Origin of the sequence: Sodalis sp. RH14 (genome assembly GCF_047324285.1) — a bacterium.
GTDB lineage: Bacteria > Pseudomonadota > Gammaproteobacteria > Enterobacterales > Enterobacteriaceae > Acerihabitans.
In genome coordinates, this window is sequence record NZ_CP178739.1 from 5,228,872 (window position 1) to 5,459,557 (window position 230,686).

A 230,686-nucleotide genomic window follows, 5' to 3' on the forward strand; every position below is an offset into this window, starting at 1 on the left:
CTGGCCGTGCCGCCGGCCCGGGAAAAATGGGGCGCAGGGGTACTGCTGCTGTCGGCCGCCGCGCTGTGTTATATCCTGGGGCAGCTGGGTTTTATCGCCTGGGTGCCTGAATACGCGACCCACAGCTTCGGCATGGATATCGAGCAGGCCGGCGGGCTGGTGGGTAATTTCTGGACGGCGTATATGGTCGGCATGTGGTTTTTCAGCGCGGTACTGCGCCATGTGGATTTACAGCGCATCGTTACCCTGCTGGCCGCGCTGTCCGCCGTCCTGATGTATCTGTTTATCACCTCCGGCCATGGGGAACATCTGCATTATTACCTGCTGGGGCTGGGGTTTGTTTCCAGCGCCATTTATACCACCATTATCACCCTTGGCTCGCAGCAAACCCGGGTGACCTCTCCCAAACTGGTGAACACCATTCTCACCTGCGGCACCATCGGCACCATGCTGACATTTGTGGTTACCGGCCCTATCGTCGCGCATCTGGGGGTAAAATTCGCGCTCATAACCGCCAATGCGTTGTATCTCGCCGTGTTCGTCTTGTGCCTGTCGCTGGGTTTCGTCACCCGCCATAGGCTGCACGGACACGCGGGCGAATAACCGGCTGGCCACGCGCATGCCTGGCCCGGGCAGGGACTAGCGCACCAGCAGTGGATAGAGCGACAAGACCAGCGTCGCGGCCATCAGGCGATTGAACATCATCTGCCGGTGCGACTGGCCGAGCCTGTTTTTCAACATGCTGCCGAAGGCCGCCCAGGCGCTGACGCAGGGAGCGTTGATCAGGGTAAAAATCAGGGCGATCAGCACAATATCGCGAAAATGATATTGCAGCGGGGCATAGGCGGTGACGGCGCCTATCGCCATCAGCCAGGTTTTGGGATTCAGCCATTGAAAAACCACCGCGCCCCAGTAGCCCAACGGCACGGCCGCGCCGCTCAGGCCGCCCGACGGCGCCACGGCGTTGGCGATGCGCCACGCGAGATAGACCAGGTAACAGGCGCCGCTCACCCTGACCAGGGGAAACAGCATGGGATAGAGCTGGAACAACCGCTCCAGTCCCAGGCCGATGGCCAGTATCATCAAGCACAGCCCGCAGCTAACGCCGAAAATATGGGGCAAGGTACGGTAAAAACCGAAATTCACCCCGGAACTGGCCAACATGGCATTATTGGGTCCGGGGGTGATGGACGTGACAAACGCGTACAGGCAAAAGGCGCTTAGTTCGGCAATGGTATTGGTCATGGTTCATTCAGTCCTTGTGATAGAAATCCTTTATCAATAACTTATTTTTTTTCGTCCCGATACGCGACTTCGCTGCGTGAAAGTCCGATATCCTTCAGCTGATCGTCACTCAGGGCGCTTAAGATCAGGCGGTTGCGCCGCCGCCGCTGCCAGTCGGTGAACCGGTGGTAGAACGCAAGCAGCGGATTCTGACCGACGGCGTGGCGCGGCTTTACGTCCAGGGGAAGGGTCCGGCCTATTTTTAACGTGTTTTTCATGATGGTTCCTCCTCGTCGGTTGATGGAACTATCATGCAACGGTATGCTGATACCGTACAGATTCAGAAATCCGGTATTTTCACCATACAAATAATAATAATCAGCGCTGTAATGCTTAGATTTCGTCCATTCTGTATTGCTTTTTACTTAGAAAATTTAACCTGTATGAGGGCGATATGACGCGTTATGACAACCTGGCCGGTATCATCGGCGAACGTATTGAGCAGGGGCTATATACCTGCGGTCAGCGGTTGCCCTCGGTGCGCGCCCTGAGCCTGGAGCATGAGGTAAGTATCAGCACCGTGCAACAGGCGTACCGGGTATTGGAGGAACGGCGGCTGATCGAGGCGCGGCCGAAATCAGGTTATTTTGTCAGCCAGCAGCATGAGCCGGCCGCGCTGCCGGCCATGTGCCGCCCGGCGCAGCGGCCGGTGGAAATATCCCAATGGGATCTGGTGCTTAAGCTGCTGCGATCCGATCCGGTTGACGGCATGGTGCATCTGGGGCCGGGTATGCCGGATATCAGTTCGCCCACGTTAAGACCGCTGACCAGACAGTTAAGCCGCATCGCCCTGCATCCGGACCTGCGCGGCATGACCTACGGCGATATCAGCGGCGCCCCGGCGCTGCGCGAGCAAATCGCCCGGCTGCTGGTGGACAGCGGTTGCCTGGCGCTGTCCGACGATATCATGATCACCACCGGCTGCCACGAGGCGCTGTCGATCGCCATTCACGCGTTATGCCAGCCCGGGGATATCGTGGCGGTGGATTCGCCCAGTTTCCATGGCGTGACCCAGACGCTGAAGGCCTTCGGCATCAAAGCGCTGGAAATCCCCACCGACCCGGTGACCGGCATCAGTCTTGACGCGCTGGAACTGGCGCTGGAACAATGGCCGATCAAGGCCATCCAGGTCACGCCCAATTGCAATAATCCACTTGGTTATATTATGCCGGACGCGCACAAGCAGGCGCTGCTGAATCTGGCGGCGCGCTACGATACGCCGATTATCGAGGACGATGTCTATGGCGATCTGGCCTACCGTTATCCGCGTCCGCACACCATTAAATCCTTTGACGACGACGGCCGCGTGCTGTTGTGCAGCTCATTTTCCAAAACCCTGGCGCCGGGCCTGCGGGTCGGCTGGATCGTGCCCGGCCGCTATATGGAAAAAGTGATTCATATGAAGTATATCGGCACCGGCGCCACCGCGTTGCAACCCCAGCTGGCGGTGGCCGAGTTTGTGCGCCAGGGCGATTACCAGAAGCATTTGCGGCGCATGCGCGCCCGCTACCAGCTTAACTGCGATATCATGACGGACTGGGTCAAGACCTATTTTCCGCCGGAGACCCGCGTCAGCCGGCCCCAGGGAGGATTTTTAATGTGGATCGAACTGCCGGAGCACTTTGATTCCCTCAGGCTGAACCGGCAGTTGGAAAAAGGGGGAATACAAATTGCCGTAGGACCGATTTTCTCGGCCTCCGGCAAATACCGCCATTGTTTTCGCCTCACCTACGCCACCCAGCTCACGGCGGAAATCGAGGCGGCGATCAAAAAAATCGGCGAGACGATTAAACGGCAGTTGGCCGACGTGACGGCTTGAACCAGCAGCGTCACCGCGTGAAATCGACCTTTTCCGCGGGGCCGTCGAGAAACAGCGTCGCCTGCGACGGCAGCGTCTGGGCAATCACCCTGCCCCGGCGGATCACGTAGCGCGGCGCGGTTTGCCGGCGCACCGCGTCAAAACCGTTTTCCGCCGGCAGGATCACCAGATTGGCGCTGTTGCCTTCCTGGATACCGTAATCATCAAGGTGCATAGCGCGGGCGCTGTTAACGGTAATCAGCTCCAGGCCCCGGTTAATTTGCTCATACCCCATCAGCTGGCAGATATGCAGGCCCATATGCAGCACCTGCAGCATATTGCCGGTACCGAGCGGATACCAGGGATCAAACACATCGTCGTGGCCGAAACAGACATTGATGCCCGCCGCCATCAGCTCCTTGACCCGCGTGACCCCCCGCCGTTTGGGATAATCGTCAAACCGGCCCTGCAAATGGATATTCACCAGCGGGTTGGCGACAAAATTGATGCCTGAAAGCTTCAGCAGCCGGAACAGGCGCGCGGTATAGGCGCCGTTATAGGAATGCATCGCCGTGGTATGGCTGGCGGTTACGCGCGCGCCCATGCCGTCGCGGTGCGCCAGCGCCGCGACGGTTTCCACGAAGCGCGACTGCTCATCGTCGATTTCATCGCAGTGCACGTCCACCAGCCGGTCGTATTTCAGCGCCAGGGCGAACGCTGTATGCAGCGACTCCACGCCGTACTCGCGGGTAAACTCGAAATGCGGGATAGCGCCCACCACATCGGCGCCCAGACGCAACGCCTCCTCCAGCAGTTCCCCGCCGCGCGGATAAGACAAAATGCCTTCCTGCGGAAACGCCACCAGTTGCAAGTCCACCCAGGGCGCCGCCTCGCGCTTGACCTCAAGCATCGCCCTGAGCGCCGTCAGCGTGGGATCGGAAACGTCGATATGGGTACGCACGTGTTGAATGCCGTTGGCGATTTGCCATTTAAGCGTTTGCCAGGCGCGCCGTTTTACGTCCTCGTGGGTCAGCTGCGCTTTACGCTCCGCCCAGCGTTCAATGCCCTCGAACAGCGTGCCGGACTGGTTCCAGTGGGGGTCGCCGGCGGTCTGGGTGGTATCGAGATGAATATGCGGCTCGACAAAGGGCGGAATAACCAGGCCGCCTCCGGCGTCCAGCGTTCCCGGCGCCTCCCCGGCGTCGGCGGGCGGCGTCTCCGGCGCGGCGGTGATCCGCGCGAAACGCCCCTGCTCGACGCTAATGCGCCACAGGCCTTCCCGCTGGGGCAGGCGGGCATTGATGATGTATTGCAATGGACATTCCGGCACGGTTCACCTCGTTACAGGACGGGACGCAAGGATTCATCCGGCAAGCTTAACGCAACCGCCGTCCCTTGTCCGCAGCTTCCTTTGATAACCACCGCAAGGCCCAAGTCTAGCCAAGCGCCGCTGTTTTTAGCCGGCGCGAGCAATGCTCAACTACGGGCGGGCGACAAATCCCACGGCCTGGTACACCTGGCGCAGGGTCTGCTGCGCGCGCGCGCTCGCCTTGGCCGCGCCGTCGCGCATAATCTGGTTAAGCAGGGCATCATCCGCGCGAAAATGGCGATAACGCGCCTGCAGATCGGTGAGCATGCCGGACACGGCGTCCGCCACCGCCCCTTTCAGGTGGCCGTACATCTGGCCCTCGAATTCATGTTCCAGGGCAATAATGGATTTGCCGGTGACGCCCGCGAGGATATCGAGCAGGTTCGACACCCCGGGTTTGGCTACGGGGTCGTAGCGCACCACCGGCGGCTCTTGCGAATCGGTCAGGGCGCGTTTCAGTTTCTTCGCCGCCGATTTTGGATCTTCGAGCAGCGTAATCACGTTGTTGCGATTGTCATCCGACTTGGACATTTTTTTGCTCGGATCGAGCAGCGACATCACCCGGGCGCCGGATTTGGGAATAAAGGGGTCGGGCAAGGTAAAGATAGGCCCATAGAGCGCGTTAAAACGCTGGACGATATCCCGCGTCAGCTCCAGATGCTGCTTCTGATCGTCGCCCACCGGCACCTGGTTGGTCTGGTAGAGCAGGATATCAGCCGCCATCAGCACCGGATAATCGAACAGGCCGGCGTTAATGTTATCGGCGTAACGGGCCGATTTGTCCTTGAACTGGGTCATGCGGCTCAGCTCGCCGAAATAGGTGTAGCAGTTGAGCAGCCAGCCCAGCTGCGTGTGTTCCGGCACATGGGACTGCACAAAGATGGTGCTTTTTTCCGGGTCGATGCCGCAGGCCAGGTACATCGCCAACAGATCCAGGGTGGCGTTGCGTAGTTTCTGCGCATCCTGGCGCGCGGTGATGGCATGCAGATCGACGATGCAATAAATACAGTCGTAATCATCCTGCATGGTAACCCACTGACGCAGCGCACCCATATAATTGCCAATGGTCAATTCGCCTGAGGGCTGCGCGCCGCTGAATACGATGGGTTTACTCATTTTACGCTTCCTGATTATCTGTAGATGACAACCCAAGGATGGGCAGGAGATCGGCAAAACGGTCCAGGACATAATCCGGATGGCTCGTTTCGATCGTTTCGCCATAGTTATAACCGTACGTCATGCCGACGCAGGGGCAGCCGGCGGCTTTGGCCGCAATGATATCATTGCGCGAATCGCCGACAAACAGCAGTTCCTCAACGTAGAGTCCCAGTTTGCCCAATACCAGGTAGATGGGCGCCGGGTGCGGTTTTTTCGCCGCCACGTCATCCCCGCCGATCAGCAGCGAAAAATAGCTGTCGATACCCAGCGATGCCAGCAGCGGCGCGACAAAAGGCGTGGGTTTGTTGGTCACCACCGCCATGGGCAGGCCGTGGGCGGCCAGACGGGCCAGCGTGTCTTTTACCTGCGGGAACAGCCGGCTGCCCTGCTCAACGGTCTGGGCGTAAAACTGGTCGAACAGCACGCGCGTCTCGCGGCACAGCGCGGGTTCGGGCGAGGCGCCGGCCCAAATCAGGGCGCGTTCGACTAAAACGTCGGCGCCATTGCCTATCCAGGTGGAAATCAGCGTCTGCCCCGCGGGCGGAAGTCCCTGTGCCTGGAGAGCCTGATCGAGCGCGCTGCTGAGCCCCGGGGCGGTATCGGTTAAGGTGCCATCAAGGTCGAAGGCCAGTCCGCGGATGTTGCAAAGCTTACTCATGGCTGTTTTTTCGCTCAAGGCGGCTATCCCCGGGTCTGGTGTTATCCGGCTCAGGACGGCTGGCGCCCAGCTCGCGACGCATGGCGTCGATAATGGCCCGGTAGTCGGGATGGCCGAAGATCGCCGAGCCGGCGACAAACATATCCGCGCCGGCGGCGGCGATGGCGCCGATATTATCGACTTTGACGCCGCCATCCACTTCCAGGCGAATATCGCGACCGCTGTCGTCAATCAGCCGGCGCACCTGGCGCAGCTTGTCGAGAGTGCCGGGAATAAACGACTGGCCGCCGAAACCGGGATTAACCGACATCAGCAGGATAATATCGAGCTGGTCCATGACATAATCCAGGTAACTGAGCGGCGTTGCCGGGTTAAGCACCAGGCCGGCCTTGCAGCCGTGGGATTTGATCAGCTGCAGCGAGCGGTGGACATGTTCCGAGGCTTCGGGATGAAAAGTGATGTAACTGGCGCCTGCGGCGGCAAAATCGGGAATCAGGCGATCTACCGGCTTGACCATCAAATGGACGTCGATGGGGGCGGTGATGCCGAAGTCGCGCAGGGCCTTGAGAACCATCGGCCCCATGGTGAGGTTGGGTACGTAGTGGTTATCCATCACATCGAAGTGAACCACATCGCCGCCGGCGGCCAATACCCGGGCGGTGTCTTCGCCCAGACGGGCAAAATCCGCCGAAAGGATGGATGGGGCGATTAAAAAATTTTTCATCCGCGTCTCCAATCATTAATGGTCAGTCAATGGCGCCGGAGCGGTCAGCATAATCATACAGCGCCAGCAGCTCGTTCACCTTGATGCGGCCAAGGATATTGCGGCTGATGGTGCGCCGGCCTTTCACCACATGCAGCACCGCGTCGCAATACCACTCCCGCGTCAGCAGAGTGTCATGGTTGGAAATCAGTACCGGCACCTGCGCTTCGCTGGCCAGCCGGTAGGCTATCCGCGCCAGGTTCTGCTGCTCAAGGTTATTGAAACTATTCGTATGGTACGCCGTAAAATTGGCCGTGGTCGACAACGGCACATACGGCGGATCGCAGTACACCACAGATCCCTGCGCCGCTTTATGCAGGGTCTGCTGATAATGTTCACAGACAAAAACCGCCTGCTGGGCTTTCTCTGCAAACCAGTTGAGTTCGTTTTCCGGGAAATAGGGTTTTTTGTAGCGGCCGAAAGGCACGTTGAACTCGCCGCTCAGGTTATAACGGCACAGGCCGTTATAACAATGGCGATTGAGATAAAGAAACAGCACCGCCCGCCGATAAGCATCGGTACAGAGGTTAAATTCGCTGCGCAGCACATAATACACCTGCGACGTATTGGTCTCGGCGTTAAACATCAGCCGGGCGTCGCCGATAAATTCACTGGTGCGTTCTTTGACGATGTTGTACAGATTGATGAGATCGCTATTGATATCAGCAAGGATGTACTTCTCGTAGTCGGTATTCAAAAATACCGACCCCGCGCCGACAAAGGGCTCGATCAGGCAATCCCCCGCGGGTAAATGGCGGCGGATATCTTCTATTAGCGGATATTTACCGCCAGCCCATTTCAAAAACGCGCGGTTCTTCTTCATGCCGTCGATTGTTACTCACACACTCTCAAGAGCCGCGGATTGTACTCTGTTTAGGACCCATACATCAGGTTAAATTCAGGAACTTATTTGTTTTGATCCTGCTTGACCTGGCCAATTTCCCTGGCCCACGGTTTTTTAGCCTGAATATCGGCCGGTAATTGCGCCACCGCGCTTTTGGCCTGGGCTGATGTCGGGTAGACCCCGCTCACCAGCACATACCAGGGCTTGCCGTCACGGCGGGTCTCATACACCCAATACTGGCCCAACTGCTGCTTCTTGGCATAGGCGTTAAGCGTAGTGGCCTGGGAAGCGCTGCTGATTTGCACGGTGTAATACCCCGCCGGGGCGGCTTGGATTGAACCACCGGCACTGGCGGGGGCGGCCGCGGCGGCTGGTGCCGACGTGGCTACCGGTGCCGCTGTAGCTGCCGGCGCGCGCTGCGCGGCGGCGGCGGGAGCGCGCGTGGCGGGTTCAATCACCATGGTATGGCGGGTGGGTGCTGCCGTGGGCTGCGGCGCGGCCACGGCCGGCGCACGCTGGACGGCGGCGGGCGCCTTGGCGTTATGCGTCGGCGCCGAATTTTTGGCGCTGGGGACCATGGCGGTCGTCTTCGGCGCTTTATGCGCGGCGGACGCGGGTTTGGTCGCCTTGGCGGCAGGTTCCCTGCCCGCCGGGGCCACCGTGGCCGGTGCGGTCGGCAGCGTCGAGGCCGGCTGGTCGCCGTTGACTTGCTGGGTCACGCCGTTAACCCGATCCCCTTGCTGTGACAGCGCGTCCGCCATATTGCCCGGCAGATCGATGCGGTGCTGCGGATTGCCGTCGGCTGACGGCGGCGCCTGGGTCGGCGCGGCGGCAACCGGCGGCGCGTTGAGCGTCTGCGGCTGCTGGGCGGTGCCGTTGCTGCCGTTCACCGTACCGGCGGTATTGCCGTTGCCGCCGTTCACGGTGCCGTTGGCCGCGGGCGTACTGCCTGGGCTATTGACGTCGGGGTTGGCGCTGTCCGGCACGGGTTTGAGATCGTTGGTCGCGGTATTTGCCGTACCGGGCAGTTCGATGCTCTTTTCCGCCACGTTCGGATTTTGCTGGTTAGCGTCCATCTGGGTAGGCGCCTTTAACGCCGAACCGATGGCAATAACCAATAGCAGCAGCACCAGGATGCCAATGCCTATCATCAGATGCTGTTTGGACATGGCCACTTTGGGAACTGAAGGACCTTTCCGTTGACGGGGTGGGCGGCGATCGCTGCTATCGGGTCTCAGTTCGTCTTCCGACTTGAACTCATCCATCTAAAACTCTCCAACTGAGAGATAATTTCCGCACGGCCCGGGGGTCGTGGGGAGGGTTAATGCGATTAAATCAAACTCATCCCCCCTTTCCCGCTCGCGGGATAAGGGGAACGGCCCTGACTCAAGCCTGGCAATCGGCGATTGATGCCAATACGATATCATTTGCTACACCGGTACGCACTTCCGCCTGGCCTATTGAGCGCGGCAGCACTAACCGTAATTGACCGGAAACCACTTTTTTATCCCGCATCATATGGGGCAGGTAATCCGCCGGGGCCATTTCTTTCGGTCCGGCCACCGGCAAGCCCGCGCGCGTCAACAACGCCTGCACGCGATCAATCTCATCCATACTGAACTGCCCTAAACGACGGGCGGTATGCGCCGCCATCATGATGCCCGCCGACACGGCCTCGCCGTGCAGCCAGACGCCGTAGCCCATATGGGTTTCGATGGCATGCCCATAAGTATGGCCTAAATTGAGCAAAGCCCGCTGACCATTTTCTCGTTCATCCGCGGCGACCACCGCCGCTTTCAGTTCGCAGCAGCGCCGCAGGCAATAGGACAACGCGTCGGGCTCAAGCGCCAGCACGTCGTCAAGATGATTTTCCAGCCAGCCAAAAAAAGCCTCGTCCAGAATGATGCCGTATTTGATGACTTCGGCCAGTCCTGAGGACAATTCGCGCGCCGGCAGGGTTTTAAGGCAGTCGAGATCGATAACTACGGATGCCGGCTGGTAAAACGCGCCGATCATGTTCTTACCGAGAGGGTGGTTAACCGCCGTTTTACCGCCCACCGATGAATCGACCTGGGAAAGCAGCGTAGTGGGAACCTGGATAAAGCGCACGCCGCGCTGATAACTGGCGGCGGCAAAGCCGGTCAGATCGCCGATGACGCCGCCGCCAAGCGCAATAAGCGTGGTATCGCGGCCATGGGGTTTTTTCAGCAGCGCGGTGAAAACCTGATCCAATACGGCCAGGGATTTGTATTGCTCGCCGTCGGGCAGAATGACCTGGTCGACGATGACCCCGGCGCTTTCCAGCACCGTGCGGACAGAGTGCAGGTAAAGCGGCGCCAGCGTTTCGTTGGTCACCACCATCACGTGATCGCCGCTTTTAAGCGGCATGAAAGAAGCCGGGTTGTTGAATAACCCGGCCGCTATCGTAATCGGGTAGCTGCGCTCCCCTAATGTTACCGTAATCCTCTCCATGGGGTGCTTAAGACCTTTTCGGCATCTCGTTACACACTAAATCAGTTGCTTTCCAGCATATTGATAATCTGGTTGGCGACAACTTTAGCACTTTGTTCGTCGGTACGGATGGTGACATCCGCAATTTCTTCATACAAAGGGTTGCGTTCCCGGGCCAGCGCTTCCAGTACTTCACGCGGCGGGGCTTCAACCTGTAGCAAGGGTCGTTTTTTATCACGCTGGGTTCTGGCCAGCTGTTTTTCAATGGTGGTCTCAAGATAAACGACCACACCACGGGCAGAAAGGCGGTTACGTGTTTCACGTGACTTTACTGAACCACCACCTGTAGCCAATACGATCCCTTGTTTCTCGGTAAGTTCGTTAATGACTTTTTCTTCACGATCGCGGAAGCCGTCTTCGCCTTCCACGTCGAATACCCAGCCTACATCAGCTCCGGTGCGTCGCTCAATCTCTTGATCAGAATCGAAAAACTCCATATTAAGTTGTTGAGCCAACTGACGCCCAATAGTGCTTTTGCCGGCACCCATAGGCCCAACCAGAAAGATATTGCGTTTCTCTGCCATGTTTTTCGGTATTACTAAGATTATTCGTTAATGACAACCCGCCCCGCCAATCAAATCAGCGGCGGGACCTAAACTGAAACCTCATGAGCGATAGTGCGAGAATCAGACGAAAAATTATCTCAACACTCGGGGTAGTTTGGCAACCGATTAAATCGATGCTCACACCGCAAGGAGGAATTCCGATATCTCTATCGTAATTACAGGTGACGCAAAAACAGCGATGCTCAATGGGTTACCCTTGTAAGCGAAATTGTGCACAGCGTCAAATCGAACGCGAAAAAAACGCATAATTTGTTGCTAAAACCGCAATTTTGCCCAAATTGAGGCAATCAAGTTTACCCCGTTATGCGGGTCGGCGTAATAAAAATAACCAGTTCACGCTGTTTATAGTGCGCACGCTGGCGTTTGAACAGCTGGCCGAGCAGCGGAATCTCCGCCAAAAGCGGTACCCTATCATGGGTTTGATGTTTTTGATGTTGAAAAATACCTCCTAAAACAATGGTTTCGCCGTCAGCAATGGTCACCTGGGTCTTGATTTCCTCCATATCGATGGAAACACTCTCATTTTCCCCTTGTTTGATTACCCGCCCCGGCACGTTCTGGCTCAGGCGCAAATTGAGGGTTACTTTGCCGTTGCGCAGTATTTTAGGGGTGACTTCCATGCTCAGTACCGCCTCTTTGAACTGAATGGCCGGTGATTTATTTTTACCGTTCGCCACCTGGTAGGGAATCTCGGTGCCCTGCTTGATGCTGGCGGTTTGCTGATGCGCGGTATAGAGGCGGGGGCTGGCCAGGATATCCACTTTGTTTTCCTGCTCCAGCGCGGTCAGTTCCAGTTCAAGCAGCCGGCCGCTGAGGCGCGCCAGGCGAAACCCCATGCTGGCGTAATGCTCACTCAGGGGCAGATCGACCCCCAGGCGCGTGGCGCAAGGCGATGTGCCGCCGCCTTGCTGCCACTTTACCCCGATTTCCCGCAGGTTATCCCGGCTGATGGTAACGATATGGGCGGTGATCATCACTTGCTCCAGCGGCAGATCCCAGATTTTTATCCAGCCGGTAAGCGCAGACAATGCCGCGTCGGTATCGCGCAGCACCAGGGAATTAGTGCGTTTATCCAGCATCACGCTGCCACGCGGGGACATCAGGGCGCCGCGCATCGAGCCGATGCTTTTCGCCACCTCGCCGGCATCGGCGTGCTCCAGCGTCACCAACTGGTTGCGCAAAGGAGTTTCACCCGGCGGCCCGTCCGCCTCGCCCCGCCGCGCGGGGAACACCATCAGCGCGTCATCCTGGCGCTCCAGGCGCAGGCGGCCGGTGCGCGCGATCAGATCCACCGCCTGTAGCCAGGACACATTGTGCAGATTAAGGCTGATATTGCCTTTGATGTCCGGGGCAATAACCAGATTCAGGCGCTGATGTTCCGCCAGGGCGCGCAGCACCTGCGGTATCGGCGCGTCGTCAAATACCAGCGTCACCGGTTTGCCGTCGCCGCCCGCCGTCCGTCCGGCCAGCGCGACGTCCCGCCATCCAACCGTCAGCAAACACAAGATCAACCCCACCATCCGCGCGTGTCCTTTCATTGTGCCTCGTCCTTTTTATCGGGTGACTCCATTATGATCCTCCTGATCTTCCTGATCTTTCCTGGCCGCAGTGCGTGTTGTTCCGCACCGGCGCCAGCGCCCCTGATCGTCAACGGTCCAGAATAACCAGCGCTCTCCCGCGCCCACCTTCCCTTTTATCCGATCGATCCGGCCGTCCGCGGCAGGCCGACCGGCGTGACCCGGCTGAACGTGCGGCGCCGGTTGAAAAGGATCGCGCTCCTGCGGCCGTTCATCGTCCGTTGCCTCTCTCCTCTCCTGGTCCTCCGCCGCCAAACCCGGGCTGGACGCTGTCTCCCGGTAATCTACCGCCGTGGCCCCGTCGTTACCGGCCTCCTCGTCATCGTCCCCTGCCTCCCCCGGCGCCTTTTCCCGCCGCCCGTTTTTCGTTTCCGTCCCGGGCGCGGCAGACAGGATAAGCTCCGCCTCCAGCAACCCGCCCCGGCGCCTGACGGTAAGGGTTTCCAGGGGGAGTGCCCCCCGCAGGTCGCAGAGATGGCGCAGCATGCGCCGCAGTTGCGCATAGTCCGTGGTTACCACCAGTTGCCAGCGTTCGAAAACGTGCTGCCGGTCGCCGGCGGCGCCAAGCGCCCGCCAGGTGAGGTTCTTCCCCCGGCCCGGAGGGATAACGGCGGCCAAGGCGGCCGGATCCCCGCGCATTTTTTCGCCGGCGTCGACGGGGCGGCGTAAGCGCAGGATATCGGCTTCCAGGCGTTCCGGAGCGGGTAAGCCGGCCTGCGCCCGTTCCTGCCCAGCCACCACGGTTTTGCAATGGCCGATATCCTGGCGCAGCAACTCCGCCGCGTCCTGTCCAGGGCGCACGACCAGCAAAATCCCCAGCGCGACGTAAACGCCCACGATGATCTGCGCCAGGGCCAGCGCGCGCCAGGGGCGCTCCATCCAGCGGCCGAACCCGCCCTCAGCGTCCGGCATCGTCCGCCGCCCCGGCGGGCCACGCCGCCTGTAACTCAAAGCTGAAGCGGCCGTTTTCCTGTTGTTCGATTCGTCGCCAGCGTATGGAAGCGAACCGAGGATGTCGGGAAAGCAGGCGGTCCGCCGTGCGGATATGCACATAGCGCTCGCTGCAGCCGCTTATATGTACTTCTGTGCCGCACAGCCGCAGCCGGGTTAACCACAATCCCGGCGGCAGCAGGCCCGGCAGTTGATCCCACAGCTGCCGGTAGCGCTGGTTGCCGGCGTTGGCCCGGCGCCGGCCGCGCAGCTTGTTTTCCAGCTCTTGCCGCCGTTCCAGCAGACGCTCCATCCGCTGCCGCTGCCCGCGGATTTGTTTTTCGCGCTGTTGCCACTGTGAGAGCAGTGCGCCAAGCTCGGCGAGCTGTTCATGGCCGCGCCGCGCCTGCAGGCCCAGCAGACCGGAGGCCAGCAGCAGTTCGACCGCCAGCGCCAGGGACATGATTCTTGCGCGCCGCCGCCGGCGTTGGCGCCGCCACGGCAGCAGGTTGACCTGATACATTATTCATCGCCGCGGCGCACGGCCAGCCCGCCCGCGATGGCGAATGCCGCCGGCCACGCCGGTAGCGGGGGATGCGCCTGCCACAGGGCGGAAAATGGCGACCATTGCAGGGCATCCGCCTGCGGCGGGCAGATGGCGTCGCTGCTGATATAGACCGGCTCGCCCCTGCCGCAGGCATCAGGATAGCGCTGGTGGATGAGTCCGCGCGCCGCCGGCAGCGCCGCGGCCTCGCCGGTGGCGATAACGCCGAATTCCAGGGGACGCGCCAGCGGCGAGACCCAGTGCCATCCCGTGCGCGCAGCGTGGATCAGCAGCCGGTCCCGCGCCAGGCCCGCGGCGCTTGCCATGCAGCGCAGGGCGCTGGGCGCGATATCCAGCACTTGCGGAGCCAGACCGGCGCGCTCCAGACAGGATAGCCACCGCGCCACGGCCTCCTGGCGGGCTGCGGTCACTAGCAGCGTGCCGGGCGCCTGCGGATCGTCACGGTAATCGAGCAGCAGCTTTTCACGGCCGGCGGGGAAATGGCGGCGGGCCTGCGCGGTGATATACCACTCCCGTTCCGGCTCGCCGAGGCGATGGTCCGGCGCGGCCATGCGCCGGTGCAGAAACTCGGTTGACGGCAAACAAACTCGTAACGAAATGCGTCCGGGCAGTTGCCTGCGCCACACCGCCAACAGTTGCTCCAGGGCGGCGGACGGCGTGCCCTCAGCCCCCTCCGGCATGGGCTGCTGCCACCAATGGCGAAGCTGCCAGCCCTGGCGCCGCCGCTGCACCGCCAGCGCCCGCGCGGTGCCGTTTTCAAACGCCAATCCCACTTGCCAGGTGCAAAATTCCATGTTTGCCGAGCTCCTTCTCATTCGTTATCGTCCGTCATTAAAAGTACGTATCCAACGTGCTGGCTTACCTTTATACTAGCGCGCGGTTGTTTATAAACTGCCCAAATGACATGAAATGGGAAATCTCAGGTGAAGTTCGTAAAATATTTTTTAATCTTTGCAGTGTGTTGCATTCTGTTGGGAGCCGCCTCGATATTTGGCATGTACAAATATATCGAGCCGCAGTTGCCTGACGTCGCCACCCTGAAAGACATTCGGCTGCAGACCCCGATGCAGGTCTATAGCGCGGACGGTGAGCTGATAGCGCAGTTTGGGGAAAAACGCCGTATCCCCCTGAAGCTGCAGCAAATACCGCCGGAACTGGTCCACGCGTTCGTGGCCACGGAAGACAGCCGCTTCTATGAGCACCATGGGGTTGACCCGGTGGGCATCATGCGCGCCGCCTCCATCGCGCTGATGTCCGGCCATGCGTCCCAGGGCGCCAGTACCATCACGCAGCAGCTGGCGCGCAATTTCTTCCTCAGCCCGGAACGGACGTTGATTCGCAAAATCAAAGAAGCTTTCCTGGCCATCCGTATCGAGCAGTTGCTGACGAAAGATGAAATCATCGAGCTGTATCTCAACAAGATTTATCTGGGTTACCGCGCCTATGGCGTCGGCGCGGCGGCGCAGGTGTATTTTGGCAAGAATGTCGACCAGCTGACCCTGAGCGAGATGGCGGTCATTGCCGGCCTGCCGAAAGCGCCCTCGACCTTCAATCCGCTTTATTCCCACGATCGGGCGCTGGCGCGGCGTAATTTCGTGCTGTCGCGCATGCTGGATGAAAACTTCATTACGCGCGAACAGTTCGAACAGGCCCGCAACAGCGATCTGGTGGCGAATTATCACGTGCCGCAAATGGCGTTTTCGGCGCCTTATGTCTCTGAAATGGTGCGTCAGGACATGATGAAACGCTACGGGGAAAATGCCTATACCGATGGTTATAAGGTCTACACCACCATCACCAAAAAACTACAGCTGGCGGCGCAGGACGCCGTGCGCAACAACGTGCTCGATTACGATATCCGCCACGGCTACCGCGGACCGAGCAACGTGCTGTGGAAGGTGGGTGAAATGGCCTGGGACCAGAAGCATATCGTCGATACTTTAAAAACGCTGCCGGTTTACGGACCGCTGTTCCCGGCGGTGGTAACGCAGGCCGACGCCGAACAGGCCACCGCCGTAATGGCGGACGGCAGCAGCGTCGCCCTGCCGATGGCAGGGGTGCGTTGGGCGCGAGCGTTTAAAACCGATACGCTGCAAGGCCCTCTGCCGCGCAAGGTTTCGGACGTCGTCAAGCCGGGCGAGCAAATTTGGGTGCGCAAGGTCGGCGATATCTGGTGGCTGGCGCAGGTGCCCGACGTCAACTCGGCGCTGGTGTCCCTCAATCCGCAGGACGGCGCGGTCAAGGCGTTGGTGGGAGGGTTCGATTTCAACCAGAGCAAATTCAACCGCGTCACCCAATCGCTGCGGCAGGTCGGGTCGAATATCAAGCCGTTCCTGTATACCGCCGCCATGGATAAAGGGCTGACCCTGGCCACCATCCTTAACGACGTGCCGATTTCCCGTTGGGACGCCGGCGCCGGCGCCGACTGGCGGCCGAAAAACTCGCCTCCGACCTATGACGGCCCCATCCGCCTGCGCCAGGGGCTGGGGCAATCGAAAAACGTGATGATGGTGCGCGCCATGCGCGCCATGGGCGTGGATTACGCCGCGGAATACCTGCTGCGCTTTGGTTTTCCCGCGCAGAATATCGTGCATACCGAATCGCTGGCGCTAGGCTCGGCGTCGTTTACTCCGCTGCAGATGGTGCGCGGGTACTCGGTGCTCTCCAACGGCGGTTATCTGGTCGACCCCTACCTGATTACCCGCATCGAGGACGAAGCCGGCCATGTTCTGTTTGCAGCCAAGCCCAAAGTGGTCTGCGACACCTGCAACCTGCCGGTAATCTACGGCGACACCAACAAATCCGCCGTCCTGTCCGATGACAGCATGGAAAACGTCGCCGTGTCGCGCCAACCCGATAATAACGCCGCCGTGCCGATGCCTCGGCTGGAAACCGTTTCCCCGGCGCAACAGGCCGCTGACGGCAGCCAGCTTTATGCGCCGCACGTCATCAGTACGCCGCTGGCGTTCCTGATCCACGACGCGCTTAACAGCAACATCTTTGGCGAACCCGGCTGGATGGGCACCGGCTGGCGCGCGGGCAAGGACTTGAAGCGCCATGATATCGGCGGCAAGACCGGTACCACCAACGATTCCAAGGATGCCTGGTTCTCAGGCTACGGCCCGCAAACCGTCACCACCGTATGGATTGGCTTCGACGATCATCGCCGCAACCTGGGCCGGGCCACGGCGTCCGGCGCCATCAGCGATCAGATTTCCGGCGGCGAAGGCGGTGCCAAAAGCGCCCAGCCGGCCTGGGATGATTTTATGAAGGTCGCGCTGGAAGGAATACCGGAGCAAAAAGTCACGCCCCCGCCGGGCATCGTCACCGTCAGCATCGATAAGAGCAGCGGCAAACTCTCCGACGGCGGCGGCAACAGTCGCGAGGAATACTTTATCGACGGTACGCAGCCGAGGGACCGGGTGGTGCACGAGGTGGGTACCGTGGTGACGGATAACGGCGGCGAATCGCACGAACTGTTCTAATGCGGCGGCCTGCCACGGCAGGCCCGCCAACACCGCACTCAAAGCAGACATGTCAAGGGAGAGCGTGCCAATGGGGTCGAATCGGGCGTGGTTTTCCCGCCCGACCGAGCGCCTCATGGCACGGCAGGCCCGCCAACACCGCGCCCAAAGCAGACGTGTTAAGGGAGAGCGTGCCAATGGGGTCGAATCGGGCGTGGTTTTCCCGCCCGACCGAGCGCCCCATGGCGCGGTATGCCCGCCAACACCGCACTCAAAGCAGACATGTCAAGGGAGAGCGTGCCAATGGGGTCGAATCGGGCGTGGTTTTCCCGCCCGACCGAGCGCCCCATGGCACGGCAGGCCCGCCAACACCGCGCCCAAAGCAGACGTGTCAAGGGAGAGCGTGCCAATGGGGTCGAATCGGGCGTGGTTTTCCCGCCCGACCGAGCGCCCCATGGCGCGGTATGCCCGCCAACACCGCACTCAAAGCAGACGTGTTAAGGGAGAGCGTGCCAATGGGGTCGAATCGGGCGTGGTTTTCCCGCCCGACCGAGCGCCCCATGGCGCGGTATGCCCGCCAACACCGCACTCAAAGCAGACGTGTTAAGGGAGAGCGTGCCAATGGGGTCGAATCGGGCGTGGTTTTCCCGCCCGACCGAGCGCCTCATGGCGCGGTATGCCCGCCAACACCGCACTCAAAGCAGGCATCCAAAGGGATAACCGGACTCCGGTTGTTTTATTTCCGCACCAGCCACGCATGGGCCAGAAACAGCGCGCTGACGTTACGCGCCTCGCGAAAATCCGGCTCATTAAGCAACTCCATCATGCGATCGATGGGCCAGCGCACCTGCGGCAACGGTTCGGGCTCATCGCCCTCGCGCTGCTGCGCATACAGATCCCGCGCCACCACGATATTCATTTTGCTGGAAAAATAGGACGGCGCCATGGTCAGCTTGGTTAAAATATCCATGCGCCGCGCGCCGAAACCCACCTCTTCCATCAGTTCCCGGTTCGCCGCTTCCAGGATCTCCTCGCCGGGATCAATCAGCCCCTTGGGAAACCCCAGCTCATAATCCTCAATGCCCACCGCATACTCACGGATCAACACCAGATGATCATCGATTATCGGTACGATCATCACCGCCTCCCGATCGGACGGCTGCATCCTTTCATAAATCCGCCGCGCCCCATTGCTGAACTCGAGGTCGACGGTTTCTACATTAAACAATCGGGAGCGCGCCACGGTTTCAACTTTATGAATTTTTGGTTTTTGCAGATGCTTATCCATAATGGTCCCGAGCAGACAAAATACATATCACAGCATAACCGCCTATGCGCGCAAACAACAGGATCAGGGCATCCGCGTTAAATCCCCCGCCCGCCAGCGGCGCCGTTTTCGCGCCGGCTAACCCGATCTTTACCTGCCATTCCGCCAACGCGAGGCCGGGTAAAACGGATGCAATTAGTTATAGCATGGCAAGTAAAAGAAAAGAATTGGGATTAAAATAGGAAAATACCGATATGTCGCTAAAGAATGGATTGCTACCCTGAGATTAGCGTTGATAGTTGTCACGTTTTTTTCCCGCGCGGCTGTCAATCAAACAATCGAGTGTTCGTTTCTCTATGACGAGCGTGGCGTCACGCCGCTTGCCGGATGCGTATCATATTATCGATGTATCGTCGTTTTTTCGTGTTTCGATGGGGATGGCATGAGCACAATAGTCATTGTATTGGCCTTACTGTTGACCTGTGCGATCGCGTTATCCGCTTACCGGGCCTACCGCCGGCGCCACATCCCCGCGCCGATAAAGCGCATGCCGTCGCTGCAACCCTTGCCCCGCAAACTGGCCCCGCAGGAACGCGAGGCCATCGAACACTATTTCCAGCTGAATAAACACCTCCAGTATAGCTTGCCCCTGGCCTCGCCCCCCGCGCCGGTGGCGGAGACCCTGGCGTTAACCCCGCAAAGCGAGAATATCTATGCGGTCACCCATGCCATCACCCGTTATGGCTTGGCCACCGACGCGCCCCATAAGTGGCGTTATTTCCTCGACAGTACCGAAGTGCACCTCCCCCCGCTCTGGGAACAGTATATTGCCGACGAAAATCATGTCGAACTGATAAAAACCGCCGGGATCCCCTTGGTGATTGCGCTCAACGGCCACTCGCTGGTGGATTACATGTCCGCCGACCCGCAAGCGCCCAGCCCGCCGCAGTTAGTACCGAACTCGTCCATGCGCGAGCAGGAAACCGAGCAGGTCGAATTGCTGAACATCCGCAAGGAAACCCCCGAGGAATATGCGCTCAGCCGGCCGAAGGGCATCTATGAGGCCGCCTTGCTGAGCGTGGCGCTATTATTGCTGTTTGTCAGCCTGCTGGCGCCGGTGCTGGCCGTGCCATGGCTGGTGGCCGTCGCCGGCGTGCTGATGGGTTGGGGCGGCTGGCGGCTGTTGCGCCGGCCGGCCGAGAGCGCGCTGCGGGATGTGCACTGCCTGCGCGGCACGCCCAAGCGCTGGGGCCTGTTCGGGGAATCTGACCAAAGCCGCATCAGCACCATCTCGTTCGGCATTATCGACCTGAACTACCCGCCCCACTGGCTGCCTTTTATCGGCCATGATATGGGCAAAAAGACCGATGTCGATATCTACGTCAACCGCCAGGTGGTGCGCCAGGGGAAATATCTGTCCCTGCATGACGAAATGAGGCATTTCCCGCTCCAGCGCTTTGGCGGCAACCTGGTATTGCTGTGCAGCTCGGCCCTGATCTTGTGCCTGCTGCTGATCTACGTGCCGCTGACCTTGCCGCTGACGCTGAGCACCGCCTGGTTAAAAGGCGCGCAGAATATCCAGGCGGTGGATGTCAATACGCTGGCGCAGGCGCAGCTGCGCATCGGCGATACGCTGCACGCCCAGGGCTCGGGCATGTGCTATATCAATACCGCCCTGCCCGCGGATGCCCGGGAACCGTTTGTCCCTTTCGACTGTTCCAGCATTTATTGGAATAACGCCGAACCGCTGCCTTTGCCGGAGTCCGACACGGTGGATAAGGCGGTATTATTGCTCAATACCGTCAATACCCAACTGCATCCCCAACTGGATAACGATCCCAAGATCAATCCAGGCCTGGCGACCGCCATCCAGAAATCGGGCATGATACTGCTGGATGATTTTGCGGACATCGTGCTGAAAACGCAGGACCTTTGCCATGACGACAGCGCCTGCGGCCGGCTGAAAACCGCGCTGGTCAACCTGGCCAACGGCCGGGATTGGCCTTCGCTTGTAAAGCGGGCGCGCAACGGCACGCTCAAAGGCGTCAACGTCCTGCTGCGCCCGGTCAGCGCGGAAACGCTGCAAAACCTGGTGACCAGCGCCACCTCGTCCATTTTCACCGGAGAGACCCGCCAGGCGACCAATGCCCTTAACAGTCCCCCGCCGGGCGGATTCCTGATCCACAGCGACGAGGGAAAATTACTGGTGGATCATCCATTGCCGGCCAGTTCCTTATATGATTACACCGGGCTGGCGCAATGGCATGAACTGCAGCGCCTCTCCGCCATGCTGCTGCACACGCCGTTCCGCGCCCAGGGCGTCATTACCAATATCACCGTCGACGCCAACGGCACCCGCCATATTTCGCTGCACAGCGAACCCGATGTCATCACCGTCTGGCGCTACCTTGGCACCAGCGTACTGCTTTTCCTGTTGATTATCATCGCATTGGTCAACGCCGTACTGCTGATCCGCCGCCTGGGCAAAAGCCGGCATCGCGCCCAGGATATTCAGCGTTATTATGAAAGCTGTTTTAATACCCACCTGCCCACCGTGGCATTAAAAACGCTGCGTTAACCCGCGGCGCCCCGGTTTGCCCGGCGCGTCATGCGCACGGAATTTGCATGTCATCCGCCAACGACTGGTATAATACCCTAATGTATCCTGATACCGGCGGCACACCAGCGCGGCATCCACCCGGCGGACCGGGTACTGAAAAAGCGCCCGTTCCCGGCAAGCACACAGGAGGCACGATGAAAAACCAGGATAAGGACAAAGGCGGACAGGAAGAGGCCGTCCGCCTTGATAAATGGCTTTGGGCGGCACGATTTTACAAAACCCGCGCCATCGCCCGGGAAATGGTGGAAGGCGGCAAAGTCCATTACAACGGACAGCGCACCAAACCCGGCAAAATCATGGAGAGCGGCGCGGAGATCACCCTGCGCCAGGGTGATGACGAACGCACCGTGGTGGCGCTTACCCTCACGGTACAGCGCCGGCCCGCCAGCGAAGCGCAACTGTTCTACCAGGAAACGGCGCAAAGCGTGGCCAAACGCGAAAAGCTGGCCGCCGCGCGCAAAATCAATGCCCAGAACGTGACCCACCCGGACCGGCGGCCGGATAAAAAAGAGCGCCGCAACCTGATTAAATTTAAATATGGCGAGTCGGGGGAATAAGCCCGCCGCCACCGGCAAGAGAGAGAATTATGGCCATTCACGACCAGCTACACCGTTATTTATTTGAAGATTATGCCGTGCGCGGTGAACTGGTTTCATTGCATGATACCTACCGGCAGGTCCTGGGCCAGCATGATTACCCGCCCAGCGTCAAAAACCTGCTGGGGGAAATGCTGGTGGTCACCAGCCTGCTGACCGCTACGCTGAAATTCAGCGGCGAGATTACCGTGCAACTGCAGGGCGACGGGCCGCTGCGCCTGGTGGTCATTAACGGCGATCACCAGCAGAATATGCGCGGCGTGGCGCGCATCGACGGCGACATCGCCGAAAACAGCACGCTCAGACAAATGGTCGGCAACGGCTACCTGGTCATTACGCTCACCCCGGATGAGGGCGAGCGTTACCAGGGCGTGGTGGGCCTGGAAGGAGAACACCTGGCCGATTGCCTGGAAAACTACTTCCTGCAGTCTGAACAGTTGCTGACCCGCCTGTTTATCCGCACCGGCGAAGCCAACGGCCAGGTCGCGGCCGCCGGTATGCTGCTACAGGTGCTGCCCGCGCGCGATGCCAGCCACGACGACTTTGACCGCCTGGCGCAGTTGACCGCCACAGTCAAGGCGGAAGAGCTGTTCACCCTGCCGGCCGATGACGTGTTATATCGCCTCTATCATCAGGATAAGGTATCGCTTTACCCCGCCCAGGACGTCCGTTTTCTTTGCACCTGCTCCCGGCAGCGTTGTGCTGACGCGCTGCTGACGCTGCCGGAGCATGAGCTTGATGAAATGCTCGATCAGGACGAAACCATCGACATGCATTGTGATTTCTGCGGTAGTCATTATGTCTTTACCGCCGGGGATGTCGCGGCGATAAAGTCAGACCGCACGGGCCCTGAGACACAATTACACTGAGATAGGCGCCGGCGGGCACAGGACAGATAGACTTGCCTATGGTAGCGCATGCTGAAGCTTTATTTATGCGTCAGCTCCCAATACAGTGTAAAACTTGCTGACGTCGGTTATTTCATGACCTACCTCTCGGTGATCCACTGGGTAACCCTTACAATCGCTACAGGTAATAATTTAAAGCTAAGGAGTCGTCATATGGCAAGTCATGGTATCAACGCGCAAGACCTGGTCGGCTATGGCATTACTAACTGTAGCGAGGTGATTTACAACCCGGATTTTGCCTTATTGTTCCAGGAAGAAACCGCCGATTCACTGCAAGGATTTGAGCGCGGCACCGTCACCAGCACCGGCGCCGTGGCCGTCGATACCGGTATCTTTACCGGCCGCTCGCCGAAGGACAAATACCTGGTGCGCGACGACGTAACGCGCGATACCGTCTGGTGGTCGGATCAGGGTAAAGGCAACAACGACAATCATCCGCTCAGTCAGGAGACCTGGAGCCACCTGAAACAACTCGTCGGCAACCAGCTATCGGGCAAACGCCTGTTTATCGTGGATGCGTTTTGCGGCGCCAATGAAAACAGCCGGTTAAAGGTACGCTTTATCACCGAGGTGGCCTGGCAGGCGCACTTCGTCAAAAACATGTTTATCCGCCCCGATGAAGAGGAACTGCGGGACTTCAAACCTGATTTCGTGGTCATGAACGGGGCCAAATGCACCAATCCGGACTGGCAACAGCAGGGCATGCACTCGGAAAACTTTATCGCCTTTAACCTGACGGAACGGATGCAGCTGATTGGCGGCACCTGGTACGGCGGCGAAATGAAAAAAGGCATGTTCTCGATCATGAACTACCTGCTGCCGTTAAAAGGCATCGCCTCGATGCACTGCTCGGCCAATGTCGGCGCCGCCGAAGATGTCGCCATTTTCTTTGGCCTGTCGGGCACCGGCAAAACCACGCTGTCCACCGATCCGCACCGCCGGCTTATCGGCGACGATGAGCACGGCTGGGACGACGACGGCGTCTTTAACTTCGAGGGCGGCTGCTACGCCAAGACCATCCATCTGTCAGAGGAAGCCGAGCCGGAAATTTTCCACGCCATCCGCCGCGACGCCCTGCTGGAAAACGTGGTTGTCCGGGCCGACGGCAGCGTAGACTTTGACGACGGCAGCAAAACCGAAAATACCCGCGTCTCATACCCTATCTACCATATCGAGAATATCGTCAAACCGGTATCGAAAGCGGGCCATGCGTCCAGGGTCATCTTCCTGACCGCCGACGCCTTCGGGGTACTGCCGCCGGTGGCCAGACTGACGGTGGAACAGGCGCAATATCACTTCCTGTCCGGCTTTACCGCCAAGCTTGCCGGCACCGAACGCGGCATCACCGCGCCGACCCCCACTTTCTCGGCCTGCTTCGGCGCGGCGTTCCTGTCGCTGCACCCGACCCAGTACGCGGAGGTACTGGCCAAACGCATGAACGCCGCCGGCGCCAAGGCCTATCTGGTGAATACCGGCTGGAACGGCACCGGTAAACGCATTTCCATCAAAAATACCCGCGCCATTATCGACGCGATCCTGAGCGGCGCTATCGACGATGCGGAAACCCTCACGCTACCGGTATTCAACCTGGCGGTGCCGATGACGCTGGCCGGCGTCGACAGCCAGATTCTCGACCCGCGCCATACCTACGCCGAACCCGGTCTGTGGCAGGAAAAGGCCGACGACCTGGCGAAACGGTTTATCACCAATTTTGATAAATACACCGACACGCCGGCAGGCAAGGCGCTGGTTAAAGCGGGACCGAAGCTGTAAGCACCCCGGCGCCGGGCTAAACCCCGGCGCGGTAAGCCCACTGACACCGGACGTAAATCCGGCGTGTTAAAGGGAGAGCGTGCCAATGGGGTCGAAGCGGCCATGGTTTTCCTGGCCGCCAGAGCGCCCCATGGCATGCTAGGCCCGCCAACGCCGAACCTAAAGCAGACGTGTTCAAGGGAGAGCGTGCCAATGGGGTCGAAGCGGCCATGGTTTTCCTGGCCGCCAGAGCGCCCCATGGCATGCTAGGCCCGCCAACGCCGAACCTAAAGCAGACGTGTTCAAGGGAGAGCGTGCCGATGGGGTCGAAGCGGCCATGGTTTTCCTGGCCGCCAGAGCGCCCCATGGCATGCTAGGCCCGCCAACGCCGAACCTAAAGCAGACGTGTTCAAGGGAGAGCGTGCCGATGGGGTCGAAGCGGCCATGGTTTTCCTGGCCGCCAGAGCGCCCCATGGCATGCTAGGCCCGCCAACGCCGAACCTAAAGCAGACGTGTTCAAGGGAGAGCGTGCCGATGGGGTCGAAGCGGCCATGGTTTTCCTGGCCGCCAGAGCGCCCCATGGCGCGCTAAGCCCGCTGACACCGGGCTTAAATCCGGCGCTTGCCAGTCCACATCATGCCTCCGCGTAACGGAGGCTTTTTTTTGCCCCGCGGTCGTTGCCGCGGCGGGATTACGCCGTTTTCTTTACCGAGGTCACGACGGGAACGTCATGCGCATTCACAGGCAACGGCAGGTACGCGCGAATACGCAGACCGCCGCGCTCGCTGCTGCCGATATCCAGCGTACCGTCGTGGGCGTCGACAATACGCTGCACAATAGCCAGCCCCAGCCCGGTGCCGCTGGTGCTGCGCGCGCTGTCCCCGCGCACGAAGGGCTGGAACAGATATTTCAGCTGCGAAGGTTCGATGCCCGGCCCATCGTCCTCCACCTCAAACCAAACCCGGTGCGCGTCCCGCCCGCTGTTAACGCGGATCCAGCCGTTACCGTAACGGGCGGCGTTAACCACCATATTCACCGCCGCCCGTTTAATCGACAGCGGATTCACGTTAACAATCAGCTCATCATCGAACAGCGCGGTTTCGATAATACGTTCATAACCGCTTTCAGCCGCCACCACTTCCGCCAGGATGCCGTTCAGATCCGCCATCTCGGTCTGCATCTCCTGCCCGGTACGCAGATAATCGATAAATTGCTCGATAATGGCGTTACACTCTTCAATATCCTTATTGATCGACTCGGCCAGATAACCATCCTCGGCATTCATCATCTCGGTGGCCAGGCGGATACGCGTCAACGGCGTGCGCAAATCGTGGCTGACGCCGGCCATCAGCAGGGTCCGATCGTCGGCCAGCATCTTGACGCCGGAGGTCATCTGGTTAAACGCCCGGGTGACCGAACGCACCTCCGAGGCGCCGTATTCCCGCAGCGGCGGCGGTATAATGCCTTTGCCCACCTGCAGCGCGGCGTGCTCCAGGTCCACCAGCGGACGGTTCTGCATCCGGATAAACAACCAGGCGCCGCCTATTGCCAGCAGCATAATGGCCAGGGTATAGCGGAATAAAGGCGAAAAATCGCCCTGATGGATTTCTGTTAACGGAATGCGCACCCAGATATCCGGCGACAGCCAGGTCTTCAGCCAGACCACCGGCGAATTCTTGGTGACCTCCACCCGCACATCGGTGGGGCCGCCGAGCTGCTGCGCCATCTGCTGGCTGAGGAACTCATAATGCTGCGCCCACCGCAGCCCGCTGTCCTCGGCCGCTGCATTGGTATAAAGGGAAATGCCCAACTCCCGGTAAATCTCGCGCCGGAACGCCGGCGGGACTTCAAGCAGCGTACCGTCCTCAAGCTGCAGACGGTCGGTCATCAGCATGCGCACTTCGTACGCCAGCACTTTATTGAACTGCTGCAGGCTGGGTAATATCGCGAAATTCAGTACCACAAGATAGGTCGTCACCAGGCTGACGAACAGCAGGGTAACGATTAACAACAGACTCCGTGCAAAAGAACTGCGCGGAGAGAAGCGCCATCGCCTCATGCTTTACTGCCGTCCGGCACGAATACGTATCCCAAACCCCAAACGGTCTGGATATAGCGCGGGTGGGCGGGGTCTTCCTCGACCATACGGCGCAGGCGGGAAATCTGCACGTCTATGGAGCGCTCCATGGCGCTGTACTCCCGGCCACGGGCCAGGTTCATCAGCTTATCGCGCGATAACGGCTCGCGGGGATGGCTTACCAGCGCCTTAAGTACCGCGAATTCGCCGCTGGTCAACGGCATGGGCTCATCCTCGCGGAACATCTCGCGGGTACCGAGATTCAGCTTGAATTTACCGAAGGCGATAATCGCCTCTTCCTGCGAAGGCGCGCCCGGCAGCTCATTGGCCTGGCGCCTGAGCACCGCGCGGATGCGCGCCAGTAGCTCGCGGGGATTAAAGGGCTTGGGAATATAGTCGTCAGCGCCGATTTCCAGACCGACGATCCGATCCACCTCTTCGCCTTTGGCCGTGACCATAATGATCGGCATCGGATTGCTCTGGCTGCGCAGCCGGCGGCAAATGGACAGGCCATCCTCGCCCGGCAGCATCAGGTCCAGCACCATCAGATGGAAGGACTCGCGCGTCAGCAGGCGATCCATCTGCTCGGCATTGGCGACGCTGCGCACCTGGAATCCCTGTTCGGTTAAATAACGCTCCAGCAGGGCCCTTAAACGCATATCATCGTCCACGACCAGAATCTTGTAATTCTCTTGCATTGTTCTCTCTCCCAAAGGCGATACGCCCGTAAGCGTATTGTTCAGAAACCTGTAAGGCACTGACAGCGGTTTCAGGTGTATATTCTAAGCAAAATTGTTACAAAGCATATGGAAATACGTAGTTATCCACATATTCGGCAAAAAAACGCGCTTTATGACGATCATCGCCGGTCTTTACCGCTATTTATCCACAAATGCCGGCATGACGATATTTAAACCGACCGGGTAGGATGATTGTTCACTTTACCCCTGGCAAAGTAAACCTTAGCGGCCTTATATTTCGCATATTTCATTTATTCTCCCAACGGTTCCTGATAAGAAATTTTATTCACATACCAGGTTTTTAAACCGGTGGGCGTGGCGACCACCGCTTCATCGTCCACCGCTTTTTTGATTAAAGCCCGCGCCATGGGGGAATCAATGGAAATATAAGATTTGTGCTTGAAGATTTCATCCGGCCCGGCAATGCGGAAGCGGAGCCGCTCACCCTGATCATTTTCCACCTCCACCCAGGCGCCGAAAAATACCCGGCCTTCCTGCTGCGGCGAATAATCCACGACCCGCGCTTCTTTTAGTACCCGGCGCAAATAGCGCACCCGGCGATCGATTTCACGCAGGATCTTTTTGTTGTAATGATAATCGGCGTTTTCGCTGCGATCGCCAAGACTGGCGGCCCAGGACACCTTTTCGGTAATTTCGGGACGATAGTGCTTCCAGAGGTGATCTAACTCTTCCTGGAGTTCCCGATAGCCCTGACGGGTAATTAGATTGGTTTTCATCGTGACCGTTTAGCAAATGTGAGAAGCCGTACCCGGGAAATATACCATAGACCGCCGCCTCGCGGCGCTGCGCCGGCGCCCATCCCCGCGCCCCGGCCGCGGCTTCTTGAACAATCGCGCAATTTTCGCCGCTTACCGCGCCCGCATCCATCAGATGACTGGCATTTTGGCGGCGCAATACGTATAACTGTCCACTGCATAAGTAACCCATAACGTGATGACGAACAAAACAGAATGATGAATGATCCTTTGAATCGCCTCATTGCCGCCGAGCTGAAGGCCCGCCCGGAGCAGGTCGACGCCGCTATCCGCCTGCTGGACGAAGGCAATACCGTGCCTTTTATCTCGCGCTATCGCAAAGAGGTCACCGGCGGCCTGGACGATACCCAGCTGCGCCAGCTGGAAACCCGCCTTGGTTACCTGCGCGAGCTTGAGGACCGGCGCCAGACAATTCTGAAAGCCATAGACGATCAGGGCAAGCTGACCGAACAGCTGGCGACGGCTATCAACGGCACGCTGAGCAAAACCGAACTCGAGGATCTCTACCTGCCCTACAAGCTCAAACGCCGCACGCGCGGGCAAATCGCCCTTGAGGCCGGCCTCGAACCCCTGGCCGAGACCCTATGGCGGGATGCCAGCCGGCAGCCGGAAGACGTGGCCGCGGCGTATGTCGACGCCGAAAAAGGCGTGGCCGATGTCAAGGCGGCGCTGGACGGCGCGCGTTATATCCTGATGGAGCGTTTTGCCGAAGACGCGGCGCTGCTGGCGAAAATCCGCCATTACCTATGGAAAAACGCCCATCTCGTGGCCAGCGTGATTGCCGGCAAAGAAGAGGAAGGCGCCAAGTTCCGCGATTATTTTGCCCATCACGAGCCGCTGGCGCAGGTGCCCTCCCACCGTGCCCTGGCTATGTTCCGCGGCCGTAACGAGGGTATTTTGCAACTTTCGCTGAATGCCGATCCGCATTCGGACGAGCCGCCGCGTGAAAGCCACTGCGAGCAGATGATTATCGATCACCTGCAGGTGCACCTCAATCAGGCCCCGGGCGACGCCTGGCGCCGGGCGGTGATTAACTGGACCTGGCGCATCAAGATCCTGCTGCACCTGGAAACCGAACTGATGGGCAGCATCCGCGAAAAAGCCGAGGAAGAGGCCATCCAGGTCTTTGCCCGCAATATGCACGACCTGATGATGGCCGCGCCGGCGGGCCTGCGTCCGACCATGGGACTGGATCCGGGGCTGCGCACCGGCGTCAAGGTGGCGGTGGTGGACGCCACCGGCAAGCTGGTGGCCACCGATACCATCTATCCTCACACCGGCCAGACGGCAAAAGCCGTGGCGGCGGTGGCGGCCCTGTGCCTGAAGCATCAGGTGGAACTGGTGGCCATCGGCAACGGCACCGCGTCCCGGGAAACCGAACGCTTTTTCGCCCTGGTCAAGGAACAGTTCCCCAAGGTCACCGCGCAGAAGGTGATTGTCAGCGAGGCCGGGGCATCGGTCTATTCCGCCTCGGAGCTGGCGGCGCTGGAATTCCCCGACCTGGACGTCTCGCTGCGCGGCGCGGTGTCCATCGCCCGCCGGTTGCAGGATCCGCTGGCGGAACTGGTCAAGATCGACCCGAAATCCATCGGCGTCGGCCAGTATCAGCATGACGTCAGCCAAAGCCTGCTGGCGAAAAAGCTCGATACGGTGGTGGAGGACTGCGTGAACGCCGTCGGCGTGGATCTGAATACCGCCTCGGTGCCGCTGTTGACCCGGGTGGCGGGACTGACGCGCATGATGGCGCAGAATATCGTGAACTGGCGCGACGAAAACGGCCGTTTCCGCGATCGCAGCCAGTTGCTGAAAGTGGGCCGGCTCGGGCCGAAAGCCTTTGAACAATGCGCCGGGTTCCTGCGCATCAACCATGGCGACAATCCGCTGGACGCCTCCACCGTGCATCCGGAAAGCTATCCGGTGGTAGAGCGCATCCTCAAGGCCACCGAGCTTACCCTTGACAAGCTGCTGGGCAACGCGGGCGCGCTGCGCGGCATCGACCCGGTTCGCTTTACCGATGAGCGCGTCGGCCTGCCCACGGTGACCGATATTATCCGGGAACTGGAAAAACCGGGACGCGATCCGCGGCCGGAATTCAAGACCGCTACGTTCGCCGAGGGTGTGGAAACCCTGCAGGATTTAACCCTGGGCATGATACTGGAAGGCACCGTCACCAATGTCACCAACTTCGGCGCGTTCGTGGATATCGGCGTGCATCAGGACGGGTTGGTGCATATCTCCTCCCTATCGGCGAGCTTTGTCGAGGACCCGCATAAAGTGGTCAAGGCCGGGGATATCGTCAAGGTGAAAGTGATGGACGTGGATTTGCCGCGCAAGCGTATCGCCCTGACCATGCGCCTGGACGAGCAGCCCGGCGAAACCTCAAGCCGTCGCGACGGCGGCGGCGATAAACGGCGCGACGCGCCTGCGCGTCCGGCGGCCAAACCCCGCCCCGGCAGCCCGTCCGCCGCCGGCAACAGCGTGCTGGGCGATGCACTGGCGGCCGCGCTCGGCAAAAAACGCTGAGGTCATCACTCTCCCCGCGGTGCCGGCGCGCGAGTCAATGCCGGCGCTGATTACCGGCGTGCGGCGCAAAACATCGCGCCGCTATTAATGAAGCTCCGGTTTAACATTCTTATTTCATCACATCAACATTCATAACGTTAATCCCGCTTATAATAACGTGACCGCCAAAAAAACACTCAACAAATATATTATATTAATAATGCATTAATATTATTTTGAAATAATAATTATTATTTCAATTAATGTATTCCTGCCTGCGCGAATCTATTTACGAATAAGTTTCATTTGCCAATGCGAGCCATTGATGTTAAAACAGGGAAATAAAATCAAAAAAAGCGTTTTTTATTGGGCGCAGGCTTTATTCAAAGAGCAGTACGTGAATTGTTTAAGAAGGTTATATGCAGCTGTTACCCCACCACCATTATGAAATTATCGGCTATGCCGCAGAGATAAGCCCGGCATACCGGCAAAAGCTATTGTCGCTGGGCATGCTGCCCGGCGCCTCTTTCCAGGTCATCCGCGTGGCGCCGCTGGGCGATCCGATCCAGATAGAGACACGCCGGATGCAGCTGGCGGTGCGCAGGAAGGATCTCTCCCAGCTGAAACTGGCCGTCCAGGCCTGACCCGGCCAGCCGTCCCCTGCTCCTGACGCCGAACGCGGTTCGCCCGATATAGGGATCATTTCTGTTTATGGATATTTACAGGCTATGAAAAAGCTCAGCATTGGTTTAATCGGTAATCCGAACGCCGGCAAAACCACGTTATTTAATCAATTAACCGGCGCGCACCAGCGGGTCGGCAATTGGGCCGGCGTCACGGTTGAACGTAAAGAGGGCTTTTTTGTCAGCGCTGGCCATCAGGTGGCGGTAATTGATTTACCGGGCACTTATTCATTAACCACCCTGTCGCCGCAATCCTCGCTTGACGAGCAAATAGCCTGTCGTTTTATATTCAGCGGGGAAGCCGACGTGCTGGTGAATGTGGTCGACGCCTCCAATCTTGAACGCAACCTGTACCTGACCCTGCAGATCCTCGAGCTGGGCATTCCTTGCATCCTGGCGCTGAATATGCTGGATATCGCCGAAAACCAGCGGGTGGTCATTGATATCCCCATGCTGTCACGGCGGCTCGGTTGCCCGGTGGTGCCGCTGGTCTCCACCCGCGCCAGGGGCATCGGCGCGTTAAAACAGGCGATAACCCTGGGAGCGCGGCCGAGGGAACCGTTCCAGGCGCCCTATCCGGCGGATATCCTGCGGGCGGTGCGGCATTTACTGTCCATGCTGCCGGCCGAACTGCCCGGGGTCCAGCGCCGCTGGCTGGCGCTGCAGCTGCTGGAGGGGGATGTTTACGCCCGCGCCCGCTTCAGCGCCGCGGCCGGTCAGCTAGACCGGATGACGGCCACCCTGGCGGACGATCCGTCGCTGCTGATCGCCGATGCCCGTTATCGCGGCATCGCCGCGATCTGCACGGCGGCCAGCAACGGTCATCTGACGGCGGCAAACGCCATGACCGCCAGGCTTGACGCCGTGGTGCTTAACCGCTGGCTCGGGGTGCCCATTTTCTTTTTTGTCATGTACCTGATGTTCCTGCTGGCCATCAATGTCGGCGGCGCGCTGCAGCCGCTGTTTGACATCGGATCCGCCGCCCTGTTTGTCGACGGCGCCCAATGGCTCGGGCATACGCTGGCGTTTCCGCGCTGGCTGACGGTGTTCCTGGCCCAGGGCGTTGGCGGCGGCATTAATACGGTGCTGCCGCTGATTCCGCAAATCGGCATGATGTATCTGTTTCTCTCTTTCCTCGAGGATTCCGGCTACATGGCGCGCGCGGCGTTTGTCATGGACCGGATGATGCAAGCGCTCGGGCTGCCGGGCAAATCCTTCGTGCCGCTGATTGTCGGCTTCGGCTGCAACGTCCCCGCGGTGATGGGGGCGCGCACGCTGGATGCACACCGCGAACGCCTGATGACCATCATGATGGCGCCCTTTATGTCCTGCGGTGCCCGGCTGGCGATTTTCGCGGTGTTTGCCGCGGCGTTTTTCGGCCAGGAGGGGGCGACGGTGGTCTTTTCGCTCTATCTGCTCGGCATTGTCGTCGCGGTGCTGACCGGACTGATGCTCAAGCACACCATCATGCGTGGCGAGGCCATGCCGTTTATCATGGAGCTGCCGGTTTACCACGTGCCGCATCTCAAAAGCCTGCTGTTGCAAACCTGGCAAAAGCTCCAGGGATTTGTACTGCGCGCGGGCAAAGTGATTATCGTCGCCAGTATGTTTATCGGCGCGCTCAACAGTTTTTCGCTGCGCGGCGCGGCGGTGGATGATATTAACGACTCGGCGCTGGCGTCGGTCAGCAAAGTGCTGACGCCGCTGCTGGCGCCGATGGGCGTTCACGCGGATAACTGGCAGGCGACGGTGGGCCTGGTGACCGGCGCCATGGCCAAGGAAGTGGTGGTCGGCACGTTGAATACCCTATACACCGCCGAACATATCGCCGCCTCGCCCTTCGACCCGCAGCGTTTTGATCTGGCGGCGGAATTGACCGGTGCGCTGGCCGAAACGTGGCGCAACCTGAAAGACACCTTCAGCCTCAGCGTGCTGGCCAATCCGATTGAGGCCAGCAAAGGCGACGGCGAGATGAACGGGCGCTCCATGGGCGTGATGGCCGGAAAATTCGGCAACGCCGTTGCCGCCTACAGTTACCTGATTTTTGTGCTGCTGTATGTTCCCTGCGTGTCGGTGATGGGCGCCATCGCCCGTGAAAGCAGCCGGGGCTGGATGACGCTGTCCATCGTCTGGGGCGTTAACGTCGCTTATTCCCTGGCCACCCTGTTTTACCAGGCGGCGACATTCACCGCGCACCCGGCCTATAGCGCCCTTTGTATTGGCGTGGTCCTGCTGTTCAACATGGTGTTTATCGCAACGCTTTACCTGATGCGCCGCCGATTTGACGTTTCCCTGCCGCCGGACGGAGGATGCGCGCGCTGCGCCACGCCAACCGGCGGCGGTTGTCATTAAGGCGCGCCGCCGATGGCCGATCTGTTGCGATTACGCGATGCCCTGGCGCTCCGGGGCCAGGCCGACGCTCGCCAGTTAAGCGCGCAGCTCAATCTGTCCGCCGCCATGACGCAGGCCATGCTTGAACAACTGGTGATGATGGGCAAGGCTGAACGCCTGCGCGTCGCGGCGGGAGCCGACCTGCCTGCCGGGTGCCGGCACTGTCCCCAGGGCGGCGGTTGCCGAACGCCGGTTTACCGGCTGACGCCACGGCGGGATTAACCTTCCCGGCGCCGCCCCTCCCCCCCCGCTCCGCGCCGCAGCGTATCGGACTGCTCCGCAAATGTGTTTCCCCCTCTCCGGCGGCGCACGGACCGCCAAGACCCTAACCCGCTGTTAATCGGGTTATTTATCGACCCGTCGCGGCCAATATCGCCGGCGGGGGCGTCATAAGAAGAAATAACAGGGTTTGCGCTTTTCTTGCGAATGGCTACATTGACAACATGGCGTCAACGCCACGGTCATGCTGTTTCAGGACGTCGTCACTTTTACAAGGTGCCATGATGGAAGCCATTACCCATTTACTTGAAGAGATTTACGCCTCATCCCTGACCCAGGCGCAGCTGGACACCATCAAGAGTAAAATCAGCTTTGCCAAATCGACGCAACAGCAGCCACGCAAATTACACTGGGATGAGCAGGACGTCGTGCTGATTACCTATGCCGATCAGTTTATGGAAGCGGAACAACCCACCCTGGCGACCCTGACCACCTTTTTTGAACAGCGGCTCCAGGACACGTTTAACCTGGTGCACCTGTTGCCGTTTTATCCCTATTCGTCGGACGACGGTTTTTCGGTCATCGACTACCATCAGGTCAATCCCATCGTCGGCAGTTGGCAGCATATCAGCCGGCTGAATCAATCCACCCGGCTGATGTTCGATTTCGTCTGCAATCATATTTCCGCGCACAGCAAATGGCTGGCGGGCTACCGGGAACAGCAGACGGGGTTTGAAAACTTTTTTATCAACGTGCCGCCCGCCACTGATTTAAGCACCGTGACCCGCCCGCGCACCTCGCCGCTGTTGACGCCCTTTACCATGAAGGAGGGGGAAACCCGCTATCTGTGGACCACCTTCAGCGCCGATCAGGTTGATCTTAACTTTGCCGATCCCCACGTGCTGATAAGCATTATCGGGGTCTTGCTGCATTACCTGACGCAGGGGGCGGATTACATCCGCCTCGACGCGGTGGGCTATCTGTGGAAGGAAATCGGCACGCGCTGCATCCACCTGCCCAAGACCCATCTGCTGGTCAAGCTGATGCGCGCCATCGTTGACGAAGTGGCGCCCGGCACGGTGATCATTACCGAAACCAACGTGCCGCATAAAGATAACATCAGCTATTTCGGCAATGGGCGGGACGAGGCGCAAATGGTCTATCAGTTCCCGCTGCCGCCCCTGGTGCTGCACGCCATCCATAACGGCAGCAGCCGCGCCCTGCGCCAGTGGGCGGCAACCCTTGACACCGGCAATCCCCACATCACCTTTTTCAATTTCCTCGCCTCCCACGACGGCATCGGCATGAACCCGCTGCGCGGCATCCTGCCTGAAGTGGAAATCAACAGCCTGGTGCGCGATCTGGAATCCGAGGGGGCGCTGGTGTCCTATAAACAAAATACCGACGGCACCACCAGCCCTTATGAAATCAACGTCACCTTTCTTGATGCCCTTAACCGGCGCCAGGACACCGACGATACGCGCCTGGCGCGTTTTTTGCTGGCGCACGCCATTCTGCTGGCGTTTCCCGGCGTACCGGCGGTGTATATCCAAAGCATCCTCGGCTCGCGCAATGATTACGAGGGGGTAAAGGCCGCCGGCTACAACCGCGCGGTGAACCGGGAAAAATATCCGCTGAAGGCTATCGAAGCGGCGCTCGCGGACGAAACCTCGCTGCGCTCGCGGGTATTTCATCATCTCAGCGATGTGATCCAACGGCGCCGCGGACAGCCGGCCTTTCATCCGGATGCCGCCATGGAGGTGCTGGAATGGGATAACGCGCTGTTTGCTTTTTACCGCCGCGCCGCCCGGCAGGCCATTTTGTGCGTTTTTAACCTCAGCGCCAAAACCATGACCTGCACTTTACCGCCGGGACGCTACCGGGACGTGGTAAATTATCGGTTATTGACGGGCGATACCCCGCTGAGCCTGGCGCCGTATCAATTCTTCTGGCTGGAAACCCTCGCCTGACTCCACGCGACCGGTTTCGGGGCCGCCCGTGCCGAACATTTTTCCCGTCGGGATGGGACCCCTGTTATGATCGATAACGATATCACTTTCCGTAAGCTTGAGATTTTCCTGGCATTTATGGATAAGCGCAACATCAGCCGCACCGCCGATCTGCTGGGGCTCAGCACCGTCAGCGTCCATCGCGCCCTGCATACCCTGGAAGAAGGCGTACGCTGCCCGCTGTTTATCCACCAGGGACGTAATCTTTCACCGCTGCCGGCCGCCGAGACCCTGGCCGAGTATGCCCGCGAGGTCTCGGACCTGATGCGCAAGGGCATTGAGGAAACCCGCAAATGCGGCGGTATCGGCCAGGGCCGGCTGAAACTGGGCACCATGTACTCCCTGACTCTCGATACCATCCCGCGGCTGATTATGGGCTTAAAACTGCGGCGCCCGGAGCTGGAGCTGGAACTGCTGATGGGATCCAATCAGGATCTGCTGGTGAAGCTTGAGGATCAGCAGTTGGACGCTATCCTGATTTCCATCAGCGATACGCAGATCGACCCCGCCCGCTTCGAGACCCTGCCGCTGTTTATTGATGACATTTACCTCGCCGCGCCGGCCTCGTCCCGGCTGTATGCCACGGGACCGGCGGATCTGCGCGATTTCAAACACGAAAAATTTGTTTCGCTCACCGAAGGATTCGCCACGTATCATGGTTTCCAGGAAGCGTTCCATATCGCCGGATTCGAGCCGCAGATCGTTACCCGGGTCAATGATATTTTCTCGATGATCAACCTGGTGCAGGCGGGAGTGGGTTATACCCTGCTGCCGGGCCGCATGAAGCGTATTTATGAACATTCGGTGCGCCTGATGACGCTGTCCGCCCCGTATCAAATGCGCCAGACCATCGCCCTGGTATTTGCCCGCAGCCGCGAGCATGACCCCGATATGCTGGCGTTGGTGGCGGAAGGCCGCATGTACGCGCGCGATCACGGCGACATCGGCGGCGGGCCGCTTAACGCCGCGTCAACCGCCCGGCCAGCGCCGTAATCAGCGACAGCGGATTCTGGCTGAAGGCAATGGCCTCGCCCTGCGCCATCACGCGCTTGGTCAGGCCGGTGAGTACCGCGCCCGGCGGCATTTCCACCGCCAGGCGCACGTCGCGCTCATAGGCGCTGATCATGGCGTCGCGCCAGTGCACCGGCCGCGCCATATTCAGCGCCAGATCCTCGGCGATGCGGTCCGGCTGCCATAAAACGCGGCCGGTGCTGCCGCTCAGGTACCCGATGTCCGGACGCCTGAGCGCGACCCCGGCCATGGCGGCGGCCAGTCGACGCGCCGGTTCGCTGAGTAATTCGCAGTGCGACGGCACGCTGACCGCCAGGCGCTGGGTGCGCCCCGCGCCCTGTTCACGGCACAGCGCGCAGGTTTGCGCCATCGCCGCCTCGCTGCCCGCGATGACAAACTGATCCTCGGCGTTAAGATTGGCCAGGTATACCGGATTATCCGGCCGATGCACCCGGGCGATAATACGCTCAAGCTGCGGCTGGAGCAGGCCGCTGATGGCCGACAGGCCGTAGCCGTCAGGATAGGCCTGCTCCATCAGCTCGCCGCGCAGGGCCACCAGCCGCAGCCCCGCCTCGAACTCCAGCGCCCCGGCGATGACCGCCGCCGGAAAGGCGCCGATGGATAATCCGCTGGTATAATCCACCTGTACGCCGGCGCGCAGGATTTGCCGGGCATAGACCACCCCCGCGATAAACAGGCATATCTGTACGGCGCGCGTGGCGCGCAGCGCGTCGCCGCTATCGAGATCAAGCACCGGCTCGCCCAGGATGGCCGACGCGCGGTCCAGCAGGCGGCGGGTGTCGCCATCGTCGGGTAGCTGGTGCAACATGCCGGGGACCTGCGGCCCCTGGCCGGGAAAGGTCAGTAACATTTTCATAGGGCATTATGTTCCAGTAGGGTGCGCATGGTCGCTATCCCAGGGATTGTCCGTCAGGATGGGACCGCGCGCGGTCTTTACCATCACCCTGCCGCCGCGCAGCCATTCCGTCAGCGCGCAGCCGCCCTGCGGCGTTTCCAACTGAATATCGGTCCGGCAGGGCAACGACGGCAACAGGTTCAGCAATGGGGTAAAGTCCCCGGGCGCCGCCGGATGCGGGCAACGAATCAGCAAATCCAGATCGCTGTCCGGCCGGCTGACCGGTAAACCGGTGGCCAGCATATAACCGCAGCTGCCGGTGACGCCCCACGGCCACGGCCAGTGCTTCGCCGCCAGCAGGCGCAGCGCGCGCATTACCGGCAAGGCCTGGGCATCGGGGGGGGCGGCGGATAATAACCGCGCGATCAGCATCTCGGGGGTCACGACATGGGTAACGGCGTCCGCCGGCACCCAGGCCGCGGCGCGCTGCGAGCGCAACGCCCCGCGCAGGCCGACCGGCACCCGTTCCCCGCTGGGATCGCTGTCGCGCCGCACGACCAGCGGCAGCGCCGCCAGCCCCGGCGCCGCCGCCCAGGCGGGCGCGGCCTGGCGCCAGATAAGCCGCTGCGGATTATCAATCCATAACAGATCGTGCGGCCGGGGCATTGGCATGGTCTTGCTCCTGCCGGCTACAGGCCGGCGGTCAGTGAGATAAACAGCGGCAGGGTCAGGATACAGAGCACGGAGCTTATCAATAAGGTCGCCTCGGCATCCGGCGACTGCACGCCGAAACGGTTGCCGAACACGATGCCAAAAAAGCCCGCCGACAGCGCCACCATCAGCACCGCGGTAATCGCCACCGTGCCGGTGATGCCGAACAGGTACAGCAGTCCCCAGGTAATAAACGGCTGCACCAGGTTTTTCGTTACGCACGAGAGCAGCACCGGCGCGTTAATCTTCAACTGGCGCGCGGAGAGGATCACCCCGGTCAAAAACAGCGCCGAAGCGGTGGCGGCCAGGCCGAGGGGCTTGATCGACGCCAGCACGATATCCGGCATTTTGATCCCAATGGCCGAGAGCAACACCCCCAGCAGCGGTCCCCAGACGATGGGTTTGGTCACCGAGCGCCACATCAGCACCGGCAGCAGCATCAGCGTGGATTTTTGGTTTTCACCGCCGGCGCGCGCCTTTTCACGTTCCAGGATCAGCAGGCAGAACGGCGTCATCAGTACCGAACCGCAGGCGATGGAGACCGCCACCGATAAAGAGGTTCCCGGGGTTTCACCCAGCACGCTACCTAAAATCGGCAGGCCCAGGGCGGCATAGTTCGGCAAGGCCACCGTCAGGGTTAACACCGCGGCGTCCTGGGGGGATTTCTTAAAGCCCAGGGTGCAGATAAAATACAGCGCGGCATACGCAATCCACATGGACAGCACCAGCAGCAGGATCAACGGCGACTGCGAGATAATGCCGTGCCAGGACGTTTGTACCGTGGCGCTGAACAGGGCGGCGGGCAGCGCGAAGTCCATAACAAAAACGTTAAGCAATGAAACGTTGGAGTTCACCACCATTTTCGCCTTGCCGGCATAATAGCCCAGCAGCATAATCACAAAGATTGGCGCCAGGGCATGAATAATAATATAGGTCATATAACCGCCTGAAATTAAGCAAAAAAATAAATGGCCAGCACCGGCGCGATGTGTTTTTTATGGTACGTTCCCCGCCGGGGGGACGGCAGATGTGTTACCGGTGCTGGTTCGTGGCTACCATTCCTGGCGCATGCGTTCCCTGATAAGCACAGAGCTGCGCCGGTTTTCCGCGCCCAGCCGGTTGGCCAGGCCGGTGCCCTGCTTCAGCGCCTGGTCAATGGCCTGTGAGAGCGCGGCGCGCACCCGGGCCAGATCGTCATCGCCGGCCCGATCGGGATCGCGGATATCCATCAGCTGCGCCAGCAGGCCGAGCGTGGCGTAATTGTTGATGTCGTAGGCCATCGGCGGAATGGTCTTGGCCAGTTTTTCCAGCGCGTCCACCGAGCGCAGGGTAATGCGCGCGGCGGATTCTTTGCCCATGGCATGGACCATCACCGCCGGGTCGTTAAAGGCGATCAGCGCATTGGCCTGATACCCGTGGGCCAGGAACGCGCCGGACATGGCTTTACCGACAATCAGCGCAATCACCGGGTGACCGGCCAGACGCGCCTGGGCATAGGCCGCGGCGGCCCCCGCCAGCGCCTGGTGGATGCCAAAGGCTTCCTCGCGGCGGCCGTAGGCCTGGCTCGGCACATCCACCACCGCCACGATGGCGCGTTTAACCGCGTTATTCCGATCCTGTGCTATGGCCTCCGCCACCACTTCCCCCAGCGTCCAGCCCTCCAGTAGACCCACTTCGCCGCGCGCCGCGCGCGGATAATGATTGCCGGCATCCGGCACCACGGCGACGTAGCGCACCGGCCGATCGTTAAGGGTGCCGTCGGCGACTTTTACCGAGGCGCATTGGCCCTGGCGTTGGTGCGCGCCGTCGGTCAGCAGGGAGAACCAATAATCTCCCCGGCTCAGATAGGTGCTGTTCATAGGCGATCCTCCCGGGTAAACAGCGCCAGTACCTGCTGCTTATCCACTTGTTTACGGGTATCGAATTGATTGAGGCGATCCAGGTAGGCGCGGTAGTCGTCGGTACGCAGCCGGGCGGGCACGCCCTGGCGCAGGAAGGCCAGCGCGGCCTGCTTCACGTCCGCCACGGAATCCGCCACCAGCGCGTCGACAAACCCGGACTGGTAACGCGTTTCGCCGCCGGTGAGGCTCCAGATAAACGGCCGATCGCGGGAATCGTATTCCTCGATGCCCGCCTCCTGCTCAATCACCTGCGGGCCGTTCAGCCCCAGGCGCGCTTCGCGGGTGACGATCAGCCGGCTGCACAGCGCGGCGGCAATGGACATGCCGCCGAAGCAGCCTACGGTGCCCGCCACGATACCGATAACCGGCGTATAGCGCCGCAAATCGACAATCGCGGCATGGATATCGGCGATGGCGGCCAGGCCCAGGTTGGCCTCCTGCAAGCGCACCCCGCCGGTTTCCAGCATCAGCACCGCCTGGGTGGGAATGCCGTTGCGGTTGTCTTCCGCCGCCAGCTCCAGGGCCGCGGCCATTTTAGCGCCGGACACCTCGCCCATGCTGCCGCCCTGGAAAGCGCCCTCGATGGCGACCGCCACGGCGGGCTTGCCCTCGATGGTTCCACGGGCCACCACCATGCCATCGTCCGCCTGCGGGACAATGCCCTGCGGTTCAAGCCACGGCGAGGTGATGTGCTCATAAGGGCCCAGCAGTTCGCGGAAACTGCCTTCGTCAAGCATGGCGCGGGCGCGCTGCCGGGCGCCCAATTCAATAAAACTGGTGCGTTCAGACATGGCTGGCCTCCTCGAAAACCTGTTCGATCCTAAGACGGGCCACGCCCGGCGTGGCGCCAAAATCATTGATATCCAGGCGTCCGCCCGGCAAGGCGCGCGCGTTGCCGACCCGTTCGAACAGATGTTGCCAGCGCTGTCCGCCGCCCTCCACCGACGAGGTAATAATCACGCGCAGCGACCGGCCCGGGGCCGGTTGGTATATCGCCTCCAGATCGCCGGAGCCCACCACGCCGGCCAAGGCCTTGGCGGGCAAGGCGTCGCCGGCGGGAAAATGCAGTTCGATTCGTTCCATAACATCCTCTTGATGATGTAGATGATCAGGCGCTAACCCAATCGAGGAAAAACGTGGCCGCCAGCAGGTCGGCCGCGCCGCCCGGCGAGGCGTTATCCGCCAGCATGCGCCGCTCGAGCGCGGCCAGCGCCGCGCGTCCGGCCGGACTGCCGGTGCCGCCCGCCGCCAATACCGCCGCCGCGCCCCGGTGCATGGCGGCAAGCGCCGCCATGCCGCCCCGGCTCAGCACGCAGGTATCGGTCAGGGTGGTCATAATGGCCATTAACGCGTCCAGCCGGGCCTGCGGCTCACCGGCGCCCGCCAGCCGGCTGCGCCGCAGCTGCGGCAACGCCCGGTCGGTGATATGGGGAAATCCGCCGATGGCCTCTTCGCGCGCGCCGGGAACCTGATAGCGCTGCGTGGCCCGCTGCCCCTTGCTGAAGCTTTTCGGCTGCGCGGCGTCGGGCAGTACGGCCAGCCGCGCCGCGTGGGCGGCGATGTCCGCCGCCGTTCCCCGGCCCCCCAGCATGGCGCTGGCGCTGACCAGTAATCCCAACGCCCAGATCGCGCCGCGATGGGTATTGACGCCGCCGGTGGCGCTCATCATATGCCGCTCGCCCATCCGCCCCAGCCGGCCGATTTCCTGGCGCAGCGCCATATCGGGCGGGCGTTGCCAGCTGTGCAGCGCCAGGCGGTAAAACGTCGGCCGCAGGCTATGCGCCGAGCGCTCCATCAGCGCCAGGCTCAAATCCTGATGCGCCCCGGGACCGCGGCTGTCCACCAGGCCCGGTTTCGGGCTAAGGCGCGCTTCCTCGATCAACGCCGTTACGGCAAGCGCCGCGAGGGCGGCGGCCCGCGCCTCGGCATCGTACGGCTGGCCTAAGGGCAAGGCGTTCATTACCAGCTCCGGAATTTAGCCGGGGGCTGATATAAGCCGCCGGACCACTCGACCAGATCGGCAATGCTGCCGGCGGCCAATAAGGAACGGCTGGCGTCGGAACGACGGATGCCCATATCTTCCGGATAAACCACCAGCTCGCGGCGGCGCAGATCGTCCACCCGTTTGGCGTCGACGCCCAGGCCGATATCGGTGATGCCCGCCACCGCCGCCACCATGGCCCGACGTTCCTCCATCGAACGCGCGCGGTAGAGATAGGCGATGCCTTCCTCGGTCAGCACATGGGTGACGTCCTGGCCATAAATCATTACCGGCGCCAGCGGCATGCCGGCGCCTTTGCCGACCTCCACCGCCTCGAGTTTTTCCACAAAGGACGGTTTAGCGCCGGCCTGATAGGTTTCCACCATTTGCACCACCAGCTTGCGGCCGGGCAGCATCGGGTCCGGCTCTTCGATCATATCCAGCCAGGCCGGGGTGGCGTGGCGCCGGCCGTGAGGATCATGGCCCATATTCGGCGCGCCGCCGAAACCGGACAGCCGACCGCGGGTTACGGTGGAAGAATTGGCAAGTCCGTCGATCTGCAGGGTGGAGCCGATAAACATATCCACGGCATATTGACCGGCCAGCTGGCAGAAGGCGCGGTTGGAGCGCATCGAACCGTCGGCGCCGGTAAAAAAGACGTCCGGACGGGCGCGGATATATTCTTCCATGCCTAATTCGCCGCCAAAACAGTGCACCGTTTCCACCCAGCCGCTTTCAATGGCCGGGATCAGCGTCGGATGGGGATTCAGGGTCCAGTGCCGGCAGATTTTGCCTTTCAGGCCCAACTGCTCGCCGTAAGTCGGCAGCAATAGCTCAATGGCTGCGGTATTAAACCCGATGCCGTGGTTAAGGGACTGCACCTGGTGTTTGGCGTAGATGCCTTTGATCGCCATCATCGCCATCAGCACATGTACCGGCTTGATTAAACGCGGATCGCGGGTAAACAACGGTTCGATAAAGAACGGCCGGTCCGCCACCACCACAAAATCAACCCAGGAGCCGGGAATATCGACGCGCGGCAAATCATTTTCGTCATCCACCAGTTCATTCACCTGGGCGATAACGATGCCGTCCTTAAACGCCGTCGCTTCCACCAGCGCCGGGGTATCCTCGGTGCTGGCGCCGGTATAAAGGTTGCCTTTGCGGTCGGCCTTGAAACCGGCAATCAGCGCGACATTAGGCACTAAATCGACAAACAGGCGGGCATAAAGCTCGATATAGGTGTGAATAGCGCCGATTTCCAACTGCCCGTCTTCCAGCAATTGAGAAATGCGCAGGCTTTGCGAGCCGGAAAAGGCAAAATCCAATTTGCGGGCAATGCCCTGCTCAAACAGATCCAAATGCTCCGGCAGGCTGACGCTGGGCATGATCATATGCAAATCGTGGATTTTTTGCGGGCTGACTTTCGCCAGCATGCGCGATAAAAAATCAGCCTGCTTCTGGTTATTGCCTTCCAGCACCACCCGATCGCCGGGCAGGATCAGCGCTTCGAGCACGGCGGTAATGGCGTCGGTGGGCAACACCTTGCCGTCGGCTATAGCGCGAACCTGCTCCAGCCGGCGTTTCTTTTCAGTGCGGCGGGTATCCCAGACTCTGGGGGACGCTTGATGAAGCGGCATTATTGACCTCCTCGGTTCATAAACTGTCGCAACATGGGACAGTGGTCATAAACGGTAGAGGGAGTGTAAGGCGGTCAAGATGGGCTCATCAATTAACCCCGGCGGTCAATCGTTAGCGTAAGGGTAACGAATGCGTTGTGCCGCCCCGCGGCGGAAAAAGACAAAAAAAAACCGGTATCAGCGTGAAGACCGCTACCGGATCAGGATGGAATTTATTGGCCGCGCCCGGCCCGGGGCGTCAGTCTTTATTTATAGACATCGGCGGTAGCGCTGAACCTGCCATGCTGGCGGCCGGCGATAATGACATAATATTTACCGCCTTTTTCATCCGCCCGTTTGGAGAGTATGGCCTTGGCATCCATCGGCGAGGTCGTCTTGGCGGTGGTATGCACGGTGGCAATTTTCTCGTAGCCTTTTTCCTTGGCCTCCTGCGGGGTAATTTCTTCCGCCGCCAGGGCGCTTAGGGTAAATAGCGTGCCGGCCAGTGTCATTGCCATAAAGGTTATCGTCTTCATCGGTATTCCTTCATCTCTTTTACGGTGGAACGTGCCACTAACTATAGAAGAGTTTTTGTTTAATCCTTTTCACCTGGCGTCAGGAAGTGTTTTCCCGCCGGCAAAGTCGATAATGTATTGGCAAAACAAATCGGGATGGGAAATAAAGGGCGCGTGGGCGGCTTTGGGGATCACCACGCCGCGGCTATGAGGCCAGCGCGCGTCCAGCAGCGCGGCCACCTTGCGCGGCACCAGTCCGTCCAGATAGCCGTACAGACGCAGCAGCGGCAGATCGAGCGCGTCAAGCTGCGCGCGCAAATCCGCGGTGCGCAGGATCTCCAGCCCGCCGGTTAATACCGCCACCGGCGGCAGCGGGTGCTCAAGCACCACCTGCTTTAACCGGCGGGCATCCTGGCGGGCGGTGTCGGTGCCGAGGGTTTGCAGGGCCAGGAAACGCTCCACCGTGCGGTGAAAATCCTGGCTTAGCTGCTGCGCAAAACCCGCCAGCACCTCGGGTTTGATGCCCGGCCATTGGTCGCCGGCGCTGAACCTGGGCGACGAGGCGACGGTAATCAGGCCGGCGACCCGATCCGGGCGCGCCAGCGCCGCCTGCGCCGCCACCAGGCCGCCCAGCGACCAGCCCAGCCACCACGCGCCCTCCGGCGCTCCGGCGGCCACTTCCTGCGCCATCTGCTGCAAGGACAACGGCCCATAACCCTGGCTGCGGCCGTAGCCCGGCAGATCCACCAGATGCAGGCGAAAATGCGGCGACAGCCGCGCTTCGATGCAAGACCAGACGCCGGCGTTCAGGCCCCAGCCATGCAGCAGCACAAGATCAACAGAACCGCTGCCGAGGGTATGCCAATAGAGAGATGTCATCAGTTATAGTTCCAGGTACCCAGGTTATGGAGGACCTCCCATGCTAACAATCAACGCCCTTTGTTGGCTATGCCAACAGCCATTATGGTTTAGCCACCAGGGAATTTGCCGGTGCTGCGCCGGCCACCTGCTTAACCGGCGCGAGACCTGCTGCCCGCGCTGCGGGCTGCCGGCCGGAAGCCGCAGGCTTTGCTGCGGACGCTGTGTGCTGAAATCGCCGCCGTGGCAATCATTGCTGTATGTCGCTGATTACCGGCCGCCGCTGAGCCGGCTGGTAAAAAAACTCAAATACCAGGGCGGCACCGGGCTTGCGCGCGTGCTCGCCCGCCTGCTGGTGTTGCGCTGGCAGGAAGAACGCCATTTGTACGGGCGCGATAAGCCGGATCTTGTACTAAACGTGCCTTTGCATACTTACCGCCACTGGCGCAGGGGCTATAATCAAACAGATCTTCTCGCCCGGCCGCTGGCGCGCTGGCTGGGCGTGGAATACCTCAGCCAGGGACTGGAGCGCACCCGCGCCGTGGCGCCGCAGCAAACGCTGCATGCCGGCGCCCGCAGGCGCAACCTGCGCGGCGCCTTTGCCTGCCATGCCGATGTGGCCGGCAAGACCGTGGCGCTGGTGGATGACGTGGTCACCACCGGCAGCACCATGGACGAAATTACCCATCTCCTGCTGGCCCGACAGGCCAGGGCGGTGCAGGTCTGGTCAGTTTGCCGGACCTTGTAGTGCTCAGGTTAATGGGAGTATTATAACCGACTAGATTAGTCAACTATTGAGTGAATGATATGATCCGGATTACCGATGCTGCCCAGGAACATTTTGCTAAATTACTGGCCAATCAGGAAGCTGGCACCCAGATTCGTGTATTTGTCATTAATCCAGGCACGCCGAATGCGGAATGCGGCGTGTCATATTGTCCTCCCGACGCGGTTGAAGCCACCGATACCGAGCTGAAGTTCGAGAAAATCAATGCGTATGTCGATGAGCTCAGCGCGCCTTATCTTGTGGATGCGGAAATCGATTTTGTTACCGACAAGCTCGGTTCGCAGCTCACCCTGAAAGCGCCAAACGCCAAGATGCGTAAAGTCTCCGACGACGCGCCGCTGATTGAACGGGTGGAATATGTGTTGCAATCGCAAATCAACCCGCAGCTGGCAGGCCACGGCGGCCAGGTTTCTCTGATGGAAATCACCGACGATAACCTGGCTATCCTGCAGTTCGGCGGCGGTTGCAACGGCTGTTCCATGGTCGATTACACCCTGAAGGAAGGCATTGAAAAAGAGCTGCTGGAAAAATTCCCCGAGCTAAAAGGCGTGCGCGATCTGACCGAGCACCAGCGCGGCGAGCACTCGTTCTATTAACGGCGGCGCGGCCGTCGGCCTTACCGTGAATTACCGGTCCGCTGCGACGGGCCGGCGCATCCCTGCCCAAGCCCCTTTTTACCCGCCGCACGGCGCCTGAGCGCCACTGTATAACCTGCGTTTACCGCTCACCCGTCGGCGTATTGCCTATCGCTGCCTTGCGCAGGCGATCTACTTCCCTGAGCAGGCGCATCAAGGTGGGGTCGTCAAACATTTCGTCCACCTCCCGCGTCAGCTTACGCCGCCAGTTCGGATATTGATCGGTGGTGCCCGGCACATTGACCGGCAGCGCCATATCCAGCCAATCCTCGGGCTGTAGCCCCAACAGCGCCGAATTGCTGCGCGCCACGTAGCGGTGCAGCCCGCGGTTCAGCAATGGCGACATCATCACCCGGTCCGCATTGGCGCTCATCTTTGCCGGTACGCATTTCCAGGCGTGCAGGGCCGCCAGCAGCGCCTGACGCGCTTTCTGCCTATCGTCCAGCAAAAGCTGATACACCTCCTGCGAGGGGTAGATTTTCAGTTCCCGTCCCAGCCGCAGATCCTCCTGCTGCCAAAAGCCGCGCAGGGTGGCGAGATCGTGTGTGGTCAGGGTGGCCATGGCCTGCGCCATATATTCATCGGGCGGGCGGAAATGGGTGGCGTCGGTACGCTCGAACAGCAATACCTTGTAGGAGTACACGCCGGCGGCCTGCAGTTTACCGGTGATTTCGCGCGGCACGGTACCCAGGTCCTCGCCGATAACCATGCACTGCTGCCGGTGGCTTTCCAGCGCCAGCACCGCCAGCAAATCATCCACCGGATATTGCACGTAAGCGCCGTGCTGCGCCGTCTGCCCGCGCGGTATCCACCACAGCCGCAGGAGCGACATGACATGATCGATACGCAACGCGCCGCAGTGGCGCATATTGGCACGCAGCATCGCGATAAACGGCTCATAGGCCCGGGCGATGAGCACGTTCGGGTCCTGCGGCGGCAGGCACCAGTTCTGGCCCTGCGGTCCCAACTTGTCCGGCGGCGCGCCGACCGAGGCCGCCAGGCAATACAACGTGCGATCGCTCCAGGTCTCCATGCCCCCTTCACTCACGCCGACCGCCAGATCGCGATACAGGCCGATGGGCATTTCCAGACGCCGGCTCAGGCGAAAGCAGGCGTCGAACTGGCGCGCGGCCTGCCATTGCAGCCAGCTGAAAAACAGGATTTCGTTTTCGTGCCGTTGACAGAATTCCCGCACCGCGGCGCCGTCAGCCTGCTGATACTCCGGCGGCCACTGCTGCCAGCCCGCCGAGGGATGGCCCTCGCGGGTCAGGTAACGGTGGAGCGCATCGAAGGTGGCCTGCTGGCGCAGGCTGTCGCCGCCGTCGTGGATAAACCCGCTAAATGCCCGCCGCTCGGGGTCATCGGGCGCGCGGGTGTTGAACTGCGCATAAGCGTGGGTCAGCGCCGCCAGCTTGCATTCCGTCACCTGCGGATAATCCACCAGCTCATCGGCGCGCAGGGCGGCAAGGCGCTGCTGGGTCCGCGGCGATGCCAGCCACTCTTGCGCCGCCGGGCTTTGCTGGAAGTCCTCCAGCGCGCCGACATCGATATACAGGATATTGAGCCAGCGCCGGGAGGACGGACTATAGGGGCTGGCCCAGCCGGGCGCGGCGGGATACAGCGCATGGATAGGATTCAGGCCGACAAAGGCGCCGCCGTGGCGCGCGGTGCCCTCGATCATCAAGGCCAAATCGCCGAAATCGCCGATGCCCCAGTTATGGCGCGAACGCAGGGTATACAGCTGCACGCAGGCGCCCCAGAGCTTATGCCCCGCCAGCAGCGCCGGCGGTTCATAACAGCGCGGCGGCGCCACGATAATCTGGCAGGACCATTGGCTGTCGCCGGCGCGCAGGGTGAGCCGGTGATAGCCGGGCGGCAGCGCGGCAGGCAACGCCACGTGGCCATCCACCGTCCCGCCCTGATGGCGGCGGCCCGATTCCTCGATAAGCTCCCAGCCGGCCGGCTGCGCAAGCGTCACCGGCAGCGGTCGTTCTTGGCCGGTCCTGACCACCCACACCGGCGGCAGCGCCGCCGTTCGATCGGCATCGTCGCTTAACCCCGCCATGGCGGCCAGCAGCTGCCGCTTGGTCTCCTCGCTGATGATTTTGCGCTGTCCCCAGGCATCCACATATTCCGGAATAATTCCCGCCCGTCCGGCGGACCGCTCCAATACCTTGGGATCCATCAAAACTCCTTAACGTTTTGCTTGCCAGATGCGTTGCTGATAATCGCGTATCGAACGGTCCGAACTGAAGAACCCTACCCGGGCGGTATTCAGCACCGCGCTGCGCGTCCAGTCGTCCGGACGGCGGAACAGGGCATCCACCCGCCGCTGCGCCTCGCAATACGCGGCGAAATCCGCCAGCACCAGGTAGGGATCGCCGCCCTCCTGCAGGCTGTGCAGCAGCGGTTCGAACGCATGTTTATGCTTATGGCTGAAAACACCGCTGCCCAGCTCGGTCAGCAGGCCTTTCAGCGCTTTATCCTTTTTCAGGTACTGAGCCGGTTTATACCCCCCGGCCAGCAGCGCTTTGACCTCCGGGTCGGTCAGGCCGAAGATGAATATATTCTCCTCGCCGACCTGTTCGGCAATTTCCACATTGGCGCCGTCCAGGGTGCCGATGGTCAGCGCGCCGTTAAGCGCCAGCTTCATGTTACCGGTGCCGGACGCCTCCTTGCCGGCGGTGGAAATCTGTTCCGACAGGTCCGCCGCCGGGATCATCCACTCCGCCACCGATACCCGGTAATCGGGCAGGAAGATCACTTTAAGCCGATCGTTTATCTTACGATCGTTGTTGATCTTCTCCGCCACCTGATTGATGGCATAAATAATATTCTTGGCCAGGGCATAGCCCGGCGCGGCCTTGGCGCCGAACAAAAACACGCGCGGCACGATATCAAGCGCCGGGTTATCGCGCAGCTGGCGATAAAGCGACAGGATATGCAGCAGGTTAAGATGCTGGCGTTTATATTCATGCAGCCGTTTGATTTGCACGTCGAACAGCGCTTCCGGGTTGACGGTGATATCGGTCAATTGCCTGATTTTCGCCGCCAGGTAGTGCTTATTGTCGCGCTTGATCTGCTGGAAGCGCTGGCGGAACTCCGTCTGGTCCGCATAGGGTTCCAGCTCCCTGAGTTTTTCCAGCCGGGTCACCCAGCCCTTGCCGATGGTGGCGTCGATAAGCTTCGCAAGCGCGGGATTGCACGCCTTCAGCCAGCGGCGCGGCGTAATGCCGTTGGTGACATTATGGAATTTTTCCGGCCAGAGCGTGAAGTATTCCGGGAACAGGTCGGTTTTCACCAGATCGGAATGCAGGGCGGCTACGCCGTTAACCGCAAAACCGCACACCACGCACAGATTGGCCATGCGCACCTGTTTGTCATAGTTCACCGCCACCTTCGGCCATATCTCTTTATCATCCGGCCAGCGCTGCCGCACCACTTTCTTAAATTCGCGGTCTATCTGCCTGATAATGTCGAAATGGCGCGGCAGCAGGGCGCGTACCAGCTTTTCGTCCCAGCGCTCCAGCGCCTCCGGCATCAGGGTATGGTTGGTATACGCGAAAGTGCGCGAGGTAATCGCCCAGGCGTCCTGCCAGGAAAGCTGATGTTCATCAAGCAGCACGCGCAGCATTTCAGGGATGGCGATGGTGGGATGGGTATCGTTGAGCTGGATGACTTCGTAATCAGGCAAGCTCTGGATCGTCCGGCCCGCCAGATGGTGGCGGCGCAGGATATCGGCTACCGCGCAGGCGCACTGGAAATATTGCTGCATCAGGCGCAGCTGTTTGCCTTCCAGGTGATTATCGTTAGGATACAGCACCTTGGTCAGCTTGGCGGCGTCGATGCCGGCCTGCTCCGCTTTCAGGAACTTGCCGTCGTTAAACAGCCCCAGGTCAAAGGGATGGGGATGGGTGGCTTGCCACAGGCGCAGCGGCAGGATGATGCCGTTTTCATAGCCGACCACCGGCAGGTCCCAGGCTTCGCCGTTGAGGGTAAACGCCGGTTCCCAGTTCACGCCGCCTTGCTCATTTTTCACCAGTTTGCCGCCCAGCCCCACCCGCACCGTCAGCGCCGGGTTGTGCCTGAACCAGGGATACTGTTCCCGCTGCCAGTCATCCGGCGTTTCGCATTGCCTGCCCGCGGCAAAATGCTGGCGGAACAGGCCGTACTGATAATCCAGGCCGTAGCCGGTGGCATCTTGCCCCACCGTCGCCATGGAATCCAGGTAACAGGCCGCCAGACGCCCCAGTCCGCCGTTGCCCAGGGCCGGGTCGATCTCCTGCTCCAGCAGGTCGGTAAGCTCGATGCCGTAGCCCCCCAGCACCTTTTTCACCGTATCGTACCAGCCCAGGTTAATCAGGTTGTTGCCGGTCAAGCGGCCAATCAGGAATTCCATGGAGAGATAGTTGACGTGCCTTGGATTTTTTTGGTCCTGCTGACGCGCCGGCTGCCGGGAGATTAATTCATTCACCGCCGCGCTGACCGCGTGCCACCATTGATAGGCGGTCATTTCCTGCGCTTCCTGCAGGCCTAAACGTTGCCACTGGCGGTCCAGGGCCGATTGAAAGGCGACTTTATCAAGCTTCATTTTTGGCATAAAAGCGTCTCTATCCTGTTGATAAAAGTGGGTCAACGCCGGAAACGGGCCGACAGCCTGCGCGGACTGTCATATTCACGGGATATCTCTACCGGGCGGCCGTCGCGGGAGCGACGGACCCATGTTATAAGTTATCGTAAAACAACGGGGTTTGTTCGTTTATGATCAAAGAATAGTCAAGGGCGTTAAAAAGAGGGGCGCTGGCAAAAAATTTTAATTAATTAGCGAAAAAATAATCTACCGTGGCGCGCGGCCGGTTAAAACGACCGGCGCGCCGGGGCCGGCAAGCGGCCCGCGCCCACGATGGCGCGGCCTGGCGGAACGGGGCATCCTGCCCTCAGCACAGCTCCAGCTTAACCTCGGACTGTTCGATAATGCTCATTACGCTCGGCGGCGGCAGCTCGTCGGTAAACAGAAAATCCACCAGGGACATTTTGCCCAGGTTGACCATGGCGTTGCGGCCGAATTTGGAATGGTCGGTGACCAGCATAACGCAGCGCGAGTTGTCGATAATCGCCCGCTTGGTGCGCATTTCGTGATAATCGAACTCCAGCAGCGATCCGTCCATATCGATGCCGCTGATGCCGAGGATGCCGAAATCCAGGCGGAACTGGGAAATAAAATCCAGCGTGGCCTCGCCCATAATGCCGCCGTCGCGGGTGCGCACCTCACCGCCGGCCAGGATCAGGCGGAAATCCTCTTTGGCGGTCAGCAGCGTGGCGACATTGAGGTTATTGGTGACCACCCGCAGGTTCTTATGGTTCAGCAAGGCATGGGCCACCGCCTCGGGGGTGGTGCCGATATCGATAAACAGCGTGGCGCCGTCCGGTATCTGACTGGCTACCCGCTGGGCGATGCGCGCTTTTTCCGCCGACCACATGATCTTGCGATCCTGGTAGGCCGTATTCACCGAACTGGACGGCAACGCCGCGCCGCCATGATGACGATGAATCTTATTGTGCTCGGCCAAATCGTTCAGATCGCGCCGGATGGTTTGCGGGCTGACCGAGAAATGCTCCACCAACTCTTCGGTACTGACATAACCCTGCCGCCGTACCAATTCAATAATGGCATCATGCCGCTGCGTTTGCTTCACGTTAAATCCTCTGCTGCCTGAACCCTATCGCCGGCGACCAATCGCATGGCGCGTATCCCAGAAAGCCATTAATAATCCGATAACCAGCCCCGCCACATGGGCGGCATTAGCCACGGCAATGCCGAAAATATCGAAATAACCGGCGATAAGCCACAGCAGGGCAAACACAATGACACCGCGAGGCATCATCAGCGGGCCGTTGGGGTTTTTCTCGCCATACCACCAGACATACCCCATCAAGGCATACACCACGCCGGAAAGACCGCCGAACAGGGCGCCGCTGAAATGGGATTGCACCAGGCCGCTGACCACCGCCGAGACCAGGGTCAATATCGCCAGGGTCGTCACGCCGCGGTATTTTTCCACCGCGCTGGCGAGATACCACCACCACACTATATTGAACAATAAATGCAGTAACGAAAAATGCAACAAAATATGGCTTACCCAGCGCCATACCTGCAGGTAGCGCGACGGACCGGCGGGAAACGCCAGCCAGTACATAACGACATCATCGCCCAGGACGTTCATTAAAATAAACACCAGGACGCAGCATAACAACACGCCGAGGGTCAGCGGCCCCGCCTGGCTGCGCAGCGCCGGCAGCCAGGCGGTGCGCTGATAATGAAACTGCCCGCGCTCGGCGCTGCCCGTGCGCCAGCTGGCCGCCTGGTAACGTGGGTGCGTCGGGTCCAGCAGAAAGATTTCCAGCGCGGCCTCTACCCGGGCCAGCTCCGCGTCATCTGCAAGCCATAGCTCGGCTATCCTGCCTTGCTGCTGCATTTCAATCGTCACGCCCTGGGTTTTCATATAGTCGATAAAAGCCTGGGCAAGGCGGGCATTGGACAGGGTCGTTACACGAATCATAGCGTGGGGCGAGTCCTTTAATCATGATGTTCGGGCGCCGGCAAGACCGGCGATATCGTGCTGGCATAGCGCTGGCATAGCGCCCGCGGCGCGATAATCAGCTGATTACTATCATAACATGTTCCCTGCGGCATCCCCCATCATGGCATCAACGGCCGCAGGGTTTTTTGCTTACGGGGAAAATGAACGGTTTTGATAAGAAGGGGAACAGTATCCGCTTGCGGGCAGGGATAATCGCGAGCGCGTCACAATCGACGCACCGGTGATTATCGCCCGCTGAAAAAAGCGGCGCCCGCGCAGGGAAACGCCGGCGCCTGGCGCGGGTCAGCCTGCCGTCGGGGTGGCGACGTCGGAGGGAAACGCTTTCTGCCAGGCATCGAAACCACCGTCTATGCTATAGGCGGCGTTAAACCCCTGTTGCAGAAGGTACTGCGCAGCGCCCTTGCTGCTGTTGCCGTGATAGCACATCACCATCACCGGACGGGTAAAGTCCGTCTGCTGCATAAACGCGCCCAGGGTTTCGTTGGTAAGGTGAACCGCCCCCGGCGCATGGCCGACGGCAAAACTCTGCGGATCGCGGATATCCACCAGAATCGCGTCGCCCTGCCGCCAGCGTTCATACGCCTGTTCCACGCTTATTGCCTCGAAGTGTTCCATCGCCTGCGTCGCCTCGCTTGTTAACGTTTTTTCCACATAGTGTAAACATAAACTGTTACCTGCGTCACGCATAGACGTTTTTTTCAGCATGGGCCTTGGCGCTGATGTTGGTTTTCGATTACAATTATGAGCGAAAACGAAAATAAAAGAACTGTAACGAGCACCTGGAGGAAGGTAACGTGGAAACCAAAGACTTGATCGTGATCGGCGGCGGCATTAACGGCGCCGGCATCGCGGCAGACGCAGCGGGGCGCGGCTTATCCGTGCTGCTGCTTGAGGCGGATGACCTGGCCTGCGCGACCTCTTCCGCCAGTTCAAAACTGATTCACGGCGGCCTGCGCTATCTCGAGCATTATGAGTTCCGCCTGGTCAGCGAAGCGCTGGCGGAACGCGAGGTGCTATTAAAGATGGCGCCGCATATCGCCTTCCCCATGCGCTTTCGTCTGCCGCACCGGCCGCATCTGCGGCCGGCCTGGATGATCCGCATCGGACTGTTTATGTACGATCATCTGGGCAAACGCACCAGCCTGCCGGCCAGTAAAGGGTTGCGTTTCGGCGCGGATTCCATCCTCAAGCCTTCCATCGTGCGCGGTTTTGAATACTCCGACTGCTGGGTGGACGATGCCCGGCTGGTGGTACTGAACGCGCAGGAGGTGGTCGCCAAGGGCGGCGAAGTGCGCACCCGCACCAAAGTAACCCGCGCCTGGCGCGAGAACGGCCTGTGGACGGTGGAAGCGCAGGATGTGATTACCGGCCAGACCCTGACCTGGCAGGCCAAGGGCCTGGCCAACGCCACCGGCCCATGGGTAAAGGAATTTATCGACGACAGCCTGAAGCTGCCCTCCCAGTACGGTATACGCTTAATCAAAGGCAGCCATATCGTGGTGCCGCGCGTGCATAACGGCCAGCACGCCTATATCCTGCAAAATGAAGACCACCGCATCGTGTTTGTCATTCCCTGGCTGGACGAGTTCTCCATCATCGGCACCACCGACGTGGAATACCACGGCGATCCGAAAGCGGTGCATATCGACGACGGCGAGACGGATTACCTGCTTAACGTCTATAACGCGCATTTCAAGAAGCCGCTCAGCCGCGCGGACATCGTCTGGTCCTATTCCGGCGTGCGTCCTCTGTGCGATGACGAGTCCGACTCGCCGCAGGCGGTGACCCGCGACTATACCCTCGCGGTCACCGACGACCACGGCAAGGCCCCGCTGCTATCGGTGTTCGGCGGCAAGCTGACCACCTACCGCAAACTGGCTGAACACGCTTTGGAAAAGCTGCATAAATATTATCCTGACGCCTACGGCGCCTGGACCAAAGGGGCGGTATTGCCGGGCGGCGATTTTAACGGCAGCCGCGACGATTATGCCGCCCAGCTGCGGCGCAAATACGCCTTCCTGACCGAAAGCCTGGCACGCCGCTACAGCCGCACCTACGGCACCCAAAGCGAGCAGATCCTGAAAGGCGCGGCCACGTTCGCCGACCTTGGCGAGCATTTCGGCCACGAATTGTACGAGGCGGAGCTGCATTACCTGGTGGAAAAAGAATGGGTGGTTACCCTTGAAGACGCCATCTGGCGCCGCACCAAACTCGGCATGTGGCTTGATGACGGCGAAAAACAGCATGTGAGCGAATGGCTGGCCCATCATGCGCGCGGCGGGAGGAAGCTGTCGCTGGCCTCCTAGGCAAGGGCGGCCGGATTCGGCCAGCGCATTTTAAGCAACAAGGCCGCGTAACGACGCGGCCTTGTTTGATCGCCCTGGAGCGCTGTTTATAGAGAAATGATCAGCGCCGCCAGGCCATAAACACGCCAGCTCCGCGTGTCCCTGTAGACGTCAATACGGTGACAGCCTGTCGCTTGCTCCGCTACAGCCGGATCGGCTTCACATGCCATATCTCATCGGCATATTCCTGGATGGTCCGGTCCGACGAGAAATAGCCCATACTGGCAATATTCATTACCGCCCGCCTTGTCCACTCCTCCGGCTGCTGATAAAGCTGGTCCACCCGATCCTGGGTATCGACATAACTGCGATAATCCGCCAGCAACTGGTAATAATCGCCGAAATTCACCAGCGTATCGAACAGATTACGGTAGCGATTGGCCTCGCCCGGACTGAATACGCCGGTGGCGATCTGGGTCAGGGCCTGGTTAAGCTCCGCATCCTGCTCATAGAACTGGCGCGGGTTGTAACCGTCGCGACGCAGCGCTTCCACCTGCTCGGCGGTATTGCCGAAGATAAAGATGTTTTCCTCGCCCATGCGGCTGCTCATCTCGATATTGGCGCCGTCCAGGGTGCCGATGGTCAGCGCGCCGTTAAGCGCGAACTTCATATTACTGGTGCCGGAAGCTTCGGTGCCCGCCAGGGAGATCTGTTCCGATAAATCCGCCGCCGGGATAATCAGCTGCGCCAGGCTGACGCTATAGTTGGGAATAAATACCACCTTCAAGCGGTTCTTCACCTGCGGATCGCTATTAATCACCGTGGCCACATCGTTGATTAAATGGATAATCTGCTTGGCCATATGATAGGCCGAGGCCGCTTTGCCGGCAAAGATATTCACCCGCGGCACCCAGTCGGCATCGGGATCCTGTTTAATCCGGTTATAGCGGGTAATAATGTGCAGCACATTCATCAACTGGCGCTTATATTCATGGATACGCTTGATTTGCACATCAAATAACGCCGCCGGGTCGGCCACCACATTAAGCTCTTTGGCCATATAGAGAGCCAGCGCCTTTTTATTTTCCAGCTTGGCCTTTTGCACATCCTGGATAAACGCCGGGAAATCGATATGGGATTTGATTTCCTCCAGCTGGCTTAAATCGGTACGCCACATCTGGCCGATGGCGTCGTCCAGCACCGCCGACAGCGGCCGGTTCGCCAGCGCCAGCCAGCGGCGTGGCGTGACGCCGTTGGTTTTATTGCAAAACTTGTCGGGATAGATGCGCGCGAAATCGGCAAACAGCGATTGCACCATCAGGTCGGAATGCAGTTCCGATACCCCGTTGACCTTATGGCTGGCAATCACCGCCAGCCAGGCCATGCGTATCATCCGCCCGTCATGTTCATCAACGATCGACACGCGTGACAGCAGGGCGCTGTCGCCGGGAAATTGTTCCTGCACGCCGGTTAAAAAATGATCGTTGATTTCAAAGATAATCTGCAGCTGGCGCGGCAGGATCTTGCCCAGCATGTCCACCGGCCACCTTTCCAGCGCTTCGCTCATCAGGGTATGGTTGGTATAGGAGAATACCTTGCCCACCACGTCCCATGCCTGTTGCCAGGTAAATTTATGCTCGTCGATCAAAAGCCGCATCAGCTCGGGAATCGACAGCACCGGGTGGGTATCGTTGAGATGCACCGCGATTTTATCCGCCAGGTTGTCGAAGGTCTGATGCATCATCCAGTGACGGGTGAGAATATCCTGCATGGTGGCGGAGACTAAAAAGTATTCCTGGCGCAGGCGCAATTCGCGGCCTGAATAGGTGGAATCATCCGGATAGAGCACCCGGGAAACGTTTTCAGAATAGTTTTTATCTTCCACGGCGGCGAAATAATCGCCCTGGTTGAATTTGCCCAGGTTGATTTCATTGCTGGCCTGGGCGCTCCACAGTCTTAAGGTGTTGGTGGCGTCGGTATCGAAACCGGGAATAATCTGGTCATAGGCGCAGGCCAGCACTTCCTCGGTCTCCACCCAACGGGTTTTCGCCCCCTCCTGCTGCACGCGGCCGCCGAAGCGGACCTTATAGCGGGTGGAATGACGGGGAAACTCCCAGGGATTGCCGTATTCAAGCCAGTAATCCGGCGATTCCGCCTGCTGCCCGTTGATAATATTCTGCTTGAACATACCGTATTCATAACGAATGCCGTAACCCCGTCCCGGCAGCGCCAGCGTCGCCATGGAATCGAGGAAACAGGCCGCCAGCCTCCCCAGCCCGCCGTTGCCTAACCCCGGGTCGTTCTCTTCCTCCAGCAGATCGTCCAGCTCGAACCCCATATCCTCCAGGGCGGCCTTGGTATCGTCGTAAATCCCCATCGCCAGCAGCGCGTTGGACAAGGTCCGGCCGAGCAGAAACTCCATCGACAGGTAATAGACCTGGCGCACGTCCTGCGACAGTTGGGCGCGATTGGAGCGCAACCACCGCTCCACCATACGATCCCGTACCGCCAGCAGCGTGGCGTTCAGCCACTCATGCTTATTGGCGGCGGAAGGATCTTTACCGATGGTAAACATCAGCTTATAGGCAATCGAATGTTTCAGCGCTTCCACGCTGAGGGTGGGTGAAGCATAAATAAACGGAGAGTTCATGGCATTCATTCCCAATCAGTGAATATCTACAAGCGTTGATAAAGAGACTGATAAGCCCGGGCGGCGACATGCCAACTGAAATCTAAACCCATCGCCTGACGCTGGACATAACGCCACAGGGCAGGCCTTGACCATAACACAAAAGCGCGGCGGATAGCCCGCTGCAACGCGCTGGCGGTGGCATCTTCGAAAACAAAACCACTGGCGATGCCGTCGGAAAGGTTCTCAAGCGAGCTGTCGGTCACCGTGTCCGCCAGCCCGCCGGTGCGCCGTACGAGCGGCAGGGTACCGTATTTCAGGCCGTAGAGCTGCGTCAGGCCGCAGGGCTCGAACCGGCTCGGCACCATAATCACGTCCGCGCCGCCGATAATGCGGTGGGAAAACGCCTCGTGATACCCTAACTGTACCCCCACCTGGCTGGGATATTCCGCCGCCGCCGCCAGGAACCCCTGCTGCAGGTTGGCGTCGCCGGCGCCGAGCAGCGTCAGCTGGCCGCCCTGCTCCAGCAGGTCCGGCAGGACTTCCAGCACCAGATCCAGCCCCTTTTGGCTGGTCAGGCGGCTGACCACGGCGAACAGCGGGACCTTTTCGTCCACCGTCAGGCCCATGGCGGTCTGCAGATGACGCTTATTGTTGACTTTCGCCTCCAGCACATCACGGTTATAGCGCGTGGACAGCATGGCGTCATGGGTCGGATTCCAGATGGCATCGTCCACCCCGTTGAGGATGCCGGTCAGCCGTCCCTGGGACTGCAGCGACGCCAATAGCCCTTCCATACCGTAGCCGTAGGCCGGCTGGGTGATTTCCCGGGCGTAGGTGGGGCTGACGGTGGTGACGTGATCGGCATAGAACAGCCCGGCCTTCAGATAGGAGATCTGGCCGAAAAACTCCATGCCGTAGGTGTGGAAAAACTCATCCGGCAGGCCCAGCTCCGGCAGGTGTCGGGCGTTGAACAATCCCTGGTAAGCCAGGTTATGCACCGTAAACACCGATTTCGCCGGTCGTCCCTTGGCCGCCAGGTAAGCACAGGTCAGGCCGGCGTGCCAGTCATGGGCCTGGATGATATCCGGTTGCCAGGCCCGGTCCAGTCCGCTGGCCATTTCGGCGCCGACCCAGCCCAATAGCGCAAACCGCAGATAGTTATCCATATAGGCATACTGATCCTGGTCATGGTAAGGGCTGCCGGGGCGATCGTAAAGATCGGGGGCATCGATAAGATAGATGCCGACGCCGTTGAAACGACCATATAACAGTTTGACGCGGCGTGAAAACGCGTCGAATTCATTAACCACGCGGGTATCCGGGATACCTTTGCGCAAATCCGGAAACGCCGGCAATAAAACCCGCACGTCATCCCCTTCCACAATCTGAGCCGCGGGTAATGCCCCGACCACATCTGCCAGTCCCCCGGTTTTCAGTAGGGGAAACAGTTCAGAACACACATGTAAAACCTGCATTATCGCTCCTGTTAAGGCCTATTATTTTTTGACTGATGGCTACAGATCTTCCTAATTGACGTTGGCCAGCATCTTACGTGTTACCAGCACGATTCCTTCCTCAGAGCGATAGAATCGTCGTTCATCGTCCGCGGCGTTTTCACCGATCACCATGCCTTCCGGTATTTCGCAGGCACGATCGATAATGCACCGCCGCAATCGGCAAGAGCGTCCCACGATCACATCCGGTAAAATTACCGCGCCGTCCAGCGTGCAAAACGAATTAACGCGCACGCGGGGAAACAGTACAGAGTGCGTGACATGCGCACCGGAAAGGATGCAACCGCCGGAAACCAGTGAGTTCAGGGTCACGCCGTGGTTACCGGCGCGATCCTGAACAAATTTGGCCGGCGGCAGCGGTTCCATATGCGTGCGTATCGGCCAGTTTTGATCGTACATATCCAGTTCCGGGGTTACCGAAGCCAGATCCAGATTCGCCCGCCAGTACGCGTCCAGCGTGCCCACGTCACGCCAGTAGGGCGGGGTTTGGTCATCGTCGGCGGAAGAGACGCACGACAGGGTGAACGGATGCGCCCAGGCTTCGCCCAGGGCGGTGATTTTCGGGATAATGTCCTTGCCGAAATCATGATTGGAGCCTTCGGTGCGCATATCCTCTTCCAGCAGGGCAAAGAGATAGTCGGCATCAAAGACATAAATGCCCATGCTGGCCAGCGCCAGATCCGGGAAACCGGGCATGGCCGGCGGTTCCGGCGGTTTTTCGACAAAGTCCAGCACCCGGTATTCATCATCGACCGCCATGACGCCGAAGTCCCTGCCCTCCATGCGGGGCACCGGCAGGCAGGCCACGGTGCATTTGGCGCCTTTTTCCACATGATCGATAAGCAGGCGGGAGTAATCCATTTTATAGATATGATCACCCGCCAGGATGACGATGTATTTGGCGCGGTAGCGGCGGATGATATCCAGGTTTTGCGATACCGCGTCCGCCGTGCCGCGATACCAGTGTTCGGTGGCAAAACGCTGCTGCGCCGGCAGCAGATCGACAAATTCGTTCATCTCCTCGTTGAGGAAAGACCAGCCGCGCTGGATATGCTGCACCAGGGTATGCGACTGGTACTGGGTTATCACGCCTATCCGGCGGATACCGGAGTTCAGGCAGTTGGAGAGCGCAAAATCAATAATACGGAACTTACCGCCGAAATGAACCGCGGGCTTGGCACGCTTGGCCGTCAAATCTTTTAACCGCGAACCGCGTCCGCCCGCCAGGATCAGCGCGACGCTTTGGATCGGCAATTGTCTGGCCAGCATCACCGGGTCACTACCTTCATACCTAACCATCGCCGACTCCTTATTATTGTTTTACCAGCACATTAACCGTACGGGCCGCCAGCGGTAAGCGGCGCTCCGGATCCGGTTGCCCTGGGCGCTGAAACGGTGCCGCCAGCGCCCATGTCCCTTCAGGTAAGGTCATTTCGCAGGCTTTTGTAGTGGCATTGATCACAAACAGGTAATCTCGTGACAGACGGATCTGCAATCGATGTTCTCCCCGCTCCCACTCCCCGGCGCTCAGCGCCTCGCCATGCTCGTTCAGCCATTCGACCGTTTGCGGGTCGCTTTCACGCCACCAGCGGTTCTCCATCAGGGCGGGAATACGCCGGCGCAGGCTGATAAGGTCGGCGGTATAACCTATCAGGCCGGCATCCGCGCGCGGCCAGTCCAGCCAGGTCAGTTCATTATCCTGGCAATAGGCGTTATTGTTGCCCTGCTGGCTATGGCCGAACTCGTCCCCCGCCAGGAGCATCGGCGTGCCCTGCGACAGCAGCAGCGTCGCCAGCAGCGCCTGCTGGCTGCGGCGGCGGCGCTCCCGGATATCCTGTCCGGCGTCGGGGCCCTCGACGCCGTGGTTGTCGCTATGGTTATCCCAGGCGCCGTCGCGGTTATCCTCGCCGTTGGCCTGGTTGTGTTTTTCGCTGAAGCTGACCAGGTCCTGCAGGGTAAAGCCATCATGGGCGGTCAGCATATTGACCGTGGCGCAGGGTAAGCGCCCGGTCGTGTTGAACAGGTCGCTGGACGCGGCAAAACGGCGGGCAAAATCTCCCGGCGCCAGGTCGCCGCGCAGCCAGAAGCGGCGCATATCGTCGCGAAAACGGTCGTTCCATTCCGCGAACGGCGGCGGGAAAGCGCCGATCTGATAACCGCCGGGGCCGATATCCCAAGGTTCGGCGATCAGTTTGCAGCCGTTAAGCGCCGGATGCTCCTGCAGCGCGGCGAATAGCCGCGCGCTGGCGTTGAATTCCGGCGTGCGCCCCAGCACCGTGCCTAAATCAAAACGAAAGCCGTCGACATGGCACGTCTCGCGCCAGAAGCGCAGGCAGTCCAGCACCCAGGCGGTAACATCGGGATTATCGAGGCGCAGCGTATTGCCGCAGCCGGTCCAGTTTTGATAATCCCCGCGTTCGTCCAGCCAATACCAGCCGGGGTTGTCGATGCCGCGCAGCGACAGCACGGGACCGGTCAAATCCAGCTCGGCGCTGTGGTTGAACACCACGTCGAGGATGACTTCGATACCGGCCTGGTGCAGGGCGCGCACCATGGCGCGAAACTCGTCCAGCGCCGACAGATCCTGATGGCCGCAGGCATAGCCCGGCTCGACCGCATAGGGCGCCAGCACGTTGTATCCCCAGTAATTGCGCAGCCCCAGGCGTTGCAAACGCGGTTCGTCCACGTGCTGCTGCACCGGCAGCAGCTCGACTGCGGTAATGCCCAGTTGCCGCAAATACCCCGTCATCAGCGGATGGGCCAGGCCGGCATAAGTGCCGCGCAGCCCCTGCGGGATCCCGGGATGCAGCCGGGTCAGTCCGCGCACATGGGCTTCATAAATTACCGTCTCGCCCCAGGGCGTCGCGGGCGGCGTATCGTCACGCCAATCATAGCGCTCATCCACCACCACGCTTTTCGGCGCCGCCGCGGCGCTGTCGGCCCCGTCCGGCGTGTCGCCCGGGTCATACAGCGACGGATGGTCGCCGACCGCGCCGTCAAGCGCGCGGGCGCAGGGATCGATCAACAGCTTGGCCGGATTAAAGCGCAGTCCCTTTCGCGGCTCAAACGGGCCCTGTACCCGATAGCCATAACGCTGGCCGGGGCCGGCGCCCGGCAGGTAGCCGTGCCAGATATTCCCGCTGCGCGCCGTCAATGCGATTTGCCGTTCATCGCCTTTGTCGTCGAACAGGCACAACAGCACGCGCTCGGCATGGGCCGAATACAGGCTGAAGTTGACGCCTTTGCCGTCAAATCGGGCTCCCATGGGGCTGGCTGAACCTGCGGACAGCGTCTCCATTAATTCTCCCGTACCAGGAAAATCGTCGCCAGCGGTGGTACGGTCAGTAGCAGCGAATGCTCCCGGTGATGACTGGAAACAGGTTCGCTGTACAGCTCGCCGCTATTGCCCATATTGCTGCCGTTATAATAATGGGAGTCGGTATTCAACACCTCGCGCCAACGTCCGGGGGACGGGATGCCGATGCGATAGCCGGGGCGCGGCACCGGGGTAAAGTTGCTGACCACGATCATTTCGCCGCCGCTGGCGTCGCGGCGCAGAAAAGCGAATACCGAGTTTTCGCTGTCGTCCGCCACCAGCCATTCAAAACCGTTATAGCGATAATCCACTTCATACAACGGCGCATGGGTGCGATAGCACTGGTTTAAGTCGCGCACCAGCCGCTGCACGCCGCTGTGCATGCCGTCCGGGTCGTCCAGCAGATGCCAGTCGAGACTCATGTCGTGGTTCCATTCACGCAGCTGCGCGAACTCGTTGCCCATAAACAGCAGTTTTTTACCGGGGTGTCCCCACATAAAACCGTAGTAGGCGCGCACGTTGGCGAATTTTTGCCACATATCGCCGGGCATGCGGTTCAGGATGGAGTGTTTGCCGTGCACGACTTCATCATGGGACAGCGGCAGCACGAAATTTTCGCTGTAGGCGTATACCATGCTGAACGTCATCTGGTGATGATGGTATTTGCGGTGAACCGGATCGAGCTGCATATATTTCAGCGTGTCGTTCATCCAGCCCATATTCCATTTGTAATGGAAACCGAGACCGCCGTTTTCCGGCGGCGCGGTCACGCCGGAAAATGAGGTGGATTCCTCGGCCACGGTAATGGCGCCGTCGCGCTGGGTGCCCACGGTATGGTTGGTATAGCGCAGGAAGGCTATCGCCTCGAGGTTCTCGTTGCCGCCATAATGGTTAGGCACCCATTGCCCCGCAGGACGGCTGTAGTCGCGATAGATCATCGAGGCCACCGCATCGACGCGTAAACCGTCGATACCGTATCTTTCCAGCCAAAATAGCGCATTACCCGCCAGGAAGTTGCGTACTTCGTTGCGGCCGTAGTTGTAGATCAGCGTATTCCAGTCCTGGTGCAGCCCTTCGCGCGGGTCGGCGTACTCATACAGCGACGTGCCGTCGAATTTCGCCAGGCCGAACTCGTCGCCAGGGAAATGGCCGGGCACCCAATCGAGCAACACGTTGATGCCCGCCCGGTGGGCGGCGTCAATCAGTACCCGGAAATCCTCGGGGGTGCCGAACCGGCGGGTGGGCGCATAGATGCCGAGCGGCTGGTAGCCCCAGCTGCCGTCAAAAGGGTGCTCGTTAATCGGCAGCAGCTCGATGTGGGTAAACCCCATATACTTGACGTAATCGACCAGTTGCTCCGCCAGTTCCAGGTAACTGAGCCAGAAATTATTGTCGGCGTGGCGCCGCCAGGATCCCAAATGCACTTCATAAATGGCAATCGGCTGGTTGAACGTATTGGCCGCGCTCCTGGCCGCGTCCGGCGCTATCACCGGCGGCAATCCCCGGGTCAGGGACGCGGTTTCCGGGCGCATTTGCGCCTCGAAGGCATAGGGGTCGGCCTTCAGGCGCGTTTGTCCGTGACAGTCGATGATTTCGTATTTGTACAGTTGGCCGACGGTGACGGAAGGCAGGAACAGTTCCCAAATGCCGTTTTCGCGCCGCTGGCGCATAGGATGCCGACGGCCGTCCCAATAATTAAACTCGCCCACCACCGATACCCGCTGGGCATTGGGCGCCCAAACGGCAAAACGCATGCCCGCCACCCCGTCCAGCTCGTCCGGGTGGGCGCCGAGACGTTCATAAGGACGTAAATGGGTGCCTTCCGCCAGTAGCCAGCTGTCGATATCCTGCAAGAGCGGTCCGAAACGGTACGGGTCCTCAATGATATAAGTATGCTCATGCCAGGTGACGGCCAATTGATAGGTAAAAGGTTTTTTACGCCGGCCTAATTGCGCCATAAACAAACCGCGGTCGTCTTCACAGGTTAATTCTGTGATCTTGCGCCCATTTTTTTTATCAATAAGCGTTACCGCGCTGGCATCCGGTAATAACGCGCGCACCACCAGCCCTTCGCTGGTCTGATGCATGCCTAATAATGAAAACGGATCGGCATACCGGCCGGAAACCAAAGCTGTAATGACCTCATGGTCGGGAAATCCTGACATGGTGTTATTCCTTTCATTACTCCATGAAATAAAACAATATTTCCAAAAAATTATCCGATGCTTACACCACCCCCATGGTTTCCCTAAGGCACGGGCGCCCGCGACGGCGGGACCGGCGCGGGTGCATAAAACGGTGCAGAGATTCGGGGTAGTATTGATTACATCTTATGCGCAATCATAGATCTCACAATAATAAGCATAGACAAAGGTTTAAAAGAAAGAATAACCTTAGCTGATGAAAATTTTAATTATCTAATAAGCTATTGAAATACTTTGAGTTAGAAAAAAAGATTCTTATATTAATCAGAGAAATATGAAATAGCGTCTTTACACAAAAGTTAAAAAAGTGAAATTTTGTCGCTCACTTATTTTTAACTTTGCTCAAGCGGCGCAAGGAAATAGGGGAGGCAATCGCGGCCCATCCGTCGCGAAACGGACGGGCTTTGTCGGCAGGGTGGTATCAGGTCAGGCCAGTAAGCGCAGCATGCGCCGCAATGGTTCCGCCGCACCCCATAACAATTGATCGCCCACGGTAAACGCCGACAGATATTCCGGCCCCATGTTCAGTTTACGCAACCGCCCGACCGGCGTTTTCAGGGTGCCGGTGACGGCGGCCGGCGTTAATTCCCGCATCGACAGCTCGCGATCGTTGGGCACCACATGCACCCAGTCATTATGGGTGGCAAGGATTTGCTCGATTTCCGGCAGGCCGACATCGCGTTTAAGCTTAATAGTAAACGCTTGGCTGTGGCAGCGCAGCGCGCCGACGCGCACGCACAGGCCATCCACCGGAATGACCCGGCGGGTATTGAGGATCTTATTGGTTTCAGCCTGGCCCTTCCACTCTTCACGGCTCTGGCCGTTGTCCAGCTGTTTGTCGATCCAGGGGATCAGGCTGCCGGCCAGCGGCACGCCGAAGTTATCGACAGGCAGGGTGCCGCTGCGGGTTAGCGTCGTCACTTTACGCTCGATATCCAGAATGGCCGAGGCCGGATCCTGCAACTCTTTCGCCACTTCATTATACAACTGGCCCATTTGCGCCAGCAGCTCGCGCATATGGCGCGCCCCGCCGCCGGAAGCGGCCTGGTAGGTGGCGACGGACACCCAGTCCACCAAATCCTGGGCGAACAGGCCGCCAAGCGACATCAACATCAGACTGACGGTGCAGTTGCCGCCGACAAAGGCCTTGACGCCGTCGTTCAGGCCCTGCTGGATCACCGCCTGGTTTACCGGGTCAAGAATGATAATGGCGTCATCCTGCATACGCAGCGAGGACGCCGCGTCGATCCAATATCCCTGCCAGCCGATTTCCTTAAGCTTAGGGTAGATTTCGTTGGTATAATCGCCGCCCTGACAGGTGACGATAATATCCAGGGCGCTCAGGGCGTCCAGGGAATAGGCATCCTGCAACGTCCCTTGCTGCCCGCCGAATACCGGCGCGGCCTGGCCTGGCTGGGAAGTTGAGAAGAATACCGGATGGATGGCGTCAAAATCGCGTTCTTCGTTCATGCGTTGCATGAGCACCGAACCGACCATACCGCGCCAGCCAATAAAACCAACGTTTTTCATGTTAACTGTCCTGCCTTGGAGGGTGACAAAGGATATTCTGGCGTCAGCCGCGGCAAAAACACGCCGGCTATACAATGACCACCTTACAAAATGTGGCCGAACAGCTGCAAGCGAAATTAATCGATAAGGAAAAGTTTTTCAGCAGTGACGCTAATAATCATCCCGGCTGGAGGAGTCAGGGGAAAAAACGGAAAAAAAAGAGGCAAAAATGACTGAAATGATTTCGGCAACCGTATTGCTGTTTTTAATAATGGATCCGCTGGGCAATTTACCGATTTTTATGTCGGTATTAAAACACCTTGAACCGAAACGGCGCCGCGCGATCGTGATCCGCGAGCTGTTAATCGCATTATTGCTGATGCTGCTGTTTTTGTTTGCCGGTGAAAAGATCCTCTCTTTTCTTAACCTGCGTTCGGAAACCGTGTCTATCTCCGGCGGCATCATTATGTTCCTGATTGCCATTAAAATGATTTTCCCGTCGCAAGAGGGCAACAGCAGCGGATTGCCGGCCGGCGAAGAGCCGTTCCTGGTGCCGCTGGCCATTCCGCTGGTGGCCGGGCCCTCGATTCTGGCCACCCTGATGCTGTTATCCCACCAGTATCCGCACCAGATTAATCATCTGGTGGTGGCATTGCTGATAGCCTGGGGCATGTCGGTGTTTATCCTGATGCAATCGTCGCTGTTTATACGGCTGCTGGGCGACAAAGGCGTCAACGCATTGGAAAGATTGATGGGGCTGCTGCTGGTGATGCTGTCCACGCAAATGTTCCTGGACGGCGTGCGGGTCTATTTGCGCAGTTGACGACGTGGCCGTCAGCATAAAAACAGGGGCGCGTGATGCGCCCCTGCGATTGCTGATATCCCCCGCAGCGGCATGCCGCGGGCGGTATGGGTTAAGAAATGGCCATATTCATCAGCAGGCAACCTATCAGGCCGCAGACCGAAATAATGGTTTCCAGCGCCGACCAGGATTTGATGGTTTCCAGAATGGTCAGGTTGAAATATTCCTTGAACAGCCAGAAGCCCGGATCGTTGACGTGGGAGAAAATGACGCTGCCGGACCCGACGGCGATGACCATCAGTTCGGGGCTGGCGCCGGTGGTGGCGATCAGCGGCGCGGCGATGCCGCCGGCGGTGATGGCGGCGACCGTGGCGGAGCCGAGGGCGACACGCAGTACGGCGGCGATGCTCCAGGCCAGCAGTAACGGCGAAATGGTGCTGCCTTCCATCAGCGAGGCAATATAAGTACCGACGCCGCTATCCACCAGAACCTGCTTGAATGCGCCGCCGCCGCCGATAATCAGCAGGATCATGGCGATAATCTTGATGGAATCGCTGATGGTGTCCATAACCTGCTGCACGCTGCGGCCACGGTTGATGCCGAAGGTGAAGATGGCGATAAGCACCGAAATCAGGGTTGCCATGATCGGATCGCCAAAGAATTCGGCGTAAGGCAGGATGGGATGCCCGGCGGGCAGCACCATCTCAGCCACGGCGCGCAGCGCCATCAGCACCACGGGGACCAGCGCGGTCCAGACGCTGACCGCGAAGCTCGGCATTTCCTGTTCGGTAAAGATTTTCGGATTGTACAGACCTTCAGGCACCGGCTTATCGATCCCTTTCAGGAACCGGCTGTAGACCGGCCCGGCCAGGATCACCGTGGGCACCGCCAGAATGGCGCCGTACAGCAGGGTCTTGCCCATATCCGCATGGAAAATGGTGGCGATGGCGGTCGGCCCCGGATGCGGCGGCAGGAAACCATGGGTTACCGATAGCGCGGCCGCCATCGGTACGCCGACATACAGCAGCGGAATGCGCGCCGTCGCGGCCAGGCTGAACACCAGCGGCAGCATCAGGACAAAGCCTATCTCATAAAACAGGGCAAAACCCACGGTAAAACCGGTGACCACCACGGCCCACTGGATATTCTGCTTGCCGAATTTATCGATAAGGGTAGTGGCGATACGCTGCGCGCCGCCACAATCCGCCAGCAGCTTACCCAGCATGGCGCCAAAACCGATAATCAGCGCCAGGCTGCCCAAGGTGCCGCCGACACCGTTCTTGATGGATACCAATACCTTGCTGACCGGCATTCCCTCAAGCACGCCGACAATCAACGCCACCAGAATTAAAGCGATAAAACCATTCAGTTTAAAACGAATCATCAGCAACAGCAGCAACGCCACGCCGATAGCAACGATAAAGAGCGGCATAAAAAGTCCTCAATGGCTTTTTTCCCGGCAAGGATTTGGAATACCTTGCCTTCGAGTAGTTATGCATTTGGGTTAGTGATGTGCAAGTCGGGGATATTCCCCGGCCAACCGTAAGAGCATAGTGTGTATCGTGATGTTACCGGTATCATGATACGGGTAACATCACGATAAGGAATCCACCTGCGGGACTAAATTAACGTTTTGGGAGGTAGATCATAATTATGATGAGATAAAATGACGTAACGATGAACTTCACGGCGCGTGGGGAGAGGTTAAGGCGGAAATTCAGATGCTGTCACCTGGCAATAAGGTAAAACCGACGTCCGTTTTTAGCGGATCAACCGTTTCGCCGCGCAGGCGGGCCAGGAGCTTTTCGGCGCTCAGGCGGCCCATTTCCTCACGGGGCGTGAGCACGCTGGCGAGCCGCGGCTGCATCGCCTGGCCGACATCGTGACCGTGGAAGCCGGCGATAGCCATATCCTCGGGGATACGCAGCCCCTGGCGCTGGCATTCAAATACCGCGCCGATGGCCAGGTCATCGTTGGTGCAAACGATACTGTCCATGACGGGATATTCACGCTGGGCCTGGCGTAACAGCTCGGCGCCGGTGGAGTAAGAGGACGATTCGGTAATCATGACGCTGTGGGCCCGTAGTCCCTGCTCCGCCATCGCCTGCTCATAACCCCGCTGCTTAATGATGGTGCGCTCATCGAGGCGTGCGCCGAAATACACCACATGCCGGTGCCCGCGCGCAATGATATGCAGGGTCATTTGCCGCGCCGCCTCGAAGTTATCGAAGCCCACCGCGATATCCAGGCAAGGGGAAACGCTGTCCATGATTTCCACCACCGGGATGCCGGCCACTTCGATCATCTTCAGGGTGCGCGGCGTGTGGGTGCGCTCGGCTAGGATCAGGCCGTCGATGTTATAGCTCAGCAGCGAGGTCAGGCGTAATTCTTCAGTTTCGGGCTGGTAGCCGTAGTGGGCCAGCATGGTCTGGTAGCCGTGGGCGTCGGTGACCGTTTCGATGCCGCGCAGCACTTCGGCGAATACCTGGTTGGTCAGGGAAGGCAGCAGCACGCCGATAGCCCGGCTGGTGGCATTGGAAAGGATATCCGGCGCCCGGTTGGGAATGTAACCCAATTCATCCAGGGAATGGGCTATTTTCAGCTGCAATGCCTCCGATACCAGCGCCGGATTGCGCAAATAGCGGCTGACCGTCATTTTAGTGACGCCGACTTTATCGGCAACGTCCTGAAGTCCCGGTCTTTTTTTCTTGATTGGCGACATGACAGCTCCTACCTGGAATGGACGGAGTTTAGCAAAAAAAAGACGCGGCGAGTATGTTTATCCGGCGGCGCAGTCCCCAGGCATAAAAAAGCGGGCCGTGGCCCGCTTCAGACTGCTGACAAACTCGCCCATAAGCGTGAAGCGGGTATGTTGGGCATGGAGAGTAACGCGTAGCGCGCCAGGGATGGCGCGCCCGAGCCTACATGGACGTATTTACGGCGTCGTTACGAGCTTGTCCGGCATACCCGCTGGCAAGGTTTGGTCATTCAATTCAAGCGGGCCGTGGCCCGCTTGCTGTCACTCATGCGCTATCACACCGGCGGCAGGTCGAATACCAGGATTTCGCTGTCCGGCCCCGCCTTGAGGGTCAGTACGGTTTCGTCCCAAACGGCGAGCGCATCGCTGGCGCCGGCCCGCTGGCCGTTGATATCCAGTTCACCGCGCACCACCTGGATCCAGACACGCCGTCCCGGCGCCACGTCCAGCGTTTCCTGCTGGCCGGCGGGCAACGCCCAGCGCGACAGGGTCATATCCTGGAACACCTTCAGCGAACCCTCGCGCGCATCCGGCGAGAGCACCAGCTGACGGCCCTGCGGGGCATCAAAACGGCGCTGCTCATAACGCGGCGTCAGGCCGGTTTGCTGCGGGATAATCCAGATTTGGTATAAATGCAGCGCCTTATCGTCACGTCCGTTATATTCGGAATGGCGTATCCCGGTGCCGGCGCTCATGATCTGGAATTCCCCGGCATGGATTTGTTCTTTATTACCCATGCTGTCCTGATGTTCCACCGTACCGTCCAGCACATAGGTCAGAATTTCCATATCCTTATGGGGATGGGTACCGAAACCCTGGCCTTGCGCGATGCGGTCTTCGTTAATCACCCGCAGCGCGGAAAAACCCATGAATTTGGCGTCATAATAGTCGGCAAAAGAAAAGGTATGCCAGCTGTCGAGCCACCCATGGTTAGCATGACCGCGATCGTTTGCTGCTCTTAAGTAAATCATGTTCAACTCTCCTCAACGTTTTTTTCTAGTCTAGACTTACGCCGGGAATATAAAAGGGTAAAAATCTCATCGCTCTGTTCAAAAAAACTGAACATAGAGTCTGGCCGCATTCAGCGGTTTTGCGCATGGGGGGGACGGCGGGAATACAGATAAAAAAGCCGGCGTCAGAGCCGGCTTAAAAACGACTGGAAGCAATTTTCACAAAAACATGTTGCGCAGAAAGCGCGGCACCGACTCATCGGCATTGGTGCCGATGATCTCCAGCTCCGGCAGAAGATCTTTCAGGCGCTGCTGCGAATTTTTCATGATGCAGCCCTTGCCGGCCATGGCAAGCATTTCTTTATCATTCATGCCGTCGCCAAACGAAATACAGTCGGATAAGGCAAACCCCAGCGTTTTCGCCACCTGATCCAACGCATGCCCCTTGGAGACGCCGCCGGCCATCACTTCCAGGCATACCGGCAACGAAAAACTGACGTTGACCCGATCTCCCCAGCGCGCATTCAACGCATTTTCCAGCGCCACCAGCCGTTCATGGTTGTCGCTGGTGTAATACACCTTGCAGATACCGTCGGTAGGCAGCATCCCCGGTTCGAACAGTTGGTAGTTAAATTCGGACTCGCGGAAAAAGTCCTGTTGATCTAACCGGTTACGATTCATATACCAGTCATCGCGGCGATAGACGTTGGTGAGGATTTCCGGATCGTCGTGCACCAGGCCGAACAGATCGGCGGCGATATCTTCGTCCACGTCATGGGCAAAAATCATCTCGCCGTCAGGACTATGTACCCGCGCGCCGTTGGAGGTGATCATATAGGCTGAAATACCGAGGCCGTCGCGAATTTGGGAAACATCAATATGATGACGGCCGGTGGCAAAGACAAAGTTGATGCCCCGGGCGGTCAGCAGCTGCAAGGTTTCCTTGGTGTAAGGTTTGAGAGTATGGTCCGGCGCAAGCAGGGTACCGTCAAGATCGGAAGCAACAACGTAATACATAAGCCTTTATTAAACCTCTGGTGTTATCGGCGGTTGATCACCGCCGGGAATAAAGTGATCGCAGCTAAAAAACGCGACAATTTTCTCCAGCGCCTCGGCGCGCAGGCTGTCTTTTTCAAACAGGATTTCATGTCTGGCGCCTTCGATCCTGACCGGTTTATTTTCCGCGCACGGATGTCCCGCCGCCGCCATGGCCTGGCAAAAAATATCGTGGCTGCGGTTATCGACAATCCGGTCTTCCCCGGCCTGCAGCAGCAATACCGGAGTGGTGATGGCGGCGGCCTTGGCCAGCACGTCATGACCCGCCAACACCCCTTCCCTGACCCAATGATAGGTCGGTCCGCCGACCCGCAATTCAGGATCGTCAGCGTAAAAACGCAAACTGCGCCGGTAGCGCTGGCCGCTGTGCGTCAGCATATTGAGCATAAACGGCATAGGCCGCCACTGACCGGTGCCGATGGCATAATAGTCGCGCATGGCCGGGCGTTGCTCGGTCCACTCCAGGATTTGCCAGGCCAGCCAGTGCGGCATCGGCAGGCGGATGCCGAACATGGGCGCGCAGAGCACCGCGGCGTCGCAGGCGTCCGGCATTGCCGCCAGAAACAGGGCCAGAATCGCCCCGCCCATGGAATGCGCCAGGGCAAAACGGCGTTTATAGCGCCCGGGAGCCACATACTGCTGCCAGAACTGGGTAAAATCGCTGACGTAATCGCCAAACTGCAGCACATGCCCGCGGTGGGTATCTTCGAGCAGGCGGCCGGAACGCCCCTGGCCGCGGTGATCGATAATCATCACGTCGTAGCCGCAGTGAAAAAGATCGTAGGCCACCTCAGGGTATTTTACGTAGCTTTCAATACGCCCGGTGCTGATGACGATGACTTTATCGTGCCGGGGCGAGCGCAGACGGACAAAGCGAATCGGCATGCCCTGCGCCCCGACAAACTCGCCCTCTTCCCGTTGATGCCAGAAATCCAGTAACGGACCGGTGGAAAAGGCGGCAAACTGTTGTTCGCGGTTTAACCATTTTTTTTTATGTACCGACACCACCTGCGCTACTCCTGGCACTGGCAAAACACGGGGCAGTTGAGACTGTCCTGCGCGCTGGAAAATCATTGCCGTCCTGGCGGGGAAAAGGCTACTCTACCCTATCGACATAGTGTGACATAAAAATAACATTTCAGGGAGCGCAATTAATGACCTGGGACTGGTGGCTGACCTATCTGCTCACGACCACCCTGTTGAGTCTGTCGCCCGGCTCAGGGGCGATTAACACCATGAGCACCGGCATCAGCCACGGTTATCGCGGCGCGGCGGCGTCCATCGCCGGCCTGCAGGTCGGGCTGGCCACGCATATCGTGCTGGTGGGCATCGGATTGGGGGCATTGTTCGCCCATTCGCTGTTGGCGTTTGAAATCCTGAAATGGCTGGGGGTGGCTTACCTGGTCTGGCTCGGCATCCAGCAATGGCGCGCCGCCGGCAGTTTCAGCCTGGACGTGTCGGGGGCCGCCCTGCTGTCCAGACGCCGGTTATTTCAACGGGCGGTTTTCGTTAACCTGACCAACCCGAAAAGCATCGTCTTCCTGGCCGCGCTGTTCCCGCAGTTCGTGCTGCCGCACCAACCGCAGGCATCCCAGTACCTGGTGCTCGGCGTCACCACCCTGGCGGTGGATACTATCGTGATGATTGGCTACGCGACCCTGGCGACCCGCCTGGCGCATTGGCTTAAGGGGCCGCGCCAGCTGCGGCGTCTTAACCGCACCTTTGGGTCGCTGTTTATCATGGTCGGCGCGCTGCTGGCTAGCGCGAAATAATCAGGCTGATGCCGAAGCCGGCAAAAAATACGCCCGCCACGCCGTCAATCCAGCGCGCCAGGCGCTGGTAGCCGCGGCGCATGGCCGGTAAGGCAAACACCACCGCCACGATGCTGAACCACATCAGGGTTTCGGCGATGATCAGGATAAATAAGCCCCAGCGCGCCCCGGCCGGCACATTATCGCCGACAAACAGGGAGAACACGCTGCCGAAATAGATCACCGCCTTGGGATTAGCCAGATTGGTCAGCAGGCCGCGCACAAAGGTGCGGCCTGAACGCGGTAACGCGGCGGCCGGATGGCCGTCCATCTGCGGCGCGGCCGGACGCCGGGCCGCGCGCAGCAGCTGCCACCCCATCCAGCACAGGTAAAGCCCGCCGCCGACGGTGATCATGCTGTGCAGCCACTTCATCTTCATCAGCAACAGGTGCAGGCCCATCAGCGCCACGGCGGCCCATACCGCCACGCCCAGGCTAATGCCCAGCACGCCCATCATGGCGTCGCGGCGCGAACGGCTGGCCGCAGTCTGGGAGATAAAGAAAAAATCCGGACCCGGGCTCATCAGGGCAATCAAATGCACCATGGCCACGGTAACAAATAAAATTAACATCAGTGGACGCTCCTGGTAACGGTTGCCGACCCGGCAACCGGTTCACTGCTTGCATAAAACCCTTGGTTAACGCTGGTCCCGCTTCACCCCGGCCGCCGCGCCGGACGCGGATAACGGCATACGGCTGTGCACGGCCGGCCCCTATAGGGGGTCGTCATCAACCAGATGTTCGCGGATCATGGTAAGGAACGGCATACCGAAGCGATCGAGTTTACGATTGCCGACGCCGTTCACCCGCAGCATGTCCCCGGGCGTCACCGGCAGCTGTTCGGCCATTTCCAGCAGCGTCGCGTCGTTAAATACCACGTACGGCGGCACGTTGGCCTCATCCGCCAGGGATTTGCGCAGCTTGCGCAGCTTGGCGAACAGCTGGCGGTCATAATTGCCGCCGTAGGTTTTCGGCGCGGTGCTGCGCGCCTTAAGGTTGGGCAGCCGCGGCTCGGCCAGCATCAGCGGCACTTCGCCGCGTAACACCGGACGCGCCGACTCGGTCAGCTGCAGCGCCGAATGCTGGGTAATGTTCTGGCTGACCAGCCCAAGATGGATAAGCTGGCGCAGCACGCTGACCCAGTGCTCGTTGGTGCGGTCGCGGCCGATGCCGTACACCGGCAGTTTATCATGGGCGTAGTCGCGGATGCGCTGGCTATTGGCGCCGCGCAATACTTCGACGATATACCCCATGCCGAAACGCTGGCCCACCCGATAAATACAGGACAGCGCCTTGCGCGCTTCCTCCAGCCCATCGTAGCGCTTGGGAGGATCGAGGCAAATATCGCAGTTGCCGCAGGGCTGTTGGCGCCCCTCGCCAAAATAATTCAGCAACACCAGGCGGCGACAGGTCTGCGCCTCGGCGAACGCGCCCATGGCGTTAAGCTTATGGCGCTCGATATCCTGCTGCTCGCCGGGGGCCTTTTCTTCCAGGCACCGGCGCAGCCAGGCCATATCCGCCGGATCGTAAAACAAAATGGCCTCGGCGGGCAAGCCGTCGCGGCCGGCGCGGCCGGTTTCCTGGTAATAGGACTCGATATTGCGCGGGATATCAAAATGCAGCACAAACCGCACGTTGGGCTTGTTGATGCCCATGCCGAAGGCGACGGTCGCCACCACCACCTGCAGATCGTCGCGCTGGAACGCTTCCTGCACCTGCCCGCGCCGGTCATTGCTCAGGCCGGCATGATAAGCGTCGGCGCTCACCCCGCGGCTTTGCAGGCGCGCGCTGACGTCCTCCACCTTGGCGCGGCTGTTGCAATAGATAATGCCGCACTTGCCGCGCTGGCCCTGCACATAGTGCCAAAGCTGCTCGAAGGGTTTATATTTTTCCACCAGGGTATAGCGGATATTGGGGCGATCGAAACTGCTGATTTGGATTAGCGGGTCGCGCAGGTCCAGCAGGCGCACAATATCAAGACGGGTGGTTTCGTCCGCCGTGGCGGTGAGCGCGATAAACGGCAGGCCGGGGAAATGCCGCTTGATTTGCCCCAGGGTGCGGTATTCCGGGCGGAAATCATGCCCCCACTGCGAGATGCAGTGCGCTTCGTCCACCGCAATCATCGCCGGATGCCACGTGAGTAGCTGCTCCAGCATATTGTCCATCATCAGGCGTTCCGGCGCGATATAGAGCAGCTTGATGCGGCCATCGCGGCAGCCGGTCATCACTTCATGCTGCTGTTCGCGGGTTTGCGTTGAATTCAGGCATCCCGCGGCCACGCCGTAGGCCAGCAGTTGATCCACCTGATCCTTCATCAGGGAAATCAGGGGCGACACCACGATAGTCAACCCGTCCATCACCAGCGCCGGAATCTGGTAGCACAAGGATTTGCCGCCGCCGGTCGGCATGACCGCCAGGCAATCCCTGCCGCTCATCACGGCGTTGATCAGCGCTTGCTGACCCGGGCGGAACTGCTGGTAGCCGAAGGTATCATGCAGTATCTGCTCCGCCAGCGCTTCCCGATCTATTACAGCCACCGTTGACACATCTTCCCCAATTTATTACGTTCATGCGCCGGACATTCCGGCGCCTGTAAGGATACCTGCCGGCTTACATAAAGTCGTTAAGCATAAAACCGACCCCGACGCGGGTTTGCCGGTGATCATAATCGATGAGCGACTCGCCGTACCCGCTGAATACCTGGGTATAAAAGCGCACATGGCGGGAAATGGGATAACTCCAGCCCAGTTGGCCGCTGCCGTAGCCGCTGTTCCAGTTGTAGTGGCTTTCAACGCTGAACACGCTTTCACCCCACGCATAGCCTATCTTGAGCCGATAATAACCCAAATACTTGGTGATATCAGGGTTGTCATCGGTGCTACCGAAGGTAAACCAGGGCTTCACTTCCACCTGCCAGTTGCCGTTTTGCGCCATCAGGCGGGTGTAGGCGCGGTCCCAGCTGCGCGAGGTGGGGTCGGATCTGCCGTTGGACTGATGATTGACGCCGACTTCGATATCGCGCAGGGTCCAGCCGGCAAAATCATAATCCGTTGCCCAGCCGAGGAACAGCTGGGGTTCATAATTCGTTTCACGAAACGGCGACGATTCGTCGGTATTGGACGTCTGCCAAAAGGAATGCTGGGTATAGGACGCGCCCAATACGGAATTATCCCCGGCGATGCCGCGCCACAGCGGGAAGCCCAGGCTCAGCTGGAAGTCCAGTTCGTCGCGGCGGGCGCCATCGGCCCAGTCATAGGATTTAATGGCTTCTTTGTTAATATCGCTGGTATAGGTGTACATGACGAAATTGCTTTCATACGGATACAGCACAAAAGCATTATCATGCTCCTGCAGCATATTAGCGATAATACTGCCCCTGACAGCCGGCGCGTCGTGGATTTTAACCACCGTCGCTTCTTGTGCATTCGCAAACGTCGTTGATCCTAAAAAGAAAACAGCGGCTCCCAACAGCTTACGCATATATTTTTCTCCGAAGTGCGCAATGTAAGAATGCATAAAACCCATGCAAGCGGATCATTTTACACACTATCAACTATTTCTTTTAGCGAATTACACACTATTCGTACATGCATGTAAGCGATCGCTTGCACTTAAAATCCTATGGCTGCCGCCTGCGGCGCCCTATCAACGCCTGCGCCGCGGGAAGGCGCCGGCGATGATCCGCAGGTGAATAAGTCATAACTTTCGCTTATACTGGCCAGCTTATTTTTGCTAACCAGGTTAACCCATGAATGAAACATCCACGCGCCAGGGCGTGCTATGCGCGCTGGGCGCGTATCTTATCTGGGGGTTGGCGCCGGCGTATTTCAAACTGATCCAACAGGTTCCCGCCACGGAAATCCTTACCCACCGCATTATCTGGTCGGTTTTTTTTATGCTGGCGTTGCTGACCCTGTGCCGTAAATGGCGGCAGGTGCGCGAGGTATGCCGCCGTCCCAAGGCGCTGCTGCTGGGCGTGACGTCATTGCTGGTGGGCAGCAATTGGCTGCTGTATATCTGGGCGGTTAATCATCACCATATGCTGGAAGCCAGCCTGGGCTATTTTATCAATCCGCTGGTCAATATATTGCTGGGGATGGTATTTCTCGGCGAGCGCTTTCGCAAATTGCAGTGGCTGGCGGTAGGCCTGGCCATCTGCGGCGTGCTGATACAGCTGTGGAAATTCGGCTCGCTGCCCTGGATTGCCCTGGGCCTGGCCTTCAGCTTTGCGTTTTACGGCCTGCTGCGCAAAAAACTGGGCGTCGACCCGCAGACCGGCATGCTGATCGAAACGCTCTGGCTGCTGCCGGCGGGCGCCTGGTATCTCTTTATCTTCGCCGACAGTCCCACCAGCCATTTGAGCGCCAATCCGTGGCAGCTCAATATGCTGCTGGTGGCGGCGGGCATTATCACCACCATACCGCTGCTGCTGTTTGCCGCCGCCGCCAACAATCTGCGCCTCTCGACGCTGGGCTTTTTCCAGTATCTCGGCCCGACGCTGATGTTCCTGCTGGCGGTGGTGTTTTACGGCGAAGCCATGACGGAGGACAAGCTGTTCGCCTTTGGATTTATCTGGCTGGCGCTGGCGGTGTTTATCTTTGACGCGGCGCTCACGCAGCAAAAATCACGTCATGGGCGGCACGGCGTGGCGGGAGATAAAGCGCGCCATGGCCGGGCCGATCAATAAAATCGAGAACAGCCGCAGGCTTTGCATCGCCATGACAAAACCGATATCGGCGTGGCTGCCCGCGGCGATAATCGCCACGGTATCCAGCCCGCCGGGGCTGGTGGCGAGATAGGCGGTGAGCAGATCCACCGGCAGCACCAGCGTCAGCACCCAGGCCATAAACCCGCATAACAGAATTAATCCCACGATGGACGCCACCATCTGCGGCAGCGTTTTTAACGCCAGCATCACAATGGCGGGGGTAAAGCGTAGCCCGACGGTCCAGCCGATAAACGCATAGGCCAGCGCCAGCAGCCATTCCGGCACCTGCATCGTCAGCGTGCCGGTGATGTGCAGGGCGGCGCCGGCCAGCATAGGAATCAGCAGCGCGCCGGCGGGAATATGCAGTTTCCGCCCCAGCCAGGCGCCGGCGACGGCAATGGCCAGGGTGGCGGCAAAACGGTAATCGAGCGCCGGAAACCATATTACGCCCGCCGCCGCGACACCCTGTTCCCCCATGCTGATATGCGCCACCAGGGCCGCCGCCGCCGCCACAAACAGTACGCGCAGATACTGCATGAACGCCACCAGCCGCACATCCGCGCCGAACTCCCCCGCCATGGCCACCATCGCCGACGCCCCGCCCGGAGACGCGCCCCAGGCCCCGGTAGGGCCAGGCAGGCTGCTAAACCGCACCAGAAGCCAGCCCGACAGGCCGCTGGCCAACAGGGTCAGCGCCAGCACAATCAGCACCAGCAGCCAGTCGGAGATGAGGACATGCAGGATCGTGGGCGAGAGGGTCAGGGCTATCATGCAGCCCAGAACCGCCTGGCAGCCGACAAAAATGCGCGGGGGAATATCAATGGTGGCGCCGCAGAGCGCCATGACCACCCCCACCAGCATCGGTCCCATCAGCAGGGCGGCCGGGAAGTGGAAATATTGCAGGGTAAATCCCAGGGACAGCGAGCAAAACAGCAACACGGCCCATTGGGCGGTAAGCGGCAAATGTTTCATCGGCAACGTTCGCAACGTTTATCAGGTGCGCTAAAGCAGGATGTTTTAGCCAGGCCATCCTGTTTTATCATATTCGCCCGGCGGGGCAATCATTTATCGTACAATAATATCCGTTGAACCGCCGCCGCTATAGCCAGTTCTTGCGCTTAAAGTAGAGATAAGGCGCCAGTCCCGCCAGGATCATCAGACCGATGGCGCCGGGATAACCAAACGACCATTTCAGCTCGGGCATAAAGGTGAAATTCATGCCGTAGCTGGAGGCCACCAGGGTAGGCGGCAGGAACACCACCGAGACCACCGAGAAAATTTTGATAATGCGGTTTTGCTCGATATTGATAAACCCCATCGCCGCCTGCATCAGGAAGTTCACCTTCTGGAACAGCGATTCGTTATGGGGCAGCAGGGACTCGATATCGCGCAGGATTTCCCGCGCCTGCTCCAGCTGTCCCGACGGCAGCCGCGCCTTGCGCACCAGGAAGTTGAGGGCGCGCTGGGTATCCATAAGGCACAGCCGTACCTTCCAGCCGACGTCTTCCAGCTCCGCCAGGGTGGAAAGCGCCTCGTCGTACTCGTCGCCCTGGTGCCCTTCCATAATAACCAGGCTCAAAGCTTCCAGGTCGCTGTAGATATTTTCTATTTCGTCGGCCAACTGCTCGATTTTCGTTTCAAACAGATCCAGCAGCAGCTCGTAGGCGTTGCCGTCGGTAAGCCGCTGGCTGCGGGCGCGCATGCGGTAGAGGCGGAATGCGGGCAGCTCCCGCTCGCGCAGGGTATAGAGGCGCCCGTCGCGGATGGTGAACGCCACGGTGGCGTTGCCGGCGTGATCTTCGGCGTCCTCGTAAAAAAAGAAGGAGTGGATATGCAGCCCGTCTTCGTCTTCGAAAAAACGCGCCGACGCCTCAATATCCTCCAGGTCCAGCCGGGTCGCCAGGCTTTGGCCCAGCTCATCCTGCACCCGGTCCCGCTCATCGTTGCCGGGTTCAATCAGATCCACCCAGACGGAATCAGCTAACCTGTCGGCTTCATCCAGCTCAAGGCGGGACAAGCGATTGTGATCCAATTTAAACGCGTTAAGCATACGCCATAGCTTCCTTAGCGGTGACAATCGGGAAACGCATTAGAAAGCAGAAACCGGGGGTGAGAATGTCACCGGCAAGTTTCAGACCATCACAGATCTGACTCAGAGCGACACATAAACGCGGGTCGCTGACAACCACTGAGGCCATCAGCAATAGGGATAGCCTTAGTGGGTGTACCTGATAAACAGATTAACGAGCCAGTATCTACTGGGGGCGTCCAAGGCGTAATCCTCTAATCATAATAGTGCGCGCATGTTACGCCGAGATGAAAAAGACTGTCAATACGCAAGCGGCGCAAAACTGTATATTTCGCGTACGATCGGCTGATTTAATCAGTAACCGCGCGTGAACGGACCCGTTAGCCGAAACCAGGGGGATTATACCGTTTCCAGGCGGGCGTAAGCCGCCACCAGCCACTTGATGCCCTGACCCTGGAAAGCAATCTGCAACCGGCTGTGCTCGCCGGTGCCCTCGAGGTTTATCACCGTGCCTTCGCCGAACTTGGGATGGCGCACCCGCTGCCCCAGCGTAAATCCGCTGTCGTTTTCACTGACCGGGGTACCCATGCGCTGATGGTTGGCCGGCCGGGTGACGCTTGCGCGCAGCCGCACCTCCTCGATACATTCCTCGGGCAGTTCGCCGACAAATCGCGAGGGCCGGTGAAAGGCCTCCTTGCCGTACAGCCGGCGGGTTTCCGCGTAGGTGATGGTCAGCTTTTCCATGGCGCGGGTGACGCCCACATAGGCCAGGCGGCGCTCTTCCTCCAGCCGACCACCCTCGTCCAGGGACATTTGGCTTGGGAACATGCCCTCCTCCATGCCGACGATAAACACCTGGCGGAATTCCAGCCCCTTGGCGGAATGCAGGGTCATCAGCTGCACCGCGTCCTGGTTGGCATGGGCCTGTCCTTCCCCCGCCTCCAGGGCGGCGTGGGATAAAAACGCCTGCAGCGGCATCAAATCCTGGTCTTCATCCTGGTAGCTGTACTGCCGCGTGGCGGTCACCAGTTCCTCCAGGTTTTCGATGCGCGCCTGGCCCTTCTCGCCCTTTTCCTGCTCATACATGATCCACAGGCCCGAGTTCCTGATCACCCGGTCCGTTTGCACATGCAGCGGCAGGTCGACCGTTTCCTCCGCCAGGGCATCCACCAGTTCGACAAAGCGCTGCATGGCCGACGCGGCGCGCCCGGCCAGCACCCGATCGCGCAATAACTCGCGGGTTGCCTGCCAGAGGGTCAGTTGCCGATCCCGGGCCGCCTGGCGCACGACGTCCAGCGTACGGTCGCCGATGCCGCGCGTCGGGGTGTTGACCACGCGCTCGAACGCCGCGTCGTCATTCCGGTTGGCGATCAGGCGCAGGTAGGCCAGCGCGTCCTTGATTTCCTGGCGTTCAAAAAAGCGCTGGCCGCCGTAAATGCGGTAAGGCATGGCGTTTTGCAACAGCGCCTCTTCCAGCACCCGGGACTGGGCGTTGCTGCGATAGAGGATAGCGCTGTCGCTAAGCGCATTGCCCGTTTCCTGCCAGGTGCGGATGCGGTTGACCACAAAGCGCGCCTCGTCCAGCTCGTTGAACGCGCAGTAAACCGAAATCGGCTCGCCCTCGGCGTCCTCGGTCCAAAGGTTTTTCCCCAGCCGGCCGCCGTTATGGGCGATGAGGGCATTGGCCGCTTTGAGGATATTGCTGGTGGAGCGGTAGTTCTGCTCCAGGCGCACGGTGTGGGCGCCGGGAAAATCATCCAGGAAGCGCTGGATATTCTCCACCTGCGCGCCGCGCCAGCCATAGATTGACTGGTCGTCGTCGCCGACAATCATGACGTTGCCGCTATCGCCGGCCAGGAGCCTTATCCAGGCATACTGGATGCGGTTGGTGTCCTGGAATTCGTCCACCAGGATATTGCTGAAGCGTTCGCGGTAGTGCTTGAGAATATGGGGTTTGTTCAGCCACAGCTCGTGGGCGCGCAGCAGCAGTTCGGCAAAATCCACCAGTCCCGCGCGATCGCAGGCTTCCTGGTAGGCCTGGTAGATGCGCAGCCAGGTGGCCTCCACGGGGTTGCCGTAGCTCTCCACATGCTGCGGGCGCAGGCCCTCGTCTTTTTTGCCGCCGATATACCACATGGCCTGGCGCGGCGGCCATTGCTTCTCGTCGATATTGAGCGCGCGGATAATGCGCCTGAGCAGCCGCAGCTGGTCCTCGCTGTCGAGGATCTGGAAATCCTGCGGCAGATTGGCGTCCATATGATGGGCGCGCAGCAGGCGGTGGGCCAGGCCGTGGAAGGTGCCGATCCACATGCCGCCCTGGGCGGTGCCGATCAGATGTTCGATGCGATGGCGCATTTCCGCCGCCGCCTTGTTGGTAAAGGTCACCGACAGGATAGAATAGGGCGAGCAGTTCTCCACCGACAGCAGCCAGGCGATGCGATGCACCAATACCCGCGTTTTGCCGCTGCCGGCGCCCGCCAGGACCAGCAAATTGCCGCGCGGCGCCGCTACGGCTTCGCGCTGTTTGTCGTTCAGGCTGTTGAGCAGATCGGAAACGTCCATAGAAGGCCTTCTTTATCCGGCGTTAAGGTACTGGTTATTTATACAGACATAGTGAGGATTATAACAAGGCTGTCAGGGAAGCCAACTGCGAAATTTCAATATGAGGCAACAAACGGGCATCCGCGGCCTGGAAAAAATTGCCGCCGCGATCGTTTACCCAGCACGCCTGCAGGCCCGAAGCGACGGCGCCGGTGATATCGGCGGTTAAATCATCACCGACGTGCAGGATGTTTTCCGGCGCCAGCCCCAGCCTTTGCGCCGCGATATGATACATGTCCCGGTACGGTTTGGCGCGTCCGTCGGGACCGGCGCGCAGCACAAAAGCAAAATAGCCGCCCAGCCCGCAGGCCTCGGGGGAGGCGTTGCCGTTGGTGATGGCCACCAGCGGCCAGCGTTCGCCCAAAACGCTTAAGGTCCGGTGGGTGTCGGCTGGCACATCGATGTCGCTGCGCCAGCGGGCAAAACTCGCCATAAAGGCGTCCGCGCCGGCCCGGGCCGCGCGCGCGTCCAGCCCCTGGTTGCGCATGGTCAGCTCGACCGCGCGCCAGCGCCACTGGCTGACGTCATGGTAGATATCCGGCTCGCGCCGGCGCAGCTCGGCGCGGATGCGCTGGAAGTGGCCGGCGTCCAGATCTTTCAGCGCCGGATGGTACCGTTGCAGGAAAAGCGTCGATTCCCGCTCGGTACGGGCGATAACCGGACGGTTATCATACAGCGTGTCGTCCAGATCGAAGGTCAATGCGCGAATCTCGCGCAGGGGGCGATAAAAATGCATCAGCTTTTACCTCGTTTGGCTCGTGGATGCGCCGCATCGTAAACCAATGCCAGGTGCTGGAAATCAAGGTGGGTATAGATCTGGGTGGTGGATACATTGGCGTGGCCGAGCAATTCCTGTACCGCGCGCAGGTTGCCGCTGGATTCCAGCATATGGGTGGCGAACGAATGGCGCAGCTTATGCGGATGGACATGGCTCTCCAGTCCCTGTTTGACGCCCCACTCGGCAAAACGCTTTTGCACGTTGCGCATGGAGATGCGCTTGCCGGTCCTGGCGACAAATACCGCGTTATCCACCGGGGCGAACCGCTCACGCAGCGCCAGCCAGTGCTCCAGCCAGACGATGGCGGTCTTGCCCAGCGGCAGCTTGCGTTCTTTGTTGCCCTTGCCCACCACCCAGACTTCGCCCGCCGCCAAATCGATATGGCCGCGGTCCAGGTTGACCAGCTCCGCCAATCGCAGGCCGTCGCCATACATCAGTTCCAGCATGGCGCGATCCCGTACCGCCAGCGGATCGTCGGTATTGATATCCAGCAGACGGTTCACTTCGTCCACATCCATGTTTTTCGGCAGGTGGCGGCCGCTGCGCGGCGCCGGCACGCCTTTGGCCGGATTGGCCTTCAATTCGCCGCGTCCGACCAGCCAGTCGAGAAAGCTGCGCAGCGCCGAGAGCCGCAGCGCCAGGCTGGCGGCCTGCAGACCGCGGCGTTTGCTGCGGGTGGCCATCGCGCGGACATGGGTCACGTCGAGCTGGGGCCAGGCGGTCAGGCCCAGCTCGCCGGCTATATCGATCAAGGCGGTTAACTGGCGATCGTAACTGGACTGCGTCAGCGGACTGAGCTGCCGCTCCACCCGCAGGTAGCGCAAAAACGCATCCACCTCCGGGCGCAGCGGCGAGACCTGGAGGGTCATGAACGCCCGACCCAGCGGGCCAGCAGGCCGGGCAGCAGGATGGCCAGTTGCTGTAACAGCACCGTGCCCATGCCGGACTGATAATGCTGGCTGTCGCGGCTGGTAAAGGTCAGCACGCCCAGGTCGCCTTTTTCCCCCATCAGGGAAATCGCCACCGAGCCGACCTGCCGCGCCTGGGGCAACAGCTGCAGCAGTTCGGGGCCGTTCAGGCCACCCAGATAATGGTTGCCCTGCCCCAGCCGCTGGATGCGCAGGGGCTCAAACGCGGTGCGGGAAATGCCCAGGTGGGTAAAATCCGACGGCGCGCCGATATACCATTTATCGGTGAACAGCCTGACATGCGCCCCGGACAAGCCCAGGCCGCGCGCCCAGCGCTGCAGGCGGTTAAGCATATCCAGCAGGCTGTCGGCGGCCGCCAGATCGGACTGCAGATGCAACAGCCGGTTAAACAGCTGCTCGTTGGCGCTCGCCTGCTCCATCAACAGGGTAATCTCTTCCTCCAGCTGGCGGATATGATTACGCTGGCGGGCCAGTTGCCACTCCAGCAGGGAAACGCTGCCCCGGTTGACATGGGGCACGCGCATCTGCTCGACCTGGCAAGCGTTGCGGATAAAAAAATCCGGGTTTTCCAGCAGAAATTGCGCCACCGTGCTGTCGTCCAGCCGCGCCGCGGTCTCCAGTTGTTCCCCGACATGCTTCATAGATGTATAAATCCGTCGTAGATATGGGTTGCCGGCCCGGTCATATACAGCGGATTGCCCGGTCCTTTCCAACTGATGTCCAGCGTGCCGCCCGGCAGGTCGACGCTGACGCGCTCCGCCAGCAGCGCCTGCTGAATGCCGATGGCCACCGCCGCGCAGGCGCCGCTGCCGCAGGCGCGTGTTTCCCCGGCGCCGCGCTCGTAAACCCGCAGGCGGATGTGCTGCGGGTCTATCACCTGCATAAAACCGATGTTCGCCCGCTCCGGGAAACGCTCGTGGTTTTCAAGCAGCGGCCCCAGCGTCTCCACCGGCGCGGTATCGATATCCTCCACCGTTATCACGCAGTGGGGATTGCCCATGGATACCACGCCGCACAGCACGGTTTGCTCCGCCACCCGCATGATATAGGTCTTTTCCGCCTTGGTGGCGCGGAAGGGCACCATCTGCGGGTCAAAATTGGGTTCGCCCATATTGACCCTTACCAGTTCATCATCGGTAATGGTTAATATCATACGGCCGGTTTGGGTACTGACGTGTATTTCACGTTTGTTGGTTAAACTTTTCATCCTGACAAAACGGGCAAAACACCGCGCGCCGTTGCCGCATTGCGCCACTTCGCTGCCGTCGGCGTTAAAAATACGGTAATGAAAATCCAGTTCCGGGTCGTAGGGAGGCTCCACTACCAGCAGTTGGTCGAACCCGACGCCATAATGCCGGTCCGCCAGGCGACGGATCAGCTCCGGCGAAAAGTAGACATTTTGCGTCACGGCGTCCACGACCATAAAGTCGTTTCCCAGACCGTGCATTTTGGAAAACTGCATAATTCACTCCGCTGAGTAACCTTACGCGCAGCATAGCGCGTCTCTAAAGCCGATGCGACTGAATCGCGGTTACGGCTGCGCCGACGTCGAGGCGCCGCCGGGATTCGCGGTTTGCACAGGCGTTGGCGTAACCGTCCTGGCGGGTTTCGGTTTGGCGGTGGTTTTCTCGGCCGGCGGGTAATATAGCGGACCTTTCAGCCCACATCCGTTCAATCCCAGAACTAAAAACGCCAGGGTAATAAGGCGTAACGGGTTTTTCATGCGCTTAGCTACCTGTTATTCATACTTTCAGGCTAACTATCATCGCAGTTAGATGCTGAAAAGCAATAGGAATCGAATGCCGGCGCCGCCGGGCGCCGGGCATCGGCGGGGGGAAACAGGCGCGCCACACGGGCGGGGCGGCTAGTTCAACCGTGCCTGCTGCGGCAGTGACGACGCGTCATGCTCATAGGCCGGCGCGCACAAATGGGACAGTACGCTGCTGCGAAACGGCACCACCTGGATACGGCCGTCCAGCTGCACAATCTGGTAAAACTGCGGCAGGTTGAAGTTGATAAAGCTGGAACCGTAGGTGAAGCGGTCGTGGGACGACGAATAAAAACGGCTCACATCGCGCACCAGCTCTTCCTTGCTGCCTTCGCAATGGTGGTAAGCCTCGACCCGGTTGGTCTCGTCCAGGATATAAATGTTAAAGCCCTGGTCGTCGGCGCTGTCTTCAAAAAAGAACTGGATTATGCCTTCGCTGGCGAAACCGTCCACCACCGGCGGTAAATGAATTTTTTCCGTTTCCATCTGGATCGACAGGCCATGCAGCTTATTGTTGGAAATGGCGCCGTAGAATTCAATGGCGTTTTCCAGTTTCTGCACCGAGACGCTCAGGCGTTCAAAAAACAATCCCCAGGTCTGGCCGGCTACCCGGACCGCTTTAAACCGCGCCGGATCCTGGCGGGTGCTGGATAGACGCAGTTCGATGCAATCCGCCACCAACTGCTGCACCCGGGTGCGGATAAGTCCGCGCAGATGCTGGCTGTAGCAGAACACTTCCACCGTATCAGGCGGCGCGGCGTCCTGATGCATCTTGCCGAGGATGGTTTTCAACGCTTCCAGTACCGCCTGCTCGCCGTTGAAATGCAGGGTGCGCACCTCATTCCACGAATTGCGGTACAGCAGGTCGATACTGCCCACCAGGCACTCCTGCTGTTGGCCGAAGCTGAACACGTCCAGCTTGCGGAAATCAAAATGCACCACCTGGTTGCGGAAAACCGCGGTCGGATCGTGTTCAAGGTTGACGATGATCGCCAGATGGCGGATTTCGCAGGGGCTGTAGAGCGCCTTGGGCGTCGGCGCCGGCACCCGCAGCGGGAAATTGCGCGACACATCCGCCACCAGTTCCTGCAGCCGGGGCAGATCGCACAGGTCGCTGCCCTTGATATGCAACTGGGTCTTTTCGGTCAGCAGGCCGTTAAACCACGCCCAGGCCACCAGCTTGTTCAGGTAGCGGTTATATTCCAGCGGCTGGTGGCTGATGATGGATTCCATCGCCGGCGACTGGTTATACAGGTACCAGCCGGCCCGGTTGGCCCGGCCCTGGGGCACATGGATAAACGTGAGGTTCGGTTCGGACAGATCGGGGGAGATCTGCGGGTTAATCAGCGTCACCTTGCCCGGCAGCGCTTCAAACGCCGCGTAGAGTTTACGGGTCAGCACCCCGATATCCTGCGGGCTGGCGCTGACGCTCAGGTTATTGCGGCGCGCAAAGCGAATCAGGTTACGGTAGCTTTGCATCATGGCGTCGAGCAGTTCGTTATGCGCCTCACGCACCTGGCCGATTTTCCAGTTGGCGCGGTCGTCGAGCATGCTCAGGCGCGCTTCGTCCCAGCCCCACTCCTTGACCTGCTGGCTTAGGATCTCGCGGCGCCAGACGACGCTTTCAGGCGTCAGCGAGAGCTTTTCGCAGACCTTGAGGTAGAAACAGCGCCGCACCAGGTCCAGCCGGGTGGTGTCGTTAATCTGGGTCAGGTAGTGGGTCACGCGCTCCAGCATCATGCAATAAGGATCGAGGCCGTAGGAGACTATCTCGCCGTCGTGCAAATGCTGCTTGATATTCATGGCCAGCAGCTGGGTATGGGGATATTCCCAGGAATAGGCCTCCAGCAGCAGGGTCTTGAGCACCGCTTTGTACGGGGAATCGATGCTTTTATACAGTTGCCACAGGCTGGCGCCGAAATATTCTTCGGCGGACAGCGTGCCCAGCCCGCCCAGATCGAGCCATTCATTGGGGGTCAGCGCGCCGCGGGCATAAAGCGACATGACGTAATCGTCATAATGCTCTTCTTCGTCGCCCGGCACCATATTCCATAAAATGCGCTTGCCGGCCATGCGCACCGCGGTGCGGTAGAATTCGTCCAGCAACAGGATATGCTGGGTGGAACCGCAGTCTTCATCACCCAGGCTGCCGCTTTCGTTATGGCGGAAGCGGTTTTCATCAATCAGGAAGAAGTTGACGTCCACGCCCTTGGTGCCGGCCCATTTTTCCAGCAGGGCGCATTTGCGCTGCAACTGATAACGTTCTTCGTTATCCAGCCAGGACTGATGGCAGACCCAGATATCCAGGTCGGAATTGGCGTTCTGCCCGATGGACGAGGTGCTGCCCATGGAGTAAACCCCGGTGATCGGCCTTTCCCCGCTGGCGGGCGTCACCATCGGCTGCGCGGACTGGCGCTCAATATCGGCTATCCAGGCGGCCTGGCTTTCATCGCACGTGTAGAAGCAAACGCCGCACGGAACGTTACCTTCTAGGTAACCCGGAAGCATTGGATGATGATAATGTAATAAGGTTGGCAGCAGACTGTAGACTTGCTGAAAGGCCGGCCCCATGGCCGCCAACGCCCGATCCACCCGTAATTGGTTGATCGCGTCCAGTCTCTGTTTCAATGTCTCGATGTAGAAGTACAAGACGTCTCGCCTGGTTATCCCGGTGCCTAAGAGCCTATTTCCATACCCGGCCGGAGTGTTGTTTTGAAGATGGGTCGGCCGGTAATTGCTGGAAACGTGATCAATTTAACACCTTGCTGTTTGACCGTAAAGAAAGTTAAGCTACCCGTTAATTATAACACTTTTCCCCGCGGCAACCTTTAATTCCCGATTATCGGCACTTCACCCCATGCCGCCATCACCGGATCCTGATAACTTACAGCGTTTTACTATCGATGGTAGAATGGTTAAAGAATGTGAGAAACGGTAACCCAGAATGCAAGATACCCTGATACGCATCGCCACCCGGCAGAGCCCGCTGGCGCTATGGCAAGCACAGTATGTTCAGCGCCAGCTGCAGCTTCATCATCCCGATTTACGGGTGGAACTGGTACCCATGGTGACCCGCGGCGACATTTTGCTGGATACGCCGCTGGCCAAGGTGGGCGGCAAAGGGCTTTTTATCAAGGAGCTGGAGCGCGCCCTGCTTGAGGATCGCGCCGATATCGCCGTGCACTCCATGAAGGACGTGACCGTCTCATTCCCCGACGGGCTGGGGCTGGTGACCATTTGTGAGCGCGAGGATCCCCGCGACGCCTTCGTCTCCCCGGCCTACGCCAGCCTGGACGAGCTGCCGCCGGGCGCCGTGGTGGGCACGTCCAGCCTGCGCCGGCAGTGCCAGGTACGGGAACGCCGTCCGGATCTGGTGATCCGCGATCTGCGCGGCAACGTGGGCACGCGCCTGGCCAGGCTGGATCGGGGCGAATACGATGCGATCATCCTGGCGGTGGCCGGACTGAAGCGCCTGGATCTGCAGGATCGCATCCGTACGCCGCTGGAACCCGAGCTGTGCCTGCCCGCTGTCGGCCAGGGGGCGGTCGGCGTGGAATGCCGTCTGGACGACCGACGTACCCGCGCGCTGCTGGCCCCGCTGCATCACCGCGCCACCGCCACTCGCATCAGCGCGGAGCGCGCCATGAACGCCCGTCTTGACGGCGGTTGCCAGGTGCCTATCGGCAGCTACGCCGAAATTCAGGGCGACCGGATCTGGCTACGCGCGCTGGTGGGCAGCCCCGACGGCGGCAGGGTTATCCGCGCCGAAAGCAGCGCTCCCCTGGAGGAAGCGGAAGCGTTGGGCATCCGCCTGGCGGAGGAATTGCTCAGGCAGGGCGCCCGGGAAATCCTCGATCAGGTCTATGCGGCGGAAAACCAGGATTCGCCGCAATGAGCATCCTGGTCACGCGCCCGTCCCCCGCCGGCGAAGAGCTGGTGAACCGCTTGCGCGCGCGCGGCCGATCCGCCTGGCACCTGCCGCTTATTGATTTTGCCCCCGGAGACGAACTGGCCCGGCTGCCCGAACGCCTGGGCGCGCTGCGGCCGGGCGATCTGGTGTTTATCGTCTCGAAACATGCGGTCAATTATGCCCACCCGTTTCTGACCCGCCGGGGCCTGTCCTGGCCGGAAACGCTGCAATACCTCGCAGTCGGCCGCACCAGCGGCCTGCTGATGCACACCGCCTCCGGCCTGCCGGTGGACTACCCCCACGACGGCGAAAGCAGCGAACATCTGCTGCGCCTGCCGTCGCTACAGCGCGTCGCCGGACTGCGGGCGCTGATCCTGCGCGGCAACGGCGGGCGGGAAGTACTGGAGGAGACGTTGCGGCAACGTGGCGCCGAGGTCGCGTATTGTGAATGCTATCAGCGCAGCCCGGTGCATTACGACGGCGAACAGCAAAGCCGGCGCTGTCAGCAACTGGGCATCAATACTTTGATCATTACCAGCGGCGAAATGTTACAACAATTCTATACTTTAATTCCTGAGTACTATCGCGTCTCATGGCTGTTGCAATGCCGGCTGGTCGTGGTGAGTGAACGAATCGGGGCTTTAGCCCGCCAATTGGGCTGGACGGACATCGTCGTAGCAAACGCGGCAGACAACGATGCGCTTATGCGTGTGCTGCTCTAAATCTAATCATGGGATAGGCCAATATGACGGAACACACTACTCCAACGACTCCGCAGGAAGATGCAACCCGAGCGGCGGATACGCCTAAGCCCTCGTCATTCGCGCCCGGCGATACGGCGGCGGGTACCGCCAAGGCCAATCCTCCGGTCGGCGGGACGAAGGCCCCCAAGAGCGGCAAAAAGCCCCTAGGCGTCATCCTGGCGGCTATCGCCATTATCCTGTCCCTGCTGCTGGCCGCCGCGCTCTATATGTACGGCGTCCGGCAGGCAAAAACGCAAAACGCGCTGAATCAACAGCTGCAATCCCGCATCGAGGCATTGCAGCAAGCGCAGCAACAGCAGCAGCAGCAATCCCAGGCGGCGTTGCAGCAGCAGGGCCGGCAGCTTGGCGCCGCCCAGCAGCAGGCGGCCGTCCAGGACAGGCAGTTAAGCGAATTGCGTGATAAAGTCGCCACCATCTCCGGCTCCGATGCCAATACCTGGCTATTGGCCCAGGCGGATTTCCTGGTCAAGCAGGCCGGCCGCAAGCTCTGGAGCGATCAGGATATCGTCACCGCCGGCGCGCTGCTCAAGAGCGCCGATGCCAGCCTGGCGGATATGAACGATCCCAGCCTGATGAACGTGCGTCGCGCCATAACCGAGGATATTGCCGCCCTCTCAGGCGTCAGCCAGGTGGATTTTGACGGGATTATTCTGAAAGTGAACCAATTGTCAAACCAGGTGGACAACCTGCGCCTGGCCGACAACGACAGCGATGAATCCCCCATGGACAGCGACGGCGGCAGCGAGCTGTCAAGCTCGGTGCGCGAATGGCGGCAAAACCTCAGCAAAAGCTGGCACAACTTTATGAATGACTTTATTACCATCCGCCGTCGCGATACCAGCGCCGAGCCGCTGCTGGCGCCAAACCAGGATATCTACCTGCGTGAAAATATCCGCTCGCGCCTGCTGATTGCGGCGCAAGCGGTGCCGCGCCACCAAAATGAAATCTACCGGCAATCCCTGGAAAGCGTCTCTACCTGGGTACGCGCCTATTTCGACGCCGATGATGCCAATACCCGCGCCTTTCTCAGCGAACTGGACGACCTGAGCCAGCAGAATATCACCATGGATGTGCCGGCACAGTTAAGCAGCCAGCCGCTGCTGGAGAAACTGGTGCAGACGCGCGTGCGCAACCTGCTGGCGCAGTCGTCGGCCTCGGTTGCTAATGCCCCCGCCGCTCAGGGAGAATAAACGATGCTACGCGTATTGTTGCTGTTCATCCTGCTGATTGCCGGGATTGTGATCGGGCCGATTATCGCCGGCCATCAGGGTTATGTACTGATCCAGACCGATAATTACAATATCGAGACCAGTGTGACCGGTCTGGTGATTATCCTGATTGTGGCGCTGGTGGCGCTGTTTATCGTGGAGTGGGTGTTGCGGCGCGTTTTCCGTACCGGCGCGCGTACCCGCCGCTGGTTCCTGGTGCGTAAAAACCACCGCGCCCGCAAACATACCAAAGCCGCGCTGATGAAACTGGCGGAAGGCGATTACCGGCAGGTGGAAAAATTGCTGACCCGCAACGCCGACCACGCCGATCAGCCAGTGGTCAATTACCTGCTGGCCGCCGAGGCGGCGCAGCAACGGGGCGACGATATTCGCGCCAACCAGCATCTGGAGCGGGCCATGGAGGCGGCGGATAACGATCAGCTGCCGGTGGATATCACCCGGGTGCGCATCCAGCTGGCGCGCAATGAAAACCATGCCGCCCGTCACGGCGCCGACCGTTTGCTGGAGATCGCTCCGCGTCATCCGGAGGTGCTGCGCCTCGCCGAGCAGGCGTTTATCCGTACCCGCGCCTGGCAGGCGCTGCTGGATATCCTGCCGGCCATGCGCAAAGTGCGGGTCTATGAAGAGAGTAAAATCCAGTCGCTGGAGCACCAGGCCTACAGCGGATTGATGGACCAGATCATGGAGAACGAGGGCAGCGAGGGCCTGAATAGCTGGTGGCGCAATCAAAGCCGCCGCACCCGCAACGATCCCCAACTACAGATCGCGCTGGCGGAACATCTGATCGTCTGTAACGATCATGAAACCGCCCAGGCTATTATCGTCAAGGGATTGAAGGACCATTACAACGAACAGCTGCTGTTGCTGGTGCCGCGTCTGAAAACCGGCGATCCGGAGCAGCTAGAAAAAGTACTGCGCCAGCAGATCAAGCAGCAGGGCGCGTCCCCATTGCTTAACAGCACCATGGGTCAGCTCTTGATGAAGCGCGGCGAATGGCAGGCCGCCGCCGACGCGTTCCGCGCCGCGCTTGCCCAGCGTCCGGACGCCCATGACTACGCCTGGCTGGCCGATGTGCTCGATCGCCTGCGTCTGCCGGAAGAGGCCACGCAAATGCGCCAGGAATCCATCAACCTATCGCTGCAAGCCCCGCAGCAGGCGCAGCCCGTCCCGCAGCCAGACCCGGCGCTGAAACCTTTGCCATAGGTAACCCGCCCCGGTTTGGATTAAAAAAAACACTTGCCATCACGGCAAGTGTTTAACAAGGTCAGGTCATAAGACAACAGTTTGGCGCCTCACTCAACGTTTTGTCCGAAGGTTCTGATGAGGGACTCATCATGGAGCTGGACAATAGGCGCCACAAGTTTGGCTCTGCGTCATTCCGGGGTTTATGAGGCGTAAACGCGAACATAAGAGGGTGGAATGAGCATCTACAACAAAGGTAGTGCAGTTTGCGTGCCAGGACAGGTTTTGCCGCGGGATATTTTTTTACCCGCGGCTGAAGCGCATCAATAATGGCCCGGCCGGCCTCATTCCTTCCGCATCATGGCTGCGAATAACAATATCAACATATTGATAAACAATAACTTAAATTGATTTCGCCGGATTTTACCCCGCCATCGCCGTGCAAATCATTGCCGCCTGCCGGACAGACGATAACAGACAGGCCGCGCTTATTGCGCGGACGCCGCCGGCGGAACCTGTTACCTGTGAGAGACACAAATAGGCTGAAATAATTATTTATATTTAATTCAGATGGTTATATGTCTCTATATCGAGACATATACCCCTAGAGTATACGCAACGCCGCCCGCGCTAAATATATAATGACTTCTCCCCCAGCGGCCGGGTTTTAAACCGCCGGTGCAGCCATAGATATTGGCCGGGGGCTTTCATGATTTCAGTCTCTATCACCCGGTTGACATAGTTGGCGGCCGCCAGGCTGTCGTCGTAAGGGTAGTTTTGCAGCTCCGGCGAAATAATTAACTGGTAGCCCAGGCGGTCGGGTTTGCGGATTACCACGGCGCTGACCAGCTTCGGCCGGGCCAGCTTGGCGATGGTAAAGGTGCCGTTGGTGGTAGCGGTTTGATTGACGCCGAAAAACGGCACAAATACGCTGCCCTTCGGGCCGTTATCCTGATCCGGGGCAAACCAGACCACGCCGCCGCGTTTTAACGTGTGTACCATGCAAACCAGTTTTTTACGGCTGACCAGGGAATTCCCCGAGCGGGAACGGCCCCACTTCTGCACCAGTTCCATAATTTTGCTGTTATGGGGACGATACATGACGGTCATGGGTTTGCAGTGGCCTAAAATACGAAAATGCAGCTCCAGCGTCATAAAATGCACGCCGATAACGATAACCCCATTTTTCTCCCCTATGGGGGAATCCAGGTTTTCCAGGCCGACCACATCGAACCATTTTTTTATACGCTGGTCGGACCAAAACCACGCCATTCCGGTTTCCATCAGGCCCATGCCCAGGGAAGAAAAGTTATCGGCCAATTTTATTTTGATTTGTTCCGGCTCGAGAGTAGGGAAACTGAGCTCAAGATTACGTTTGGCGATGGCAACGCGCCTTTTTAAAAAGCGCATGGATAACAACCCCATACCCCCGCCCAGGCGCAGTAGCAGCGGATAAGGCAGTTGCACTAATAAAAACAACAGGACAAGCCCCAGCCAAAGTAACCAATACCTGGGGTGCATATAACTTAACGGCAATAGCCAACGTTGGATCATAGGGATGGTTCCGCAGCACGGGACGGCGTCAATAATTCGGCATAGGTAATAACCTGGGTTATTACTTACTACGATGAGCTTAACGAGGACACTGACTCTCGCCGCATGGGTGCATTAAAAGATATTCAATTATAAAAAAACAGGCTTTTCCGGCCGTTCACCAAGCGTCAAAAGAAAAATAGAACCGAATAATACTAGCCGTTTTATTTTACAGAAAAAAGACAACCTAGCACGGACCGGCACGTTTAAACAGCCCGGGGAGGGGCAGGTATCGTAATTTCCTCTGACCTTAGCTTATTCTGACACCGGCGGTGAAACTTAATTCATTAACCGCGTTAATCCATCCGCCCAGAAAACGGTGAAAAAAATAAAGTAAAAGCATTGCGGCAAAACAATGCCGCGCGCCCCGCGGCCCAAATCCGGCCTGGGGCAAGCGGGGCCGCCCCGCCAGAGAGAGGCCCCTGCCATCCCGCGATCAGGCCGAGACCGTGCGCGCAAGCTGCTCGCCCAGGCCCTCTACGCCCAAACGCAGGGTCTGCCCGGCGCGCAGGAAAATGGCTTCCGGCTTATGTCCCATACCCACTCCCGGCGGCGTGCCGGTGGCGATAATATCCCCGGGCCGCAGGCTCATAAAACGGCTCAGGTAGCTGATAATATGCCTGACGCCAAAAATCATGGTGGCGGTATTCCCATTCTGGTAACGCGTGCCGTCCACCTCCAGCCAAAGGTTCAGCGCCTGCGGGTCGGCTATTTCATCCGCCGTGACCAGCCAGGGGCCAATGGGACCGAAGGTATCGCAGCCCTTTCCTTTATCCCAGGTGCCGCCGCGTTCTATTTGCCACTCCCGCTCGGAAATATCGTTCACCACGCAATAACCGGCCACATGGTCCATGGCTTCCCGCTCGTCGATGTAACGCCCGCCCTGGCCGATGACCACGCCCAGCTCCACTTCCCAATCGGTCTTACGCGACTGGCGGGGAATCTGCACATCGTCATTGGGGCCGTTGATGGCGCTGACCCATTTATTAAACACGATAGGCTCGGTGGGAATGGCCGCCCCGGTTTCCGCCGCATGGTCGGCGTAGTTGAGGCCGATACAGACAAACTTGCCTACCTGGCCGACGCAGGGCCCCAGCCTGGGCTGGCCGGCCACCAGCGGCAACTGGGCGATATCCAGGGCGCGTAATGTGGCGAGCGCGGCGGGCAGCAGGGCGTCCCCGCCGATATCGGCGATATGACCGGCCAGGCTCCGTATGCGTCCCTCGTTATCGAGAATGCCTGGGCGTTCCTCGCCGGGCGGGCCATAGCGCAATAATTTCATGACGTACTCCGTTTTTTTAAAATGACAACGGGTGAAAATATATGCCCCGTAACCGCTGCCGGCCATCAAAACCACCGGACAGACATCAAATACTTGAAGAAGATCACTTTCAGGCGGGTTGCCCATCACGGTGGGATGAATGAGTAACGCGCCGCAACCATGAACGTTCGCTTCGGCCATTTCTTTAACAGGAAGCGCTAATTAAGCACAGCGCCTAAACCGCATTGAAATATGCTGAATATAGCCTTATTTTTTCCTGTCTCGTCCTTGATTTATTTCAGGGTTCCATTATGCTCGTGGCGTTTCATTATCCAGATGATAACGTAGAATATTTTATTTAAAATCATTTCCCGAATGTGTAATTGCCAGCTTTTAAGCCTGTATCCGTTATTGTCTTTAGCGCTGTCCGCGATAATAGTAGCGGCCGGCGGTTCTGTGCGTTTTTTATTTCAACAATATGCCAATAAATACTCTTCATGTATTTTCCAGGGAATCGTTTTATGAACATAAAACTGGTGCTGGTTGACGATCATGAACTGATCATCAACGGCATTAAAGCATTGCTTACCCCCTATCCGCGTTACCAGATAGCGGGCCAGGTGGACAATGGACTTGAGGTCTATCGCCTGTGCGGCGAGACCCACCCGGATATCGTGATATTGGATTTGGGATTGCCCGGCATGGATGGGCAGGATGTGATCGCGCAATTGCTTAAGCGCTGGCCCGCCCTGCGCATTATCGTGCTTACCTCAAGGCGGGGAGAGCATTATGCCGCCGGGGTGCTGCGCCTGGGCGCCCTGGGCTTTGTGCTGAAAAGCAGCCCGCAGCATTGCCTGCTGACCGCGCTGCAGTACGTTTTTAACCGCAAGCGTTACCTTGATCCGGCGCTGGATCATTTTCGCGTGTTCCAGCTGATGAACGAAAGCGGCCATCACCCTTTGTCCCTGACGCTGAGGGAGCGCCAGGTATTAAAGCAAATCGCCGAGGGCGCGGGCAACCACGCCATCGCCGGTAACTTATCAATCAGCCCTAAAACAGTCGAGACCCATCGTTTGAATATTATGCGTAAACTTGACGTGCATAAAGCCATTGACCTGGTGCATTGGTCGTTCCGGTTGGGATTGGTGGAATACCGTTAGACAAAAATTCAGGAAGGATGTCAGGGAATTACCTGATGTTTCATCTTCATTCGCCGCCTATGATGGCAATAGTCTTATAAAGCCAATAGTTAGCAGAATAAAATAGAGACGTTGTAAAAAATAATTCGGCTTATTACCGACGATCTCGCGTATTGGGGAACAGCATGCCCGACTGGATTAATGTTCATACGCCGTTAAGCGGCAACGCCGAAAGTGAGCTGATATTTAAACGGCTGACCGGCCGGGAATCCTTTTCGGCCTTATACCGGTTCAACGCGGAATTTCTTAGCACTCATAACGATTTAGATATGAATGCATTATTAGGAAAGGATATCACCATTGAAATAAAGCTCATTAATGGCGAGCGCCGTTTTTTGCATGGCCATATCACCCGCATTGATTTCAACGGCTACGATCTGCTGCATGAAAAATATAAGCTGTATACCTTCACCCTGCATCCCGCCCTGTGGTATCTGACGCAAAATCGCGATTGCCGCGTCTGGCAGGAGAAAACCCTGCCGGATATTATTACCCATGTCCTGGCCGACTATAATATTGACTGTGAAAATCGGCTGACCAGCGCCTATCATCGCTACCCCTACATCGTGCAATATCGCGAAAGCACCTTCGATTTCCTGAGCCGTCTGATGGAGCATGAGGGCATTTATTATTTTTTCCGCCACCATGACCGGGGCCATACGCTGGTGCTGGCCGACGCCCCCCAGGCGCACCAGCCTTTCCCCGGCTACGAGGATCTGGTTTACCGGCAGCCGGGCGCCGGTCTTAACGCACATCGCGAAGCCATTCACCGCTGGACATTGTCCCATGAAATCACCCCCCGGTTGTGCAGCATGGACGATTATGACTTTCGGCAGCCGCGCGCCCATCTGGGGCAAACGTGCCAAAACCGCGCCTCGTTTGCCGCCAACAAAAGCGAAATCTACGACTGGCCGGGGGGGTATGCCGATCATGGGCATGGGGAGTTCCTGGCGCAAATCCGCCAGCAGGAGCTGGCCTCCCGGCAATGCCGCGTCTCGGGACTGGCAACGGCGCGCGGCATGGCGCCCGGCTACACTTTCCGGGTTCATCACTGTCCGCGCCCGCAGGATGAGCAATCTTATCTGGTCACCGGCGTCGATTACAGCATCCAGGATAACCGCTGGCATGCCGCAGATGCTCAATCCGCACCCGGCGCCGCCATGGCTGAGTTCAGCGTGGCTTTTACCGTTATACCGGCCCAGGTCACCTGGCGTCCGCCCCGCGCCACCCCCTGGCCTAAAACCCAGGGGCCGCAAACCGCCGAGGTGGCCGGTCCGCCCGGCAACAGCATTTGGACCGATAAATATGGCCGCGTAAAGCTAAAATTCCGCTGGGACCGGCACGGCGCGGGCGACGACACCGATTCCTGCTGGGTGCGGGTATCCAGCCATTGGGCCGGGTGGAAATATGGCGGCGTACAGGTGCCGCGGGTGGGCGAAGAGGTGATCGTGGATTTTATCAACGGCGATCCCGATCGTCCCATTATTACCGGACGGGTCTACAACGAAGACGCCCTGCCGCCCTGGGAACTGCCGGCCGCCGCCGCCCGCATGGGATTTATGAGCCGCAGCAGGGATGGCGGCACGGGCAACGCCAGCTACTGGTTTATGGAGGACGCGCCGGGACGCGAGTCCTTTAACCTGCATGCCGAGCGGGATATGACCCTCTCGGTGGAACATGACCAACGCATCAGCGTCGACGGCGATCTGGCGCAGGAGATAAAAGGCCAGAGCCGCTTTATCCACCAAGGTCCCTGCGCCACCTTCAAATTTAAACCCGATATACAGACCTTCCACTTGGGCAAAACCAGCCTGATTACCGCCGGCGGCAGGGCAGACGCCGTTACCGGCGGCGAATACCGGCAGGTGACCGGGCACGCGGCGCAGATTGTCAGCGGCAGCCTGACCCAGCATGCCGGTGATACTATCAGCCACCATGCCCTGAATGATCTGATGTTTGACGCCGGCAATAAAATCGTGTTCGGCCGGACGCGCTATCCCGGCGTGCTGGCGGCGGATGCGCCAGGGCCGGCCCAGGCCGCCCTGGCGCAGGCCCGGCCCGCCACCGCGCAGGAGCTGGCGGATCGCCGCCGGGCCGAGCGGCAATACCAGCGCCCGGATCCCACCCGGGTGGAATATGCCAAAGGGGTGGATACCACCATCAATGGCGTGGATCGGCAATCCATCGCCGGCAATCGGCACGTGGAGATAAAGGGCGACGCGCGCCGCCATATCCACGGCAGGCTGGATGAGCAGGTTGACAGGGATCTGGCCGTGCGCGCCGGCGGCGATATCAGCATTGACGGCGGCAATGAGATTCAGGTGACAGCCAAAAAACGGGTGCTGAAAATCAAGGGAAGCAGCGAAACCCATGCCGGCAATATGCTTCACGTCGCCGGCGCGGCGGAAAGCATCTATAACATGCGCGTTGCCATGACAAAAATGGCGGTAACCACCGATGAGGTATTGACGTCCAGCACCCGGCTGAACCTGGCCACGACCGCGGTGCGGGTCGAAACGGTGGGCGTCAATATCAGCCAGGGGCAGTTGGATATCCGCACCACGCTGCTGAGCCTGCACACCAGCGCCATCACCCTTTTTATCTGAGCCGGCCGCCATGAACATCATCAAACCCCTGCGTCTGGGCGTGCTGCACCGCCCCTGGCGCTGGCTGGGCCAAAACCAGTTAGGCGTGTCCGTGCTGGCCCTGGCTGACATGGGGCCCGCGCCACGGCTGCGTCCTGAACCGGAGCTGTGGCAACTGGCGGCGCGGGAACTGGCCGGCGACGGCGGTTTGCTGGACCTGGCCATTCCCAAAGCCTGCGCGGAATTCCTGGCCACCGGTTATGCCTATACTCGCCATCAGCGGCAAAATAATGCCTGTATGGTTAAAATCCAGGTGGACGCGCTGGAAAAGAGCCTGATGGTGTTCGGGGAACGTTTCTGGGTCAGCGGACGCCCCACCGAGGCGCTGCCGTTTGCACGGCTGCGCCTGGACTGGCAAAACGCCTTCGGCGGCGAAAACGATACCCGCAACCCGCGTGGCCTGGGCGCGCACCCCGTAGAGCGTAACGGCGTCATATGCCATCCGCTGGCCCATATCGAACCGGAGGCGGGTTATGGCGCATCGCGTCGCAGGATAAAACCCGACTGTTTCGGCCCGCTGGACTTTTGCCTGCCGGAGCAGTTCAGCCGTATCGGCAAAAGCTACGACCGCCGCTGGCTGGAGCAGGAGTACCCCGGGTTCGCCCGCGATATCGACTGGCATGTATTTAACCGGGCCGGACGCGATCAGTGGTGGCCGCGGTCGCCGTCATTACCGCTGGGCGCGCCCTGGCGTATCTGGAATATGCACCCGGAGCAACCGCTGCAGCAGGGCGTGCTGCCCGACTGGCGCGCCCGGTGTTTTATCACGCGCGCCGCCGTTCCCGACGATCATCACGCTTGCGCGCCGCCGGCGCTGGAAGAAATCACCCTGCGCGCCACCACCTTGTGGTTTTTTCCTCATGTGGAACAGATGGTGCTGATTTGGCAGGGCAGCTGCGGGATCCAGGAAGACGATGCGCTGGACGTCGACAATATGCTGGTCGCCCTTGAAGCGGCACGGGAGAGCCGGCCCCTGGCGCATTACCGGGACGTTCTCCAGGCCCGCAGCCGAAAGGCTACCGCCGCCGCCCATGCCCTGTGTGAACAGGATTTGGTCACGGAAAGCCTGATCGGCCCATGGCTGGATACCGCCCCCCGGCCGCCGGAAAGCCCGCTGGCGGCCAATCTGGCCCGCCGGGAAGCGGACCTGCGGGAAAAGCGCGGACAGCCCCTGCCGGACAGCGGCGTTCATACGACCTTACCCGGGCAGGCAACCCCGGCTGACCGGAGCCCCGGCCGGCACCAGGGCGCCGCTGACGCGCGGATAAGCCTGCGCGACGGCGACACGGGCGCAGGCGACGGCAATACGGACGCAGGAGATAGCGCCGGTAACCTGGTGGCCCGCGCGCAGGAGCCGGGGCCGCTGCCCGGCGAGCTGCCGCGGTATATGGCGCGGGTGGAACGACAGGCGGCGGCGCTGCAACAACGGGCGCTGGAAAAAGCCGCGGCCCTGGGCGCCGATATGACGGATGCCGTGGACGGCGCCGGGCCGGCGCACTACCACCGGATGCTGGCGGCGCTGCGGCGGGAGGCTGAGGACAGCGCCGGCGCCGGGCCGTCTATTGATACGCCTGAAGCCCGCCTGGCCCTGCACCAGATGTACCGGCTGGCCGCCGCTGCCCGCCCTGCGGCCCCGCAGGCGGCGGCGGAGTGCCGCCCTCGCCTTCAGGCCCTGCTGGCGCAAACGCGCGATCTCGGCGACATGGATTTGACCGGCGCCGATCTGCGCGGCCTGGATCTACGCGGCGTTAATCTGCAGCGGGCCCTGCTGGAAAGCGCCAGGCTGGATAACTGCCTGCTGGACGGCGCCGATCTCAGCGACGCCATGCTGGCCCACGCCTCGTTGACCGGCGCTTCGCTGCGCGACGCGCGCCTTGCCGAAGCCTGCCTGACCGGCGCCCGCTGTCACAACACGCTGTTCTCCGGGGCGCAGCTGTCCGGGACGACAGTGACCCGGGCGGCGTTTGCAGACTGTTGTTTTGATCGGGCGCAGCTCAGCGGGCTGCTGTTTTACCACACCGCCATCCACCGCTGCCGCTTCAGCCATGCCGCCCTGACGAACTGCACGTTTCTTGATGCCGACGCCACGGCGCCGGATTTCAGCCATTGCCGCCTGGAAAAGGTGACGTTCAACCAGGGCCGTCTGGACGCGGCCTGTTTTAACGCCGCGCGGTTGTCCGGCTGCTCGTTTATCACCCTGGCGTTGGATGAGATCCGGTTTCAGGAGGCCGCCCTGGACAGCTGTGTTTTTACCGGCGGCACCCATGCCGGAGGCGCGGCATTCCGGCGCGCCCGGCTAACAAGCTGCAACTTCCGGCAAACGCCGCTGGACCGGGCGGATTTTTCACAGGTCGAGGCGCAAAGTTGTGACTTTAGCGGCGCCGTGCTTACACGCGCGCGCCTGGACGGTATCAACGCCGGCGGCTGCCTGTTTATCCGCGCCGACCTCAGCCACGCCTCGCTGACCCGCGCCGACCTGATCGGCGCCCTGTTGCAAAAATCCCGGCTCGCCGGCGCCGACCTGCGCGCCGCCAACCTGTTTCGCGCCGATCTGTCGTTAGCGACCATCGACCGCCATACCCGCCTGCAGGGCGCCTATACGCACCAATGCAAAACCCTGCCGCGCGCGCAGGAGCCTTCGTCATGACTCACCTCACCGCGCGGGAATTACAGCGCCGCATCGACCGGGGGGAAGCGGTTGACTCGGTGACGCTGGGCGAGGAACAGCTTGCCGGCGTACGGCTGCGCGGCGCGGTATTCAGCAACGTGGATTTCACCGGGGCGGACTTTCGCCGGCGCCAGCTGGAAGACACGCTGTTTGATCATTGCCGGCTGGAACGGGCCAGCTTTTGCGGCGGGAATATCAAGGACTGCCGGTTTAACCACTGCGCGCTGCCCGCGGCCGATTTCAGCGGGTGCGATATTACCGGCACAGTATTTAATCATTGCCGGCTGATGGGCAGCCGATTTGGCGCCAGCGGCCTGACATTAACCCAGTTCCTGGAGTGCCTGCTGACCGGCGCGACTTTTGATACCTGCTCGCTGGAGCAGGTAACACTGTTTAAAACGCCGCTGCTCCAGGCCCGGCTGCATCAATGCCGGGCGGTCCTGACCACGTTGTTCGGCATCGACCTTACCGCCACCACGTTCAGCCAGAGCCAATTCGACCGCGTTATCTTTGCCGAATGCGACCACCGCCATAACGACTATCGCCGCCAGACCTTTATCGCCTGCCAGTTTACCGGTAATGCCATGGATAACGTCGATTTCAGCCACGGCACGCTGACCCGCAGCTGTTTTAAAGGCGCCTCGCTGGGCATGGCGCGTTTCAATCACGCCCGGTGCGGCCAGGCGCTGTTTATCGACAGCAGCCTGGCGCGGGCGCAATGCCGCCGCGGCCATTTTGACCAGGGGCAGTTTATCGGCGCCGACCTGCGACAGGCGGATTTTTCCCACGCCAGCCTGGAGCAGGCCCTGCTGCATCGCGCCGCGGCCGGACAATGCCGATTTACCGGCTGCAACCTGGCGTATGCGGATTTTCGCGAGGCCGATCTCCAGGACGCCGACCTGCGGCACGCGCGCTTTATGCGCACCAGCATGCACCGCGCCCGGCAAACGGCGGCGCTGTTTTCCAGCCGCAAGGGGCTGCTGGAGGCGGATGCAGCGCTCCATGCCGCCGAAGAGTGGAGCCGCCGGCGGCCAGATGTGACCCCGGACCCTTAGCCATCCCTTATTTGAGACACCTTATGATGAACCAACAGGCATTGCGCGACCAGATTGTATCGCCGCCCGGCCAGGCCGTAGGCCGGGTGGTCAACCTGCTGCCGGACGGCTGCTATATCGTGCGCCATGAACAGCGCGGCTGGCAGTGCCGCCGGGCCGCCAGCTGCCTGCTGGCGCCGCAGCCGGGCGATACGGTGCTGGTTGCCGGCAACCGGGCGCAGCTGTGGCTGCTGGCGGTGCTGGATCGCGCGGACAGGCTGTCGCCCTGGTCCCTGACGGTTGCCGGCGACCTGCATATCGCCGCCCGGGGCGAGTTAAGCCTGCATGGCGCCGAACGGCTGGCGTTGCGCGCCCCGGCGCTGGATATCGGCGCCGATCGCGGGGAATGCCGTATCGGGCGGATGCGCTACCAGGGCAAGTCGTTGTCGGCCCGGGTGGATGTCGGCTGCATCGTCGGCAAGCGGCTGGAATCGGTATGGCGCACCCTGGTGCATATCAGCCACCGGTGGCTGCGCAAAGTGACGCAAACGGAGCACGCCAGGGTCGGCCAGCTGGATTACCAGGCCGCCGATTATGCCCGCCTCCACGGCCGGAACCTCATGATCACCGCCGACGCCGTCACCAAGATCGATGCTGAACACATTCATATGGGCTGATGCGGCAGCCGCCGGATTTGCCGTAAAAACGGAGCGGAAATGGCGAAAAAAATAAGCCACCCCCCGGCGCAACGCGCCGCGCCCTTGTTATGGGAACGGCTGCTGGACGACGATCCGGAAAATCCGGACGACTCGCCGCCGGACATGGCGTGCCTGCGCGACAGGCTGAAACAGTCGGTGTTAACCAACCTGCAGGCGCTGTTCAACTGCACGCGTTTCGCCTCCCGCGGCGAGCTGGCGCGCTGGCCCCATATTTACGCCAGTACGCTGAACTTCGGCTTGCCGCCGCTGGCCGGCAAGGTGCGCACCGAGATCGCCTGGCAGGATATCGAAGTCGCCATCGCCAGGGCGATCGCTTGCTTCGAGCCGCGCATCATCGTCCCGGAGCTGTGTATTGATTGCATTGATGACGATGCCGGGCTGGCGTCGCATAACCTGCTGTCGTTTATTATCCAGGGGCGCCTGTGGTGGTCGCCGGCGCCGGTGGAGTTCAGGTTTACCAGCCGCGTGGATCTGGAAAACGGCCATTTTGAACTGAGTGATAAGGGATAACTGATGGATAGCCGGCTATTGGACTACTACAACCGGGAATTGGCCTGGCTGCGGGAAATGGGCACGGAGTTCGCCGAACAGTATCCCAAGGTCGCCGGGCGCCTGGGCTTACACAGCGCCGAACCGGCCGATCCGTATGTCGAGCGGCTGCTGGAAGGCGTTGCTTTCCTGACCGCGCGCGTCCAGTTGAAAATGGACGCGGAATTTCCGCAGTTCTCCCGGCAACTGCTGGAGATGCTGCACCCTAATTATCTGGCCGCCACGCCGTCGATGGCCATCGTGGAACTGCGGCCGGATGTCGCCAAGGGAGATATCAGCCAGGGTTACCGGGTGCCGCGCGGCACGGTGATGGACAGCCTGGAACGTAAGTCCCGCGGCGTCACCTGCCGCTTTCGCACCGCCCATGACGTCGACCTCCAGCCGTTACGCATCGAGCAGGTGGCGTTGGGCGGGATTCCGGCGGAGATCCGGCCCGGCGCGCTGGGTCTGGAGGGCTGCGCCTGCGCGCTGCGCATCAGGCTTTCCTGTATCGGCCCGGTTACGCTTGGTGAAATGCGTTGCGATCGGCTAATGTTTTATCTCAGCGGCGGCGATATCCCGGCCCGGCAACTGCTGGAGCTGATCATGCAGCATACGCAAACGGTGCTGGCGCAGACCGGCGGCGGCGCGTCCGTGCGCCTGAACCTGGGCCGGGAGGCGCTGCGCCATGAAGGACTTGACGCCGATCAGGCCATGCTGCCGCCGGACCTGCGCAACCTGGACGCATTTCGCCTGTTGCAGGAATATTTTTGTTTTCCCGCCCGGCTACAGTTTTTCAGCCTGGGGGGATTGCAGCCCTTGTTCGACCGCGGCGGCAAACAGCAACAGCTGGAGATTATCCTGCTGCTGGATCAGGCCGCGCCCGAACTGGAGCGCCAGGTAGATCGGCAGCATCTGGCGCTGCACTGCACGCCGGTCATCAATCTGTTCCCCCGCACCGCTGAACGCATTGTTCTCAATGAACGCCAAACTGAATACCCGGTTATCGTGGATACGCTGCATCCGCTGGATTATGAAGTCCACTCCGTCATACAGCTGCACGGCTTCGGCAGCAAAGGCGAAAACGGCTACCGGCGGCTATTCAGGCCGGTTTACGATCGCCACGATGAAGAGGGGCCTGAGGGCCCGGGCTGGTTTTCCCTGCGCCGGGAGCAGCGCCACTGGCCATCGGCCGCCGATCCGTCGATGGCGTATACCGGCTACAGCGGCTCGCTGGCCTATGTCTCCCTGGCAGACGAACGGCATCCGCCCTGGCATGGAGAACTGGCCTATCTCAGCCCCGAGGTGCTGTGCTGCAATCGCGACCTGCCGCTCACGTTGTTGCAGCAAGATAGGCAATTCGTGATGCGCGACTCTCTGCCGGTGCAACGGGTGGTGTTACGCAACGGACCAAGCCAGCCCCGCCCGGCACTGGCGGAAAGCGCGTCCTGCTGGCCGCTGATTAACCAGCTGCGCCTCAATTACTTCAGCCTGATGGATAACCACGACGGCGGCGCGGCCCTGCGCCAGCTAGTAGACTTCCACGCCCGCAGGGCCGATATGACCGTCAGGCAGCAAATTGCCGGCATTCGTCAGTGCCAGCTCCTTCCCTGCCATCGCGTCATGGCGTCCCCGGCCCTTGCCGTACGCGGCATCAGCGTGCGGCTAAGCGTCGATGAACAGGCATTTTCCGGCCTGAGCCCGTGGCTGCTGGGCAGCGTGCTGGCGCGGCTGTTTACGCGTCTGGCCACCATTAACAGCTTTACCGAAACCACGCTCAGCTCGATACAGCGGGGCGCCATCGGCTATTGGCCGCCGCGTCCCGGGGCGGCGACACCTTTATGAAAATTCACCGCGTCCGTCCCTGCCCCGCCCAACGCCGCTTATCTCCGGTTTCACGCCGCCGCGTCACTGCGCCATCCGCTCCAGCCGCTGAGGGCGATACCAATAGCTGGGCCCTGCGCGAGCGCCATCCCTGGGAGTATGATTTGTTTCAACTGCTGCGCCGCGTTGATGCGCAGGGCGGGCTGCGCTACGCGCTGGGACGCGCGCCGCTGCCGCGCGACGAACCGCTGCGCCTGGGCCAGCGGCCGGCGCTGGGTTTCGCCGCCGCCAATATCGCCGCCATCGCGCCGGGGACAGACGCGCGGTTGCGGCGGGTGGATATTAACGGCTTCGGGCTGTTCGGCCCCAACGGTCCCCTGCCGCTGCATCTGACCGAAGAGGTTTACCAACGCCGGCGCCCCGGCCAGGAACCGGCGCTGACGGCCTTCGCCAACCTGTTTCACCACCGGTTGATTACGCTGTTTTATCGCGCCTGGGCCGACGCCCAGCACTGCGTCTCGTTCGATCGGCCGGACAGCCGGCGCTTCGATGGGTATGCCGCCTGCCTGTTGGGAACAGGCCAGCCCGCCGCGCGCGTTGGCGCGCCGGACGCGCAGGCGCGTTATTATATGTCGGGGCATTTAACCCGCGGCCCGCGCAGCGCCGAGGGGCTACGCTCGCTGATACGTCACTTTTTTGCCGTGCCGGCCAGGCTGCGGGAAAACCTGTTCCATTGGCTGCCGCTGCCAGCCGGCGCCCGGCTACGGCTGCACGCCGGTCAACACCGCGCCCGCCTGGGGGGCACACATTGCCTGGGCCTTGCCGTTCCGGACAGGCAGTCCCGGTTCGCCGTCGATATCGGTCCGCTGCCGTGGCGGCAATACCGTCGTTTTTTACCCGCCGGGCATTCCGGCACGCTTGACCGGTTGCGCAAGTGGGTGAGCCATTACGCCGGGGTGGAATTTTCCTGGGAGCTAAGAGTGGTCCTGGCGCGGGAGGAATATCGCGGCTGTACGCTGGGAGGCGGCCAGCCGCTGGGACAAGGCAGTTGGCTGGGATATAACCTGCCGTCGGCCCACCGCGACGATTTTGTTTATCGTCCCGATGAGCCGATGGGTTGGTAAACTCAGCAGGCGTTATGGGTCATTTCCCGCTGATAGACCGGTAAAAAAGTCTGGGTAAACAAGGCGTCGACATCGTTTTGCGACAGCGTGCCGAGACAGGCGCCCAGCGCCGCCAGCATCGCCCGCCGCTGCGCCGGAGTCACCCCGCCCGTGGCGATATCCGCCGGCGGCAGCGCGCCCGGGCCATGTTCCGCCACGGACGCATCATCCGCCCGTGCCGTGAACAACCGCAACGGATCGGTTTCCCCAGCGCCGTAAAGCCGCGATCCGCCGGGCGCCTCCGCCGCCGCGATCCGGCCGGACGCGGGGGGCGCGTCGAAAAGCGCCCCCAATACCCGATCGATATCATTTTCCCGTACCGTCGCGCCCGGAAATTCATTGAGAAAGTTTTCCCAGGTCTCTTGCGGGCGGCGGTCGTCTATCAATGGGTCATTATTTAAACTTGACTTGGGCAGCGGCATTTTTTTTCACATCCCAACCAAATTCAACCTTCGCGCTCAGGGCGCCGGTGCTTAACTGTTCTCCGCAGGTCACGCCCATCACGGCGGGTGAAAAGCGATACAGCACCGCCATGGCGCCGGGCGCCACCGCGTGTCCTTCCCCCGCGCCGGTGCCGGTATGGGGCACGATTTCCACCGCGCTCAGCATCACCTCCTGCAGTTTAATCAGCAGGTAATCCTCGCTGGACTCGGCCGCCTTTCTCAGCCCCAGGGTTACCGCGGGCAGATGCGTGCCCTCGACGCATTTTTTCATCATGGTGGGCAGGGCCTTATCAATCCGCGCCAGCACCTCCAGCTCGCGCACTACCGCCTTGCCGATACCGCCGCCGCCGCCCACGCTGTTCTCCGAGGGCTGGACTATCTGCCAGCGGAAATGCTGCACGTCGATCCAGTCCTTATGTTCCTCGTCCTTGGCTTCGCCTTTAACGCTGTCCACCTGCAAATAAATACTGTTATTCATACTCAGGAATCCTTTCTTACCGCGGGAAAAGGGATGTTAATTGCCACCTTTCAGCGACGGCAGCTTGGACACCAGGCGTAGCGACACCGTCAGGCCCTCCAGTTGGTAATGCGGGCGCAGGAAAAATTTCGCCTGGTAATAACCCGGATTGTCCGCCAGCTCGCTCACCTGCACCTCGGCCGCCGCCAGCGGGCGGCGCGCTTTGGTTTGCTGCGATGAGTTAACCGGATCTCCATCAACATAATTTATTATCCAATTATTTAGCCATAGCTCCATTTCACTGCGGGTTTGGAAGGTTCCCACCTTGTCGCGCACGATGCACTTCAGGTAATGGGCGAAACGGCAGCAGGCGAAAAGATAAGGCAGGCGCGCGGCCAGATTGGCGTTGGCGCTGGCGTCGGGATCGCTGTATTCCGCGGGTTTTTGCAGCGACTGGGCGCCGATAAACGCCGCGAAATCGGAGTTTTTACGGTACACCAGCGGCATAAAACCGTTTTTGGCCAGCTCCGCCTCGCGCCTGTCACTGATGGCGATTTCGGTCGGGCATTTTAGATCCACGCCGCCGTCGTCGGTGGGGAACATATGGCATAAGAGATTATCCACCGCGCCGCCCGACTCCACGCCGCGAATGGAAGTACACCAGCCGTATTCCTGGAACGAACGGTTGATATTCACCGCCATGGCGTACGCGGCGTTCATCCAGGTGAAATTGGCATGGGTGGCGCCGTCGGTCTGCTCTTCAAACAAAAAGGCGTGGACGGGATTGCCGGCCAGGCCATAAGGCAAACGCGCCAGCAGGCGCGGCAATACCAGCCCGAGATAGCGGGAGTCTTCCGATTCCCGCAGCATGCGCCAGGCGGCGTATTCGGTATTCTGCACGATCTTGCCCAAGTCGCGGGGATTGGACAGCTCCTGCCACGACTCCATCTGCATCACCCCGGGCGACGCGCCGCTGATAAAAGGGCAATGGGCGGCGGAGGCGATAAGCGACAGCTCGCGTAACAGTTCCACATCCTGCGGACTGTGATCAAAATAATAATCGCCGACGAGACAGCCCAGCGGCTCGCCGCCAAACTGGCCGTACTCCTCTTCATAAACGCGTTTAAAGATCGGGCTTTGATCCCAGCTGGCGCCTTTATAGCGTTTAAGCGTGAGCCCCAGTTCTTTTTTGCTCAGGTTCATCACGCGGATTTTCAGCATATCGCTGCTGGCGGTATTGGCGACCAGATAATGCAGCCCGCGCCAGGCCCCTTCCAGCCGCTGGAATTCGGGATGATGGAGGATGATGTTGATTTGCCGCGACAGGGTTTGATCGATAAGCGCAATCAGGCCCTGAATGGTGCTGAAGGCATCCCGGGATAATGTCACCCGGTAGGCCAGCGCCTGCTGCGCCATGGCCCTGACCGCCAACTCCAGCGCGGCGCGCGCTTCGTCGGTCTTGGTACGGAACTGCTCTTCGATCACCGCGCCGATGGCCGGCGGCAAAATGCGTCCGCCGCCCCCGGCGGCGTACATCGGCGAGTAGGGTAATAGATCCTGCCCGCCGGTATCGGCCGACGCGCCGGCCAGGCCCCGCAGCAGCTGGTCATCATTCAGCACCGAGGCCATCAGTTCCTCGGCGCCATGTTTGCCATCCATATAGGAAAGCAGGTTGGAGAGCTGGATGTGCGCCTCCAGCAGCGCGTTCAGCGGTTCGACCTGGTGCGCTATCGCCTCCGGCAAAAAGTCGTCCATCTCGTTAAAGACGAGCGACACCGGCAGGTCGTCGACGCCGGTCAGGGTATTTTCCACCCGGATGGCGATACCCGGCTGGAACGATTTCATCCGTTCATTAAAATTATCACTATCGATATCGAGGAATTTCCGGTCATCAATACGTACCGGCGGTTCGTGCGCCCCGCCGCTCAAATCCGCCATGACGCCCATGACAAACGGCAGCTGAACCGTGCGTTCGGCGCCGTATAATTCCACCTCATACTCGATTTGCACGCGCGGCGCGCGATGGCGGGCGATCAATTTTTGTCCGCTGTGTGCTTCTTTCATCTCTTTTACTCCTTAAGGCTCTCGCAGCCGAAAAAATGCTCTAACTGGCTTGCCGCCTCCGGCGCCAGGTTGCGCACTATCGCCAGAAAGTCCTGGCTCATTAACCGCTGGATACGCGCAATCATCAACGGCGCCGGATGGCTGGACTCGTAGCGCCGGAAATAGATCTTTACCTGTTCCAGCGCCTGGTAGGCGTCGTCGCGGGTGAGGATATCGCCCTCGCGCCGGGACGACGGTGTGGTCGCCGCGCCGTTATCGGGCGGGGTGCGGCGGGGAAATAAGGAACCTTCCGCCGGCGCGGGAGGCGGCGGCGCGGTATCGTGGACCATCAGCGGCTGGGACAAGGCGCGCAGGGAAGCCAGCACGCCGGGCATGTCCGGGATCGCCGTTTCGCCCAAATGCGTGCGCAGCAGGTTGAAAAGCCGCTCCAGGGCGGAACAGATCAACGGCAGATAGCGCGCGTGCGTCTCCAGCCCCCGCCGGAGGAGGACGGACAGCCGCGCCGATTCGCCGGGGGGCTCCGCGGCCCTTATACCGTCGAGGGCGGCCGCGGCATCGGCAAACGACAGGCTGTGGCCCGCTTCGCGTACAAACAGGCTATGGCGCAGCAATTTCGCCAGCTCAAAGCCATCGCCCAGCTCGCGCAGCACGTTAATGCGCATCAGGGGATCGGACTCGCCCTCCAGCGCCAGCGGCGGCAACAGCGTCGGCCAATACCGCTCGAGCGCTTCGCCCATCAGCATAATGCCGTCGGCGTAACCGGGCACGCCGCGCAGGGCGGTCCAAGATTGCGCCAGCAACAGCATCACGCGCAGATCCTTGCTGCGCGCCAGCAGTCCGAGGGCTTGTTGCTCCACCCGGCGCCAGTCCGGTTCCAGCGCCGGGATCAGCATATCGCCGAACTGTTGTTCCGCTTTACCGCGCGCCAGCTGGTGCAACTGAATAAAGGCCAGATCGTATTCCAGGTTTTCGCCGCAGGGCGCGTCGGTGCTTACCGGCGTAAGCAGGGCGTTGATGTTCATAGCGGTTCCGGTTGCGCGGCACAGCTGAAGTGCGGCAGGGTAAAGGGGTTGCGCACGTTGTCCGGGATAATTTCCAGCGTCACGTTGCGGCCAGCCAGGGTGAAGGTGATATGCTGCGCGCCGTCGTTGCCCGTCCGCCGGCTTTGGCCACCGTCGAGCAGCCGGTTCAGCGCCCACGGCCCCTCCCGTTCCAGGGTGGCGATGGTGCCGTCGGCCAGGCCGGCGCTCAGCCGCGCTTTGCCCGTACCCCGCGCGCCCGGCCAGTTCAGGTGATAGGCAATCGACGGGCCGTGGTTATAGCTGAGCATCTGCCCGTCGATATCAAGCGACAGGCTGAGAATGCCGTTGTCCATCTTTACGGGGCGCAGGGTAAAGGAAAAGACGGGGCGGGTCGCGCCCGGCGGGAAGAACGCATCGCCGATAGCACGTGCGGCGCGGAAAAAGTGCAGCAATGCCTCCCCGGCCGCCTCGTCGCCGGCGTTGATCCCGGGGAAAAAATGCCAGCGATTGGCGCAGGCTTCCACGCTGTCCGCCAGGTGCTGTCGCCAAAAACGATCGGCCAGCCCCGTTTCCGGCGCAAACAGACGCGCCATATCGTCCGGACTGAGATCGATCGCGCCCTGCGGCGATAAAGGATAACGGCCATCGGCGACCTGCCGGCAATACGCGCCGATCTGGGTATCGAACAGCCGCCGCAGCCGCCGCTGCGTTTGGCGCCGGGTATCATGGCCGGCGCCCTCGGCAAGCTCAAGGATCAGGCGGCGCATCGGCTGCGGCAAGCGCAAGGCATCCGCCCGCAGCCGGGAGAGGGTCTCTCCTTGCGCAGGCGCCGTATCGCCGCTGTTGTGCAGCGCGACCAGATAGCGGTATAAGCAGCCCAGCTGTGTGAGAATAGCGTCAAAGGCGATGGCGGCGCCGTTTTCATCGCCCGGGCGGGACAGCGCGATAAGATCCCGGTAGTGGTGCCTTACCTTCAGCTCGGGCCCTTCCTGACCTTCCCGGTTCCCCCGCTGGGGAAACAGTGTGTTCAGCAACCCGCGGGTGCCGGCGCCGAGCTGCCGCCCGAGGTCCGGCGATGACGCCTGCGCATCGCCCGGCGGCGACAAGGCGAGGATGTCGCCGATACGCGTCACCAGGCAACGCAGCGGCGAATGTTCGCCGGACAGGATACGCGCGCTGTCGATGCGCCGGTTCAGGTCCGGCGCGGGCATCAGGCCGATATCGCCGAGAAAGTTATCCCAGCGGGTAATAAATTCGTTCATATAACAATGCCGTACGTTGGCGGCCAGTTCGTCCTCATCCGCCGCCAGGGTCTGGTTCAGCACCCAGCGGTCCTCCTCCTGTAGCCGGCGCAGGGCGACGGCGACCCGGGGATGAAAGCCCAGCCAATACCCTGCGGGGGTAAACAGACCGGGGAGCGTATCCGTGGCCGGAAGGCCGCTGTTGCGTATCAGTACCTGCTCCGCCTCGGCGCCCGCCAGATCGATAAGGCTGATGGACTTGAACCGGCTGTCGTTAATAAGCAATGGTTTCAGCCGCTGGTAGACGCGCTGGGCAAGCGGGTGCTGACGGATGGCAGACTGCGCCGTCTCGATCAGACGCTGGTCTTTGTCGTTGGGCGACAGCAGCGGCGCGTCGGTTATCAGTTGCGCGAGATGCCGGCGCAATTGTTCATTCCCGGCGCTGTCGAGCTGCGCCGCGCCCGGCATCGCCGGCAGGGTCATCAGCACCCAGGAGCGTAAAAACCCGCCGTCGTAATGCTGCGGCTCATACAGCATTTGATAGGCTTTCAGCGCCTGATAAGTGAAATCCGTCTCGCCGCCATGCGCCCGGGCCAGCACCGCGGCAAGCTGCTGCGTCACCAGCGGCAGCAGCACGCGCTTCAGGGCGTGCCGGTAGACCAGTTCGCCGGCGCCGTGCAGCATCCGGCCCCGGTACAGGCCCATACGATGGTCCAGCGGGGGGCGGCGATAATCAAAGACCCCGGTTTCGGCCCAGACGCCCAGTCCGTTAAAGAAGGGCATTATCTGGGCCAGCCCGGGGTCGGGCGCACGCAAGATAGCGGCGCTAAGCTGTTCCAGCGCCTGGGTGCGCGCCTGTACCCGTGCCAGGTACTGATGGTTATTATGGTAGCTGGCGATACCCAGGCTCCCCGCCGTCAGCAGCAGCGCCGATAACAGGCCGTAGCCCGCGAGGTAACCCAACCGGCGACGGCATATGGCCCAGCGGCGGGTGCCCGCCAGGTCGCCTTCGGCCAGGATAATGTCCCGAAACAGCGTCTTGAGGAAATAGCTTTGCGGCGTCGGCGCGGCCACATTGGCCGTGGCCATATCCGCCGGCGTGAAACGGTAATCGAACAAATCGTCCTGGCGGGCCGTTAACGCGCCGGCGGCCGGTCCGGTTTTCTGGTTGGCGCTGGTAAACCAGACGCCCCGTGGCGCGGGCGCGGCCCCCTCGGGAAAGGAGGCAAAGATAATCTCCAGGTAACGCAGCAGCGGCTGGCGCAGCGCGGCAAAGGCCTGGGGCAGGGCCAGGCATTTGCCGCGCTGCCTGGCATCGGGCTCCGCCAGCAGCGTATCCGCCAAGGCGTCATCTAACCGCCGCTGCAACCGGTCGAAGGCCTGCGCAAAGGCTTCTGGCAGCGAGAACCCATCTTCGGACCCGCCCCGCCAAGGAAAATCCATGCCCCAGGGCTGCGCCAATTCAGGACCGTCGAAGCGGCTGAAATACTGGCTAAACCCCGCCAGGCAATCGGCCTTGGTGATCATGATATACACCGGCAGAACAATTTTAAGCTGCCGCCCCAGCTCCAGCAGGCGTCGGCGCAACAATCCGGCCTGCCGGCAGTGCTCTTCCCGCGAGGGCTGCAGCAGATCCTGCGCGCTTATTGTCAGCACCACCCCGTTAAGCGGCCGGCGGGCGCGATGGCGCTTGAGCAATGCCAGCATCTGTTGCCAACGGCTGTCGCCGTCGGCCAGAAAGCTGCCGCAGGGACTGATCACCACGCCCAGGGAGGTAAAATACCAGTCGCAACGGCCCGGCCCGTCCGCCGCGCCGGCGTCCGGGGCCTGGGGTTCGAGAAAATCGAGCTCAGCGTTTTGCAGGGCCCTGGACTTGCCGCTGCCGCCGGCGCCCAGCATCAGGTACCACGGCAGCCGATACAAATACGCGCGCCCGAAGACCGGCAGTCCCTCCTTTTTCAGCCCGGCGCCATAACCATGATGCCGCTTGAGGATCCTGGCCGCCAGTTTAAACCCTGCGGCAAGCGGGGTTTCCTCCCTCGCTGACGGCGTCCGCTCCGCCGTCAGCAGTTGCCGTCGCACACTACGCCGGAAACGGGCCTGACGCATTGAGGAGAGGGATCGCGACAGCAGCCAAAACGCCGTCACCGCGCCGATAACCTGATAACGGACAGCGTCAGACGCCAGGGGATGCACACCGCCGACGTCAAGCCGGGGGCCCACAAACCAGACGGCCAGGCCAACTCCCGCCGCCGCGCAAACGCCACGCCAGATTCCGCCGCCGTACAGCGCCCCCATCATTTTTAACATGTTCGTGCTCCCCGCCTCATTCTGTGTCGCCGCCGGCCAGGTTAAAGGCAATATCGATGCGTCGGTTAAGGGCGCGATTTTCCGCCGTGGTATTCGGCACCAGCGGCGTCTTGCCGGCGGCGCTTTGCGCCACCACCCGTCCCGGCTGATCCAGCGCCTGGCGCAGCATCAGGGCGACGGTTTCGGCGCGCGCAAGCGCCAGCGCGTCATTAGAAGTAAAAGCGGCGCCATGGATCGGCTGGTTATCGCTATGCCCGCGCACCGTTACCACGCCGGTGGTCTGCGCCAGATGCCGGGCAATCAGGAAGATAACGTCTTGATACGATGGGTGGAGCGTCGCGGAGGCCGACGCGAATACGTCGCCGCCGCGCAGCGTGATAACCCCCTGCTCATCCCGCAGGGACACCGCCACGCGGTTAGCGGCAATATCCGCCGCCAGGGCCTGCATCAGCTCCGGCAGCGACATCCCGGCCACCGGCGGGGGCGCCTTGGGCAGTTGCAGGCTGAACAGCCTGTTTTGCACCCCGGTGGCAGCGACGTCCAGCCGGTTATTAAGGACGATATACAGCAAGCCAAGCAGCATCCCGCCCAACAAGACGCATAGCGGCGGCGCCAGCCGCGCCCTGGAGGTCCGCCGGGGGGCGGGGTGTTGCGCGCGCGGTTCACCCAGGGGACGGGCGTATTCACCCCTGATGCTGCGAATCTGCCGCGCCAGCCGCTGGGTCAGGATTTCCAGCCGGTAAATGCCGTTTTCCATGACCCGGTAGCGGCCGCCGAAACCCAATAACAAACAAAAATAGAGCAGCTCCAGCAGATCGATATGCTGCTCGGGCTGTTGCAACAATGTCGCCATCAGTTGGAAAAATTTCTCGCCGCCGTTGGTTTCATTATGAAAAGCCACCAGCAGGCCGTTGCCCGCCCAAATGCTGCTTTGCCCCCAGGAGGTCAGCGCCACCGCCTCGTCCAGGGCGGTACACAGGCAATAGCGCGCGCCGATAATCACGTTATAGCTCAGCGCCGCTTCCTGGCAAACCTGCTCGAAACGGCGCATTTCATCGATCATCCGCAGGCGCAGCGCCCCGGCATCCTCGGGCGGCTGCGCGTAACGTAAATGCGCCACGGCGTTCAGCAGCGGACCGGCCGCCGCCAGCAGCCGGTTGGGCTGCGCGTGCTGCATGCGAGCGTGGTCTGTCATGGCGGTGGTCCACCCGGCGGGGATTGACGCCTTATGGCCCATAATTGAATGTCCAGCCGGGCGAATTCGTCGGTAAGGTACAGGGCGAAGGCCCCGGTTTTGGCCAACTGCGGCCATAATGCGCCGCTATTTTCCAGGGCAAAGCAGTTGGCGCCCGTTCGGGAAGGCAGCTGGCGCGGCTCCTGCGCCAGGGGCCGCAAGGGGATACCCGGCAATTGCAGTTGCACCACGTCGCGGATGCAGCACGCCGGCGCAATCTTGATTTGCGCCAGAAAAGCGCTCGTTTGCGCCCCGCCCTCGAGTTCCGCCACCCTTAAGACAAAGTCAAACCGATCCGGCATCTCTTTATCCGGCAATGTGGCCACGCTCAAGCCCGGCATCTTCTCGGTCAGCGGCAGGGGGATGGCGCTGTCTTCAAGCGCGATAAACAATCCCTGGCGCAGCAGCGACATCAAGAGGCCAAAGCAGCCGCCGATATCCGCATGGTCATACACCGGGATATCGCCTGCAAAGACATGCGGCGCCCGGTACACCGCCAGCTCCAGCGCAAACGGCAGCCATGCGGAGAACAGGCGCTCCGGATGTACCCTCGGGGCATGCAGCAGATGATCTACCCTGGCGCTGAACCGGTGGATAAGCGCCTGCAGCATCAGGTCCGCCGCCCTATTGTGCCCTTCGTCCCGCTGTTGCAGCTGGCGGCCCAGCCGCTGGCGTCGCTGTTGCAGCAAGCCCGCCAGCTCCCGGACATATTCCTGCAGCGCCGGGCTGGCGCGGCTGTCCAGCAGGGGAGGAAGATAACCGGGATCCAGCAACACGCCGCCGTCCCGATCCTTCGCCAGCACCCGTACCGCGCCCATGGCTATCCATTCGCCGTTAAGTTCATGTTCCGGCAGCAGCCGCAGACGCAGCCTGCCGCACTGGATCTTCGCGCCGCCCGCGGACAACGCGTTGGTGTCGGCAACCTCTTTTTCAAACGCCAGGTGACGGGCCAGCGAATCCGCCGCTTCGGTAAAAATGACCGTTTCCCGTCCCGCGCGCCGGACCGGCAATGCCAGAACGATGGTCACTCCGCCGCAGCCGGCGCGGATATCCAGCGCCGCCGGCGCATCGCAGGGATCGGTGAAGTCGAACAGCGTACCGTCCGGCAGGATGCCGGCGCCGGCGGCCAGCGCCACCTTGCCCAGCGCTAGCAGGCTTTCATCCACCCGCAGGATGGAAAATCCCCAGGGATAGCGGCCATCCCGCAGGTGCCATTGGCGCTGCTCCAGATACTCCTCGGCCTGCTGGAAATGATGGGGACGCAGGAACATCCCCTCCACCCACAGCACTTTATGGTTATTTTTCATTATCATTTCCCTGCAAACCGTCCGGGGTCACGGTAACCCGGCGCAAAACGGGCGGAGGCGGCCGGAGCATCGTCCATACCGAGGCCGCAGGCCGCGGCGGCAGAGGCAATAGCAGCCGCCAGCGTTTATGGGCGAGATCCTGGTACTCGGCAAAGATGCCCAGGTAATGAACATCGTCCGCCGTTGGCAGCGGCAGGACCCGGCACTTATCGTCGGGCAGCAGGAAAATTTCTTCTCCGGCGCGCACCTGCCCGCGCAGCGTCTTATGCGCGTCACGTTGCAGGTCCTCATAGCCGGCCGACAAAAAGCGGGAGGGATCGGTAAGCTGCAATACGGTTATTTTTAGCGGTGATCCGTTATTCAGCCGGCCGCGGGCGTTCAACGCCAGGCGATCGCCGCCGCCACTGTCTTGCGGGGTTATTTCCGCCGGCGCGCAGGCGCTGATAAACGCCGTCAGCGCCAGGAGGCCGGGAAAACGAAGCCGAAAAAACAGTGAAGACATATAAAGAATCCTGTTACCGGCGGGGGTTACATTCCAAGCATCATGATTTTCAGCTGGCTGGGAAGCAGCCGCATGCCCACCATATTGGTACCGTTCTGCAGGCTCAGGCTGGTCATGCGGGTGGCGGGAGAACCTTTGATCAGGGTGGTGAACGCGCCGGTTAAATGGCGCGAGGTCCCCATTACCGTACCCGACATTACCCCCAGGCTAATGCCGGCATTGTCGCCGAAACTGGCATAGGTCAGGGTGGCCATATTATGCGCGGGCAGTCCGCCGAACAGGATGGTATAGGTATGCGGCGTCGCCGTGCAGCCCAGCGCCATATTGGGGTAAGGCACCGGTACGGGCACCGGCGCCGGCGTCAGGCAGACGTCGGGAAACGCAAAATCCATGCCGAATAATTGACAATTCGCAAACATACCCCTATTCCCTTTTCGCCAGCGGCGCCAGGCCAAAAACAGTGGTGACCACGCTATCAAACAACGGGGAAAAAACCGCTACGGCGTTTACCTGATTTTATGCTCAACCATTGCGTTGCCGGCGTGGCCCGCAACCCGCTAACATTAGCGGCGGGGAGGCCGTTGGCGGTGGATAGCCGTTGGAAAACCGCGACCCAGGGTTATTTTTCTGTGGTATGGTTTAGCCGTCGCGTCAGCCATGGAGTCGTGTCCCGATGATTAACCTGCTTGCCGTTTCCGGCTACCGTTCCCTGCGTGATCTGACGCTGGAAATCGGGCAAATTACCGTGATAACCGGGCCGAACGGCGCGGGCAAATCCAGTATCTACCGCGCGCTGAATCTCCTGGCCGACATTGCCCAGGACCGCATAGTGCAGTCGCTGGCCGCGGACGGAGGGCTGCATTCCACCCTATGGGCCGGCCCGGAAACGTTTTCGCGCGCGATGATCAACGGCACGCTTCCCGTGCAGGGGACCCAGTCCCGGCAGGCGCCTGTCAGCCTGAAGCTGGGATTTTCCGGCGATACCTTTGGTTATGCCATTGATTTGGGTTTGCCTGAGAAACGCGACATGCCGCCCGGCAAAGCGATGTTTAACCGCGATCCCCACATTAAAACAGAAGTGGTCTGGCATGGTCCGCTGTACAGCAAAAGCGCGACGCTTGCGGATCGCCATGGGCCCGCCGTGCGGATACGCGATGAACGCGGCGTGTGGCAAACGCCGTTCCAGCACCTGGCGGTCTTCGACAGTATGATGACACACTGTATCGATCCGCTTAATGCGCCGGAGCTGCTGATGCTGCGGGAGACCATGCGCGGCTGGCGCTTTTACGATCATCTGCGTACCGACCGCGACGCCCCGGCGCGCCGGCCGCAGATTGGCACCTATACGCCGGTGCTGTCTGGGGACGGCGCCGACCTGGCCGCCGCCATCCAGACCATTTATGACATCGGCTTTGCCGAGGATTTGGACGAGACCATCGACGACGCATTCCCCGGCGCGGCGCTGCGCGTCGCGCAAAACGACGGTTACCTGGAGCTGCGCATGACGCAACACGGGCTGCTGCGCCCCCTGAAGGCCGCGGAACTGTCGGACGGCACGCTGCGCTTTTTGCTGCTGGCGGCGGCGCTGCATTCGCCTCGTCCCCCTGAGCTGATGATTCTCAATGAGCCGGAAACCAGCCTGCATCCTGAGCTGCTGCCGGCGCTGGCGCGCTTGATTACCGCCGCCGGGCGCAGAACGCAGATCGTGATTGTTTCCCATGCGGCGGCCCTGGTGGACGCACTGCGCGCGGCATCGTCAATCACGGCCATTGTGCTGCAAAAACGGCTGGGGGAAACGCTGGTGGTGGACGACGACGGGCCATTATGGCATTGGCCGGCGCGCTGATTCTTTTCCTCAACGGCGGAAAACCGTTCAACCAGGCGCGCCGGGGATGACGACAACGGGGGAATTTTCCGGCCGGGTTATTTAAAATCCGCATAGGGGTTCAGCGGCTGCGGCGGCATTGCGAGGTCGCCCTGCCAGCCCGCCATCGAATAGCGCAGGTAAGCAAGGATATGGCTGGGCGTGTAGTCCTTGGCCTGCTGGATATCGATACCGGCGCCAAGGGTCCAGTGCGACGACAGGCGCCGTTCGATTAACGCCTGGACGGTATAGCCAAACCCGGAACTGTCGCCGCCCGACGATAGGATGTCGGCGGCGCCCACCCCCGCCAGGGGATAACGCCGCCGCTCTCCCGTCGAGGCATGCGACCAGGATAACGAGGCGCCGAGCTGCCAGGAGACATTTTCCGCGCGCGCGCGATAATTTACCGGCACGGCCAGTGAAAAATAGCGCTGCGGGCTATAATACCCGCCCTGCCCCAGCGTATAGCCGCTCAAATCCCGGCGATAATGCCACAGCATCGAATTCAGCCCCACGGTGGCCCGCCGGTCCTCTTCGTTAATCACCTTATAATAATACCCGCCCATCAGCCGTTCGCGGCTATTGTCGGCGACATTTTTACCGGTCAGCTGATGCGCGCTCAGATCGCCCCACAGGCCGTTGGCATTACCCTGATCATAACTCAGGCCCAGGCCGCCGCCGGTGGCGCGCACGCCGCCCCAGGTCATGCCGGTGCCGGGATCGCGAGCGCCGGCAAAGGACAGCAGCGAGCTGGAAACCGGCCGGCGCGAGGCGGTGGCGGTCCAGCCGAGACTGCGCCAATCGCCGCGATAAGCGACACCGCCCACCCAGTCGACCACCGGAAAACCCAGCGGCGTGGTGCCGATATCGGTTTTCCATTGGTCATTTTCCCAGCCGGCGCCCAGGCTAACGCCGGTCGCCGTTTGGCGGCGATTCCCGTGACAGGGCAAATCGGCGCACGTGCCGAAGGTGCCGCCGTAATCGTTGGCCAACGTTCCCGCGTCCATACGTACAATATCGGCGCGGCCAAAAGCCCGCCCCTGATCCCAGGGCATATCCGCCTGCAGCATGGTGGTATTAGCGCTCAGATCCGATTTGCCGGGGGTTCCGCCATCGCTCCAGAAATCATGGTCCAGGGTAAAGTTAACGTCCTGTTGACGATACAGCCCGCCGGCGTCGGCGCGGATACCGCGGCGCAGCCAGTCGTCGCCGGGGTTATGACGCGTCAGGCGGGTATACTCATCGTTATTCGCGGGGACGCCGGCACTGAGGCCCGCGGCCTGCATGGCGGATTGATAGTCCGCGCGCGCTGCTTCCGGCTGGCCGCCCCGTTGCTCGACGCGCGCTAAATCACGGTAAATCAGCGTTTTATCCTGCCCGTTCGGCGCTGTTTGTACCCGTTTTTTCAGTTGCCGCAGCCCGGCCGCCGCCTGCGCCGCATCGCCGGCGTCCAGCCAGGCCATGGCGATGCGCCGCTGCTGATACAGGCTCAGTCCATCGGTCGTCGATCGCAGGTATTGCAACGCCCCGCGCGCTCCTGCCGGGTCGCCGTCGGCAAGCCTCCGCTCGATGACGTCAAGCCGGCGGTCTATGTCTTCCGCGCGTTTCTCCCACTCCAGCCGCTGCGCCAGCTGGCGCATCCCTTCGCTCCACTGACCGGACGGCAGCCCGCGCAGATGGGTCAGCGCCGCATCGTCCCGCCCGCTGCCCGCCAGATACAGCGCATAAGCGTACACCTGCGCGGGATCGCCGGGATAGCGCCGCGCCAGCGCGGCCATCAGGGTATCAGCCTCTGACACCCGGGCCGTATGGCGCAGCGCCTGGGCATAATGATACGCGGTCCAGATAGCGCCCGGCTCCAGGTCCAGCGCCTGCCGGTAACGCTGCGCCGCCTGCGCCCAGTGTCCCGCGCCGGCGTCGCGCCCGCCCTGGTCCGTGAGTAATGTCAATTGGATAGCGAGCTGCTTATCCCGCAGCTTTTGCCGCTGGCCCGGGGGAAGCTGCCCGAGATAATCCAGCGCCAGCTGCGGCGAGCGGCGCTGGTAAAGATTGACCAGCCCGCGCTGGGCGCTGCCGTTGTCGTGCTCAAGGGCCAGCGCGCGGCGATAATCATATTCGGCCGCCGAGTCATTATCGCGCGCCACCGCCACATCGCCCAGGCCGACCCAAGCCCAGGCGTCCCGATCGTCAATACCGCGCGCCTGCCGGTAATAGCCATCCGCCTCGGCGAGATGCCCGGACTTAAGCGCGCGATCGCCCTGCTCCAACGCCCACCAGTAACGGTTGGTTTGAATCAGGCCCCGCCATTTTGCGCCATTAAAGCCATTTTGTTCAGCCTGCTGCGCCCGCGTAAAATAGTCCAGCGCCCGCAGGCGTTGGCCGGAGCGCGCATAGGCCAGCCCCATGGCGCCCAGCACTTGGGCATCGTCCGGCGTGGCGGCCAAAGCCTCGGTTAACGGCGCAATGGCGCCGGAGGAGGCGCCCTGTTCAATTTTTGCCAAACCCTCCATCCTGGCCTGATAGCGCGGGTCGGCCAGCAGCGCCTGCCGCCGCCGCAGTTCCTGCTGCGCGGCGTCGGCAGACGCGCCGTCGTTGAATACCCTAAGGTAAAATTGCAGGGCCGACACGCTTTGCGCGTCCACCGGCGTTGCCTTTATCCGCGCCAGCCACATTTCGGCGGCGGGCTGCCGGCCCGCCGGGGTATTCGCCACCTGCCGCAGCCAGCCGATAGCCTGTTCGTTCCGGCCGGCGGCAAAGGCGTATTGGGCCAGTTGCAGGCGCAGGGCGACATTGCCCGGATACTGCCGGTCAAGGTCGGCCAATTGACGTTCGGCCTCGTCTTGGTGGCCGGGTACGCGGGCCACCAGTTGCCAATATTCCAGCGCCAGCTCCACCGGCGGCGGCTGGCCGCCGAACACCTGGTCGTACAACGCCCGGGCCTCCGCCAGCCGGCCCGCCGTGGCCAGCAGGCGCGCCTGCTGCAGCCGCTGCTGTGTTTCCGGCCGCGCCAGCTCCAGGCTGAGCCGCGCCTGGCGAAATTCCGTTGAATCCGGCGCCAGCCGCTGGATTTTTTCCAGCCGCTCCCGCGCCTGGTCCTGGTTGCCTTCACGCAGATCCAGACGCAGCTGGGCCGCCAGCACTTGCGGACTATCGGGCGCGATTAACGCTAAACGGTCCAGTGACTGGCGCACCAGTTGATCCTGATGATTAGCCTCGCCCAGTCTGACCTGCGCCAGCAGCCACTGCTCCGGCGCTATGGCCGGCGGCGGCTCGGCGCGTACGGGCGGCATAACGGCTAGCGACAAGGCCACGCCCAACACCATCATCAGCGCCTTGCCCACCGGCCCTTGTGCGGGGCGGCGTATGGCGGCCGGAAGGCTGCCCCCGGCGCCCCATGGCGCGATAAAACGAACGGTGGGCATGCGTTATTCCCCGTCGCCCGCGGATAAACGACGGCGGCTGAGGGCGCGTAAACCACACCAGAGCACCATGGCGGCCAGCACCACGGCGATCACCGCCATCAGCGCCAGTATTACCGGATGATGGGCCAGGGCATTCCAGACACGTTCCCACCAGGGCAAATGACCGACGTAATAGGTGTCGCCCACCTTCAGGCTGTTGACGCCGGAATCGCGGATAAGCGCCACCGAACCGAAAACCCGCGCCTTTTGCAGATTATCCGCCATGGCATTGTTAAGCAAGGCGTTGCCGTCCGGTCCCTTCGCCAGCAGCGCCACGATGCTGCGCTGATTGAAGTAAGGCGACTGCAGGCCGACCACGGCGGCGATGGATCCCTGCGCGGCGATCTGGGTACTGGTATCGGCCAGGGCGTCCACGTCCGGCGTGGTATTGTCCGGCAGCGCCGCCTGGCGCACCGGCTGGTTGATCCAATCGCGGGTGGCGGCCAGCAGCAACTGGGCTTTTTTGCCGTCGCGCATGCCGTCGTTTCGCAAGACCGCGGGCAGATCACCTATCAGCAAAATATCGGCATCGACGGCGCTCACCTGCGACCCGTCCTCGCTCAGGCGCATGCCCAGGGCCGGATAACCGGTTAGCGCGCCGATATTACCCAGCGTGTTCAGCAGGGTGGTCAACTGTAGCGGCTGCGGTTTCGGCGGCACCAGCACCAGCGTCTGCGACAGATCGGCCAGGCGGCTGAAGGGATAACCCGCGTTGGCGAAAGCGCGCAGATCCGGCATCGCCATAAAATGCCGGTAGCCGGAAAAATCGATAGTCGAACTGTCGTCGATCACCACATGATTGGGCACCGTGGTGTAGGTTTCACAACGCCCCTCCGCGCCGCCGGCCAATAGCGAGGTATAGTCGAAAGCAAAACGGATCTGGTTAACCGCGCCAAGCTTCAGCGCCGGAATCATCAAGTCCCGGTGATCGGCCAGCAGGCCCCGCAACAGCGACAGGTGCAGCAGCTGCGGACCGTCGTCATGGCCGGGCAGCAGGATAAAGTCCTGCACAAACTGATTATTCAGGCTGACGCTCAGCCGCGAGGTATTTTTCAGCTGGGGCGAGGTGTAGCGGTAGCGCAAACGCATATCGATACCCTGGCTGTTGATCAAAAACAGATCGGGCGGCAGGTTCATATTCAGGCTAATGGGCGTGGGCACGATCCCGTCCGCCTGCAGCTGTTCGGGGTACTGCTTAAGCTCGCCAAAATTCATCGGCCGGTCGGTGCGGACCCAGTTGGGCGCGTCATAGGGCTGGCGCGGCTGAAGCTGCTCCACGCTTTCCACCGCCACCGCCTGCCCGCGAAACAGCATGTTGCCCTGCGCAATGCCTTTCACCGCCGTAAGCAGATCCGCATCATCGCGCCCGGTTATCAACAGCAGTTTAATAAAAGGATTATCGCGCGGGCTGACCATCGCCACCGCCGGGCCGGTGGCCGGCGGCATATCACGCAGGAAATCCGGCCGGCCGGCGTTGGTGGCGAACACCACCGCATGGCGATCGGGCTCGCGATTGTACAACACCGGGAACGTCTGGCCGCGCCATTGCGCCCTGACGCCGAACCAGGAGGCCAACATCGCCGCGGCCTGCTGCTGGCCCGCATCCGGCGCGGCGGCAAAGACCATCGGCAGCGTCAGCGGCCCGGTATCGCGCGCATCGAAAAACGGCATGGGGAAACGCGATAAATCATTCTTCAGCGGCAGTGTTTGATAGCGCAGCGCCAGCGAGCTGCCTTTGCCGATCTCCAGCCACAGGGTGGTATTGGCCGGATTCTCGCAGATATTCTGGTAGTGGCCGACAAACTCCAGCCGGATACGATTAAAATCGGTGATATAGCGCGGATCTATGGGTACCTGTACCTGGTTTTCCTTGCCCAACTGCTGCTGACCGATAGCCTGCACCGCCATCAGCTGATCGTTAAGATAAACCTTCAGATGCGACTGCACCGGGATAAGCGACGGCGACGGCGTATAGTGTAAATTCAGCATCGCCTGGGTAACCACCTCATCGCCGCGCACGCCGAATTCAACCTGGCCGTTAGGCTGGATGCCGCGCAGGGTCATGGTGCCGGGCGGCGGCGCGATGACGGCAAAGGGCAGCGTGATGTCGCGCACCGGGGCGCCTGGCATCGGCGCATCCGGCCTGCGGAAAGCCGCATCGGGCGCAGGCGCCTGCTCATCCCGCGTCCCGGTTGCGGCCCCGTTTAACGTCAACGCCGGGGGCGCCGCCTCTGCCGGGCCGCCGGCGCCGGATACCGGCGCCGCGCTGGCGAATAGCGCGACGGTGAGCAAAGTCCATATCAGGTTTTTCATCGGTTAGTCATCATTGAGGGGTTTCATCGCTGCGGACGGGCCGCGTGGGATTGCGTGGCAGGAAAGAAGCGATCCAGCCACCGGCGTTAAAAATAAGGACGATTAGCGGACGCAGCGCCGGCGGCGCGATATCCAGCATGCGCAGATAGCCGCGCGCGCCGAGGGCCAGCACTTCGCCCAGGCTTTCCAGCGGCTTGTCCTCCGGAAAGCTATCGCCGCGCACCACCCAGCTGTCGGCGCGGGCAAAGGTACACTGGATAAAATCCACATGCTGCTGAAGCGTCAGGGGTGCCAGCTGGATGCCGGCCTGGCGGCCGCCCGCGCGGCTAACGCGGCAGGGAAAGGCATACTCCTGCCGTCCGCGGCTGAGCAGCAGGGTGATATCCTGACCGGGCTGCAATACATCGCAGGTGTGCATCTCAAGCCCCGCGCCGCTGTCCGAAAAATTGTGCATGACGCAGCCGTGCACATGGCCGTCACGGGTGGCGATCGCCGCCGGCAGCACGGTATCCACCCGGTGCGCCGCGCGAATCTGTTTAGCCTCGAAGGCCACGGCAATGGCGCCGCCAAGAATAATCAGGTTGTACAGCACCCAGGCAAGGCTTATCACCACGGTCAGCAGTTCGTCGCCGCGGCTATAGGTCAGGCGCCAGGCGCCGGCCGCCAGCCCGGCGACGTTCAGCAGCATCAGCACCAGATAGGGACGGGTGATTGTCCAGTCGATATAGGATTGATCGTTCAGGCGGCCCTTGGCGGTGACGTTAAACGTGCCGGCGTAGGGATTGAGCAGCGCCATGGTGGTCGGCCGCGCGATATACCAGGCCAGCACCGTTTCGTAGATCTCGCTCCAGAACGAGTGGCGATACTTGCCCTGCACCCGGGAGGTCGTCAGGCTGGCATGGACCATATGGGGCAAAACATACAGGGCGATGGCGACGGCCGGCGCGTAGATGATATAGGCATGCAGCAGCAGAAACGCCAGCGGCGCGGTCAGGAATATCAGCCGTGGGATGCCCGCCAGGAAATGCAGCATGGCGTTGGCGTAACATAAACGCTGCGCCAGTTTCAGCCCTTTGCCGAGCAGCGGGTTATCGATGCGGAAAATCTGCACCATGCCCCGCGCCCAGCGAATGCGCTGGCTGATATGCGCCGACAGGCTTTCGGTTGCCAGGCCGGCGGCCTGCGGAATACGGATGTAGGCTGAACTGTAGCCATGCCGGTGCATCCGCAGCGACGTATGGGCGTCCTCGGTGACGGTTTCCACCGCAATACCGCCGATCTCATCCAGCGCCGAGCGGCGCAATACCGCGCAGGAGCCGCAGAAGAAACTGGCGTCCCACAGGTCGTTGCCGTCCTGTACCAGTCCGTAAAACAGCTTTCCCTCGTGCGGCGTGCGGCGTACACGACCCAGGTTGCGCTCAAAAGGGTCCGGCGAAAAAAAGTGATGGGGCGTTTGCAGCATGCCCAGGCGCGCGTCCTTGAAAAACCAGCCGACGGTCAGTTGCAGGAACGAGCGCGTCGGCACATGATCGCAGTCAAAAATAGCCACCAGTTCGCCTTTGGCCTGTTGGAGCGCGTAGTTGATATTGCCCGCCTTGGCGTGTTCATGACGAGGCCGGGCGATATACTCCACGCCGATTTCCCGGGCAAACTCGGCGAATTCCGCACGGTTACCGTCATCAAGCAGATACAGAGTAATTTTCTCTTTCGGCCAGTCGATGCCGAGAGCCGAATACAGCGTGGGTTTCACCACGCTGAGGGCTTCGTTATAGGTGGGGATCAGCACATCAATGGTCGGCCAGCTGGCGATATCCGCCGGCATAGGCGTCGGCTGGCGATTAAGCGGCCACAGGGTCTGGAAATAGCCCAGCACCAGCACCGTCCAGGAATACGTCTCCGCGCCAAGCAACAGCAACCCCCATACCAGGCTCACCGGATCGCTCCAGTTCAGCGTGGCGGTATAGCGCCACCACAGATACCGGCATGACACGGTTAACGACAAAACAATCAGCATCAGGGCCGGGAAGCGCCCCGCCATATCGCGCACGATCATCGCGATGCCCCACAACAGCATCACAAACACAAACTGCGCCAGATAGCCGAAGGGCTGGGAAATGCAAAAACCGGCCAGCACCGCCGCGACAAGCCCGGCCAGGATCATTAACGCGCGGCTTAACAGGCGGCGCAGACGCGCGCTTGCAACCGGCGCGGCGGCAATCCGCGCGGCAGGCGCCCGGCGCCCGGCCACAGTACGCAGCCGGCGGCGCAAACGCGCCCGCCAGCGCCGGGAAATATCGCCATAAAGCGCCCGCTGGCGCACGCCCCCGGCGGGCATAATCAGCAATAGCCACAGCGTTTGCAGCACATAGCGGACCAGATCGAGCGGGCGGGGACGCGCGGCGGAAACATGGGGATACCAGCGCCCGCGCTGGCGACGGATGCGTTGCCAGGCCGGCGTTTCGAACCGCAGCAACAGCCAGCCGGCAATCACGCAAACCATCATCAGCGCCGCGGCCGGCCGGGAAGCGCCCGCCCGGCGGTAGCCACGGTAGCGGTCACGCAGCGCCGAATGCACCGGCGGCGGCAAGAACACCGACAGGACGCCGGGCCGCCGGGAATTCATTGTTCACCGTTGCGCAAATGGATCAGGCACCAATTGGCCAGAGTAGTCAGCTCCTGGCTGATTTTGCTGTGCGGCATAAATGCGCCCACCGGTTGCAGCGCCGCCAGGGACTCCGCCATCGCCTCGTCGCGATGCAATACCACCGGCAGCAAGTTCGGCAGGCTTTGCTGCCAGAGCAGCAGCAGGTCCTGCTGCAGGGCGCTGGCGGGAACAAATTGGTTAACCACATAATGAGCATGCCGGGGCAAGGATTGCTGATGCAGGCGCACATGGCACTGGGCGTCGGCCTGCAGGAGGGTAAACACGCCGTCGGCCAGGGATACCGCCTGGGTCGCCAGGGCAGACTCGCCGGCGGGGACGTCCAGCACGATCCAATGATAGGCCGACAGGGATTTCAATTGGGCAATGTTCTCCCGCCAGTCGGTCAATGAGTCCAACGCCTGCGTCCCGTCGGCCAGCCGGCCGAAGGGCAGAAAATCGAGCAGTTGGCTATAGCGCATGGCGCCATGCTGCCAGCCGGCGCCGGCCTGCACGGCGCTGGCCCAACCGCGCGGGGCGGAAAAAGGCATGGCGAAATGCAGGCGCAACAGGTTATCCGGTGAAAAATCAATTGCCAATACGTTCTCGCCCAATTGGGCCAGCGCCCAGCTCAGGCCGGCGGCCACCGATGTCGTGCCCGTCGCGCCCCGGATACCCCGCAGGGCTATGACCGGCATGATATGACTCCGCAAGAACGGTAAACCATGGCCACGGCAGGCTTCATGAAGCTTCCGCCTGGGATGCGTCATACGCCACGCCGGCCAATTCGGCCAATAGCGGCCAGCGCGACATCATCAGCGGAATTTTTTCCGCCCGGGTTATATCGACATAATTTAATTCCGGCAGGGAAAAGAGGTGACTTAACACAGCAAAATCATCACTCTCATCATGCGCTGCCGCGCCAGGGTCTATGCTATCCAGTTTTATTTTCCTTTATACGATGCCATTACCTGGGTTTGGCATTAATCCAGCAAAAATTAAATCAGCGCAAAATAGGGTTCTGATGTAGCTAATTAACTGGTCATTTCATTCCAGAATGGTAATATTTATTATACTCCAGTATTCGATGCCGGCCCAAGCACACTTTAAAGACTTTCAATCCCGTTGCTTTTACACCTACTGCAAGCAGATAAAAATGGCACTGTCTTTTCCTTTTGGCATAAAAAATTGTTGGGATGATACGTCTTTAATGCAGCCCCGGGGGCTGTACTGGGTCAATACCGATACCGAGCCGGCCGCCTATGAGCTGTGCGGGCAAGTGGTGGACGCACAGCGGCCAGATGTAATAATTTCAGTTATATATCAGAAAGATAACCCCACATCCCTCCCCTGCACCTCGACATTGCCGCCTGAACATGCCCTGATCGTCCGTTTATTATCAGCCGAGGATAAAACCCATTATTATCATCAGGCGGCAGGGAAAAAAGCGTTAACCGGCTTGCCGGTTGATATCAGTCGCCTGCCGCAGATCAAAAATCAACTGTTGATATTTATGTTGACCGCCGCGGCAGGGAATGATCTGGCGCCAAATGATTTTAACCAGTGGCTGCTTGAAATTGCCAGCCAATGCGCGCGCCAGAATTGCGCTATGCTCATTCTCTGTTATGGCAAGGGAATTCATGCCCTCATTCCGCGTTTATATGTCCAAAACCGCGTATTATATGGATTGGCTATGCTAAATTCAGCCCATTACCCACCGCAATATGTAATGTCCTGGTGGCACAATCAATTCGGCGTGGAAGCAAATACCGCGTACGCTTTACAGCCGCGCAGTCCCGGCTGGGAAATAGCGGCCTCTCCGGCATCCGCGCAACATATTAATAACCACAGTGACGATCAATGGATGTATCTTGCGGAAAACAGTATTTTGGAAGGCGCGCCGCCCTTATCGGATAAGTGGTTTATTTTTGCCGACAATCAGCACCTGGTGGACCGTGGCCTGCGCGCACGCGCCGCCACGCTGATTTTCGCCCTCAGCGCCAACGACCAGATTGAAACGCTGGCCCGGCAAATTCATCTCCTGCGTATCCGGCGCGGCAACGCGCTCAAAATTGTCGTCAGGGAAATGTACCCCGCCCTGCGCTATATCGATCAACGCTTATTACAGGCCTGCGGCGCTAATTTAATCGTGCCGCACGCGGCGAGGCTATCCAGCTTCCTGACGCTGCTGGACGACATCCAGCAAGGCACGTTTAATCGCTATGTACCGGAAAATATTGAATTATTGCTGCAAGGGCGGCTGCCTGACCGCCACAAAGGTTTTTTGCCGCTGCCGGTATTTTGCGAGGTGATGCAATCCATCCTGGGACAGCCTACCCTTGCGGTAGAAACCCGCGGCGTACTGCTTGCCCTGCGCCCGGTCGGCGGCATCAGCCCGCAGCAGGCCATGTCGTTGTGCCATCTGCGCCGCGACGGCGACGTGCTTACCCTCACCGACAGCCATCTGTATTTGTTTTTATCCAACTGCCAGACCAGCGATGTGGATAGCGTGCTTAATTTCTTGTTCAGCCTGCCTGCCGCCGACATGTTCCAAAACCGCACCCTGTGGTATCAGGATAATGCCATCCAGGCGGAGGTTCGCCGCCTGTCGGGGCTGGCCGTGCCGCCTGAGCCGCCGCCAGCCGCCGCCGAGCCGACCCGGGATGCGCCGCCGGGTAAAAGACGCCGGCTACCCGTACCCCTCATCGTGCAACTGGACGGTAAGCCATTACCGCCTTCGTTTTCACCCCCGCGCAATAATAAAGGTTACGGACAATGAACATCGTCGATATCCTGCAAATGTTCTGCTTGGCGGCGGTGATATTTATCCCGCTCGGGTTTATCGCGCATAAATATTTGCCGCTGTGGCGTAATCGCTTTAATGCATGGTTTTTATCCCCCCGCTATCTGCGTCCGATCAGGGCAAGCCATGTCAAAACCCACCTGGCGATGAAAATAAACCACCGGTCAACGGCGGATAAGCCGGCACATGATGAATAACCCGCGCGTTAACACCTCCGTTTTTCAGATCGGGCGGACCTGGCGCGGACTGGGTGGCTGGAATTATTATTTTTTACTGAAATTTATCCTGCTCTGGCTGGGCTATTTGCATGTCGACGCGCTGGCCAACCTGTTTTTCGCCTCCTGTCTGCTGTTTCCCCTGCCCACGGCGCGTCTGCACCGCTGGCGCCAATGGCTGGCGCTGCCGTTTGGCCTGGCCTTGTTTTACCATGATACCTGGCTGCCGGGCTGGCGTTCCATTCTCCATCAGGGCGCGGATGTCAGCGGCTTTAGCATCGACTATTTGCTGGAATTGACCGATCGGTTTATCAACTGGCGATGGATTGGCGTCGCCTTCGTGCTATTGGTAGGGTATCTGTTTGTGGCGCAATGGCTGCGCATTACCACCTTCACGGTGGCGGGCCTGCTGTGGCTCAACCTGAGCCTGCTGTTGCCCCCGGGGCTGACCCAGGCGCCGCCCGCGGCCGCCACGCCTGCGCCCGTCGCCCAGCGCGCGCAGGAAACGGCGCCGGCGCAAAACCTGCCCAATACGGTCAGCGGTCCACCGACCAACGCCAATCTCGATGCTTACCTGCAGCAATTTTATCAGCGCGAGCAGGCCAGGCAAACGCCGTTCCCGCAGACGCTGCCCCCCGATGCCCAGCCGTTTGATTTACTGGTGATCAATATCTGTTCCCTGGCCTGGTCGGATCTGGATGCCGCCCAGCTGTCCGCGTCCCCGCTGTGGTCGCGATTTGACCTGCTGTTCACCGACTTCAACTCCGCCACCGCCTACAGCGGCCCGGCGTCAATTCGTCTGCTGCGCGCCAGCTGTGGTCAAACGTCCCATCATGATTTGTACCAACCCGCCGCCCGGCAATGCTATCTGTTCGACAACCTGGCGAAACTGGGCTTTGGCGAACAGCTGGCGATGGATCATAGCGGCGTCTTCGGTAATTACATCGGCAACCTGCGCCAGGACGCTGATATGCAGGCGCCTATCATGTCGCAGGCGGGCCTGGGTCATGAACTGGCCTCCTTCGACGGCGAGCCTATTTTTGACGATGGGCAACTGATGGCCCGCTGGCTGGCAAACCAGTCCCGGGCGGCCACCGGGCGCAGCGCGACATTTTTTAACCTGATCGCGTTGCACGACGGCAATCGTTTTGTCGGCGCAGCCAAAGGCGCCGATTACCGTACACGCGCGCAAACCCTGCTTTCCCAGCTCAACGCCTTTATGGACCAGTTGGATAAATCCGGCCGCCGGGTGATGCTGATCGTGGTGCCGGAACACGGCGCCGGGCTTGTTGGCGATAAAATGCAGATCTCCGGCCTGCGCGATATTCCCAGCCCCGCCATTACCCATATTCCGGTCGGCGTAAAATTCTTCGGCACGCGCGCGCCGCATCCGGCCCAGGCGCTGAACATCACCGCCCCCAGCAGCTATCTGGCCATTTCCGAACTGGTGGCCCGTTCGGTGGACGGCAAGGTCTTCACCACGTCCCTCCTGGACTGGCCGGCGTTAGGCGCCAATCTGCCCACCACCCCCAAGGTGGCGGAAAATGAAAACGCGGTGGTGATGGAATACCAGGGCAAAGTGTATATCCGCCTCAATGGCGGCGGCTGGGTGCCCTACCCGCAATAATGTATAATCCCCGGGCGATGGCCTCCGCCGCCCGGCGCGGGTAGACGGCGCCCCACATCGCCACCATGCCGGCTCAACGCACTGGCCGGCAGCCACCCGGGCTGACCGGCGGCGGGTTCATTTTCGCCAGGATGTCCGGATGGGCGACTAAATAGTTTTCCACGATATGTTCAATCTCCGCCTGTTGTTGCGGCGAAAAATCGCCGCTCGCCGGCCTCTGCGCCGGCGCGGGCACCGGCGACACCGCCCATAGCAGACCGGATGCCAGCAGGCAGGCTAAAAACAACAGTATATTAACGACGATATATTTCATTTTCTTGTCGACCTCTTACCGCTGCCGGACATATTCTCAATACGTTATAGACGCGCTGTCGAATATCGTTAACCAGGCAAATATCTATTGAGCTGGTTATTCGTCTTGCCTTACGCGTTCCTGATAAAGCCAATATAACCAAGCAACTATAAAACCTGTATAAAAATAAAGGGCCGGGCTATAAATTTTTTATATACATTTCTGGAATTAAACCATCTCCAAAGCCTGCCGCGGCATTTGCGCTATTTTTATAAAATTTTTACACCCGGCAGGAGTAATTTTACATTAACTTTTCAGACAAAAATTTACACTCGCAGCACCTGAGAATTTCCTCTGGAGGTGCACTGTGGGTATGGCTTTGATAACCGGTATCGTGCTGGTGTTTTTACTGTTGGGCTATTTGGTTTATGCCCTGATTAACGCGGAGGAATTCTGATGGCTTCCAGCGCGTTTTTGTTGATTTTCAGCTACATGGCCGTGCTGCTGATCCTGGCGCGCCCTTTGGGGCTAGGGCTGAGCAGATTCATTAACGATCGGCCCGCGCCCGGTTTCGCCGGCATCGAGCGCCGGTTATGGCGATTGTGCGGCGTGTATAAACAGGACATGAACTGGCGCGGCTACCTGTTGGCCATTTTATTGTTCAATGTGCTCGGCATTATCCTATTGCTGGCGATGTTAATGCTCCAGGATCGCCTGCCGTTAAACCCGCAGCATTTGCCGGCCCTCTCCTGGCATCTGGCGCTGAATACCGCCATCAGCTTCGTCACTAATACCAACTGGCAGTCCTACGCCGGCGAAAGCACCATGAGCTATTTTAGCCAGATGGTGGGTTTAACCGTGCAGAACTTTCTGTCGGCGGCCACCGGCATCGCCGTGGCGTTTGCGCTGATCAGGGGGTTTGCCAGCCGGTCGGTGGCCACGCTCGGCAACGCCTGGCGCGATATGGCGCGCATCACGCTTTATATCCTGCTGCCGCTGGCGCTGCTGATCGCCCTGATCAGCATCAGCCAGGGCACCCTGCAAAATTTCAGTGATTATCTCAGCCTGACGACGCTTGAGGGCGCCAAGCAAACGTTGCCGATGGGGCCGGTAGCGTCGCAGGAAGCGATAAAAATGCTCGGCACCAACGGCGGCGGCTTCTTTAACGTTAACTCCGCCCATCCGTTTGAAAACCCGAATTACATCACTAATTTTATCCAGATGATTGCCATCTTCCTCATTCCGGCGGCGCTGTGCTTTGCCTTCGGCAATGTCGTGCGCGACCATCGCCAGGGCCATGCCTTGCTCTGGGCCATGTCGCTGATGTTTATCGCCGCGGTAGCGGTGGTGATGTGGGCGGAGCTGAACGGCAACCCGCACTTCCTGCAATTCGGGGCGGACAGCGCCATCAACATGGAAGGCAAGGAAAGCCGTTTCGGCATCCTTAATTCCAGCCTGTTCGCGGTGATCACGACATCGGCCTCCTGCGGGGCGGTTAACGCCATGCACGATTCCTTTACCGCGCTCGGCGGCATGATGCCGATGTGGCTGATGCAAATCGGCGAGGTGATATTCGGCGGCGTCGGCTCGGGCCTGTACGGCATGCTGCTGTTTGTGCTGCTGGCGGTGTTTATCGCCGGGTTGATGATCGGCCGTACTCCGGAATACCTGGGTAAAAAGATCGAAGTGTGGGAAATGAAAATGACCGCCATCGCCATCCTTATTACCCCCGCCCTGTCGCTGCTGGGCACCGCGCTGGCCATGATGACCGAAGCCGGGCGCGCCGGCATGTTCAATCCCGGCGCGCACGGCTTTAGCGAGGTGCTCTACGCCGTGTCCTCCGCCGCGAATAACAACGGCAGCGCCTTCGCCGGCCTGAGCGCCAACACCCCGTTCTGGAACCTGCTGCTGGCGGTCGCCATGCTGCTGGGCCGTTTCGCGGTGATTGTGCCGGTGATGGCGATTGCCGGCTCGCTGGCGATCAAGAAGGTGCAGCCGGTCGGCAGCGGCACGTTGCCCACCCACGGCCCGCTGTTTATTTCCCTGGTCATCGGCTCGGTGCTGTTGGTCGGCGCGCTTAACTTTATCCCCGCGCTGGCGCTTGGCCCGGTGGCGGAACATTTGCAACTGCTTGGTCATTAATCGCGGGAGTTTGAAGCCATGAGTCGTAATCAAAAAGCGCTGTTTGACGGAGCGCTGATGCGCGTCGCTCTTGCGGATGCGTTTAAAAAGCTGGATCCGCGCGTGCAGTTTCGCAATCCGGTGATGTTTGTCGTGTACCTGGGCAGTATCCTGACGCTGCTGCTGGCGGCAGGCATGGCGGCGGGACTGACCGCAGGGAATGTCGGTTTTACCGCCCATGTTTCGCTCTGGCTGTGGTTTACCGTGTTGTTCGCCAATTTTGCCGAGGCGCTGGCGGAAGGGCGCAGCAAGGCCCAGGCGGAAAGCCTGAAAGGCGTGAAAAAAACCAGCTGGGCGAAAAAGCTCGCCGAGCCGCGTTACGGCGCCGCCACCAGCAAAGTGGCCGCCGACGCGTTGCGCAAGGGTGATGTGGTGTTGGCCGAGGCCGGGGATATTATCCCCTGCGACGGCGAAGTGATTGAAGGGGGCGCGTCCGTGGATGAAAGCGCCATTACCGGTGAATCCGCGCCGGTAATCCGCGAGTCCGGCGGCGACTTCGCCTCGGTGACCGGCGGGACGCGCATTCTGTCCGACTGGCTGGTGATAACATGCAGCGCCAATCCCGGCGAAACTTTCCTGGATCGCATGATTGCCATGGTAGAGGGGGCCAAGCGGCGTAAAACCCCCAATGAAATCGCCCTGACCATCCTGCTGGTGGCGCTGACCATTGTGTTCCTGCTGGCGACGGCGACGCTGTATCCGTTCTCGGCCTGGGGCGGCGCGCCGGTGAGCATCACGGTGCTGGTGGCCCTGCTGGTCTGCCTGATCCCCACCACCATCGGCGGCCTGCTGTCGGCCATCGGCGTGGCCGGGATGAGCCGGATGCTGGCGGCCAACGTTATCGCCACCAGTGGGCGCGCGGTGGAGGCGGCCGGCGATATCGATGTCCTGCTGCTGGATAAAACCGGCACCATTACGCTTGGCAACCGTCAGGCCACCCGCTTTATGCCCGCCCCCGGCGTCAGCGAAGAAGCGCTGGCGGACGCGGCCCAGCTGGCGTCGCTTGCCGATGAAACGCCGGAAGGCCGCAGTATCGTGGTGCTCGCCAAGCAGAAATTTAATCTGCGCGAACGCAATTTACAGAGCCTTGACGCCACCTTTATCCCGTTCTCGGCCCAGACGCGCATGAGCGGCGTCAATATCCAGCAGCGCATGATCCGTAAAGGGGCGGTGGATTCCATTCGCCGCCATATCGAAAGCAACGGCGGCCGTTTTCCCGCCGGGGTCAGCAGCCTGGTGGAAGAGGTGGCGCGCAGCGGCGGCACGCCGCTGGTGGTGGCGGAAGATGCGCGCGTTCTGGGAGTTGTGGCCCTGAAGGACATTGTTAAGGGCGGCATAAAAGAACGTTTTGCCGAACTGCGCAAGATGGGCATCAAGACCGTGATGGTGACCGGCGATAATCCGCTGACCGCCGCCGCCATCGCGGCCGAGGCCGGGGTGGATGATTTCCTCTCCGAAGCGACGCCCGAGGCCAAGCTGGCCTTGATTCGCCAATACCAGGCCGAGGGACGGCTGGTGGCCATGACCGGCGACGGCACCAACGATGCGCCGGCGCTGGCGCAGGCGGATGTGGCGGTGGCGATGAATTCCGGTACCCAGGCGGCAAAAGAGGCGGGCAATATGGTCGACCTGGACTCCAACCCCACCAAGCTGCTGGAAGTGGTGCATATCGGCAAGCAAATGCTGATGACGCGCGGGTCGCTGACCACGTTCAGTATCGCCAACGACGTCGCCAAATATTTTGCCATCATCCCGGCCGCGTTTGCGGTGACCTACCCGCAATTGAATATGCTGAACGTAATGCATCTGCACTCGCCCGGCTCCGCCATTTTGTCGGCGGTGATATTTAACGCCCTGGTGATCGTCTTCCTGATCCCGCTGGCGCTGAATGGGGTAAGTTACCGTCCCATGGGCGCCGCCGCCCTGCTGCGCCGCAACCTGTGGATCTACGGCATGGGCGGGCTGCTGATACCTTTTGCCGGCATCAAGCTGATTGATTTGATTTTGACCGTTTTAGGTCTGGGCTAAGAGGAACCATCATGAGCCAATTACGACCCGCCTTGATTTTACTGGTGCTGCTGACACTTATCACCGGCGTTGTTTATCCTTTATTGACCACCCAGTTGGCGCAGTGGTGGTTTCCCGCGCAGGCCAATGGCTCATTGCTGGAGGCCGGCGGCGAAACGCGGGGTTCCGCGCTTATCGGGCAGAATTTTACCCGGCCCGAGTATTTCCAGGGCCGTCCGTCGGCCACCGGCGATACGCCCAATAACCCCCTGGCCTCGTCGGGCAGCAATCTGGCCGCGAGCAATCCGGCGCTGGACGAAGCGGTAAAACAACGCGTGGCGGCGCTGCGCGCGGCCAACCCGCAGGCCGGCGGCCCCATCCCGGTGGATCTGGTGACGGCATCGGGCAGCGGCCTGGATCCGCATATTTCGCCGCAGGCAGCCCTTTGGCAGGTGCCTCGGGTCGCGGCAGCGCGTAGACTGGCCCAGGAACAGGTGCGCCAATTGGTTGAACAACAGACGTCGCGGCCGTTGCTCGCTTTTCTCGGCGAACCGACGGTAAACGTACTGGAACTTAACGTAGCGCTGGATAAACTTCCCCAGTCTTAAGGACCGCCATGAGCGACGATGAACCCCAGCGTCCCGACCCGGACGCGTTATTGCTGCAGGCGGCCAATAAGCAACGCGGCAAACTGAAAATCTATTTCGGCGCCTGCGCCGGCGTGGGAAAAACCTGGTCGATGCTTACGGAAGCCCGTCGCCTGCGGGCGCAGGGGCTCGATGTGCTGGTGGGGGTGGTGGAAACGCACGGCCGCGCTGAAACCGAGGCCTTGCTGGACGGGCTGACCGTGCTGCCCCGGCGCCCCACCGGCCGGCACCGGCATCAGGAGTTTGATCTGGACGCCGCGCTGGCCCGGCGTCCGGCGGTGATCCTGATGGACGAGCTGGCGCATACCAACGCGCGCGGCTCGCGCCATCCCAAGCGCTGGCAGGATGTCGACGAGCTGCTGGATGCCGGCATCGACGTGCTGACCACCATCAATGTCCAGCATCTGGAAAGCCTGAACGACGTGGTGAGCGGCGTCACCGGCATCCGGGTACGGGAAACCGTGCCGGACCCGTTTTTCGATTCGGCGGATGAAGTGGTGCTGGTGGATCTGCCCCCCGACGATCTGCGCCAGCGATTAAAAGAGGGCAAGGTGTATATCGGCGATCGCGCCGAACGGGCCATAGAAAATTTTTTCCGCAAAGGCAACCTATTCGCCCTGCGCGAACTGGCCTTGCGCCGCACCGCCGATCGGGTGGACGACCAGATGCGGGTCTGGCGCGACGCCAGCGGCGGCGAGGACAAGGTGTGGCATACGCGCGACGCCATCTTGCTGTGCATCGGCAATAACACCGGCAGCGAAAAGCTGGTGCGCACGGCGGCCAGGCTGGCGGCCAAGCTCGGCAGCGTCTGGCATGCCGTCTACGTGGAAACCCCCTCGCTGCACCGCCTGGCCGAGTCGCGCCGGCGCGGCATCCTGCGCACCCTGCAGCTGGCCCAGGAATTGGGCGCGGAAACGGCCACCCTATCCGATCCCAGCGAGGTCAACGCGGTGCTGCGCTACGCCCGCGAGCACAACCTGGGAAAAATCATCACCGGCCGCCGCCCGGCCAAACCCTGGCGCAGGGACAGCTTTGCCGACCGGCTGGGCCGCCTTGGGCCCGACCTGGACCTGATCATCGTGGCGCTGGATGAACCGCCGGCCGATCCTCCCGGCAGGCTGGCGGACAGCCGATCTTTTACCGATAAATGGCGGGTGCAGCTGCGCGGCTGCCTGGCGGCGGCGGCGCTCTGCGCCCTGATTACCGTCGGCGGCCACTGGCTGCTGCCCGGCGTAGATCCCACCAATATGGTGATGATCTATCTGCTCGGCGTGGTCATCGTGGCCCTGCGCTACGGCCGCTGGCCGTCGGTAGTGGCGACCGTGCTGAACATCGTTATTTTCGACATGGTGTTTATCGCGCCTACCGGCACCATGGCGGTATCGGATGTGCAATACCTGTTCACCTTCGGCGTGATGCTGACCGTCGGCATCATTATCGGCAACCTGACGTCGGGGGTACGTTACCAGGCGCGCGTGGCGCGTTATCGGGAACAGCGCGTGCGCCATCTTTATGAAATTTCCAAGGCGCTGAGCGGCGCGCGCGGCATGGACGAGATTGCCCAAACCTGCCAGCGCGTCATCGACAGTACGTTACAGGCGCGCAGCGAGCTGCTGCTGGCGCAGGAAAATGGCGAGCTGAAGGCCATTGGCGCCGCCGGCAACCTGACGACCCTGCCCGACGCCGCCATTTCCCGCTGGAGTTTTGATAAAGGGCAGCCGGCCGGCGCCGGTACCGATACGCTGCCAGGCGTGCCCTATCAGATACTGCCGCTGAAAACCACCGGCAAAACACTCGGGCTGCTGGTGATTGAACCCGCCAACCTGCGCCATCTGCTGATCCCCGAACAGCAGCGTATGCTGGAAACTTTTACGGTACTTATCGCCGGCGCGCTGGAACGCATGGCGCTGACCCGCAGCGAAGAACACGCGCGCCTGGCCGCCGAGCGCGAGGAGCTGCGCAATGCCCTATTGTCGGCCCTATCCCACGATCTGCGCACCCCGCTGACGGTGCTGTTCGGCCAGTCGGAAATTTTGACCCTTGACCTGGCGGCGGAAGGGTCGAAATACGCGCCGCAGGCCAGCCAGATCCGGCAACAAACCCTGAGCACCATCCGGCTGGTCAACAATATGCTGGATATGGCGCGCATCCAGTCTGGAGGACTTAACCTGCGCGCCGAATGGGTGGCGCTGGAGGAGGTGATCGGCAGCACGCTGAAAATCATGAAACCGCTGCTGGCCCAGCGTCAGGTCAGGCTGGAGTTGCCCGACCATCTGGTATTGATCAAAGCCGACGGCGCGCTCTTGGAGCGGGTGTTCACCAACCTGTTGGAGAATGCGTTAAAGTATGCCGGCGATAACGCGCAACTGGGCATCCGGGCCTATGAACAACGTCATCGGCTGGAAATCGAGGTGTGGGACAACGGGCCGGGCATCCCGGTGGGGCAGGAACAAAAGATTTTTGAAAAATTCGCCCGCGGCAATAAGGAATCGGCCGTGCCCGGCGTTGGACTGGGGCTGGCCATCTGCAAGGCGATTATAGAAATGCATGAAGGGCAGATTCGCGCCGGCAACCGGCCGGAAGGCGGCGCCTGTTTTTACATCTCCCTGCCGGTAGCCCAGGCCCCTTCGCTACCCGAAGATGCGGAAGAGACACAGTAAAACACCTTTTCATAGGACGGAGTCGTTTATGCGTAAAATTATTATCGATACCGATATTGGCGTGGATGACGCTTTTGCGCTTGCCTACGCCGCCCGCCATATGGAAATCCTGGGTGTCTGCGCGGTATTTGGCAATGTTACCCGGGATCAGGCGGTTAAAAATGCCCGGCTATTCTGCGCCAAAATGGCGATCCGCGCCGACATTTATCGCGGCTGTTCGCGTCCGCTGGCTCTTGACCCCACGCCTGTTAGCGGCAAGATACACGGCAAAGACGGATTGGGTGACGCGTTTGACAATCCCTATGACGCCTCGGCGCAAGATGGCATCCGCTTTATTATCGACAGCGTAAAGGCCAATCCCGGCGAAATTACCCTGGTGGCCATCGGGCCGCTGACCAATATCGCCACCGCCATCAACCTGGCGCCGGAGATTGTTCCCCTGGTGAGGGAAGTGGTTATCATGGGCGGCGCCTTCGGCACCCACGGCCATGCCGGCAACGTGACGCCCCACTGCGAATTTAATATCTGGAAAGATCCCCACGCTGCGGATCAGGTTCTCTCCTCCGCCCTGCCGGTGGTGATGCTGCCGCTGGACGTTACCCATGAAGTATTAATTACCGGAGAGGAAATTCGCGCAACCGGGCAGCCGGTATTGACCGCCATTTCCCGCGGCTACCTGGACTACAGCTTGCAAAGCGAGGGGTTCGAGGGCATGGCGCTGCATGATACCCTGACCCTATCCTATTTGATCAATCCCGACTGGTTCAGGGTGTCGACCTCGCCGGTAAGGGTAGTGACCGAAGGCCTGTCGCGCGGCCAGACCTTGCGCCGTACCACCGCGCTCGCCACGCGCTTTGATCCTTTTGCCGGCTGCGGATTGCAAAAAATCTGCCTGGGCGTGGAGGCCGCGCCGCTAAAAGCGCATTTCCTGCAATCCTTGACCTTAATATAGCGGCTATTGTCGTGGCTTATCCATTGAGCGTTGGAATCTCAATACGATCGCGCCATTCACCCGGGATCCCCTGGTTATGCATCAGATATTCCCAGGCGTCTTCAATCTCGTTCGGAATATCCACATGGCAGATATAATCTTTCCCTTTCGGGCCATAGCCTTGTTTATCATCCCGCAGACGGGGAATTTCGCCCAGTAACAAGGATATAAACCGGTTTACCGGCCAGAGGCCATCGCTATCATGGGTAAAGCCGGTCCCGTTTATGTCACTCACCAGTTGCGGGACACAGGTCGGCCAGTTAATAAAATGCGGACTTTGGGCAGAATCAACCCAGCAGCGGCGAAAGGTGGCGTCGGTCCGGCGCTGCAGCAAGGGATCCTGAATAAGAATAATATCTTGCGGCGTACATCCCCGTTCTTCCAGCAGGGCGCGCGTAAAGCCGGCATTTTCGCCGGAATTGCGCGACGCGGTTTCCATAACGACCTGTTTTCCAGGTAATTCCCAGAATCGGCAGGCAATCTCATGCAATATGGCGGCTTCAGGCCGGGCGGCGGTTTCAATGGCCTGATAACGGGGATGTTGGGCCACCGCCGCGATGAGAAACGAGGTGGAATGGCCGATGCCGCCGGAGATAACCAGGGGAATATGGCGGGCCCGCGCCAGTGCGCACGCGCCGTCAATGGTGGCTAATACTGCATTTCCCGCCAGGATGATGGCATCGGCGCTTAAATGGTCCTGCCGGGCGGAAAAATCGTCAACCGCCAGCCAGGACGCTATCAAGTTGAGCTTGGAGACAATATCGGCTGGAAGCGGCGGCAGCTCAGAGGCGGCAAAAATGTCGGCGTGCATAATTTTAGTTCCCCTTTTGCTTTCATTTTACCAGCGGGTATATGACAGACAACAAAAAACGGCAGGTCATGATGACCTGCCGCTCTTCTTTTTTCTGGCCCTGCCCGCCACCGCATGGGCAACACCATCGGGAATGTGGTCGGCGAGAGAGGATTCGAACCTCCGACCCACTGGTCCCAAACCAGTTGCGCTACCAAGCTGCGCTACTCGCCGTACTGCAACATCTTAAAAAGGGTACTTAAAGGTTGTGGTGCGAAGAGAGGGACTTGAACCCTCACGTCCGTTAAGACACTAACACCTGAAGCTAGCGCGTCTACCAATTCCGCCACCTTCGCATGGCCACTAATGTTGGGGTGACTGATGGGGCTCGAACCCACGACAACTGGAATCACAATCCAGGGCTCTACCAACTGAGCTACAATCACCATTACTGATACTGCTTACCGCAACGTGAAGATACTGCTGACACGGCACTTGCGCACTAAATATGGTGCGCCCGACAGGATTCGAACCTGAGACCTCTGCCTCCGGAGGGCAGCGCTCTATCCAGCTGAGCTACGGGCGCTTAGCGCCGTTGCGGGTGGGGATAGTACGGAATCGCGGCCTGACTGTCTAGTGCTTTTTACTACTTTTGCCGGGTTTAATGACCCTTTGCTCATTTCCTGCCCGCTTAGGTCGTTTTCCCCGCCGTCAAAACGCCATGAGCCCTTCTTTTCGGGTACTTACCCCCCGGCGGGGGGCCGCGCGCCTACAAACGTCCGCTGATATAATAGCCGATAAAGCGTAACAGTTTCAGTTGGCGCCGGAAACGGCTGGGCTGGCTGAACAGGCGGTATAGCCACTCCAGGCCCATGCTTTGCCAGAGGAGGGGCGCGCGCTTTACATGGCCGGTAAAAACATCGTAGGTGCCGCCCACGCCCATATAGAGCGCGTCGGGATAGCTGGCGCGGCAATCGCGCATCAACTTTTCCTGCCTGGGCGAGCCCATCGCCACGGTAACGATAGCGGCGCCGCTGGCCCGGACCCGGGCGAACAGCGATTCCTGCCCGGCCGGGGCAAAAAAGCCGTCCTGCGTCCCGACGATGTTAACGTTCCATTTCGCGCGCAGGCGCTCGGCCGTCTGCCCGAGCACATCCGGCCGGCCGCCGATAAGAAAAACCGCCGTGCCCTCCTTGCCCGCCCGCGCCATAATACCCTCCCACAGATCGGCGCCCGCGATGCGCGCCACCTCGGCGGCGGGATATTTGCGGCGAATCGACCGCACGATGCTGATGCCGTCGGCGTACTTGTATTGCGCCTCCGCCAGCAGTTGGGCAAGCGCGGCATCCCGCTCCGAGGTCAGCACCTTTTCCGCGTTGACGGCCACCAGGGTGCCGGTCTTGACCCGTCCGCCGGCAAACAGGTAATCGACGCACTGCCGCTGATCGCGAAAACCCCAGATAACCAAACCGCGAATACGGTACAGGGCGATTCCGTCCTGAATTTCCATTTATTATCCTTACAAAGGCTGACGCGCTTACGATGATGCCTCTGTCGCCCCACGCGCGCGCCTGGGACGGATCAGCCCCGCGCGGTTAAGCAGCCAAAAGAGTAATTTTGCCAGCAGCAGGCACATGCCGAATACCAGGGCGAAAAACACCACCCGCGACGTAAAGGCATCCAATCCCTCGCGGGCCAGTACTATCATATTAAACACGGCGCCAAAACAAAATGCCTGCAGCACCGCCGAACGATAACGGTCCGACGCCGCCTTGCCCCGTTCATACAGGGTATCGAATCCTTTCAGGATAAGCCCCACCAGGATGGCGCCTAAGGGAATAAACACCACGCCGCCCATGACCAGCAGCGAACCGATAAGCGTGGGCGAAATCGCCAGGCCGGAATGATTGTCCAAAACCTCCCAGGTAAAATAATTGGCGGTATTGAGCACCAGGCTGGGGCGGTCCGGCCATAACCAGCCAGGGATAAAGACATAAAAGTCGCGAATCACAGGCGCCAGGCCCTGGAAGGCTATCTTAGGGTAGTTTTGCAGTAACAGCGCCAGATTTTCCCAGGGGGAGAAGGTGTCGCGCGTCAGATACAAAAACGTATAAAACCCCTCGTCGCCGCTGACGTTCAGGCCGTAGCGCTTTAACGCCAGCCAGAACATGGCGGCCACGGCCACCAGACCGGACGCGCCCAGCATCCACAGGCTTATCCAGTTGCGCTGGATGCCGATAAACAAAAACAAGGCGAAGGCGATAATGATATTGGCCCGGGTCCCGCCGACCACCATATAGGTGAAAATACCGAAGGCCACGGTGCTGCACAAAAATAATAGCCAATTGCGCCGGGTGGGGTTAAGGAAATAAATAATTAACATTGCCGGGATAAAAAAATAGAAAAAGCGCTTCAGCGCCACCCCGGTAACATCGCGGGAAAATATCTGGCTGTAGGACTGCAGGCGGAATAATAAAAACCCGTTATGCATAAAGAATATCGCCACCGTGCCGACGGCGGTCAGCGCCAGCAGGATCCAGGTCAAATGCGTTTCCACCCGGTTCAGGGACAATACCGGCCCGGCGGCGGACCGGGAAGAAGAAAACCAGCGGGTTTTATAACTGACATAATAAATCCCGTAAAAAGCGGTGGCGGCCAGCAGCGCTTCCAGCAGGTTTTCCACCGGCGCCACCTGGACATTAAAGCGAAACGCGAGAATGCAGGTCAGCGGAAAACCCAGATAGAAGGTCAATAAATAAAGCAGTGAAAAAAAGACGTTGAAATTAAAGCGTATCCGGCGAAATTCCCGATAGGTCAGGGTCAGCACCAGCAGCACCGAGAGCACATAGACCACCAGCAATCCGCCGAACTGGCCAAGGGTCATGAGCTTGTCCCCGCGGCGACGGCCAGCGCCCGGCGCCATCCCTGCAGATAATTGGGATAAAAAAAGGCGATACGGCTTTTATCCACGCCGGCCAGTTGCCGTTGCGCCGCGCGCACCACCGATCGGTCGAGCCTGTCGCCGTGAAAAAGCACCGGCACCTGTTCCGCGGCCAAATCCTGCCAAAACGGGTTGCGCCGACTCAGGACAAACGGCACGCCGAACTGGATCAGCAGGCAGAGCGTGCCGATGCCCTGCTGGCGGTTAAACAGGAAATACCCCACATCGCACTGGCGCAACAGCGTCAGGTAAGCGTCAAACGCCACCGGGCGCGTCAGCAGCTCCAGCCGGTCCGCCGGAAACAGTTTCTCCCCTTGCGCCCGCACCCGGGCGATATAGGCCTCGTTATTGGCCGGATACCCCAGCGGCACAATCACCCGCACGTCGGCGCCGAACTGGCGGTGAATCGCTTCCAGCGCCTCCAGGTGGCGATTGGCGGCATCGCCGGAGTTTCCCACCAGCACAGTGAGGGTTTTACCCACCGGCGGCGGCCGGTCAAAACCCAGCGCCGGGTCCATGCGGGTGGGAAAATACAGCGGCGCCGCCGGCACCTGGGGATAGCGCGGGCGATAGACCGACAAATCGCCGAGAGTGGCGAACACATGGCCGACCCGCCCCTGGGCGCGGCGGCGCAACAAATAAAACAAACGGTGTTTTACGCTCTGGGATTCTTCATAGAGATCGGCGCCCCAGATATGCCAGCTGACCCGGGCGGCGGGCAAGGTCCCCAGCAGCAGGGCCAGCCAGAGCCGCGGGTTGAACTGCCCGTGCAGGAAGAAACGCCTCGCCGGTTCGGCGGCGGCTAAACGCACCACCGCCCGCGCCAGCGCCCGTTTATCCGCGTAGGTAGCGATAATAAGCCGCGTAAAGGGCGCGAACGGTGCGCTGTCGGCGGCGGCCACCATAAAATGATGGGGTTGTCCCTCGGGGAGATCGCCCGCCAGCCGATCGTTGAAAAAACGCAGCACCGTCAGGTTATGATGCGGGATATCCGCGCCAAGCACATGGGTTAATGGGATCATTTTTCCCTGCAATAAAGAAGAAATACGCCGCTACAAAGTAAAAAATACACTATATAGGTTGCCATATAAGCCTGCGTCGCGCCAAGCGCGCCATGCAGGGGAATCAGCCAGTGCGAAAAACCGGTCAACAACGCGAACTGGCTGATTTCCGTCAGCAGGTAAAAACGCAGCGAGGCCCGGGCTATGACCAGATAACCGAATACGTAAGCGCCCACTTTCAATACGTCGCCTACCAGCTGCCAGGCGAACAGGTCGCGCATCGCCTCGAACTCGGCGGAAAACAGCAGGCGGATAGCCACATCCCTTAACAGCCACAAGACCAGGCTAACCACCGCCACCGCGGGCATCACAAACAGCAGCGACCGCCCGATTTCCCGGGCGACGGCGCGCTTATCGCTTAAACGCGACAGGGTCGGCAGCAGGTAAACGGTAAACGAGGCGGTAATAAACTGCAGATAAGCGTCGGAGATACTGCTGACCCCCTGCCAGATACCCACCTCTTCCCAGCTATAGCGCTGGGCCAGGAGATTACGCATCAGAATATAGGCCAGCGGCAGGGTGAACGATGTCATCAGCGCCATCAGGGTAAATTTGCCCAATTGGCCGGCAAGCTGCCTATCCCATGACGGACGCAAATCGCCCGGGCTAATCCGCCGCCGCCGGGCCACCACCAGGGCCGCGGGCAGCAGCGTCACGGCCGGCACCAGCGCCAGTCCGGCCAGCGCCCCGGGGTAACCGCCCAGCCTATAGCAGAGGAAAAAAGCGCCCGCGCCCAGCACGCTGCCGCAGCTGACGGCCAGGGCGTTGCCGGCGGCGTCGCGAAAACCTTTCAGAATAGCCAGCATCAGGTTGGCATAGGCGATACCCAACTGGATAAAGGCCACCGCACGCACCACGCCGGCATAGTCGCCATGGCCGAACAGCCCGCGGCTGATGGATTCGGCGGCCGTTAAAAAAATCACCGCCAGCAGCGTGGAAAACCCCAGCACCATGGCCGACCCGGTGCCCAGCACGGCGCGCAATTGTTGCGGCTGGTGCTGGTACTGCGCCACATATTTGGTGATGCCGTTAAAAATACCCGCGCCGGACAGCACGCCGAGCACGGTCACCAGTTGCCGGAAGTTGCCCGCCTGGCCGACGCCGGACGGCCCGAAAGACACCGCCAGCAGTTTGACCACCAGCAGGCCGACGCCAATCTTGACAAGCGTCGAACCGGCAGTCCATAACGAGGCGCGGGCCAGCGACATATCAGGCGAAATACCGGTTAATCGCGCCGATGACCTGGGATTGATGCTCGTCGGTTAAGTTGTAGAACAACGGCAGCCGCACCAGGCGCTGGCTCTCCAGGGTGGTATAACGATCCTCGCCGCTGAAACGGCCGAATCGCAGCCCGGCCGGGCTGTCGTGCAGCGGAATATAATGGAATACCGTCAGGATATCCGCCGTTTTCATATGCGCGATAAACGCCGAGCGATCGGCGATATCCCGCAGCTTAATATAAAACATATGGGCATTTTGCCGGCAGCCTTCCGGCACCGTCGGCAGTTCGATACGCCCCCGTTCCGCCAGCGGGAGCAGCGCGTCGCGATAGCGGTTCCACAGTTCCAGGCGGCGGCGGTTAATGATATCGGCGGCATCCAGTTGCCCCCAGAGATAGGCGGCCTGCAAATCGGCCATCAGGTAGCTGGAGCCGATATCGCGCCAGGTGTATTTATCCGCCTGGCCGCGAAAGAACTGGCTGCGATTGGTGCCTTTTTCACGCACGATCTCGGCCCGGTCAACCAGGGTGGCGTCGTTGATGAGCGTGGCGCCGCCCTCGCCGCCGGCGGTGTAGTTTTTGGTTTCATGGAAACTGAAACAGCCGATATGTCCCAGGGTACCGAGCGGTTTCCCGCGATAAGCGGACATCACGCCCTGGGCGGCATCCTCGATGACCGCCAGGCGGTATTTCGCCGCCAGCGCCATGATGGCGTCCATTTCGCAGGCGATGCCGGCATAATGCACCGGCACGATAGCGCGGGTTTTCGCGGTGATGGCCGCCTCGATAAGCGTTTCATCCATGTTCATGGTGTCGGGTCGGATATCGACGAACACAATGGTCGCGCCGCGCAGGACAAACGCGTTGGCGGTGGAGACAAAGGTATAGCTGGGCATGATCACTTCATCGCCCGGCCGGATATTCAACAATATGGCCGCCATCTCAAGCGACGCGGTGCAGGAAGGCGTCAGGAGTGCCTTGGGGCTGCCAAAACGCTGCTCCAGCCACCGCTGGCAACGCTTGGTAAAATCGCCGTCGCCGCACAGCTTGCCGCTGCCCATCGCCGTGCGGATAAAGTCGATTTCAGTGCCCACCACCGGTGGGGAATTAAACGGGATCATGTTGTCACCTGTATAACCAGTAGGCGGTGCTGTCAACGTTGGCACCGCATGCGATGTAGAGTCGTAGCGCGGCGATATTGCCGGCCTGGGTGGCGACACGCAGGCGCGATATCCCCTGCAGGCGGCACCATGCCAGCGCGCCGGCGCATAGGATGCGGCCGATGCCCCGGCCGGTAAGCGCCGGGTCCACCGCCAGCAGGCCGATACGCGCCTCATCCGTGCCGAGTCGCCGGAGCGTCACCATGCCTTCGACGGCCCCGGGCCGGCCCTTGACCAGGCAGAGATCGTCAAAAGCGCCCAGGATGGCATTTTGTGCCCAAACGGCATAGAAACGACGGCAGTCCGCGCCGCGGTACCAGGGTTCGCGAAACCGGCTTAGCCTGAACGCCGCCGACGCCAGCAGGCCGACGGCCGCCATGTCGTCGCGGCCGGCCATGCGCAGCGCGCCGCTGCGCCCGCTTTGGGCGCGGTTTCGCGCCGCGCCGGTGGTCGCGCCGTTAATGACATCCTGGGCATCACCGCCGCCGTCCCGTTTCGGCACCCGCAGGCAGCAATCAATTTCGCCTTCTACCAGCCGGAAGCCCAGCACAGCCAGCGCATCCGCCAGCGCCAGGCTGTCGGCCGCCACCTTGGCCTGTACCAACTGGAACGCATCCAGGGCGGAAAGGGTCAGCGGCGCGGCGGCGGGATCAAAATTGAGTTTGCCGCTGGTTAAGGTGAAAAAATCACTTTCCCACTCCAGCGGTTCGATAGTGGCATGCACGGACATAGGGTCCACCCGATGGCTAGCGGCCGAAGCCGGGGTTGCAGCTTAGCGCCAGACACCTTTGGTATCGATAATCCAGCGTTGCGTAATATCGGCCGGGGGGCGCGCCCTGAATTGACGGTGATCCACCAGCATTACCAGTATATCCGCGCTATGCAGCGCGCTGTCCAGCCCCGCCAGGGTGGCGAGACCCGCGAGCGACGCGGGCAGTTGCGTCACGTTCGGCTCCACCGCCAGGGTCTTGCCCACATGCCATTGGGCTATCAGCCGGGTAATGGCGACCGCGGGGCTTTCGCGCAGATCGTCGATATCCGGCTTAAACGCCAGGCCGAAGCAGGCGATGGTCAGCTCATGGGCGCGTTTGCCGCTGTGCGCCAGGCAATCAGCCACCGCCGCCTTGACCCGGTCCACCACCCAGAGCGGCTTGCCGTCGTTGACCAGGCGGGCGGTATGGATAAGGCGGGCCTGGCCTGGATTCTGCGCGACGATAAACCAGGGGTCGACCGCGATGCAATGCCCGCCGACGCCGGGACCCGGCTGCAGGATATTGACCCGCGGATGGCGGTTGGCCAGGCGGATCAGTTCCCAGACATTAATATCCTGATCGGCGCAAATCAGCGACAGCTCATTGGCGAAGGCGATATTGACATCCCGAAAGCTGTTTTCGGTCAGCTTGCACATCTCGGCGGTACGGGAGTTAGTGACCACACACTCACCTTGCAGAAAAATCCGGTAGAGCTCGCTGGCGCGCGCCGAACAGCGCGCGGTCATGCCGCCGATCACCCGATCGTTTTTTATCAGCTCGGCCATGATTTTGCCGGGCAGCACGCGCTCGGGGCAGTAGGCGATATTGATATCCGCCTCCTCGCCCGCCGTCTGCGGAAAACGCAGGTCGGGGCGCGCCTCGGCCAGCCATCGCGCCATCTGCTCGGTGGTGCCCACCGGCGAGGTGGACTCCAGGATAACCAGATCCCCGGCTTTAAGGACCGGAGCCAGCGAAAGCGCCGCCGCGCGCACATAGTTAAGGTCGGGTTCATGCCCGTCCATAAACGGTGTCGGCACCGCAATCAGAAACGCGTCGGCCGCCACCGGCCGGGTTACCGCCGTAAGATGTCCCTCTTCGACGGCGCGTTGCACCACGTCGGCCAGGTCCGGCTCGACAATGTGAATTTCGCCGCGGTTAATGGTCTCCACCGCACGCTGGTTCACGTCCACACCCACCACTTTTTTGCCGCGCGAAGCAAAGGCGGCGGCGGTGGGCAGGCCAATATAGCCCAGGCCGATAACGGAGATCTGGTCAAAACTCATACTGTCACCTGATTATTCTTTAACGCGTCGATAATTCGCTGGCAGGCCTGCCCATCCCCATAGGGATTATGCGCCCGGCTCATGGCCAGATATTCATCGGCGTCGGTCAATAAACGGGAGACCGCCGCCTGGATGGTTTTGGGATCGGTACCCACCAATCTCACGGTGCCCGCCGCCACCGCTTCCGGGCGCTCGGTGGCGTCGCGCATCACCAGCACCGGTTTACCGAGGGACGGCGCCTCCTCCTGGATGCCGCCGGAATCCGTCAGGATCATATAGGCCCGGTCCATCAGGTAAACAAACGGCAGGTAGTCCTGCGGATCGATAAGTTTAATATTGGGGATACCGCTTAAAATGCGGTTAACCGGCTCGCCGACATTGGGATTGAGATGGACCGGGTAGACCACCTGCACCTCGGGATGATGGCGGGCAATATGCGCCAGCGCGCTGCAAATGCGCTCGAAGCCGTCGCCGAAGCTTTCGCGCCGGTGGCCGGTGACCAGGATCATCTTTTTCTGCGGGTCGAGAAAATCGTAGCGCGTCTCAAGCCCGGCGCGCAACCCGGCGTCATTTAAAATGCTATCGCGAACCCAAAACAGCGCATCGATAACCGTATTGCCGGTAACGAATATCCGTTCCCCCGCCAGCCCTTCGCGCAGCAGGTTTTGCCGCGCGTTCTCGGTGGGCGAAAAGTGATACATCGCCAGATGGCCGGTTAATTTACGGTTGGCTTCCTCCGGCCAGGGCGAATAAAGATTGCCGGTGCGCAATCCGGCCTCCACGTGGCCGACCGGGATTTGCTGGTAAAATGCCGCCAGGCTGGCGGCCAGTGTCGTGGTGGTGTCGCCGTGTACCAGTACCACATCCGGACGAAATGACGCCAGCACCGGTTTCATGCCGGTGAGGATACGACTGGTGATTTCCGTCAGGCCCTGATCCGGACGCATGATATCTAAATCATAATCAGGTACGATTTCAAACAAACGTAACACCTGATCGAGCATTTCCCGGTGTTGGGCCGTGACGCAAATCCTGGATTCAAAGGCCGGGTCCTTGGCCAGGGCCAGGATAAGCGGCGCCATTTTTATGGCTTCCGGCCTTGTGCCGAAGACTGTCAACACTTTCACAGCAAATTCCTTTCCGTCTCAAATAAGCCTTACGCGTGGCTTCTCTATTCTGCCGCGTAGTGGCGGCGCACCCATTCGGATTAATGGCAGTCCCGGGGCTTTGCCCTTAGCGGCGGCGGCCCAGCGCAACGCCGGCCCCGACCAGGCCGCCCATAGCGCCCCAGAGAATGAGCAGGAAAATCCGGCGCGGTTTATCGCGTTTAACCGGTTCCTCGGGCGTCCTTAAATAACGGTAAGTCTGGAATGTATTCTGCAGCGTCGGGCCGACATTAAGCGTGGCCAGCATGGCCCGATTCTGATCGTATTCCACATCAAAACCGGGACCGGCCGCCTGCAGGGCTTCCAGCCGCGCCTGCAGCACTTGTTCTCCCAACAGGAACAACCCCGACTGCGGCAATTGCTCCTCGGGGACCGTGATCTGACTATGACTGATGCCCTGCCGCTTGGCAATATCCAGGGCATGGCGCAGCGCGCTCAGGTCGCGATCATAAATGGCATTGGCCACCGCCTCCTGGCGCTTGACCTGCGCCTTGAGTGAGATGGTGCGCGCCGTCCAGGCGCCGATGATATCTTCATTCAGATGACCGGCGGCGCGCTGGCTGGCAAACGCCACATAACGACGCAGCAGCAGATTGGCGTCCGCCGCCGTTTCGGCGGTGAGGGTCACCTGATCCGGCAATTTTTTGGCATCATCCCTCGGCGAAAACTGGATATTGCCGATCATTTCATCCAGCAAGACCGCATCGGCATGGGCGTCGCCCTGTTTGCGCGAGCTATAGTAATCGGCTGCCAGCCAGAAATCGCGGCGGGTGTCATAGGAGGACAGCTGGCGGATAAATTCCTGGTACGCCTCGTCGCCGATGCCCGGCATATCCGAGGTGGGCAAGGCGGTATTTTTCACATCCAGGTTACGCAGGAACTGCTGCTGGGAAAAATAGCTGCCGAGCATGTTCACCGTCGGTTTATCGGTGACCGCCGCCGCGGTCCATTCCTGCTTTACCAGATAAGAATAGACCAGGGCAAGAACCGCAAACACCAGGGCGGTGCCGATAATCCAGCGCTTGCCGCGCCACAGGGCGCAAAAAAGCCCCCGGATATCCAGCTCGTTATCCATCGCCGCATCGCGGGCCGTTGGTTGGGTTTCTGATCTCATTTTTGTCCCGCATTACGGTTAGTGGGTCTCTGTTTGGCGCCGAACCGCCGCTTGGTGCGTTTAACGAAGCGCGCCACCCGCCAGGCGCATTTCAGCAAATAGCCGTAGAGTAAAAAAACCAGGATGAACAACATAAACATCAGCCAATCGGGCCAGATGAACCACTGTTCGCCCGCCACACCGAACGCGGCCAGGATGGCGGCGGTAACGGTAATAATAACAAAGGCTTGCCGTGAACTGAAGCCGGCGCGCATGATAAGGTGGTGGATATGCTGCCGATCGGGAGAAAAGGGGCTCATGCCTTTACGCATGCGGCGGTACATGATGGCAATCATATCCATCAGGGGGATGGCGATAATCCACAGGCCGGTGACCGGGTTCATGGGATGCCCGGTGCCCTGGGTGCTTTGCAGGATAATCCAGATAATGCTGAAGCCGATCATGGTGCTGCCGGCGTCGCCCATAAACACTTTATAGTGGCGGCCGAACAGGCCGAGATTCAGCAGGATATACGGCAAAATGGCGGCAATCAGGGCAAAACACCACAAGCCGAGGCTGGGATTGTTGTCCTTGAACATCAGGATGCCCATGGCGCCGAGCGAGACGCAGGATAACCCGCCGAGCAGCCCGTCGATGCCGTCCACCATGTTAAACGCGTTGATTGCCGCCCACACGGCGAACAGCGTGACCGGATAACCAAAATAAGGTCCGAGCACCATTTCCCAAGGGCCGAACACATATCCCAGGCTATTAATATATAAGCCGCCGAAGTACATCATGGTGACGGCGACCAGCGCCTGGATGGTGGCGCGGGACTTGACGCTGATATCAAAACGATCGTCGAGCGCCCCGGTCAGCACCAGGACGCCGGAGCATAGCAGATACAGGCCAATATGCGGCACGAAGTGATCGGTATAAATGAACGTGAAACAGATGCCGGCATAAATGGAGATACCGCCCACCAACGGGATTTGCCCATGGTGTCGTTTGCGGTAATTGGGTTTATCAACCAGGCCGATCTTTTGCGCAACCTTGCGGGAGAAAAACAAAAAAACCATTGAAAATAAAAAAATAGCGAAAAAATCAGTACTCATATTGAGTAGGTTCACAATAGAAAGCTCTCTGCATCCATCAGGCTGTTAGAAGCGCCACCGATGTAGACGCCCCCCACTCTCTGCCTCAATCGTCACTGGGTTAGGTGACACTGAAATATTGATTTGTCATTTTTTTCGTCACACCCGAATCTCCGTCGGGTGAACTGAAGCAAAAGGCCGCTTGGCTAAACGCTATCCGTCAGGCAGCGGCAAGTAAGAACTCACTATCCTAGCATTAGAAACAAAAAACGCCACGTCTTGACGTGGCGTTACCCGAGTTTTTGTGAATTACGAGCGTTTCATCATATCGAAAAACTCGTCATTGGTTTTGGTCATCGCTAATTTATTCATCAGGAATTCCATGGCGTCGGTTTCGCCCATCGGGTGGATGATCTTACGCAGGATCCACATTTTCTGCAGCTCTTCCTGAGTAGTCAGCAACTCTTCCTTACGGGTACCGGAGCGGTTATAGTCAATCGCCGGGAAGACACGTTTCTCGGCGATTTTGCGCGAGAGGTGCAGTTCCATATTACCGGTACCTTTAAATTCTTCGTAAATCACTTCATCCATCTTCGAGCCGGTGTCAATCAACGCCGTGGCGATGATAGTCAGGCTGCCGCCCTCTTCCATATTACGCGCCGCGCCGAAGAAGCGTTTTGGCCGGTGCAGGGCGTTGGCGTCCACACCACCGGTCAGCACTTTACCCGAGGCGGGGACCACGGTGTTGTAAGCGCGGGCCAGACGGGTAATGGAGTCGAGCAGGATGATGACGTCTTTTTTATGTTCGACCAGGCGCTTGGCTTTTTCAATCACCATTTCGGCGACCTGAACGTGGCGGGACGCCGGCTCATCGAACGTTGACGCAATCACTTCGCCTTTGACCAGTCGCTGCATTTCGGTCACTTCTTCCGGCCGCTCATCGATCAGCAAGACCATCAGGACGCAATCCGGATGGTTGTAGGCGATGCTTTGCGCGATATTCTGCAACAGCATGGTCTTACCGGCCTTCGGCGGCGCCACGATCAGGCCGCGCTGGCCGCGACCGATAGGCGCGGCCAAGTCCAGCACGCGCGCCGTCAGATCTTCGGTGGACCCGTTGCCTCGTTCCATGCGCAACCTGGAGTTGGCATGCAGCGGGGTTAAGTTTTCAAACAGGATTTTGTTACGGGCATTTTCCGGTTTGTCGTAGTTGACTTCATTCACCTTCAGCAGCGCAAAGTAACGCTCGCCCTCTTTCGGCGGACGAATCTTGCCGGAAATGGTATCGCCGGTGCGAAGGTTGAAGCGGCGGATCTGGCTGGGGGAAACATAGATATCATCAGGGCCGGCCAGGTATGAGCTGTCGCCGGAGCGGAGGAAACCGAATCCATCCTGCAATATTTCCAACACGCCGTCGCCAAAGATATCCTCTCCACTTTTCGCGTGCTGCTTTAAAATGGCGAAGATGATGTCCTGCTTGCGCATACGGGCCAGGTTTTCCAGCCCCATGTTTTCGCCGAGAGTAATTAGCTCAGAAACCGGCGTATTTTTTAATTCGGTAAGGTTCATAATGGTGGGTTCTTAAACTCGGGGTATTTCTCGAACTGTTTTTGTGAATGGTATGGCAGCGTAAAATCGTGCCTGTCTAACGGCATTTAATCCCAGCGCATCCCGTTTGGGCTGATGAACAGCAATTCATGCAAAATGAGTACAAGAAGACTGAAGATTGAGAGCGCCTAAAAACGGATCAATTCAAATCCAGGTGGCTTGAACACCTTGCTTGTAACGCCTGTGCCGTTTATCAGCCGTTTATGGTTCAACAAACGGTTCGACCAACTGTTCAACAACAGGACTCGGACAAAGAGTAAAGCTCAGATTCAAACTACAGGTAAGATCTAAATGCAGTGGACATAAACTTAGCACGGTTCTTGGCGGGCGTCTAGCGGTCAATACGAGAAAACATAGTGAACGTCAGGGCCCGTTGAGATAACCGTTTTTTGCCGATTACAGGTTTTTATTCAGGAACTCTTTCAACTGGCTGCGGGACAGCGCGCCGACTTTAGTCGCCACCACTTCGCCGTCTTTGAACAACAGCAGGGTGGGAATGCCGCGGATGCCGTATTTGGGCGCGGTGGCCGGATTTTCGTCGATGTTCAGCTTGGCGATAGTCAATTTACCTTCGAATTCATCAGCGACTTCCGCCAGGATGGGCGCGATCATCTTACAGGGGCCGCACCATTCCGCCCAGAAATCCACCAGGAACAGTCCCTTTGCCTGCAACACGTCCTTTTCGAAGCTGTCGTCACTTACGTGAATAATTTTATCGCTCATGTTCTACTCCACAGGATTATCATTACCCGGCTGGTTTAAGGTTAACCAACGACGGGTTGACTTTATTTCACTGGATACGCTTTCGTAATGCAATAGTTAACTGTTATTCTACCACACTATGAGCAAAACACACTTAACCGAAAAGAAGTTTTCCGACTTCGCCCTGCACCCGCTGATTGTTGAATCTCTTGAAAAACAAGGGTTTAATAATTGTACGCCTATTCAGGCGCTGACATTACCCATCACCCTTGACGGGAAAGATGTCGCGGGACAAGCGCAAACCGGTACCGGAAAAACGTTGGCATTCCTCGCCGCCACGTTTCATCATCTACTCACCCAGCCTGCCAGCGAGCAGCGCCAGACCAATCAGCCAAGGGCGCTGATCATGGCGCCAACCCGCGAACTGGCGGTGCAAATCCACTCCGATGCTGAACTCTTAGCCCAGGCCACCGGCCTGAAAATGGGTCTGGCCTACGGTGGCGATGGTTACGACAAGCAGCTGAAAGTGCTCGAATCCGGGGTGGATATCCTGGTTGGCACCACCGGCCGCCTGATCGATTATACCAAGCAGAATTATATTGATATGGGCGCTATCCAGGTGGTGGTGCTCGACGAAGCCGATCGTATGTTCGATCTGGGCTTTATCAAGGACATCCGCTGGTTGTTCCGTCGTATGCCCGCCGTTGAACAACGTTTGAATATGCTGTTCTCCGCCACCCTTTCATATCGTGTACGTGAGCTGGCGTTTGAACATATGAACAACGCTGAGTATGTGGAAATCGAGCCGCTGCAAAAAACCGGCTATCGTATCCAGGAAGAGCTTTTTTATCCTTCCAATGAAGAAAAGATGCGCCTGTTACAGACGCTGATTGAAGAAGAGTGGCCGGATCGCTGCATTATTTTCGCCAACACCAAGCACCGGTGCGAGGATATCTGGGGCCATCTGGCCGCCGACGGCCATCGGGTCGGGTTATTGACCGGCGACGTATCGCAAAAAAGGCGCCTGCGCATCCTGGAGGATTTTACCCAGGGCACGCTGGACATCCTGGTAGCCACCGACGTGGCGGCGCGCGGCCTGCACATCCCTTTGGTCACCCATGTGTTCAACTATGATTTGCCCGATGACTGCGAGGATTACGTGCACCGCATCGGCCGCACGGGACGCGCCGGCGAAAGCGGCAGCTCCATCAGCCTGGCATGTGAGGAATATGCGTTGAACCTGACGGCGATTGAAAGCTATATTGGCCATCAGATCCCTGTCAGTAAGTATAACAGCGACGCGCTGATGACCGACCTGCCGGCGCCGAAACGCCTGACCCGCGCACGGCCGGGCACGGGTCCGCGCCGCCACTCGGCATCCCGCCGCAGCGGTGCGGGCGGGGCGCCACGTCATAACCGTAAACGTCCGGGCTGAACACCATGCTAAGTTGCACCTCGCTCTATGCCGCCATTGACTTAGGTTCCAATAGTTTTCATATGTTGGTGGTGCGCGAGGTGGCCGGCACCGTCCAGACGCTGGCGCGCATCAAGCGCAAGGTGCGCCTGGCCTCCGGGCTCAATGCCGGCAAGGCGCTGACTCCCGAGGCCATGCAGCGCGGCTGGCAATGCCTGCGGCTGTTCGCCGAACATCTGCAGGACATTCCCGCGGCGCATATCCGCGTGGTCGCCACCGCCACCCTGCGCATCGCCACCAACGCCGAGACGTTCCTGGTGACCGCGCGGGAAATCCTGGGTTGCGATGTCCAGGTGATTAGCGGCGAAGAGGAGGCCCGGCTGATTTATCAGGGCGTGGCCCATACCACCGGCGGGTCGGATGAGCGCCTGGTGGTGGATATCGGCGGCGGCAGCACGGAACTGGTGGTGGGACGCGGCGCGCAGGCGCTTGAGCTGTTCAGCCTGGAAATGGGCTGCGTCACCTGGCTCGATCGCTGGTTCAGCGATCGCAGCCTGACCAGGGAAAATTTTGATCAGGCGGAACAGGCGGCGCGCGCCATGATCCGCCCGGTGGTGTCGAAACTCCTGGCCTGCGGCTGGCAGGTCTGCGTGGGCGCCTCGGGCACGGTGCAGGCGTTGCAGGAAATCATGGTCGCCCAGGGCATGGACGAACAGATAACCCTGAGCAAGCTGTTGCAGCTCAAACAGCGGGCTATCCAGTGCGGTAAGCTCGAAGAGCTGGAAATCGAAGGCCTGACCCTCGATCGGGCGCTGGTTTTCCCCAGCGGCCTGTCAATCCTGCTGGCGGTGTTCCATGAGCTGGGCATCAAGACCATGACGCTCGCCGGCGGCGCGCTGCGCGAAGGCATTATGTACGGTATGCTGGATTTACCGGTGTGCGAGGATATTCGCGAACGCACGCTGCAGAATATGCAGCGCCGCTACCTGCTGGATACCGAGCAGGCGCAGCGGGTCAGTTCCCTGGCGGCGGATTTCGCCCTGCAGGTGGCCAAGGCGTGGCAGCTGGACGAACGATGTTTTGCCATCCTGCACTGTGCGACCATGATTCATGAGATTGGACTGAGCATCGATATTAAAAACGCCCCGCAGCACGCCGCCTATTTGGTGCGCCATACCGATTTACCGGGTTTTACCCCGGCCCAGCAAAAGCTTATCGCCACCCTGTTGCAAAACCAGAGCCATCAGATCGATGTGGCGCAGCTCAGCCAGCAGAACAGCCTGCCGCCGCGCATGGCGCAGCGGCTGTGCCGGTTGATGCGCCTGGCGATTATCTTCGCCAGTCGCCGTCGGGACGAAACGGTGCCGGAGGTGAAGCTGCGGGCCCTGGACGATACCCTGCACGTGCTGTTACCCCACGCATGGCTGGCGCAGCATCCGCTGCGCGCCGAATACCTCGAGCAGGAAAGCCAGTGGCAAAGTTATGTCCACTGGCCGATGCTGCTTGAGGAAATGGAGCCGCTTTAGCACAAACTGCCGTAACCCCGGACTGCGCGGGGTTACGCGCCGGTTCCCCGGCACGGTGCGCAACCCAATCGGCCGGCCCCGCTATCCGCTGCGGTGCCGGGCGGTCAGTGCTCCTGTCCCTTGGCTTTCGCCAATTGCGCCTTGATGCTGGCCAGATGGCTTTGTCCCCGTGACATGCGATCCTCCGGGCTGACCACTTTGCGCACGCTTTCCCAGGCCAGATCGTCCTGCGGTAGCTCCAGCAGGAAACGGCTCGGCTCCGGCCGGATAGTCTCGCCGTACTGACGGCGCTCGCGGCATAACGTGAAGGTAAGCTCTTTTTGCGCCCGGGTGATGCCCACATACGCCAGCCGCCGCTCTTCATCAATGTTATTTTCATCAATGCTGCTTTGATGGGGCAACAGGCCCTCTTCCATCCCCACCAGGAACACGTAGGGAAACTCCAGCCCCTTGGACGCATGCAGGGTCATCAGCTGTACCTGGTCCAGTTCTTCATCGTTCTCGCCCCGCTCCATCATTTCGCGCAGGGTAAAACGGGTTACCACCTGATCGAGGGTCATCGGCTCGTTAAGATCCGACCCCTCCAGCATCTCGGTCATCCAGCTGAACAGCTGGTTAACGTTTTTCATGCGCATTTCAGCGGCCTTGGGGCTGGGCGAGGTTTCATGCAGCCAGCTTTCATATTCCATACCCTGGATCAAATCGCGCACCGCCGGCACCGGCTCCTGCTCCGCCAGCCGGGCAATGCCGGCCATCCAATGGGTAAAACGTTGCAGGGATTCCAGGCCGCGCCCGCTCAGCGTCTGGCTTAAACCCAGATCAAAACTGGCGTCAAACAGGCTTTTATTGCGTGCCGAAGCCCATTCCCCCAGCTTTTGCAGGGTGGCCGGACCGATTTCCCGCCGCGGCGTATTCACCACGCGCAAAAAGGCGCTGTCGTCATCCTGATTGGTCAGAACGCGCAGGTAACACAGCAGGTCCTTGATCTCCGGCCGGGAAAAAAACGAGGTGCCGCCGGAAATTTTATAGGGAATGCGGTTTTGCATCAGCATTTTTTCAAACAGCCGGGACTGATGGTTGCCCCGGTAGAGAATAGCGTAATCGCGATAACGGGTTTTACGGATAAAATGGTGGGCGATCAGCTCCCCCACCACCCGCTCCGCCTCGTGATCCTCATTATTGGCGGTGATCACCTTCAGCGCCTCGCCGTAGCCCAGTTGGGAAAAAAGCTTTTTTTCAAACAGGTGCGGGTTATTGGCGATCAGGATATTGGCGGCTTTCAGAATACGCTCCGTGGAGCGGTAATTTTGTTCCAGCTTGATCACCGCAAGCGCTGGAAAATCGCGTTGCAGCAGTTCCAGGTTTTGCGGGCGCGCGCCGCGCCAGGAGTAAATGGACTGGTCGTCATCCCCCACCACGGTAAAACGCGCGCGGCTGCCCACCAGCATCTTCACCAGTTCATACTGGCTGGTATTGGTATCCTGATACTCATCCACCAGCAAATAGCGCAGGCGGTTCTGCCAGCGTTCCCGCACCTCGGCGTCGCGTTGCAGCAACAGGGTTGGCCGCAGGATCAGGTCGTCGAAATCCAGCACGTTGCAGGCGCGCAGATGGGCGTCATAGAGCGCATAGCAATGGGCGAACAGTTTGTCGCGTTCGGTACGCGCCGCAGCCTGCGCCTGGACAGGATCGAGCAGATCGTTTTTCCAGTTGCCGATCGCCGACGCCAGTTGCTTGAGCAGATCCTTATCCCCTTCCAGCCACTGTTCCGTCAGATCTTTTAACAAAGCCGATTGATCGTGCTCGTCAAACAGCGAGAACTTCGCCTTCATGCCCAGCGCTTTGTATTCCCGCTTGATAATCTCCAGGCCCAGGGTATGGAAGGTGGCGATGGTTAAACCGCGCGCCTCCTGCCGTCCCAGGGTCTGCGCCACGCGCTCCCTCATTTCCCGCGAGGCTTTGTTGGTAAAGGTCACCGCCGCGATATGCCGCGCCTGATAGCCGCACTGGCGGATAAGGTGGGCGATTTTATTGGTAATGACGCGCGTCTTGCCCGATCCGGCGCCGGCCAGCACCAGGCAAGGCCCGGTAACAAATTCGACGGCGTGCTGCTGGCTGGGGTTCAGGCGCATGGTGATTTCCTGGGATTGATAATGATAAACGACGGCCTGGGATTGTAGCAGAAAGGCGGGACGAGGTTGATACCTAACGCAGGACGATGCCCGCATAGTATCCAACCAGATTATGCGCGGGATTTTCTCCGGGCGCGGATGAAAGAACCCCACAAACGGAACCGGCCTGGTCGTTAAAATATCCGGGCCCCTACAGCCCGGCCGGCAACATTAGCCTGCCGGAAGTCCACGGCAGAGTAAGCGCACGCCCAGCGCCGTATTGACAGTTATTCAGCAGGAATATTGAGATTCCATGGCAGGAGCTCTTTGATCTTATTGATGGGATGATCCACTATATTAGCCAGCACATGGCGCAGATAGGCTTCCGGTTCGACGCCGTTCAGTTTGCAACTGCCGATCAGCGTGTACATCAATGCCGCCCGGTCGCCGCCGCTGTCCGACCCCATGAAGAGATCATTTTTCCGGCCCAGGCTGACCATCCGCAGCGCGTTTTCCGCGATATTGTTATCGATCTCCGCCCAGCCATCGCCGGCGTAGTAACACAACGCCGGCCAGTGGTTCATCAGATAGTTGAACGCCTTTGCCGTATCGGCCTGTCGCGGCAATGTGGTGAGTTTTTCCCTGATCCAGCTCTCCAGGCCCATCAGTAACGGCTGGGTTCGCGCTTCGCGCACCTGTTGTCGTTCTTCGGCCGGGCGCCCCCGGATGTCGGCTTCGATAGCATACAGTTCACCGATCCTCTGCAGGGCTTCGGTGGTGGTCGGCGACGGATGGCGAACATGGATATCATGGATTTTACGCCGGGCGTGGGCCATACAGCCGACTTCACAGATATGGCCTTCCTCATACAGCGGATTGAAGCCCGCGTACGCATCCGCCTGCAACAGTCCGCTGAACCCGGCCAGATGCGTTGGCGGATGAATCCCCTTGCGGTCCGGGCTGTAGGTGAACCACACCGCGGGTGGAAGTCGCGAACCGGCATTGCGGTCGTCACGCACATAGACCCACAGCCGGCCGGTTTTCGGTTTACCTTTGCCGGGTTGCAGCACGTCCACCGGCGTGTCGTCGACGTGCACCTTGCCGGTGTCCATAACATAGTCGCATACCGCGTCGGCCAGCGGCGCCAGCAGATTACTGCACAACCCTACCCAGCCGGCCATGGTGGCCCGGCTCAGTGTGACGCCCTGACGGGCAAAGATTTCCGATTGTCGATATAGCGGCGAGTGCTCGGCGTATTTCGCCGTCATCACGCGCGCCAGCAGGCCCGGGCCGGCGATGCCACGTTCGATGGGGTGCGACGGCGCCGGCGCCTGGACGATGACATCGCAGCGGGCGCAGGCTTTCTTTTTACGCCGGGTTTTTATCACCTTGAACGCGCTTTTAATCAGCTCAAGCTGTTCGCTGACATCCTCGCCCAGCGGCTTAAGATCGCCGCCGCAGGCGGGACAGGCCGGCTCGTGCGGCTCCAGGCAGCGCTCTTCACGCGGCAGGTGTGACGGCCAAGGCCGACGTACCGGTGAGGGGCGTGAGGCCGGCGGCACCGCCGGGTCCTCGACACGCGCAGACTGGGACGTCTCTTCCGTCAGCAGCGCTGCCAAGCGCTGCTCCAGCCGGACGCTCTGCCGCCCGGCCTTTTCCGAGCTGCGGCCGAAGTACAGGCGCCGCAGTTTCGCCAGTTGCGCCAGCAGGCGGTCGATTTCCGCTTTGCGTGCGTTAAGGTCATTGTGCAGGGATGCGATGGTCGCCTGTTGTTGCGCGACCAGCGTTTGTTGTTGCAGTACCAGCGCTTGCAGCGCGGGCACATCAGTAGGCAAGGCATGATTTTTTCGTTTCATGCCAGGATGTTAAGGGAAGCTATCGGGTTATTACAATATCGCCAGGTTAAACGAAGTGCGTTCCGGTTGTTTCCAATTTATTTCTTTAAACAGCATCGATAACCGGGCTGGCGTCAGGAAGACTTTTCCCTCCCGGGATTGCGGCCAGACCAAGCGGCCGCGCCCAAGGCGTTTTGCCGGCAGGCACAGGCCGTCCCCGGTCGACCAAAACACCTTTGTCAGGTTGCCGCGTTTTTCCCGGAAGACGAAGACATGGCCGGACAGCGGGTCTTGCTGGAGGGCGGATACGACCTGGCCGGCCAGGCCCTGGAAGCCCTTTCGCATGTCAGTCTGACCGGCGACCAGCCAGATACGGGTGCCCGCCGGTAAGCCGATCATGATTGCGGGCCTTGCATGAGCTCACGAACCAGGACGGTCAGCAACCCGGCCGAAGGTGACGTCAACATCATCCGTCCCCGGGGAAATGTGATTTCACAGGAACAGGGGTGCTCCAGCTGAGATCTCTGCGGGGCCGCAGGCGTCGCGGGATTCCCGGTGATATGGATAGGTAAAAGCGTGGTGGCTGACGGGGTGTGGCCGGCTTTGGGCTGACGGCGGGTAACCCGTCCTTCACACTCGAACAAGCGTATCCATTTGAACAGGACATTGTCATTCACGTTCTCGTCAACGGATGCGCCTGGTTGTAGCGCAAGCTGAACCAGCTTTAACTTCAGTTCTGGAGAGTAGAACTGGCGAGGCGCTGAACGCCAGTCCGTCTTGGTCTGGAGAGTTTCCATGAGAGATGTCCGTCTGATACAGATGGGCACCAAGGTTAACTAACGGCTGCGGTTAAAAACAGACGGCGCTGGGCTTACGCTTACTAACAACACCGGTGATGTGCCGGTGTTCAGGCGAGGGAACGGGCATTTTTCGGGAGAGTAGTGACTGGTAACATCCCAGCCAGAGCGTTCTGGCCGGAATTTTTTGGACTGCTTATTTATGTAAATTGAATCGATAGAGCAGCCATATCGCAATGCCGCTTACTAACCCATAGCAAGCGCCAAAAATAGCATAATGAATAAAATCTATTTCAGAAGTATCTTTCAAAGCTAACCAAAGAGCAGTAGGTACCGCTAAACCAATACCCACTGAACAATAACTCATCATTGTTAATAACATCAAAAGTGGCCGCTTCATTGTTTACTGTCACTTTTTTGGATAGCATTTCCAGTAGATTCCTGGACAATGGCCCCAGTCATTTCACCTAAAGCATCACTGCGCTTATCAGCATTTTCCAATTGCAAATACTCGTTGGCGGTTTGTAATGTTTTGTCACCCTGCATGATTTTTTCCGCTAAAGCATCGCGGCTTGAGTGCTCAGGAAGTTATTCTCCACATCATTTTCTAAGATTTATTTGAATTATTAACCACATTGCGCCCCCCCCGAAAGCGCCAATAACTAAGCCCATTTTGCAATACTTCATTACCTGCTCAACCGATAAAGGCTGCGTAGCAATCACCCAAACTATACTAACGAAAGCACATGCACATGCACATGAGTAACAAGCAACTACGAAAAGGAAATATAGAAAAGAATTGATCATTCTTTTTCCTTCCTTATATCTCCTTGTACGAAAGAGTTACTGACTTCTGAAGTGCCCGCCCCAACAAACCCGCCAGATATGCCCGGTATGGAGCTAAGTTTTGACTCTTTGAATAAGTAACCAGGACCAAAAGCAGAGTCACTATATTTCAAAGCATTTTTACTTGCTGTCATACCAAAATGCTCTTTGATAAGTTTGGCTTCCCAAGAGCTGGTAATAGTAGTTCCTACACCAAAGCCTAAGGCCGCTCCTCCTGCAGCCCCCATCATTGCAGCCTCTGAGTTTTCGCCCGTTACATGGCTGCTAAAATAGGCTCCCCCTACATTCAACCTGACATTAGAGTTAAGCGATTTCCCTACCCCGGCGGTTCCACTCACACCTGACGTGAAGAAACTGGTGTAATCAAATTTTTCGCCTGTTTTCCCCTCTAACACCTGTACACCGGCATTTGCCCCCAGACTCATGGCGGCACCCGTGGCTTTCGCTGTTGTGGTCGCGGATGAGGCCACGAATGACTTCGCTGTTCCGGCAAGTCCTAGGACATTTTCCGGCTCCGCCACAAACGATCCCAGTCGGTCCCAGTTATCGGTGTTTTTATGGATATACTCCAACGCCTTGGCATTTTCCGTCTGTACCACGCCACGGATCTCATCATCTCGTATTGGCGCACCGAACCAGTCTGGCATCCATGTGGGGCGTGTGGCCGCATCGATACCGGTATCAACCAGCTGTTTTTGATAGCTCGCACAGGTGAGGGGGCTGTCGGTACATATTTGCTGGAGTTCTTCGTTGCGTCGGGCATTTATCGCTGCGTATTTGTCCCGAACTGCGCCACAGTCACCGCCCGTAGCCTTGCATTCCGTCCACTCTTTCTCAAACGCACGGGCTTCATCACCATTCAGGAAGTTATTCTCCACCGCGTTTTTGCCAGCCTGCGCCCCCGCAGTCGCACCTGATATGCTGCCGCTGCTGACTCCCGCCGCGATCCCCGACGCCAGCGTCGACAGCGCGCCCAGGTTCTCCTTTTGTTGCGATGTCAATTTATCGCTGTCCGCCGTGCCGTATAATGCCAGTGCTATCGCCGGCGCGGCCATTTCGCCGCTTGCCGCACCGGTCGCTCCCGCTACGGCATTGGCGCCGCTCAACTCGGCTATCACCCCGCCCAGGATGGCATGCGCCACCACGTTATTCCGCTTCTCCTCATCGCTCAGTTCGCTATGCGGCTTGCCCTGCGTGGTAATAGTCTTGACCTTGTCCGCCAGGTAGGGCGCCGCACCCTGCGCCAGCGCCGCCTTGATATCCCCGCCGGCCAGTCCCTGCAGCGCGCCCACCACGGCATTGACCCCCATCCTGACGCTGCCGCCCATTCCGGCGCTTTGTGCTGAGAGGGCATTGTCGTAAGCCATCTGCCAGGCCTTATCCCTTACTGCCTGCGGGCCATTCTCAACTGCGGGGTTGGCACGCTTCACCGTATCGAGCTCCATTTTCGCCTGCGCCTTAAGTTGGGAAAGGGCCGCATTATCGGACATCACAGCCGTGGCCTCGCGGGTGGCTTTCGTCTTCGCATGGGTATTATAGATATCAAGCGCCTGCGTGCCAATATCACTAATAAGTTGTGTCTTTTGCAGCCGTTTCTGCTCTTTTTCTTTATCAAAGGTGGGGCTGATGCTGCCGTCGTTGGCATGGTCTGGATCCCGGCTGAGCTGGCTGATATCCTGTAGCTGATTCACCTGATCCCGAACGATCAGACTGCCTGCCGATACCGCCGCTTTCGTCGTGCCGGAAGCATGATTCTCATGGTTCGTGCCCGCCAGCGGCAGCGCGCTGACGTTACTTAGCACATTACCGCCAACCGGTCCGCCGCTGTTAAAGCCCGCGCTCTGATGTTCAGACTTATAGTCGGCCTGGTTATCAATGTCCGTCCAGCCCAGCGTGCCGGTGTCCAGCGTGTTTTTGTCCGGCGTTGCCGTGGCAGCGATAACCGCTCCGTCCAGTTGGGTGTGATCTTTAACCTTGATATCAAAGCCGCCTTTTCCCGCAAACAGCCCGGTCTGTTCCGTAACCGAGTCATAGTTGCTGTGCAGCGTATTCCGGCTGACGTTCACGCTGGCAGAACCGGTCATCGATCCAAAGGTAAAGCTGCCGCCGGCGCTGGCGTTCTGCTGCTGACTATCATAGCGATCGCTGTCCTGCTCGGAGGTTAGGGTTAGATTGCGGCCGACATTAGCGCTGATCATCTCTCCGCTGACCTGCGCCCCTTTCAGGGTAGTATCGCGACCGCTGGTGAGGGAGAGAGATTGTCCCGCATCAAGGGTGGTTACCGAATGGGTCAGGCTGCGGCCTTTCTCATGCCCTTTGCCGGCATTGACGCTCGCCGATACGCTGACGCCGTAACCGCCGGAGCCAACGCCGATGCCGACGCCAACGCTGCCGCCCTTACTGCTGTTTTTACTGTCGATGCGTTCGGTATTCTGTGCAGACAGCAGGGTGATATCCTGTGTGGCGGCAAGCGCAATATCCGCGCCCGCTTTCAGTTGGCTACCCTGAACGCTGATATTTCCCCGGCCGTCCGCACCGTTTCCGGTGGCCGTAATCGTCAGGTCTTTGCCTGCATTGAGCGTACTTCCGTGTGACCGTGCGCTTTCCGTACGCGTTTCGCTCCGGGATGACTGGCTACCATAGGACAGGCTAATGCCAACCGTGTTGGTGGCTCCTTGCTGTGCACCTTCGTCGCCTGCCTTGAGCCCGGCGGCGGCGTTTTTAGCATCCGCCGCCTCCGTCAGGGCGTTATCTTGCCCATACGCCAGTGCCGCCTGGGTACCCGAAAGCGCTGCCTTGGTGCCCTGCAGGGCCCTCAGGCGGCCGTCGCTCTCTTTGTTTGCCTGCTGCGCCGTGCTGACGGCGGTATTAAGCGCGCCGCCCACCGTTCCCGATAGCGCCAGACTCAGGCCGCTTTGTTTTGACTCAAACGTCTCTTTACGGGTGCGTTTGTCATACCCCGGATCAATTTGCACGCTGTCGCCGGTTATCGTCAGGTCCTGTCCGGCAACCAGATCGGCTCCGCCGATATACATTCGGTTGCCGGCCATAAGATTCAGGTTGCCCTTGCTGCTGCCCAGCGTGCTGACGCTTTGGCTTTGCGTGGCCCCATCTTCCTTGACCTGGTGGCGAGATGACTTACTGCCCACGGTAAAACCGATGCCTCCGCTGCCCATCAACCCGCTTTTTTTCTGCTCTTCCAGTAAATAGTGGTATTGCGTTTCAGTGGCGGCAGTAATGGCGATATTGTTTCCCGCCTGCAGGGTGACATCATTGTCGCCCACCACCGCCGACCCGGTCACAGTCAGGTCGTTGCCAGCGGAGAGCAATACCGTATTACCGCTCAGCAGAGTGCCTGTTTCGCGGGTGACGTGATCTTCCTTAACCCTGTGGCTGCTGCTCTTCGACAGGTATCCCTTTTTCTCCGAGCGTTCATCCGAGAATTGGTACTGGCTTTCAGTGGCGCTATTAAGATGAATATCCTTGCTCGCCTGCACAACCAGCCCCCCTTGTTCGCTGTGCAGCGTACTGCCCGTTACCGATATATCACCGTCACGAGCCACGATCATCATCTCGTCACGGGCGGTGAGAGTGCTGCTCACGGCGCTATCACTCGTCGTTACCATATCCCGCCGGCTTTGCGTTTTGCCATCACGTTTGCGCTCGCTATCCCGATCCGAGACACGCTGACGCGCTTCCCCGATCGTGACCTGCCGCGCGCTCAGGCCAATACTGCCGGAGGTACTGTCGATTTGTGCCCCTTTGGCCAAAAGGGTTGTTCCCGCCTGAACAGTTAAGCCCTTATCTCCACTCAGGGTGCTGAGATGCAGCCTATCCTCCTCACGGCGGTTACTCACCGACGATGTACGGCTGCCCGCGCTGAGGTGGGTAGTGTTGGTGGTAGTATCCGCCAATAGCTTCACGTCCCCGCCGGCCCGTACATGTGTGTTGCCTCCGGCTTGGGCCTGACTGCCTAGCAGGGAGAGATTCTGACCCGCCTTAAGGCTGAGATTGCCACCCGCGCTTAGCTCACTACCCAGGGCCTGTTGCCACTCGCCGCTGACCTGTGCCAGACGATTTCCGTCCTCTCTTAAAGAATCACCGGCCCGGTTACCTATCGTTCCGGTTAATACCCTAAGATCCGCCTCCGTGCTGTTTTTGGCCGTGGTGATATCAAGATTATTGCGCGCGTTCAGGCTGAGGTTCTGTGCCGCCTTCAGTCTGGCCCCCCGCAGGAGGATATCCCCACTGGTGAGACTGAGTTCACGCGCGGTCATTGTCGCCTGGCGCAGCGCATCCTGCAGACGGGTACTCAGGGCAAGGCTGTCGGCATGGATGCTGATGGCATCAGCACGGACTTCACCACCCTCTTGCAGGAAGTGACTGGTGTCTATTTTGAGCGCCTCATCGGCAAACAGGTTGCCGGCATTGTCAAGGCTTCGGGTCGACACAGACAGATTGCCCCCGCCAATCAATGCGCCCTCCCCCGTCAAACGTAATGTGTTCCCGGCCAGGTATACCTTCGGCACCCAAACCGTTTGTGGCCCTTCAGCAGTGTCGACCGTTTCGCTCACCAGCCAGACGATATCCTGTTGCAACGCGGCAATTTGCGCCGGCGTCAGCGCTATTCCCGGTACCAGCTGAAAGTCTGAAGCCACGCGGCTCCCGTTGTTCATCAATGACTGATATTGTGCCATTGCATTTTCGCCGCGCACGGAGGGACGACCGGTCAACTGCAGCAATTGCTCGCGCACCAGACGCTGTTCATAGTAGCCATCGCTCAGGCGCTTATGGACTTTTGCGGGGTCATATCCTATACGCTGCAATAAGTAATCACTGCTGATGAATTTGCCTCGATCGGTGAATCGGCGGTCTGTCACCACCAAATAGGCGCTTCCCGCGTCGGGCTGCTGACGGAACAGTCCATTATTGGGAATAGACGTCGCCACTCTGCCAAGGTGCTGCTGGTGGGTCAGGGTAATTTCAGCCGGCGTGAGCGGCCTACTGCCCGGCGTAAGCGTCAGGTTAGCCGTCGGGAGATTTCGTTGCGCCGACGTAAGAGCCCATTCTCCCGGCGCGAGCCTTCTTCCGGCCGGGATGAGCTCAAGTTCTGACTGTGTGAGCGGCCGGCTACGGGGCGTCAGCTGGAAATGGGTCGTGCTCCATTTGGCTTTATCAACCGCGAACGCCAGCGGATTGTGTTGCCATTCTGCGCGCTCGGCTTCTGCTGCTTTCTGTGCTGCCTGCACCGTGCTGATTTGCGCCGGGTTGACCGTGGTATTCTCAATATGAGTACCTTTGATGGCGACATTGCCGTGGCCGGTTAATATGCTGTCAATTGTGGCCAGCGCCGTGGTCTCGTCGCGATTGAACGTTGGATACCAATGTATTGTGTCCTTGTCATAATGATCGACGATATACTCCTGATCGCGTCTATTTACCGAATACCCCTGGTTGATCAGCTTGCCGTCGCCCTCAACCGACAGGTCGCGGTTGGCGCTCAGCGTACTGGCGTCATTGAATAACTGACCGGCAATGCGCAACACCATGTTGCCGCCCGCCAGAATGTGGGCGCCGGAGCCCGCTGATACCAGCTTGTCCGTGGACGAACTACCTGTGACCGTCCGCTCACGGAAATTGCTGTAGTCGGTTACAAAAGGAGCCTCGGCAACGTCGATGTATCGGTCAGGATCCCACGTATCAATCCGGCCGCGGTCGTGTTCACGCCAGAACGTATTATGGTAAGGCGTCGGAACCCCTTTCTGCCGAAAACCCCGCGTCTCATAAAACGTCATGTCGTAGCCACCGTCGCTTCCTGGCGTCAGCTCCAGGTAATTCACCCACACACTGCGCATCTTCCCCTTATTATCCTTAACATAAAGCTGCGCCTTTTTGCCGGCGGCATCTATTTCCAGCAGGGTACCGTAACGGCTGTTTGCCGCCGCATCGTCATCGTTGAATGTCAGTCGCTGGGTGGTGGGCGCGATAGTGCTTTTATCGGGATTAACCTTTGAGCCGTAAGAACGCCAGTAGAGGTTGGCACGGCGCCATTTATAGTCGCTTTTTTCCGCATCGTGTTCGATATCCAGTCCTTCGCGCAGATTATCCAGTCGCTGGGCATCGACCAAAACATCTCCATCGGCCTCGATTCTGCTTGCACGATTCTCAATGTTGTCATCACTAACAAGCTGCAGTGTGTTGGCGCTGTAGATCAGGCCACCATCCCGGTTGGTCAGGCGCTCGCCGGCCGTAAGGTTGAGACTCTCCGTGGCGGCCATCACCACATCGCGTCCGTCGTTGTCGATAATCCTGCTGCGCACATTCACGTCACCGCCAACTAGGGTCGCGCGGTTATTCGTGGTGTCGCTGATAAGTGTCACACTGTCGGCTTCAATGCGGCCTTGATTGATTAACGCGCCGGTTGTCAAGTTCAGCGTTTTCCCGACCAGGGAGCCCAAATTGGTGAAATGGGCGCTGTTGACGGTTAGGTCACCGGATAGTAGCCAGTCGGCAAGATTAATCAGCACGCCGCCGACAGATAATATTGTCTCACCATTACTATTAATCGTATCGCCGACCTGGTGGGTGTAGTCCTGTTGCACGGTTGCCGTCAATGCCTGCTGGCTAAATATTGTTCCACCCTGGTTATTCAGAGTTTGTGTGTTGACAACGGTTCTATCTCCGCTCTTGATGTTGCCGCCCTGATTGAACAGCACTAGCGCGTTAGGATCGGTGGCATTGATACTCAACGTACCGTTGGCCAGAAGATGCCCCTGTCGGTTATCCAATCGCGTCATTTGCGACAAGGTCAGCGTACCGACACTTTGTACCCACCCCGCGCTGTTTTCCAGCTCATGGGCCGTTATATCAGTGTGTATTGTACCCAACAGCAGTCCGCCATCGCGGTTGTTCAGCCGGTTTACCCCCACGTCCAGCGCATCCCGGCTGGTAATTTTACCCTGGCCGCTGTTATCCAGCTGCGCGCTGACAAGCGTCAGCGTCCCGGTCGATGCCAAATCCCCCGCCGGGTTGTTGATTTGATCGCCGTTCAAAGTCAGCGTACCGTCACTGTGGATTTTTCCCTCCTGATTATTAAGCACATCAATACGGTATACGCCTGCGCTCCGGCTGATAAGCATACCGCCCAGATTGGACAGCGTCCGCGCGGCAAGCGTCAGCGCATCCAAACTGCACAATACCCCCCCCTGCAGGTTGTCTACCCGGTCCGCTGAAATTTGCTGGTCACCGCTGCTTTTCAGCGTTCCCTGCGTATTCAGCAGCGACCGGGCGCTAATCTGTACTCCCTCACCGCTTACCAGTTTACCCTGACGGTTATCCAGGGCATCGGTCAAAGCCAACCTCATCTGCTTCTGACTATAGATTAAGCCGTTTTGTTGATTATCCACGCTCTGCGCCGTCACATTGAGAGCGTCACCAGACGTCAATTGGCCGCCGGCGTTACGCAGCTTACCCCCTGCCGCCCCGTCGGTGACACCTTGCACATCCAGGCGCGCCTGGGCGCTGATTTTTCCCAGTTCGTTGCGGATGTCCTGCACTGCTCGCAACATCAGCGAACCCTTCGACTGCAGCGAGCCCTGCCGATTATCCAGGCCGGTGACGGTAAGCGCCGCATCCTGCATGCTCAGTACGCTGCCCTCGCTATTGTCAAACCGCCGGGTGACTGCGGACCAGCCGCCCTGGCTGCCCATTTCCCCCCCCGCGTTGAGAATGTTTTCCGCCCTCAGGGACTGAGAGCCCTGGCTGGAGACGAGGCCATTACTATTATCAAGCGTGCGAATGAGATGCACATCCAGTGCGTCGAACGCCTGGATATCACCCATTGCGTTAAGGAGGCTGAGGGCGCGTATCGCGCCGTGATCCATGCTAATCAGTTTGCCGCCCTGATTATCCCAAACGCCATCCAGATCCAACGTCACCGCCTGCTGGCTTTGTATGGTTCCCTTCTGCCGGTTGTGCAGATGCCCGCCCCGCAGCGACATCTGCGCGCCGCTGAGCAATGTGCCCGCATCGTTCTCCAGCAGGCTGTCCGTGCCGCCCTGCCAGCTTAACCCCTGCGTTGCCGACAGGGTTCCGGCCTGATTGATGAGGTTGCCGGCGGTGCTGAGCATCATGCCGCCCCCCGAACGCACCTTGCCGGCGGCGTTATTGAGATCCCTGGCCACAACGTTGACCTGGCCGGCGCCTAACGCTGTACCTTCGCGGTTGTCCCAGCCGCCGCCGGTGCGCATATCCAGAGTCCCAGCCGCTTCGATAAGCCCGTTTCGGTTATCCACCGCCTGATGCGCATTGAGGTGCAGGCTCCCCTCGCTGACCAATTCTCCGCCCTGATTATCCCAACCCCCCTCCAGATCCAACGTCACCGCCTGCTGGCTTTGTATGGTTCCCTTCTGCCGGTTGTGCAGATGCCCGCCCCGCAGCGACATCTGCGCGCCGCTGAACACTGTGCCCGCATCATTTTCCAGCAGGCAGTCCGTACCGCCCTGCCAGCTTAACCCCTGCGTTGCCGACAGGGTTCCGGCCTGATTGATGAGGTTGCCGGCGGTGCTGAGCATCATGCCGCCCCCCGAACGCACCTTGCCGGCGGCGTTATTGAGATCCCTGGCCACAACGTTGACCTGGCCGGCGCCTAACGCTGTACCTTCGCGGTTGTCCCAGCCGCCGCCGGTGCGCATATCCAGAGTCCCAGCCGCTTCGATAAGACCGTTTCGGTTATCCACCGCCTGATGCGCATTGAGGTGCAGGCTCCCCTCGCTGACCAATTCTCCGCCCTGATTATCCCAACCCCCCCCCAGGTCCAACGTCACCGCCTGCTGGCTTTGTATGGTTCCCTTCTGCCGGTTGTGCAGATGCCCGCCCCGCAGCGACATCGGCGCGCCGCTGAGCAATGTGCCCGCATCGTTCTCCAGCAGGCTGTCCGTGCCGCCCTGCCAGCTTAACCCCTGCGTTGCCGACAGGGTTCCGGCCTGATTGATGAGGTTGCCGGCGGTGCCGAGCATCATGCCGCCCCCCGAACGCACCTTGCCGGCGGCGTTATCGAGATCCCTGGCCACAACGTTGACCTGGCCGGCGCCCAGCGCCGTACCTTCGCGGTTGTTCCAGCCGCCGCCGGTGCGCATATCCAGCGTCTCGGCCGCTTCGATAAGGCCGTTTCGGTTATCCACCGACTGATGCGCATTGAGGTGCAAGTCTCCTTTGCTCACCAGTTTGCCACCCTGATTACTCCAGTCGCCATCGGTACTGACATCAAGCGCGTTACCGGCATCGATAAGGCCGTGTTGATTGTCCACAGACTGATGCGCACTCAGATGCAGGTGTCCCCCGCTGACCAAGTGCCCATGCGCATTATTCAGACCTTGTGCCCTAAGTTGCAGATGCCCGCCCTGCACCCTTCCGGACCGGTTGTCGACTGTTCCCAAAGTATTCAGCGTCAGTTTCTGACCGGCCAGCAGCTTACCACCCAGGCTATGGATATTTTCCTGCACCCTGATGCTAAGCTCGGACTGACTTTTCACCGTGCCATCCTGGTTATCCAGGTCCCCTAGCTCAAGCGTCAGATTGCCATGGCATCCTACCACGCCCTCGTGGTTGCTCAGCCGGCCTCGCACCCGCCAATGCTGCGCTATCTCGTCTAACGCGGCCAGGCGGCCATGCCGGTTATTAACGGATGCCACATCCAGGGTGAGTTGCCGGGCATCGATGTCGCCATCGGTATTATCCAGTGAGCCGATTAGGATGAGTCGGCTACCGCCAGGGCCGACCTGCGACCAGACGCCTCCCGGACTAAACAGACTATCGGCATTAATATCCCAATGGCCGGCGCGCACTTGGGCCTTCTGCGCATCAATATTGCCCGTCGTGTTGATCGTGAGCTGACCGCTGTCGACCGTTGCCTGCTGCAGGACGACTCCCCCAGCTTGTGCCACAAAGACGGCGCGTTCGGCCGCCAGGCGACCTTGACCGATATCTATTCGGCGCCCGGTTATATTGACATCTTTCTGGCTCAACAGGCTTCCGCTGACCCGAATGTCGTCCTGACTATGCAACGTCAAGTCCGCCCCACGTATCAGCGCACTATTCTCATTGCTCCCCGCCAGCATATGCCCGCTGCCTTGAATGCCCCTGGCAGCGTCCAGCCGGACGTCACCCGTCGCCGCCAGGGTGCCCGACTGGCGAATAACCCCCTCGCGGCTTTGCACCACCAGCCGCCCTCCGCTGTGGAGTTTGCCGTGATGTTCGATAGTGCCTCTGGCGGCAAGAGTGATATCGCCTCCGGCCTGGGTAACCATCTCCACCGCGCCTGATTGCCAGCTAAGGCGGCCTTCGCTGCTCACAGCCAGGGTCGCGCCCGCGCGCAGGTGTCCGCCCTGGCCGCGCACGCCAACACCCGCTTCGGTGCCTATCATGCGGATCTGACCGCTATACATGCCTCCCAGTTGTCCCATATCTATCGCCAGCTCGGGTGCCGTGCTGTCAGAGGCCAGGGGCGTCACCGCCTGACCGTTCGCACTGATATGGTTGCGGCCCGCCACCACTAAGATTTCATTTTCGGCCCTGACGGAGGCATTCAATTTCACCGCGCGCGCCAGAATATCGACATACCGGGTATCATGCCGCGCATCGTTGTTAAGTCCGCCGCCCTCGACTCGTACCAAGCCCCGTTCGACCTGGTATCCTGCCAGACTACCGTCGGCGTTTAACTGCGGCCTCCCGGTGGTAAGGGTCATGCGTCCGGCATTAATGGTGCCGCAGCCGTCACACACAATCCCCGACGGGTTGGCCACAATCACCTGCGCCATGCCGCCCGCCACTTCCAGAAAACCCCGCAGTTGGCTGGGATTGTCACTGTTAACTTCATTAAGAATGACCCGTGCCGGCGCGGCATTCGGATTAAGGTTGGGATTGCCCTGAATAATCCCTGCCATCTGGGTCGTGATCATCTCCGCCGAATTGTTAAGGATGGCGCCCTGAGGGCCAACATCGAACTGCTGAAAATGATTATGTGACAACCCGGCCTGATTAGGTGCTGTGATATTCACCTGCGGCAGGCCATTCCGCGTGGATATCACTTCCGGACGCAACTCATGCGCCACGCGCCCATCAGCAACAATGCCATGCGCCAGCGCCGGCCCGGCAAACAGGGCCAGCCCCAGCAGCCACTCGGCCCGGCGCACCGTCACCCAAAGACGCGAGGCGCCGGTTCCGCGCCTTTGACCGGGCCAGATGCTGCAACCGCGCGCCAGCTCGGACACCACCCGTAATTCACCCTGGCTGCGGCTAAAGATAAGACGATAGCAATGTTTGTTCATGGGTTCCGTCCCTGTGAAAATACAGCCCAAGCAGCAAAAGTGTTGGTCTGACACGGACAAACATGCCGGTTGACATTAAATTTGCAGGTTGAGGTTAAAACCGCTGGTAACGCCTGAGGTATGAAAGCCTTCCGGTTTATAAAGGGGCATTCCGGCAAACACGTCGTAGCTGAACCGCCCCCAGAACGCGCCGCTCAGCCCCAGGGCGCCGCCCGCCAGCTGGCGTCCGGCCAACTTGTGGGCAGCCGGCCCGCCGACACGTCCGAAGTCCACTGCCCAGTAAAGCTCATGACCGCGCGACATCACATTCCAGGCCAGTTGATTACGCCAAAGCAGGCCTTTTTCACCCGCTAGCATTTGCTCGCCGTCAAACCCGCGCACGGTATAACGCCCGGCAATGGCCATGCGGTCTTGCGGCGTCAGTGGATGCTTGCTCCACTGACCGCGCAGGCTGGTGTAATAGCGCCAGGGCTGCGCAACACAGGCGAATGGATAATTCAGGCTGATATCCCCCACGGCGAAGCCCGTGCGGGCGCTGCCGCGGTGCGTGGCCTCTTCGGGCGCCGACCGGGCGCCAAACGCTCCCGTCCCCCGACGCCAGTTAATGTTTGCATCCAGCGTGGCCTTGCCGAGATAGCTGCGCTGGTTAAGCCCCAGCTCCCAGGCAGCGGTACGGCGATGCTGAGTATCCATATCTTGACCGTTCACGGCATTGGTGGAATGCCGACGATGGGCACGCACGTTGAGAGTGGTTTTATGCGACTGATTGCGAAACAGCAGCCGGGACACCGTCAACTGCATGTTCTCGCTCTTGCCGCTGTAGGTCAGTAGCTGGTTGGCGTTGGCGATATTCTGATGATAGGTGTAATCGTTGTAGTTGGCGGAAAACCCCCAGTACCCGATTGGAATTGCATAATTAAGGGTACGGGAGCGGTTACCAAACGGCCCGCGCTGAAACACATCACTGCCCATATTGATATAAAACAGATCGTTATGAGCTAAAGGCGCGTCAATCGCCAGGGTCGCGGATCTCAGATAACGGCCGGTGCTTTTGGCGCCGCTGTCATCCAGCCCTAAACTGAGACGAACCGGGCGGCCTTCTTTCCAGCTCACGACGAGATCGCTGGTGGCCTCTTGCTCGCCGGGCATAATCTTGATATCGACCGCAACGCTGGGCGCCCGTTTCAAGTTCTCCAGCGCCTGCTCGATATCGCGCAGATTAAGAATGTCGCCTGATGCCGCCGGCATGGCATTCCATAATCTGGCGCGCCAGGAAACCGGCCCATCAAAGCGGATGCTGCCAATGCGTCCGGGCTGAAGCGTCAGCGTCAGCACGCCTGTCGTCAGATCTTGCTCCCGGGCCATCACGCGGGTGGTGACATAGCCTTTTTTCAGGATGGCATTCTGGACTTTATTGATGACCAGCGTTATCCCCTGACTCCCCAGGCAGCGGCCTTTGGCGTCGCCGGCGGCTTCCAGCGCCCACTGGAAATTGCTGGCGGAATCGCCATCCAATTGAAGAGTATTAATAGTAAAACAGGGATGTTCATCGACAGGATAATCAGGCAGAGTTATGCCGGGACGGTCAAGGTGGATGTCTGAAACAGGGGCATTTTGCTTTTGTAACGCGCGCGCACGTTCCTGCTGTCTAAACTGTTCCTGGGCGTCAATAGCCGACGCGCTTTGTGCGGCCCCCCCAGAAAAGGGGCCGGCAATCAGCGGAGCAGAGATGAAGATGGACAGCAAAAGAAATGCCCATCGGGTTAGCAGCGGTATACTGCCGGCGTAATCATGGCCCATCCATGGCTCCTTATTCAATGTCAATCAATGGACATCTTGTCCATTACTCAAATATCGCAGGACAATGGTTCTCACCCGATAAAGTGAGTCATTTGCATCAAGATATAACGCAGGGTGAATATCCGTTTTGAGATAGTGGCATTATGCGTATGAGCCCAGAAAAAAATCAATTCAAAATCGGCAACATTGTTAAACCATTATTAAACCTTGAGTTGAAACAAGCCACTGCTGGGGAATTATAATTTCACGGGCTAAGCTATATATCGCCGAAAAGTCGGCCTGATGAAAGAAAAGTGAAATTATTAATCTATTCCGCGGAAAATAATAAAACAACCACCAAAGATCCAGCATGAATAATATATATGACAAGGCTGACTGATGAGGTTGATATTCATCAAGTTCATCAGCGAAATACTGGTAAGCGCAAAGGACGCCAGTAATTGAGAAATAGTGTCAGATCAGTGATGAGCCCCGCAATATTTTTTGTTCTTTTATTATGCAAACTATTTTCCTCCCGCAAGATCAAGGAAACTGCCTGTGACATAGGAAGCCTCATCAGACAATAACCATGCGATAGCCTGAGCCACTTCTTCTGGCTGGCCGCCGCGTTGCATCGGCAAATTACCTTTAACACGATCCACCCGTTTTGGCTCGCCGCCATCGGCGTGCATTTCGGTGTAAATAAAGCCGGGGCGCACGGCGTTAACGCGAATTCCCTGGGCCGCGACCTCCAGGGACAGGCCAATGGTTAACGTATCAATGGCGCCTTTCGAAGCGGCATAATCCACATATTCATGGGGTGAACCGAGCCGTGATGCCGCCGAGGATACGTTAACGATGGCTCCCCCCTGGCCGCCATGGCGATGCGCCATCCGTTTAACCGCTTCCCGGGCGCAGATAAAGCTGCCGCTGACATTGGTGGCAAACAGGGTGGCAAGCCGTGTTGCATCCAACTGTTCGATAGAGGCTTGAGGCATCAGCATTGCCGCGTTATTGACCAACCCGGTAATGGGGCCAAGCTGTTTATCTATTTGCCTGAACAGTTCCACCACCTGTTCTTCCTGGGCGATATCTACCTGAACCGCAATGGCATTCCCGCCGCCATGGCGAATGTCATCGATAACCGCTTGCGCACTGGCTTCACGGGTATGATAGCCAATACAAACCTGGTGTCCTTTGCTGGCGAGGCATAATGCCGTAGCCCGGCCGATGCCGCGATCGCCGCCGGTTATCAGGGTAATTTTATTTTTCATATGCTGTGTATCCGGTCGTAAGTGGAGCGTCACGATAGCGTTTCCGCGCCAAGGGGGGTGCCCGGTCAGGTAAGCACCCAACATTTATCAGACTGAACAGCTGAAAGCAATGGGCAGTAAACAAGCCAATGTGGCCCTGATGGCGATGGCTCAGCCGTCAATATTAAAATGTTATGTGATAGCGTCTGGCTGAGATCGGGGTATTGATGTCACGCTTCCAGCGGGGAAAACGATTGCTATCGCGCTTTCAAAAAGTTTTCTCTCATTGAGTCCGACACCACAATGAAGAAATCCGCCCTGATGACGGATTTTGATAACGTGGCACGTATCTTTATCCTGCCATCTCCACTTCTATTATAAACTTTATCACTTCGGCGATACATATCCAGCACGGCGCTTTCAGTTCATCGGCAAGATAGCTCACCACGTCGAACAGCAACCCTGTGAGGATGTGCTCTATTTTAACGGTGGTAAACAAACAACCTGAATTCTCGACCGCTGTCTCTATTTCTTTATGAAATGTCGTCATTCTGTATGCTATATTTAGCAATATAAACTTTAGTGTATCACGGAGTATGCAAAATGAGAGTATTCCGGGTAGAGCAGGCATTGAAGAAACTGGGCCGCGATATACAGGATGCGCGCAAACGCCGCCGCATAAGTACCTCGCTGATGGCTGAGCGAATCGGTATCACCCGCGCCACGCTCAGCAGGCTTGAGGCCGGCGATGCAAAAGTGTCAATGGGGAGTTATGCAATAGCGCTGTATGTGCTTGGTAAGTTGGATCAGTTGGAAAACATCATAGACCGGACTCAGGATCCACTCGGGCTGGATTTGATGGATGATGAGTTGCCCGTCCGTATCCGCACACGGAGAACAGAATGAAGAGCATTAACGTCACCATTGACTGGCAAGATAACGCGCGACTTGTCGGCCAACTGGACGTGTATGTCGCCAGAGGCACGGAACGTTATCAATTTACCTATGCGGCAGACTGGGCCAGGAACGGATTCGCCATTGATCCGGCGCTGGAGCTTATCCCCAGAACACCTTATGTAGATAATAAGCTGTGGGGCGCATTCCAGGATATTTCCCCTGATAGATGGGGGCGCCTAGTCCAGACCAGGGTCAACAACCGCCATCTGTCCGAGTGCGATTTTCTCCTTGGCGTCAGCGATTATATGAGAATGGGGGCGTTACGCCTCAGCGATGCCGCACAGCCAGACGTTTTTTTAGCGGATAACCATGACGTGCCAAAACTGGTCAATTTGCGGGAACTGGAAGCCGCCGTTCACCGCTTTGAAGCCGGGCGGGAAAGCGCGTCAGATCTGGCTATGATTGCGCAACCCGGTTCTTCTCTGGGGGGCGCTCATCCCAAAGCCTCGGTGGAAGACAAGCATAAGCTGTGGCTGGCGAAGTTTCAAAGCAATACCGACACAGAACGCGTATCACTCTGGGAAGCCACCATGCTGGGTCTCGCAAGAAAAGCGGGTATTCGCACCGCGCATCACCGGGTTTTGAATGCCGGTGGTGACAGACCAGTGCTTCTGGTGGAGCGTTTTGACCGCCTGGACGGTAAACGCATCCCCTTTATTTCCGCCATGACGTTACTGGAACGTAACGAAAATAATAAAGAAGGCGCCAGCTATATTGAAATTGCGGATGCTCTCACCCATTACTCATCGCGACCCGGGGCAGACCGGCTGGAACTGTTTAGCCGTATGATCTTTAATGCCATGACGGGCAACATTGATGACCATCTGCGTAATCATGGTTTTTTACGCGAACCACAAGGTTGGCGGCTTTCTCCAGCTTACGATATCAATCCGACAACGGAACATTTTGCGCGCCGTAATCATAACTTGTCATTCGATGGTGAGCGCTCCAAACCCTCTCTGGACACCTGTCTGGCGCTAGCTGAATTTTTCGATGCTGGGAAAGCTGAAGTTAACGCAGCGTTGACCAAGATTGCCCAAGCAGTTTCACAATGGCGAAATATAGCGAAAGGCAATGGTCTGCGAGGCGAGGAAATTATGCGAATGGAAAGGTCGTTTGAACATGACGATACAGAGCGATTGTTGCGTTATTTGCCCTCACGGTGACAGTATTGAACGTCCCAGGCGCTTTTGTATGCCGCTATTTCTAGCCTTTCCCTGTGCAATCTAAGTCCTGGCCTAGGGCTCAGGATTTTTTCTACAATATTAACACGCGGTAAGGGCGAGTTCCTTTATTCAGGATATTCCGCTTTCCCCAGCCATCTCCCCCTCTGCGATAAATTTCACACCATGGACGGTACGTATCCAGCGCGGCGCTCTCAACTCATCGGCAAAATAACTGACCAGTTCAAACAGCAATCCGGTGAGGGTGTGCTCCATTTCCGGTAATAGCGCCCGGTCTATCAGGATTCGCGCCTGCGCCTGGCAATATTCGCAAAGCTGCTCGGCGTCAGGTTCAAAGCGGGGCGAGGTCACCGGGAAATCATCCACGGTCAGGCTTTCAATCAAGTGAGGCGGGATTGGGTCGTTCAGCGTGGGTTGCAACTGGGCAAGGCATTCGGCAAGCCGTGCGCTAAGCGCCTGCCGGCGTGTGGTATCGCTACTTTCACGCAGGGTTTCAGCGAACTGTTCGCAATGCCCGGCGAGCACGGTGAAATCCGTGGTTGAACGGAAGGGGACAGAAAGTAATGCATGAGTTTGGGTTGGGATCGTAGCCATAAGGCAGCCTCCACTAAGTGATATTCATAAACCACCACTGAATTACCTGAATTACGTAATTTCAGGGTGAGCTGAATTCACGACATCAAAATACGCATAAGCGTCAAATGCCGCCACTAGGTTTTGTATCAGGGAGACCAATCCCAGCGCCTGATTTGCAGGCGCAAAAGCACGATATAATGGCGGGCGACTATCCGCCATGCCTTTCGCCGTGAGTATCATTATCGTCGAGGGCCGTCTCAAAATTGAACGCTATATTGCACGTTATTACGTTTAATGAATCATGGGTTATACATTATTCATAGCCTGCCGCATCGGCGCAGATTGCGGTCGTAACGTATAAAGACTATCCCAATGGGATCAGCGTCCTGTCTACGGTGTCAGACCGTTGTCAGCAATCTCACGCGCTGAAAAAAAAGCCCCGCGCTTCAGCGCGGGGCCTTGTGAAATATCAGCGACTGTCGCCGGTGGAAGAATCAGCCGGCAACCGCAATGCGCTTCATATCTTTCATATACCCGCGCAGGGTGGCGCCGATAATTTCAATCGGATGGTGGCGAATAGCTTCGTTAACATCGCGCAGCTGCGCATTGTCAATCTCGGCGGCAGGCGCGGCCTTGCCGATATCGCCCGGCTGCAGGCTGTCCATAAAGTTGGCTTTCAGCAGCGGCACGGCGGCGTTGGCGAACAGGTAGTTGCCGTATTCGGCGGTATCGGAAATCACCACATTCATTTCATACAGGCGCTTGCGCGCCACGGTATTGGCGATCAGCGGCAGCTCATGCAGCGATTCGTAGTACGCCGATTCGGCGATGATACCGGAGCGGGTCATGGTTTCAAACGCCAGCTCCACGCCGGCCTTGGCCATGGCTATCATCAGCACGCCGTGGTCGAAATATTCCTGCTCGCTGATTTTGCCTTCAAACTGAGGGGCGTTTTCAAACGCCGAGGCGCCGGTCTCTTCGCGCCAGGTCAGCAATTTCACGTCGTCATTAGCCCAGTCTTCCATCATGCCGCTGGAGAAGGCGCCGGTGATGATGTCGTCCATATGTTTTTCGAACAAAGGCTGCATCAGGGCTTTTAACTGCTCGGACAAGGCAAAGGCGCGCAGCTTGGCGCTATTGGACAAACGGTCCATCATCAGCGTAATGCCGCCTTGCTTAAGCGCTTCGGTGGTGGTTTCCCAGCCGAACTGCACCAGTTTCCCGGCGTAGGCCGGGTCGATGCCGTCCGCGACCATTTTATCGAAGCACAGTAGCGAGCCGGCCTGCAGCATGCCGCACAGGATGGTCTGTTCGCCCATCAGGTCGGATTTTACCTCGGCGACAAACGATGACGCCAGGACGCCGGCGCGATGGCCGCCGGTAGCGGCCGCCCAGGCCTTGGCCAGCGCCATGCCTTCACCCTGCGGGTCGTTTTCCGGATGTACCGCAATCAGGGTCGGCACGCCGAAACCGCGTTTGTACTCTTCGCGCACTTCGGTGCCGGGGCATTTGGGCGCCACCATGATAACAGTGATGTCTTTACGGATTTGCTCGCCCACCTCGACGATGTTAAACCCATGGGAGTAGCCCAGCGCCGCGCCTTTTTTCATCAGCGGCTGCACGGCCTGCACCACGACCGAATGCTGTTTGTCCGGCGTCAGGTTGACCACCAGATCGGCCTGCGGGATCAGTTCTTCATAGGTACCGACCTTAAAGCCGTTTTCGGTGGCCTTGCGCCAGGACGGGCGCTTCTCGTCAATGGCCGCCTTGCGCAGCGCGTAGGAAATATCAAGTCCGGAATCACGCATGTTCAGGCCCTGGTTCAGCCCCTGCGCCCCGCAGCCGATAATGACCACTTTTTTACCTTTCAGGTAGCCCGCTTCATCGGCGAATTCATCCCGGGCCATAAAGCGGCATTTACCCAACTGCTCCAGCTGCTGGCGCAGGTTCAGGGTGTTAAAATAGTTAGCCATGGTGCTACTCCGTAATAGGGTATGGTACTTCTGGTATAAGGGTTCCCGCCGGACGGGAATAGGATGTTTGCCACTATAAAGCAGGAATCGTGTTGCTTAAATTGATATATTAACAATCTGATATTGCATATTGTGCAACGTGCGCGCTGCGCATGGAAAAAGCGGTTTAAAGGTGCTGCCCCTATGGATCTGCGCGATCTTAAATTGTTCCTTCACCTCGCGGAAAGCCGCCATTTCGGCCGCACCGCGAAAGCGACCCACGTTAGCCCTTCGACGCTGTCGCGCCAGATCCAGCGTCTGGAGGAAGACGTGGGACGGGTCTTGTTCCTGCGCGACAACCGCACGGTACAGCTTACCGATGCCGGCGAGCAGTTGAAGATTTTTGCCCAGCAGACGCTGCTGCAGTACCAGCAGCTGTCCCATCGCCTGGGCCAGCACGGCCCGTCGCTTAGCGGCGAACTGCGGCTGTTCTGCTCGGTTACCGCCGCCTATAGCCACCTGCCGCCGATCCTCGACCATTTCCGCGCCCGGCATCCGTTGGTGGAAATAAAACTGACCACCGGCGACCCCGCCGACGCCGTGGAAAAAGTGCAGTCCGGCGACGCCGATTTAGGCATTGCCGGCCATCCCGAAATCCTGCCGGCCAGCATTGATTTTACTCCGATCGGCGCAATACCGATGATCCTGATAGCCCCGGCCCTGCCCTGCCCGGTACGCGCGCAGGCGCTGGTCGCCACGCCGGACTGGTCGCATATCCCCTTTATCTTACCGGAGCACGGTCCGGCGCGCCGCCGTATCGATCACTGGTTTCGCGCCAACCGCCTCGCCAATCCGCAGATTTACGCCACCGTCGCCGGGCACGAGGCCATTGTTTCCATGGTGGCGCTCGGCTGCGGCATTGCGCTGATCCCCTCGGTAGTAGTAGACAACAGCCCCGAACCGGTGCGCAACCGCGTGCAGATTGTCGAGCACGGTACGCCGGTAGAACCGCTGGAATTAGGGGTATGCGTACAGCGCAAACGCTTGCAGGAACCGTTGATTGAAGCGTTCTGGCAACTGCTGGAACGTTAAGGGGCAACGCAGCCAGGGTGCAATGGCCTGGTTAATGGCGGCGAAGCGCCATTGCTGAATTTTTTCGACGGTAGCGCCCTTCCGGCAGGAGCCGCTTAAGATCGTTGCGCTATAGCGGCCCGGAACGCCGGGACGGGACGCTACCCATCCCGGCGCCGGGAAGCATGCCCGTTATCCTGGTTGCCGGCCAGGCCGGGATGCCCGGTTATCCTTGCAGAAAGAAGCGGAAAGCCGGATTTTGGGTTTCGTCGTGGCATTCATAACCCAGCGCGGACAGGTGGCGGTCAAACTCCGGCTCCTGCTCGCCCAGCTCGAAACCCGCCATGACGCGACCGTAATCGGTGCCGTGGCTGCGGTAATGGAACAGGGAAATATTCCAATGCGTCCCCAAAGTATGCAGGAATTTCAACAGCGCGCCCGGCGATTCCGGGAATTCAAAACTGTACAGGCGTTCGCGCAGCGGTTTCGACGGGCGTCCGCCCACCATATAACGCACGTGCAGCTTGGCCATCTCGTCGTCGGACAGATCCACCACCTGGTAGCCGCCGGCGGTCAGCTCGCTTAAGATCTCATCGCGCTCCACGCGTCCCCGGGTCAGGCGCACGCCGACAAAAATGCAGGCGTTATCCGCGTCGGCGTAGCGATAGTTAAACTCGGTTACCGCGCGGCCGCCCAGCAGCTGGCAAAATTTCAGGAAACTGCCCTTCTGCTCGGGAATGGTCACCGCCATCAGCGCTTCGCGCTGCTCGCCAAGCTCGCAGCGCTCGGAAACATAACGCAGGCCGTGGAAATTGACGTTGGCGCCGGACAGCACATGGGCCAATCGTTCGCCCCGGATATTATGCTGCTGAATATATTTTTTCATGCCCGCCAGCGCCAGCGCGCCCGCGGGTTCCGCTATCGCCCGCACGTCCTCGAACAGATCCTTGATTGCCGCGCAGATGGCGTCGCTGTCCACGGTAATCACGTCATCCAGGTACTCGCGGCATAAGCGGAACGTTTCGTCGCCGATACGCCTGACCGCCACGCCTTCGGCGAACATACCGACCCGGGGGAGGTCCACCGGTTCGCCGGCCTTGAGCGCCGCGCACAGGCAGGCGGATTCCTCGGCCTCCACGCCGATCACCTGAATCTGCGGCATCAGGTGCTTGATCAGCACCGCTACGCCCGCGGCCAGGCCGCCGCCGCCCACCGGTACAAAAATGCGGTCCAGATGCGCGTCCTGCTGCAGCAGTTCCATCGCCAGCGTACCCTGGCCGGCGATCACCGCCGGATGGTCGAACGGCGGCACGAAGGTGTAATTACACTCGCGCGCCAGCTCGATAGCCTTGGCCTTGGCCTCGTCGAAATTGGCGCCATAGAGAAAGGCTTCGCCGCCGAAACTGCGCACGGCGTCCACCTTGATATCCGCCGTGGCAACCGGCATCACGATCAGCGACTTGATGCCAAGCCTGGTCGCGGAGAGCGCCACGCCCTGGGCATGATTGCCCGCCGAGGCGGTCACCACGCCATGGGCTTTTTGCTCTTCATTGAGGCCGGAAATCATCGCATAGGCGCCGCGCAGCTTAAAGCTGTGCACCGGCTGCCGGTCTTCCCGCTTTACCAGGACGGTATTGTCCAGGCGCGCGGAGAGTTTTTCCATGACTTGCAACGGGGTGACCTGGGCCACCTCGTATACCGGCGAACGCAGCGTGGCGCGCAGGTACTCCGCCGCGCAGGGCGCGGCGGGCAACGGTAGGGAGTCGGCCATGACCGTTAGCCTCCCAGCTTGCTTTTATCGCGCACTGCGCCCTTATCGGCGCTGGTGGCGAGCAAGGCGTAGGCCCGCAGGGCAAAGGACACCTGACGCTGGCGATCCACCGGTTTCCAGGCGTCCGCGCCGCGTGCCGTCTGTCTTTCCCGCCGGGCGGCCAGTTCGCTGTCCGCCACGGCCAGCGCGATGCTGCGCTCATGGATGTTGATGTCGATAATATCGCCGTCCTGTACCAGTCCGATCAGGCCGCCGCTGGCGGCTTCAGGCGAAACATGGCCGATGGACAGGCCGGAGGTGCCGCCGGAAAAACGGCCGTCGGTAATCAGCGCGCACTGCTTGCCCAACCCCATGGATTTCAGGTAGGTGGTGGGATACAGCATTTCCTGCATGCCCGGCCCGCCTTTGGGTCCTTCGTAACGGATGACCACCACGTCGCCGGCCACCACTTTGCCGCCCAGGATGGCCTCGGTGGCGGCTTCCTGGCTTTCATACACTTTAGCCGGGCCGCTGAAGATCAGGCTGCCCTTATCCACGCCGGCGGTTTTGACGATACAGCCGTCTTCGGCGATATTGCCGTACAGCGTCGCCAGCCCGCCGTCCTGGCTATAGGCGAACTCGCGGGAGCGGATACAGCCTTCCTGACGGTCGGTATCCAGGGACGGCCAGCGGCAGTCCTGCGAGAACGCCTTGGTGGTGCGGATGCCGGCAGGGCCGGCGGAATACATGCTTTTCACTTCCGCGTCTTCGGTCAGCATCACATCATACTGTTGCAGCGTTTCCGGCAGCGTCAGCCCGAGGATATTGCCGACCTCGCGGTTCAGCAGGCCCGCGCGGTCCAGTTCGCCCAGGATGCCCCAGACGCCGCCGGCGCGGTGGACGTCTTCCATATGGTATTTCTGTGTGCTTGGCGCCACCTTGCACAAATGCGGCACCCGGCGCGATAAACGGTCGATATCGGCCATGGTGAAATCCACGTCCCCTTCCTGCGCCGCCGCCAGCAGATGCAGTACGGTATTGGTGGAGCCGCCCATGGCGATATCCAGCGTCATGGCGTTTTCAAACGACGCTTTACAGGCAATGCTGCGCGGCAGCGCGCTTTCATCATCCTGTTCATAATAGCGCTTGGTCAGTTCGACGATGCGCTTGCCGGCATTGAGAAACAGCTGACGCCGGTCGGCATGGGTGGCAAGCAGCGAACCATTGCCAGGCTGGGACAGGCCCAGGGCTTCGGTCAGGCAGTTCATGGAGTTGGCGGTAAACATGCCGGAACAGGAGCCGCAGGTGGGACAGGCGGAACGTTCGATCTGGTTGCTGTCGGCATCGGACACGTTCGGATTGGCGCCCTGGATCATAGCGTCAATCAAATCGAGCTTGATAATTTTATCGGACAGCTTGGTCTTGCCGGCCTCCATCGGGCCGCCGGAGACAAATATCACCGGGATATTCAGGCGCAGCGCCGCCATCAGCATCCCCGGGGTGATTTTATCGCAGTTGGAAATACAGACCATGGCGTCGGCGCAGTGGGCGTTGACCATATACTCCACCGAATCGGCAATCAGCTCGCGCGACGGCAGGGAATACAGCATGCCGCCGTGACCCATGGCGATGCCGTCGTCCACCGCGATGGTATTGAATTCTTTCGCCACGCCGCCGGAGGCTTCAATCTGCTCGGCAACCAGTTTACCCAAATCGCGCAGGTGCACATGGCCCGGCACAAATTGGGTAAAGGAGTTGACCACGGCGATAATCGGCTTGTCGAAATCATCGTCGGTCATGCCGGTGGCGCGCCATAAGGCACGGGCGCCGGCCATATTGCGGCCGTGGGTGGTGGTAGCGGAACGATACTTTGGCATGCTCAATACTCCAGTTAATCTTTTGGCAGGCGGTTAACCCGCCTGCTGTTAAAAACCTATAGTTTTAGTTATTGACCGGGTCCAGCCAGCCCCATTTATCTTCGGTCTCGCCGGTGAACAGGCCGAAAAACGCCTGTTGCAGCTGTTTGGTCACCGGACCGCAGCGGCCGATGCCCACCTGGATGCCGTCAACGCTGCGCACCGGGGTGATTTCCGCCGCGGTGCCGGACATAAACACTTCGTCGGCCAGATAAAGCGATTCACGGGAAAGCACTTGCTCGCGCACTTCGAGACCGCGATCTTTCGCCAATTTGATGATGGCGTCGCGGGTAATGCCCGGCAGGGCGGAAGAGGTGAACGGCGGCGTAAACAGGATGCCTTCCTTCACTTCAAACAGGTTTTCCCCCGCGCCTTCGGAAACATAACCGTGGACATCCAGCGCGATGCCTTCCTGATAGCCGTGGCGGCGGGCTTCGCTGCCCACCAGCATGGAAGAAAGATAGTTACCGCCGGCCTTGGCCGCGGTCGGGATGGTATTGGCCGCCACGCGGTTCCATGACGACACCATGGCGTCGATGCCCTGATCCAGCGCGTCTTCGCCCAGATAGGCGCCCCAGGGGAACGCGGCGATAATCACATCGGTGGTATAACCGGCCGGCGGGTTAACGCCCATGCCCACGTCGCCGACAAACACCAGCGGACGGATATAGGCGCTGACCAGCTTATTCTTGCGCAGCACTGAACGGCAGGCTTCCATCAGGTCATCAACACTGTGGCTTACCGGCATACGGTAGATCTTGGCCGAATCATGCAGGCGTTGCATATGTTCACGATGGCGGAACACCACCGGCCCTTTATGCGAGTCGTAGCAACGGACACCTTCGAAGACTGACGATCCATAATGCAGCGCATGGGACATCACATGGACCTTGGCCTCCGCCCATGGAACCATCTCGCCGTTGAACCAAATAAAATCAGCTTTCTTCGTCGTCATTTTCTTTTCCTTACTCGTGCCTTAGGCGCGTATTTGTTGTGATGTCAATTGCTGGATCTCGACACAGGCGACATCCATAAGTTTACTTAATTGTGAAGACAGTAAATCGACCGGGCGAATGCTTGCAACCGTCAATTGAATATTTATACATTCCGGATTGATCTGCGGCGTCATATTTAATGCGCAAACCCGGAATCCGCGGTGGCGCACCACGCGCAGGACGCGTTCCAGGATTTCCGGACGGGAACGCGCCTCGATAGAAAGCTGATGTTGCATCATGATAATTTCTCCAGCATGGTTTCATTGCCGGCGCCGGGCGGCACCAGTGGCCAGACATTTTCGTTTTCGTCGATGGAGACATGCAGCAGGTAGGGGCCCTGGTGGGAAAACATGGCGTCAAAGGCGGCATCGATCTGGTCTTTTCGGGTAATTCGTTGGCCGGGGATATCAAACGCGCTGGCCAGGATGAGAAAATCGGGGTTATCTGTCAGGGTGGTCTCGCTATAGCGTCCGTCGAAAAACAGTTGTTGCCACTGTCGGACCATGCCTAATCGCTGATTGTCGATCAAGACGATTTTCAGCGGCAGCCGTTTTCGCTTGATGGTGGTCAATTCCTGGACATTCATCATAAACGAGCCGTCGCCGGAGACACAGACCACGGTGTCATCGGGACGCGCCACCTGGGCGCCGACCGCGGCCGGCACGCCGAAACCCATGGTGCCCAGGCCGCTGGAGGTGATGAAGTTCTCCGGACGGGTGAAGCTCATATGCTGGGCGGCCCACATCTGGTGCTGTCCGACGTCGGTGGTGATCACGGTATTATCCGGTACCCGCCGGGAAAGCGCGTTCAGCAATGCCGGCGCGTAAATAGCCTCGCCCGGATGATCGTAACGCCAGCGGTATTCCGATTTCAGCGCCTGGGTTTCACGACGCCAATCGTCAATCGACAGCGCCTGCGCCAGGGCGGGAAACAGCTGGTTTAAATCACCCTGCAACGCCACGTGGGGCTGACGCAGTTTACCCAGTTCCGCCGGGTCGATATCCAGATGGATCACTTTGGCGTGGGGCGCAAAGGAATTCAGCCGGCCGGTAACCCGGTCGTCAAAACGGGCGCCGACCGCCATAAGCAAATCGCAGGACTGCACCGCCAGGTTGGCCGCCTGGTTGCCGTGCATGCCCAGCATGCCCAGGTAACAGGGATCTTCACGGTCAGGCGCGCCCAGGCCTTTCAGGGTCGCCACGCTCGGGATGCCGGTGCGATGAATGAAATCACGCAAGGCCGGCACCGCGCGCGCCATGCCGACGCCGCCGCCCACATACAGCATGGGTTTGCGCGCCAGGCGCAGCAGGTCGCGGGCCGCCGCCACATCCCCCTGGACGGCCCCGTCCTGACTGTCCATGGCGACCAGATGCGGGCTGAGTTCGCCGGTGGCCAGCTGGATATCCTTGGGGATATCGATCAATACCGGCCCCGGACGCCCGCTGGTGGCGACGGCGAAGGCCTCGGCCATGATGGCCGGCAGTTCGTCCAGGCTTTCCACCAGGAAACTGTGTTTGGTGCAGGCCAGGGACAGCCCGAGCACGTCGATTTCCTGGAACGCGTCGGTGCCGATAAGCGCCGAGCCGACCTGGCCGGTAATGGCCACCAGCGGCACGGAGTCCAGCAGGGCATCGGCCAGGCCGGTGATGAGATTGGTCGCCCCGGGGCCGGAGGTGGCGATACAGACGCCGACTTTACCGGTAGCTCGCGCATAGCCAATCGCCGCCATGGCCGCTCCCTGTTCATGCCGGCATAGGAGATGTTCCACCCCGCCGTCAAAGAGCGCATCGTATACCGGCATGATGGCGCCGCCGGGATAACCGAAAACCATATCCACACCCTGTGCGCGCAACGCTGACACTACCCACTGAGCACCGTTCATAGTTAGTTCCCCGCCTGTCTGCGCTGGGAACAGGATTTTATGCTGTTAATCATTTTTCTGTTCCTTATTCATAATATATCTTGGTGGCCATAAAAAAGTGCCAAAAAAAAACCCCCGTCCTTTCGGTGCGGGGGTTTTCTTGAGATTTAAGCTTGTTTAATAAGCTTTTCTTCGTCCAAGTGCAGCCCCGCACGGTGGGATAATAATCACCACCACGCTAATCACGACTAGGCTTATCACTTGGACAAAGGCTTTCATAAATAGGGTTTCATCACTTCTGGTCGAATGAATACCTACAGAGTTATCACAGTAAATGGGGTTATGACAATCTTTTTTATTATTTTCGCTGGGATCGCGCGGCGGCGAAAATTCTAAATAGACCGTTTTTCAATAATTTGATGAGTCATGAATATTTTTCATCTTCGGCGGCCTTCTCCCCCGCCACGCTCTCTTCTCTGCACAGGATTAACCTTGGGGCGCCGCCGCGCACGGCTGCGAAGCACGGCAAACGCCGAAATTTTTTTACGGGCCGTTCCGCAGGGCGGGAGCCTGCCCCTGGGCTGCAGGCGCAAAGCGGGCATGATAAGGGCCGATGCCGTCATCGCGGGTGCGGCATCCCGGATGGTGATGGAGGATGGGCATGTCCCTTGCGTTAATTTATACCCGGGCGTCGATCGGCGTCCAGGCGCCATTGATTTCAGTGGAGGCCCATATCAGCAAAGGTCTGCCCGGCTTTACCCTGGTGGGGTTGCCTGACGCGACGATAAAAGGGGCGCGCGATCGGGTACGCAGCGCGCTGCTGAACAACGGTTTCGATTTTCCCGCCCGGCGGATAACCGTCAGCCTGGCGCCGGCCGATCTGCCCAAGGAAGGCGGGCGCTATGATTTGCCTATTGCGCTGGCGATCCTGGCCGCGTCGGAACAAATTGCCGCCGATAAGCTCGCTTGCCATGAATTTCTCGGCGAACTGGCGCTGTCCGGCGAACTGCGGCCGGTGCAGGGCGCCATTCCGGCGGCGCTGGCGGCACAACAGGCCGGGCGGCGTCTGATCCTGTCCAGCCATAACAGCGGCGAGGCGGCCCTGATACCGGATAGCCGCGTGCTGGTCGCCGGGCATCTGCGCGATGTATGCGCCTTCCTGCAGGGCGGCGCCGAACTCAATGCCGTGCCGGGCCAGGACCCGACGCCGCCGGCATACGACGGCGCCGATCTCAGCGACATCACCGGCCAGCCGCAGGCCAAACGCGCCCTGGAAATCGCCGCCGCCGGCGGGCATAACCTGCTGCTTATCGGTCCGCCGGGCACCGGCAAGACCATGCTGGCCAGCCGGCTGCCGGGGTTGATGCCCCCCTTAAGCGATGCGGAGGCCGTAGAGACCGCCGCGCTGATCAGTCTGATGAGCGCCGGGGCCGCCCGCCGGCATTGGCGCCAAAGACCGTTTCGCGCCCCGCATCACAGCGCCTCGATGGCGGCCCTGGTCGGCGGCGGTTCCCTACCCCGGCCCGGCGAGATATCCCTGGCCCATAACGGGGTGTTATTCCTGGATGAGCTGCCGGAGTTCCAGCGCCGGGTGCTGGACGCGCTGCGCGAACCGCTGGAAGCGGGTGAAATCGTTATCTCCCGCGCCCAGGCCAAGGTACAATACCCGGCGCGTTTCCAACTGGTGGGCGCCATGAACCCCAGTCCGTCCGGCGATTACCAGGGCGTCCACGGCCGCAGCGGCCTCGCGCAGACCCTGCGTTACCTGAACCGGTTATCCGGCCCCTTCCTGGATCGTTTTGACCTGTCCATCGAGGTGCCGCTGCTGCCGCCGGGAATGCTGCGCCGGCAGAACCCTGCGGGCGAGACCAGCGCGATGGTGCGCGCCAGGGTGCAAGCGGCGCGCGACATCCAGCTGCGGCGCGGCCGGAAAATCAATGCGTATCTCAATAACCAGGAAGTTGCATTATATTGCCGGCTTGCTGAAGAGGACGCGGTTTTCCTGGAAGAGGTGATGGAAACGCTGGGTTTGTCGGTACGCGCCTGGCACCGGACGCTCAAGGTTGCCCGAACGCTGGCGGATTTGGCGGGCGCGGCCGAAATACAGCGCGATCATCTGGCGGAGGCCGTCAGCTATCGCACCATTGATCGTCTGCTGCAACAGCTTTGGCGGCACATGGAATAACTTGGGGCCGCAGCCCCATGCCGGGATTAATCTTCGCTGTCGGTATAGTCTTCCACCACGTCCATCTGCGGCTTGCCGCCGGATAAGGTATGGAAGCGCTTGGGACGACGAATGTGCTCGATATACTTGAACCACACTTTTTCGTGCTCGGTGGAAGGCTCGCGCTGACCCTGGCATACCGCGACAAATTGCGTCTCTTCATCGGTAACCGGTTCGCGCTTGCCGCTGTCCAGATCGTTGTAGGCATGCCCATAGCGCTCCAGCAGCTGGGCTTCCCGAATGGTGAAATGACCATGCCGGGAAAAGCCACGCGGGTAATTTTTGTTATCAAAATAACGATTGGTACTAGAAAAGCTGTCCGCCATCTTAAGCGCTCCCCATCCTTTCATAAGCCGTACTGTTTATGGCGCGGAGTATTAGATAGGCTTGACTTTCTGTAAAACAAAACATTTAAATCGTTACGATAAAAATTTCTGGAGATGGGCGTGGATACGGAATTACTGAAAACCTTTTTGGAAGTTAGCAGGACCCGCCACTTTGGTCGCGCCGCGGAAGCGCTTTATTTAACGCAGTCGGCGGTGAGCTTCCGCATTCGTCAATTGGAAACGCAATTGGGCGTCAGTTTATTTACCCGGCACCGCAATAATATCCGTCTGACGCCTGCGGGAGAAAGCCTGTTGCCTTATGCGGAAAACCTGATGTCCACCTGGCAACTGGCCAAAAAAGAGGTGACCCGATCGCTGCAGCATAGCCTGTTATCCATCGGCGCCACCGCCTCGCTGTGGGAGGCCTGGTTGGGGCAATGGCTGCACGTGTTATACCTGCAGCGCCCCACCCTGCAGATAGAAGCCCGCATAGCGCAGCGCCACGCGCTGATAAGCCAGCTGCATGAGCGCCAGCTGGATTTGCTGATCAGCACCGAAGCGCCGAAGATGGAGGAGCTGACCTGTCAGTTGCTGGGGAATTTTTCGTTGTCGCTGTTTACCGCCTCGGCACCTCCCGAAACGGGGGATCGGCCTTATATCCGTCTGGAATGGGGGGCCGATTTCCATACCCATGAAAGCCGGCTGCTGGTGAATAACCCCCTGCCGGTCATGAGCACCACCTCGGCCCTGCTGGCCCGCAGCCTGCTGCCGACCACCGGGGCATGCGTATTTTTACCCAGCCATTGGGGCGAGTTATATCCCGACCTGGCCGCCATCGCCGATATCCCTCCCCTGGTCAGGCCGCTCTATGCCGTATGGCTGCAAAACAGCGATCAGCGCACCCAGATACGGCAGCTGTTGAAAACACCGGTCATTTAAGCCTGTGAAGCCCGTCACGTCCCTGGCGGCCATCAGGACGAGCCATCCCCCGGGTAGCCGGCCGCGGGTGCCTTATGAGCCTGCTGTTGGCTTTCCGCCGGGATGCCGGTGCGGGGAATACTGGTGACCTTGGCATTTTGCTTATTCTCCCACAGCGAGTTCAGCAGCCGTTGCAAGGCGATAAACGCAAACAGCAGGATGCCGATGACGATTTTGGTCCACCAGGAACTCAGGGTGCCGTCAAAGTTGATATAGGTCTGGATAAGCCCCTGGATCATGACGCCGAACAAGGTGCCGAACACCGTGCCGATGCCGCCGCTCAACAGCGTGCCGCCGATCACCACCGAGGCGATGGCGTCGAGTTCCACGCCCATGCCGGCCAACGCGTAGCCGGCCGAGGTGTAAATCGAAAACACAATGCCCGCAAGCGTCGCCAGCCCCGTGGACAGCATATAAATACGAATCGTGGTGCTGCGGGTCGATACCCCCATCAGGTTGGCGGCCGTCGCATTGCCGCCGATGGCGTACACCTGATTGCCGAACTGCGTATACCGCGCCAGCAGGATGCCGAACACCATCACCAGCAGCATCAGCACCCCCATGGCGCTAAGACGTCCGCCGCCGGGCATTTGCCAGGCGAGGCCCGAGAGGGTTTCATAGATCGGATGGTCGATGGGCAGGGACTCTTCCGACACCAGGTAACTGGCGCCGCGCAGGAAAAACATGCCGGCCAGGGTAATGATAAACGCCGGGATTTTTAATGTATCGATAAGCCAGCCCATAAACGCGCCGAATCCGCAGCCCATGATCAAGATCAGCGGAAACGCGACCAGCGGCGACAGATGATAATCGCCGATCACGCGCGCCAGGAAGACGCCGGTAAACGCGATAACCGACCCCACGGAAAGATCGATGCCGCCGGAAATAATCACAAAAGTCATGCCGACGGCGATAATGCCCAAGAACGCGTTATCCGTCAGGATATTGCAGATAACCCTGGTGGAGGCGAAACCGGGAAAACGGCTCAGGCAAAACAAATAACCGACAATAAATACCGCGATGGTAATGACCAGGGGAAGGTTACGTTTAAGCATGGCGACGGCTCCTGCGAATAAAAGCGATAAAGCTGGAGGACTGCATGACCAGCACGCAAAGCACCACCACGGCTTTCACCACCTGGTTAAGCTCCGGCTGGAAGCCCGACAGCAAAATGCCGGTATTCATCCCCTGGATAATCAGCGCCCCCAGGATTGACAGAAACAGGTTAAAACGCCCGCCCATCAGCGAGGCCCCGCCGATCACCACCGCCAGAATAGCGTCCAGTTCCAGCCACAGGCCGGCATTGTTGGCATCCGCGCCACGAATGTCGGCGGTGACGATCAGTCCGGCGACCGCGGCGCACAATCCGCTCAGGATGTAAGTGGACATGACGATAACCCGTGTCTTCACCCCCGCATTCTTGGCTGCGCGGATATTGATGCCCACCGCCTCGATAAACAATCCCAGGGCGGTTTTGCGCGTCAGCAGCCAGGCCAGTACCAGCGTAATCAGGGTAATAAACACCGGCACGGGGAAATAGAACAGCGAGCCGCTGCCGATCCAGGACAGCGACGGATTGTTGAAAGTAATGATCTGGCCTTCGGTCACCAGCTGCGCCACGCCGCGCCCGGCCACCATCAGGATAAGCGTTGCCACGAAGGGCTGTATTTTCAGCAGCGCCACCAGGACGCCGTTCCATAAACCCGACAGCACGCCCACGCCCAGGGTCGCCAGGATGATAACCGTCAGGCTATAGCCCTGTACGGTTAACGTCGCGGTCACCGCGCCGGCGATGGCCATGACGGCGCCCACCGACAGGTCGATCCCCCCGGTGGCGATAACCAGCGTCATGCCGATGGACAGCAGGGCGACCGGCGCACAGCGATTTAAGATATCAATGAGACTGCCGAACAACCGTCCATCCTGGATATGGATGGAGAAAAAATTATTGGCGACAATACTGTCAACCACTAACACAACCACCAACGCGGCCAGCTGCGGCATTCCCACCGGCCAGCGTTTGGCGACAACGACTTTAGTATCGGATGACATTGAACCAGACATAACAGTCACGCTCCTTAGGCGGCAATGGCATTCATAATGGCGCTCACCGATAGCTTATCGAGCGGAATATCCGCGATATGTTTCCGGTCGCGCAGAATAACAACCCGGTCGGCATAACCCACCAGTTCTTCAAGCTCTGAGGAGATAACCAGCAGGGCCAGCCCATCGGCGCACAAGGATTCGATTAAACGGATGATTTCGGCATGGGCGCCCACATCAATGCCCCGCGTCGGTTCGTCCAGGATCAGGAACTGCGGTTTGGTCAGCAGCCAGCGCGACAGCAGCACCTTTTGCTGATTGCCGCCGGACAGGAACTCAATCGGCTGCTCGGCGCTGGGCGTGCGGATATCCAGTTGGCGGATAAAACGCTCGGCAATGTTATTTTGTTCCTTGCGCGGGATGGGCCGCAGCCATCCGCGCTGTACCTGCAGGGCCAGGATAATATTTTCCCGCACCGAGGCGGCGGCGATAATGCCGTCTGTTTTACGATCTTCCGGACAGAAGCCCAGTCCCAGCTTTCCCGCCTGGTTGGGCGAACGGATCACCCGCTCGGTGCCCTTGATCCAGGCGGTGCCCGAATCCGCCGGGCGAATGCCGAAAATCACTTCGGCGGTTTCGGTACGCCCCGACCCCAGCAATCCGGCAAGCCCGACGATCTCGCCCGGTCTGACCTCCAGATCAAAGGGAGCGATCGTGCCTTTCTTGCCATAACCGGCAAAGGCCGCCACCGGCTTTTCGCTATGCAGGGTACGGCCGGCGCGCTGCAAGGCATGCTCATCCAGTTCACGACCCAGCATCATCTTGATCAATTCAATATGGGGCAATTCGCGGGTATAACGCGTGCCGACAAACTCGCCGTTGCGCAGCACGGTGATGCGATCGGTAATTTTATAGACCTGGTCGAGAAAGTGGGTCACAAAGATCAGGCTGATACCCCGGTCGCGCAGCTGGCGCATAATGGTAAACAGCATCTCGACTTCGTTGGCGTCCAGGCTGGCGGTCGGCTCATCCAGGATCAGCACCTTGGCCGACAGATCCACCGCCCGGCAAATGGCCACGATCTGCTGCATCGCCACGGAAAAATGCCCCAACGGCTCCGTTACGTCCAGCGCAAAACCATAACCCGCCAGTAAGATTTCCGCGCGGCGATTAACCTCTTTACGATCGATAAAACCAAACCGTCGCGGTTCGCGACCGATAAATAAATTATCCGCCACCGACAGATTCGGCAGCAGATTGACTTCCTGGTACACGGTGCCGATGCCAAGCTCTTGCGCATGGGCGGTATTCTTGGGATGAATATCTTGTCCATCCAGGTTAATCGTACCGCCGTCACGTTGGTAAACACCGGTTAACGCTTTGATAAGGGTTGATTTCCCCGCGCCATTCTCGCCGAGCAATCCCATGATTTCGCCGCGATTGAGAGTTAACGACACGTTGTTTAACGCTTTTACGCCGGGAAAGGTTTTGCTTAGGCCGGTAATGTTGAGTAATACATCATCATGACTATCGATAATACCCACGGTAAATCCTCCTAAAGACGTAGCCGGATAAACACGCTATCAGTACCGTTACACCCCGACCCTGTGCCCCGGTATTGAAGGTTAACGGTCATTATTGGGGTAAAAGAAATGGATGCTATTCGCCAGCTACCAATGCGCCTGGAGTGCATGCAAACAACAGGGTAGAGATGCGCCCTGGCGGCTGGGGTCTTGGCGCCAAAACCCCAATCCCAGGGACGCGTTTACAACATATTTCTTTTTGCGCCGATCCAGGTCGCTCCCTGGCTACGCGGACGCAGGCTTAATCCCCATCGCTGCCGGCAGGATCCCCTGAGCTTTAGTAACCCATGCCGCTTTTCTTATCCAATTGGGCCTGGGCATCGGCCGGCAGGAACAGTTTGCTTTCCGTCTTGATGATTTTGGTGGGCTTGGTGCCGTCTTTTTTGTATTTCGCCAGGGCGTCAAACGCCGGTCCGGCCATATTCGGCGTTAACTCCACATTGGCGTTGGCCTCGCCCGCAAGCATGGCTTTATAGATATCCGGAACGCCGTCGATGGAGCCGGTAAGAATATCTTTACCCGGTTTCAGGCCGGCTTCTTTAATGGCCTGGATGGCGCCGATCGCCATATCGTCGTTATGGGCAAAGACCATACAGATATTTTTGCCGTTGTTTTCGGCCTTGATAAAGCTTTCCATGACCTCTTTCCCTTTGCTGCGGGTAAAGTCACCGGACTGGGAACGAATGATTTTGATGTTATGCGCCTTGGCAATGGCGTCGGCAAAACCTTTCTTACGGTCGATGGCGACGCTTGCACCCACGGTTCCCTGCAATTCCACCACATTACAGGGTTTATCGCCCACGGTCTTGACCAGCCAGTCGCCAATCAATTGGCCTTCAAGCACGTTATCGGCGGTAACCACCGTTAAATAGAGAGAATCATCTTTCACTTTAATGGCCCGGTCGAGCAGGAATACCGGGATCTTGGCGCTCTTGGCTTCCTGCAGTACCGGCTCCCAACCCGTCTGAACTACCGGCGCGATAAAGATGGCATCGACGCCTTGGGCAATAAATGAACGGACCGCCTTAATCTGGTTTTCTTGTTTTTGCTGCCCGTCGGCAATTTTTAAGGTAATGCCGCGCTTCTGGGCTTCACTTTTCGCCACCGACGTTTCCGCCGCGCGCCAACCCGATTCAGAACCCACTTGCGAAAAACCGACGGTCAACGACTCGGCAAAAGCCACTGAAGACATGGCGACAGAAATGGCGGACACTAAAAGTAAACGCTTCCACATAGTCATCATCCTCTTATAATCATAAAATGTGCTGGTATCATTAGTTTGATAGCAATAATAAAACTAAACAAAAAACCGCTTTTTTATATCGGGGCGCATCACACTTTTGATAAATAAGAGCCGGGTCTAACAGCAACTTCTTTATTTAAATCTGTAGCTTATGGATATATTTTTGTCCAGTCCCAGAGAGTATGACGACATAATTGCTTTATTAATAAGCAATTACACGCCATCTGTTTTTTTTGCTTTACCCGTAACATGGGCGCGGCTATGTATAAATCAGCTGGTGTTTTTTATGTCTTCATCAGAAGAGAGAGGGTGTATTTAACGATGGTGCGCAGGGTGGGATTGTGGCATTTTTCCGATAACTAGAATTACCATAGCTGAATCAATTTTTTTATATGGATAATTTTGCTTTTATCTTTCAGCCGCGCGGTGCAGCTATTCCCAGCGGGCAACGAGAAAAATTGTGGGCAGGATGGCGTTAAACCGGCCAAGAGTTATTTAATAAATACCCGGATAAAAATGCTGGCAGGATTATTTATCCCCAATATTTATTAGGACAATGAAGCCCATTTCTGTAATGAGTCACCGCACACTGCCGGTCGTCAAAAAAACGTCCGGGAAATATAATCGAAGATTGCGTTATTGAGTGAAAACGAGCAAATAAAGCGCGTTTTAACGCCCAATAGTCCCAACGCCAGGGGATGGACTGCGTTGCGTTTACAGTAATGCAGACGAAAAAAGCCCCTCGCGTAAGCGAAGGGCTTTTTTTTTATCTGGCAGGGGCGGAGAGACTCGAACTCCCAACACCCGGTTTTGGAGACCGGTGCTCTACCAATTGAACTACGCCCCTAAATAGGGTGGCGGTGCGGACGGGACTCGAACCCGCGACCCCCGGCGTGACAGGCCGGTATTCTAACCGACTGAACTACCGCACCACGATTCGGTACTACACCCAAACATAACATTTGCGGGGTCAACGCCTGTTAAAACCGTTTGCGGTGCTTGACCAACGCCTTTCGCTTCGCTCAAGGTATTGGTCTTAATGGATGCCTGGCAGTTGATGCCTGACTGCGTCAGGCCCCCTTCGGGCCGCCGCAAGCGGCGTTCAACAGGCTCCGCCTGTTGTCCTGCTCTCTTACTCGAGTAGCGAACTGCCAGGGTTACTTCACAACGCCTCTCGCTTCGCTCAAGGTATTGGTCTTAATGGATGCCTGGCAGTTCCCTACTCTCGCATGGGGAGACCCCACACTACCATCGGCGCTACGGCGTTTCACTACTGAGTTCGGCATGGGGTCAGGTGGGACCACCGCGCTAGTGCCGCCAGGCAAATTCGTTTACCAACCGTCATCCTGCTACTGATGACCATCGGCCTTTATCCGGAACTTCGCTGAAAATTCTCTCGCCGCCCCTTGGGACGACGCTCTCTTCGCGTCAAACACTTTAGGTGTTGTAAGGTTAAGCCTCACGGGTCATTAGTATCGGTTAGCTCAACGCATCGCTGCGCTTACACACCCGACCTATCAACGTCATCGTCTTTAACGTCCCTTCAGGTGACTTAAAGCCACAGGGAAGACTCATCTCGAGGCAAGTTTCCCGCTTAGATGCTTTCAGCGGTTATCTCTTCCGCACGTAGCTACCGGGCAATGCCATTGGCATGACAACCCGAACACCAGTGGTGCGTCCACTCCGGTCCTCTCGTACTAGGAGCAGCCCCTCTCAATCTTCCAACGCCCACGGCAGATAGGGACCGAACTGTCTCACGACGTTCTAAACCCAGCTCGCGTACCACTTTAAATGGCGAACAGCCATACCCTTGGGACCTACTTCAGCCCCAGGATGTGATGAGCCGACATCGAGGTGCCAAACACCGCCGTCGATATGAACTCTTGGGCGGTATCAGCCTGTTATCCCCGGAGTACCTTTTATCCGTTGAGCGATGGCCCTTCCATTCAGAACCACCGGATCACTAAGACCTGCTTTCGCACCTGCTCGAGCCGTCACTCTCGCAGTCAAGCTAGCTTATGCCTTTGCACTAACCTCACGATGTCCGACCGTGATTAGCTAACCTTCGTGCTCCTCCGTTACTCTTTAGGAGGAGACCGCCCCAGTCAAACTACCCACCAGACACTGTCCTCGACCCGGATTACGGGCCGGAGTTAGAACATCAAACATTAAAGGGTGGTATTTCAAGGTTGGCTCCATGCAGACTGGCGTCCACACTTCAAAGCCTCCCACCTATCCTACACATCAAGGCTCAATGTTCAGTGTCAAGCTATAGTAAAGGTTCACGGGGTCTTTCCGTCTTGCCGCGGGTACACTGCATCTTCACAGCGAGTTCAATTTCACTGAGTCTCGGGTGGAGACAGCCTGGCCATCATTACGCCATTCGTGCAGGTCGGAACTTACCCGACAAGGAATTTCGCTACCTTAGGACCGTTATAGTTACGGCCGCCGTTTACCGGGGCTTCGATCAAGAGCTTCTCCTTGCGGATAACCCCATCAATTAACCTTCCGGCACCGGGCAGGCGTCACACCGTATACGTCCACTTTCGTGTTTGCACAGTGCTGTGTTTTTAATAAACAGTTGCAGCCAGCTGGTATCTGCGACTGGCTTCAGCTCGGGGAGCAAGTCCCTCCACCTAATGCCAGCGTGCCTTCTCCCGAAGTTACGGCACCATTTTGCCTAGTTCCTTCACCCGAGTTCTCTCAAGCGCCTTGGTATTCTCTACCTGACCACCTGTGTCGGTTTGGGGTACGATTCGATGTGACCTGGAGCTTAGAGGCTTTTCCTGGAAGCGTAGCATCAATTCCTTCACCACCGTAGTGGCTCGTTATCACGCCTCAGTGTTGAATGAAAAAGCGGATTTACCTGCTCTTTCCACCTTCACGCTTAAACCGGGACAACCGTCGCCCGGCGAACCTAGCTTTCTCCGTCCCCCCTTCGCAGTCACACCCAGTACAGGAATATTAACCTGTTTCCCATCGACTACGCCTTTCGGCCTCGCCTTAGGGGTCGACTCACCCTGCCCCGATTAACGTTGGACAGGAACCCTTGGTCTTCCGGCGAGCGGGCTTTTCACCCGCTTTATCGTTACTTATGTCAGCATTCGCACTTCTGATACCTCCAGCAGCCCTCACAGGCCACCTTCGCAGGCTTACAGAACGCTCCCCTACCCAACAATACCCGAAGGTATCGCTGCCGCAGCTTCGGTGCATGGTTTAGCCCCGTTACATCTTCCGCGCAGGCCGACTCGACCAGTGAGCTATTACGCTTTCTTTAAATGATGGCTGCTTCTAAGCCAACATCCTGGCTGTCTATGCCTTCCCACATCGTTTCCCACTTAACCATGACTTTGGGACCTTAGCTGGCGGTCTGGGTTGTTTCCCTCTTCACGACGGACGTTAGCACCCGCCGTGTGTCTCCCGTGGTAACATTCTTCGGTATTCGCAGTTTGCATCGGGTTGGTAATCCGGGGTGGACCCCTAGCCGAAACAGTGCTCTACCCCCGAAGATGAATTCACGAGGCGCTACCTAAATAGCTTTCGGGGAGAACCAGCTATCTCCCGGTTTGATTGGCCTTTCACCCCCAGCCACAAGTCATCCGCTAATTTTTCAACATTAGTCGGTTCGGTCCTCCAGTTAGTGTTACCCAACCTTCAACCTGCCCATGGCTAGATCACCGGGTTTCGGGTCTATACCCTGCAACTTAACGCCCAGTTAAGACTCGGTTTCCCTACGGCTCCCCTATTCGGTTAACCTTGCTACAGAATATAAGTCGCTGACCCATTATACAAAAGGTACGCAGTCACCCTGATAAATCAAGGCTCCCACTGCTTGTACGTACACGGTTTCAGGTTCTGTTTCACTCCCCTCGCCGGGGTTCTTTTCGCCTTTCCCTCACGGTACTGGTTCACTATCGGTCAGTCAGGAGTATTTAGCCTTGGAGGATGGTCCCCCCATCTTCAGACAGGATATCACGTGTCCCGCCCTACTCATCGAGCTCACAGCACTTGCACCTTCGGATACGGGGCTATCACCCTGTGTTGCCGGACTTTCCAGACCGTTCTCCTGATGCGAATGCTGATGGTGACTCTGGGCTGTTCCCCGTTCGCTCGCCGCTACTAGGGGAATCTCGGTTGATTTCTTTTCCTCGGGGTACTGAGATGTTTCAGTTCCCCCGGTTCGCCTCAATACGCTATGGATTCACGTAATGATAGTGCAACGAATTGCACTGGGTTTCCCCATTCGGACATCGCCGGCTGATAGCGCTTCATATCAGCTCACCGGCGCATTTCGCGGATTAGCACGTCCTTCATCGCCTCTGACTGCCTAGGCATCCACCGTGTACGCTTATTCACTTAACCTCACAACCCTAAAGTGTCTTCGGAATGGCTGCGAAAGGTCCCCGCCGGTGTTGCGCGGTGCTCGCCATGCTCATGGACATACAGTCCACTCCGCTGGCTGCGCGCCGTGCGCCTTGGCCGGGACTTTCTCGCTCATCCCTCAACAAGGTCACCATCGACACGGCGACCTTATTAGGTTTGCTTGCTTTGAGAGAATCGCATACTGATTTTGCTCAGCATGTTTTTTTTCAAATTTTCAGCTTGTTCCGGATTGTTAAAGAGCATGTATTTCGCAGCATACTCATAAGAGTGTGCTCTGAAATAGACAGCGGGATATGGCGTCCCCTAGGGGGTTCGAACCCCTGTTACCGCCGTGAAAGGGCAGTGTCCTAGGCCACTAGACGAAGGGGACAAAGATAGGATCACGAAGCAGTGCTGCTTCGCAAAAAAAACCATACGAGCTGTTTGCTCATTACAGTTATCAGACAATCTGTGTGGACACTACACAATCTAGTATCTATTTCGGTAAGGAGGTGATCCAACCGCAGGTTCCCCTACGGTTACCTTGTTACGACTTCACCCCAGTCATGAATCACAAAGTGGTAAGCGCCCTCCCGAAGGTTAAGCTACCTACTTCTTTTGCAACCCACTCCCATGGTGTGACGGGCGGTGTGTACAAGGCCCGGGAACGTATTCACCGTGGCATTCTGATCCACGATTACTAGCGATTCCGACTTCATGGAGTCGAGTTGCAGACTCCAATCCGGACTACGACGCACTTTGTGAGGTCCGCTTACTCTCGCGAGTTCGCTTCTCTTTGTATGCGCCATTGTAGCACGTGTGTAGCCCTACTCGTAAGGGCCATGATGACTTGACGTCATCCCCACCTTCCTCCGGTTTGTCACCGGCAGTCTCCTTTGAGTTCCCACCATTACGTGCTGGCAACAAAGGATAAGGGTTGCGCTCGTTGCGGGACTTAACCCAACATTTCACAACACGAGCTGACGACAGCCATGCAGCACCTGTCTCAGAGTTCCCGAAGGCACAACCTCATCTCTGAAGTCTTCTCTGGATGTCAAGAGTAGGTAAGGTTCTTCGCGTTGCATCGAATTAAACCACATGCTCCACCGCTTGTGCGGGCCCCCGTCAATTCATTTGAGTTTTAACCTTGCGGCCGTACTCCCCAGGCGGTCGATTTAACGCGTTAGCTCCGAAAGCCACGGCTCAAGGCCACAACCTTCAAATCGACATCGTTTACAGCGTGGACTACCAGGGTATCTAATCCTGTTTGCTCCCCACGCTTTCGTACCTGAGCGTCAGTCTTCGTCCAGGGGGCCGCCTTCGCCACCGGTATTCCTCCAGATCTCTACGCATTTCACCGCTACACCTGGAATTCTACCCCCCTCTACGAGACTCTAGCCTGCCAGTTTCAAATGCAGTTCCCGGGTTAAGCCCGGGGATTTCACATCTGACTTAACAGACCGCCTGCGTACGCTTTACGCCCAGTAATTCCGATTAACGCTCGCACCCTCCGTATTACCGCGGCTGCTGGCACGGAGTTAGCCGGTGCTTCTTCTGCGGGTAACGTCAATCAACAAGGTTATTAACCTTATCGCCTTCCTCCCCGCTGAAAGTGCTTTACAACCCGAAGGCCTTCTTCACACACGCGGCATGGCTGCATCAGGCTTGCGCCCATTGTGCAATATTCCCCACTGCTGCCTCCCGTAGGAGTCTGGACCGTGTCTCAGTTCCAGTGTGGCTGGTCATCCTCTCAGACCAGCTAGGGATCGTCGCCTAGGTGAGCCATTACCTCACCTACTAGCTAATCCCATCTGGGTTCATCCGATGGCGTGAGGCCCGAAGGTCCCCCACTTTGGTCTTGCGACGTTATGCGGTATTAGCTACCGTTTCCAGTAGTTATCCCCCACCATCAGGCAGATCCCCAGACATTACTCACCCGTCCGCCGCTCGCCGGCAAAGTAGCAAGCTACTTTCCGCTGCCGCTCGACTTGCATGTGTTAGGCCTGCCGCCAGCGTTCAATCTGAGCCATGATCAAACTCTTCAATTAAAAGCTTGATGCTCAAAGATTGTCATACTGTTAATCTTATGAATTAACTGTTTGTTCACTCTTCAAGACTTGGTATTTTTGTGTTTCGATACGGTCTTGTGAGTGCCCACACAGATTGTCTGATAAATTGTTAAAGAGCAGTGCGCCGCTGTAATCAGTCTGGCGCGAGGTGGCGTATATTACGCTTTCCCGTTGAAGAGTCAAGCTTTTATTTGCCCGTACCGGGCGCTTTTCCCTTCCCGACCCGGCGTCGCGTTAGCGTTTGTTCCCGGTCAGTGGAGGCGCATTATAGGGAATTCCCGCAGCGTGACAAGCGCTAATTGCTTATTTTAAGTTGATTGGTTTAATTTTCGACAAACTGATGCGTTTCTCGTGACTTGAGCCCGTTTTTACCGGTTAACCCGGCAAAACCGCGGGCAAAATCGCCCACCTGTTGCCAGTCGGTATATTCCACTTCTTTTGTGCTGTCGGTTTCGCCGCCGGTCATGCGCATGATCAGCTGGATCATGACACGATCGAACCAGCGGTAGCGCGGATAGCGCAGCGCACCGGCGAAAACCGCGCAACTATCCGGTCGCCAGGGCGTAGCCGCGAGAAATTTGCGTGTATAGGCATTGGTTTGCGGCGTGCGTTTATCCGCTTTGCGGGCGGTCAGGTTGACGGCAAAAAACGCGCTGGGCAACCGGTTAAGCCAATCCAGGTGCTGTTTGATAAAATCATGCAGCTCGGCGGCAAAATGTCCGTAGCGGATCGCGGCCCCGATCAGCACCCGATCGTAACGTTGCAAATCGCATTGCCCAGCCAGGCCCAGGTCGACAACATCGCAGGCGTGATTATCCGCGATAAGGCGTTCGGCGATAAACCGGGCGATTTTCAGCGTCTGCCCATCCCGGGTGGAATACAGAATCAGAGTGTACATAACAAATCCTCGGTTATTCGCGCCAGAACGTCGGGGTAAACAATACCAGCAAGGTAAAGACCTCCAGGCGGCCGAACAGCATGGTCAGGATCAGAATCCATTTCGCCACCGCGTTCATGGAGGAGAAATTTTCCGCCACCACCCCCAGGCCGGGACCCAGGTTGTTCAGCGTCGCGGTCACGGCGGCAAAGGCGGAAAAATTATCAACGCCGGTGGCGATAATCGCCAGCATGCTGACGATAAAGACTAATACATACGCGGAAAAGAACCCCCAGACCGCTTCCAGGATACGCTCCGGCAGCGCACGGTTGCCGAGCTTGATAGTATAGACGGCGTTGGGATGGACCAATCGCTTCAGTTCCCGCGAACCCTGCAGGTACAGCAGCAGGATACGGATTACTTTCAAACCGCCGCCCGTCGAACCGGCGCAGCCGCCGATAAATGCCGAGCAAAGCAACAAAATAGGCAGGAACAACGGCCAGCGGGCGATGCTGTCGGTAGTAAAGCCGGCAGTGGTCGCCATGGAAACCACCTGGAAAAAGGCTTGGTTGAGGGTTTGCAAGCCGCTTTGGTAAACATCGTAGCGCCAGAGGATAAGCGTACACACCATTACCAGGATAAACTGCACGCTGATAAACATCCTGAATTCCGGATCGCGCCAGTAGACCCGCAGGTTATGGCCGCTCAGCACGGCGAAATGCAGACCGTAGTTGCAGCCGGAAATCAGCAGGAACACCGCTACGATGGTGTTGATCATCGGACTGTTGTAATAGCCGATACTGGCGTCGTGGGTGGAAAAGCCCCCCAGCGCAATGGTGGAGAAGCTATGGCTGATGGCATCGAAAACCGACATGCCCGCGCCCCATAGCGCCAGCGCGCAGGCGATGGTCAGGGTGATATAGATAAGCCATAACGTTTTGGCGGTTTCGGCGATCCGCGGTCGCATTTTGTTATCTTTCAGCGGGCCGGGCATTTCGGCGCGGTAAAGCTGCATGCCGCCGACGCCGAGAATCGGCAGGATCGCCACCGCCAGTACGATGATACCCATGCCGCCGAACCACTGCAGCATCTGGCGGTAAAACAGGATGGCCTTGGGCAGGCCGTCCAGCCCCACCAGGGAGGTGGCGCCGGTGGTGGTCAGGGCGGAAAACGACTCAAAAAACGCATCGGTTACCGACAAATCGGGATGCTCGGCAAACAAGAACGGCAAGGCCCCTACGCTGCCTAATACGGTCCAGAACAGGACGACTATCAGAAACCCCTCCCGTGATTTCAGCTCATGTTTCTGCTGACGATTGGGCAACCATAATACCAATCCAATCAATAGGGCGAAAAAAAAGGTTTGCGTAAAAGCGCTGCCGGCGCCGTCACGGTAGATCAGCGCCACCAGGCCGGGAACAATCATCGTTCCCGAGAAGAGCATGACCAGTAGGCCGACAATACGGGTTATGGCGCGAAAATGCATTTCAGCACGATCCTTAATATTTTATTTAACTGTGGCCGGGTATGGAGCTATTGCGCAACGGGCGCTAATTGCAATGCCCCCCGGCTGAGATCGCGCAGCTTTTCCTCGGCCATTGCGACCCGGGCGATAGGAATGGCTACCCTGAGTATAATGGATTCGCCATAATCGCACTGGACGACGCGTCCCCCGGTCTGGTTGACCACCGCGTCAATCCAGGCCTGCTGCTCATAACGACATGACACCATAAACTCGGCCTGGGGAACCCTCTGCGTGCGGGCCATGCGTTGTAACGCCTCCCGCACGCCGCCGCCGTAGGCCTTCACCAGCCCGCCGGTGCCAAGCCTGATGCCGCCATAGTAACGCACCACCACCGCGGTAATCTCGCCGAGTCCCGACCCCATCAGTTGCGCCAGCATAGGTTTGCCGGCGGTTCCCGACGGCTCGCCGTCATCGGAAAAACCAAGCTGTTGCGAATCCTGCGGAGGCCCGGCGATATACGCCCAGCAATGATGGGCCGCCCCGGGATGCTCGCAGCGGCTTTGCCGGATCAGCTCCCTGGCGGCCTCGATGCCAGGGGTGGGGGCAAGGAGGGTGATAAAGCGGCTTTTTTTGATCTCCATAGACGCCGTTACCGGCGCCGCGGGAACAAAATAGGCGTGCATTATGCCAGTTTCAGATTGCGTGTCATATTTTCGATCTGCTTATCCATGATAACGATATTATCCTCGATACGGATACCGCCATAGGGTTTAAACAGTTCGATGCGCCGCCAGTTGAAATGCCGGCTAAAGCTGCCCGCGCGCCACGGGGCAAGCAGTGATTCAATAAAATAGAAACCCGGTTCGATGGTCATCACCATGCGCGGTTCCATAACGCGGGTACAGCGCAGATAAGGGTACAGGGCCGGCGCCGCCAGGCGGGTGCCGCGATCGTCCTGCAAAAAGCCGCCGGCGTCATGCACCTGCAGCCCAAGCGGATGTCCCAGCCCGTGGGGAAGGAACGGGCCGGTGATGCCTTCGCTCACCATGGTCTCTTCATCAAGACCGGTCACGAGATCAAACCGGGCCAGCAGACGGGCGATGCGCCGGTGCATCTGGATATGATATTCAATGTAATTGACGCCCGCCTCCATGGTACCGATAAGGGCCTGCTGCTCGGTATTCATGGCGGCGACCAACTGAGCGAACTCGGAATCTTTTTGCGCCGCGTAGGTACGGGTCAGGTCGGCCGCATACCCATTGTATTCGGTACCGGCGTCAATCAGGAAGCTGTGTACCCGCTCGGGCAGGCGCTGATCGAGTTTAGTGTAGTGCAATACCGCGGCGTGCTCATTCAGGGCAATGATGTTGCCGTAGGGTACATCGATATCACGATGGCCGGTTGCCGACAGGTAAGCAATATTGATATCGAACTCGCTCATGCCGGCCTGAAAGGCCTCATGCGCCGCCCGATGCCCTATGACCGCGGTCTTTTGCGCCTCGCGCATACAGGCCAGCTCGTAATCGGTCTTATAGGCGCGGTGGTAGTGGAAATAATCCAGTACCGGTTGGGGGTTAAGCTGGTCGGCTTTCAGGCCCAGGGACGACGCCCTTTGCGGCGACGAGCCAATATAGGCCGCGTTGCCGCGTCCGGACGGCAGCAATGAACCGATATCGTCGGGATTCGCAATCGGGATGATATCGATGAAAGGGGTCCAGAAACTCTCAGGCAACGGCTCGACGCTGTACCAATAATCGACCGGCGCATAGAACCAAAGTTTGGGCTTATTGACGCCGTCGACCCAGAGCCAGCAATGCGGCACGCCGGTGACCGGCAGCCAGGCCTTGAACTGTGGATTGACCTTAAAAGGGTAATCATGGTCGTCGAGGAACGCCGTGATCGGTTCGCCGGAATGTATCAGCAGCGCATCCAGGTTATGCAGGGCCAGCACCTCGCGCGTGCGTTTTTGCAGCGTCGCGAGATGGTCCTGGTAAAGAGTAGAAAAAGATTCCATGGTCTGACCTTATTTTACCGCGCAATTGCCGCCATCTTAGCATAGCGTCCCGGCGGATGAACCCTCCCGCCGCAGCGATCAGATAAAGGCAAACGCATCGCCGAAGATCCGGCCGGGAATGGCGTCGCGTTCCGCGCAAAAACGCTCGCGGGCGATTTTAGCCATTTCGAAACGGCCGGCGATATAGATATCGTACGCCGCCAGGGAACCGTAGTCCTGCAGCACCGCGCTGAGCACCGTTCCGGTCCGGCCCTGCCAGTTTTCGTCCGGCTGTTCGACCACCGGCACCACTTTCAGGCGCGGATGCAGCAGGGTCAGCGCTTCCAGTTCGCCCAGATCGTAGAGATGCTGTAACTCCCTGCCGCCCCAATAAATAGCCACTTCCCGCTCAGGTTGATTGGCGAGCACGGTCAGGAGGATTGAGCGGGCATAAGAAAAACCGGTGCCGCCGGCGATAAGGACCATGGGCCGCTCGGTATCGTCACGCAGCCAAGCCTCGCCATGCGGGATATCGACGGTAATTTCACGATCTTTCAAGATGCGATCCATAACGGCCATCGCATACAGATTCAGTTCGGAAGCCCCGATATGCAACTCGATTATCGCGTTCTCCATGGGCGTCGACGCCAGGGAAAAGGGGCGTTTGTCGCGTTCATCCATCACTACCATCAGATACTGACCGGCGCGAAAACTAAAAGCCGCTTCCGGGACCAGGCATACCCGATATACCGTATCGGTGATGGCATCCACGGAAGTGACCTTACAGGTCAATGTTGTCATGCATTCCCTCTGTCGGGCTAATAAGCAAAATGGAATGGAGGGCTGTAACTATCATCGCCCTTTACCACTGTCTTTTAATATGGCCAGTTCGTCCCACAACGCATCAACGCGGGCGCGAACCCCGTCGTCCATGCGAATCGGGGTGCCCCACTCGCGCGAGGTTTCCCCCGGCCATTTGTTGGTGGCGTCCATTCCCATTTTTGAACCCAATCCGGAAACCGGCGAGGCAAAATCCAGGTAATCTATCGGCGTATTTTCCATTAACACCGTATCGCGCGCGGGGTCCATCCGGGTCGTAATGGCCCAGATAACATCCTGCCAGTTACGCGCGTTGATATCATCATCGCATACGATGACAAATTTGGTATACATGAATTGACGCAGAAACGACCACACCCCCATCATGACCCGTTTGGCATGGCCCGCATATTGTTTCTTGATGGTCACTACCGCCAGGCGGTAGGAACAGCCTTCGGGCGGCAGATAAAAATCGACGATTTCCGGAAACTGTTTTTGTAAAATGGGAACGAAGACTTCGTTAAGCGCCACGCCCATGACTGCCGGTTCATCCGGCGGCCGGCCGGTGTAGGTGGAATGATAAATGGCGTTCCGCCGCTGGGTGATATGGGTAATGGTGAATACCGGGAACTCATCCACTTCGTTATAATAGCCGGTGTGATCGCCATAAGGACCTTCGGGAGCCGTTTCACCCGGTTCAAGATATCCTTCCAGCACGATTTCGGCGCTGGCGGGCACCTCGAGATCGCAGGAGATGCACTTTACCACCTCGGTCTTATAGCCGCGCAGCAGGCCGGCGAACGCATATTCGGACAGACTGTCGGGCACCGGCGTGACGGCGGCCAGGATGGTGGCCGGATCGGCGCCCAGCGCCACCGCCACCGGAAAGCGTTCGCCCGGATGGGCCGCGCGCCATTCCTGGAAGTCCAGCGCGCCGCCGCGATGCGACAGCCAGCGCATGATGACTTTGTTTTTACCCAGCACCTGCTGGCGGTAAATGCCCAGGTTCTGGCGTTCCTTGTGCGGTCCGCGGGTGACCGTCAGGCCCCAGGTGATAAGCGGCGCCACGTCGCCCGGCCAGCAGTGCATAATGGGAATACGGCCGAGATCGACATCCTGGCCCTGCCAGATTTGCTCCTGGCACGGCGCGGAGCTAAGCCGTTTGGTCGGCATATTCAGCACCTGGCGGAATTTCGGCGCCTTATCCAGCAGATCGCGAAAGCCTTTTGGCGGCTCCGGTTCTTTCAGGAAGGCCAGGAGTTCCCCCACCTCCCTGAGCGCCGCCACGCTCTCCTGGCCCATGCCCAGCGCCACCCGTTCCGGCGTGCCGAACAGATTGCACAGCACCGGCATGGCATAGCCTTTGGGGTGTTCAAACAGCAGCGCCGGCCCGCCCGCGCGCAGGGTACGGTCGGCGATTTCCGTCATTTCCAAATAGGGATCAATGGGCAGGGTGATTCGTTTCAATTCTCCCCGCTGTTCCAGCAAGGATAAAAAATCGCGCAAGTCTCGGTATTTCATAGCGTCATCGGATGCCGGGTTATATTTGCATTATAAAGTCTGTTTAACAGCCATGCCGCCCTTTTGTCAAAATTGATGGTAAATATGCTGTTTTTTTATGCGCCGCGCGCTGCGGCCTATAATAATGTCACGCTATTTATTTAGGGAGGCCTTTGTTATGCTGGGCCACCGGAGATAGGGGTGCATCAGATTATGGAAGCATGGTATTTATTGTATTGTAAACGCGGCCAGATGATGAGGGCGAAAGAGCATTTGGAAAGACAGGCGGTGGCGTGTATGAGTCCAATGGTCACCCTGGAAAAAATCGTCCGCGGCAAACGCACGACCGTCAACGAACCGTTGTTTCCCAACTATCTGTTTATTGAGTTTGATCCGGAACGTATCCATACCACCACCATCAGCGCCACCCGCGGCGTGAGCCATTTCGTGCGTTTCGGCAACCTGCCGGTGACCATTGCGGCCGAGGTTATCGAGGAGCTGCGCGATCATGCCTACGAAGGGGTGACCGACCCGCAAACGCCGTATGTCGGCGATCTGGTCGTGATTACCGACGGCGTCTTCGAAGGGCTCCAGGCGATTTATAGCGAGCCCGACGGCGAAGCGCGCTCCATGCTGCTGCTCAATTTCCTCAACAAACAGGTCTGTCAAAGCATAGACAACAAACAGTTTCAAAAGATTTTGTAGCCTGATAAACCGCCGGGAATTAGCCCCTGAGGACTAAGCCGCCCGCTGACGCGTTGCGAAGGAGCGGCTTGTTTATTCAGCGCCTCAGGTGATCGTCATGCAGCCATTGGGCGACGCGTTTGGAGAAGTAGGTCAGGATACCGTCGGCGCCGGCGCGCTTGAAGCACAGCAGCGATTCCATGATGGCCGGCTTTTCCTGCAGCCAGCCGTTCTGGATCGCCGCCATATGCATGGCATACTCGCCGGACACCTGATAGGCAAAGGTCGGCACGCCGAAGGTTTCCTTCACCCGATGGATCATATCCAGATAAGGCATGCCCGGTTTCACCATCACCATATCGGCGCCTTCCTGCAGGTCCTGCGCCACTTCCTGCAACGCTTCGTCGCTATTGGCCGGATCCATTTGATAGGTTTTTTTATCGCCGCCCTTCAGGTTGGCGCTTGAGCCTACCGCATCGCGAAACGGGCCGTAATAGCAAGACGCATATTTCGCCGAATACGCCATGATCTGATTGTTGACCAATCCCTGCTGCTCGAATTTTTCGCGTATCGCGCCGATGCGCCCATCCATCATATCGCTGGGCGCGACGATTTCCGCGCCCGCTTCGGCGTGACACAGCGCCTGGCGCACCAGGATTTCCTTGGTGATGTCGTTAATCACATAACCCTGGTCGTCGATGATGCCGTCCTGGCCATGGGTCGTGTAGGGATCCAGCGCGACATCGGTCAGCAGCCCCAATTCCGGTACCGCGTCTTTCAGCGCGCGGATAGTGCGCGGAATCAGGCCCTCGGGATTATAGGCTTCTTCCGCCAGCAGCGATTTGTAGGGCGCTTCAATAACCGGAAACAACGACAGCACCGGCACACCCAGCTTGGCCACCGCTTCCGCTTCCTTGATCAGCAGATCAAGCGTCATGCGATACACTCCCGGCATGGACGGCACTTCCTGCTGGCGCTGTTTGCCTTCCATGACAAATACCGGATAAATCAGATCATTGACGGACAGATGGTTTTCCGCCACCAGGCGGCGGCTGAAATCATAGCGTCTCACCCTGCGCAGGCGGCGATGGGGGAAGTTGCCAAATACAGTGCTCATAGTCTTTCTCCTGAATAACGCCGTCCGTGACGCTGGCGGCGTTTAGATTATTCTGTTTAAAACCAGAACCGCCCGAAAGGGCGGTTCAGAAGCTGACAAACGACGCTTAGTCCCCATCCTGGGGATCTTCGGTATTGTCGTCCGATGTGCCCTCCTGGCCGCGCCGTCCTTTGCCGACGTAAAACCGGGCGCAAAAAAGGCCGATTTCAAACAGCAGGTACATCGGGATCGCCAGCAGCGTTTGGGAAAAAACGTCCGGCGGCGTCAAGAGCATACCGACCACAAAGGCGCCGACCAGTACATAAGGCCGTTTTTTCTTCAGATCGTCGGGTGTGACCACGCCGGTCCAGCATAACAGCACTATGGCTATCGGCACCTGGAACGACACGCCGAAGGCCATAAACAGCGCCATGACAAAATCGAGGTAATTATTGATGTCGGTGGCGATCAACACCCCGCGCGGCGCGGTTTGGGCAAAGAAGCTGAAGGCCAGTGGAAAGACGATAAAATAAGCAAAGGCCATGCCCGCATAAAACAACAGCGTGCTGGAGAACAGCAGCGGCATCATCAGACGCCGTTCATGCTTATATAACGCCGGCGCGATAAAGGCCCAGACCTGGTACAGCAGCAGGGGTGCGGAAGCAAATACCGAAACGATAATCGTCAGCTTGATAGGCGTAAAAAACGGCGACGCCACATCGGTTGCGATCATACTGGCGCCGGCCGGCAAATGTTTGATCAAAGGTGCCGAAACGATCTGATAGATATCATTGGCGAAATAGACCAGCGCCAGGAACACCGCCAGCACACTGAGAATGCAGTACAGTAAACGCTTACGCAGCTCGATTAAATGGCTGATAAGCGGTTGGGTATCTTCAACGGCCATTATTCGCGATCATTATTTTTAAGGGGTGTGGGGGCGGCCGCGCTGTCCGGCGCCGGAGCCTGTCCGTGCCGGAGCAGGGTAGCATCATGTGGGAACGGGCCGTTATTGGCCGGCGTGGGCGTCGCCGGCGGTGCTTCGGCCTGGGCCGGCCTGGACGTTGTCGGCGCTTCGGCCTGGGCCGGCTGGGACATTGTCGGCGCTTCGGCCTGGGCCGGCTTGGGCGTTGTCGGCGCTTCGGCCGTCATCGGTCCGGGTGTCGCCGCCGGCGCCATCGGCGGCGCGTCTGCTTGAGTTGCGCCTTCCGCCGGCGTCACGCCGTCATGAATCGCTTCCGGATCGGTTATCAACGGGTTATGGATCGTCTGGGGCGTGGTTTCGCTATCGGGAACCATTTTGCTGTGAAAGCTTTTTTTCATGGAATCGGCCGCTTCGCGCAGCTCTTCCATTGAGGCTTTCAGTTCCGGCGACAGGTTATCCTTGCTGGCCTGCTCGACTTTTTTCAGGCTGTCCTGCAATTCCTGCAGCTTAAGCTCTTGGCTCAATTCGTTTTGTACCGTGGAGGCCAGCGAGCGTAGCGCCCTGACCCAACCGACCACGGTACGCACGGCCACGGGCAAACGCTCGGGGCCGAGAACCACAAGCCCAATCACGAACACCAGGGCCAGCTCACCAAATCCAATGTCAAACACAGCTTATACCTGCTTGTTGTCTTTGTTTACCGTTTCGTCCGGCCGCGGCGGCTGCGGCTGAAGGGGTTGCTGCGGCGGCTGGGATTGCTGCGGCTGCGGCTGGGGTTGCTGCGGCGGCTGGGATTGCTGCGGCTGCGGCTGGGATTGCTGGGGTTGAGGCTGCTGCGGTTGTGCGATGGTCTTCGCCGCAAAGTCAGCATCCTGGTCGGTTTTATCCGTGTCCCGCGGAGCAGGTTTGTCATCATCGTTCATGGCCTTTTTGAAGCCCTTGATGGACGCGCCCAAATCCGCGCCCATGCCGCGCAGCTTGTTGGTGCCGAATAGCAGCACCACGATGACCGCGATAATTAATAATTGCCAAATACTGATGCCGCCCATGATATTACCTCTGTTTAGGGGTTAATTCGAGTTACCGGATTTTGCCGGACCCGCAAAATTTACGCAGTGCGTTTCCAGCCAACGATCCAGCTTACTATGCCGGCAGCCATTAACCAGGCGGGAAACGATGACATCTCGTTGCCCAATGATAATAGAAAAGTACCGCACAGCAGCAGCGTGGCGCCGATACCGAATAAAAACCGCGCCTGCCCCTGCCGGACGTGCTGTCCTTTTAGCTCGACGGTCAGCTTGTCGACGCTCTTTTGCAGCGATCTATGATGCTTGAATCCTTCATAAATCAGTTCCGGCAGTTCGGGCAGTTTTTCCGCCCAGAACGGCGCCTTTTCCTTCATCGCCCGCAAAATAGCTGGGATACCCACCTGATCCTTGATCCAGGTTTCCAGGAAGGGTTTGGCCGTTTTCCATAAATCCAGCTGCGGATAAAGCTGGCGGCCGATACCCTCAATGTAGAGCAGCGTTTTTTGCAGCAATACCAGCTGCGGCTGCACTTCCATATTAAAACGCCGGGCGGTGTTGAACAGATTCAGCAAGACGTGGCCGAAGGAAATATCCGCCAGGGGTTTTTCGAATATGGGCTCACATACGGTACGGATGGCAAACTCAAAATCCTCCACGTTGGTATCGGGCGGCACCCAGCCCGAATCTACATGGAGTTCCGCCACCTTACGGTAATCGCGATTGAAAAAAGCGATAAAATTCTCAGCCAGATAGCGCTTATCTTCTTTATTCAGCGAGCCGACGATGCCGCAATCTATCCCGATATACTGCGGGTCGTCCGGATGTTCAAAACTGACGAAAATATTGCCGGGATGCATGTCCGCATGAAAAAAACTATCACGAAACACCTGCGTAAAGAAGAGCTGCACGCCGCGTTCCGCCAATAATTTCATATTGGTTCCCTGTTTTTCCAGCGCCGCCACGTCGGAAACCGGCACACCGTAGATGCGCTCCATCACCATCATGGTTTCACTGCAATAATCCGGGTAAACCTCGGGGATATACAGCATCGGACTGTTCTCGAAGTTGCGCCGCAGCTGGATGCAGTTGGCGGTTTCGCGCAGCAGGTTCAGTTCATCAAGCAGGGTTTTTTCATATTCCAGCACCACTTCCACCGGCCGCAGGCGGCGGCCGTCCGGCAACAGCCGGGGCAGCCAGCTGGCCAGGCGGTACATCAGGCGCATATCGGCCTTGATCATCGGCATGATATCCGGGCGGATCACTTTGATCACCACCTCTTTGCCGTTTTCTTTTAAACGCGCGGTATGCACCTGGGCAATGGAAGCCGATGCCAGGGCGACCTGATCGAAATCATCGAACCAGGCCTCAAGCGGCTGTCCCATGGCTTTTTCAATATGCTGGCGCGCCAGCGCGCCGTCGAAAGGCTTGACCCGATCCTGCAGCATGGCCAGCTGATCGGCAATCACCGGGGGAAACAAATCACGCCGGGTCGACAACATCTGGCCGAACTTGATCCAAACCGGCCCCAGTTCCTGAAGCGCCAGGCGCAACCGGACCCCCAACGGCTCATCCAGATGCTCATTGGGAAGCCAGAATATCAGCCGGCGTCCCAGGCGCAGCGGCAGGGTGAGGCGTATTTTGGGAATCAGCTCGTCCAGCCCGTAACTGAGCAGCACCCGCACGATAAAATAAAGGCGACGCAGTTCTCCCACAATCATCGGCCGGACTCCAGTTTTGCCAGGCGGGCCGTTAAGGCGGCCCCAGCGCGGTCTATCGCATCGACTTCGTCACTGAACCACGCCAGCTCCAGGGAGGAAGGCGATAAGCGCCACTCCTCGGTTACCGCCTGGCCCAGCCGGGTTTGCTGTTCGCCCAGGCGCCGTCGCAGCCCGCAGGCATGGGCGCGTAATTTTTGTGTCAAGCCTTCGGCGACGATATCGCCCACATAAGGCGCCAGCAGCTCCGCCGGGTCTACCTCGGCCATGTCCAGCAGCGCGACAAACTGCTGCACCACCTGCAAATCCCCGTCTACGTCCAGTGAGCCTTGTTTGATTAATAACGGCAACTGCTGGCGCCGGCGCAGGGCCGGCAGGGCGGAGAAGTGCGTTCTGACGGTACAGTCGGCCGGTCCGTCCCAGGCGGACAATACATCCGCCTGGCTCTCGCCGAACACCAGGATAACCGGGCTGTCCAGTTCGGCCAGCTCAAAGCGCAGCACCTTGCCCTTCAGGCGTTGGCGTGCCGGCTTCAAAAACCCATCTTTATACAGCAGGCGTTTCAGCGCGGTTTCAAGCGTTGCGGTAATCAATAACATCAGCATGTCATTTCCCGATCAGAATTTGTAACCGCGGTGCAGGGCAACGATACCTCCGGTCATATTAAAATATTCGGCGCTGTCAAAACCGGCGTCCAGCATCATGGCTTTCAGCGTTTCCTGGTCCGGATGCATGCGGATGGATTCGGCCAGGTAACGGTAGCTGCCGGCGTCGCGCGCCACCATCTCGCCGATGCGCGGCAAGACATGGAAGGAGTAGAGGTCGTAGGCCTTGTTCAATGGCTTGAACAATGGCGTGGAGAATTCCAGGATCAGCAGGCGTCCGCCCGGCTTAAGCACCCGGTACATGGAGCGCAGCGCCTGCTCTTTTTCGGTCACGTTACGCAATCCGAACGAGATGGTGATGCAATCGAAGGTGTCGTCCGGGAACGGCAATGCCTCGGCATTGGCCTGCACATAACGCACGTTGCCGATGATGCCTTTATTACGCAGCTTTTCGCGGCCCACCTTTAACATGGAATCATTGATATCGGCCAGCACCACTTCGCCCTCCTCGCCCACCAGGCGGGAAAACTTGGCGGTCAGATCGCCGGTGCCGCCGGCCAGATCCAGAACCTTCTGCCCGCGGCGCACGCCGCTGCAATGAATGGCGAAACGTTTCCACAGACGGTGGATGCCAAACGACATCAGGTCATTCATCAAATCATATTTTGCCGCAACGGAATGAAAGACATCCGCCACCATGACCGCCTTCTCGTCCTTAGCAACGGTGCGGAAGCCGAAATGGGTCGTTTCACGCTGGTCTTCATCTGCCATGTTTTTATGCCCTGCTTGATCAGTTATCAGAGAAGTGTAACAGAAGCGGGCTGAAAGCCCCACTCCGACACCCCCTACCTGAGCGGGTATTCTTCCTGCTCCCGGTGCGAAGTCTCCGCCGCCGGGGCGTCCCCGTCAACCGGCGGCGTTAATTCATCCCCGCCGGGTTTCAGATCGCCGCCGCGCCCGCCCGCTTCGTCCGCGGACAGCGCGCCGTCATCGTCATACAGCCCTGAGACCGCCCCTTCCCCCGGCGGGTCGGTATAGGGTTGGCGCCCGGATTCCTCCGCCAGGACCGGATTGATCGGACGTTTGATTTCAACGCCGAGCGCCCTGAACCCTTCAGCCTGGCTGATGAGATTACCACGCCCCTGCGCCAGTTTATTCATGGCCTGGCGATAGACTGCCTGCGCTTTGTCCAGGCTTTGGCCGACGGCGGTCATATCGTCGACGAACAGCCGCATTTTGTCGTACAGCCGCGCCGCCCGCTCGGCAATATGCTGCGCGTTGCGGCTCTGGTGCTCATAGCGCCACAGGTTATTAATGGTGCGCAGCGCCACCAGCAGCGTGGTCGGGCTGACGAGCATGATATTCTGCTTCAGCGCCTCGCCAATCAGCTCCGGCTGCTTATCTATAGCCAGCATAAAGGCCGGTTCGACGGGGATAAACATCAACACATAATCCAGCGAGCGTAAACCAGGCAATTGTTGGTAATCTTTTCTGCCGAGCAAACGCATGTGCCCGCGCAGCGAATTGATATGCTCCAGCAGCGCGGCCTGGCGCTCCAGGTCGTCATCGCTGTTGAAAAAACGTTCATACGCCACCAGGGACATTTTGGCGTCGATGACCACATCCTTGCCCTGCGGCAGGCGCACGATCACGTCGGGCTGCATGCGGTGGACAGCATCGACCTGGATATTCACCTGGGTCTGGTATTCATACCCTTCCCGCAGTCCCGAGGCTTCCAGCACCCGGCTCAATACCACCTCGCCCCAATTGCCCTGGGTTTTGTTATCGCCTTTCAACGCGCGGGTAAGGTTAACCGCTTCCCGCGCCATTTCGGCGTTAAGCTGCTGCAGGCTGCGGATTTCATGGGTGAGGGTATGGCGCTCGCGCGCCTCCTGCCCGAAACTGTCCTGGACCTGCCGGCGAAAGCCGTCCAACTGCTCGCGCAGGGGGATAAGCAGCAAATCCAGGCTTTGCCGATTGAGTTCATCCACTTTACGCCCGCTTTGTTCGAAGATCCGGTTGGCCAGGTTTTCAAACTGCGCCGCCAGCCGCTGCTCGCTGTTGACCAGCAGGCGCTGTTTTTCCTCGGCGGCCAGACGGGTTTCCTCCAGGCGAATGGTGACTTCGCGCAGTTCCGCTTCCTGCGCGCTGTTCACCTCGCGCTGCGCCCGCAATTCCTGGTTCAGTTGCTCGCATTCGCCGCGCCAGTGCGCCAACGGCGCCAGCCGTTCCTCGGCGGTGGCGAGACGCCCGTACAGATCGCGCATCTCCCGCTCAGCGGCGCGCAGCTGCTGCTCGCACTGGCGATAAGCGGCCTGCGCACGTTCCACCTCCTGCTGCGCCGTCGCCAGAGATTGCGTGCGCAGGCGCAGCTCCGCCTCAGCGCGCCCCTGCTGCCGCTGATAACGGGTCGCGGTGATAAGCAGACCGGCCAGCACCCCGATTGCCAAGCCGCCCAGGCCGTAAAACAGGCTGAAATCCATGTTACCTCCGCCTAAAACAATACTGACTGCCACGTTAAGGGCGAACTGTATAGATGTCCAGCGGGTTTTATCAGCCGATGAAGCGGCTAAGCCATTGGATGCCAAATGCCCCGGGCGCCAGCAGGCCGAAAGCCCAGACCGCGGCCGAGCCGAGATTGGCCAGTTGGAAATAGAATCTGGGCATGCCGCAAATGCCGGCTACCAACGGCACCACCGCGCGCAGCGGGCCGAAAAAACGCCCGAAAAAGGCGCCGGCGATACCCCAGCGGTCGAAAAAGGCCTGCCCGCGCGCCAGCATATGGGGATGCCGGGAAAACGGCCAGAGATGCTCCAGCCGCTCCTGGTAATGATATCCCAGCCAATAGGAGAGCCAGTCGCCAAAAAAACCCCCGGCCACCGCCGCGGCATAGACCGGCCAGAAAGCAATGCCGGCCTCGCCGATAAGCGCGCCCAGCGCCAGCAAAATGACGGTGGCGGGCAGCAGCAGCGATAAAAACGCCAGGGATTCGCCAAAAGCGAGAATAAACACGAGCGGAATGGCCCAGAATTGCTGCTGGCGGACAAATTCGGTGGTATGGGCAATGATTTCATCCAATGACAAGGCGGCTCCCTTGGCGCAGGGCGGTAAAGTACCGGGAAGACCGGTAGGGGGAGTTTGTATCCTATGATGCCATGACAAAGCGCGGGTAGATTAAACCGGGGGCAAACGACCGGGAACTTTATCCCGGCCGCGAAAAAGGCTCAGGCAAGCAGCAGCCGGGCGGCTTCAACCACAATGCTTACCGCCGCGCTTTCCGTTTGCTGCATCGTCAACGCGTCGGGGATTTCCTGTTGGGTGCGGTTGACGATCACCCCCGCCACCATGCCGGCGCGTAACCCCTGGGTGGAGCACATGGTCAATAAGGTGGCGGATTCCATTTCATAATTCATCACCCCCATTTCCTGCCATTCGCGCATGGACCCCTTGAAGCGGCTGACCACCCGTCCCGAAAAGGTGTCATACCTTTCCTGCCCCGGATAAAAAGTATCCGACGAGGCGGTAACGCCGATATGGACCCCGGCCCCGAGTCGCCGGGCCGCCGTCACCAGCGCGGTGGTACAGTCGAAATCGGCCACCGCGGGATATTCCATGGGCGCGAAATGCAGGCTGGCGCCGTCGAGTCGCACCGCGGCGGTGGTCACCAGCACATCCCCTACCGGGATTTGCGGCTGTATGGCGCCGGTGGTGCCCACCCGCAAAAATGTCCGGATGCCCAATTGCGCCAATTCCTCGACGGCGATGGAGGTGGACGGGCCGCCGATGCCGGTGGAACAGACAATCACCGTCTGACCGGCAAGACCCGCGCGCCAGGAGGTGAATTCGCGGTGGCTGGCCAGCGGCTCGGGATCGTCCATCAAACGGGCGATTTTCTCCACCCGCTGCGGATCGCCGGGAATGATGGCCAGGGTGGCGCCGCGCAGATCGGCATGCGTCAGGCCAAGATGAAAGACATCGGAAGCGGACATGGCAGATACCTCTGAGAATAAAATGTTAGCACGCAGATAATATCGACATTATCCATTTTTTATCCGCCATTGTCCGGTGGCATGTCACATTCACTGAGACAGGCTAAGCCGTCGCCACCTCATGGAACAATAGCTTCATTTTCTCATTGTCCCGAATGGCCGTAATCAGGCTGGCGAAGACCTCATAAGGCGTCATATGCCCCCCATCGTCGATGATTCCCCTCAGCCAGGTACCGATTATGGTCCACGCCTGCTCTTTCATCAGGGACATCACCTCATACAGCAGTTTCTGGACGCCGTATTGCGCAACTTTTATTCCTGTAGCAAACAAAGACGCGACTGACGAGACCTCGCGGCCGATACCGAACAGGCGCCCCACCGCGTTGCCGACGCCGGCAAGCCCCGAGACCAGTTTCGTCAGCCCGCTGGCGTTAACTATTTTTTGCGCGAAGCGGGCGACGGCCGTAAAGGGCGAGGTGGCGGAGGCCTCCGGAGCGTTTTTAACCCCGACAACAGGATAGGCTAATATCTTTTTGCCCGGACCGCTGTTTTGTTCAGTGGTTTTTGGGACTACAGTACTGTCTGGCATGGAATGACTGGCAGAGATATACATGACAATTCTCCCGTGACATGGAATTTGATAAGGCCTGCCCTTTTAACATAGCTATTAATTACTCCTGATAATAGTTTCTTGGCTATCATAAAAGGAAATATCCTTTTTCTGGGTAGTGAAATGCAAAAAATGAGAATACGGAATATAATTCAAGCGCAGCACTTTGAATGAACGTTGCATTTTCGTCAAAGACAATTTTCATTTAATGCTATTTTTATTGGGCGCTATATAAGTAAGATTAATGGCGCCCAAACCGGCCGAGATATTTATAGAGAGAGCCATTCCCCGAAAGGAGGCTCACCGGCCGGGGAAATCAGCTCTATATCCCCCTCCCCAAACACGTTAGGACATAGAGAAGGTTATCAGCAGATAGTTGATTATGGGATGTTCACTAATACATGCCGCTAAGTACTCACGAACGACTCCCGCGCCGACATTCATCATCTCGCTCACTTTATCAAGGCAGGTTTGCAGCATAGGGTATAACGTTTCCCGGGAGAAAGAGGTTATTTCCTCCAGTAGGGGCGATGCGCCTTTTTGCACCGCGTCGGCAAGATAATCATAGACTTTGGCCAGGATAGCCATCGAACCGCTTACCGTTCCCGCAATCACGAATGCCCTCCCGGCTCCCGCGAATGAAGCGGCCAGGGGACTGGACCCGAGCCCGATAACGGCGCAACCGAGCGCCGCGCCTTGCATGAGTGTGACCAGTTGTGGCGCAATGGTGGACAGGGTGTCGACACCGTTCCTGACCATTTTCAGCATACCCGCCAAACCGCTGGGGGCGTTATCGGCGGCGGCGTTTACGCCGATCGCCACCGGTGGGGGTAGATGGGCAATGGATATCGTCATGAAAAAACCTTTAAAATTGTAAAAACACCCGGCAGAATTTGTCTCATCCTGCAAACTTTAGTACGTGAATATAAATAAACTACTCACTTGTTGCGTTATTATTACCACGTCAAAATTATCTTCATTGCCTCGATGGCTGCATAAAAAGGTGGCTGAGCAAGAGGAATATTTTTTGCGTCATATTTTTCAGCGCATCAAAAAAAGGATTGATGATAAGATCTTTTATCGTCAAAACTGCACGCTCAATAGCTGTATTTATCTTACCGTTTAGGAATTTGAATGCGGCCACTATATTATCTATTAAATTTTTCGCTTGAATAAAAAAAGCCACTGATTTCTGCAATGCTTTTAAAAAAAACAGACCTTTTTCATAGTCGTTTTTTTCTTTCTCAACGAGATTGATAATATCATGTGTGCTCTTGCTCACCAGTTCGGCCATACTCAACGGGACGCAAAATGCTTTCTCATGTTCGGGGTTTACTATTCTATTAATAAGATCAGGTAAATGGCTATGGGTGATAAATTTAATCATGCCGACAAGGGGCATATCCTGATTTCTAGGGCCATGGCCCGGATAATGCTCGGTTGCATTTAGGGCGAACCCGCCTATTGCCGGCATTTTCTGCATAAAAAGGCCCCCGTTAGCGCAAAAATGAGTCACATTTCCTACGTATTTCATAAGAGTTGACATTTTACGGAAATACATTCGCTCACATAAATGTTCGGCAGCGAAGGCGATCTGGCTTATATAATAAAATGAATTGGCCATGCTTATTACGCTATTCACAATCTCTTTTAGGCTGTTTTTTAATCTATCAAGGCAATGTGATCCACGGAGGTGAAGAAAGCCATCCGCCAAGGCGGGGGGGTGGTGATTTATATATACAGTGTCCATATTAACCATATTGAAATATTCCTGTCAGAAGCAATAGATAAACTAAATACTTAAAATATTCTTATCTGTTAAACCAAGCTGACCTTAACTAACAAAAACCATAAAAACTTTAAAAAAAAGCTCTTTTCGCCGGTGACGTGATATTTATCACCTATTTAGAAAGCTTTTCCATGCAAAAAAATGGCCGTTCTCGACGGTTCAATAACCCGCCGACTTGACTATAATAAGGGCTGCAATCACTGGATAACCAAGGTATCCCAATGACTCCTGACGACACCATCGCTTCGGTAACCTCCCGCGCCGGATTTGCGCCGGCCGCCGGTACACCGGCTTCCTCTGCGATCCATACCGACGACATCGGGCTGATTGCGGCCATGACGACGATTACCACCCAGGGTAAGGAAATGCCGGCCTATATGGCGCGTCCCGCCGGGGATGGCGAACGCTTTCCGATAGTGCTGGTCGTCCAGGAAATTTTTGGCGTGCATGAGCATATCCGCGACCTGTGCCGCCGCCTGGCAAAACAGGGCTATCTGGCCGTGGCCCCGGAGCTTTATTTCCGCCAGGGCGATCCGAGCGCTTATGATGATATTCCTACATTATTCCAACAGTTGGTCAGCAAGGTACCGGATTCTCAGGTGATGGCCGATTTGGATCATACCGCGCATTGGGCGGCGCGCCATGGCGGCGACAGCCGGCGCCTGGCGATCACCGGTTTTTGCTGGGGAGGGCGAATCGCGTGGCTGTATGCCGCCCATAATCCGCAGCTCAAGGCGGCGACGGCCTGGTATGGCAAACTGGTGGGTGACAAAACCCTGACTACGCCACGCCATCCGGTGGATGTCGCCGCGGAGCTCACCGCGCCGGTGCTGGGTTTGTACGGCGGGCAGGATACCAGTATTCCGCAGGCGAGTATTGATGCCATGCGCCAGGCGGTCAGCGCCGCCAACGCGGTTGCGGAGATTATGGTCTACCCCGATGCGGGACATGCGTTTAATGCCGATTACCGCGCCAGTTACCATGCGCCGTCGGCCATCGACGGCTGGCGGCGTATGCTGGCATGGTTTGATAAGTACGGCGTGAAATAAATTAAGGCGCCGGAAGGCGCCTCTTAATTGGCTTATCTTTGTTCGGCGCGCAGTCGTTTCGCGGCGCTGACCATATTCGCCAGTGACTGGCGGGTTTCCGGCCAGGCGCGGGTTTTAAGTCCGCAATCCGGATTGACCCACAGGCGTTCCGCCGGAATACGCTCGGCGGCCTTGCGCAGCAGCGTGACGATCCACTCCTCGCTCGGCACGTTCGGGGAATGGATATCATAAACGCCGGGTCCGATTTCATTGGGATAATCAAATTCCTTAAAGCTTTCCAGCAGCTCCATATCCGAACGCGAAGTTTCGATGGTGATCACATCGGCGTCCAGCGCCGCAATGGCATCCATGATGTCGTTAAACTCGCAGTAGCACATATGGGTATGGATCTGGGTGTCGTCGCGCGCCACCGCGGCGTTCAAACGAAAGGCCTCCACCGCCCATGCCAGGTAGGCCGGCCACTCGCTTTGCCGCAGCGGCAGCCCTTCACGCAGCGCCGGTTCGTCGATCTGGATAATGCCGATGCCCGCCTGCTCCAAATCCGCCACTTCATCGCGCAGCGCCAAAGCTATCTGGCGCGCAATCGTCTTACGGCTGACATCCTCGCGCGGGAACGACCAGCACAGGATGGTCACCGGACCGGTAAGCATGCCTTTCACCGGCTTGTCGGTCAGCGACTGGGCATATTGCGCCCATTCCACGGTGATGGGCGACGGGCGGCTGATATCGCCGATGATAATCGGCGGTTTTACACAGCGGGAGCCGTAGCTTTGCACCCAGCCGTTTTGCGTAAAGACAAAGCCGTCCAGATGCTCGCCGAAGTACTCCACCATATCGTTGCGCTCGGCCTCGCCGTGCACCAGCACATCAAGCCCCAGGCGTTCCTGTTCGGCGATGGCGTGTTTAATATGCTCGCCAATCCCGGTGCGGTAACGCGCTTTATCCAGGCGCCCGCGTTTGAAGTCCAGGCGCAGGCCGCGGATATCGGCGGTTTGCGGGAATGAACCTATGGTAGTGGTCGGCCATGCCGGCAGGTCAAAACGCCGGCGCTGCACCTGGGCGCGCTGCGTATAAGGCTGTTGGCGCCGGCTGTCCTGCGCGGTGATTTTTTCCAGGCGGGCGCTGACCTGCTGATTATTGACCCGGCTGGAATGACGGCGATTGCGGATAGGCTGGCTGTATTGCGCCAGTTCCCGCAGATGCGCATCATCGGGCTGCGCCAGCGCCGCCCGCAGCAGTCCCAGCTCGGCGCATTTTTGCAGGGCAAAGGCGAACCAGCTTTTCACCTCGTCGTCCAGACGGGTCTCGACGCTTAAATCTATGGGGCTGTGCAACAGCGAACAAGAGGTTGCCACCCATAGCGGGCGCTGGCCGGCCAGCGGCTGGATGCGCTCAAGGCAGGCGGCAAGGTCGGCGCGCCAGACGTTGCGGCCGTTGATGATGCCCAGCGACAGCAGCCAGTCCGCCGGCAACTGCGCGTGCAGTACAGCAAGATTATCCTTGCCCGCCACCAGGTCTACATGCAGGCCCTGGACCGGCAACGCGCGAATCTGGTCCAGATGGTGGCCGATACTGTCGAAATAGGTGGTCAGCAGCAGCTTGACCGATCCCTGCAAATCCTGATAGGCGGTTTGATAGGCGTCACGCCAGGCCTGCGGCAGTTCCAATACCAGCGCCGGCTCGTCGATTTGCACCCATTCGATACCGCGTTTAGCCAGCTCCGCCAGTACCTGGCGATACACCGGCAATATTCCGGTCAGCAGCGACAGGCGGTCGAAGGCTTCACCCTTTACCTTACCCAGCCACAGATAGCTGACAGGCCCCAGCAGCACCGGCTTAACGTTATGGCCCAGCGCCAGGGCTTCGTCCACTTCGTCCAGCAGTTGCGTCCAGCCCAGGCGGAAAGATTGGCCGCGGGAAAACTCCGGCACCATATAGTGATAATTAGTATTAAACCATTTGGTCATTTCCGCGGCGGCGGCGGGTTCACCCGTGGGCGCCCGGCCGCGGCCGATGCGAAACAGGGTATCAAGATCGGACGCATTGGCGCCGTCGCGATGGCGCGCCGGCACATTATCCAACATCAGGCTGGTGGTCAGAACATGATCATACCAGGCAAAATCGCCCACCGGCAGCAGGTCCACGCCGGCATCTTTCTGCTGTTGCCAGTGGCGCGCGCGCAGTTCGCGGCCCACGGCCAGCAAGTCCTGCTGCGACGATTTCCCTGCCCAATAGCTTTCCTGCGCTTTTTTCAGTTCGCGGTGCAAGCCCACGCGCGGAAAACCCAGTGTGTGACTTAAAATTGCCATTGCTCTCTCCCATTTAGACGTCCGGATGTTTACACATCCATATTCACCATGTACTGTATTATCCACAAGCGCAAATTATTCACTTCCAGGTGAAACACCCTCATGATCGAACTTAAACATCTGCGCACGCTGCAGGCGCTGCGTAACAGCGGCTCGCTGGCCGCCGCGTCGGCGCAGCTTCACCAGACGCAATCCGCGCTCTCGCATCAGTTCAGCGATCTGGAGCAGCGGCT

At 59.1% G+C, this 230,686-nt stretch carries 180 protein-coding genes, 7 tRNA genes, 3 rRNA genes and 1 pseudogene (2 of these 191 running past the window's edge); 52 read left to right on the plus strand and 139 right to left on the minus strand.

Going from position 1 to position 230,686, the window contains the following annotated elements; all coding sequences use genetic code 11:
* On the plus strand, window positions 1-603 hold the 3' portion of the coding sequence (tsgA, locus tag ACL2XQ_RS23945; protein WP_413723505.1) for an MFS transporter TsgA. Its footprint begins 591 nt before the window's first position; 603 of the gene's 1,194 nt are visible here — the last part of the coding sequence; its start codon lies off the left edge, out of view; it ends in the stop codon at window positions 601-603.
* A 36-nt stretch (window positions 604-639) separates the two neighbouring features.
* On the opposite strand, the gene ACL2XQ_RS23950 is transcribed toward tsgA, so the two are convergent.
* Together ACL2XQ_RS23950 and ACL2XQ_RS23955 are read right to left on the minus strand one after the other, a co-directional pair.
* Entirely contained in the window at window positions 640-1,245 is a 606-nt protein-coding gene (locus tag ACL2XQ_RS23950) for a LysE family translocator (RefSeq protein WP_410013250.1), read from the minus strand.
* A 41-nt stretch (window positions 1,246-1,286) separates the two neighbouring features.
* Window positions 1,287-1,502: a DUF1127 domain-containing protein gene (locus ACL2XQ_RS23955; RefSeq protein ID WP_413721568.1), complete on the minus strand. Its 216-nt coding sequence runs from the start codon at window positions 1,500-1,502 to the stop codon at window positions 1,287-1,289.
* Between the two features lie 176 nt (window positions 1,503-1,678).
* On the opposite strand from ACL2XQ_RS23955, the gene ACL2XQ_RS23960 reads away from it, so the two are divergent.
* Window positions 1,679-3,103 carry a PLP-dependent aminotransferase family protein gene (locus tag ACL2XQ_RS23960; RefSeq protein ID WP_413721569.1) on the plus strand — a complete coding sequence of 475 codons (1,425 nt, stop codon included), beginning with the start codon at window positions 1,679-1,681 and terminating at the stop codon, window positions 3,101-3,103.
* Window positions 3,104-3,113: 10 nt separating this feature from the next.
* Here the strand turns inward: ACL2XQ_RS23960 and ACL2XQ_RS23965 are convergent, their stop codons facing one another.
* From ACL2XQ_RS23965 to pilM, 12 genes are all read right to left on the minus strand, one after another.
* Window positions 3,114-4,397: a cytosine deaminase gene (locus ACL2XQ_RS23965; RefSeq protein ID WP_410013247.1), complete on the minus strand. Its 1,284-nt coding sequence runs from the start codon at window positions 4,395-4,397 to the stop codon at window positions 3,114-3,116.
* Window positions 4,398-4,562: 165 nt separating this feature from the next.
* Entirely contained in the window at window positions 4,563-5,567 is a 1,005-nt protein-coding gene (gene trpS / locus ACL2XQ_RS23970) for a tryptophan--tRNA ligase (protein WP_413721570.1), read from the minus strand.
* A gap of 1 nt (window position 5,568) precedes the next feature.
* Window positions 5,569-6,267 (minus strand): phosphoglycolate phosphatase, encoded by a 699-nt coding sequence (locus tag ACL2XQ_RS23975; protein WP_410016710.1) that lies wholly within the window; start codon window positions 6,265-6,267, stop codon window positions 5,569-5,571.
* Window positions 6,260-6,991, minus strand: a complete 732-nt coding sequence (rpe, locus tag ACL2XQ_RS23980) for a ribulose-phosphate 3-epimerase (RefSeq protein WP_410013240.1) — start codon at window positions 6,989-6,991, stop codon at window positions 6,260-6,262. The genes ACL2XQ_RS23975 and rpe overlap by 8 nt, the downstream gene beginning before the upstream one ends.
* 22 nt (window positions 6,992-7,013) lie before the next feature.
* Window positions 7,014-7,853 (minus strand): adenine-specific DNA-methyltransferase, encoded by an 840-nt coding sequence (dam, locus tag ACL2XQ_RS23985; RefSeq protein ID WP_413721571.1) that lies wholly within the window; start codon window positions 7,851-7,853, stop codon window positions 7,014-7,016.
* A gap of 83 nt (window positions 7,854-7,936) precedes the next feature.
* On the minus strand, window positions 7,937-9,139 hold the full coding sequence (locus ACL2XQ_RS23990; protein WP_413723559.1) for an SPOR domain-containing protein: 1,203 nt from the start codon (window positions 9,137-9,139) through the stop codon (window positions 7,937-7,939).
* Between the two features lie 121 nt (window positions 9,140-9,260).
* Window positions 9,261-10,346 (minus strand): 3-dehydroquinate synthase, encoded by a 1,086-nt coding sequence (gene aroB, locus ACL2XQ_RS23995; RefSeq protein ID WP_413721573.1) that lies wholly within the window; start codon window positions 10,344-10,346, stop codon window positions 9,261-9,263.
* 41 nt (window positions 10,347-10,387) lie between these two features.
* Entirely contained in the window at window positions 10,388-10,909 is a 522-nt protein-coding gene (gene aroK, locus ACL2XQ_RS24000; protein WP_131866394.1) for a shikimate kinase AroK, read from the minus strand.
* Between the two features lie 335 nt (window positions 10,910-11,244).
* Window positions 11,245-12,489 (minus strand): type IV pilus secretin PilQ, encoded by a 1,245-nt coding sequence (gene pilQ, locus ACL2XQ_RS24005; RefSeq protein ID WP_413721574.1) that lies wholly within the window; start codon window positions 12,487-12,489, stop codon window positions 11,245-11,247.
* A 15-nt stretch (window positions 12,490-12,504) separates the two neighbouring features.
* Window positions 12,505-13,440, minus strand: coding sequence for a hypothetical protein (locus ACL2XQ_RS24010; protein WP_413739765.1), 936 nt, complete (start codon window positions 13,438-13,440; stop codon window positions 12,505-12,507).
* Window positions 13,427-13,981, minus strand: coding sequence for a PilN domain-containing protein (locus tag ACL2XQ_RS24015; RefSeq protein WP_413731737.1), 555 nt, complete (start codon window positions 13,979-13,981; stop codon window positions 13,427-13,429). The genes ACL2XQ_RS24010 and ACL2XQ_RS24015 overlap by 14 nt, the downstream gene beginning before the upstream one ends.
* The gene (pilM, locus tag ACL2XQ_RS24020; protein ID WP_413739766.1) at window positions 13,981-14,817 is read right to left on the minus strand and encodes a pilus assembly protein PilM; all 837 of its coding nucleotides are present in this window, start codon (window positions 14,815-14,817) and stop codon (window positions 13,981-13,983) included. The genes ACL2XQ_RS24015 and pilM overlap by 1 nt, the downstream gene beginning before the upstream one ends.
* Before the next feature lie 129 nt (window positions 14,818-14,946).
* Here pilM and mrcA point away from each other — a divergent pair, with 129 nt between their 5' ends.
* Window positions 14,947-17,508, plus strand: coding sequence for a peptidoglycan glycosyltransferase/peptidoglycan DD-transpeptidase MrcA (gene mrcA / locus ACL2XQ_RS24025; RefSeq protein ID WP_410013232.1), 2,562 nt, complete (start codon window positions 14,947-14,949; stop codon window positions 17,506-17,508).
* A gap of 715 nt (window positions 17,509-18,223) precedes the next feature.
* Here mrcA and nudE read toward each other — a convergent pair.
* A complete protein-coding gene (nudE, locus tag ACL2XQ_RS24030; protein WP_410013231.1) occupies window positions 18,224-18,775 on the minus strand; it encodes an ADP compounds hydrolase NudE in 552 nt (183 codons plus the stop codon).
* A gap of 421 nt (window positions 18,776-19,196) precedes the next feature.
* Here nudE and ACL2XQ_RS24035 point away from each other — a divergent pair, with 421 nt between their 5' ends.
* From ACL2XQ_RS24035 to pckA, 4 genes are all read left to right on the plus strand, one after another.
* Window positions 19,197-21,332 (plus strand): IgaA/UmoB family intracellular growth attenuator, encoded by a 2,136-nt coding sequence (locus tag ACL2XQ_RS24035; RefSeq protein WP_410013230.1) that lies wholly within the window; start codon window positions 19,197-19,199, stop codon window positions 21,330-21,332.
* A gap of 176 nt (window positions 21,333-21,508) precedes the next feature.
* Window positions 21,509-21,931, plus strand: coding sequence for a ribosome-associated heat shock protein Hsp15 (gene hslR, locus ACL2XQ_RS24040; protein WP_410013229.1), 423 nt, complete (start codon window positions 21,509-21,511; stop codon window positions 21,929-21,931).
* Between the two features lie 29 nt (window positions 21,932-21,960).
* Entirely contained in the window at window positions 21,961-22,839 is an 879-nt protein-coding gene (gene hslO / locus ACL2XQ_RS24045) for an Hsp33 family molecular chaperone HslO (RefSeq protein WP_410013228.1), read from the plus strand.
* 192 nt (window positions 22,840-23,031) lie between these two features.
* Complete coding sequence (gene pckA / locus ACL2XQ_RS24050; RefSeq protein ID WP_413721578.1) at window positions 23,032-24,651, plus strand: phosphoenolpyruvate carboxykinase (ATP); 1,620 nt, start codon at window positions 23,032-23,034, stop codon at window positions 24,649-24,651.
* 670 nt (window positions 24,652-25,321) lie between these two features.
* Here pckA and envZ read toward each other — a convergent pair.
* From envZ to greB, 3 genes are all read right to left on the minus strand, one after another.
* Window positions 25,322-26,689 carry a two-component system sensor histidine kinase EnvZ gene (gene envZ, locus ACL2XQ_RS24055; protein WP_410013226.1) on the minus strand — a complete coding sequence of 456 codons (1,368 nt, stop codon included), beginning with the start codon at window positions 26,687-26,689 and terminating at the stop codon, window positions 25,322-25,324.
* Window positions 26,686-27,405: a two-component system response regulator OmpR gene (ompR, locus tag ACL2XQ_RS24060; protein WP_003853014.1), complete on the minus strand. Its 720-nt coding sequence runs from the start codon at window positions 27,403-27,405 to the stop codon at window positions 26,686-26,688. The genes envZ and ompR overlap by 4 nt, the downstream gene beginning before the upstream one ends.
* A gap of 293 nt (window positions 27,406-27,698) precedes the next feature.
* Window positions 27,699-28,184, minus strand: a complete 486-nt coding sequence (gene greB, locus ACL2XQ_RS24065; RefSeq protein ID WP_410013225.1) for a transcription elongation factor GreB — start codon at window positions 28,182-28,184, stop codon at window positions 27,699-27,701.
* A gap of 237 nt (window positions 28,185-28,421) precedes the next feature.
* Here greB and ACL2XQ_RS24070 point away from each other — a divergent pair, with 237 nt between their 5' ends.
* The 6 genes from ACL2XQ_RS24070 (at window position 28,422) to ACL2XQ_RS24095 (ending at window position 37,020) form a co-directional block, all read left to right on the plus strand.
* On the plus strand, window positions 28,422-30,746 hold the full coding sequence (locus ACL2XQ_RS24070) for a Tex family protein (protein WP_413740545.1): 2,325 nt from the start codon (window positions 28,422-28,424) through the stop codon (window positions 30,744-30,746).
* A gap of 398 nt (window positions 30,747-31,144) precedes the next feature.
* A complete protein-coding gene (gene feoA, locus ACL2XQ_RS24075; protein WP_410013224.1) occupies window positions 31,145-31,369 on the plus strand; it encodes a ferrous iron transporter A in 225 nt (74 codons plus the stop codon).
* A gap of 84 nt (window positions 31,370-31,453) precedes the next feature.
* Window positions 31,454-33,760 carry a Fe(2+) transporter permease subunit FeoB gene (feoB, locus tag ACL2XQ_RS24080; protein ID WP_413739767.1) on the plus strand — a complete coding sequence of 769 codons (2,307 nt, stop codon included), beginning with the start codon at window positions 31,454-31,456 and terminating at the stop codon, window positions 33,758-33,760.
* A 12-nt stretch (window positions 33,761-33,772) separates the two neighbouring features.
* On the plus strand, window positions 33,773-34,021 hold the full coding sequence (locus ACL2XQ_RS24085; RefSeq protein WP_410013222.1) for a FeoC-like transcriptional regulator: 249 nt from the start codon (window positions 33,773-33,775) through the stop codon (window positions 34,019-34,021).
* A gap of 281 nt (window positions 34,022-34,302) precedes the next feature.
* Window positions 34,303-35,988, plus strand: a complete 1,686-nt coding sequence (locus tag ACL2XQ_RS24090; protein WP_413731003.1) for an alpha-amylase family glycosyl hydrolase — start codon at window positions 34,303-34,305, stop codon at window positions 35,986-35,988.
* A 66-nt stretch (window positions 35,989-36,054) separates the two neighbouring features.
* Complete coding sequence (locus ACL2XQ_RS24095; RefSeq protein ID WP_410013221.1) at window positions 36,055-37,020, plus strand: LysR family transcriptional regulator; 966 nt, start codon at window positions 36,055-36,057, stop codon at window positions 37,018-37,020.
* On the opposite strand, the gene mdcH is transcribed toward ACL2XQ_RS24095, so the two are convergent.
* From mdcH to bioH, 10 genes are all read right to left on the minus strand, one after another.
* Window positions 36,986-37,915: a malonate decarboxylase subunit epsilon gene (gene mdcH, locus ACL2XQ_RS24100; protein WP_410013220.1), complete on the minus strand. Its 930-nt coding sequence runs from the start codon at window positions 37,913-37,915 to the stop codon at window positions 36,986-36,988. The two genes, ACL2XQ_RS24095 and mdcH, sit on opposite strands and share 35 nt — an antisense overlap.
* A 6-nt stretch (window positions 37,916-37,921) precedes the next feature.
* Entirely contained in the window at window positions 37,922-38,566 is a 645-nt protein-coding gene (locus tag ACL2XQ_RS24105; protein WP_413739768.1) for a malonate decarboxylase holo-ACP synthase, read from the minus strand.
* A gap of 17 nt (window positions 38,567-38,583) precedes the next feature.
* The gene (locus tag ACL2XQ_RS24110) at window positions 38,584-39,543 is read right to left on the minus strand and encodes an AEC family transporter (protein WP_410013218.1); all 960 of its coding nucleotides are present in this window, start codon (window positions 39,541-39,543) and stop codon (window positions 38,584-38,586) included.
* Between the two features lie 114 nt (window positions 39,544-39,657).
* Window positions 39,658-40,464 carry a biotin-independent malonate decarboxylase subunit gamma gene (gene mdcE / locus ACL2XQ_RS24115; RefSeq protein ID WP_413739769.1) on the minus strand — a complete coding sequence of 269 codons (807 nt, stop codon included), beginning with the start codon at window positions 40,462-40,464 and terminating at the stop codon, window positions 39,658-39,660.
* Window positions 40,461-41,297, minus strand: a complete 837-nt coding sequence (locus ACL2XQ_RS24120) for a biotin-independent malonate decarboxylase subunit beta (protein ID WP_410013216.1) — start codon at window positions 41,295-41,297, stop codon at window positions 40,461-40,463. The genes mdcE and ACL2XQ_RS24120 overlap by 4 nt, the downstream gene beginning before the upstream one ends.
* The gene (mdcC, locus tag ACL2XQ_RS24125) at window positions 41,290-41,589 is read right to left on the minus strand and encodes a malonate decarboxylase acyl carrier protein (RefSeq protein ID WP_410013215.1); all 300 of its coding nucleotides are present in this window, start codon (window positions 41,587-41,589) and stop codon (window positions 41,290-41,292) included. Before mdcC ends, ACL2XQ_RS24120 begins: the two co-directional genes overlap by 8 nt.
* A gap of 25 nt (window positions 41,590-41,614) precedes the next feature.
* On the minus strand, window positions 41,615-42,466 hold the full coding sequence (locus ACL2XQ_RS24130; protein ID WP_410013214.1) for a triphosphoribosyl-dephospho-CoA synthase: 852 nt from the start codon (window positions 42,464-42,466) through the stop codon (window positions 41,615-41,617).
* Window positions 42,466-44,127 (minus strand): malonate decarboxylase subunit alpha, encoded by a 1,662-nt coding sequence (mdcA, locus tag ACL2XQ_RS24135; protein WP_410013213.1) that lies wholly within the window; start codon window positions 44,125-44,127, stop codon window positions 42,466-42,468. Before mdcA ends, ACL2XQ_RS24130 begins: the two co-directional genes overlap by 1 nt.
* Window positions 44,128-44,372: 245 nt before the next feature.
* Window positions 44,373-44,642 (minus strand): DUF1471 domain-containing protein, encoded by a 270-nt coding sequence (locus tag ACL2XQ_RS24140; protein WP_410013212.1) that lies wholly within the window; start codon window positions 44,640-44,642, stop codon window positions 44,373-44,375.
* A gap of 69 nt (window positions 44,643-44,711) precedes the next feature.
* Entirely contained in the window at window positions 44,712-45,500 is a 789-nt protein-coding gene (gene bioH, locus ACL2XQ_RS24145) for a pimeloyl-ACP methyl ester esterase BioH (RefSeq protein WP_413727584.1), read from the minus strand.
* A 40-nt stretch (window positions 45,501-45,540) separates the two neighbouring features.
* On the opposite strand from bioH, the gene gntX reads away from it, so the two are divergent.
* Together gntX and nfuA are read left to right on the plus strand one after the other, a co-directional pair.
* Complete coding sequence (gntX, locus tag ACL2XQ_RS24150) at window positions 45,541-46,227, plus strand: DNA utilization protein GntX (protein ID WP_413727583.1); 687 nt, start codon at window positions 45,541-45,543, stop codon at window positions 46,225-46,227.
* 59 nt (window positions 46,228-46,286) lie between these two features.
* A complete protein-coding gene (gene nfuA / locus ACL2XQ_RS24155; RefSeq protein ID WP_410013209.1) occupies window positions 46,287-46,862 on the plus strand; it encodes a Fe-S biogenesis protein NfuA in 576 nt (191 codons plus the stop codon).
* A gap of 121 nt (window positions 46,863-46,983) precedes the next feature.
* On the opposite strand, the gene malQ is transcribed toward nfuA, so the two are convergent.
* The 5 genes from malQ to glpE all read right to left on the minus strand — a co-directional run bounded on the left by malQ (window position 46,984) and on the right by glpE (window position 54,118).
* Window positions 46,984-49,086 (minus strand): 4-alpha-glucanotransferase, encoded by a 2,103-nt coding sequence (malQ, locus tag ACL2XQ_RS24160; protein WP_410013208.1) that lies wholly within the window; start codon window positions 49,084-49,086, stop codon window positions 46,984-46,986.
* A 9-nt stretch (window positions 49,087-49,095) separates the two neighbouring features.
* A complete protein-coding gene (malP, locus tag ACL2XQ_RS24165; RefSeq protein WP_413739770.1) occupies window positions 49,096-51,501 on the minus strand; it encodes a maltodextrin phosphorylase in 2,406 nt (801 codons plus the stop codon).
* A gap of 337 nt (window positions 51,502-51,838) precedes the next feature.
* Window positions 51,839-52,597 carry a DeoR/GlpR family transcriptional regulator gene (locus ACL2XQ_RS24170; protein WP_410013206.1) on the minus strand — a complete coding sequence of 253 codons (759 nt, stop codon included), beginning with the start codon at window positions 52,595-52,597 and terminating at the stop codon, window positions 51,839-51,841.
* A gap of 24 nt (window positions 52,598-52,621) precedes the next feature.
* Entirely contained in the window at window positions 52,622-53,461 is an 840-nt protein-coding gene (gene glpG / locus ACL2XQ_RS24175) for a rhomboid family intramembrane serine protease GlpG (protein WP_410013205.1), read from the minus strand.
* Between the two features lie 324 nt (window positions 53,462-53,785).
* On the minus strand, window positions 53,786-54,118 hold the full coding sequence (gene glpE / locus ACL2XQ_RS24180) for a thiosulfate sulfurtransferase GlpE (protein ID WP_410016707.1): 333 nt from the start codon (window positions 54,116-54,118) through the stop codon (window positions 53,786-53,788).
* 179 nt (window positions 54,119-54,297) lie between these two features.
* Between glpE and glpD the strand changes: the two genes are divergently transcribed.
* Entirely contained in the window at window positions 54,298-55,809 is a 1,512-nt protein-coding gene (glpD, locus tag ACL2XQ_RS24185; RefSeq protein ID WP_410013204.1) for a glycerol-3-phosphate dehydrogenase, read from the plus strand.
* A gap of 181 nt (window positions 55,810-55,990) precedes the next feature.
* On the opposite strand, the gene glgP is transcribed toward glpD, so the two are convergent.
* From glgP to asd, 6 genes are all read right to left on the minus strand, one after another.
* Window positions 55,991-58,438, minus strand: coding sequence for a glycogen phosphorylase (gene glgP, locus ACL2XQ_RS24190; RefSeq protein ID WP_410013203.1), 2,448 nt, complete (start codon window positions 58,436-58,438; stop codon window positions 55,991-55,993).
* A 26-nt stretch (window positions 58,439-58,464) separates the two neighbouring features.
* Window positions 58,465-59,895 (minus strand): glycogen synthase GlgA, encoded by a 1,431-nt coding sequence (gene glgA / locus ACL2XQ_RS24195; protein ID WP_410013202.1) that lies wholly within the window; start codon window positions 59,893-59,895, stop codon window positions 58,465-58,467.
* Window positions 59,896-59,946: 51 nt separating this feature from the next.
* Window positions 59,947-61,233, minus strand: a complete 1,287-nt coding sequence (gene glgC, locus ACL2XQ_RS24200; protein ID WP_410013201.1) for a glucose-1-phosphate adenylyltransferase — start codon at window positions 61,231-61,233, stop codon at window positions 59,947-59,949.
* Window positions 61,234-61,246: 13 nt separating this feature from the next.
* Entirely contained in the window at window positions 61,247-63,232 is a 1,986-nt protein-coding gene (gene glgX, locus ACL2XQ_RS24205; protein WP_413739771.1) for a glycogen debranching protein GlgX, read from the minus strand.
* A complete protein-coding gene (glgB, locus tag ACL2XQ_RS24210; RefSeq protein WP_413721587.1) occupies window positions 63,232-65,415 on the minus strand; it encodes a 1,4-alpha-glucan branching enzyme in 2,184 nt (727 codons plus the stop codon). Before glgB ends, glgX begins: the two co-directional genes overlap by 1 nt.
* Window positions 65,416-65,880: 465 nt before the next feature.
* On the minus strand, window positions 65,881-66,984 hold the full coding sequence (gene asd / locus ACL2XQ_RS24215; RefSeq protein ID WP_413739772.1) for an aspartate-semialdehyde dehydrogenase: 1,104 nt from the start codon (window positions 66,982-66,984) through the stop codon (window positions 65,881-65,883).
* Window positions 66,985-67,058: 74 nt separating this feature from the next.
* Here asd and ACL2XQ_RS24220 point away from each other — a divergent pair, with 74 nt between their 5' ends.
* Entirely contained in the window at window positions 67,059-67,196 is a 138-nt protein-coding gene (locus ACL2XQ_RS24220) for a hypothetical protein (RefSeq protein ID WP_410013197.1), read from the plus strand.
* A complete protein-coding gene (locus ACL2XQ_RS24225; RefSeq protein WP_410013196.1) occupies window positions 67,193-67,786 on the plus strand; it encodes a YhgN family NAAT transporter in 594 nt (197 codons plus the stop codon). The genes ACL2XQ_RS24220 and ACL2XQ_RS24225 overlap by 4 nt, the downstream gene beginning before the upstream one ends.
* A gap of 91 nt (window positions 67,787-67,877) precedes the next feature.
* On the opposite strand, the gene gntT is transcribed toward ACL2XQ_RS24225, so the two are convergent.
* From gntT to pldB, 5 genes are all read right to left on the minus strand, one after another.
* Window positions 67,878-69,197 (minus strand): gluconate transporter, encoded by a 1,320-nt coding sequence (gene gntT, locus ACL2XQ_RS24230; protein ID WP_410013195.1) that lies wholly within the window; start codon window positions 69,195-69,197, stop codon window positions 67,878-67,880.
* A 285-nt stretch (window positions 69,198-69,482) separates the two neighbouring features.
* Complete coding sequence (gntR, locus tag ACL2XQ_RS24235) at window positions 69,483-70,478, minus strand: gluconate operon transcriptional repressor GntR (protein ID WP_410016706.1); 996 nt, start codon at window positions 70,476-70,478, stop codon at window positions 69,483-69,485.
* Between the two features lie 320 nt (window positions 70,479-70,798).
* Window positions 70,799-71,494 carry a pirin family protein gene (locus ACL2XQ_RS24240; protein WP_410013194.1) on the minus strand — a complete coding sequence of 232 codons (696 nt, stop codon included), beginning with the start codon at window positions 71,492-71,494 and terminating at the stop codon, window positions 70,799-70,801.
* A 198-nt stretch (window positions 71,495-71,692) separates the two neighbouring features.
* A complete protein-coding gene (yigL, locus tag ACL2XQ_RS24245) occupies window positions 71,693-72,490 on the minus strand; it encodes a sugar/pyridoxal phosphate phosphatase YigL (RefSeq protein WP_413721589.1) in 798 nt (265 codons plus the stop codon).
* 9 nt (window positions 72,491-72,499) lie between these two features.
* Window positions 72,500-73,534 carry a lysophospholipase L2 gene (gene pldB / locus ACL2XQ_RS24250; protein ID WP_413733257.1) on the minus strand — a complete coding sequence of 345 codons (1,035 nt, stop codon included), beginning with the start codon at window positions 73,532-73,534 and terminating at the stop codon, window positions 72,500-72,502.
* A 149-nt stretch (window positions 73,535-73,683) separates the two neighbouring features.
* Here pldB and rhtB point away from each other — a divergent pair, with 149 nt between their 5' ends.
* Window positions 73,684-74,301, plus strand: coding sequence for a homoserine/homoserine lactone efflux protein (gene rhtB / locus ACL2XQ_RS24255; RefSeq protein WP_410013191.1), 618 nt, complete (start codon window positions 73,684-73,686; stop codon window positions 74,299-74,301).
* On the opposite strand, the gene rhtC is transcribed toward rhtB, so the two are convergent.
* The 3 genes from rhtC to pldA form a co-directional block, all read right to left on the minus strand.
* On the minus strand, window positions 74,288-74,911 hold the full coding sequence (rhtC, locus tag ACL2XQ_RS24260) for a threonine export protein RhtC (RefSeq protein WP_413739773.1): 624 nt from the start codon (window positions 74,909-74,911) through the stop codon (window positions 74,288-74,290). The genes rhtB and rhtC overlap by 14 nt on opposite strands.
* Window positions 74,912-75,052: 141 nt before the next feature.
* A complete protein-coding gene (gene recQ / locus ACL2XQ_RS24265) occupies window positions 75,053-76,885 on the minus strand; it encodes an ATP-dependent DNA helicase RecQ (RefSeq protein WP_410013189.1) in 1,833 nt (610 codons plus the stop codon).
* A 64-nt stretch (window positions 76,886-76,949) separates the two neighbouring features.
* Window positions 76,950-77,819, minus strand: coding sequence for a phospholipase A (gene pldA / locus ACL2XQ_RS24270; protein WP_410013188.1), 870 nt, complete (start codon window positions 77,817-77,819; stop codon window positions 76,950-76,952).
* Between the two features lie 268 nt (window positions 77,820-78,087).
* Between pldA and rarD the strand changes: the two genes are divergently transcribed.
* Entirely contained in the window at window positions 78,088-79,026 is a 939-nt protein-coding gene (gene rarD / locus ACL2XQ_RS24275) for an EamA family transporter RarD (protein WP_413731719.1), read from the plus strand.
* Here the strand turns inward: rarD and ACL2XQ_RS24280 are convergent.
* From ACL2XQ_RS24280 to ACL2XQ_RS24320, 9 genes are all read right to left on the minus strand, one after another.
* A complete protein-coding gene (locus ACL2XQ_RS24280; RefSeq protein ID WP_413739774.1) occupies window positions 78,964-80,019 on the minus strand; it encodes an AbrB family transcriptional regulator in 1,056 nt (351 codons plus the stop codon). The genes rarD and ACL2XQ_RS24280 overlap by 63 nt on opposite strands.
* 127 nt (window positions 80,020-80,146) lie before the next feature.
* A complete protein-coding gene (corA, locus tag ACL2XQ_RS24285; protein WP_410013185.1) occupies window positions 80,147-81,097 on the minus strand; it encodes a magnesium/cobalt transporter CorA in 951 nt (316 codons plus the stop codon).
* 378 nt (window positions 81,098-81,475) lie between these two features.
* Window positions 81,476-83,638: a DNA helicase II gene (gene uvrD, locus ACL2XQ_RS24290; RefSeq protein ID WP_410013184.1), complete on the minus strand. Its 2,163-nt coding sequence runs from the start codon at window positions 83,636-83,638 to the stop codon at window positions 81,476-81,478.
* Between the two features lie 58 nt (window positions 83,639-83,696).
* Entirely contained in the window at window positions 83,697-84,413 is a 717-nt protein-coding gene (gene yigB, locus ACL2XQ_RS24295) for a 5-amino-6-(5-phospho-D-ribitylamino)uracil phosphatase YigB (RefSeq protein ID WP_413721594.1), read from the minus strand.
* Window positions 84,413-85,324, minus strand: a complete 912-nt coding sequence (gene xerC / locus ACL2XQ_RS24300) for a tyrosine recombinase XerC (RefSeq protein ID WP_410013182.1) — start codon at window positions 85,322-85,324, stop codon at window positions 84,413-84,415. Before xerC ends, yigB begins: the two co-directional genes overlap by 1 nt.
* Window positions 85,321-86,025, minus strand: a complete 705-nt coding sequence (locus tag ACL2XQ_RS24305) for a DUF484 domain-containing protein (RefSeq protein WP_410013181.1) — start codon at window positions 86,023-86,025, stop codon at window positions 85,321-85,323. Before ACL2XQ_RS24305 ends, xerC begins: the two co-directional genes overlap by 4 nt.
* Complete coding sequence (dapF, locus tag ACL2XQ_RS24310) at window positions 86,022-86,846, minus strand: diaminopimelate epimerase (protein ID WP_410013180.1); 825 nt, start codon at window positions 86,844-86,846, stop codon at window positions 86,022-86,024. The genes ACL2XQ_RS24305 and dapF overlap by 4 nt, the downstream gene beginning before the upstream one ends.
* A gap of 69 nt (window positions 86,847-86,915) precedes the next feature.
* Window positions 86,916-87,107 (minus strand): LPS translocon maturation chaperone LptM, encoded by a 192-nt coding sequence (lptM, locus tag ACL2XQ_RS24315; protein ID WP_410013179.1) that lies wholly within the window; start codon window positions 87,105-87,107, stop codon window positions 86,916-86,918.
* A 141-nt stretch (window positions 87,108-87,248) separates the two neighbouring features.
* Entirely contained in the window at window positions 87,249-89,801 is a 2,553-nt protein-coding gene (locus ACL2XQ_RS24320) for a class I adenylate cyclase (protein WP_413721595.1), read from the minus strand.
* Between the two features lie 295 nt (window positions 89,802-90,096).
* On the opposite strand from ACL2XQ_RS24320, the gene hemC reads away from it, so the two are divergent.
* Genes hemC through hemY form a run of 4 tightly spaced genes read left to right on the plus strand, consistent with a single transcriptional unit; the run spans window position 90,097 to window position 94,258 of the window.
* Window positions 90,097-91,047 carry a hydroxymethylbilane synthase gene (hemC, locus tag ACL2XQ_RS24325; protein WP_410013177.1) on the plus strand — a complete coding sequence of 317 codons (951 nt, stop codon included), beginning with the start codon at window positions 90,097-90,099 and terminating at the stop codon, window positions 91,045-91,047.
* Complete coding sequence (gene hemD, locus ACL2XQ_RS24330; RefSeq protein WP_410013176.1) at window positions 91,044-91,784, plus strand: uroporphyrinogen-III synthase; 741 nt, start codon at window positions 91,044-91,046, stop codon at window positions 91,782-91,784. The genes hemC and hemD overlap by 4 nt, the downstream gene beginning before the upstream one ends.
* 23 nt (window positions 91,785-91,807) lie before the next feature.
* Complete coding sequence (hemX, locus tag ACL2XQ_RS24335; protein WP_413739775.1) at window positions 91,808-93,016, plus strand: uroporphyrinogen-III C-methyltransferase; 1,209 nt, start codon at window positions 91,808-91,810, stop codon at window positions 93,014-93,016.
* Between the two features lie 3 nt (window positions 93,017-93,019).
* Window positions 93,020-94,258 (plus strand): protoheme IX biogenesis protein HemY, encoded by a 1,239-nt coding sequence (gene hemY / locus ACL2XQ_RS24340; RefSeq protein WP_410013174.1) that lies wholly within the window; start codon window positions 93,020-93,022, stop codon window positions 94,256-94,258.
* Between the two features lie 609 nt (window positions 94,259-94,867).
* Here the strand turns inward: hemY and lpxL are convergent.
* Window positions 94,868-95,791, minus strand: a complete 924-nt coding sequence (gene lpxL, locus ACL2XQ_RS24345; RefSeq protein ID WP_413739776.1) for an LpxL/LpxP family Kdo(2)-lipid IV(A) lauroyl/palmitoleoyl acyltransferase — start codon at window positions 95,789-95,791, stop codon at window positions 94,868-94,870.
* Between the two features lie 475 nt (window positions 95,792-96,266).
* On the minus strand, window positions 96,267-97,112 hold the full coding sequence (locus tag ACL2XQ_RS24350) for a fumarylacetoacetate hydrolase family protein (protein WP_413739777.1): 846 nt from the start codon (window positions 97,110-97,112) through the stop codon (window positions 96,267-96,269).
* A 500-nt stretch (window positions 97,113-97,612) separates the two neighbouring features.
* Here ACL2XQ_RS24350 and ACL2XQ_RS24355 point away from each other — a divergent pair, with 500 nt between their 5' ends.
* From ACL2XQ_RS24355 to tssG, 8 genes are all read left to right on the plus strand, one after another.
* Window positions 97,613-98,251, plus strand: coding sequence for a two component system response regulator (locus ACL2XQ_RS24355; RefSeq protein ID WP_410013171.1), 639 nt, complete (start codon window positions 97,613-97,615; stop codon window positions 98,249-98,251).
* A 164-nt stretch (window positions 98,252-98,415) separates the two neighbouring features.
* The gene (locus tag ACL2XQ_RS24360; RefSeq protein WP_410013170.1) at window positions 98,416-100,896 is read left to right on the plus strand and encodes a type VI secretion system Vgr family protein; all 2,481 of its coding nucleotides are present in this window, start codon (window positions 98,416-98,418) and stop codon (window positions 100,894-100,896) included.
* Between the two features lie 10 nt (window positions 100,897-100,906).
* The gene (locus tag ACL2XQ_RS24365) at window positions 100,907-103,582 is read left to right on the plus strand and encodes a DUF2169 domain-containing protein (protein WP_413739778.1); all 2,676 of its coding nucleotides are present in this window, start codon (window positions 100,907-100,909) and stop codon (window positions 103,580-103,582) included.
* Window positions 103,579-104,658 (plus strand): pentapeptide repeat-containing protein, encoded by a 1,080-nt coding sequence (locus tag ACL2XQ_RS24370; protein WP_413739779.1) that lies wholly within the window; start codon window positions 103,579-103,581, stop codon window positions 104,656-104,658. Before ACL2XQ_RS24365 ends, ACL2XQ_RS24370 begins: the two co-directional genes overlap by 4 nt.
* 23 nt (window positions 104,659-104,681) lie before the next feature.
* Window positions 104,682-105,314 carry a DUF3540 domain-containing protein gene (locus ACL2XQ_RS24375; protein WP_413739780.1) on the plus strand — a complete coding sequence of 211 codons (633 nt, stop codon included), beginning with the start codon at window positions 104,682-104,684 and terminating at the stop codon, window positions 105,312-105,314.
* A gap of 39 nt (window positions 105,315-105,353) precedes the next feature.
* On the plus strand, window positions 105,354-105,866 hold the full coding sequence (gene tssE / locus ACL2XQ_RS24380) for a type VI secretion system baseplate subunit TssE (RefSeq protein WP_413739781.1): 513 nt from the start codon (window positions 105,354-105,356) through the stop codon (window positions 105,864-105,866).
* A gap of 3 nt (window positions 105,867-105,869) precedes the next feature.
* Window positions 105,870-107,729 (plus strand): type VI secretion system baseplate subunit TssF, encoded by a 1,860-nt coding sequence (gene tssF / locus ACL2XQ_RS24385; protein ID WP_413739782.1) that lies wholly within the window; start codon window positions 105,870-105,872, stop codon window positions 107,727-107,729.
* Window positions 107,726-108,832 carry a type VI secretion system baseplate subunit TssG gene (gene tssG, locus ACL2XQ_RS24390; protein WP_413739783.1) on the plus strand — a complete coding sequence of 369 codons (1,107 nt, stop codon included), beginning with the start codon at window positions 107,726-107,728 and terminating at the stop codon, window positions 108,830-108,832. Before tssF ends, tssG begins: the two co-directional genes overlap by 4 nt.
* Window positions 108,833-108,834: 2 nt before the next feature.
* Here tssG and ACL2XQ_RS24395 read toward each other — a convergent pair whose 3' ends face one another.
* From ACL2XQ_RS24395 to ACL2XQ_RS24440, 10 genes and pseudogenes are all read right to left on the minus strand, one after another.
* Window positions 108,835-109,257, minus strand: coding sequence for a hypothetical protein (locus ACL2XQ_RS24395; RefSeq protein ID WP_413739784.1), 423 nt, complete (start codon window positions 109,255-109,257; stop codon window positions 108,835-108,837).
* Window positions 109,258-109,264: 7 nt separating this feature from the next.
* Window positions 109,265-109,792 (minus strand): Hcp family type VI secretion system effector, encoded by a 528-nt coding sequence (locus tag ACL2XQ_RS24400; protein ID WP_410013162.1) that lies wholly within the window; start codon window positions 109,790-109,792, stop codon window positions 109,265-109,267.
* A 36-nt stretch (window positions 109,793-109,828) separates the two neighbouring features.
* Window positions 109,829-111,307: a type VI secretion system contractile sheath large subunit gene (tssC, locus tag ACL2XQ_RS24405; protein ID WP_410016705.1), complete on the minus strand. Its 1,479-nt coding sequence runs from the start codon at window positions 111,305-111,307 to the stop codon at window positions 109,829-109,831.
* A gap of 60 nt (window positions 111,308-111,367) precedes the next feature.
* Window positions 111,368-111,835: pseudogene (tssB, locus tag ACL2XQ_RS24410) on the minus strand (type VI secretion system contractile sheath small subunit); the annotation flags it as partial.
* 5 nt (window positions 111,836-111,840) lie between these two features.
* Complete coding sequence (tssA, locus tag ACL2XQ_RS24415) at window positions 111,841-112,857, minus strand: type VI secretion system protein TssA (RefSeq protein WP_413739785.1); 1,017 nt, start codon at window positions 112,855-112,857, stop codon at window positions 111,841-111,843.
* Window positions 112,854-116,408, minus strand: a complete 3,555-nt coding sequence (tssM, locus tag ACL2XQ_RS24420) for a type VI secretion system membrane subunit TssM (protein WP_413739786.1) — start codon at window positions 116,406-116,408, stop codon at window positions 112,854-112,856. The genes tssA and tssM overlap by 4 nt, the downstream gene beginning before the upstream one ends.
* A gap of 16 nt (window positions 116,409-116,424) precedes the next feature.
* Entirely contained in the window at window positions 116,425-117,603 is a 1,179-nt protein-coding gene (icmH, locus tag ACL2XQ_RS24425) for a type IVB secretion system protein IcmH/DotU (protein WP_413739787.1), read from the minus strand.
* A complete protein-coding gene (tssK, locus tag ACL2XQ_RS24430; RefSeq protein ID WP_413739788.1) occupies window positions 117,600-118,949 on the minus strand; it encodes a type VI secretion system baseplate subunit TssK in 1,350 nt (449 codons plus the stop codon). Before tssK ends, icmH begins: the two co-directional genes overlap by 4 nt.
* Window positions 118,939-119,451 carry a type VI secretion system lipoprotein TssJ gene (gene tssJ / locus ACL2XQ_RS24435; RefSeq protein WP_413721609.1) on the minus strand — a complete coding sequence of 171 codons (513 nt, stop codon included), beginning with the start codon at window positions 119,449-119,451 and terminating at the stop codon, window positions 118,939-118,941. Before tssJ ends, tssK begins: the two co-directional genes overlap by 11 nt.
* Before the next feature lie 26 nt (window positions 119,452-119,477).
* Window positions 119,478-119,870, minus strand: a complete 393-nt coding sequence (locus ACL2XQ_RS24440; RefSeq protein ID WP_413739789.1) for a DUF4150 domain-containing protein — start codon at window positions 119,868-119,870, stop codon at window positions 119,478-119,480.
* Between the two features lie 254 nt (window positions 119,871-120,124).
* Between ACL2XQ_RS24440 and ACL2XQ_RS24445 the strand changes: the two genes are divergently transcribed.
* On the plus strand, window positions 120,125-121,297 hold the full coding sequence (locus ACL2XQ_RS24445) for an AAA family ATPase (protein WP_413727564.1): 1,173 nt from the start codon (window positions 120,125-120,127) through the stop codon (window positions 121,295-121,297).
* Window positions 121,298-121,374: 77 nt separating this feature from the next.
* Here ACL2XQ_RS24445 and ACL2XQ_RS24450 read toward each other — a convergent pair whose 3' ends face one another.
* The 5 genes from ACL2XQ_RS24450 to bcsR all read right to left on the minus strand — a co-directional run bounded on the left by ACL2XQ_RS24450 (window position 121,375) and on the right by bcsR (window position 130,678).
* Window positions 121,375-124,641, minus strand: a complete 3,267-nt coding sequence (locus tag ACL2XQ_RS24450) for a cellulose synthase subunit BcsC-related outer membrane protein (RefSeq protein ID WP_413740546.1) — start codon at window positions 124,639-124,641, stop codon at window positions 121,375-121,377.
* 99 nt (window positions 124,642-124,740) lie between these two features.
* Complete coding sequence (gene bcsB, locus ACL2XQ_RS24455; RefSeq protein ID WP_413739790.1) at window positions 124,741-127,089, minus strand: cellulose biosynthesis cyclic di-GMP-binding regulatory protein BcsB; 2,349 nt, start codon at window positions 127,087-127,089, stop codon at window positions 124,741-124,743.
* A 10-nt stretch (window positions 127,090-127,099) separates the two neighbouring features.
* The gene (gene bcsA / locus ACL2XQ_RS24460; RefSeq protein ID WP_413739791.1) at window positions 127,100-129,712 is read right to left on the minus strand and encodes a UDP-forming cellulose synthase catalytic subunit; all 2,613 of its coding nucleotides are present in this window, start codon (window positions 129,710-129,712) and stop codon (window positions 127,100-127,102) included.
* Entirely contained in the window at window positions 129,709-130,428 is a 720-nt protein-coding gene (bcsQ, locus tag ACL2XQ_RS24465) for a cellulose biosynthesis protein BcsQ (RefSeq protein WP_410013152.1), read from the minus strand. The genes bcsA and bcsQ overlap by 4 nt, the downstream gene beginning before the upstream one ends.
* A gap of 43 nt (window positions 130,429-130,471) precedes the next feature.
* A complete protein-coding gene (bcsR, locus tag ACL2XQ_RS24470; protein ID WP_410016703.1) occupies window positions 130,472-130,678 on the minus strand; it encodes a cellulose biosynthesis protein BcsR in 207 nt (68 codons plus the stop codon).
* A gap of 262 nt (window positions 130,679-130,940) precedes the next feature.
* Here bcsR and bcsE point away from each other — a divergent pair, with 262 nt between their 5' ends.
* Genes bcsE through bcsG form a run of 3 tightly spaced genes read left to right on the plus strand, consistent with a single transcriptional unit; the run spans window position 130,941 to window position 134,375 of the window.
* A complete protein-coding gene (gene bcsE, locus ACL2XQ_RS24475; protein ID WP_413721612.1) occupies window positions 130,941-132,509 on the plus strand; it encodes a cellulose biosynthesis protein BcsE in 1,569 nt (522 codons plus the stop codon).
* The gene (gene bcsF / locus ACL2XQ_RS24480; RefSeq protein ID WP_413721613.1) at window positions 132,506-132,730 is read left to right on the plus strand and encodes a cellulose biosynthesis protein BcsF; all 225 of its coding nucleotides are present in this window, start codon (window positions 132,506-132,508) and stop codon (window positions 132,728-132,730) included. Before bcsE ends, bcsF begins: the two co-directional genes overlap by 4 nt.
* Complete coding sequence (bcsG, locus tag ACL2XQ_RS24485) at window positions 132,723-134,375, plus strand: cellulose biosynthesis protein BcsG (protein ID WP_413740547.1); 1,653 nt, start codon at window positions 132,723-132,725, stop codon at window positions 134,373-134,375. The genes bcsF and bcsG overlap by 8 nt, the downstream gene beginning before the upstream one ends.
* 73 nt (window positions 134,376-134,448) lie before the next feature.
* Here bcsG and ACL2XQ_RS24490 read toward each other — a convergent pair whose 3' ends face one another.
* On the minus strand, window positions 134,449-134,688 hold the full coding sequence (locus ACL2XQ_RS24490; protein ID WP_410013149.1) for a hypothetical protein: 240 nt from the start codon (window positions 134,686-134,688) through the stop codon (window positions 134,449-134,451).
* Between the two features lie 352 nt (window positions 134,689-135,040).
* Between ACL2XQ_RS24490 and kdpF the strand changes: the two genes are divergently transcribed.
* The 6 genes from kdpF to ACL2XQ_RS24520 are packed head-to-tail and all read left to right on the plus strand — an operon-like array spanning window position 135,041 to window position 143,114.
* Window positions 135,041-135,124, plus strand: coding sequence for a K(+)-transporting ATPase subunit F (gene kdpF, locus ACL2XQ_RS24495; protein WP_410016701.1), 84 nt, complete (start codon window positions 135,041-135,043; stop codon window positions 135,122-135,124).
* Window positions 135,124-136,809 carry a potassium-transporting ATPase subunit KdpA gene (kdpA, locus tag ACL2XQ_RS24500; protein WP_413721614.1) on the plus strand — a complete coding sequence of 562 codons (1,686 nt, stop codon included), beginning with the start codon at window positions 135,124-135,126 and terminating at the stop codon, window positions 136,807-136,809. The genes kdpF and kdpA overlap by 1 nt, the downstream gene beginning before the upstream one ends.
* Before the next feature lie 18 nt (window positions 136,810-136,827).
* Complete coding sequence (gene kdpB / locus ACL2XQ_RS24505) at window positions 136,828-138,876, plus strand: potassium-transporting ATPase subunit KdpB (RefSeq protein ID WP_410013147.1); 2,049 nt, start codon at window positions 136,828-136,830, stop codon at window positions 138,874-138,876.
* 11 nt (window positions 138,877-138,887) lie between these two features.
* Window positions 138,888-139,463: a potassium-transporting ATPase subunit KdpC gene (kdpC, locus tag ACL2XQ_RS24510; protein ID WP_413721615.1), complete on the plus strand. Its 576-nt coding sequence runs from the start codon at window positions 138,888-138,890 to the stop codon at window positions 139,461-139,463.
* 8 nt (window positions 139,464-139,471) lie between these two features.
* Window positions 139,472-142,162, plus strand: coding sequence for a two-component system sensor histidine kinase KdpD (gene kdpD / locus ACL2XQ_RS24515; RefSeq protein ID WP_410013145.1), 2,691 nt, complete (start codon window positions 139,472-139,474; stop codon window positions 142,160-142,162).
* 28 nt (window positions 142,163-142,190) lie between these two features.
* Complete coding sequence (locus ACL2XQ_RS24520; protein WP_410013144.1) at window positions 142,191-143,114, plus strand: nucleoside hydrolase; 924 nt, start codon at window positions 142,191-142,193, stop codon at window positions 143,112-143,114.
* Window positions 143,115-143,130: 16 nt separating this feature from the next.
* Here the strand turns inward: ACL2XQ_RS24520 and ACL2XQ_RS24525 are convergent, their stop codons facing one another.
* From ACL2XQ_RS24525 to trxA, 17 genes are all read right to left on the minus strand, one after another.
* Window positions 143,131-143,964: a YdcF family protein gene (locus ACL2XQ_RS24525; RefSeq protein WP_413739792.1), complete on the minus strand. Its 834-nt coding sequence runs from the start codon at window positions 143,962-143,964 to the stop codon at window positions 143,131-143,133.
* Between the two features lie 136 nt (window positions 143,965-144,100).
* Window positions 144,101-144,177, minus strand: a tRNA-Pro gene (locus ACL2XQ_RS24530).
* A gap of 35 nt (window positions 144,178-144,212) precedes the next feature.
* Window positions 144,213-144,299 (minus strand) — tRNA-Leu (locus tag ACL2XQ_RS24535).
* A gap of 14 nt (window positions 144,300-144,313) precedes the next feature.
* A tRNA-His gene (locus ACL2XQ_RS24540) sits at window positions 144,314-144,389 on the minus strand.
* A 63-nt stretch (window positions 144,390-144,452) separates the two neighbouring features.
* Window positions 144,453-144,529: transfer RNA gene (locus ACL2XQ_RS24545), tRNA-Arg, on the minus strand.
* Between the two features lie 183 nt (window positions 144,530-144,712).
* Window positions 144,713-145,453, minus strand: a complete 741-nt coding sequence (wecG, locus tag ACL2XQ_RS24550; protein ID WP_413739793.1) for a lipopolysaccharide N-acetylmannosaminouronosyltransferase — start codon at window positions 145,451-145,453, stop codon at window positions 144,713-144,715.
* Window positions 145,454-145,480: 27 nt separating this feature from the next.
* Window positions 145,481-146,827: an ECA oligosaccharide polymerase gene (gene wzyE / locus ACL2XQ_RS24555; protein WP_413721619.1), complete on the minus strand. Its 1,347-nt coding sequence runs from the start codon at window positions 146,825-146,827 to the stop codon at window positions 145,481-145,483.
* A complete protein-coding gene (locus ACL2XQ_RS24560; protein WP_413731691.1) occupies window positions 146,824-147,906 on the minus strand; it encodes a TDP-N-acetylfucosamine:lipid II N-acetylfucosaminyltransferase in 1,083 nt (360 codons plus the stop codon). The genes wzyE and ACL2XQ_RS24560 overlap by 4 nt, the downstream gene beginning before the upstream one ends.
* The gene (wzxE, locus tag ACL2XQ_RS24565; RefSeq protein WP_413731689.1) at window positions 147,903-149,153 is read right to left on the minus strand and encodes a lipid III flippase WzxE; all 1,251 of its coding nucleotides are present in this window, start codon (window positions 149,151-149,153) and stop codon (window positions 147,903-147,905) included. Before wzxE ends, ACL2XQ_RS24560 begins: the two co-directional genes overlap by 4 nt.
* Window position 149,154: 1 nt before the next feature.
* Window positions 149,155-150,285, minus strand: a complete 1,131-nt coding sequence (gene rffA, locus ACL2XQ_RS24570) for a dTDP-4-amino-4,6-dideoxygalactose transaminase (protein ID WP_410013138.1) — start codon at window positions 150,283-150,285, stop codon at window positions 149,155-149,157.
* Window positions 150,286-150,289: 4 nt separating this feature from the next.
* Window positions 150,290-151,054 carry a dTDP-4-amino-4,6-dideoxy-D-galactose acyltransferase gene (gene rffC, locus ACL2XQ_RS24575; RefSeq protein WP_413739794.1) on the minus strand — a complete coding sequence of 255 codons (765 nt, stop codon included), beginning with the start codon at window positions 151,052-151,054 and terminating at the stop codon, window positions 150,290-150,292.
* Between the two features lie 42 nt (window positions 151,055-151,096).
* Complete coding sequence (gene wecC / locus ACL2XQ_RS24580; RefSeq protein WP_413739795.1) at window positions 151,097-152,359, minus strand: UDP-N-acetyl-D-mannosamine dehydrogenase; 1,263 nt, start codon at window positions 152,357-152,359, stop codon at window positions 151,097-151,099.
* A complete protein-coding gene (wecB, locus tag ACL2XQ_RS24585) occupies window positions 152,356-153,486 on the minus strand; it encodes a non-hydrolyzing UDP-N-acetylglucosamine 2-epimerase (RefSeq protein ID WP_410013135.1) in 1,131 nt (376 codons plus the stop codon). Before wecB ends, wecC begins: the two co-directional genes overlap by 4 nt.
* Before the next feature lie 106 nt (window positions 153,487-153,592).
* Window positions 153,593-154,639 (minus strand): ECA polysaccharide chain length modulation protein, encoded by a 1,047-nt coding sequence (wzzE, locus tag ACL2XQ_RS24590; protein ID WP_413739796.1) that lies wholly within the window; start codon window positions 154,637-154,639, stop codon window positions 153,593-153,595.
* Complete coding sequence (gene wecA, locus ACL2XQ_RS24595; RefSeq protein ID WP_413721625.1) at window positions 154,636-155,748, minus strand: UDP-N-acetylglucosamine--undecaprenyl-phosphate N-acetylglucosaminephosphotransferase; 1,113 nt, start codon at window positions 155,746-155,748, stop codon at window positions 154,636-154,638. The genes wzzE and wecA overlap by 4 nt, the downstream gene beginning before the upstream one ends.
* 273 nt (window positions 155,749-156,021) lie before the next feature.
* Window positions 156,022-157,281 (minus strand): transcription termination factor Rho, encoded by a 1,260-nt coding sequence (rho, locus tag ACL2XQ_RS24600; RefSeq protein ID WP_162367083.1) that lies wholly within the window; start codon window positions 157,279-157,281, stop codon window positions 156,022-156,024.
* 435 nt (window positions 157,282-157,716) lie between these two features.
* The gene (trxA, locus tag ACL2XQ_RS24605) at window positions 157,717-158,043 is read right to left on the minus strand and encodes a thioredoxin TrxA (protein ID WP_162367082.1); all 327 of its coding nucleotides are present in this window, start codon (window positions 158,041-158,043) and stop codon (window positions 157,717-157,719) included.
* Between the two features lie 118 nt (window positions 158,044-158,161).
* Between trxA and rhlB the strand changes: the two genes are divergently transcribed.
* Window positions 158,162-159,457 (plus strand): ATP-dependent RNA helicase RhlB, encoded by a 1,296-nt coding sequence (gene rhlB, locus ACL2XQ_RS24610; protein WP_410013132.1) that lies wholly within the window; start codon window positions 158,162-158,164, stop codon window positions 159,455-159,457.
* 5 nt (window positions 159,458-159,462) lie between these two features.
* Window positions 159,463-160,962, plus strand: a complete 1,500-nt coding sequence (gene gppA / locus ACL2XQ_RS24615) for a guanosine-5'-triphosphate,3'-diphosphate diphosphatase (RefSeq protein WP_410013131.1) — start codon at window positions 159,463-159,465, stop codon at window positions 160,960-160,962.
* A gap of 104 nt (window positions 160,963-161,066) precedes the next feature.
* On the opposite strand, the gene rep is transcribed toward gppA, so the two are convergent.
* The 9 genes from rep to ACL2XQ_RS24660 all read right to left on the minus strand — a co-directional run bounded on the left by rep (window position 161,067) and on the right by ACL2XQ_RS24660 (window position 181,460).
* The gene (gene rep / locus ACL2XQ_RS24620; RefSeq protein WP_413739797.1) at window positions 161,067-163,094 is read right to left on the minus strand and encodes a DNA helicase Rep; all 2,028 of its coding nucleotides are present in this window, start codon (window positions 163,092-163,094) and stop codon (window positions 161,067-161,069) included.
* 266 nt (window positions 163,095-163,360) lie between these two features.
* Window positions 163,361-164,929 (minus strand): IS66 family transposase, encoded by a 1,569-nt coding sequence (tnpC, locus tag ACL2XQ_RS24625; RefSeq protein WP_413739798.1) that lies wholly within the window; start codon window positions 164,927-164,929, stop codon window positions 163,361-163,363.
* Between the two features lie 30 nt (window positions 164,930-164,959).
* Window positions 164,960-165,307, minus strand: a complete 348-nt coding sequence (tnpB, locus tag ACL2XQ_RS24630; RefSeq protein WP_413721628.1) for an IS66 family insertion sequence element accessory protein TnpB — start codon at window positions 165,305-165,307, stop codon at window positions 164,960-164,962.
* On the minus strand, window positions 165,304-165,705 hold the full coding sequence (locus ACL2XQ_RS24635; protein ID WP_413739799.1) for a transposase: 402 nt from the start codon (window positions 165,703-165,705) through the stop codon (window positions 165,304-165,306). Before ACL2XQ_RS24635 ends, tnpB begins: the two co-directional genes overlap by 4 nt.
* A gap of 396 nt (window positions 165,706-166,101) precedes the next feature.
* Window positions 166,102-166,251, minus strand: coding sequence for a hypothetical protein (locus ACL2XQ_RS24640; RefSeq protein ID WP_413721630.1), 150 nt, complete (start codon window positions 166,249-166,251; stop codon window positions 166,102-166,104).
* A gap of 257 nt (window positions 166,252-166,508) precedes the next feature.
* Complete coding sequence (locus tag ACL2XQ_RS24645) at window positions 166,509-177,878, minus strand: hemagglutinin repeat-containing protein (RefSeq protein ID WP_413739800.1); 11,370 nt, start codon at window positions 177,876-177,878, stop codon at window positions 166,509-166,511.
* Between the two features lie 75 nt (window positions 177,879-177,953).
* Window positions 177,954-179,678: a ShlB/FhaC/HecB family hemolysin secretion/activation protein gene (locus tag ACL2XQ_RS24650; protein ID WP_413729274.1), complete on the minus strand. Its 1,725-nt coding sequence runs from the start codon at window positions 179,676-179,678 to the stop codon at window positions 177,954-177,956.
* Window positions 179,679-180,181: 503 nt separating this feature from the next.
* On the minus strand, window positions 180,182-180,931 hold the full coding sequence (locus ACL2XQ_RS24655; protein ID WP_410013126.1) for an SDR family oxidoreductase: 750 nt from the start codon (window positions 180,929-180,931) through the stop codon (window positions 180,182-180,184).
* A 331-nt stretch (window positions 180,932-181,262) separates the two neighbouring features.
* Window positions 181,263-181,460 (minus strand): hypothetical protein, encoded by a 198-nt coding sequence (locus ACL2XQ_RS24660; protein WP_410013125.1) that lies wholly within the window; start codon window positions 181,458-181,460, stop codon window positions 181,263-181,265.
* 53 nt (window positions 181,461-181,513) lie between these two features.
* Between ACL2XQ_RS24660 and ACL2XQ_RS24665 the strand changes: the two genes are divergently transcribed.
* The gene (locus tag ACL2XQ_RS24665; RefSeq protein WP_410013124.1) at window positions 181,514-181,816 is read left to right on the plus strand and encodes a helix-turn-helix transcriptional regulator; all 303 of its coding nucleotides are present in this window, start codon (window positions 181,514-181,516) and stop codon (window positions 181,814-181,816) included.
* Entirely contained in the window at window positions 181,813-183,033 is a 1,221-nt protein-coding gene (locus ACL2XQ_RS24670) for a type II toxin-antitoxin system HipA family toxin (RefSeq protein ID WP_413739801.1), read from the plus strand. Before ACL2XQ_RS24665 ends, ACL2XQ_RS24670 begins: the two co-directional genes overlap by 4 nt.
* Window positions 183,034-183,162: 129 nt before the next feature.
* Here ACL2XQ_RS24670 and ACL2XQ_RS24675 read toward each other — a convergent pair whose 3' ends face one another.
* Together ACL2XQ_RS24675 and ilvC are read right to left on the minus strand one after the other, a co-directional pair.
* Window positions 183,163-183,645: a hypothetical protein gene (locus ACL2XQ_RS24675; RefSeq protein ID WP_413739802.1), complete on the minus strand. Its 483-nt coding sequence runs from the start codon at window positions 183,643-183,645 to the stop codon at window positions 183,163-183,165.
* Between the two features lie 476 nt (window positions 183,646-184,121).
* Entirely contained in the window at window positions 184,122-185,600 is a 1,479-nt protein-coding gene (gene ilvC / locus ACL2XQ_RS24680) for a ketol-acid reductoisomerase (RefSeq protein WP_410013120.1), read from the minus strand.
* A gap of 183 nt (window positions 185,601-185,783) precedes the next feature.
* Between ilvC and ilvY the strand changes: the two genes are divergently transcribed.
* A complete protein-coding gene (gene ilvY, locus ACL2XQ_RS24685; RefSeq protein ID WP_410013119.1) occupies window positions 185,784-186,671 on the plus strand; it encodes an HTH-type transcriptional activator IlvY in 888 nt (295 codons plus the stop codon).
* A 205-nt stretch (window positions 186,672-186,876) separates the two neighbouring features.
* On the opposite strand, the gene ilvA is transcribed toward ilvY, so the two are convergent.
* The 6 genes from ilvA to ilvL form a co-directional block, all read right to left on the minus strand.
* A complete protein-coding gene (gene ilvA, locus ACL2XQ_RS24690) occupies window positions 186,877-188,421 on the minus strand; it encodes a threonine ammonia-lyase, biosynthetic (RefSeq protein WP_410013118.1) in 1,545 nt (514 codons plus the stop codon).
* Window positions 188,422-188,426: 5 nt separating this feature from the next.
* Window positions 188,427-190,277 carry a dihydroxy-acid dehydratase gene (gene ilvD, locus ACL2XQ_RS24695; RefSeq protein ID WP_410013117.1) on the minus strand — a complete coding sequence of 617 codons (1,851 nt, stop codon included), beginning with the start codon at window positions 190,275-190,277 and terminating at the stop codon, window positions 188,427-188,429.
* Window positions 190,278-190,341: 64 nt separating this feature from the next.
* A complete protein-coding gene (ilvE, locus tag ACL2XQ_RS24700) occupies window positions 190,342-191,271 on the minus strand; it encodes a branched-chain-amino-acid transaminase (protein WP_410013116.1) in 930 nt (309 codons plus the stop codon).
* Between the two features lie 21 nt (window positions 191,272-191,292).
* Window positions 191,293-191,550 (minus strand): acetolactate synthase 2 small subunit, encoded by a 258-nt coding sequence (gene ilvM / locus ACL2XQ_RS24705; RefSeq protein ID WP_410013115.1) that lies wholly within the window; start codon window positions 191,548-191,550, stop codon window positions 191,293-191,295.
* Window positions 191,547-193,193: an acetolactate synthase 2 catalytic subunit gene (ilvG, locus tag ACL2XQ_RS24710; protein WP_410013114.1), complete on the minus strand. Its 1,647-nt coding sequence runs from the start codon at window positions 193,191-193,193 to the stop codon at window positions 191,547-191,549. The genes ilvM and ilvG overlap by 4 nt, the downstream gene beginning before the upstream one ends.
* A 156-nt stretch (window positions 193,194-193,349) precedes the next feature.
* Window positions 193,350-193,451: an ilv operon leader peptide gene (gene ilvL, locus ACL2XQ_RS24715; RefSeq protein WP_162367070.1), complete on the minus strand. Its 102-nt coding sequence runs from the start codon at window positions 193,449-193,451 to the stop codon at window positions 193,350-193,352.
* A gap of 382 nt (window positions 193,452-193,833) precedes the next feature.
* Here ilvL and ACL2XQ_RS24720 point away from each other — a divergent pair, with 382 nt between their 5' ends.
* Window positions 193,834-195,357 (plus strand): YifB family Mg chelatase-like AAA ATPase, encoded by a 1,524-nt coding sequence (locus tag ACL2XQ_RS24720; RefSeq protein ID WP_413721635.1) that lies wholly within the window; start codon window positions 193,834-193,836, stop codon window positions 195,355-195,357.
* Between the two features lie 26 nt (window positions 195,358-195,383).
* Here the strand turns inward: ACL2XQ_RS24720 and ACL2XQ_RS24725 are convergent, their stop codons facing one another.
* Entirely contained in the window at window positions 195,384-195,722 is a 339-nt protein-coding gene (locus ACL2XQ_RS24725; RefSeq protein WP_410013112.1) for a DUF413 domain-containing protein, read from the minus strand.
* 120 nt (window positions 195,723-195,842) lie between these two features.
* Between ACL2XQ_RS24725 and hdfR the strand changes: the two genes are divergently transcribed.
* On the plus strand, window positions 195,843-196,661 hold the full coding sequence (hdfR, locus tag ACL2XQ_RS24730; protein ID WP_413739803.1) for an HTH-type transcriptional regulator HdfR: 819 nt from the start codon (window positions 195,843-195,845) through the stop codon (window positions 196,659-196,661).
* 32 nt (window positions 196,662-196,693) lie between these two features.
* Here hdfR and yjfF read toward each other — a convergent pair whose 3' ends face one another.
* The 16 genes from yjfF to ubiD all read right to left on the minus strand — a co-directional run bounded on the left by yjfF (window position 196,694) and on the right by ubiD (window position 214,675).
* Window positions 196,694-197,755: a galactofuranose ABC transporter, permease protein YjfF gene (yjfF, locus tag ACL2XQ_RS24735; protein ID WP_410013110.1), complete on the minus strand. Its 1,062-nt coding sequence runs from the start codon at window positions 197,753-197,755 to the stop codon at window positions 196,694-196,696.
* Window positions 197,748-198,764 (minus strand): galactofuranose ABC transporter, ATP-binding protein YtfT, encoded by a 1,017-nt coding sequence (ytfT, locus tag ACL2XQ_RS24740; RefSeq protein ID WP_413721636.1) that lies wholly within the window; start codon window positions 198,762-198,764, stop codon window positions 197,748-197,750. Before ytfT ends, yjfF begins: the two co-directional genes overlap by 8 nt.
* A 14-nt stretch (window positions 198,765-198,778) precedes the next feature.
* Window positions 198,779-200,281, minus strand: a complete 1,503-nt coding sequence (gene ytfR / locus ACL2XQ_RS24745) for a galactofuranose ABC transporter, ATP-binding protein YtfR (protein ID WP_410016698.1) — start codon at window positions 200,279-200,281, stop codon at window positions 198,779-198,781.
* A gap of 322 nt (window positions 200,282-200,603) precedes the next feature.
* Complete coding sequence (gene ytfQ, locus ACL2XQ_RS24750) at window positions 200,604-201,560, minus strand: galactofuranose ABC transporter, galactofuranose-binding protein YtfQ (RefSeq protein ID WP_410013108.1); 957 nt, start codon at window positions 201,558-201,560, stop codon at window positions 200,604-200,606.
* A gap of 780 nt (window positions 201,561-202,340) precedes the next feature.
* Window positions 202,341-202,416 (minus strand) — tRNA-Trp (locus ACL2XQ_RS24755).
* Window positions 202,417-202,424: 8 nt separating this feature from the next.
* Window positions 202,425-202,501: transfer RNA gene (locus tag ACL2XQ_RS24760), tRNA-Asp, on the minus strand.
* Window positions 202,502-202,775: 274 nt separating this feature from the next.
* Window positions 202,776-202,891 (minus strand): 5S ribosomal RNA (gene rrf, locus ACL2XQ_RS24765).
* A 126-nt stretch (window positions 202,892-203,017) separates the two neighbouring features.
* Window positions 203,018-205,931, minus strand: a 23S ribosomal RNA gene (locus ACL2XQ_RS24770).
* 315 nt (window positions 205,932-206,246) lie between these two features.
* Window positions 206,247-206,322 (minus strand) — tRNA-Glu (locus tag ACL2XQ_RS24775).
* A 114-nt stretch (window positions 206,323-206,436) separates the two neighbouring features.
* Window positions 206,437-207,979, minus strand: a 16S ribosomal RNA gene (locus ACL2XQ_RS24780).
* Together the 16S, 23S and 5S rRNA genes with 3 tRNA genes alongside form the textbook arrangement of a ribosomal RNA operon.
* A 343-nt stretch (window positions 207,980-208,322) precedes the next feature.
* Window positions 208,323-208,898, minus strand: coding sequence for a menaquinone-dependent protoporphyrinogen IX dehydrogenase (gene hemG, locus ACL2XQ_RS24785; protein ID WP_410013106.1), 576 nt, complete (start codon window positions 208,896-208,898; stop codon window positions 208,323-208,325).
* A gap of 13 nt (window positions 208,899-208,911) precedes the next feature.
* Complete coding sequence (gene trkH, locus ACL2XQ_RS24790; protein WP_410013105.1) at window positions 208,912-210,363, minus strand: Trk system potassium transporter TrkH; 1,452 nt, start codon at window positions 210,361-210,363, stop codon at window positions 208,912-208,914.
* A gap of 47 nt (window positions 210,364-210,410) precedes the next feature.
* The gene (locus tag ACL2XQ_RS24795) at window positions 210,411-211,025 is read right to left on the minus strand and encodes an IMPACT family protein (RefSeq protein WP_410013104.1); all 615 of its coding nucleotides are present in this window, start codon (window positions 211,023-211,025) and stop codon (window positions 210,411-210,413) included.
* A complete protein-coding gene (gene pepQ / locus ACL2XQ_RS24800; protein WP_410013103.1) occupies window positions 211,025-212,356 on the minus strand; it encodes a Xaa-Pro dipeptidase in 1,332 nt (443 codons plus the stop codon). The genes ACL2XQ_RS24795 and pepQ overlap by 1 nt, the downstream gene beginning before the upstream one ends.
* A 78-nt stretch (window positions 212,357-212,434) precedes the next feature.
* Window positions 212,435-213,136, minus strand: coding sequence for an NAD(P)H-flavin reductase (gene fre / locus ACL2XQ_RS24805; protein WP_413729261.1), 702 nt, complete (start codon window positions 213,134-213,136; stop codon window positions 212,435-212,437).
* Window positions 213,137-213,187: 51 nt separating this feature from the next.
* The gene (ubiD, locus tag ACL2XQ_RS24810; RefSeq protein WP_410013101.1) at window positions 213,188-214,675 is read right to left on the minus strand and encodes a 4-hydroxy-3-polyprenylbenzoate decarboxylase; all 1,488 of its coding nucleotides are present in this window, start codon (window positions 214,673-214,675) and stop codon (window positions 213,188-213,190) included.
* Window positions 214,676-214,867: 192 nt separating this feature from the next.
* Between ubiD and rfaH the strand changes: the two genes are divergently transcribed.
* Window positions 214,868-215,359, plus strand: a complete 492-nt coding sequence (gene rfaH, locus ACL2XQ_RS24815; RefSeq protein ID WP_410016697.1) for a transcription/translation regulatory transformer protein RfaH — start codon at window positions 214,868-214,870, stop codon at window positions 215,357-215,359.
* A gap of 76 nt (window positions 215,360-215,435) precedes the next feature.
* On the opposite strand, the gene hemB is transcribed toward rfaH, so the two are convergent.
* The 13 genes from hemB to ACL2XQ_RS24880 form a co-directional block, all read right to left on the minus strand.
* A complete protein-coding gene (hemB, locus tag ACL2XQ_RS24820) occupies window positions 215,436-216,455 on the minus strand; it encodes a porphobilinogen synthase (protein WP_410013100.1) in 1,020 nt (339 codons plus the stop codon).
* Between the two features lie 106 nt (window positions 216,456-216,561).
* Entirely contained in the window at window positions 216,562-217,341 is a 780-nt protein-coding gene (gene tatC, locus ACL2XQ_RS24825) for a Sec-independent protein translocase subunit TatC (protein WP_410013099.1), read from the minus strand.
* On the minus strand, window positions 217,341-218,030 hold the full coding sequence (gene tatB, locus ACL2XQ_RS24830) for a Sec-independent protein translocase protein TatB (protein WP_413727535.1): 690 nt from the start codon (window positions 218,028-218,030) through the stop codon (window positions 217,341-217,343). The genes tatC and tatB overlap by 1 nt, the downstream gene beginning before the upstream one ends.
* A gap of 3 nt (window positions 218,031-218,033) precedes the next feature.
* Window positions 218,034-218,408, minus strand: coding sequence for a Sec-independent protein translocase subunit TatA (gene tatA / locus ACL2XQ_RS24835; RefSeq protein ID WP_413739804.1), 375 nt, complete (start codon window positions 218,406-218,408; stop codon window positions 218,034-218,036).
* Window positions 218,409-218,467: 59 nt separating this feature from the next.
* On the minus strand, window positions 218,468-220,105 hold the full coding sequence (ubiB, locus tag ACL2XQ_RS24840; RefSeq protein WP_410013097.1) for a ubiquinone biosynthesis regulatory protein kinase UbiB: 1,638 nt from the start codon (window positions 220,103-220,105) through the stop codon (window positions 218,468-218,470).
* The gene (gene ubiJ, locus ACL2XQ_RS24845; protein WP_410013096.1) at window positions 220,102-220,707 is read right to left on the minus strand and encodes a ubiquinone biosynthesis protein UbiJ; all 606 of its coding nucleotides are present in this window, start codon (window positions 220,705-220,707) and stop codon (window positions 220,102-220,104) included. The genes ubiB and ubiJ overlap by 4 nt, the downstream gene beginning before the upstream one ends.
* A 12-nt stretch (window positions 220,708-220,719) precedes the next feature.
* The gene (ubiE, locus tag ACL2XQ_RS24850; protein WP_331120775.1) at window positions 220,720-221,478 is read right to left on the minus strand and encodes a bifunctional demethylmenaquinone methyltransferase/2-methoxy-6-polyprenyl-1,4-benzoquinol methylase UbiE; all 759 of its coding nucleotides are present in this window, start codon (window positions 221,476-221,478) and stop codon (window positions 220,720-220,722) included.
* Between the two features lie 74 nt (window positions 221,479-221,552).
* Entirely contained in the window at window positions 221,553-223,190 is a 1,638-nt protein-coding gene (rmuC, locus tag ACL2XQ_RS24855) for a DNA recombination protein RmuC (RefSeq protein ID WP_413739805.1), read from the minus strand.
* Window positions 223,191-223,260: 70 nt separating this feature from the next.
* Window positions 223,261-223,791, minus strand: a complete 531-nt coding sequence (locus tag ACL2XQ_RS24860) for a DedA family protein (protein WP_410013094.1) — start codon at window positions 223,789-223,791, stop codon at window positions 223,261-223,263.
* Window positions 223,792-223,931: 140 nt separating this feature from the next.
* Entirely contained in the window at window positions 223,932-224,696 is a 765-nt protein-coding gene (gene udp, locus ACL2XQ_RS24865) for a uridine phosphorylase (RefSeq protein WP_410013093.1), read from the minus strand.
* 103 nt (window positions 224,697-224,799) lie between these two features.
* Window positions 224,800-225,309, minus strand: coding sequence for a hypothetical protein (locus ACL2XQ_RS24870; RefSeq protein WP_410013092.1), 510 nt, complete (start codon window positions 225,307-225,309; stop codon window positions 224,800-224,802).
* A gap of 342 nt (window positions 225,310-225,651) precedes the next feature.
* Window positions 225,652-226,161, minus strand: a complete 510-nt coding sequence (locus ACL2XQ_RS24875) for a hypothetical protein (RefSeq protein WP_413721643.1) — start codon at window positions 226,159-226,161, stop codon at window positions 225,652-225,654.
* Window positions 226,162-226,282: 121 nt separating this feature from the next.
* Window positions 226,283-227,065 (minus strand): hypothetical protein, encoded by a 783-nt coding sequence (locus ACL2XQ_RS24880; RefSeq protein WP_413721644.1) that lies wholly within the window; start codon window positions 227,063-227,065, stop codon window positions 226,283-226,285.
* 251 nt (window positions 227,066-227,316) lie between these two features.
* Here ACL2XQ_RS24880 and ACL2XQ_RS24885 point away from each other — a divergent pair, with 251 nt between their 5' ends.
* The gene (locus ACL2XQ_RS24885; RefSeq protein ID WP_410013089.1) at window positions 227,317-228,144 is read left to right on the plus strand and encodes a dienelactone hydrolase family protein; all 828 of its coding nucleotides are present in this window, start codon (window positions 227,317-227,319) and stop codon (window positions 228,142-228,144) included.
* A gap of 32 nt (window positions 228,145-228,176) precedes the next feature.
* Here ACL2XQ_RS24885 and metE read toward each other — a convergent pair whose 3' ends face one another.
* Entirely contained in the window at window positions 228,177-230,453 is a 2,277-nt protein-coding gene (gene metE, locus ACL2XQ_RS24890) for a 5-methyltetrahydropteroyltriglutamate--homocysteine S-methyltransferase (protein WP_410013088.1), read from the minus strand.
* 102 nt (window positions 230,454-230,555) lie between these two features.
* On the opposite strand from metE, the gene metR reads away from it, so the two are divergent.
* Window positions 230,556-230,686, plus strand: partial view of an HTH-type transcriptional regulator MetR gene (gene metR / locus ACL2XQ_RS24895; RefSeq protein ID WP_410013087.1) — the start only. Its footprint extends 805 nt past the window's final position; 131 of the gene's 936 nt are visible here — the first part of the coding sequence; its start codon is at window positions 230,556-230,558; its stop codon lies beyond the right edge, outside the window.

What these genes read in the sequence shown, in the direction of transcription:
- ACL2XQ_RS23950 (WP_410013250.1), bottom strand. Translation starts at nt 1,245, where the DNA reads ATGACCAATACCATTGCCGAACTAAGCGCCTTTTGCCTGTACGCGTTT.
- ACL2XQ_RS23955 (WP_413721568.1), bottom strand. Translation starts at nt 1,502, where the DNA reads ATGAAAAACACGTTAAAAATAGGCCGGACCCTTCCCCTGGACGTAAAG.
- ACL2XQ_RS23960 (WP_413721569.1), top strand. Translation starts at nt 1,679, where the DNA reads ATGACGCGTTATGACAACCTGGCCGGTATCATCGGCGAACGTATTGAG.
- trpS (WP_413721570.1), bottom strand. Translation starts at nt 5,567, where the DNA reads ATGAGTAAACCCATCGTATTCAGCGGCGCGCAGCCCTCAGGCGAATTG.
- ACL2XQ_RS23975 (WP_410016710.1), bottom strand. Translation starts at nt 6,267, where the DNA reads ATGAGTAAGCTTTGCAACATCCGCGGACTGGCCTTCGACCTTGATGGC.
- rpe (WP_410013240.1), bottom strand. Translation starts at nt 6,991, where the DNA reads ATGAAAAATTTTTTAATCGCCCCATCCATCCTTTCGGCGGATTTTGCC.
- dam (WP_413721571.1), bottom strand. Translation starts at nt 7,853, where the DNA reads ATGAAGAAGAACCGCGCGTTTTTGAAATGGGCTGGCGGTAAATATCCG.
- ACL2XQ_RS23990 (WP_413723559.1), bottom strand. Translation starts at nt 9,139, where the DNA reads ATGGATGAGTTCAAGTCGGAAGACGAACTGAGACCCGATAGCAGCGAT.
- aroB (WP_413721573.1), bottom strand. Translation starts at nt 10,346, where the DNA reads ATGGAGAGGATTACGGTAACATTAGGGGAGCGCAGCTACCCGATTACG.
- aroK (WP_131866394.1), bottom strand. Translation starts at nt 10,909, where the DNA reads ATGGCAGAGAAACGCAATATCTTTCTGGTTGGGCCTATGGGTGCCGGC.
- pilQ (WP_413721574.1), bottom strand. Translation starts at nt 12,489, where the DNA reads ATGAAAGGACACGCGCGGATGGTGGGGTTGATCTTGTGTTTGCTGACG.
- ACL2XQ_RS24010 (WP_413739765.1), bottom strand. Translation starts at nt 13,440, where the DNA reads ATGCCGGACGCTGAGGGCGGGTTCGGCCGCTGGATGGAGCGCCCCTGG.
- ACL2XQ_RS24015 (WP_413731737.1), bottom strand. Translation starts at nt 13,981, where the DNA reads ATGTATCAGGTCAACCTGCTGCCGTGGCGGCGCCAACGCCGGCGGCGG.
- pilM (WP_413739766.1), bottom strand. Translation starts at nt 14,817, where the DNA reads ATGGAATTTTGCACCTGGCAAGTGGGATTGGCGTTTGAAAACGGCACC.
- nudE (WP_410013231.1), bottom strand. Translation starts at nt 18,775, where the DNA reads ATGGATAAGCATCTGCAAAAACCAAAAATTCATAAAGTTGAAACCGTG.
- ACL2XQ_RS24035 (WP_410013230.1), top strand. Translation starts at nt 19,197, where the DNA reads ATGAGCACAATAGTCATTGTATTGGCCTTACTGTTGACCTGTGCGATC.
- hslR (WP_410013229.1), top strand. Translation starts at nt 21,509, where the DNA reads ATGAAAAACCAGGATAAGGACAAAGGCGGACAGGAAGAGGCCGTCCGC.
- hslO (WP_410013228.1), top strand. Translation starts at nt 21,961, where the DNA reads ATGGCCATTCACGACCAGCTACACCGTTATTTATTTGAAGATTATGCC.
- pckA (WP_413721578.1), top strand. Translation starts at nt 23,032, where the DNA reads ATGGCAAGTCATGGTATCAACGCGCAAGACCTGGTCGGCTATGGCATT.
- envZ (WP_410013226.1), bottom strand. Translation starts at nt 26,689, where the DNA reads ATGAGGCGATGGCGCTTCTCTCCGCGCAGTTCTTTTGCACGGAGTCTG.
- ompR (WP_003853014.1), bottom strand. Translation starts at nt 27,405, where the DNA reads ATGCAAGAGAATTACAAGATTCTGGTCGTGGACGATGATATGCGTTTA.
- greB (WP_410013225.1), bottom strand. Translation starts at nt 28,184, where the DNA reads ATGAAAACCAATCTAATTACCCGTCAGGGCTATCGGGAACTCCAGGAA.
- ACL2XQ_RS24070 (WP_413740545.1), top strand. Translation starts at nt 28,422, where the DNA reads ATGAATGATCCTTTGAATCGCCTCATTGCCGCCGAGCTGAAGGCCCGC.
- feoA (WP_410013224.1), top strand. Translation starts at nt 31,145, where the DNA reads ATGCAGCTGTTACCCCACCACCATTATGAAATTATCGGCTATGCCGCA.
- feoB (WP_413739767.1), top strand. Translation starts at nt 31,454, where the DNA reads ATGAAAAAGCTCAGCATTGGTTTAATCGGTAATCCGAACGCCGGCAAA.
- ACL2XQ_RS24085 (WP_410013222.1), top strand. Translation starts at nt 33,773, where the DNA reads ATGGCCGATCTGTTGCGATTACGCGATGCCCTGGCGCTCCGGGGCCAG.
- ACL2XQ_RS24090 (WP_413731003.1), top strand. Translation starts at nt 34,303, where the DNA reads ATGGAAGCCATTACCCATTTACTTGAAGAGATTTACGCCTCATCCCTG.
- ACL2XQ_RS24095 (WP_410013221.1), top strand. Translation starts at nt 36,055, where the DNA reads ATGATCGATAACGATATCACTTTCCGTAAGCTTGAGATTTTCCTGGCA.
- mdcH (WP_410013220.1), bottom strand. Translation starts at nt 37,915, where the DNA reads ATGAAAATGTTACTGACCTTTCCCGGCCAGGGGCCGCAGGTCCCCGGC.
- ACL2XQ_RS24105 (WP_413739768.1), bottom strand. Translation starts at nt 38,566, where the DNA reads ATGCCAATGCCCCGGCCGCACGATCTGTTATGGATTGATAATCCGCAG.
- ACL2XQ_RS24110 (WP_410013218.1), bottom strand. Translation starts at nt 39,543, where the DNA reads ATGACCTATATTATTATTCATGCCCTGGCGCCAATCTTTGTGATTATG.
- mdcE (WP_413739769.1), bottom strand. Translation starts at nt 40,464, where the DNA reads ATGAACAGCACCTATCTGAGCCGGGGAGATTATTGGTTCTCCCTGCTG.
- ACL2XQ_RS24120 (WP_410013216.1), bottom strand. Translation starts at nt 41,297, where the DNA reads ATGTCTGAACGCACCAGTTTTATTGAATTGGGCGCCCGGCAGCGCGCC.
- mdcC (WP_410013215.1), bottom strand. Translation starts at nt 41,589, where the DNA reads ATGGAACGAATCGAACTGCATTTTCCCGCCGGCGACGCCTTGCCCGCC.
- ACL2XQ_RS24130 (WP_410013214.1), bottom strand. Translation starts at nt 42,466, where the DNA reads ATGAACGCCTTGCCCTTAGGCCAGCCGTACGATGCCGAGGCGCGGGCC.
- mdcA (WP_410013213.1), bottom strand. Translation starts at nt 44,127, where the DNA reads ATGCCGCTTCATCAAGCGTCCCCCAGAGTCTGGGATACCCGCCGCACT.
- ACL2XQ_RS24140 (WP_410013212.1), bottom strand. Translation starts at nt 44,642, where the DNA reads ATGAAGACGATAACCTTTATGGCAATGACACTGGCCGGCACGCTATTT.
- bioH (WP_413727584.1), bottom strand. Translation starts at nt 45,500, where the DNA reads ATGACATCTCTCTATTGGCATACCCTCGGCAGCGGTTCTGTTGATCTT.
- gntX (WP_413727583.1), top strand. Translation starts at nt 45,541, where the DNA reads ATGCTAACAATCAACGCCCTTTGTTGGCTATGCCAACAGCCATTATGG.
- nfuA (WP_410013209.1), top strand. Translation starts at nt 46,287, where the DNA reads ATGATCCGGATTACCGATGCTGCCCAGGAACATTTTGCTAAATTACTG.
- malQ (WP_410013208.1), bottom strand. Translation starts at nt 49,086, where the DNA reads ATGGATCCCAAGGTATTGGAGCGGTCCGCCGGACGGGCGGGAATTATT.
- malP (WP_413739770.1), bottom strand. Translation starts at nt 51,501, where the DNA reads ATGCCAAAAATGAAGCTTGATAAAGTCGCCTTTCAATCGGCCCTGGAC.
- glpG (WP_410013205.1), bottom strand. Translation starts at nt 53,461, where the DNA reads ATGATTCGTGTAACGACCCTGTCCAATGCCCGCCTTGCCCAGGCTTTT.
- glpE (WP_410016707.1), bottom strand. Translation starts at nt 54,118, where the DNA reads ATGGAACACTTCGAGGCAATAAGCGTGGAACAGGCGTATGAACGCTGG.
- glgP (WP_410013203.1), bottom strand. Translation starts at nt 58,438, where the DNA reads ATGAACTCTCCGTTTATTTATGCTTCACCCACCCTCAGCGTGGAAGCG.
- glgA (WP_410013202.1), bottom strand. Translation starts at nt 59,895, where the DNA reads ATGCAGGTTTTACATGTGTGTTCTGAACTGTTTCCCCTACTGAAAACC.
- glgC (WP_410013201.1), bottom strand. Translation starts at nt 61,233, where the DNA reads ATGGTTAGGTATGAAGGTAGTGACCCGGTGATGCTGGCCAGACAATTG.
- glgX (WP_413739771.1), bottom strand. Translation starts at nt 63,232, where the DNA reads ATGGAGACGCTGTCCGCAGGTTCAGCCAGCCCCATGGGAGCCCGATTT.
- glgB (WP_413721587.1), bottom strand. Translation starts at nt 65,415, where the DNA reads ATGTCAGGATTTCCCGACCATGAGGTCATTACAGCTTTGGTTTCCGGC.
- asd (WP_413739772.1), bottom strand. Translation starts at nt 66,984, where the DNA reads ATGAAAAACGTTGGTTTTATTGGCTGGCGCGGTATGGTCGGTTCGGTG.
- ACL2XQ_RS24220 (WP_410013197.1), top strand. Translation starts at nt 67,059, where the DNA reads ATGACCACCTTACAAAATGTGGCCGAACAGCTGCAAGCGAAATTAATC.
- ACL2XQ_RS24225 (WP_410013196.1), top strand. Translation starts at nt 67,193, where the DNA reads ATGACTGAAATGATTTCGGCAACCGTATTGCTGTTTTTAATAATGGAT.
- gntT (WP_410013195.1), bottom strand. Translation starts at nt 69,197, where the DNA reads ATGCCGCTCTTTATCGTTGCTATCGGCGTGGCGTTGCTGCTGTTGCTG.
- ACL2XQ_RS24240 (WP_410013194.1), bottom strand. Translation starts at nt 71,494, where the DNA reads ATGATTTACTTAAGAGCAGCAAACGATCGCGGTCATGCTAACCATGGG.
- yigL (WP_413721589.1), bottom strand. Translation starts at nt 72,490, where the DNA reads ATGTATTACGTTGTTGCTTCCGATCTTGACGGTACCCTGCTTGCGCCG.
- rhtB (WP_410013191.1), top strand. Translation starts at nt 73,684, where the DNA reads ATGACCTGGGACTGGTGGCTGACCTATCTGCTCACGACCACCCTGTTG.
- rhtC (WP_413739773.1), bottom strand. Translation starts at nt 74,911, where the DNA reads ATGTTAATTTTATTTGTTACCGTGGCCATGGTGCATTTGATTGCCCTG.
- pldA (WP_410013188.1), bottom strand. Translation starts at nt 77,819, where the DNA reads ATGCGTAAGCTGTTGGGAGCCGCTGTTTTCTTTTTAGGATCAACGACG.
- rarD (WP_413731719.1), top strand. Translation starts at nt 78,088, where the DNA reads ATGAATGAAACATCCACGCGCCAGGGCGTGCTATGCGCGCTGGGCGCG.
- ACL2XQ_RS24280 (WP_413739774.1), bottom strand. Translation starts at nt 80,019, where the DNA reads ATGAAACATTTGCCGCTTACCGCCCAATGGGCCGTGTTGCTGTTTTGC.
- corA (WP_410013185.1), bottom strand. Translation starts at nt 81,097, where the DNA reads ATGCTTAACGCGTTTAAATTGGATCACAATCGCTTGTCCCGCCTTGAG.
- uvrD (WP_410013184.1), bottom strand. Translation starts at nt 83,638, where the DNA reads ATGGACGTTTCCGATCTGCTCAACAGCCTGAACGACAAACAGCGCGAA.
- yigB (WP_413721594.1), bottom strand. Translation starts at nt 84,413, where the DNA reads ATGCATTTTTATCGCCCCCTGCGCGAGATTCGCGCATTGACCTTCGAT.
- xerC (WP_410013182.1), bottom strand. Translation starts at nt 85,324, where the DNA reads ATGACCCTCCAGGTCTCGCCGCTGCGCCCGGAGGTGGATGCGTTTTTG.
- ACL2XQ_RS24305 (WP_410013181.1), bottom strand. Translation starts at nt 86,025, where the DNA reads ATGAAGCATGTCGGGGAACAACTGGAGACCGCGGCGCGGCTGGACGAC.
- dapF (WP_410013180.1), bottom strand. Translation starts at nt 86,846, where the DNA reads ATGCAGTTTTCCAAAATGCACGGTCTGGGAAACGACTTTATGGTCGTG.
- lptM (WP_410013179.1), bottom strand. Translation starts at nt 87,107, where the DNA reads ATGAAAAACCCGTTACGCCTTATTACCCTGGCGTTTTTAGTTCTGGGA.
- hemC (WP_410013177.1), top strand. Translation starts at nt 90,097, where the DNA reads ATGCAAGATACCCTGATACGCATCGCCACCCGGCAGAGCCCGCTGGCG.
- hemD (WP_410013176.1), top strand. Translation starts at nt 91,044, where the DNA reads ATGAGCATCCTGGTCACGCGCCCGTCCCCCGCCGGCGAAGAGCTGGTG.
- hemX (WP_413739775.1), top strand. Translation starts at nt 91,808, where the DNA reads ATGACGGAACACACTACTCCAACGACTCCGCAGGAAGATGCAACCCGA.
- hemY (WP_410013174.1), top strand. Translation starts at nt 93,020, where the DNA reads ATGCTACGCGTATTGTTGCTGTTCATCCTGCTGATTGCCGGGATTGTG.
- lpxL (WP_413739776.1), bottom strand. Translation starts at nt 95,791, where the DNA reads ATGATCCAACGTTGGCTATTGCCGTTAAGTTATATGCACCCCAGGTAT.
- ACL2XQ_RS24350 (WP_413739777.1), bottom strand. Translation starts at nt 97,112, where the DNA reads ATGAAATTATTGCGCTATGGCCCGCCCGGCGAGGAACGCCCAGGCATT.
- ACL2XQ_RS24355 (WP_410013171.1), top strand. Translation starts at nt 97,613, where the DNA reads ATGAACATAAAACTGGTGCTGGTTGACGATCATGAACTGATCATCAAC.
- ACL2XQ_RS24360 (WP_410013170.1), top strand. Translation starts at nt 98,416, where the DNA reads ATGCCCGACTGGATTAATGTTCATACGCCGTTAAGCGGCAACGCCGAA.
- ACL2XQ_RS24365 (WP_413739778.1), top strand. Translation starts at nt 100,907, where the DNA reads ATGAACATCATCAAACCCCTGCGTCTGGGCGTGCTGCACCGCCCCTGG.
- ACL2XQ_RS24370 (WP_413739779.1), top strand. Translation starts at nt 103,579, where the DNA reads ATGACTCACCTCACCGCGCGGGAATTACAGCGCCGCATCGACCGGGGG.
- ACL2XQ_RS24375 (WP_413739780.1), top strand. Translation starts at nt 104,682, where the DNA reads ATGATGAACCAACAGGCATTGCGCGACCAGATTGTATCGCCGCCCGGC.
- tssE (WP_413739781.1), top strand. Translation starts at nt 105,354, where the DNA reads ATGGCGAAAAAAATAAGCCACCCCCCGGCGCAACGCGCCGCGCCCTTG.
- tssF (WP_413739782.1), top strand. Translation starts at nt 105,870, where the DNA reads ATGGATAGCCGGCTATTGGACTACTACAACCGGGAATTGGCCTGGCTG.
- tssG (WP_413739783.1), top strand. Translation starts at nt 107,726, where the DNA reads ATGAAAATTCACCGCGTCCGTCCCTGCCCCGCCCAACGCCGCTTATCT.
- ACL2XQ_RS24400 (WP_410013162.1), bottom strand. Translation starts at nt 109,792, where the DNA reads ATGAATAACAGTATTTATTTGCAGGTGGACAGCGTTAAAGGCGAAGCC.
- tssC (WP_410016705.1), bottom strand. Translation starts at nt 111,307, where the DNA reads ATGTACGCCGCCGGGGGCGGCGGACGCATTTTGCCGCCGGCCATCGGC.
- tssA (WP_413739785.1), bottom strand. Translation starts at nt 112,857, where the DNA reads ATGAACATCAACGCCCTGCTTACGCCGGTAAGCACCGACGCGCCCTGC.
- tssM (WP_413739786.1), bottom strand. Translation starts at nt 116,408, where the DNA reads ATGTTAAAAATGATGGGGGCGCTGTACGGCGGCGGAATCTGGCGTGGC.
- icmH (WP_413739787.1), bottom strand. Translation starts at nt 117,603, where the DNA reads ATGACAGACCACGCTCGCATGCAGCACGCGCAGCCCAACCGGCTGCTG.
- tssK (WP_413739788.1), bottom strand. Translation starts at nt 118,949, where the DNA reads ATGAAAAATAACCATAAAGTGCTGTGGGTGGAGGGGATGTTCCTGCGT.
- tssJ (WP_413721609.1), bottom strand. Translation starts at nt 119,451, where the DNA reads ATGTCTTCACTGTTTTTTCGGCTTCGTTTTCCCGGCCTCCTGGCGCTG.
- ACL2XQ_RS24440 (WP_413739789.1), bottom strand. Translation starts at nt 119,870, where the DNA reads ATGTTTGCGAATTGTCAATTATTCGGCATGGATTTTGCGTTTCCCGAC.
- ACL2XQ_RS24445 (WP_413727564.1), top strand. Translation starts at nt 120,125, where the DNA reads ATGATTAACCTGCTTGCCGTTTCCGGCTACCGTTCCCTGCGTGATCTG.
- ACL2XQ_RS24450 (WP_413740546.1), bottom strand. Translation starts at nt 124,641, where the DNA reads ATGATGGTGTTGGGCGTGGCCTTGTCGCTAGCCGTTATGCCGCCCGTA.
- bcsB (WP_413739790.1), bottom strand. Translation starts at nt 127,089, where the DNA reads ATGAAAAACCTGATATGGACTTTGCTCACCGTCGCGCTATTCGCCAGC.
- bcsA (WP_413739791.1), bottom strand. Translation starts at nt 129,712, where the DNA reads ATGAATTCCCGGCGGCCCGGCGTCCTGTCGGTGTTCTTGCCGCCGCCG.
- bcsQ (WP_410013152.1), bottom strand. Translation starts at nt 130,428, where the DNA reads ATGCCGGTCATAGCCCTGCGGGGTATCCGGGGCGCGACGGGCACGACA.
- bcsE (WP_413721612.1), top strand. Translation starts at nt 130,941, where the DNA reads ATGCAGCCCCGGGGGCTGTACTGGGTCAATACCGATACCGAGCCGGCC.
- bcsF (WP_413721613.1), top strand. Translation starts at nt 132,506, where the DNA reads ATGAACATCGTCGATATCCTGCAAATGTTCTGCTTGGCGGCGGTGATA.
- bcsG (WP_413740547.1), top strand. Translation starts at nt 132,723, where the DNA reads ATGAATAACCCGCGCGTTAACACCTCCGTTTTTCAGATCGGGCGGACC.
- ACL2XQ_RS24490 (WP_410013149.1), bottom strand. Translation starts at nt 134,688, where the DNA reads ATGAAATATATCGTCGTTAATATACTGTTGTTTTTAGCCTGCCTGCTG.
- kdpF (WP_410016701.1), top strand. Translation starts at nt 135,041, where the DNA reads ATGGCTTTGATAACCGGTATCGTGCTGGTGTTTTTACTGTTGGGCTAT.
- kdpA (WP_413721614.1), top strand. Translation starts at nt 135,124, where the DNA reads ATGGCTTCCAGCGCGTTTTTGTTGATTTTCAGCTACATGGCCGTGCTG.
- kdpB (WP_410013147.1), top strand. Translation starts at nt 136,828, where the DNA reads ATGAGTCGTAATCAAAAAGCGCTGTTTGACGGAGCGCTGATGCGCGTC.
- kdpC (WP_413721615.1), top strand. Translation starts at nt 138,888, where the DNA reads ATGAGCCAATTACGACCCGCCTTGATTTTACTGGTGCTGCTGACACTT.
- kdpD (WP_410013145.1), top strand. Translation starts at nt 139,472, where the DNA reads ATGAGCGACGATGAACCCCAGCGTCCCGACCCGGACGCGTTATTGCTG.
- ACL2XQ_RS24520 (WP_410013144.1), top strand. Translation starts at nt 142,191, where the DNA reads ATGCGTAAAATTATTATCGATACCGATATTGGCGTGGATGACGCTTTT.
- ACL2XQ_RS24525 (WP_413739792.1), bottom strand. Translation starts at nt 143,964, where the DNA reads ATGCACGCCGACATTTTTGCCGCCTCTGAGCTGCCGCCGCTTCCAGCC.
- wecG (WP_413739793.1), bottom strand. Translation starts at nt 145,453, where the DNA reads ATGGAAATTCAGGACGGAATCGCCCTGTACCGTATTCGCGGTTTGGTT.
- wzyE (WP_413721619.1), bottom strand. Translation starts at nt 146,827, where the DNA reads ATGACCCTTGGCCAGTTCGGCGGATTGCTGGTGGTCTATGTGCTCTCG.
- ACL2XQ_RS24560 (WP_413731691.1), bottom strand. Translation starts at nt 147,906, where the DNA reads ATGATCCCATTAACCCATGTGCTTGGCGCGGATATCCCGCATCATAAC.
- wzxE (WP_413731689.1), bottom strand. Translation starts at nt 149,153, where the DNA reads ATGTCGCTGGCCCGCGCCTCGTTATGGACTGCCGGTTCGACGCTTGTC.
- rffA (WP_410013138.1), bottom strand. Translation starts at nt 150,285, where the DNA reads ATGATCCCGTTTAATTCCCCACCGGTGGTGGGCACTGAAATCGACTTT.
- rffC (WP_413739794.1), bottom strand. Translation starts at nt 151,054, where the DNA reads ATGTCCGTGCATGCCACTATCGAACCGCTGGAGTGGGAAAGTGATTTT.
- wecC (WP_413739795.1), bottom strand. Translation starts at nt 152,359, where the DNA reads ATGAGTTTTGACCAGATCTCCGTTATCGGCCTGGGCTATATTGGCCTG.
- wzzE (WP_413739796.1), bottom strand. Translation starts at nt 154,639, where the DNA reads ATGAGATCAGAAACCCAACCAACGGCCCGCGATGCGGCGATGGATAAC.
- rho (WP_162367083.1), bottom strand. Translation starts at nt 157,281, where the DNA reads ATGAACCTTACCGAATTAAAAAATACGCCGGTTTCTGAGCTAATTACT.
- trxA (WP_162367082.1), bottom strand. Translation starts at nt 158,043, where the DNA reads ATGAGCGATAAAATTATTCACGTAAGTGACGACAGCTTCGAAAAGGAC.
- rhlB (WP_410013132.1), top strand. Translation starts at nt 158,162, where the DNA reads ATGAGCAAAACACACTTAACCGAAAAGAAGTTTTCCGACTTCGCCCTG.
- gppA (WP_410013131.1), top strand. Translation starts at nt 159,463, where the DNA reads ATGCTAAGTTGCACCTCGCTCTATGCCGCCATTGACTTAGGTTCCAAT.
- rep (WP_413739797.1), bottom strand. Translation starts at nt 163,094, where the DNA reads ATGCGCCTGAACCCCAGCCAGCAGCACGCCGTCGAATTTGTTACCGGG.
- tnpC (WP_413739798.1), bottom strand. Translation starts at nt 164,929, where the DNA reads ATGAAACGAAAAAATCATGCCTTGCCTACTGATGTGCCCGCGCTGCAA.
- tnpB (WP_413721628.1), bottom strand. Translation starts at nt 165,307, where the DNA reads ATGATCGGCTTACCGGCGGGCACCCGTATCTGGCTGGTCGCCGGTCAG.
- ACL2XQ_RS24635 (WP_413739799.1), bottom strand. Translation starts at nt 165,705, where the DNA reads ATGGAAACTCTCCAGACCAAGACGGACTGGCGTTCAGCGCCTCGCCAG.
- ACL2XQ_RS24640 (WP_413721630.1), bottom strand. Translation starts at nt 166,251, where the DNA reads ATGCAGGGTGACAAAACATTACAAACCGCCAACGAGTATTTGCAATTG.
- ACL2XQ_RS24645 (WP_413739800.1), bottom strand. Translation starts at nt 177,878, where the DNA reads ATGAACAAACATTGCTATCGTCTTATCTTTAGCCGCAGCCAGGGTGAA.
- ACL2XQ_RS24650 (WP_413729274.1), bottom strand. Translation starts at nt 179,678, where the DNA reads ATGGGCCATGATTACGCCGGCAGTATACCGCTGCTAACCCGATGGGCA.
- ACL2XQ_RS24655 (WP_410013126.1), bottom strand. Translation starts at nt 180,931, where the DNA reads ATGAAAAATAAAATTACCCTGATAACCGGCGGCGATCGCGGCATCGGC.
- ACL2XQ_RS24660 (WP_410013125.1), bottom strand. Translation starts at nt 181,460, where the DNA reads ATGACGACATTTCATAAAGAAATAGAGACAGCGGTCGAGAATTCAGGT.
- ACL2XQ_RS24665 (WP_410013124.1), top strand. Translation starts at nt 181,514, where the DNA reads ATGAGAGTATTCCGGGTAGAGCAGGCATTGAAGAAACTGGGCCGCGAT.
- ACL2XQ_RS24670 (WP_413739801.1), top strand. Translation starts at nt 181,813, where the DNA reads ATGAAGAGCATTAACGTCACCATTGACTGGCAAGATAACGCGCGACTT.
- ACL2XQ_RS24675 (WP_413739802.1), bottom strand. Translation starts at nt 183,645, where the DNA reads ATGGCTACGATCCCAACCCAAACTCATGCATTACTTTCTGTCCCCTTC.
- ilvC (WP_410013120.1), bottom strand. Translation starts at nt 185,600, where the DNA reads ATGGCTAACTATTTTAACACCCTGAACCTGCGCCAGCAGCTGGAGCAG.
- ilvY (WP_410013119.1), top strand. Translation starts at nt 185,784, where the DNA reads ATGGATCTGCGCGATCTTAAATTGTTCCTTCACCTCGCGGAAAGCCGC.
- ilvA (WP_410013118.1), bottom strand. Translation starts at nt 188,421, where the DNA reads ATGGCCGACTCCCTACCGTTGCCCGCCGCGCCCTGCGCGGCGGAGTAC.
- ilvD (WP_410013117.1), bottom strand. Translation starts at nt 190,277, where the DNA reads ATGCCAAAGTATCGTTCCGCTACCACCACCCACGGCCGCAATATGGCC.
- ilvE (WP_410013116.1), bottom strand. Translation starts at nt 191,271, where the DNA reads ATGACGACGAAGAAAGCTGATTTTATTTGGTTCAACGGCGAGATGGTT.
- ilvM (WP_410013115.1), bottom strand. Translation starts at nt 191,550, where the DNA reads ATGATGCAACATCAGCTTTCTATCGAGGCGCGTTCCCGTCCGGAAATC.
- ilvG (WP_410013114.1), bottom strand. Translation starts at nt 193,193, where the DNA reads ATGAACGGTGCTCAGTGGGTAGTGTCAGCGTTGCGCGCACAGGGTGTG.
- ilvL (WP_162367070.1), bottom strand. Translation starts at nt 193,451, where the DNA reads ATGAAAGCCTTTGTCCAAGTGATAAGCCTAGTCGTGATTAGCGTGGTG.
- ACL2XQ_RS24720 (WP_413721635.1), top strand. Translation starts at nt 193,834, where the DNA reads ATGTCCCTTGCGTTAATTTATACCCGGGCGTCGATCGGCGTCCAGGCG.
- ACL2XQ_RS24725 (WP_410013112.1), bottom strand. Translation starts at nt 195,722, where the DNA reads ATGGCGGACAGCTTTTCTAGTACCAATCGTTATTTTGATAACAAAAAT.
- yjfF (WP_410013110.1), bottom strand. Translation starts at nt 197,755, where the DNA reads ATGCTTAAACGTAACCTTCCCCTGGTCATTACCATCGCGGTATTTATT.
- ytfT (WP_413721636.1), bottom strand. Translation starts at nt 198,764, where the DNA reads ATGTCTGGTTCAATGTCATCCGATACTAAAGTCGTTGTCGCCAAACGC.
- ytfQ (WP_410013108.1), bottom strand. Translation starts at nt 201,560, where the DNA reads ATGTGGAAGCGTTTACTTTTAGTGTCCGCCATTTCTGTCGCCATGTCT.
- hemG (WP_410013106.1), bottom strand. Translation starts at nt 208,898, where the DNA reads ATGTACACTCTGATTCTGTATTCCACCCGGGATGGGCAGACGCTGAAA.
- trkH (WP_410013105.1), bottom strand. Translation starts at nt 210,363, where the DNA reads ATGCATTTTCGCGCCATAACCCGTATTGTCGGCCTACTGGTCATGCTC.
- ACL2XQ_RS24795 (WP_410013104.1), bottom strand. Translation starts at nt 211,025, where the DNA reads ATGCACGCCTATTTTGTTCCCGCGGCGCCGGTAACGGCGTCTATGGAG.
- pepQ (WP_410013103.1), bottom strand. Translation starts at nt 212,356, where the DNA reads ATGGAATCTTTTTCTACTCTTTACCAGGACCATCTCGCGACGCTGCAA.
- fre (WP_413729261.1), bottom strand. Translation starts at nt 213,136, where the DNA reads ATGACAACATTGACCTGTAAGGTCACTTCCGTGGATGCCATCACCGAT.
- ubiD (WP_410013101.1), bottom strand. Translation starts at nt 214,675, where the DNA reads ATGAAATACCGAGACTTGCGCGATTTTTTATCCTTGCTGGAACAGCGG.
- rfaH (WP_410016697.1), top strand. Translation starts at nt 214,868, where the DNA reads ATGGAAGCATGGTATTTATTGTATTGTAAACGCGGCCAGATGATGAGG.
- hemB (WP_410013100.1), bottom strand. Translation starts at nt 216,455, where the DNA reads ATGAGCACTGTATTTGGCAACTTCCCCCATCGCCGCCTGCGCAGGGTG.
- tatC (WP_410013099.1), bottom strand. Translation starts at nt 217,341, where the DNA reads ATGGCCGTTGAAGATACCCAACCGCTTATCAGCCATTTAATCGAGCTG.
- tatA (WP_413739804.1), bottom strand. Translation starts at nt 218,408, where the DNA reads ATGGGCGGCATCAGTATTTGGCAATTATTAATTATCGCGGTCATCGTG.
- ubiB (WP_410013097.1), bottom strand. Translation starts at nt 220,105, where the DNA reads ATGATTGTGGGAGAACTGCGTCGCCTTTATTTTATCGTGCGGGTGCTG.
- ubiJ (WP_410013096.1), bottom strand. Translation starts at nt 220,707, where the DNA reads ATGCTGATGTTATTGATTACCGCAACGCTTGAAACCGCGCTGAAACGC.
- ubiE (WP_331120775.1), bottom strand. Translation starts at nt 221,478, where the DNA reads ATGGCAGATGAAGACCAGCGTGAAACGACCCATTTCGGCTTCCGCACC.
- rmuC (WP_413739805.1), bottom strand. Translation starts at nt 223,190, where the DNA reads ATGGATTTCAGCCTGTTTTACGGCCTGGGCGGCTTGGCAATCGGGGTG.
- udp (WP_410013093.1), bottom strand. Translation starts at nt 224,696, where the DNA reads ATGTCCGCTTCCGATGTCTTTCATCTTGGCCTGACGCATGCCGATCTG.
- ACL2XQ_RS24870 (WP_410013092.1), bottom strand. Translation starts at nt 225,309, where the DNA reads ATGTATATCTCTGCCAGTCATTCCATGCCAGACAGTACTGTAGTCCCA.
- ACL2XQ_RS24875 (WP_413721643.1), bottom strand. Translation starts at nt 226,161, where the DNA reads ATGACGATATCCATTGCCCATCTACCCCCACCGGTGGCGATCGGCGTA.
- ACL2XQ_RS24880 (WP_413721644.1), bottom strand. Translation starts at nt 227,065, where the DNA reads ATGGTTAATATGGACACTGTATATATAAATCACCACCCCCCCGCCTTG.
- ACL2XQ_RS24885 (WP_410013089.1), top strand. Translation starts at nt 227,317, where the DNA reads ATGACTCCTGACGACACCATCGCTTCGGTAACCTCCCGCGCCGGATTT.
- metE (WP_410013088.1), bottom strand. Translation starts at nt 230,453, where the DNA reads ATGGCAATTTTAAGTCACACACTGGGTTTTCCGCGCGTGGGCTTGCAC.